The organism is Arthrobacter sp. Soc17.1.1.1 (genome assembly GCF_036867195.1).
In the GTDB taxonomy this organism is placed as follows: Bacteria; Actinomycetota; Actinomycetes; order Actinomycetales; family Micrococcaceae; genus Arthrobacter_D.
On record NZ_JBAJII010000001.1, the window covers coordinates 3464816 to 3682378 of the forward strand.

The 217563-nt window shown below is 68.7% G+C and carries 233 protein-coding genes, 3 pseudogenes and 2 riboswitches (2 of these 238 only partly in view); of the genes and pseudogenes, 115 read left to right on the forward strand and 121 right to left on the reverse strand.

What is annotated here, in order from left to right:
• On the forward strand, window positions 1-450 hold the 3' end of the coding sequence (locus tag V6S67_RS16075; RefSeq protein WP_334211182.1) for an alpha/beta hydrolase. The gene continues 882 nt to the left of window position 1, outside the view; the window shows 450 of its 1332 coding nt (coding positions 883-1332); the start codon falls outside the window, past its left edge; it ends in the stop codon at window positions 448-450.
• Between the two features lie 43 nt (window positions 451-493).
• On the opposite strand, the gene V6S67_RS16080 is transcribed toward V6S67_RS16075, so the two are convergent.
• A complete protein-coding gene (locus V6S67_RS16080; RefSeq protein ID WP_334211183.1) occupies window positions 494-1447 on the reverse strand; it encodes a helix-turn-helix transcriptional regulator in 954 nt (317 codons plus the stop codon).
• 108 nt (window positions 1448-1555) lie between these two features.
• Between V6S67_RS16080 and V6S67_RS16085 the strand changes: the two genes are divergently transcribed.
• Window positions 1556-2032 carry a VOC family protein gene (locus tag V6S67_RS16085; protein ID WP_334211184.1) on the forward strand — a complete coding sequence of 159 codons (477 nt, stop codon included), beginning with the start codon at window positions 1556-1558 and terminating at the stop codon, window positions 2030-2032.
• Here the strand turns inward: V6S67_RS16085 and V6S67_RS16090 are convergent.
• Entirely contained in the window at window positions 2016-2699 is a 684-nt protein-coding gene (locus tag V6S67_RS16090) for an LmeA family phospholipid-binding protein (RefSeq protein WP_334211185.1), read from the reverse strand. The two genes, V6S67_RS16085 and V6S67_RS16090, sit on opposite strands and share 17 nt — an antisense overlap.
• Window positions 2700-2870: 171 nt before the next feature.
• Here V6S67_RS16090 and V6S67_RS16095 point away from each other — a divergent pair, with 171 nt between their 5' ends.
• Window positions 2871-4061 (forward strand): glycosyltransferase, encoded by a 1191-nt coding sequence (locus V6S67_RS16095; protein WP_334211186.1) that lies wholly within the window; start codon window positions 2871-2873, stop codon window positions 4059-4061.
• Between the two features lie 19 nt (window positions 4062-4080).
• Here V6S67_RS16095 and paaK read toward each other — a convergent pair whose 3' ends face one another.
• From paaK to V6S67_RS16110, 3 genes are read right to left on the reverse strand one after another with little or no spacing between them, the layout of a single operon-like run.
• Window positions 4081-5412, reverse strand: a complete 1332-nt coding sequence (gene paaK, locus V6S67_RS16100; RefSeq protein WP_334211187.1) for a phenylacetate--CoA ligase PaaK — start codon at window positions 5410-5412, stop codon at window positions 4081-4083.
• Between the two features lie 52 nt (window positions 5413-5464).
• The gene (locus V6S67_RS16105; protein WP_334211188.1) at window positions 5465-6181 is read right to left on the reverse strand and encodes an IclR family transcriptional regulator; all 717 of its coding nucleotides are present in this window, start codon (window positions 6179-6181) and stop codon (window positions 5465-5467) included.
• 1 nt (window position 6182) lies between these two features.
• Window positions 6183-8096 carry an FAD-binding monooxygenase gene (locus V6S67_RS16110; protein ID WP_334211189.1) on the reverse strand — a complete coding sequence of 638 codons (1914 nt, stop codon included), beginning with the start codon at window positions 8094-8096 and terminating at the stop codon, window positions 6183-6185.
• Window positions 8097-8263: 167 nt separating this feature from the next.
• Between V6S67_RS16110 and V6S67_RS16115 the strand changes: the two genes are divergently transcribed.
• The 3 genes from V6S67_RS16115 to V6S67_RS16125 are packed head-to-tail and all read left to right on the forward strand — an operon-like array spanning window position 8264 to window position 9793.
• Complete coding sequence (locus V6S67_RS16115; RefSeq protein ID WP_334211190.1) at window positions 8264-8737, forward strand: nuclear transport factor 2 family protein; 474 nt, start codon at window positions 8264-8266, stop codon at window positions 8735-8737.
• A gap of 41 nt (window positions 8738-8778) precedes the next feature.
• Entirely contained in the window at window positions 8779-9114 is a 336-nt protein-coding gene (locus V6S67_RS16120; RefSeq protein ID WP_334211191.1) for a nuclear transport factor 2 family protein, read from the forward strand.
• A gap of 40 nt (window positions 9115-9154) precedes the next feature.
• Window positions 9155-9793: a hypothetical protein gene (locus V6S67_RS16125; protein WP_334211192.1), complete on the forward strand. Its 639-nt coding sequence runs from the start codon at window positions 9155-9157 to the stop codon at window positions 9791-9793.
• A 72-nt stretch (window positions 9794-9865) separates the two neighbouring features.
• On the opposite strand, the pseudogene V6S67_RS16130 reads toward V6S67_RS16125, so the two are convergent.
• Window positions 9866-11343 (reverse strand): annotated as a pseudogene (locus V6S67_RS16130) (HNH endonuclease).
• Between the two features lie 525 nt (window positions 11344-11868).
• On the opposite strand from V6S67_RS16130, the gene V6S67_RS16135 reads away from it, so the two are divergent.
• A complete protein-coding gene (locus tag V6S67_RS16135; RefSeq protein ID WP_334211193.1) occupies window positions 11869-13530 on the forward strand; it encodes a catalase in 1662 nt (553 codons plus the stop codon).
• A 41-nt stretch (window positions 13531-13571) separates the two neighbouring features.
• On the opposite strand, the gene V6S67_RS16140 is transcribed toward V6S67_RS16135, so the two are convergent.
• Window positions 13572-13988: a RidA family protein gene (locus V6S67_RS16140; protein WP_334211194.1), complete on the reverse strand. Its 417-nt coding sequence runs from the start codon at window positions 13986-13988 to the stop codon at window positions 13572-13574.
• A gap of 324 nt (window positions 13989-14312) precedes the next feature.
• On the opposite strand from V6S67_RS16140, the gene V6S67_RS16145 reads away from it, so the two are divergent.
• The 7 genes from V6S67_RS16145 to V6S67_RS16175 all read left to right on the forward strand — a co-directional run bounded on the left by V6S67_RS16145 (window position 14313) and on the right by V6S67_RS16175 (window position 21204).
• The gene (locus V6S67_RS16145; RefSeq protein ID WP_334211195.1) at window positions 14313-14570 is read left to right on the forward strand and encodes a hypothetical protein; all 258 of its coding nucleotides are present in this window, start codon (window positions 14313-14315) and stop codon (window positions 14568-14570) included.
• 195 nt (window positions 14571-14765) lie between these two features.
• Window positions 14766-16232, forward strand: coding sequence for a fumarylacetoacetate hydrolase family protein (locus V6S67_RS16150; RefSeq protein ID WP_334211196.1), 1467 nt, complete (start codon window positions 14766-14768; stop codon window positions 16230-16232).
• Entirely contained in the window at window positions 16225-16914 is a 690-nt protein-coding gene (locus V6S67_RS16155; protein ID WP_334211197.1) for a GntR family transcriptional regulator, read from the forward strand. The genes V6S67_RS16150 and V6S67_RS16155 overlap by 8 nt, the downstream gene beginning before the upstream one ends.
• Window positions 16915-16960: 46 nt before the next feature.
• Window positions 16961-18499, forward strand: a complete 1539-nt coding sequence (gene hpaE / locus V6S67_RS16160) for a 5-carboxymethyl-2-hydroxymuconate semialdehyde dehydrogenase (RefSeq protein ID WP_334211198.1) — start codon at window positions 16961-16963, stop codon at window positions 18497-18499.
• Between the two features lie 32 nt (window positions 18500-18531).
• Window positions 18532-19611: a 3,4-dihydroxyphenylacetate 2,3-dioxygenase gene (gene hpaD / locus V6S67_RS16165; protein ID WP_334211199.1), complete on the forward strand. Its 1080-nt coding sequence runs from the start codon at window positions 18532-18534 to the stop codon at window positions 19609-19611.
• 19 nt (window positions 19612-19630) lie between these two features.
• Complete coding sequence (hpaH, locus tag V6S67_RS16170) at window positions 19631-20416, forward strand: 2-oxo-hept-4-ene-1,7-dioate hydratase (protein WP_334211200.1); 786 nt, start codon at window positions 19631-19633, stop codon at window positions 20414-20416.
• The gene (locus V6S67_RS16175; RefSeq protein WP_334211201.1) at window positions 20401-21204 is read left to right on the forward strand and encodes an HpcH/HpaI aldolase family protein; all 804 of its coding nucleotides are present in this window, start codon (window positions 20401-20403) and stop codon (window positions 21202-21204) included. The genes hpaH and V6S67_RS16175 overlap by 16 nt, the downstream gene beginning before the upstream one ends.
• Here V6S67_RS16175 and V6S67_RS16180 read toward each other — a convergent pair.
• On the reverse strand, window positions 21198-22721 hold the full coding sequence (locus V6S67_RS16180; RefSeq protein WP_334211202.1) for an aromatic amino acid ammonia-lyase: 1524 nt from the start codon (window positions 22719-22721) through the stop codon (window positions 21198-21200). The genes V6S67_RS16175 and V6S67_RS16180 overlap by 7 nt on opposite strands.
• A 133-nt stretch (window positions 22722-22854) precedes the next feature.
• On the opposite strand from V6S67_RS16180, the gene V6S67_RS16185 reads away from it, so the two are divergent.
• Window positions 22855-23469, forward strand: a complete 615-nt coding sequence (locus V6S67_RS16185; protein ID WP_334211203.1) for a ClpP family protease — start codon at window positions 22855-22857, stop codon at window positions 23467-23469.
• Window positions 23466-24077 (forward strand): ClpP family protease, encoded by a 612-nt coding sequence (locus V6S67_RS16190; protein ID WP_334211204.1) that lies wholly within the window; start codon window positions 23466-23468, stop codon window positions 24075-24077. Before V6S67_RS16185 ends, V6S67_RS16190 begins: the two co-directional genes overlap by 4 nt.
• 27 nt (window positions 24078-24104) lie before the next feature.
• Here V6S67_RS16190 and V6S67_RS16195 read toward each other — a convergent pair whose 3' ends face one another.
• From V6S67_RS16195 to V6S67_RS16215, 5 genes are all read right to left on the reverse strand, one after another.
• Window positions 24105-24476: a helix-turn-helix domain-containing protein gene (locus V6S67_RS16195; protein ID WP_334211205.1), complete on the reverse strand. Its 372-nt coding sequence runs from the start codon at window positions 24474-24476 to the stop codon at window positions 24105-24107.
• Window positions 24477-24544: 68 nt separating this feature from the next.
• Entirely contained in the window at window positions 24545-25306 is a 762-nt protein-coding gene (locus V6S67_RS16200; RefSeq protein ID WP_334211206.1) for an ABC transporter permease, read from the reverse strand.
• Complete coding sequence (locus tag V6S67_RS16205) at window positions 25303-26100, reverse strand: ABC transporter ATP-binding protein (protein ID WP_334211207.1); 798 nt, start codon at window positions 26098-26100, stop codon at window positions 25303-25305. Before V6S67_RS16205 ends, V6S67_RS16200 begins: the two co-directional genes overlap by 4 nt.
• The gene (locus V6S67_RS16210) at window positions 26097-26456 is read right to left on the reverse strand and encodes a DUF1048 domain-containing protein (RefSeq protein WP_334211627.1); all 360 of its coding nucleotides are present in this window, start codon (window positions 26454-26456) and stop codon (window positions 26097-26099) included. The genes V6S67_RS16205 and V6S67_RS16210 overlap by 4 nt, the downstream gene beginning before the upstream one ends.
• Window positions 26457-26458: 2 nt before the next feature.
• Window positions 26459-26788, reverse strand: a complete 330-nt coding sequence (locus tag V6S67_RS16215; RefSeq protein ID WP_334211208.1) for a PadR family transcriptional regulator — start codon at window positions 26786-26788, stop codon at window positions 26459-26461.
• Window positions 26789-26994: 206 nt separating this feature from the next.
• On the opposite strand from V6S67_RS16215, the gene V6S67_RS16220 reads away from it, so the two are divergent.
• Window positions 26995-27516, forward strand: coding sequence for a hypothetical protein (locus V6S67_RS16220; protein ID WP_334211209.1), 522 nt, complete (start codon window positions 26995-26997; stop codon window positions 27514-27516).
• Here V6S67_RS16220 and V6S67_RS16225 read toward each other — a convergent pair whose 3' ends face one another.
• Window positions 27517-28290 (reverse strand): ANTAR domain-containing protein, encoded by a 774-nt coding sequence (locus V6S67_RS16225; protein ID WP_334211210.1) that lies wholly within the window; start codon window positions 28288-28290, stop codon window positions 27517-27519.
• A 136-nt stretch (window positions 28291-28426) separates the two neighbouring features.
• Complete coding sequence (locus V6S67_RS16230; protein ID WP_334211211.1) at window positions 28427-28975, reverse strand: TetR/AcrR family transcriptional regulator; 549 nt, start codon at window positions 28973-28975, stop codon at window positions 28427-28429.
• 152 nt (window positions 28976-29127) lie between these two features.
• Here V6S67_RS16230 and V6S67_RS16235 point away from each other — a divergent pair, with 152 nt between their 5' ends.
• Entirely contained in the window at window positions 29128-30141 is a 1014-nt protein-coding gene (locus V6S67_RS16235) for an SDR family NAD(P)-dependent oxidoreductase (RefSeq protein WP_334211212.1), read from the forward strand.
• A 58-nt stretch (window positions 30142-30199) separates the two neighbouring features.
• Complete coding sequence (locus V6S67_RS16240) at window positions 30200-31144, forward strand: alpha/beta hydrolase (protein ID WP_334211213.1); 945 nt, start codon at window positions 30200-30202, stop codon at window positions 31142-31144.
• A gap of 9 nt (window positions 31145-31153) precedes the next feature.
• On the opposite strand, the gene V6S67_RS16245 is transcribed toward V6S67_RS16240, so the two are convergent.
• Both V6S67_RS16245 and V6S67_RS16250 read right to left on the reverse strand, forming a co-directional pair.
• Complete coding sequence (locus tag V6S67_RS16245) at window positions 31154-31543, reverse strand: DUF2256 domain-containing protein (protein ID WP_334211214.1); 390 nt, start codon at window positions 31541-31543, stop codon at window positions 31154-31156.
• Window positions 31540-32382 carry a DUF1206 domain-containing protein gene (locus V6S67_RS16250; protein WP_334211215.1) on the reverse strand — a complete coding sequence of 281 codons (843 nt, stop codon included), beginning with the start codon at window positions 32380-32382 and terminating at the stop codon, window positions 31540-31542. The genes V6S67_RS16245 and V6S67_RS16250 overlap by 4 nt, the downstream gene beginning before the upstream one ends.
• 283 nt (window positions 32383-32665) lie before the next feature.
• Here V6S67_RS16250 and V6S67_RS16255 point away from each other — a divergent pair, with 283 nt between their 5' ends.
• Window positions 32666-34228: a GGDEF domain-containing protein gene (locus V6S67_RS16255; protein ID WP_334211216.1), complete on the forward strand. Its 1563-nt coding sequence runs from the start codon at window positions 32666-32668 to the stop codon at window positions 34226-34228.
• Between the two features lie 8 nt (window positions 34229-34236).
• Here V6S67_RS16255 and V6S67_RS16260 read toward each other — a convergent pair whose 3' ends face one another.
• Both V6S67_RS16260 and V6S67_RS16265 read right to left on the reverse strand, forming a co-directional pair.
• Window positions 34237-35001 carry a MerR family transcriptional regulator gene (locus tag V6S67_RS16260; protein WP_334211217.1) on the reverse strand — a complete coding sequence of 255 codons (765 nt, stop codon included), beginning with the start codon at window positions 34999-35001 and terminating at the stop codon, window positions 34237-34239.
• Between the two features lie 139 nt (window positions 35002-35140).
• Window positions 35141-35404, reverse strand: a complete 264-nt coding sequence (locus V6S67_RS16265; protein WP_334211218.1) for a hypothetical protein — start codon at window positions 35402-35404, stop codon at window positions 35141-35143.
• 158 nt (window positions 35405-35562) lie between these two features.
• On the opposite strand from V6S67_RS16265, the gene V6S67_RS16270 reads away from it, so the two are divergent.
• Window positions 35563-35976 carry a helix-turn-helix domain-containing protein gene (locus V6S67_RS16270; protein WP_334211219.1) on the forward strand — a complete coding sequence of 138 codons (414 nt, stop codon included), beginning with the start codon at window positions 35563-35565 and terminating at the stop codon, window positions 35974-35976.
• Between the two features lie 6 nt (window positions 35977-35982).
• Here V6S67_RS16270 and V6S67_RS16275 read toward each other — a convergent pair whose 3' ends face one another.
• Window positions 35983-37206 (reverse strand): PucR family transcriptional regulator, encoded by a 1224-nt coding sequence (locus tag V6S67_RS16275; protein ID WP_334211220.1) that lies wholly within the window; start codon window positions 37204-37206, stop codon window positions 35983-35985.
• Window positions 37207-37473: 267 nt separating this feature from the next.
• Between V6S67_RS16275 and ald the strand changes: the two genes are divergently transcribed.
• Window positions 37474-38586: an alanine dehydrogenase gene (gene ald / locus V6S67_RS16280; protein WP_334211221.1), complete on the forward strand. Its 1113-nt coding sequence runs from the start codon at window positions 37474-37476 to the stop codon at window positions 38584-38586.
• Window positions 38587-38626: 40 nt separating this feature from the next.
• Here ald and V6S67_RS16285 read toward each other — a convergent pair whose 3' ends face one another.
• The 3 genes from V6S67_RS16285 to V6S67_RS16295 all read right to left on the reverse strand — a co-directional run bounded on the left by V6S67_RS16285 (window position 38627) and on the right by V6S67_RS16295 (window position 41227).
• On the reverse strand, window positions 38627-39703 hold the full coding sequence (locus tag V6S67_RS16285; protein ID WP_334211222.1) for a Gfo/Idh/MocA family protein: 1077 nt from the start codon (window positions 39701-39703) through the stop codon (window positions 38627-38629).
• 13 nt (window positions 39704-39716) lie between these two features.
• Window positions 39717-40541: a GAF and ANTAR domain-containing protein gene (locus V6S67_RS16290; protein ID WP_334211223.1), complete on the reverse strand. Its 825-nt coding sequence runs from the start codon at window positions 40539-40541 to the stop codon at window positions 39717-39719.
• 77 nt (window positions 40542-40618) lie between these two features.
• Window positions 40619-41227, reverse strand: coding sequence for a TetR/AcrR family transcriptional regulator (locus tag V6S67_RS16295; protein WP_334211224.1), 609 nt, complete (start codon window positions 41225-41227; stop codon window positions 40619-40621).
• Between the two features lie 113 nt (window positions 41228-41340).
• Between V6S67_RS16295 and V6S67_RS16300 the strand changes: the two genes are divergently transcribed.
• Entirely contained in the window at window positions 41341-41901 is a 561-nt protein-coding gene (locus V6S67_RS16300) for an NAD(P)H-dependent oxidoreductase (RefSeq protein WP_334211225.1), read from the forward strand.
• A gap of 170 nt (window positions 41902-42071) precedes the next feature.
• Here V6S67_RS16300 and V6S67_RS16305 read toward each other — a convergent pair whose 3' ends face one another.
• The 3 genes from V6S67_RS16305 to V6S67_RS16315 all read right to left on the reverse strand — a co-directional run bounded on the left by V6S67_RS16305 (window position 42072) and on the right by V6S67_RS16315 (window position 43496).
• Window positions 42072-42260, reverse strand: coding sequence for a hypothetical protein (locus tag V6S67_RS16305; protein WP_334211226.1), 189 nt, complete (start codon window positions 42258-42260; stop codon window positions 42072-42074).
• Between the two features lie 58 nt (window positions 42261-42318).
• Entirely contained in the window at window positions 42319-43269 is a 951-nt protein-coding gene (locus tag V6S67_RS16310) for a lantibiotic dehydratase C-terminal domain-containing protein (RefSeq protein WP_334211227.1), read from the reverse strand.
• Between the two features lie 86 nt (window positions 43270-43355).
• Window positions 43356-43496, reverse strand: a complete 141-nt coding sequence (locus V6S67_RS16315; protein WP_334211228.1) for a hypothetical protein — start codon at window positions 43494-43496, stop codon at window positions 43356-43358.
• Between the two features lie 376 nt (window positions 43497-43872).
• On the opposite strand from V6S67_RS16315, the gene V6S67_RS16320 reads away from it, so the two are divergent.
• Together V6S67_RS16320 and V6S67_RS16325 are read left to right on the forward strand one after the other, a co-directional pair.
• A complete protein-coding gene (locus V6S67_RS16320) occupies window positions 43873-44841 on the forward strand; it encodes a LuxR C-terminal-related transcriptional regulator (protein WP_334211229.1) in 969 nt (322 codons plus the stop codon).
• A gap of 67 nt (window positions 44842-44908) precedes the next feature.
• Window positions 44909-46213 (forward strand): aminotransferase-like domain-containing protein, encoded by a 1305-nt coding sequence (locus V6S67_RS16325; protein ID WP_334211230.1) that lies wholly within the window; start codon window positions 44909-44911, stop codon window positions 46211-46213.
• A gap of 3 nt (window positions 46214-46216) precedes the next feature.
• Here the strand turns inward: V6S67_RS16325 and V6S67_RS16330 are convergent, their stop codons facing one another.
• From V6S67_RS16330 to V6S67_RS16360, 7 genes are all read right to left on the reverse strand, one after another.
• Window positions 46217-46438, reverse strand: a complete 222-nt coding sequence (locus V6S67_RS16330) for a hypothetical protein (RefSeq protein ID WP_334211231.1) — start codon at window positions 46436-46438, stop codon at window positions 46217-46219.
• Window positions 46439-46447: 9 nt separating this feature from the next.
• Window positions 46448-48091: a dihydrolipoamide acetyltransferase family protein gene (locus V6S67_RS16335; protein WP_334211232.1), complete on the reverse strand. Its 1644-nt coding sequence runs from the start codon at window positions 48089-48091 to the stop codon at window positions 46448-46450.
• A 10-nt stretch (window positions 48092-48101) separates the two neighbouring features.
• Window positions 48102-49076 (reverse strand): alpha-ketoacid dehydrogenase subunit beta, encoded by a 975-nt coding sequence (locus V6S67_RS16340; RefSeq protein ID WP_334211233.1) that lies wholly within the window; start codon window positions 49074-49076, stop codon window positions 48102-48104.
• Window positions 49076-50290, reverse strand: coding sequence for a pyruvate dehydrogenase (acetyl-transferring) E1 component subunit alpha (gene pdhA, locus V6S67_RS16345; protein ID WP_334211234.1), 1215 nt, complete (start codon window positions 50288-50290; stop codon window positions 49076-49078). Before pdhA ends, V6S67_RS16340 begins: the two co-directional genes overlap by 1 nt.
• A 145-nt stretch (window positions 50291-50435) precedes the next feature.
• The gene (locus V6S67_RS16350) at window positions 50436-51590 is read right to left on the reverse strand and encodes a histidinol-phosphate transaminase (protein WP_334211235.1); all 1155 of its coding nucleotides are present in this window, start codon (window positions 51588-51590) and stop codon (window positions 50436-50438) included.
• Complete coding sequence (locus V6S67_RS16355; protein WP_334211236.1) at window positions 51587-52873, reverse strand: hypothetical protein; 1287 nt, start codon at window positions 52871-52873, stop codon at window positions 51587-51589. The genes V6S67_RS16350 and V6S67_RS16355 overlap by 4 nt, the downstream gene beginning before the upstream one ends.
• Complete coding sequence (locus V6S67_RS16360; protein WP_334211237.1) at window positions 52870-53175, reverse strand: hypothetical protein; 306 nt, start codon at window positions 53173-53175, stop codon at window positions 52870-52872. The genes V6S67_RS16355 and V6S67_RS16360 overlap by 4 nt, the downstream gene beginning before the upstream one ends.
• Window positions 53176-53304: 129 nt before the next feature.
• Here V6S67_RS16360 and purB point away from each other — a divergent pair, with 129 nt between their 5' ends.
• Both purB and V6S67_RS16370 read left to right on the forward strand, forming a co-directional pair.
• Window positions 53305-54735, forward strand: a complete 1431-nt coding sequence (gene purB, locus V6S67_RS16365) for an adenylosuccinate lyase (protein ID WP_334211238.1) — start codon at window positions 53305-53307, stop codon at window positions 54733-54735.
• Between the two features lie 85 nt (window positions 54736-54820).
• On the forward strand, window positions 54821-56263 hold the full coding sequence (locus V6S67_RS16370) for a lipase maturation factor family protein (protein ID WP_334211239.1): 1443 nt from the start codon (window positions 54821-54823) through the stop codon (window positions 56261-56263).
• A 30-nt stretch (window positions 56264-56293) separates the two neighbouring features.
• On the opposite strand, the gene V6S67_RS16375 is transcribed toward V6S67_RS16370, so the two are convergent.
• Window positions 56294-56896, reverse strand: a complete 603-nt coding sequence (locus tag V6S67_RS16375; protein ID WP_334211240.1) for a hypothetical protein — start codon at window positions 56894-56896, stop codon at window positions 56294-56296.
• 310 nt (window positions 56897-57206) lie between these two features.
• Between V6S67_RS16375 and V6S67_RS16380 the strand changes: the two genes are divergently transcribed.
• From V6S67_RS16380 to V6S67_RS16420, 9 genes are all read left to right on the forward strand, one after another.
• Window positions 57207-57836 (forward strand): SipW-dependent-type signal peptide-containing protein, encoded by a 630-nt coding sequence (locus V6S67_RS16380; RefSeq protein ID WP_334211241.1) that lies wholly within the window; start codon window positions 57207-57209, stop codon window positions 57834-57836.
• 2 nt (window positions 57837-57838) lie between these two features.
• Window positions 57839-58507 (forward strand): SipW-dependent-type signal peptide-containing protein, encoded by a 669-nt coding sequence (locus V6S67_RS16385; protein ID WP_334211242.1) that lies wholly within the window; start codon window positions 57839-57841, stop codon window positions 58505-58507.
• The gene (locus tag V6S67_RS16390; RefSeq protein WP_334211243.1) at window positions 58504-59073 is read left to right on the forward strand and encodes a signal peptidase I; all 570 of its coding nucleotides are present in this window, start codon (window positions 58504-58506) and stop codon (window positions 59071-59073) included. The genes V6S67_RS16385 and V6S67_RS16390 overlap by 4 nt, the downstream gene beginning before the upstream one ends.
• A gap of 62 nt (window positions 59074-59135) precedes the next feature.
• Complete coding sequence (locus V6S67_RS16395) at window positions 59136-59738, forward strand: helix-turn-helix domain-containing protein (RefSeq protein ID WP_334211244.1); 603 nt, start codon at window positions 59136-59138, stop codon at window positions 59736-59738.
• On the forward strand, window positions 59731-60492 hold the full coding sequence (locus V6S67_RS16400; protein ID WP_334211245.1) for a B3/B4 domain-containing protein: 762 nt from the start codon (window positions 59731-59733) through the stop codon (window positions 60490-60492). Before V6S67_RS16395 ends, V6S67_RS16400 begins: the two co-directional genes overlap by 8 nt.
• Window positions 60489-61388, forward strand: a complete 900-nt coding sequence (locus tag V6S67_RS16405; protein ID WP_334211246.1) for an EamA family transporter — start codon at window positions 60489-60491, stop codon at window positions 61386-61388. Before V6S67_RS16400 ends, V6S67_RS16405 begins: the two co-directional genes overlap by 4 nt.
• 48 nt (window positions 61389-61436) lie before the next feature.
• Window positions 61437-62333 carry a dihydrodipicolinate synthase family protein gene (locus V6S67_RS16410; RefSeq protein WP_334211247.1) on the forward strand — a complete coding sequence of 299 codons (897 nt, stop codon included), beginning with the start codon at window positions 61437-61439 and terminating at the stop codon, window positions 62331-62333.
• Between the two features lie 10 nt (window positions 62334-62343).
• Complete coding sequence (locus V6S67_RS16415; protein ID WP_334211248.1) at window positions 62344-63549, forward strand: MFS transporter; 1206 nt, start codon at window positions 62344-62346, stop codon at window positions 63547-63549.
• A 362-nt stretch (window positions 63550-63911) separates the two neighbouring features.
• Window positions 63912-64655 carry an alpha/beta fold hydrolase gene (locus V6S67_RS16420; protein ID WP_334211249.1) on the forward strand — a complete coding sequence of 248 codons (744 nt, stop codon included), beginning with the start codon at window positions 63912-63914 and terminating at the stop codon, window positions 64653-64655.
• A gap of 77 nt (window positions 64656-64732) precedes the next feature.
• Here the strand turns inward: V6S67_RS16420 and V6S67_RS16425 are convergent, their stop codons facing one another.
• Window positions 64733-66031 carry a DUF3500 domain-containing protein gene (locus tag V6S67_RS16425; RefSeq protein WP_334211250.1) on the reverse strand — a complete coding sequence of 433 codons (1299 nt, stop codon included), beginning with the start codon at window positions 66029-66031 and terminating at the stop codon, window positions 64733-64735.
• 171 nt (window positions 66032-66202) lie between these two features.
• Between V6S67_RS16425 and V6S67_RS16430 the strand changes: the two genes are divergently transcribed.
• Window positions 66203-67435, forward strand: a complete 1233-nt coding sequence (locus tag V6S67_RS16430; RefSeq protein WP_334211251.1) for a saccharopine dehydrogenase family protein — start codon at window positions 66203-66205, stop codon at window positions 67433-67435.
• Between the two features lie 111 nt (window positions 67436-67546).
• On the opposite strand, the gene V6S67_RS16435 is transcribed toward V6S67_RS16430, so the two are convergent.
• On the reverse strand, window positions 67547-67999 hold the full coding sequence (locus tag V6S67_RS16435; protein ID WP_334211252.1) for a DUF7793 family protein: 453 nt from the start codon (window positions 67997-67999) through the stop codon (window positions 67547-67549).
• Window positions 68000-68173: 174 nt separating this feature from the next.
• On the opposite strand from V6S67_RS16435, the gene V6S67_RS16440 reads away from it, so the two are divergent.
• Window positions 68174-68437: a GntR family transcriptional regulator gene (locus V6S67_RS16440; RefSeq protein WP_334211253.1), complete on the forward strand. Its 264-nt coding sequence runs from the start codon at window positions 68174-68176 to the stop codon at window positions 68435-68437.
• 81 nt (window positions 68438-68518) lie between these two features.
• On the opposite strand, the gene V6S67_RS16445 is transcribed toward V6S67_RS16440, so the two are convergent.
• On the reverse strand, window positions 68519-69097 hold the full coding sequence (locus tag V6S67_RS16445) for a TetR/AcrR family transcriptional regulator (RefSeq protein ID WP_334211628.1): 579 nt from the start codon (window positions 69095-69097) through the stop codon (window positions 68519-68521).
• A gap of 55 nt (window positions 69098-69152) precedes the next feature.
• Here V6S67_RS16445 and V6S67_RS16450 point away from each other — a divergent pair, with 55 nt between their 5' ends.
• The gene (locus V6S67_RS16450) at window positions 69153-70307 is read left to right on the forward strand and encodes an MFS transporter (protein ID WP_334211254.1); all 1155 of its coding nucleotides are present in this window, start codon (window positions 69153-69155) and stop codon (window positions 70305-70307) included.
• Window positions 70308-70321: 14 nt separating this feature from the next.
• On the opposite strand, the gene V6S67_RS16455 is transcribed toward V6S67_RS16450, so the two are convergent.
• Together V6S67_RS16455 and V6S67_RS16460 are read right to left on the reverse strand one after the other, a co-directional pair.
• Window positions 70322-70954, reverse strand: a complete 633-nt coding sequence (locus V6S67_RS16455; RefSeq protein WP_334211255.1) for a GNAT family N-acetyltransferase — start codon at window positions 70952-70954, stop codon at window positions 70322-70324.
• 130 nt (window positions 70955-71084) lie between these two features.
• Window positions 71085-72044 (reverse strand): GAF domain-containing protein, encoded by a 960-nt coding sequence (locus tag V6S67_RS16460; RefSeq protein ID WP_334211256.1) that lies wholly within the window; start codon window positions 72042-72044, stop codon window positions 71085-71087.
• 199 nt (window positions 72045-72243) lie between these two features.
• Here V6S67_RS16460 and V6S67_RS16465 point away from each other — a divergent pair, with 199 nt between their 5' ends.
• Entirely contained in the window at window positions 72244-72525 is a 282-nt protein-coding gene (locus V6S67_RS16465) for an ArsR/SmtB family transcription factor (protein ID WP_334211257.1), read from the forward strand.
• A complete protein-coding gene (locus tag V6S67_RS16470) occupies window positions 72522-72911 on the forward strand; it encodes a VOC family protein (protein WP_334211258.1) in 390 nt (129 codons plus the stop codon). The genes V6S67_RS16465 and V6S67_RS16470 overlap by 4 nt, the downstream gene beginning before the upstream one ends.
• Window positions 72912-72960: 49 nt before the next feature.
• Here V6S67_RS16470 and V6S67_RS16475 read toward each other — a convergent pair whose 3' ends face one another.
• From V6S67_RS16475 to V6S67_RS16495, 5 genes are all read right to left on the reverse strand, one after another.
• Window positions 72961-73485 (reverse strand): 2'-5' RNA ligase family protein, encoded by a 525-nt coding sequence (locus V6S67_RS16475; RefSeq protein ID WP_334211259.1) that lies wholly within the window; start codon window positions 73483-73485, stop codon window positions 72961-72963.
• A gap of 51 nt (window positions 73486-73536) precedes the next feature.
• Entirely contained in the window at window positions 73537-74454 is a 918-nt protein-coding gene (locus V6S67_RS16480) for an FHA domain-containing protein (RefSeq protein WP_334211260.1), read from the reverse strand.
• 15 nt (window positions 74455-74469) lie between these two features.
• Entirely contained in the window at window positions 74470-74715 is a 246-nt protein-coding gene (locus V6S67_RS16485; RefSeq protein ID WP_334211261.1) for a hypothetical protein, read from the reverse strand.
• A 146-nt stretch (window positions 74716-74861) separates the two neighbouring features.
• Window positions 74862-75845, reverse strand: coding sequence for an aldo/keto reductase (locus V6S67_RS16490; RefSeq protein WP_334211262.1), 984 nt, complete (start codon window positions 75843-75845; stop codon window positions 74862-74864).
• An 8-nt stretch (window positions 75846-75853) separates the two neighbouring features.
• Window positions 75854-77467, reverse strand: a complete 1614-nt coding sequence (locus V6S67_RS16495) for a cryptochrome/photolyase family protein (RefSeq protein WP_334211263.1) — start codon at window positions 77465-77467, stop codon at window positions 75854-75856.
• A 133-nt stretch (window positions 77468-77600) separates the two neighbouring features.
• Between V6S67_RS16495 and V6S67_RS16500 the strand changes: the two genes are divergently transcribed.
• The 3 genes from V6S67_RS16500 to V6S67_RS16510 all read left to right on the forward strand — a co-directional run bounded on the left by V6S67_RS16500 (window position 77601) and on the right by V6S67_RS16510 (window position 80864).
• Complete coding sequence (locus tag V6S67_RS16500; protein ID WP_334211264.1) at window positions 77601-79124, forward strand: FAD-dependent oxidoreductase; 1524 nt, start codon at window positions 77601-77603, stop codon at window positions 79122-79124.
• 117 nt (window positions 79125-79241) lie between these two features.
• Window positions 79242-79994, forward strand: a complete 753-nt coding sequence (locus V6S67_RS16505; RefSeq protein ID WP_334211265.1) for a hypothetical protein — start codon at window positions 79242-79244, stop codon at window positions 79992-79994.
• 72 nt (window positions 79995-80066) lie between these two features.
• Window positions 80067-80864, forward strand: a complete 798-nt coding sequence (locus tag V6S67_RS16510) for an IclR family transcriptional regulator (protein WP_334211266.1) — start codon at window positions 80067-80069, stop codon at window positions 80862-80864.
• A 45-nt stretch (window positions 80865-80909) separates the two neighbouring features.
• Here V6S67_RS16510 and V6S67_RS16515 read toward each other — a convergent pair whose 3' ends face one another.
• From V6S67_RS16515 to V6S67_RS16550, 8 genes are all read right to left on the reverse strand, one after another.
• Entirely contained in the window at window positions 80910-81920 is a 1011-nt protein-coding gene (locus V6S67_RS16515; RefSeq protein WP_334211267.1) for a glycerate kinase, read from the reverse strand.
• Window positions 81917-82951, reverse strand: coding sequence for a 2-hydroxyacid dehydrogenase (locus V6S67_RS16520; RefSeq protein ID WP_334211268.1), 1035 nt, complete (start codon window positions 82949-82951; stop codon window positions 81917-81919). The genes V6S67_RS16515 and V6S67_RS16520 overlap by 4 nt, the downstream gene beginning before the upstream one ends.
• A 5-nt stretch (window positions 82952-82956) precedes the next feature.
• Window positions 82957-83919, reverse strand: a complete 963-nt coding sequence (locus V6S67_RS16525) for a hydroxymethylglutaryl-CoA lyase (protein WP_334211269.1) — start codon at window positions 83917-83919, stop codon at window positions 82957-82959.
• Window positions 83916-85166, reverse strand: coding sequence for a CaiB/BaiF CoA transferase family protein (locus V6S67_RS16530; RefSeq protein ID WP_334211270.1), 1251 nt, complete (start codon window positions 85164-85166; stop codon window positions 83916-83918). Before V6S67_RS16530 ends, V6S67_RS16525 begins: the two co-directional genes overlap by 4 nt.
• A gap of 48 nt (window positions 85167-85214) precedes the next feature.
• A complete protein-coding gene (locus V6S67_RS16535; protein ID WP_334211271.1) occupies window positions 85215-86675 on the reverse strand; it encodes a GntP family permease in 1461 nt (486 codons plus the stop codon).
• A gap of 200 nt (window positions 86676-86875) precedes the next feature.
• Complete coding sequence (locus V6S67_RS16540) at window positions 86876-87544, reverse strand: Pr6Pr family membrane protein (RefSeq protein ID WP_334211272.1); 669 nt, start codon at window positions 87542-87544, stop codon at window positions 86876-86878.
• Window positions 87541-87960: a large conductance mechanosensitive channel protein MscL gene (gene mscL / locus V6S67_RS16545; protein WP_334211273.1), complete on the reverse strand. Its 420-nt coding sequence runs from the start codon at window positions 87958-87960 to the stop codon at window positions 87541-87543. Before mscL ends, V6S67_RS16540 begins: the two co-directional genes overlap by 4 nt.
• 66 nt (window positions 87961-88026) lie before the next feature.
• Complete coding sequence (locus V6S67_RS16550) at window positions 88027-88584, reverse strand: TetR/AcrR family transcriptional regulator (protein ID WP_334211274.1); 558 nt, start codon at window positions 88582-88584, stop codon at window positions 88027-88029.
• Window positions 88585-88645: 61 nt separating this feature from the next.
• Here V6S67_RS16550 and V6S67_RS16555 point away from each other — a divergent pair, with 61 nt between their 5' ends.
• From V6S67_RS16555 to V6S67_RS16565, 3 genes are all read left to right on the forward strand, one after another.
• Entirely contained in the window at window positions 88646-90217 is a 1572-nt protein-coding gene (locus V6S67_RS16555) for an MFS transporter (protein ID WP_334211275.1), read from the forward strand.
• 156 nt (window positions 90218-90373) lie between these two features.
• On the forward strand, window positions 90374-90937 hold the full coding sequence (locus V6S67_RS16560) for a GNAT family N-acetyltransferase (RefSeq protein ID WP_334211276.1): 564 nt from the start codon (window positions 90374-90376) through the stop codon (window positions 90935-90937).
• Between the two features lie 78 nt (window positions 90938-91015).
• Window positions 91016-92629: a peptide chain release factor 3 gene (locus V6S67_RS16565; RefSeq protein WP_334211277.1), complete on the forward strand. Its 1614-nt coding sequence runs from the start codon at window positions 91016-91018 to the stop codon at window positions 92627-92629.
• Window positions 92630-92650: 21 nt separating this feature from the next.
• Here V6S67_RS16565 and V6S67_RS16570 read toward each other — a convergent pair whose 3' ends face one another.
• The 4 genes from V6S67_RS16570 to V6S67_RS16585 form a co-directional block, all read right to left on the reverse strand.
• Window positions 92651-93520 (reverse strand): TPM domain-containing protein, encoded by an 870-nt coding sequence (locus tag V6S67_RS16570; protein WP_334211278.1) that lies wholly within the window; start codon window positions 93518-93520, stop codon window positions 92651-92653.
• 99 nt (window positions 93521-93619) lie between these two features.
• Window positions 93620-94360, reverse strand: a complete 741-nt coding sequence (locus V6S67_RS16575; protein ID WP_334211279.1) for a GAF and ANTAR domain-containing protein — start codon at window positions 94358-94360, stop codon at window positions 93620-93622.
• A gap of 228 nt (window positions 94361-94588) precedes the next feature.
• Window positions 94589-95242, reverse strand: coding sequence for a DUF3105 domain-containing protein (locus tag V6S67_RS16580; RefSeq protein WP_334211280.1), 654 nt, complete (start codon window positions 95240-95242; stop codon window positions 94589-94591).
• Window positions 95243-95369: 127 nt separating this feature from the next.
• On the reverse strand, window positions 95370-96023 hold the full coding sequence (locus V6S67_RS16585; RefSeq protein WP_334211281.1) for a DUF305 domain-containing protein: 654 nt from the start codon (window positions 96021-96023) through the stop codon (window positions 95370-95372).
• A 151-nt stretch (window positions 96024-96174) separates the two neighbouring features.
• On the opposite strand from V6S67_RS16585, the gene V6S67_RS16590 reads away from it, so the two are divergent.
• Genes V6S67_RS16590 through V6S67_RS16600 form a run of 3 tightly spaced genes read left to right on the forward strand, consistent with a single transcriptional unit; the run spans window position 96175 to window position 99013 of the window.
• A complete protein-coding gene (locus tag V6S67_RS16590; protein WP_334211282.1) occupies window positions 96175-96498 on the forward strand; it encodes a metal-sensitive transcriptional regulator in 324 nt (107 codons plus the stop codon).
• 57 nt (window positions 96499-96555) lie between these two features.
• Window positions 96556-96774: a heavy-metal-associated domain-containing protein gene (locus V6S67_RS16595; protein ID WP_334211283.1), complete on the forward strand. Its 219-nt coding sequence runs from the start codon at window positions 96556-96558 to the stop codon at window positions 96772-96774.
• 1 nt (window position 96775) lies between these two features.
• On the forward strand, window positions 96776-99013 hold the full coding sequence (locus V6S67_RS16600) for a heavy metal translocating P-type ATPase (protein ID WP_334211284.1): 2238 nt from the start codon (window positions 96776-96778) through the stop codon (window positions 99011-99013).
• Window positions 99014-99098: 85 nt separating this feature from the next.
• Here V6S67_RS16600 and V6S67_RS16605 read toward each other — a convergent pair whose 3' ends face one another.
• The 7 genes from V6S67_RS16605 to V6S67_RS16635 are packed head-to-tail and all read right to left on the reverse strand — an operon-like array spanning window position 99099 to window position 106304.
• Window positions 99099-100229: a Gfo/Idh/MocA family protein gene (locus tag V6S67_RS16605; protein ID WP_334211285.1), complete on the reverse strand. Its 1131-nt coding sequence runs from the start codon at window positions 100227-100229 to the stop codon at window positions 99099-99101.
• Window positions 100214-100909, reverse strand: coding sequence for a ThuA domain-containing protein (locus V6S67_RS16610; RefSeq protein WP_334211286.1), 696 nt, complete (start codon window positions 100907-100909; stop codon window positions 100214-100216). The genes V6S67_RS16605 and V6S67_RS16610 overlap by 16 nt, the downstream gene beginning before the upstream one ends.
• Window positions 100906-101979: a sugar phosphate isomerase/epimerase family protein gene (locus V6S67_RS16615; protein WP_334211287.1), complete on the reverse strand. Its 1074-nt coding sequence runs from the start codon at window positions 101977-101979 to the stop codon at window positions 100906-100908. Before V6S67_RS16615 ends, V6S67_RS16610 begins: the two co-directional genes overlap by 4 nt.
• The gene (locus V6S67_RS16620) at window positions 101972-103153 is read right to left on the reverse strand and encodes a Gfo/Idh/MocA family protein (protein ID WP_334211288.1); all 1182 of its coding nucleotides are present in this window, start codon (window positions 103151-103153) and stop codon (window positions 101972-101974) included. Before V6S67_RS16620 ends, V6S67_RS16615 begins: the two co-directional genes overlap by 8 nt.
• A gap of 22 nt (window positions 103154-103175) precedes the next feature.
• Window positions 103176-104066, reverse strand: coding sequence for a carbohydrate ABC transporter permease (locus V6S67_RS16625; protein ID WP_334211289.1), 891 nt, complete (start codon window positions 104064-104066; stop codon window positions 103176-103178).
• Between the two features lie 4 nt (window positions 104067-104070).
• On the reverse strand, window positions 104071-104958 hold the full coding sequence (locus V6S67_RS16630; RefSeq protein WP_334211629.1) for a carbohydrate ABC transporter permease: 888 nt from the start codon (window positions 104956-104958) through the stop codon (window positions 104071-104073).
• A gap of 26 nt (window positions 104959-104984) precedes the next feature.
• On the reverse strand, window positions 104985-106304 hold the full coding sequence (locus V6S67_RS16635; RefSeq protein ID WP_334211290.1) for an extracellular solute-binding protein: 1320 nt from the start codon (window positions 106302-106304) through the stop codon (window positions 104985-104987).
• 278 nt (window positions 106305-106582) lie between these two features.
• On the opposite strand from V6S67_RS16635, the gene V6S67_RS16640 reads away from it, so the two are divergent.
• From V6S67_RS16640 to V6S67_RS16690, 11 genes are all read left to right on the forward strand, one after another.
• Entirely contained in the window at window positions 106583-107614 is a 1032-nt protein-coding gene (locus V6S67_RS16640; RefSeq protein ID WP_334211291.1) for a LacI family DNA-binding transcriptional regulator, read from the forward strand.
• A 101-nt stretch (window positions 107615-107715) separates the two neighbouring features.
• Window positions 107716-109458: a dihydroxyacetone kinase family protein gene (locus tag V6S67_RS16645; RefSeq protein WP_334211292.1), complete on the forward strand. Its 1743-nt coding sequence runs from the start codon at window positions 107716-107718 to the stop codon at window positions 109456-109458.
• Between the two features lie 10 nt (window positions 109459-109468).
• Window positions 109469-109924: a ribose-5-phosphate isomerase gene (locus V6S67_RS16650; protein ID WP_334211293.1), complete on the forward strand. Its 456-nt coding sequence runs from the start codon at window positions 109469-109471 to the stop codon at window positions 109922-109924.
• Between the two features lie 7 nt (window positions 109925-109931).
• Window positions 109932-110720 (forward strand): triose-phosphate isomerase family protein, encoded by a 789-nt coding sequence (locus V6S67_RS16655; RefSeq protein ID WP_334211294.1) that lies wholly within the window; start codon window positions 109932-109934, stop codon window positions 110718-110720.
• A complete protein-coding gene (locus tag V6S67_RS16660) occupies window positions 110701-111417 on the forward strand; it encodes a GntR family transcriptional regulator (protein ID WP_334211295.1) in 717 nt (238 codons plus the stop codon). The genes V6S67_RS16655 and V6S67_RS16660 overlap by 20 nt, the downstream gene beginning before the upstream one ends.
• Window positions 111418-111519: 102 nt before the next feature.
• On the forward strand, window positions 111520-112464 hold the full coding sequence (locus tag V6S67_RS16665) for a sugar phosphate isomerase/epimerase family protein (protein WP_334211296.1): 945 nt from the start codon (window positions 111520-111522) through the stop codon (window positions 112462-112464).
• Window positions 112461-113414, forward strand: a complete 954-nt coding sequence (locus V6S67_RS16670; RefSeq protein ID WP_334211297.1) for a 3-hydroxyacyl-CoA dehydrogenase family protein — start codon at window positions 112461-112463, stop codon at window positions 113412-113414. The genes V6S67_RS16665 and V6S67_RS16670 overlap by 4 nt, the downstream gene beginning before the upstream one ends.
• An 18-nt stretch (window positions 113415-113432) precedes the next feature.
• Window positions 113433-114203, forward strand: coding sequence for an SDR family NAD(P)-dependent oxidoreductase (locus tag V6S67_RS16675; RefSeq protein WP_334211298.1), 771 nt, complete (start codon window positions 113433-113435; stop codon window positions 114201-114203).
• Between the two features lie 142 nt (window positions 114204-114345).
• Window positions 114346-115725, forward strand: coding sequence for an MFS transporter (locus tag V6S67_RS16680; protein WP_334211299.1), 1380 nt, complete (start codon window positions 114346-114348; stop codon window positions 115723-115725).
• Between the two features lie 96 nt (window positions 115726-115821).
• Complete coding sequence (locus V6S67_RS16685; RefSeq protein ID WP_334211300.1) at window positions 115822-117306, forward strand: four-carbon acid sugar kinase family protein; 1485 nt, start codon at window positions 115822-115824, stop codon at window positions 117304-117306.
• A 42-nt stretch (window positions 117307-117348) separates the two neighbouring features.
• The gene (locus tag V6S67_RS16690) at window positions 117349-118245 is read left to right on the forward strand and encodes an NAD(P)-dependent oxidoreductase (protein ID WP_334211301.1); all 897 of its coding nucleotides are present in this window, start codon (window positions 117349-117351) and stop codon (window positions 118243-118245) included.
• Window positions 118246-118285: 40 nt separating this feature from the next.
• Here V6S67_RS16690 and V6S67_RS16695 read toward each other — a convergent pair whose 3' ends face one another.
• Together V6S67_RS16695 and V6S67_RS16700 are read right to left on the reverse strand one after the other, a co-directional pair.
• Window positions 118286-119203, reverse strand: coding sequence for an NmrA family NAD(P)-binding protein (locus V6S67_RS16695; RefSeq protein ID WP_334211302.1), 918 nt, complete (start codon window positions 119201-119203; stop codon window positions 118286-118288).
• The gene (locus V6S67_RS16700; protein ID WP_334211303.1) at window positions 119200-119799 is read right to left on the reverse strand and encodes a MarR family winged helix-turn-helix transcriptional regulator; all 600 of its coding nucleotides are present in this window, start codon (window positions 119797-119799) and stop codon (window positions 119200-119202) included. The genes V6S67_RS16695 and V6S67_RS16700 overlap by 4 nt, the downstream gene beginning before the upstream one ends.
• 144 nt (window positions 119800-119943) lie before the next feature.
• Between V6S67_RS16700 and V6S67_RS16705 the strand changes: the two genes are divergently transcribed.
• Window positions 119944-121134 (forward strand): epoxide hydrolase family protein, encoded by a 1191-nt coding sequence (locus V6S67_RS16705; protein WP_334211304.1) that lies wholly within the window; start codon window positions 119944-119946, stop codon window positions 121132-121134.
• A gap of 237 nt (window positions 121135-121371) precedes the next feature.
• Here V6S67_RS16705 and V6S67_RS16710 read toward each other — a convergent pair whose 3' ends face one another.
• The 6 genes from V6S67_RS16710 to V6S67_RS16735 all read right to left on the reverse strand — a co-directional run bounded on the left by V6S67_RS16710 (window position 121372) and on the right by V6S67_RS16735 (window position 126312).
• Window positions 121372-122310 (reverse strand): oxygenase MpaB family protein, encoded by a 939-nt coding sequence (locus V6S67_RS16710; RefSeq protein WP_334211305.1) that lies wholly within the window; start codon window positions 122308-122310, stop codon window positions 121372-121374.
• Between the two features lie 242 nt (window positions 122311-122552).
• Entirely contained in the window at window positions 122553-123827 is a 1275-nt protein-coding gene (locus tag V6S67_RS16715; protein ID WP_334211306.1) for a Y-family DNA polymerase, read from the reverse strand.
• Window positions 123828-123897: 70 nt separating this feature from the next.
• The gene (locus V6S67_RS16720) at window positions 123898-124296 is read right to left on the reverse strand and encodes a LexA family protein (RefSeq protein ID WP_334211307.1); all 399 of its coding nucleotides are present in this window, start codon (window positions 124294-124296) and stop codon (window positions 123898-123900) included.
• A 551-nt stretch (window positions 124297-124847) separates the two neighbouring features.
• Window positions 124848-125438 (reverse strand): GNAT family N-acetyltransferase, encoded by a 591-nt coding sequence (locus V6S67_RS16725; RefSeq protein ID WP_334211308.1) that lies wholly within the window; start codon window positions 125436-125438, stop codon window positions 124848-124850.
• Between the two features lie 134 nt (window positions 125439-125572).
• Entirely contained in the window at window positions 125573-125746 is a 174-nt protein-coding gene (locus tag V6S67_RS16730) for a hypothetical protein (protein WP_334211309.1), read from the reverse strand.
• Between the two features lie 50 nt (window positions 125747-125796).
• On the reverse strand, window positions 125797-126312 hold the full coding sequence (locus V6S67_RS16735) for a hypothetical protein (protein ID WP_334211310.1): 516 nt from the start codon (window positions 126310-126312) through the stop codon (window positions 125797-125799).
• Between the two features lie 731 nt (window positions 126313-127043).
• Between V6S67_RS16735 and V6S67_RS16740 the strand changes: the two genes are divergently transcribed.
• The gene (locus V6S67_RS16740) at window positions 127044-127274 is read left to right on the forward strand and encodes a hypothetical protein (RefSeq protein WP_334211311.1); all 231 of its coding nucleotides are present in this window, start codon (window positions 127044-127046) and stop codon (window positions 127272-127274) included.
• Window positions 127275-127401: 127 nt separating this feature from the next.
• Here the strand turns inward: V6S67_RS16740 and V6S67_RS16745 are convergent, their stop codons facing one another.
• Complete coding sequence (locus V6S67_RS16745) at window positions 127402-127635, reverse strand: hypothetical protein (protein WP_334211312.1); 234 nt, start codon at window positions 127633-127635, stop codon at window positions 127402-127404.
• A gap of 279 nt (window positions 127636-127914) precedes the next feature.
• Here V6S67_RS16745 and V6S67_RS16750 point away from each other — a divergent pair, with 279 nt between their 5' ends.
• Complete coding sequence (locus V6S67_RS16750) at window positions 127915-128070, forward strand: hypothetical protein (RefSeq protein ID WP_334211313.1); 156 nt, start codon at window positions 127915-127917, stop codon at window positions 128068-128070.
• A gap of 64 nt (window positions 128071-128134) precedes the next feature.
• Here V6S67_RS16750 and V6S67_RS16755 read toward each other — a convergent pair whose 3' ends face one another.
• Window positions 128135-128500, reverse strand: coding sequence for a hypothetical protein (locus tag V6S67_RS16755; RefSeq protein WP_334211314.1), 366 nt, complete (start codon window positions 128498-128500; stop codon window positions 128135-128137).
• A gap of 177 nt (window positions 128501-128677) precedes the next feature.
• Between V6S67_RS16755 and V6S67_RS16760 the strand changes: the two genes are divergently transcribed.
• Window positions 128678-129067, forward strand: a complete 390-nt coding sequence (locus tag V6S67_RS16760) for a gamma-glutamylcyclotransferase family protein (protein ID WP_334211315.1) — start codon at window positions 128678-128680, stop codon at window positions 129065-129067.
• Between the two features lie 59 nt (window positions 129068-129126).
• Here V6S67_RS16760 and V6S67_RS16765 read toward each other — a convergent pair whose 3' ends face one another.
• From V6S67_RS16765 to V6S67_RS16785, 5 genes are all read right to left on the reverse strand, one after another.
• The gene (locus V6S67_RS16765; protein WP_334211316.1) at window positions 129127-131892 is read right to left on the reverse strand and encodes a helix-turn-helix transcriptional regulator; all 2766 of its coding nucleotides are present in this window, start codon (window positions 131890-131892) and stop codon (window positions 129127-129129) included.
• A gap of 191 nt (window positions 131893-132083) precedes the next feature.
• Window positions 132084-132524: a protoglobin domain-containing protein gene (locus V6S67_RS16770; protein WP_334211630.1), complete on the reverse strand. Its 441-nt coding sequence runs from the start codon at window positions 132522-132524 to the stop codon at window positions 132084-132086.
• Window positions 132525-132617: 93 nt separating this feature from the next.
• Window positions 132618-133445 (reverse strand): alpha/beta hydrolase, encoded by an 828-nt coding sequence (locus tag V6S67_RS16775; RefSeq protein ID WP_334211317.1) that lies wholly within the window; start codon window positions 133443-133445, stop codon window positions 132618-132620.
• Window positions 133446-133511: 66 nt separating this feature from the next.
• Entirely contained in the window at window positions 133512-134345 is an 834-nt protein-coding gene (locus V6S67_RS16780) for an alpha/beta hydrolase (RefSeq protein WP_334211318.1), read from the reverse strand.
• Window positions 134346-134445: 100 nt separating this feature from the next.
• Window positions 134446-135273, reverse strand: coding sequence for an alpha/beta fold hydrolase (locus V6S67_RS16785; RefSeq protein WP_334211319.1), 828 nt, complete (start codon window positions 135271-135273; stop codon window positions 134446-134448).
• 232 nt (window positions 135274-135505) lie between these two features.
• On the opposite strand from V6S67_RS16785, the gene V6S67_RS16790 reads away from it, so the two are divergent.
• Window positions 135506-136132 (forward strand): TetR/AcrR family transcriptional regulator, encoded by a 627-nt coding sequence (locus tag V6S67_RS16790; protein ID WP_334211320.1) that lies wholly within the window; start codon window positions 135506-135508, stop codon window positions 136130-136132.
• Here the strand turns inward: V6S67_RS16790 and V6S67_RS16795 are convergent.
• Entirely contained in the window at window positions 136119-136589 is a 471-nt protein-coding gene (locus V6S67_RS16795; protein WP_334211321.1) for a hypothetical protein, read from the reverse strand. The genes V6S67_RS16790 and V6S67_RS16795 overlap by 14 nt on opposite strands.
• Before the next feature lie 410 nt (window positions 136590-136999).
• Window positions 137000-137632 carry a TetR/AcrR family transcriptional regulator gene (locus V6S67_RS16800; RefSeq protein WP_334211322.1) on the reverse strand — a complete coding sequence of 211 codons (633 nt, stop codon included), beginning with the start codon at window positions 137630-137632 and terminating at the stop codon, window positions 137000-137002.
• A gap of 99 nt (window positions 137633-137731) precedes the next feature.
• Between V6S67_RS16800 and V6S67_RS16805 the strand changes: the two genes are divergently transcribed.
• The 9 genes and pseudogenes from V6S67_RS16805 to V6S67_RS16845 all read left to right on the forward strand — a co-directional run bounded on the left by V6S67_RS16805 (window position 137732) and on the right by V6S67_RS16845 (window position 144819).
• The gene (locus V6S67_RS16805; RefSeq protein ID WP_334211323.1) at window positions 137732-138451 is read left to right on the forward strand and encodes an SDR family NAD(P)-dependent oxidoreductase; all 720 of its coding nucleotides are present in this window, start codon (window positions 137732-137734) and stop codon (window positions 138449-138451) included.
• A gap of 504 nt (window positions 138452-138955) precedes the next feature.
• Complete coding sequence (locus tag V6S67_RS16810; protein ID WP_334211324.1) at window positions 138956-139519, forward strand: hypothetical protein; 564 nt, start codon at window positions 138956-138958, stop codon at window positions 139517-139519.
• Between the two features lie 242 nt (window positions 139520-139761).
• Window positions 139762-140328: a hypothetical protein gene (locus tag V6S67_RS16815; protein ID WP_334211325.1), complete on the forward strand. Its 567-nt coding sequence runs from the start codon at window positions 139762-139764 to the stop codon at window positions 140326-140328.
• A gap of 149 nt (window positions 140329-140477) precedes the next feature.
• Window positions 140478-141203, forward strand: coding sequence for a hypothetical protein (locus V6S67_RS16820; protein ID WP_334211326.1), 726 nt, complete (start codon window positions 140478-140480; stop codon window positions 141201-141203).
• A 258-nt stretch (window positions 141204-141461) separates the two neighbouring features.
• Window positions 141462-141716: a hypothetical protein gene (locus tag V6S67_RS16825; protein ID WP_334211327.1), complete on the forward strand. Its 255-nt coding sequence runs from the start codon at window positions 141462-141464 to the stop codon at window positions 141714-141716.
• A gap of 200 nt (window positions 141717-141916) precedes the next feature.
• Window positions 141917-143053, forward strand: a complete 1137-nt coding sequence (locus V6S67_RS16830; RefSeq protein ID WP_334211328.1) for an epoxide hydrolase family protein — start codon at window positions 141917-141919, stop codon at window positions 143051-143053.
• Between the two features lie 114 nt (window positions 143054-143167).
• Window positions 143168-143770 (forward strand): sugar O-acetyltransferase, encoded by a 603-nt coding sequence (locus V6S67_RS16835; protein ID WP_334211329.1) that lies wholly within the window; start codon window positions 143168-143170, stop codon window positions 143768-143770.
• A gap of 173 nt (window positions 143771-143943) precedes the next feature.
• Entirely contained in the window at window positions 143944-144093 is a 150-nt protein-coding gene (locus V6S67_RS16840) for a hypothetical protein (protein ID WP_334211330.1), read from the forward strand.
• Window positions 144090-144819 (forward strand): annotated as a pseudogene (locus V6S67_RS16845) (recombinase family protein). The gene V6S67_RS16840 and the pseudogene V6S67_RS16845 overlap by 4 nt, the downstream one beginning before the upstream one ends.
• A gap of 318 nt (window positions 144820-145137) precedes the next feature.
• Here V6S67_RS16845 and thiD read toward each other — a convergent pair.
• The 3 genes from thiD to thiM all read right to left on the reverse strand — a co-directional run bounded on the left by thiD (window position 145138) and on the right by thiM (window position 147541).
• Window positions 145138-146052, reverse strand: a complete 915-nt coding sequence (thiD, locus tag V6S67_RS16850; protein ID WP_334211331.1) for a bifunctional hydroxymethylpyrimidine kinase/phosphomethylpyrimidine kinase — start codon at window positions 146050-146052, stop codon at window positions 145138-145140.
• Window positions 146040-146711 carry a thiamine phosphate synthase gene (gene thiE / locus V6S67_RS16855; RefSeq protein ID WP_334211332.1) on the reverse strand — a complete coding sequence of 224 codons (672 nt, stop codon included), beginning with the start codon at window positions 146709-146711 and terminating at the stop codon, window positions 146040-146042. Before thiE ends, thiD begins: the two co-directional genes overlap by 13 nt.
• The gene (thiM, locus tag V6S67_RS16860; RefSeq protein WP_442884827.1) at window positions 146708-147541 is read right to left on the reverse strand and encodes a hydroxyethylthiazole kinase; all 834 of its coding nucleotides are present in this window, start codon (window positions 147539-147541) and stop codon (window positions 146708-146710) included. The genes thiE and thiM overlap by 4 nt, the downstream gene beginning before the upstream one ends.
• Window positions 147533-147635, reverse strand: a riboswitch (TPP riboswitch). (Overlaps the previous gene by 9 nt.)
• Before the next feature lie 445 nt (window positions 147636-148080).
• Window positions 148081-148176, forward strand: a riboswitch (TPP riboswitch).
• Window positions 148177-148225: 49 nt separating this feature from the next.
• On the opposite strand from thiM, the gene V6S67_RS16865 reads away from it, so the two are divergent.
• The 5 genes from V6S67_RS16865 (at window position 148226) to V6S67_RS16880 (ending at window position 151492) form a co-directional block, all read left to right on the forward strand.
• Window positions 148226-148990: a 3-oxoacyl-ACP reductase gene (locus V6S67_RS16865; protein ID WP_334211334.1), complete on the forward strand. Its 765-nt coding sequence runs from the start codon at window positions 148226-148228 to the stop codon at window positions 148988-148990.
• A gap of 362 nt (window positions 148991-149352) precedes the next feature.
• Window positions 149353-149823 (forward strand): hypothetical protein, encoded by a 471-nt coding sequence (locus V6S67_RS16870; protein ID WP_334211335.1) that lies wholly within the window; start codon window positions 149353-149355, stop codon window positions 149821-149823.
• 271 nt (window positions 149824-150094) lie between these two features.
• Entirely contained in the window at window positions 150095-150949 is an 855-nt protein-coding gene (locus tag V6S67_RS16875) for a glycosyltransferase family 4 protein (protein ID WP_334211336.1), read from the forward strand.
• A 76-nt stretch (window positions 150950-151025) separates the two neighbouring features.
• Window positions 151026-151130: an Lsr2 family DNA-binding protein gene (locus tag V6S67_RS20005; RefSeq protein WP_442884890.1), complete on the forward strand. Its 105-nt coding sequence runs from the start codon at window positions 151026-151028 to the stop codon at window positions 151128-151130.
• Window positions 151131-151357: 227 nt separating this feature from the next.
• A complete protein-coding gene (locus V6S67_RS16880; protein ID WP_334211640.1) occupies window positions 151358-151492 on the forward strand; it encodes a helix-turn-helix domain-containing protein in 135 nt (44 codons plus the stop codon).
• Here V6S67_RS16880 and V6S67_RS16885 read toward each other — a convergent pair.
• The 6 genes and pseudogenes from V6S67_RS16885 to V6S67_RS16910 form a co-directional block, all read right to left on the reverse strand.
• Window positions 151472-152519 (reverse strand): annotated as a pseudogene (locus V6S67_RS16885) (IS3 family transposase); the annotation flags it as partial. The gene V6S67_RS16880 and the pseudogene V6S67_RS16885 sit on opposite strands and share 21 nt — an antisense overlap.
• Before the next feature lie 334 nt (window positions 152520-152853).
• Complete coding sequence (locus tag V6S67_RS16890; RefSeq protein ID WP_334211337.1) at window positions 152854-154245, reverse strand: DUF2254 family protein; 1392 nt, start codon at window positions 154243-154245, stop codon at window positions 152854-152856.
• A gap of 430 nt (window positions 154246-154675) precedes the next feature.
• Window positions 154676-155365, reverse strand: coding sequence for a Type 1 glutamine amidotransferase-like domain-containing protein (locus tag V6S67_RS16895; protein WP_334211338.1), 690 nt, complete (start codon window positions 155363-155365; stop codon window positions 154676-154678).
• Between the two features lie 120 nt (window positions 155366-155485).
• The gene (locus V6S67_RS16900) at window positions 155486-156058 is read right to left on the reverse strand and encodes a DNA/RNA non-specific endonuclease (RefSeq protein ID WP_334211339.1); all 573 of its coding nucleotides are present in this window, start codon (window positions 156056-156058) and stop codon (window positions 155486-155488) included.
• 550 nt (window positions 156059-156608) lie between these two features.
• Window positions 156609-158084: a hypothetical protein gene (locus tag V6S67_RS16905; RefSeq protein WP_334211340.1), complete on the reverse strand. Its 1476-nt coding sequence runs from the start codon at window positions 158082-158084 to the stop codon at window positions 156609-156611.
• On the reverse strand, window positions 158081-158488 hold the full coding sequence (locus tag V6S67_RS16910; protein ID WP_334211341.1) for a tetratricopeptide repeat protein: 408 nt from the start codon (window positions 158486-158488) through the stop codon (window positions 158081-158083). The genes V6S67_RS16905 and V6S67_RS16910 overlap by 4 nt, the downstream gene beginning before the upstream one ends.
• A gap of 412 nt (window positions 158489-158900) precedes the next feature.
• On the opposite strand from V6S67_RS16910, the gene V6S67_RS16915 reads away from it, so the two are divergent.
• Window positions 158901-159032 (forward strand): hypothetical protein, encoded by a 132-nt coding sequence (locus V6S67_RS16915; RefSeq protein ID WP_334211342.1) that lies wholly within the window; start codon window positions 158901-158903, stop codon window positions 159030-159032.
• 261 nt (window positions 159033-159293) lie between these two features.
• Here V6S67_RS16915 and V6S67_RS16920 read toward each other — a convergent pair whose 3' ends face one another.
• Together V6S67_RS16920 and V6S67_RS16925 are read right to left on the reverse strand one after the other, a co-directional pair.
• On the reverse strand, window positions 159294-159545 hold the full coding sequence (locus tag V6S67_RS16920) for a hypothetical protein (protein WP_334211343.1): 252 nt from the start codon (window positions 159543-159545) through the stop codon (window positions 159294-159296).
• Window positions 159546-159668: 123 nt separating this feature from the next.
• Window positions 159669-160133: a Fur family transcriptional regulator gene (locus V6S67_RS16925; RefSeq protein ID WP_334211344.1), complete on the reverse strand. Its 465-nt coding sequence runs from the start codon at window positions 160131-160133 to the stop codon at window positions 159669-159671.
• A gap of 339 nt (window positions 160134-160472) precedes the next feature.
• Between V6S67_RS16925 and V6S67_RS16930 the strand changes: the two genes are divergently transcribed.
• On the forward strand, window positions 160473-160802 hold the full coding sequence (locus tag V6S67_RS16930) for a hypothetical protein (RefSeq protein ID WP_334211345.1): 330 nt from the start codon (window positions 160473-160475) through the stop codon (window positions 160800-160802).
• 207 nt (window positions 160803-161009) lie between these two features.
• On the opposite strand, the gene V6S67_RS16935 is transcribed toward V6S67_RS16930, so the two are convergent.
• On the reverse strand, window positions 161010-161339 hold the full coding sequence (locus tag V6S67_RS16935) for a hypothetical protein (protein WP_334211346.1): 330 nt from the start codon (window positions 161337-161339) through the stop codon (window positions 161010-161012).
• Window positions 161339-161761, reverse strand: coding sequence for an ANTAR domain-containing protein (locus V6S67_RS16940; protein WP_334211347.1), 423 nt, complete (start codon window positions 161759-161761; stop codon window positions 161339-161341). Before V6S67_RS16940 ends, V6S67_RS16935 begins: the two co-directional genes overlap by 1 nt.
• A gap of 287 nt (window positions 161762-162048) precedes the next feature.
• On the opposite strand from V6S67_RS16940, the gene V6S67_RS16945 reads away from it, so the two are divergent.
• From V6S67_RS16945 to V6S67_RS16955, 3 genes are all read left to right on the forward strand, one after another.
• Window positions 162049-162519, forward strand: a complete 471-nt coding sequence (locus V6S67_RS16945) for a hypothetical protein (protein WP_334211348.1) — start codon at window positions 162049-162051, stop codon at window positions 162517-162519.
• A gap of 290 nt (window positions 162520-162809) precedes the next feature.
• A complete protein-coding gene (locus V6S67_RS16950; RefSeq protein ID WP_334211349.1) occupies window positions 162810-163001 on the forward strand; it encodes a helix-turn-helix transcriptional regulator in 192 nt (63 codons plus the stop codon).
• Window positions 162991-163416, forward strand: a complete 426-nt coding sequence (locus V6S67_RS16955) for a hypothetical protein (RefSeq protein ID WP_334211350.1) — start codon at window positions 162991-162993, stop codon at window positions 163414-163416. The genes V6S67_RS16950 and V6S67_RS16955 overlap by 11 nt, the downstream gene beginning before the upstream one ends.
• Window positions 163417-163545: 129 nt before the next feature.
• Here the strand turns inward: V6S67_RS16955 and V6S67_RS16960 are convergent, their stop codons facing one another.
• Complete coding sequence (locus V6S67_RS16960) at window positions 163546-164565, reverse strand: alpha/beta fold hydrolase (RefSeq protein ID WP_334211351.1); 1020 nt, start codon at window positions 164563-164565, stop codon at window positions 163546-163548.
• Between the two features lie 165 nt (window positions 164566-164730).
• On the opposite strand from V6S67_RS16960, the gene V6S67_RS16965 reads away from it, so the two are divergent.
• Window positions 164731-165201: a GNAT family N-acetyltransferase gene (locus V6S67_RS16965; protein ID WP_334211352.1), complete on the forward strand. Its 471-nt coding sequence runs from the start codon at window positions 164731-164733 to the stop codon at window positions 165199-165201.
• Between the two features lie 106 nt (window positions 165202-165307).
• Complete coding sequence (locus V6S67_RS16970; protein WP_334211353.1) at window positions 165308-166516, forward strand: cysteine desulfurase-like protein; 1209 nt, start codon at window positions 165308-165310, stop codon at window positions 166514-166516.
• Between the two features lie 61 nt (window positions 166517-166577).
• Here the strand turns inward: V6S67_RS16970 and V6S67_RS16975 are convergent, their stop codons facing one another.
• Both V6S67_RS16975 and V6S67_RS16980 read right to left on the reverse strand, forming a co-directional pair.
• Window positions 166578-166994: a YkvA family protein gene (locus V6S67_RS16975; RefSeq protein ID WP_334211354.1), complete on the reverse strand. Its 417-nt coding sequence runs from the start codon at window positions 166992-166994 to the stop codon at window positions 166578-166580.
• Window positions 166995-167061: 67 nt separating this feature from the next.
• Window positions 167062-168036 (reverse strand): EamA family transporter, encoded by a 975-nt coding sequence (locus V6S67_RS16980; RefSeq protein WP_334211355.1) that lies wholly within the window; start codon window positions 168034-168036, stop codon window positions 167062-167064.
• A gap of 88 nt (window positions 168037-168124) precedes the next feature.
• Between V6S67_RS16980 and V6S67_RS16985 the strand changes: the two genes are divergently transcribed.
• The 4 genes from V6S67_RS16985 (at window position 168125) to mmsB (ending at window position 172838) form a co-directional block, all read left to right on the forward strand.
• On the forward strand, window positions 168125-168670 hold the full coding sequence (locus V6S67_RS16985; RefSeq protein ID WP_334211356.1) for a CGNR zinc finger domain-containing protein: 546 nt from the start codon (window positions 168125-168127) through the stop codon (window positions 168668-168670).
• A gap of 225 nt (window positions 168671-168895) precedes the next feature.
• Complete coding sequence (chvE, locus tag V6S67_RS16990; RefSeq protein ID WP_334211357.1) at window positions 168896-170017, forward strand: multiple monosaccharide ABC transporter substrate-binding protein; 1122 nt, start codon at window positions 168896-168898, stop codon at window positions 170015-170017.
• 68 nt (window positions 170018-170085) lie between these two features.
• Window positions 170086-171633 carry a multiple monosaccharide ABC transporter ATP-binding protein gene (mmsA, locus tag V6S67_RS16995; RefSeq protein ID WP_334211358.1) on the forward strand — a complete coding sequence of 516 codons (1548 nt, stop codon included), beginning with the start codon at window positions 170086-170088 and terminating at the stop codon, window positions 171631-171633.
• On the forward strand, window positions 171630-172838 hold the full coding sequence (gene mmsB, locus V6S67_RS17000) for a multiple monosaccharide ABC transporter permease (RefSeq protein WP_334211359.1): 1209 nt from the start codon (window positions 171630-171632) through the stop codon (window positions 172836-172838). Before mmsA ends, mmsB begins: the two co-directional genes overlap by 4 nt.
• 54 nt (window positions 172839-172892) lie before the next feature.
• Here the strand turns inward: mmsB and V6S67_RS17005 are convergent, their stop codons facing one another.
• The 6 genes from V6S67_RS17005 to V6S67_RS17030 form a co-directional block, all read right to left on the reverse strand.
• Window positions 172893-174491, reverse strand: a complete 1599-nt coding sequence (locus tag V6S67_RS17005; RefSeq protein ID WP_334211360.1) for an ATP-binding protein — start codon at window positions 174489-174491, stop codon at window positions 172893-172895.
• Window positions 174492-174521: 30 nt separating this feature from the next.
• Window positions 174522-174893 carry a hypothetical protein gene (locus V6S67_RS17010; RefSeq protein ID WP_334211361.1) on the reverse strand — a complete coding sequence of 124 codons (372 nt, stop codon included), beginning with the start codon at window positions 174891-174893 and terminating at the stop codon, window positions 174522-174524.
• Window positions 174894-174938: 45 nt separating this feature from the next.
• Window positions 174939-175547, reverse strand: a complete 609-nt coding sequence (locus V6S67_RS17015) for a DUF308 domain-containing protein (RefSeq protein WP_334211362.1) — start codon at window positions 175545-175547, stop codon at window positions 174939-174941.
• Window positions 175548-175657: 110 nt separating this feature from the next.
• The gene (locus tag V6S67_RS17020) at window positions 175658-176896 is read right to left on the reverse strand and encodes an MFS transporter (protein WP_334211363.1); all 1239 of its coding nucleotides are present in this window, start codon (window positions 176894-176896) and stop codon (window positions 175658-175660) included.
• A gap of 57 nt (window positions 176897-176953) precedes the next feature.
• On the reverse strand, window positions 176954-177637 hold the full coding sequence (locus tag V6S67_RS17025) for a DNA alkylation repair protein (protein WP_334211364.1): 684 nt from the start codon (window positions 177635-177637) through the stop codon (window positions 176954-176956).
• A 70-nt stretch (window positions 177638-177707) separates the two neighbouring features.
• Entirely contained in the window at window positions 177708-179069 is a 1362-nt protein-coding gene (locus V6S67_RS17030) for an MATE family efflux transporter (RefSeq protein ID WP_334211365.1), read from the reverse strand.
• Between the two features lie 78 nt (window positions 179070-179147).
• Between V6S67_RS17030 and V6S67_RS17035 the strand changes: the two genes are divergently transcribed.
• From V6S67_RS17035 to V6S67_RS17055, 5 genes are all read left to right on the forward strand, one after another.
• Window positions 179148-179504 carry a hypothetical protein gene (locus V6S67_RS17035; protein ID WP_334211366.1) on the forward strand — a complete coding sequence of 119 codons (357 nt, stop codon included), beginning with the start codon at window positions 179148-179150 and terminating at the stop codon, window positions 179502-179504.
• Between the two features lie 173 nt (window positions 179505-179677).
• Window positions 179678-180619 carry an SMP-30/gluconolactonase/LRE family protein gene (locus V6S67_RS17040; protein WP_334211367.1) on the forward strand — a complete coding sequence of 314 codons (942 nt, stop codon included), beginning with the start codon at window positions 179678-179680 and terminating at the stop codon, window positions 180617-180619.
• A gap of 443 nt (window positions 180620-181062) precedes the next feature.
• A complete protein-coding gene (locus tag V6S67_RS17045; protein WP_334211368.1) occupies window positions 181063-182328 on the forward strand; it encodes a sugar ABC transporter substrate-binding protein in 1266 nt (421 codons plus the stop codon).
• A 239-nt stretch (window positions 182329-182567) separates the two neighbouring features.
• Window positions 182568-183401: a carbohydrate ABC transporter permease gene (locus V6S67_RS17050; RefSeq protein ID WP_334211369.1), complete on the forward strand. Its 834-nt coding sequence runs from the start codon at window positions 182568-182570 to the stop codon at window positions 183399-183401.
• Between the two features lie 2 nt (window positions 183402-183403).
• The gene (locus V6S67_RS17055; protein ID WP_334211370.1) at window positions 183404-184249 is read left to right on the forward strand and encodes a carbohydrate ABC transporter permease; all 846 of its coding nucleotides are present in this window, start codon (window positions 183404-183406) and stop codon (window positions 184247-184249) included.
• Between the two features lie 424 nt (window positions 184250-184673).
• Here V6S67_RS17055 and V6S67_RS17060 read toward each other — a convergent pair whose 3' ends face one another.
• Window positions 184674-185909, reverse strand: coding sequence for an ROK family transcriptional regulator (locus tag V6S67_RS17060; RefSeq protein WP_334211371.1), 1236 nt, complete (start codon window positions 185907-185909; stop codon window positions 184674-184676).
• A gap of 117 nt (window positions 185910-186026) precedes the next feature.
• On the opposite strand from V6S67_RS17060, the gene V6S67_RS17065 reads away from it, so the two are divergent.
• Together V6S67_RS17065 and V6S67_RS17070 are read left to right on the forward strand one after the other, a co-directional pair.
• Window positions 186027-187061: an SIS domain-containing protein gene (locus tag V6S67_RS17065; protein WP_334211372.1), complete on the forward strand. Its 1035-nt coding sequence runs from the start codon at window positions 186027-186029 to the stop codon at window positions 187059-187061.
• Window positions 187058-188002 carry an N-acetylglucosamine kinase gene (locus V6S67_RS17070; RefSeq protein ID WP_334211373.1) on the forward strand — a complete coding sequence of 315 codons (945 nt, stop codon included), beginning with the start codon at window positions 187058-187060 and terminating at the stop codon, window positions 188000-188002. The genes V6S67_RS17065 and V6S67_RS17070 overlap by 4 nt, the downstream gene beginning before the upstream one ends.
• A 190-nt stretch (window positions 188003-188192) precedes the next feature.
• Here the strand turns inward: V6S67_RS17070 and V6S67_RS17075 are convergent, their stop codons facing one another.
• From V6S67_RS17075 to V6S67_RS17090, 4 genes are read right to left on the reverse strand one after another with little or no spacing between them, the layout of a single operon-like run.
• Entirely contained in the window at window positions 188193-188999 is an 807-nt protein-coding gene (locus tag V6S67_RS17075; protein WP_334211374.1) for an ABC transporter ATP-binding protein, read from the reverse strand.
• A complete protein-coding gene (locus tag V6S67_RS17080; protein ID WP_334211375.1) occupies window positions 188996-190054 on the reverse strand; it encodes a FecCD family ABC transporter permease in 1059 nt (352 codons plus the stop codon). The genes V6S67_RS17075 and V6S67_RS17080 overlap by 4 nt, the downstream gene beginning before the upstream one ends.
• A complete protein-coding gene (locus V6S67_RS17085; protein WP_442884833.1) occupies window positions 190051-191052 on the reverse strand; it encodes a FecCD family ABC transporter permease in 1002 nt (333 codons plus the stop codon). The genes V6S67_RS17080 and V6S67_RS17085 overlap by 4 nt, the downstream gene beginning before the upstream one ends.
• Before the next feature lie 41 nt (window positions 191053-191093).
• On the reverse strand, window positions 191094-192122 hold the full coding sequence (locus tag V6S67_RS17090; protein WP_334211376.1) for an iron-siderophore ABC transporter substrate-binding protein: 1029 nt from the start codon (window positions 192120-192122) through the stop codon (window positions 191094-191096).
• Between the two features lie 440 nt (window positions 192123-192562).
• Here V6S67_RS17090 and V6S67_RS17095 point away from each other — a divergent pair, with 440 nt between their 5' ends.
• From V6S67_RS17095 to V6S67_RS17105, 3 genes are all read left to right on the forward strand, one after another.
• Entirely contained in the window at window positions 192563-193885 is a 1323-nt protein-coding gene (locus tag V6S67_RS17095; protein WP_334211377.1) for an MFS transporter, read from the forward strand.
• Window positions 193886-194069: 184 nt separating this feature from the next.
• The gene (locus tag V6S67_RS17100) at window positions 194070-194999 is read left to right on the forward strand and encodes an NADP-dependent oxidoreductase (protein WP_334211378.1); all 930 of its coding nucleotides are present in this window, start codon (window positions 194070-194072) and stop codon (window positions 194997-194999) included.
• A gap of 283 nt (window positions 195000-195282) precedes the next feature.
• Window positions 195283-196383 carry a S1C family serine protease gene (locus V6S67_RS17105; RefSeq protein ID WP_334211379.1) on the forward strand — a complete coding sequence of 367 codons (1101 nt, stop codon included), beginning with the start codon at window positions 195283-195285 and terminating at the stop codon, window positions 196381-196383.
• Window positions 196384-196397: 14 nt separating this feature from the next.
• Here the strand turns inward: V6S67_RS17105 and V6S67_RS17110 are convergent, their stop codons facing one another.
• Window positions 196398-197123 carry a GAF and ANTAR domain-containing protein gene (locus tag V6S67_RS17110; protein WP_334211380.1) on the reverse strand — a complete coding sequence of 242 codons (726 nt, stop codon included), beginning with the start codon at window positions 197121-197123 and terminating at the stop codon, window positions 196398-196400.
• A gap of 321 nt (window positions 197124-197444) precedes the next feature.
• On the reverse strand, window positions 197445-198215 hold the full coding sequence (locus tag V6S67_RS17115; protein WP_334211381.1) for a metallophosphoesterase family protein: 771 nt from the start codon (window positions 198213-198215) through the stop codon (window positions 197445-197447).
• A gap of 116 nt (window positions 198216-198331) precedes the next feature.
• Between V6S67_RS17115 and V6S67_RS17120 the strand changes: the two genes are divergently transcribed.
• The gene (locus V6S67_RS17120) at window positions 198332-199135 is read left to right on the forward strand and encodes a putative protein N(5)-glutamine methyltransferase (RefSeq protein ID WP_334211382.1); all 804 of its coding nucleotides are present in this window, start codon (window positions 198332-198334) and stop codon (window positions 199133-199135) included.
• A 9-nt stretch (window positions 199136-199144) separates the two neighbouring features.
• On the opposite strand, the gene V6S67_RS17125 is transcribed toward V6S67_RS17120, so the two are convergent.
• The 7 genes from V6S67_RS17125 to V6S67_RS17155 form a co-directional block, all read right to left on the reverse strand.
• Window positions 199145-199777: a maleylpyruvate isomerase family mycothiol-dependent enzyme gene (locus V6S67_RS17125; protein ID WP_334211383.1), complete on the reverse strand. Its 633-nt coding sequence runs from the start codon at window positions 199775-199777 to the stop codon at window positions 199145-199147.
• Window positions 199778-200010: 233 nt separating this feature from the next.
• On the reverse strand, window positions 200011-200787 hold the full coding sequence (nagB, locus tag V6S67_RS17130) for a glucosamine-6-phosphate deaminase (protein ID WP_334211384.1): 777 nt from the start codon (window positions 200785-200787) through the stop codon (window positions 200011-200013).
• Window positions 200788-200835: 48 nt separating this feature from the next.
• Entirely contained in the window at window positions 200836-201486 is a 651-nt protein-coding gene (locus V6S67_RS17135) for a hypothetical protein (protein WP_334211385.1), read from the reverse strand.
• Window positions 201487-201582: 96 nt separating this feature from the next.
• Window positions 201583-201930, reverse strand: coding sequence for an iron chaperone (locus tag V6S67_RS17140; protein ID WP_334211386.1), 348 nt, complete (start codon window positions 201928-201930; stop codon window positions 201583-201585).
• Entirely contained in the window at window positions 201914-202318 is a 405-nt protein-coding gene (locus V6S67_RS17145; RefSeq protein ID WP_334211387.1) for a DUF2834 domain-containing protein, read from the reverse strand. The genes V6S67_RS17140 and V6S67_RS17145 overlap by 17 nt, the downstream gene beginning before the upstream one ends.
• On the reverse strand, window positions 202315-203310 hold the full coding sequence (locus tag V6S67_RS17150) for a hypothetical protein (RefSeq protein ID WP_334211388.1): 996 nt from the start codon (window positions 203308-203310) through the stop codon (window positions 202315-202317). The genes V6S67_RS17145 and V6S67_RS17150 overlap by 4 nt, the downstream gene beginning before the upstream one ends.
• Window positions 203311-203327: 17 nt before the next feature.
• Window positions 203328-203960 (reverse strand): MerR family transcriptional regulator, encoded by a 633-nt coding sequence (locus V6S67_RS17155; RefSeq protein ID WP_334211389.1) that lies wholly within the window; start codon window positions 203958-203960, stop codon window positions 203328-203330.
• 136 nt (window positions 203961-204096) lie between these two features.
• Here V6S67_RS17155 and V6S67_RS17160 point away from each other — a divergent pair, with 136 nt between their 5' ends.
• From V6S67_RS17160 to V6S67_RS17180, 5 genes are all read left to right on the forward strand, one after another.
• On the forward strand, window positions 204097-204843 hold the full coding sequence (locus V6S67_RS17160) for an ABC transporter ATP-binding protein (RefSeq protein WP_334211390.1): 747 nt from the start codon (window positions 204097-204099) through the stop codon (window positions 204841-204843).
• Window positions 204830-205642, forward strand: coding sequence for a hypothetical protein (locus V6S67_RS17165; RefSeq protein WP_334211391.1), 813 nt, complete (start codon window positions 204830-204832; stop codon window positions 205640-205642). The genes V6S67_RS17160 and V6S67_RS17165 overlap by 14 nt, the downstream gene beginning before the upstream one ends.
• Window positions 205643-205697: 55 nt before the next feature.
• Window positions 205698-207008, forward strand: a complete 1311-nt coding sequence (locus V6S67_RS17170; protein ID WP_334211392.1) for a serine hydrolase domain-containing protein — start codon at window positions 205698-205700, stop codon at window positions 207006-207008.
• Window positions 207009-207076: 68 nt separating this feature from the next.
• Entirely contained in the window at window positions 207077-208315 is a 1239-nt protein-coding gene (locus tag V6S67_RS17175) for a histidine kinase (RefSeq protein WP_334211393.1), read from the forward strand.
• Window positions 208312-209031 carry a response regulator transcription factor gene (locus tag V6S67_RS17180; RefSeq protein WP_334211394.1) on the forward strand — a complete coding sequence of 240 codons (720 nt, stop codon included), beginning with the start codon at window positions 208312-208314 and terminating at the stop codon, window positions 209029-209031. Before V6S67_RS17175 ends, V6S67_RS17180 begins: the two co-directional genes overlap by 4 nt.
• Before the next feature lie 46 nt (window positions 209032-209077).
• Here V6S67_RS17180 and V6S67_RS17185 read toward each other — a convergent pair whose 3' ends face one another.
• Genes V6S67_RS17185 through V6S67_RS17195 form a run of 3 tightly spaced genes read right to left on the reverse strand, consistent with a single transcriptional unit; the run spans window position 209078 to window position 210853 of the window.
• Window positions 209078-209959, reverse strand: a complete 882-nt coding sequence (locus V6S67_RS17185) for a DUF4031 domain-containing protein (protein WP_334211395.1) — start codon at window positions 209957-209959, stop codon at window positions 209078-209080.
• A 34-nt stretch (window positions 209960-209993) separates the two neighbouring features.
• Window positions 209994-210287 carry a DUF4287 domain-containing protein gene (locus tag V6S67_RS17190; RefSeq protein WP_334211396.1) on the reverse strand — a complete coding sequence of 98 codons (294 nt, stop codon included), beginning with the start codon at window positions 210285-210287 and terminating at the stop codon, window positions 209994-209996.
• A 2-nt stretch (window positions 210288-210289) separates the two neighbouring features.
• Complete coding sequence (locus V6S67_RS17195) at window positions 210290-210853, reverse strand: dihydrofolate reductase family protein (protein WP_334211397.1); 564 nt, start codon at window positions 210851-210853, stop codon at window positions 210290-210292.
• 124 nt (window positions 210854-210977) lie between these two features.
• On the opposite strand from V6S67_RS17195, the gene V6S67_RS17200 reads away from it, so the two are divergent.
• The 3 genes from V6S67_RS17200 (at window position 210978) to V6S67_RS17210 (ending at window position 212878) form a co-directional block, all read left to right on the forward strand.
• Window positions 210978-211994 (forward strand): sigma-70 family RNA polymerase sigma factor, encoded by a 1017-nt coding sequence (locus V6S67_RS17200; RefSeq protein ID WP_334211398.1) that lies wholly within the window; start codon window positions 210978-210980, stop codon window positions 211992-211994.
• Window positions 211995-212226: 232 nt separating this feature from the next.
• Window positions 212227-212559 (forward strand): histone-like nucleoid-structuring protein Lsr2, encoded by a 333-nt coding sequence (locus V6S67_RS17205; protein ID WP_334211399.1) that lies wholly within the window; start codon window positions 212227-212229, stop codon window positions 212557-212559.
• A 13-nt stretch (window positions 212560-212572) separates the two neighbouring features.
• Window positions 212573-212878, forward strand: a complete 306-nt coding sequence (locus V6S67_RS17210) for an NIPSNAP family protein (protein WP_334211400.1) — start codon at window positions 212573-212575, stop codon at window positions 212876-212878.
• Between the two features lie 7 nt (window positions 212879-212885).
• Here the strand turns inward: V6S67_RS17210 and V6S67_RS17215 are convergent, their stop codons facing one another.
• A complete protein-coding gene (locus V6S67_RS17215; RefSeq protein ID WP_334211401.1) occupies window positions 212886-213308 on the reverse strand; it encodes a hypothetical protein in 423 nt (140 codons plus the stop codon).
• Between the two features lie 198 nt (window positions 213309-213506).
• On the opposite strand from V6S67_RS17215, the gene V6S67_RS17220 reads away from it, so the two are divergent.
• The 3 genes from V6S67_RS17220 (at window position 213507) to V6S67_RS17230 (ending at window position 216370) form a co-directional block, all read left to right on the forward strand.
• Entirely contained in the window at window positions 213507-214601 is a 1095-nt protein-coding gene (locus V6S67_RS17220) for a WD40/YVTN/BNR-like repeat-containing protein (protein ID WP_334211402.1), read from the forward strand.
• A gap of 23 nt (window positions 214602-214624) precedes the next feature.
• Entirely contained in the window at window positions 214625-214909 is a 285-nt protein-coding gene (locus tag V6S67_RS17225) for a MoaD/ThiS family protein (protein WP_334211632.1), read from the forward strand.
• 174 nt (window positions 214910-215083) lie between these two features.
• On the forward strand, window positions 215084-216370 hold the full coding sequence (locus tag V6S67_RS17230) for an ammonium transporter (RefSeq protein ID WP_334211403.1): 1287 nt from the start codon (window positions 215084-215086) through the stop codon (window positions 216368-216370).
• 105 nt (window positions 216371-216475) lie between these two features.
• On the opposite strand, the gene V6S67_RS17235 is transcribed toward V6S67_RS17230, so the two are convergent.
• Window positions 216476-216847 (reverse strand): GNAT family N-acetyltransferase, encoded by a 372-nt coding sequence (locus V6S67_RS17235; RefSeq protein WP_334211404.1) that lies wholly within the window; start codon window positions 216845-216847, stop codon window positions 216476-216478.
• Between the two features lie 161 nt (window positions 216848-217008).
• On the opposite strand from V6S67_RS17235, the gene V6S67_RS17240 reads away from it, so the two are divergent.
• Together V6S67_RS17240 and V6S67_RS17245 are read left to right on the forward strand one after the other, a co-directional pair.
• Window positions 217009-217506 (forward strand): winged helix-turn-helix transcriptional regulator, encoded by a 498-nt coding sequence (locus V6S67_RS17240; protein ID WP_334211405.1) that lies wholly within the window; start codon window positions 217009-217011, stop codon window positions 217504-217506.
• Window positions 217503-217563, forward strand: the 5' end (the start) of a protein-coding gene (locus tag V6S67_RS17245) for an MFS transporter (RefSeq protein WP_334211406.1). It continues 1283 nt past the right edge of the window; 61 of the gene's 1344 nt are visible here — the first part of the coding sequence; it begins with the start codon at window positions 217503-217505; its stop codon lies beyond the right edge, outside the window. Before V6S67_RS17240 ends, V6S67_RS17245 begins: the two co-directional genes overlap by 4 nt.

Genomic DNA, 217563 nt, shown 5'->3' on the forward strand with positions numbered 1-217563 from the left:
GCAGCCGGCCCCACGTCCGATCCGGAGCCCGGCGTCGCGGCACCCGGGCGCCCCGACGACACAGCCTCCCGCCTCTCCGCGCTGGTCGGCGCGGCAGGACGGCTCGGCGTCGGCGCGCTGCTCGGCATGGAGTCAGGTGACCACCTGCGGAGCAGCGTGGACGAGTACCTCGTCGCGGCGTCGTCGGTGGAGCAGGCCGGCAGGCTGGAGACCTTCGGGGACCGGCCCCTGGTGGTCCTGACGGCCGGCAGCGGTACAAGACCCGGCTGGACCGACGCCCAGGACGCCCTCGCCACCCTGTCGTCGAACACGCTCCACCGCACCGTCGTCGGGGCGACCCACGGATCCCTGCTGGACGACGAGCGGCACGCCGCCGAGACCGCCGGAGGGATCCTCGACGCCGTCTCCGCGGCGCGGACCGGGAACCCGTTCCCGCCGGGGCGCCGGTGAACCCCCGGCGCCGGCCGGGCGTCCGCCGGGTCGAGCCGGCGGCTCAGCCTCCGCTCCGGTCCCGGTCCGCCGCTGCGAGGCGGGCACCGACATCCCGCACGGCCGTGTGGAGCGGCTCGGGACCCATCACGGTGAACGGCGCGCCGAAGCGGACCACCGACGCGAGGACCCCGTCCCACGACCAGGAGCCGATGCTCACCCGGCAGGAGCCGTCGGCGAGCTCCTCGACCATGCCGTCGCCCGCGAACGGTGCAACCTCCCGCAACGGCAGCTCGATGACGACCTCACCCACGCACGGCCACCGGTCGACGGTGTCCGAGCCCTTGAGCCGGGCGGACAGATACGTGCGGGCGTCGGCGGCCGGGAGTTCCCGTGGCGTGAACACGGCCCCGGTCGGTGTGCGCGGGGACATCCGGTCGAGGCGGTAGATGCGCCAGTCGTCGCGGTCGAGGTCCCAGCCGATGACGTACCAGCGGCCGTGCCGGGCCACGATCGCGTGCGGCTGGCACCGCCGCGGTTCGCCCTCGCGGTCGTCGAACCGCAGTGTCCGGTGCTCCCGCACGGCGGCGGTGACCGCTTCGAGGACCGCCGGATCCACCCGGAGCCCCGCCGTGTCCACGCCGCTGAACCGGATGCCGTCGATGCGGTGCCGCAGCCGCGAGGGCATGACCTGCCGGATCGCGGCCAGCGCCCGCTCGGCGGCCACGTCGAGGTCCACGCCGGAGGCGGGCGCGTTCTGCAGGGCGACGGCGACCGCGACGGCCTGGTCGTCGTCGAACAGCAGGGGTGGCAGGTCCGATCCGGCCGCCATCCGGTAGCCGCCGTCGGGCCCCTTGACCGCGCGGATGCTGTAGCCGAGCTCCCGCAGCCGGTCGACGTCACGGCGGACCGTCCGCGGCGTCACGCCCAGGCGCTCGGCGAGCACGCTCCCGGGCCAGACACGCTGTGCCTGCAGGACGGAGAGCAGCGCCAGCAGTCGTGCGGAACTTCCGGTCATGTCCCTCAGTATGCGTGCAGTAGAGGACCGTTCCTGACCTCTACTGCACGCAGAGTGGTTCCTGGCCGGCATCCCCGCCGATCGACCACCAGGGAAAGAGCGCACCACATGAGCATCAAGACCACCACGCACCTGAACTTCCGCGGCACCGCACGCCAGGCCCTCCACTTCTACCAGGGCGTGTTCGGCGGCCGCCTCGATCTGGCCACCTACGGGGACTTCGGGATGCCGCAGGATGCACCCGGCTCCGACAGGGTGGTCTTCGGGCAGCTCGAGAACGAGGACGGGTTCCGCGTCATGGCGTACGACGTGCCGGGACAGGACGCCGATCCGGCGGCGACCGCCGGCACCACCCGCCGCGAGCACGGGACCACCGTCACCGACCGCACCTTCTTCCAGTCCGTGCGGGCCGGCAGCCTCGAGGAGGTCACCGCCTACTGGGACGCCCTCGCCGACGGCGCCACCGTGGTCGAACCGCTCGCCGCCTCGGCATGGACACCGGGGTTCGGGATGCTCACCGACCGCTTCGGCGTGACGTGGGTCCTCGACGTCGACCCCGCGGGCGGAGTCACGGACCGAGTCTGACGTCGTCGCCCTGGAGGGCGGCCCGGAAACCGTCGCCCTGCACGGTGACGTCCCGGAGCACCAGGCCCTCGGGCAGGCCCTCGATCTCGTGCTCGATGGTCACGAGGCTCCGCACGACGGCGGCGGTGGGCCCGGACAGGAAGTCCGGCCCGCCGACGTCGATCGACTGCGGCTCCATCACGAGCCGTCCCGCCTCGACCTCGACCGTGCCCGTGGCGGTGACGCGCACATCGCGCCCCAGCGTCTCGACGGTGCGGACCACGGTCGCCTGGCCGCCGTCCGCGGCGCGGACCTCCGCGCCGCCGCCGAGTTCGCCGGCCACGACGTCGAACGGCACGGTCGCGTCCACGGAGAGCCGGGCGGCCACCAGCCCGTCGGGCCCCGTGACCACGTCCTGTCCGACGGCGCGGACGTCGCGGAGCGTGGAGCCCTCGGACACCACCGTCCCGGCGTCCAGCGTCAGATCCCCCAGCCACACCTCGTCCGCGCGCAGCTCCGCGGGGGCCTCCGTGTCCGGCGCGGCGCCGGGCGTCGACGGCGCCGGCCCGGCGCCGCCGTCGCCGGCCGGGTCACTCACCGCCCACCAGAGGATCACCACGGCGACCGCCAGGAGGAGGAGCATCCCCAGGGCCCCGATCAGCCAGTCCTTCGCGCGCGTCCACCTCATCAGGACAGTCTGACGGCTCACCGCCCCGGGCGGTCGCTCCGACACCGGCGCCGTCGGCCGGAGGTGCGCCGTCCTGGCGGTCCGGCCCCTCTGGTCACCGGTCGTCCAGGCGGCTATCGTCGTTCGTCCGAGGCCGCAGGGCACTGGCGGGGCCGGCCGGGAGGGAACATCATGAGGATGCTGCTCGTGACCGCGGGATCCCGCGGAGATGTCGAGCCGTTCGCGGTCCTCGCGCGGCAGGCGCAGGCCGCGGGCCATGCAGTGCGCCTGATGCTTCCGGACAACTCGGGGGTCGATGTGGCCGGGCTCGCTACGGTGAGCCTCGGGGTCGACTACTCGGGGCTGATCCAGCAGCAGGGCGTCTCCCTCGCGGCGGTCCTCCGCTCGTACCGTTCGGTGGTGCGGCCGGCGATGCGCCAGGTGCTCATCGGGTCGGCGCGGGCCGCGCTCGACGTCGTCCCGGACGTGCTGGTCGCCCACCCGAAGATCCTGTCGGCTCCGCTGATCGCGGGCGGCCTCGGCATCCCGTTCGTCTGGGTCGAGCTGGTCCCCGTGATGACGCCGACGGCGGCGTTCCCGGCGGCGGGGACCATCACGCGGAACCTCGGCCCGTTCAACCGGCTCACCTATCAGGTAGCGGCGGGCGGCGCGGCCATGTTCCGGCAGGACCTGTCCGATGTGGCGAGGATGGTCGGTGGGCAGGGCTCGGCCCGTCCCCCGGCCTCGGCGACGCTCATGCCCATCAGCCCCGCGATCCTGCCGCGGCCTGCGGACTGGCCGCCTAGTGTCCACCTGACCGGTCCGTGGCGGGCGGCGGCAGCGGGCGTGATGCCCGACGAGGTGTCCGGCTTCATCTCCGAGGGCGGTTTCGTGTACGCGGGGTTCGGCTCCATGGCGGCCGGCGACCCGGTCGCCCGGGCACGGGAGGTGATTGGCGGTATCCGCGCCGCCGGGTCCCGCGCGCTGCTCGCCACGGGCCTCGGCGGGCTGGCACTACCGCCCGACGTCGCCGGCGCCGATGTGCTGGTCACGACGTCGGTACCCCACGACGCCGTCCTGCCGCGGGCCGAAGCGGCCGTCCACCACGGGGGCATCGGGACGGTCCAGGCGGCGACGGCGGCCGGCACCGTCTCGGTGGTGGTGCCGTTCATCGCGGACCAGCCCTTCTGGGGCGCGAGGCTGCACGCCGACGGCCTCGGTCCCGCGCCGATCCGACGGCGCGCACTGACGTCACCCCGTCTTGCGGACGCCCTCGGGCAGGTCGGTCAGTACCGACCTGCCGTGCGCGAGGCGGCCCGTGCCATGGCGGCCGAGGACGGGCCGGCCGCCGCCCTGGCTGTCCTGGAAGGCCTGCACCGCTGACGACGTGCTGCGCCGCCCCTCAGCCGCGGGGCCGCAGGTCGTAGATCCGCCGGAGCTTCCCGCTGGAGCGCACCAGCGAGCCCTGCTCCACCACGGCGACGGCGCACGTGGAGCCGATGTGCGTCTTGATCAGGTGCCGGAGCTCCTCGGCGGCCGCGGCGGCGTCGGCCGCGCTGACGCCCTCCCGCGGCTCCACCCGGACGGTCAGCTGGTCCATCCGCTGCCCGTCCGGCCGGGTCAGTTCGAGCTGGAAGTGCGGGCTCAGGGCCGGGATGCCGAGTGCCAGCTCCTCCACCTGCGTGGGGAAGAGGTTCACGCCGCGCACGATCACCATGTCGTCGCTGCGCCCGGTGATGCGCTCCATACGGCGCATGCCGGGGCGGGCGGTGCCGGGCAGCAGGCGCGTGAGGTCGTGGGTGCGGTACCGGATGATGGGCAGAGCCTCCTTCGTCAGGGACGTGAAGACGAGCTCGCCCGCCGTGCCGTCGTCCAGCACCTTCTCGGTGAACGGGTCGATGATCTCGGGGCGGAAGTGGTCCTCCCAGACATGCGATCCGTCCTTGGACTCCACGCACTCGCCCGCGACGCCCGGGCCCATGACCTCGGACAGGCCGTAGATGTCGCACGCGTCGAAGCCCATGCGCCCCTCGAGTTCCTGCCGCATGCCCTCCGTCCACGGTTCGGCGCCGAGGACGCCTGTCTTCAGCGTTGTGGAGGACGGGTCGATGCCGGCCGCGGCCATGGTGTCGAGGATGGTCAGCAGGTACGTCGGCGTGGCGAGGATTGCGTCGGGCTCGAAGTCCCGGATGAGCTGGACCTGCCGCTCGGTCTGGCCGCCGGAGATCGGGATGACGGTGCAGCCGAGGCGTTCCGCGCCGGCATGCGCGCCGAGGCCGCCCGTGAACAGGCCGTACCCGTAGGCGTTGTGGACCTTCCACCCGGCCTTCACCCCGGAGGCGCGCAGCGATCGGGCCACCAGCGAGGCCCACCGGTCGAGGTCGCCGGCGGTGTACCCGACGACGGTCGGCTGGCCCGTGGTGCCGGACGACGCGTGGACGCGCGCCACCTGTGACTGCGGCACCGCGAACATGCCGAACGGGTAGGTGCTGCGCAGGTCCTCCTTGGTGGTGAAGGGGAACTTCGCCAGGTCCGTCAGCTCGCGGAGGTCGTCCGGGTGCACCCCGGCGGCGTCGAACTTCCGCCGGTACAGGGGCACGTTCGCGTAGGCGTGCGCGAGCGTGGCCCGCAGCCGCTCGAGCTGCACCGATTCGAGGTGGTCGCGCGACCACGTCTCCTCCGCGTCGAGCGTGGCGGGGTCCGCGGCCGAGGCCCGGAGGGGAAGGGTGGTCATGACTGCTCCTTCGCAGGGTGGATCAGGGGACGGGGGATGCCGCGGGCCGGCATCAGAGGACGGAGCCGACGGCGCGGGCCGCCTCGGCCACGCGGGCGCCGATCTCCTCGACGGGCCGGTCGCTGCGGAGATAGACGACGGCGAGGGCTGCGGGGAGCTGTCCGCGCACGGCGATGGGGGCCGCCACGGAACCCACGCCCGGGATGACCTCGTCGCGGCTCACCGCGTACCCGGCGGCGGCAGCGGCCCTCGACGCCTCCCGGTACGGCTCCCCCGGAGCGAGGCGTTCCCAGCGCGCCTCGGTCAGGGCGGACTGGATGGCGATGCCCGGCGCCCCGGCGTCGAACCGGTGACGGGTGCCCGGCCGCTGCACGAGCGTCCCCTCGCCGTGCGGCGGCTCCACGGCGACGAGGGTGACGCAGTGGCTCCGGTCCCACACGGCGATGAAGGCGGTCATCTGCAGCTCGGCCGCTACCGCCGTGAGGACCGGCAGGGCCGCCGTCTGCAGCCTCGGCGCCACGCCCCGGGCCAGGCTCGCGAGGCCGGGGCCGGGCTGGAACCGCCCGCCCGCGTCACGGACCACCAGGGAGTGCTCCTCGAGCGTCCGCAGGATCCGGTAGGCGATCGATCGGTGGACGCCCAGCGCCTCGGCGATCTCCGCCGTCGTCCGCCCCTCCGGCCCCTCGGCGAGGATCTCCAGCGTGCGGAGCCCGCGCGAGAGCGTCTGCGAGGCGGGAGCCGCCGTCGTCGTCCCCTCCGCCGCACCCATCTCAGGCGAACGCCCGCCCGGCAGCCCGGCCGGAGCCCGCCAGCAGCGGGGCGAAGAAGGCGGCAAGGCCCGCGGTGTCCGCCAGGGGCAGCACGTGCGCCACGTACTGGTCCGGGCGGACGACGACGACGGCCCCGGCCCGGTCGATACCGCGCAGGTCGAAGATGTCGGCGGAGGGATCCGCCGCGTACACCTTCTCGTAGTCGGTGAGCCCGAAGGGGCCGGTGGCGGGCTTGAACTCCGGCGGCACGCGCCCGATGTCCACCCGGGTGTGGTCCTGCTGGTAGATCACCTTCACGTCGAACCACGCATCACGGTCGGCGCCCTCCGGCGTCGCGGCGAGCGGCGAGTCCGGGGAGCTCCCGATCCACGCGGCGAAGTCCGTGACGCCCGACGCCGCTCCCGGCTCGGCCGAGTCGGCGAAGACGTAGATGCGCCAGCGCCCGTCGGCCGTCGCATGGTGGCCGAGGTGCAGGGGGACGCCGTCGCACACCCGGACCACCGGCGCGGATTTGAAACGCTTGCCGATCGGGAACCCGCCGGCCAGGTCCTGGTGCGCGGGCTCGGCGACGAGCAGGGACGGCGCGTACTGGGTCCGGAAGCCGGCGGGGAACTCGGCGGTGCTGACGTAGAAGTCCTCGAGCTCGGACGGGTCGGCAAAGTCCTCGGGCTTCCGGGCCATGAGCGCCGACCACTCCTTGTCGAACTCGATGAGGTCCTTCGCCACCACCTGGCGCTCCGCGGAGTACGTGGCCAGCAGGGACTCGGGGCTACGCCCCTCGAGCACGTGGCCGAGCTTCCAGCCGAGGTTGAAGCCGTCCTGCATGGACACGTTCATGCCCTGGCCGGCCTTGGCGCTGTGCGTGTGGCAGGCGTCGCCGGTGATGAAGACGCGCGGTGTGCGGCGGCCGAGCTGTTCCGGCAGGACGTCGTCGAACCGGTCGGTGAGGCGGTGGCCCACCTCGTACACGCTGTGCCAGGCGACGTTCCGCACGTCGAGGGTGTAGGGGCTGAGGATGGTGTTGGCCTTCGCGATGATCTCGGCGATGGTGGTGCTGCGGATGGCCCCCTTGGTCGCGGGATCCACGTCGCCGAGGTCCACGTACATGCGGAACAGGTGCCCGCCCTCCCGCGGGATCAGGAGGATGCTGCCGCCGGACCCCGACTGGATGGCGCACTTGCGGCGGATGTCGGGGAAATCGGTGACGGCGACCGCGTCCATGACGCCCCACGCGTGGTTGGCCTGGTCACCCGTGAGGCTGCAGCCGATGGCCTGGCGGACCTTGCTGCGGGCGCCGTCGGCCCCGACCACGTACCGGGCGCGGACGGTGCGCTGCTCGCCCTCGCGGTCTCCGGCCGTGCGCACGAGGGTGACGGCGACGGGGTACTCCTGCGCGTCGTCGACCTCGAGTCCGGCGAACTCGAAGCCGTAGTCGGGCTCCATGCGGGTGGGCGAGTTCTTCATGAACTCGCCGAAGTAGTCGAGCACACGCGCCTGGTTGACGATCAGGTGGGGGAACTCGCTGATGCCGGTCTCGTCGTCCTCGGGGCGCGCGGTGCGGATGATGCGGGAGGAATCTGCCGGGTCCGGCTTCCAGAAGGCCATCTCGACGATCCGGTACGCCTCCTCGGTGATGCGCTGGGCGAAGCCGAACGCCTGGAACGTCTCGACGCTGCGGGCCTGGATGCCGTCGGCCTGGCCGATGGGCAGCCGGCCCGGCCGGCGCTCCACGATCCGCGTGGTGATGCCCGGGAACTGCGAGAGCTGCGCGGCGGTGATCATGCCGGCAGGTCCGGTGCCGATGATCAGGACGTCGACCTCGTCGGGGAGCTCCTCCGGACGGTCGAGACCGACACCTGCTGCGGGCTGGACCCGGGGGTCGCCCGAGACGTAGCCGTGGTGGTGGAATTGCACGGGCTGTCCTCACTTCGTCGTGGTGGTGCCGCTGCCGATTGCTGCGTTCGATAATCGAACGCAGTGTTCTACTATCGTGACGCGATGCTAGCCCGGGCAGGGGCAGGACTCAAGGGTGCGAACCGACGACGCCGATCGTCTGCCCGCGCCGTGGCTACGATCGCAGGATGACGAGTCTCCTGGATCAGCCCGAGTGGCACCACGCAGCATCCGCATCGACGGCGATGACGAGGGATGCCGCGCAGGAGTGGCTCGACGCGTACGTGACCGCATGGAAGCTCTACGACGAACGAGCGATCGCCGACCTCTGGTCCGAGGACGCCGTGTGGCACTACCCGTTCCAGATCCGCGCCGTCGGACGCGAGGAGATCGTCGCCCAGTGGATGAGTGAGCGTGATGCCTTCATCGGGGAGTCCTTCGACGCCGGCTACCACCCGGTCGCCGTCGAGGGAGACCGGGTGGTCGCGCATGGACGGACCGTGTTCTACCACCCGGGGAGTGACCGCGTGGTCACGGCCTACGACAACATCTGGTTCCTGCGGTTCGACCACCTGGGGCGCTGCTCCGAGTTCCACGAGTGGTACGCCGGCCGTCCTGAGGACGAACCGGATCGCGCGGTCCCCCAGCGCAGCGCTGATTGACGGGGTGGACGGCGGGTGCCGCCACGCGTCAGGATCGGCGTATGCCTCTGTCGCCGCAGGAGACCGTCCTCGAATTCTCGCGTGCCTTCCGGGAGCAGGACGAGGCACTCGCCCTCTCACTGATGGCCCCGGAGTTCGTCTTCACGAGCCCCCAGGACGACCATCTGGACCGGGACGCCTGGCTGCAGCGCTGCTTCCCCTCTGCCGGCCATTTCGACGCACCGGCCATCACCCTGCAGATCGTCGAGATCGGCGGCGTCGTGCTGCACCGCTACGAGTACGCCGTCGCGGGCCGCACCTACCGCAATGTCGAAGCGACCCGGGTGCAGGACGGGCGTGTGCACGACGTCGAGGTGTACTTCGGCGGGGCCGTCTAGGTCGGGCATGGTGCAGTCCTGCACCGGATATCTTGACTGCATGCGCTTCCGTACCCTCTCCGCACTGGTTGTTCTCGCGACGGTTGCGACCGGGTGCGCGAGCACGCCGGATCCCGCGTCCGTGACCGGCATACCGGAGCCCTGGTTGCAGGACACCGCCGACGGGTGGGCGGAATCGGACGCCTTCGGCGGCAACACACCGGTGCTGAGCAATGACCCCTGCGAACTCGGAGACGCCGTACCCGGCATCCTCGACGAGGATCCGACGATCACCGATTCCGGTTGGGGCTCCTACGGTGACGACCCGACGGCCACCGACTCCTACCGATACCTCTGCGACTTCTGGTCGAAGGGACGCTACGCCGGTTCGCTCCAGCTGATCCAGGCCCCCGACAGTGCGACCGCCGATCAGACCCTGCAGCTGTTCGTCTCCCGGACGGACACCGCGGACCAGGAGAACACCGTCACCACCGTCCAGGCCGGGCAGCTCGAGGTGCACGTCCTCGCCCGCTGGTACCCCACCAATCCGCAGGGGGAATACCAGGCCATGTATCTGGATACCGCGCACCACGCGCTGGTCGTGCTCGAGGTGAACTCACTGAGCTCCACGGATTTCGCTGGCTACTCGGACGACGGCGTGGCGGCCGACCTCCTGGCCGCACTCGCCTCCGGGAGCTGACCGGGACCAGCAGCCCGACCACGCGGGGTCGAGGTCCACTCCTACTGGCGCTCCAGCCCGCTGCGAGGTGCATCAGGCGAAAACGAGGTCGACCCGTCGGGAGTAGCGGACTGGGTGAGGAGTGGGTGAGGCTCGGTGATCCGGCGCGTGGCGCGTCGAGCCCCGCGAGTGACGATTCTCGTGACCGCTACCGGGCAGGGGTGGGGCGGTGGATCGGTAGGTGTGGCCGGTGGGGGTGCGGACCTCGATGGTGTGTCGGGCACCGGGTGCGGCACGCGCGGTCGGGGTGGTCCTCCAGCCGGGACGTTCCTTGGTGTGGTTGCACGCCTCGCACAGCCCGGCCCCGTTCGACAGGATCGTCGGCCCGTCGTCGTGCCAGGGCACCACGTGGTCATAGTGCCGGATGGGCGCATCACAGTACGGAGTCCGGCACGCATCGTCCCGGGCCTGGAGGAAGCGGCGCTGCCCCGGCGTGAACAGCCGGGCCTTCGAATCGACCGCCACCAACTCCCCGGCGCCCGGAGCGGTGTAGAGCCTCCGGAGCCACGCCTCGAACCCCTGTCGGGAGTCCTTCCGGCGACGGGAGCGTGGCTCCGGTCCTGATGCCGATCCGGGCCCGGCTCCGGCAGGGATCCCGTCCGGGAGACCGGCTCCGTGCTCGCCGGGCCCGGACGGCTGCTGGGTGAGGAGCGTGCGGGCCCATGCGGCGGGCACGATCCCGTACCCGGGCACCCGGGCACCCGGGCCGGCTCACTGTCGCCCTGGAACAGCGCCCGGTCGGTCATGATCAGCTGCACCTCCACCCGCGACACCCCGCCGGGCACGCCTGTGACCCGCTCGACCAGCGCATCGGCCATCACCTGGCCCCGGCCCCGCTCATCACCCTGGGCCCGGCACGTGTCGGCGTACCGGGTCAGCTCGGCATGCACCGCCACTCCCTCGGTCACCGGCAGCAGGGCCGTCAGATAGGTCATGGTGTCCGGTGCCGGGCGCAGACTCACGCACCGGTCCCCCGCCGCACGGGCCGCCCGGCCGACGACCGAGCGGGGATCCCTGCGATACGCCGCCGCCCGCGCGGCAGCGACGATCCGCCGGGTCCCGGCCCCCTCGAACACTCCCGTCTCGGCGCTGAGGTCCTCATCGACCGCGCACCGATCCGCCGCCGACAGGCACGCGGTCTCCCGCACCAGCAGCGCTGCCCGCCACTCGCTGACCTGCCCCGATTCCAGGGCCGTGAGCGTGTGCGGCATCTCTGCCACCAGTGCCCGTGCCAATCCCAGCAGCATCCCGCCCCGGGCCGGGGACTCCCGCCGGGCCAACGCCACCTGCGCCGCCACCCCCTTGCCCCGCTCCGCGGCCGGAACACCTGCCGCCGCCTGGGCCGTGCGCTCGGCCACGTCGAAGGCGACCGTGGTCCGGGCCTGCCGGGCAGAGAGCAGGGACTTCAGATCCTCACACGCCCTGATCTCCTCGATCGACTCCGCACCAGCGGCTCCGGGCGCGAGAGACACCAACGCGCCGATCAGATCCCGTACCGACGCGATCCTCATGAGACCCGAAGGGCCGGCGGCGGCACCGCCCCCACGGGTGGACGGCACAGCGACACCGCGCGGCGCGTCACCGGACCCGGCTGCCTGGTCGAGAAGGCCCCGCAACCGATCGATCAGCTCGGCACTCCCGGGGCCCGCGGGAAGGGAAGCCACCCGGTCCAGCACCTCGCGAACACCGGCGGTCCGGACCGCCGCGCACCGCGAAGCGCCACCTGTCCCGGTGATGTCCTCGAGCGGCGCCTCCCGGCTGCTGTCCATACCCCATGATCCCGCCCGCCACCGACACTATGAGGCCACACGTGCCGTCGTCGGGACGCGGATCCCCGACAGGTCAGAACCCGTTCCGCATCCGGATCATCCCGCCCCGACGGCCGCGAACCGCCTCGACCCAGGGCCCCGGATCATCCGCTCTAGCACGTCTCGACCGGGCAGGAAACTGATGCCACCGGCGGCCGGGCGGACGTAGCGTTGGTGTGAACTGCTCGAGAGAAGCCGTCGTCGAGAGCCCGCCGTGAGGAGCACCCCATGACCGATGTCGCCAGCCAGCCGCCCGCCGAAGGGGACGACCGCCCTGTCCTGACCAATCGCCAGGGCCACCAGGTCTACGACAACCAGAACTCCCGGACCGTCGGCGCCCGCGGCCCGGCCACCCTCGAGAACTACCAGTTCCTCGAGAAGATCACCCACTTCGACCGCGAGCGCATCCCGGAACGCGTGGTCCACGCGCGCGGATTCGTCGCCTACGGCGACTTCGAGGCGACGGGTATGGTCGGCGACGAACCGATCACCACCTACACCCGGGCCAAGCTCTTCTCCGAGCCGGGCAAGAAGACCGACGTCGCCATCCGCTTCTCGTCCGTCATCGGCGGCCGGGACTCCTCCGAAGCTGCCCGCGATCCCCGCGGCTTCGCCGTGAAGTTCTACACCGAGGACGGCAACTGGGACCTGGTGGGCAACAACCTCGCCGTGTTCTTCATCCGCGACGCCATCAAGTTCCCCGACGTCATCCACTCGCTCAAGCCGGACCCCGTCACGTTCAGGCAGGAACCGGCGCGCATCTTCGACTTCATGTCGCAGACCCCCGAGGCGATGCACATGCTCGTGAACCTCTTCAGCCCGCGCGGCATCCCGGCGGACTACCGCCACATGCAGGGCTTCGGCGTCAACACCTACAAGTGGGTCAATGCCGACGGCGACACCAAGCTCGTGAAGTACACATGGCAGCCGCAGCAGGGCGTGAAGAGCCTGACCGAGGAGGACGCCGCCAACATCCAGGCCACGGATCTCGGTCACGCGTCGAAGGACCTGTTCGAGGCGATCGAGCGCGGCGACTACCCGAAGTGGGATCTGTACGTGCAGCTGATGGACGACGGCGACCACCCGGAGCTCGATTTCGACCCGCTCGACGACACGAAGACCTGGCCGGAGCAGGACTTCGTGCCGAAGCTGATCGGCACCATGACGCTGAACAGGAACGTCTCGGACCACCACAACGAGAACGAGCAGATCTCCTTCGGCACGGGCGTCCTCGTGGACGGCCTCGATTTCTCGGACGACAAGATGCTCGTGGGCCGCACGTTCAGCTACAGCGACGCCCAGCGCTACCGGGTGGGCCCGAACTACCTCCAGCTGCCCGTCAACGCGGCGAAGCACGCACCCGTGCACACGAACCAGAGCGGCGGGCAGATGTCCTACGCGAGGGACCTCGCGCCCGGGCAGAACCCCCGCGTCAATTACGAGCCCTCGATCACCGGCGGTCTCCGCGAGGGCGAGTACCCCACACATGACGAGCAGGGGCCCGAGATCCATGGGCGCCTGACGCGCAAGCGCATCCCGCTCACCAACGACTACCTGCAGGCGGGCCAGCGCTACCAGCTGCTGGAGCAGTGGGAGAAGGACGATCTGGTGGGCAACTTCGTCACGCTCATCGGGCAGGCGGCACGCGCGGTGCAGGAGCGCATGGTCTGGCACTTCTACCTCGTCGACGACGAACTCGGAGCCCGCGTCGGTGCAGGCCTCGGCATCGGCCTCGACGAGATCAAGGACCTGCCGCCCCTCGCCAGCCAGACCCTGTCCGACGACGAGCTGGATCGCCTGAAGAATCTGGGCAACAACGGACCGCGCGATGTCGAGGGACTCACCATGACGCACTGCGTGCCCAACGAGCACGTGGTCGTCACCCGCTGAATCCGCCGCAGTCCGTCCGGCCTCGGGCTGAGGGGAGGATCTCAGGTGTTCTGATCGAGCACCGCTGCGACGGCCTCGATCTCGACGAGCTGGTCGTCGTACCCGAGAACCGTCACGCCCAGCAGTGTGCTCGGCACGTCATGGTCGCCGAAGGCGGCCCGCACCACGTTCCAGGCGGTGACGAGGTCCGCCTGCCTCGAGGACGCCACCAGCACCCGCGTACTGATCACGTCGGAGAGCGAAGCACCGGCCGCCTCGAGGGCCTGAAGCATGGTGTGGACGCACCGTCCGGCCTGCGCTGCGTAGTCGCCCTGGCCGACCGTGGCGCCGTCCTCGTCCAGTGGGCACGAGCCGGCCAGGAAGATCATCCGCGCCCCCGCCGGGGCTGTGGCCGCGTACGCATACTGGGCGACATCCGAGAGGGCATGTGAGCGGATCAAGGTCACGACCGGATCCATGAGGGCGTTCTCCTTTCGACGACGAACGCCAGTCTGCCATCGGCCCACCCGTCACCGTTGCATACGTCCCCGGACAGGCTGCAGGCCTGCGCCGGAACCGATGACATCGTCGGCGTCACGACCCGGCTGCCCGTTCCGCGAGCTCCTCCCGGGAAAGTGCGCGCGGCCCCTCCCTCCCGGAGAGATCGAACGGTACAGTCACGGCGGGGGATCATTCTTCGGGACCGGGCGCTCAGCCTGCCTTCCGCCCTTTCGTGCACGTACCATTCCACGCTTCCCGCGCGCCTTCGCACGCGCGGAAGCCATCACGCAGAAGGAATCACCATGACTCAGCAGCCCTACAACACCATGCAGAGCGCCAATGGCGTGTCGCCCGAGGCCGGCAAGGCCAAGACCACCTCCCTGGTCCTCGGCATCATCGGCCTGTTCATCCTCGGGATCATCCTCGGCCCCCTCGCCATCATGCAGGCGAACAAGGCCGAGCGACTCGGTGCCCGCGCAACAGCAGGGAAGGTCCTCGGCATCATCTGCACGGTCTTCGGCATCATCGGCCTCATCTTCACCGTGCTCAACTTCGTCTAGCCTGCAGTCGAAGAGTCCTCGACGCCGACCGGCGTCGAGGACACCCGGGACGGGACGTCACGAGCAGTGGCGTCCCATTCCGGGTGCAAGGCACGCACCGTACCTCCCGGACCTCAGCCGTGCCCCACCCTTGACGGGCCCTCCCACCCCTGCCTAGGCTTCGTATACGATTTCGTACTCGATGAGGAGCCACGGGTGGAACAGGTCGACGAGGGCATTCTGGCCGCCGCCCGCAAGGTCATCGCGGTGCACATCAACTACCCCAGCCGGGCCGCCCAGAGGGGCCGTACCCCCGAGCAGCCCTCCTACTTCCTGAAGCCGTCGTCCTCCCTCGCACTGTCCGGCTCCGCCGTCGAGCGCCCCGCCGGCTGCGAACTGCTCGGGTTCGAGGGTGAGATCGCGCTCATCATCGGCACCCCTGCCCGCAGGGTCTCCCCCGGCGAGGCCTGGAGCCACGTCGGCTGGGTCACCGCCGGCAACGACCTCGGCGTCTACGACCTCCGCTATGCCGACAAGGGCTCGAACCTGCGCTCCAAGGGTGGTGACGGCTTCACCCCCGTGGGTCCCGGCCTCCTGCCTGCGAACTCCCTCGATCCCGCCGCCCTCACCCTCCGCACCTGGCACAACGGCACCCTCGTCCAGGACGACACGACGGCCGATCTCCTCTTCCCGTTCTCCCGGCTCATCGCCGACCTGTCGCAGCTGCTGACCCTCGAACCCGGCGACATCATCCTCACGGGCACGCCGGCCGGAGCGTCGGTCGCCGTCCCCGGAGACGTGCTCGAGGTCGAGGTCGGCGCCGGCGCCCTGTCCACCGGACGCCTCACCACCCGCGTGAGCGAGGGCACGACGCCGCTGGCCGGGTTCGGCGCCCGGCCCAGGGCCGACGACGCCCAGCGCGAGGAGGCCTACGGCTCACGCGAGGCGGCCGGACTGCCGGCACCCGAGCCGACGACCGTGCTCACACCGGACCTTAAGGCGAAGCTCGAGAGCGTCGCCACGGCCACCCTCTCCTCCCAGCTGCGCAAACGCGGCCTCGACAACGTCAGCATCGACGGACTCACCTCCACGCAGCCGGGACGGCGCGTCGTCGGGCTCGCCCGCACGCTGCGCTACGTGCCGAACCGCGAGGACCTGTTCAAGGCCCACGGCGGAGGCTACAACGCGCAGAAACGGGCCATCGACACCGTGAACGAGGGCGAGATCCTCGTGATGGAGGCCCGCGGCGAGAAGGGCACCGGCACCATCGGGGACATCCTCGCCCTCCGGGCCGAGGTGCGCGGCGCCGCGGCGATCATCACGGACGGCGGTGTGCGGGACTTCGCGACGGTGGCCGCGATGGACATGCCCACCTACTACGCCAACCCGCACCCGGCGGTGCTGGGGCGGCGCCATATCCCGTGGGACACCGACGTCACCATCGCCTGCGGCGGCACCACCGTCCAGCCGGGCGACATCATCGTGGCCGACGCCGACGGCATCCTCGTGATCCCGCCCGCTCTCGCCGCCGAACTGGCCGAGGACGCGATCGCGCAGGAGCGCGAGGAGACGTTCATCGCCCGGATGGTCGCCGAGGGGCACGGCGTCGACGGACTGTACCCGCTGAACGCCACCTGGCGGGCGCGGTACGAGGAATGGGAGGCGGGGCAGCCCCATGACTGAGGTGACCGGGACCGCGAACGACGCGGTGGCGGAGGGCAGCAAGTCGCAGCAGGCCTATGCCGCCGTCACGGCGCGGATCGTCGACGGCACCTACCCGCCGGGGCACCGCCTCGTCCTCGCCGCGATCGCGCAGGACCTCGGGGTGAGCGTGGTGCCCGTGCGGGAGGCGATCCGCCGCCTCGAAGCCGAGGGCCTGGTGACCTTCCAGCGCAATGTCGGTGCGACGGTCGCCGGGATCGACCCCACAGAGTACCTCTACACGATGCAGACGCTGAGCCTCGTCGAAGGCGCCGCGACGGCCCTGTCCGCCCCCTTCATCGGCGCGGGGGACGTGGCCCGCGCGCGGTCGGTTAACGAGGAGATGCGCGCCTGCCTGGAGCACTTCGACCCGGTGCGCTTCACACGGCTCAACCAGGACTTCCACGCCATCCTCTTCGAGCACTGCCCGAATCCGCACATCCTCGACCTCGTGCACCGCGGCTGGAACCGCCTGGCATCGCTGCGGTCCTCGACCTTCCGCTTCGTCCCGGGCCGCGCCCGCGACTCCGTGGCGGAACACGAGGCGTTGCTCCGCCTGATCGAGGAGGGGGCCGACGCCGACACGGTCGAGCGCGCGGCCCGCTCCCACCGCAGCGCCACCCTCGACGCCTACCTGGCGCACGCCCAGGACAGCCGCGCATGACGTCCCAGCCCCTGATCCCGCCCAGAACCACCGTGAGGACCCACTGATGACCACGACCGGCGCCGCGACCGAGCAGTACATCCCCGAGGGCCTGCCCTCCACCATCCAGCACTACATCGGCGGGCGCTTCGTCGACTCGATCGGCGGGAAGACCTTCGAGGTCCTCGACCCGGTGTCCAACACCCCGTACGCCACCGCCGCGGCGGGGCAGCAGGAGGACATCGACGCCGCGGTCGCCGCCGCCCGCGAGGCGTTCACCGACGGCCCGTGGCCCCGCCTGAAGCCCCGTGAGCGCGCCCGCGTGCTGAACCGGATCGCCGACGCCGTCGAGGCCCAGGAGTCCCGGCTCGCCGAACTCGAGACGTTCGACACCGGCCTGCCCATCACCCAGGCGAAGGGGCAGGCGCTGCGTGCGGCCGAGAACTTCCGCTTCTTCGCGGACCTCATCGTGGCGCAGTTCGACGACGCCATGAAGGTGCCCGGCTCGCAGATCAACTACGTGAACCGCAAGCCCATCGGCGTCGCCGGGCTCATCACCCCGTGGAACACGCCCTTCATGCTCGAGTCCTGGAAGCTCGCGCCCGCGCTGGCGACGGGCAACGCCGTGGTGCTGAAGCCGGCCGAGTTCACGCCCCTCTCCGCTTCCCTGTGGGCGCAGATCTTCAAGGACGCGGGCCTGCCCGACGGCGTGTTCAACCTCGTCAACGGACTCGGCGAGGAGGCCGGGGACGCCCTCGTGAAGCACCCGGACGTCCCGCTGATCTCCTTCACGGGCGAGACCACCACGGGCCAGACGATCTTCCGGAACGCCGCAGCCAACCTCAAGGGACTCTCCATGGAGCTCGGCGGGAAGTCACCCTGCGTCGTCTTCGCCGATGCGGACATCGACGCCGCCATCGACTCGGCCCTCTTCGGCGTGTTCTCCCTCAACGGCGAGCGCTGCACCGCCGGCTCCCGCATCCTCGTCGAACGCCCCGTGTACGAGGAGTTCTGCGAGAAGTACGCCGCGCGGGCGAAGGCCATCGTCGTCGGCGACCCGCACGACCCGAAGACAGAGGTGGGCGCGCTCGTGCACCCCGAGCACTTCGAGAAGGTGGCCTCCTACCTGGAGATCGGGAAGACCGAGGGCCGCCTGCTCGCCGGCGGCGGACGCCCGGAGCACCTCCCGGAGGGCAACTACATCGCCCCCACGGTCTTCGCCGACGTCTCCCCGGACGCCCGGATCTTCCAGGAGGAGATCTTCGGCCCCGTCGTCGCCCTCACCCCCTTCGACACCGACGCCGAGGCCCTGGAACTCGCGAACAACACGAAGTACGGGCTCGCGGCCTACGTGTGGACGAAGGACCTGACCCGGGCCCACACCTTCGCGCAGAGCGTCGAGGCGGGCATGGTGTGGCTCAACAGCCACAACGTCCGCGACCTCCGCACGCCCTTCGGCGGGGTCAAGTCCTCGGGCCTCGGCCACGAGGGCGGCTACCGCTCCATCGACTTCTACACCGACCAGCAGGCCGTGCACATCACGCTCGGCACCGTCCACACACCGAAGTTCGGCAGCATCGCAGACTCCGCAGCCAACGAAGGCTGACACCCCTCCCGCTCGACGAAGAGAGAACCACCATGGCCCAGCCCATCCCCACGCCCTCGGTCCCAGCCCCGGACATCGTCCGCTGCGCGTACATGGAGATCGTGGTCACCGACCTCGCCCGCTCCCGCCAGTTCTACGTGGACGTCCTCGGCCTGCACGTCACGGAGGAGGACGACGAGGCGATCTACCTGCGCTCGCTCGAGGAGTTCATCCACCACAACCTCGTGCTGCGGAAGGGACCGGTCGCCGCCGTCGCCGCCTTCGCGTACCGCGTGAGGTCCCCTGCCGAGGTGGACGCCGCCGAGGCCTACTACAGGGAACTGGGCTGCCGCACCGAACGCCGCGCAGGAGGCTTCACCAGGGGCGTCGGGGACTCCGTCCGCGTCGAGGATCCGCTGGGCTTCCCCTACGAGTTCTTCTACGACGTCGAGCACGTGGAGCGCCTCACCCAGCGCTACGACCTCTACTCGGCGGGCGAACTGGTGCGCCTGGACCACTTCAACCAGGTGACCCCGGACGTCCCGCGCGGGCGTGCGTACCTCGAGGACCTCGGCTTCCGGGTCTCCGAGGACATCCAGGACTCCGACGGCGTCACCTACGCCGTGTGGATGCACCGCAAGCAGACCGTGCATGACACCGCCCTGACCGGCGGCAACGGTCCCCGCATGCACCACGTGGCCTTCGCGACCCACGAGAAGCACAACATCATCCAGATCTGCGACAAGATGGGCGCCCTGCGCATCAGCGACCGCATCGAGCGCGGGCCCGGACGGCACGGCGTCTCGAACGCCTTCTACCTCTACATCCTCGACCCGGACGGTCACCGCATCGAGATCTACTGCCAGGACTACTACACGGGCGATCCGGACAACCCGACCATCACGTGGGACGTGCACGACAACCAGCGCCGCGACTGGTGGGGCAACGCCGTCGTGCCGTCCTGGTACTCGGAGGCCTCCCTGGTCCTGGACCTCGACGGCACCCCCCAGCCCGTCGTGGCCCGCGAGGACAGGAGCGAGATGGCCGTGACCGTCGGCGCCGACGGCTTCTCCTACACGCGCAGGCACGACGGCGGCACGGCCGAGGGCTTCAAGCTCGGCACCCAGCTCTGAGACCCGCAGGAGGACACCGATGCTCGATCCCCGGACCATCAGCCGGATCGCCGACGAACTGCTCGACGCCGCCCGCACCCGGACCCCGGTGCCGCTGCTGACCGCCCGCTACCCGGACATGACGGTCGAGGATTCCTACGCCGTGCAGCGGCTCTGGCGGCAGCGCAACGAGGACGCCGGCCGCACACTCGTGGGCCGGAAGATCGGGCTCACCTCGAGGGCCATGCAGGCGGCCACCGGCATCACCGAGCCCGACTACGGGGCGATCTTCGACGACATGGTCCTCGAGACCGGCTGCTCCGTGGAGTGGGAGCGCTACACGAAGCCGCGGGTCGAGGTGGAGCTGGCCTTCGTGCTGAAGGACGACCTCGCCGGACCGAGCTGCACGATCTTCGACGTCCTGAATGCGACCGACTACGTGGTGCCGGCCCTGGAGATCCTGGATTCGCGGATCGAGATGGAGGGCCGGACCATCGTGGACACCATCTCCGACAACGCGGCGATGGGCGCCATGGTGGTGGGCGGCAGGCCTGTGAAGCCCGACGCCGTCGACCTGCGCTGGGTCGCCGCGATCCTCTACAAGAACCAGGTGGTGGAGGAGACCGGGGTGGCCGCCGGGGTCCTGGACCATCCCGCCGCAGGCGTGCACTGGCTCGCGAACAAGATCGCCGCCCACGGGGACGGCCTGAAGGCCGGGGACATCATCCTCGCCGGATCCTTCACCCGACCCATGTGGGTGGACCGGGGCGACACCGTCCACGCCGACTACGGAGCACTGGGAGCCGTCACATGCCGCTTCACCTAGCCCCCACGTTCGCCGACGCCCTCGCCGCGGCCGACCGGCCGCTCGCCGGCATGTGGGTCTGCTCCGGCAGCCCGCTGGTCGCCGAGATCTGCGCCGGCGCCGGGCTGGACTGGCTGCTCATCGACGCCGAACACAGCCCCAACGGCCTCGAGTCCATCCTCGCCCAGCTCCAGGCTGTCCACGGGTACCCGGTGCAGACGCTCGTCCGGCCGCCCGTCAACGACACCGTGCTCATCAAGCAGTACCTCGACCTCGGCGTGCAGAACCTGCTGATCCCCATGGTGCACTCGGCGGCCGACGCGCGGGCCGCCGTCGCCGCCACCCGCTATCCGCCCGACGGCGTCCGCGGCGTCGGCTCGGCGCTGGCCCGGGCCGCCCGCTGGAACAGGGTCCCCGACTATCTGGCCTCCGCGGGGTCGACGGTCAGCGTGACGGTGCAGATCGAGTCCACAGCCGCCGTCGGGGCCGTGGAGGACATCCTCGCGGTCGACGGCGTCGACGCCATCTTCATGGGGCCCTCCGACCTCGCCGCCTCCATGGGGCTCCTCGGTCAGCAGGAACACCCGGACGTACGTGCCGCCGTCGGGCAGTGCCTCGCGGCCGCCCGGCGGGCGGGAAAACCGGCCGGGGTCAACGCCTTCACCCCGGACACCGCCCGCAGGTACCTCGACGGCGGGGCGCGCTTCGTCCTCGTCGGGGCCGACGTCGCCCTCCTCGCCCGTGGTTCCGAGGCCCTGGCCGCCACCTTCGTCCCCGCGACCGACGGCGGAGCCCCGGGGAGCTACTGAACCGACGGGAACCCCTCCCTCAGCCTGCGGTGGACCTCCGCCGCTGATGCCGCTCCCGCGGCCGCCCCATGGGCCAGTTCCGCGGCCCGGGTGGCCCCGCCGCCCAGGCGGACGGGAGACGACAGGTCGAGCAGGTCGACCGCCAGCAGCACCTCGATCGCGAGGATGTCCGCGAGGAGCCCGACGGCCTCCTCGGTCCTCCTGACCGTCAGGACCGCGCCCGTGGCATGATCCTCGATGCCCCCGTCCAGGACGGTCGAGTCCAGGGTCGCGGGCTCGGCCAGCAGGCGCAGGGCGGTGAAGGATGCCGACGCGGCGTACCGGAGCTGGACCCCGGGCAGGGACGCCGGGCCCGTCGCCTGCGGCGGTGGGCCCTGCTGGAGAGCACCCATGACGGCATTCCACAGGTGGCTCATGCGCCGCTCGCTGAGCTGCCCCGCATGGACGAGGGCCACGCGCAGGGCGTCGAAGGACACGGCCATCACCATCGGGTGGAAGTTGCCGTTGCTGATCACGGTGCCGGAGCCGACGTCGGCGAGGGGGTTGTCGCTCGCCGAGTTCAGTTCGACCTCCACGGCCCGGCGCGTGACGGTCAGGAACTCGCGGAGGGCTCCGTGGACCTGCGGGACCACCCGGAACGAGAGCGCGTCCTGGACGGACCGCGGTCCCGCGGCCTCCAGGAGACGGCTGCCCTGCAGCAGGTCCAGGACGTGTGCGGCAGCGGCGATCTGTCCCGGATAGGGCTTCGCACGGCCGACCGCGGGCAGGACGACGGACGGGTTGCCGCCCGTCGCCTCGAGGGACAGCGCGGCGGCTTCATCGGCGGCGTCAGCAACCCGGGCGGCGTGGCCGACGACGATGGCGCCGTGTCCCACGGAGACCCCGTTGGCGGAGATGAGTGCGAGACCGTCCTTCCCCTTGAGGCGGAGCGGCGGGATCCCCGCGCGGCGCAGTGCCTCCCCGCCGGGAAGGGTCTCACCGTCGTACCGGGCGGCACCTGCGCCGACGGCCACCTGGGCGATCCCCGCCATGTGGCCGATGTCCGCGGCGCCGATGGAACCCGTCGCGGGCAACACCGGGTGGACCCCGGCGTTGAGCATGGACACCAGGGTCGTGGCTGCCGCGAGGCTCGCCCCGGAGCCACCCTGTGCCATGCCGTTGACCCGCACGGCCATCGCCGCCCGGACGACGTCCTGCGGGAGCGGCGGCCCGAACGCTCCGCCGTGGGTTGCCACGAGCATCTGCTGCTGCCGTTCGAGTTCCTCGCGACGGATGCGCTGGTCCTTGCCGTGCCCCACGTTCGTGGTGAGCCCGTAGACCGGGACCCCGGATACCAGCGCCTCGTCGATCAGCGCGCGGCCCGCTGCGATCCGCGCCCGCGCGGTGTCGCCGAGCCTCAGCTCCGCACCCCCGACGGCGGCCAGCAGATCCTCGATGGTCAGGGGCTGCGCATCCACGCCGACGTGGTCCATGATCGCCTCCAGGATCCGGGAACGCCCCTGCGGACGTGGCGACACTGTACTCCTGTCCGGGCATCGGGGGGAGGCCCCACGGCGGTGCCCCGGACCACCCGCCCTGCGCAGCTCCCAGCAGATCTGCCTCCGGCAGCACGCCCTTGTCCGGCCACGGCGCCGGGACGAGGGTGGGGTCATGACCGACGAACGCAGACCCACATCCCTCGACGACACCCTGACCCAGCAGCTCATGAGCCACCGGATCCTGCTGCTCGGCACCGAACTGGACCAGGAGGGCGGCAACCGGCTGTGCACGCAGCTGATGCTGCTCTCCGCCGAGGACCCGCAGCGGGACATCAGCCTGTGGATCAACTCCCCCGGCGGGTCCGTGCCCGCGATGCTCGCGATCCGAGACGTCATGCGCCTCATCCCGAACGACGTCTCCACCGTGGTCCTGGGCCTGGCCCTCAGCGCCGGACAGTTCCTCCTCAGCGCCGGGACGCACGGCAAGCGCTTCGCCCTGCCGCACGCCCGCGTGCTGCTGCACCAGGGCTCCGGCGGTATCGGCGGCACCGCGATGGACATCGCCATCCAGGCCGAGGACCTGCGGCACACACGGGACACCGTGCTCGGGCTCATCGCCGCGGACACCGGTCAGCCGATCGGGCGCGTCACCGCCGACTCCCTGCGTGACCGCTGGTTCACGGCGGCCGAGGCGCGGGAGTACGGGTTCGTGGACCGGATCATCGACCACCTGGACGACATCCGGCCGGGCCGGCGCGCGGCCGTCAGCCTGGGCGGTGTGCGATGAGCAGCTACACCATCCCCTACGTCACGGTGCGCCACGGCAACGGGTCGCAGCAGACCCTCGACATCTACAGCAGCCTGCTGACCGAGCGCATCATCTATCTCGGCACGCCCCTGGACGACGGCGTGGCCAACGCGCTGATCGCGCAGCTGCTCCACCTGGAGTCCGCGAGCGCGTCGCTGCCGATCGACCTGTACATCAACTCGCCCGGTGGATCCATCAGCGCCATGCTCGCCGTGTACGACGCGATGCAGTACGTCACGCCCCCGGTCCGCACCACGTGCATCGGCCAGGCGACCTTCACCGCGGCGGTGCTCCTCGCCGGGGGTGAGCGCGGCGCGCGCTCCATCCTGCCGCGCGGACGCGTGGTGCTGCACCAGCCGACGATCGACACGGGCCGGGGCACCATCCCCGACCTCATCCTCGAGGCCGACGAGGTGGAGCGGATCACGGCGCTCCTCGACGAGCTCCTCGCCCGGCACACCGGGAGGACGGTGGAGGACATCCGGCGGGACACGGACCGGAACCTCGTCCTCGACGCCCGCCAGGCCGTGCACTACGGCGTGGTCGACACCGTGGTGGAGTACCGCAAGACGGACCCGCCCGCGTAGGGACGGGCAGTCCCGACCCGGCCCGGCTCAGGCGGCGAGGCGGACCTGCGGTCCTCCGCCCCGGGCCATCCGGGTGGTGGCATGGGAACTCAGGGTCCGCACCGTCACACCCAGCGAGCGCGCGATGGCCGCGAGGATCTCCGAGGAGGCGTCCTTGCGGCCGCGTTCGATCTCGGAGAGGTACTGCGGCGAGATGGCCGCACGGCCGGCGACGTCCGTGAGCCGCTCGCCGCGGTCGAGCCGGAGGTCGCGCAGCACGTCGCCGTAGGCCTCGCGCAGGAGCGGCTCGCGCCCCGGGCGGGTGTCCTCAGGGACCTCGTCCGGGCGGGCCGTGCGCGGCCGGGCCTGCCGGCGTCGTCCGGTGGTTGCAGCTGACGGGAAATACAGGATCTCGCCCATGCACCCTGACTGTAGCCGCGCGCGGGGCGGCGTGGGGACCGCTCTGCTCAGGGCAGAGCGGCCGGGTCCTAGCTCGTCCTCCGCCGGTACGTCGCGATGGCGACGGCGTAGGCGGCGGCGAGGAGCGCGGTGCACCACGCGAGCGCCGTCCAGAGGTCGCCGCCGACCGGCTGGCCCGCGAACAGGTCCCTGATCGAGTCCACGATCGACGTGACCGGCTGGTTCTCGGCGAACCAGCGGACGGGGCCGGGCATGGTCTCCGTCGGTGCGAAGGCCGAACTGACGAACGGGAGGAAGATCAGCGGGTAGGAGAACGCGCTCGCACCGTCCACGGTCTTCGCGGACAGGCCCGCGATCACCGCCATCCAGGTCAGGGCGAGGGTGAAGAGCACCAGCATGCCGAGCACACCCAGCCAGGCGACGGGACCCGCCGACGTCCGGAAGCCCATGAGGAGGGCGACGCCGACGACGATCGCGAGGGAGACGAGGTTCGCGACGAGCGAGGTGAGCACGTGCGCCCACAGCATGCTGGACCGGGCGATGGGCATGGACTGGAAGCGCTCGAAGATGCCGCTCTGCAGGTCCAGGAACAGCCGGTACGCCGTGTACGCCACACCGGACGCGATGGTGATGAGCAGGACGCCCGGCAGCATGTAGTCGACGTAGGAGGACGTGCCCGTGTCGATCGCCCCGCCGAACACGACGACGAACAGGACCATGATGGCGACGGGCATGACCGCCGTCGTGACGACGGTGTCGACGCTGCGGGTGATGTGGCGCAGCGACCGGCCGGTCAGCGCCGCGGTGTCGCGGACCAGGTGGGTGCTCATCGGGATCCCCCTCCGGCCTGCTCATCCCTGCCCGCCGGGGCGGTGCCGATGATCGCGAGGAACACGTCCTCGAGGGTGGGCTGCTTCTCGACGTACTCCACCCGGGCGGGCGGGAGGACCTGCCGGAGCTCCGCGAGCGTGCCGTCCGCGATGATCCGGCCCTCGTGGAGGATGGCGATGCGATCGGCGAGCTGCTCGGCCTCGTCCAGGTACTGCGTGGTCAGCAGCACGGTGGTCCCCTGCCCTGCCAGTTCCCGGACGGCACGCCACACCTCCAGCCGGGCCTCCGGATCGAGGCCCGTGGTCGGTTCGTCGAGGAAGATCACCGGCGGGCTGCCGATGAGGCTCATGGCGATGTCCAGGCGGCGGCGCATCCCGCCGGAGTAGGTGGCCGCCTTCCGGTCCCCCGCATCGGTGAGGGCGAAGCGCCGCAGCAGGTCGTCGGCGACCTGCTGCGGATCCTTCAGGTGCCGGAGCCTCGCGACGAGCACGAGGTTCTCGCGGCCGCTGAGGACCTCGTCGACGGCGGCGAACTGCCCCGTGAGGCTGATGGACTCCCGCACGTCCGGCGCCTGGGTGGCGACGTCGAAGCCGTTGACGGTGGCCGTCCCGTCATCGGGGGCGAGCAGCGTGGACAGGATCCTCACCACGGTCGTCTTGCCGGCGCCGTTCGATCCGAGGAGCGCGAAGATGCTGCCGCGGGCCACCTCGAAGTCGACGCCGCGGAGGACGTGCAGGTCCCTGTAGGACTTCGCGAGTGCCGTCACGCGGATCGCAGGAGCCCGGGCGGTCATCTTCGTTCCTCCGCCTCTGCGTGGTCGATGGCCTTCGCGAGCCTGTCCCGTTCCGTCCGGATCCAGCTCCCGCCGCCGTAGTTCTGCATGAACTCCTCGGCGAACTCCACGGGGTCGGTCCCGACGACGTCGCGCAGCGGCGTGCCTGCGGCGACGCTCTGCTCGAAGAGGTCCGCGAGGTCGGTGACCATCGCGATGAGGCTGTTGCCGTCGTTGCTCGGTCCGAGGTGGAGCAGGTAGCGCTCCAGTGCGAGGGCCGCCTCGCGGTAGCCGTCGGGCAACCGCCGCACGCGCTCCCTGTACTCCCGGTACCGCTTCTTGTCGCCGAGATCCCCGACGATCTTCTCGATCCACATGGTCACCGTCCTCCTTCGCGGAGCTGTTCGAGCCGTTCCGAGAGGAAGCTCCAGGTCCTCCAGAACTCATCGAGGTATTCCTGCCCCCGCGCATTGAGGGAGTAGACCTTGCGCGGGGGCCCCTTCTCGGAGGGGACCTTCTCGACATCGACGAGTCCTCGCTGTTCCGCGCGGATCAGGAGTGCATAGATGGTGCCCTCCGCGATGTCCGTGAAGCCCTGATCCCTCAGCCACGCAGTGATCTCGTAGCCGTAGGCCGCCCTGCCGGACAGGAGGGCCAGGACGATCCCTTCGAGGGTGCCCTTCAGCATCTCCGTCGCCTGCTTGCCCATGGATCCCTCCTGCTACCTAGTGATGCTTGATACCGGTACAAAGTATCACTGGGTACCGGTAGCTAGCAAGAGGGAGTAGCACAGTCGCGGAGCGACCATCGCCTTCTTCACCGACCTCGGGCCCACCGGGAACTGACCTGCGGTCGGGTTCCCGAGCCCCGCCCCGCATCGCGTTCCGGCTGGTCGGGACGGACTAGGATCCGAGCATGAGCAGACTCCCCCTCCATCCGTCCGCACGGCAGCGGCCCGCGACCCTGGCGGCCGCCCTCCTCGCCGTCGTCGCAGCGTTCCAGGCCGCCCTCGCCCTCGGCGCGTCGTGGGGGGAAGCGGCATACGGAGGCGTCCACCGGGGTGCACTGCCGGTGAAGTACCGCGCCTCGAGCGCCGTGGCCTCCGTGGCCTACGGCGCGCTCATCCTCATCACGCTGGGCAGGGGTCCGGGCACGACGGCGAGGCGCCGCATCCTCTCGGGGGCCTCGGCCCTCATGATGCTCGGCACCGGCATGAACCTCGCCTCACGATCCCGCCTCGAACGGGCGCTGTGGACGCCCGTGGCGGGGACGCTCGCCGTCACCCTGCTGCGCGCGGCACGCGGCACCCCGACGGCGGACGCCCGCCCTGCAGCTGGTCCTCGAGGTGGGAGCCGGGCTGTCGGCGGAGACGCTGCGGGAGCTGCGGCAGCTGCGGCAGCTGCGGCAGCTGCGGCAGCTGCGGCAGGTGCACGGTGATCATTCCCCGCGGCGGGGTGCCGTCGCCTGGTAGATGATGGCTGTTGCGACGTCCTTCAGCCTGACGTTCGTGTCGTTGGACAGCTTCTGGAGCCGGAGGAAAGCCTCGTCGCTGGTGCAGTGATGCTGGGCCATGAGGATACCCTTGGCCTGCTCGATGCCCGCCCGCGACCTCATCGCCTCCTGCAGTTGCTCCACCTCCTGCCGTGCGGAGCGGTAGAGGCCGGAGGTCACCATGGTCGCCGCCGAGTACTCCGCGAAGCGTTGACTCCGGTCCGCGTCGGATGCGTCCGGATCCGCACTGAGGTAGTCCAGGAGGCGGACGAGGTCCTCGCGGTGCTCGGTGACGTCGTGCACCTCCTGCAGGAGAGCGACCACCCGACCCTCGTCATCCAGGACGGGGCTGTTGACCGGGCTCCAGTACCGCTCGAGGAACGCGCCGGGGCGGGCAGGGTCCGGGATGTCGAAACGGTGCAGGAGCAGACTGTCCCTCTGCCCGGTCCTCTTCACGTGGTCGAGGGATTCGCGCATCACCCTCGCCGGGTCCTGCCCGGACTGTGACGGGCTCTCCGCGAACACCTCGAACGCCTGGCGCCCGACCAGATCGGCCGCGGGAATCCCCACCAGGTCGGCGAACGCCGGATTCACATCGATGATCACGTACTCGGGATCCATCAGCGAGTACGCCGACGACGTCGCCTCGAAGATGCCCCGGGCATGGGCGATGATCCGATCGACCGCCCCTTCCGCGCCTGCACTCCCGCGCTGCTCCACCTCGCGTCCTTCTCCCTTCCAGCATCGGGACATTCCTGGAATGAGACCGATGTCTAAGCCTCCAACCATATCCACCCACGGGGCACCACGTGCGGACACCTCGACGCGACCCACGTCCTATCCGGCCGTGCAGGGCCTATGCATGCGGGGTGATCAGCTGCTGCAGGAGTGCCCCGTACCGACGGATGATGACGTCCTGCCCCTCCGCGAGCAGCCGCTCGTCCCCCACGACCCACAGCGCATACATCAGCCCGCCGACCAGTGCTGCGGCCAGCCGGGCGCGGAGGTCCGCGTCCGGACCGACCAGGCGGGTCTCGAGCGGAGCGACGAAGGTCGTCTCGTGGAGGTGCCGCAGCTGCTCGCCCACGGCTCCGGCGTCGCTGGCGCGCAGGAGCGTGAGATAGAGGGGCCGCAGGTGCCCGTCCTCCTCCAGCACGTACCGGACGAAGCGCTCGCCCAGGTTGTCCGGGTCGCCTTCGAGCAGGGGCTGGTAGTCGGGCATCGACGGCATGGCCTCGAGGAACAGGGCCTCCTTCGTCCCGAAGTAGTGGATGGGGAGGGCGGCATCCACTCCTGCGGCGGACGCCACCGATCTCACCGAGGCGCCGGCGTAGCCCTTCTCGAGGAACAGCGTGCGCGCGGCATGGAGGATCGCCCTGCGCGTCTCGGCCCTGCCCTCGATCATGCTCCAACCCTAGCGTCCGGCACCGGGTCGGCCGGACCCTCCCGGCCGGCCTCCCGGGACGTCCCCGCATCGGCAGGCTGGCCATTCAACACTGTTGAATGTAGCCTGCTGGAACGAGTCACCCTCCTCGCGGACCGTCGGAAGGACCAGCAATGACGCAGACCCCTGCCACCCTGACCGCCCACAGCACCATCGAGCAATGGCTCGTCCATCCCGAGGGCGGACCGGCCCTGCGGGGCTTCCTGGCGCAGGCGGGCACCGATGAGGCCGCCCTCGGCCCGGCCCGCTCCATGCCCCTGCAGCAGCTGGTCGCCCTGAGCCAGGGCGCCCTGCCGCAGAGCGCCGTCGACGGACTGGTGCAGCAGGTCAACGGGGGTGTGATCCCGGAGCCGGATGCCTCCGTCTGGCAGGAGCGCATCATCCCGGGGCGTTTCGAGGGACGCACCGTGATCGTCACGGGCGCCGGATCGGGCATCGGCCGCGCCACCGCGTCACGGGTGGCCCGTGAGGGCGGGCGTGTGCTCGCCGTCGACATCGCCGCGGACCGGCTCGAGGATCTCGCGGCGGCGCTCGAGGGCCACCAGGTCGTCCCGATCGCAGCCGACCTCACGGACACGGCCGCAGTAGCGCGGATCGTCGCGGGCGCTGACGGCCGCATCGACGCACTGGCCAACGTGGCGGGGATCAACGACGACTTCAGCCCGCTCCACGAGGTGTCGGACGCGATGTGGACGCGGGTCTTCGCCGTCAACGTCGAGGGACTCATGCGCCTCACGCGGGCGGTCCTGCCGGTCATGCTCGACGCCGGTCACGGCTCGATCGTCAATGTCGCCTCGGAGGCGGGCCTGCGCGGCTCCGCATCGGGCGTCGCCTACACGGCGTCGAAGCACGCCGTCGTGGGGATCACCCGCAGCGCCGCCTTCATGTACGCGAAGGAAGGCCTGCGTATCAACGCCGTCGCCCCGGGGGGCGTCGCCACCGGCATCCCCATGCCGGGCGCGCCCTCGGCGTACGGTTCATCCCGCCTGGAGGGCGCCCGCGTCAACATCCCCAGCATCGCCGACCCGGCACACCTCGCGGCCACGATCTCGTTCCTGCTCAGCGACGACGGCGTGAACATCAACGGCGCCATCCTGCCCTCCGACGGCGGCTGGTCGGCCGTCTGACCAGGCAGACGAGGTACGGGCGGACATCCTGCGCATCGACGATCGGGAAGGTGGAGGAATGACGAGGATCGACCTGCGGACACGGCTGTTGGGGCGGCTCATCGGTCTGGCGTCCGTGACCAGGCGCTCCGAGGAGCAGATCCTGGCGGACCAGCGCCGAGTGATCGGGCACAACCCGCTGACCGACCTCCTGCTCGGCGGGCTCGCCCGGGGCGTGGAGGTACGGGACACCACGGCTGCCGGCGCCGACGGCGCCATCCGGGTCCGGACCTACCACCCGCCCACGGCGGGTGACGCTCCCCCGCTGGTCGTGTTCATCCACGGTGGGGGCTGGACCTCGGGGAGCCTCGACACGTACGACTGGTTCGCGAGCAGCATCGCCCGCGACGCGCACGCCGTCGTCGCCTCCCTGGACTACCGGCTGGCGCCCGGCCACCGGTGGCCGGCCGCGGCGGAGGATGCGTACGCCGCGACCGTCGACCTGATCGGTCGCGGGGCGGAGCTCGGCGCCGACACGTCCCGTGTCGCCGTCGTGGGCGACAGCGCGGGCGGGAACCTGGCCGCCGTCGTCGCGCTCATGGCGCGGGACCGGTCGGGCCCTGCCATCGCGTTCCAGGGCCTGGTGTACCCCGCGACCGACATGACCATGGCGAGCCCCTCCATCGAGGAGAACGCGTACGCCCCGATCCTCACGAAGGCGGACATGCTGGCGTTCCGCGGTCACTACCTCGAGGACCAGGACCCGCGGCACCCCTATGCGTCGCCCCTGCTCGCCGACGACCTGAGCGGGCTTCCGCCTGCCCTGGTGCAGGTGGCCGAACACGACCCGCTGCGCGACGACGGCCTCCGCTACGCCGCGGCCCTCCGGGCGGCGGGGTCCGCCGTGCGGGCGACGACGTATGTCGGGATGCCCCACGGCTTCATGGCGTTCCCCCGCATCAGCAGGGCCGTTCCGCAGGCACTCGGCGAGCTGTGCCAGGAGCTGCGCAGCGCACTGGTGTAGCGGGAGGCGTCAGCGGGATGCCCGCAGGCCCACCGGGCCCTGCGCCGTCGACGGGTCGACGACGGCGCCGCGCTGCACCATCTCCGCGAGCCCGCGGTTCACGAGGCGGCGGGCCGCGCGGCGGGCGGGCTCCGCGAGGCCTGTGCCGCCACCGGCGACGGCCGACGCGGCGAGGGCCGTCGCGGCGTCGGCCGGGTCGACCGTCGTCCCGCGGGGTGTCCCGTCGAGGCGTGCCAGGAGCCACTCCTCGAGCGCGGCGTCGATGGGCCGGATCTTCCGTGCACGGCAGGAGTCACTGCAGTAGGCGATCGACTCCCAGTTCCGCTCCCACTTCTTCCGCCACTCGATGCGGCGGCCGCAGGAGCGGCAGGTCCTCGGCTCGCGCCCCGCACCGCTCACATGCGGCCGAACACGGCACGGATGACGGCGAAGACGCCGTAGCAGACGAGCCCCACTGCGATGACGGTCAGGACGTACACGCCCAGGGGGTGGTACTGGAGCACCTTGAGGCTGCCGTCGAGCCCGGTGGATTCCTGCGGGTTGCGGTGCAGGCCGGCGAGGACGAACAGCCCGCCCACGAGGAGCAGCGCCAGCCCCTTGGCAACATGCCCGACGACGCCGACCACCTCGATCATGCGTCCGCGGCGGGTGTCCTCGAACTTCCGGAGCTCCGGCCGGAACCCGCGGCGGAGCCCCTTGACCACGAAGTGCACGCCGATGCCGAGGATCACCGCCGCCGTGACGAACACGAGGAAGAGCCCCATGCCCGAGCCCAGGAGGGTCCGCGTGAAGTCCACCGTCGACTCGGAGGAGTCCGGCCCGTCCCCGAGGGCGAATCGCGCGAACGTCCCCGCCATCGATCCGTAGATGACGGCGAGCGCGCCGGACGAGACGTGCTTGCCGAGGCGCTTGCCGGTAGGCAGGTGCCGTGCCCGCAGGGTGGCCTCACTGAGCTGCCACAGGGCCAGGCCCGCACAGCCCACGGCGCAGATCCACAGGGCCGGGGTACCGAGGTGACCCTCGGCCACTTCCTCCAGCGCCCCGGTCGGCTCTGCCTCACCGTTGCCCCCGAAGGCGAGGCGCAACGCGATGAGGCCGATCAGGATGTGCACCACCGCGAGCGCCGCGAAGCCGAGCCGCGCGACGACGTCGAGGGCGCGCGTGTCCGTCGCCTGCTCGACGGCGTCGGCTGCGCGGCCGACCAGCCCCTGCTGGTCCGCACTGCTGTCGGTGGTCACCCGTCCTCCCGGCGTCGTCCGGAGCTCCTCCCCTCTCCGGGCGGAACTTCCGTGATTGCTTCAGCACAGGAGCATAGGCGATGCCGGCGCCCGGTGCCGGACGTCCTCCCCGGAGCGGGGTGGTTGCACCTCGTGACGAAGACAGCGGCCGTGACCCTTGAGTGAAGGCGCGCGCCACGGCAGACTGGTCTCGCCGGCATCACCGGCACGTCAGCGCGCGCCAAGGTCTCAGCACTCCTCCAAGGTCGGTTCTTCAGCGCTGCCCCGACGACCAGGAGCATGCATGACGAACGACGACGCCGTGATCGAGGGCGGCTCCCTGCGCCTTGCCCAGGAGCGGGACCTCACCGCCCTGCTGGAAGCGATGGAGATCAGCGCGGACCTCCCCCGCGTGGTGAGCGAAGCCACCGAGATCCGCAGTGCCGCCGAAGACCTCGGCCGGCTCGACGTGGCCTTCTGGGCGGAGGTGACCGGTCTCGACGCGCTGGCCCGGACGGAGGGCGCGCCCGGGGCGCGGACGCGCGGGCAGGAGATCCTCGAATGGGCACGTGAACAGGGCGACGCGCGGCTGGCCAGCCGCTGCCATGCCCTGATCGCGATGATGGACCTCATCGCCGGGCACTCCGGGTCGGGGGCCGAACAGGCGACGATCTCCGTCTCCCTGCTCGACGGCTCCGAGCTGCCCCGCCTCCGGGCGAAGCTGCTGACGCGCCAGGCCCTCGGCCTCCTGGGCGCAGGCCTCCTGCAGCACGGCTTCGATGTGTCCCGCACGGCACTCACCCTCGCGGAGCAGCTGGACGATCATGAGCTCGTCGGGCAGCTGGCGTCCAACGCGTTCCACGCCGCGCTCGACGACGCGATGCCCGAGGAGGCGCACTTCTGGATGCGGCGGGTCGAATCCGCGTTCGCCGCATCCCCCGATCTCGAGTCCGAGCTGGCCGATGTCCTCGCCCGCGGGCATCTCGCCGGCAACCGCCCCCGGGAGGCCCTCGAGGTGCTCGAGAGATCCGCGGACGACGACCCGGCGAACCTGCAGCCCGAGACGCGCGCCATCCGGATGCTGCTGCTGGCGCAGGCTCAGCACGGGGTCGGTGATCTCCCCGCCGCGCGCTCCGCCCTCGACCGGGCGGAGCGCATCGCTGCGCGGCATGCACTCGAGGAGGTCGCATCGATGATCCTCGAGGAACGCGCTGCCATCGCGGCATCCGGCGCCGACTTCCGTCTCGCCTACGAGCTGCACCGCCAGTTCCACCAGGCGGCGCGGGGTCGGTGGATCGAGGCCAGGCGCTCCCAGGTGGACCACCTCTTCGCCGAACAGCACGTCACCGAGGCCCTCGCGCGGGCGGAGCAGGCGGAAGCCGCCGTCGCGGTCGATCCCCTCACCAAGGTGCGCAACCGCCGCTGGGTGGAGGACTCGCTGCCCGACGTCATCCGCACCTGGCAGACGAGCGGACCGTCGACCGGTGCACTGGCGCTCCTCGACCTCGACCACTTCAAGCAGGTCAACGACCGCTTCGGGCACCCGGCGGGCGACGACGTCCTGGTCTCCGTCGCCTCCTGCCTCGAGGCCTGCCCCGGGGTGCGGCATGTGGCCCGGATCGGCGGCGAGGAATTCCTCCTGGTCCTCCACGAGCACGCCGACCAGGAGCAGGTGGCGCAGCAGGTGCTGGCCGCCGTGCGCGGGCTCCGGTGGCCGCACATCCATCACGGGCTGCGCTGCACGGCAAGCCTCGGTTTTGCCGCGTGTGCGGCCGGTTCGACGTCGGACGGGCTGCTGCGCGAAGCCGACCTGAACCTCTACAGGGCGAAACGCGCAGGGCGGGACCGCGCGGTGGGCTTCGGGTAGGACGCGAGTCAGCTCTGGCGGCCCAGCCATTCCGCGAGGGCGGCCCGCACGAGTTCGGCGCCCTGGTGGCCGCCGTAGTTCGCGGCGAACCGTGGATCAGCGACGTACATCTCCCCGAGACCGCGGACGTAGTCCGCGTGCGGGGAGCCGTCCTCGTTCCGCGGCGTCCCGGGGATGCCGGTGAGCCAGGCCACGTGACGCCCTGCGAGGGCAATCGCCTCATCGCTCGCCGGGGCGATGCCCCGCGATGCGGCGTCCGTCCAGGCGGCGTTGAGGTCCGCGACCTCCCTCCCGAACGCGTCCTTCTCCTCCTGGGACTTGCCGCGCCACCAGGCGTCGCCCTCCGCGTAGGCCTCGCGCCCCCACCGCTCCTCGACCTCGTCCCGGTAGCGGGTGTGGTCGAATCCGTCGAACATGTCTTCTGGCATGGGTTCTTCTCCTCGTTCGAGGGCCTCCACCGTGGTGAGGACCGCCGTGATCTGCCGGCCGAGCCGTTCCTGCTCGCCGCGGAGGAAGTCGAGGTGTGCCCGCAGCACCGAGGCCGGTGCTTCCGCCCGGGTGTCGTCGATGACCTCGGCGATGGCCGGCAAGGACAACCCCAGGTTCCTCAGCAGCAGGATGCGCTGGAGCCTCACGAGGGCCGCCGAGTCGTAGTACCGGTAGCCGTTGGTGCCCACCCGGGATGGTGCGAGCAGGCCGATATCGCCGTAGTGGCGCAGCGCCCGGCTCGTGGTGCCGGTCAGCCGTGCGACGGTGCTGATCGGGTAGTCCACCTCGTCCTCCTCGTCCCGGCAATCGGCGTCGGGACGAGGTCCAGCCTATGGATTGACGCAGCGTCAAGGTCAAGGGGCGGGAAGGAGGACGTGCAGCCGCATTACCGCGCGGCTCGAGGAGGGGAGGAGGCGCGGGCGGTCAGCTGTACCAGAACCACTGCGGCGGACGCCACGACGGCGGAACCGCGTGGGCGTTGAAGGTGCCGCATTCGGAGCAGGTGTAGCTGGTGCTGGCGGGGAGCAGATCGGTGGAGTGTTCGGCCTGGCGTGCGGGCACGAACTCCTCGAAGATCAGATAGTCGTCGGTATGGCACGTGGGGCAGAAGGGGACCTCACCCTTCTCGCCGAGCGTGGTGGGATAGCCGCCCAGGCGGAGGCTACGCCCGTGATCAAGAGTTGTCATGGGAGTCACCGTTTCGGTCTTGCAGCCGACGCTGGTTGCAAGTAGTGGGGTATTTGTACCCACACAGTAGACCCGCAGTACTCACAGCGGAAGGGTGGTTCCCGCACCATCCGTGCCTTGACTACTGGAGCGGTACTCCCTGCTGGCACAATGGCCCCATGACGGCCAGAGCTCCACGATCCGCGGCGGCACTTCCGCCCGAGCAGGCAGGGCCGCTGCGCCGCGCACTCACCGGCAGCGCGGACGTGACCGTCTTCGTGGACGGGACGGCGCACCGTCTGCCGAGCGAGGCGCAGGCCGCCGTCGTCGACCTGCTCGCGCGCCTGTCCGACGGCGACGCCGTCCAGGTGACCTCGGTGGCCGAACTGCTGACCACGTCGCAGGCGGCGGAGCTCGCCGGCATCTCGCACAGCTATCTCCGCAAGCTCACGGACGCCGGGACGCTCCCGGTCGAGTACCGCGGCTCGCACCGGCGCCTGAGGAGGTCCGACGTCGAGGAGTGGCTCCGCGGCCAGCTGCGCAGGGGAGAAGCCCCGCCGGGCGCCGACGCGCAGCACGGCGCAGACACCTGACCGCCTCTAGCCGAGCTCGAACCGGGGCCGTGACCTCCACCGGCGTGCCTTGAGGGCGAGATGCAGTTCCAGCCGCACCATCCCGGCGAGCGGATCGACCCCGATCACCGACCGGATCCTCGACAGTCGGTTGTAGACGCTGCTGCGGTGCAGGTGGAGCTGGGCCGCGACGTCCTGCACGGACCCGTTCTTGTCGTACAGCAGCTCCAGGACGGGCAGCAGTTCGTCCACGCGGTCGGCCTCGCTCAGCTCCGCGAAGCGGATGCTGCCGTGTGTCGGCGCCTGCCACCCGACGGTCCCCAGGAACTGGTACACGCCGATGTCCGTGTACGAGCACACGTCACCGAGCTGCGGATCCACCGCGGCGGCCTGGACGGTGTGGCGGGCCTGATGGAACGCCTCGGCAAGATCGCGGGGGTCGGCTGCCGGTTCGCTCAGCCCGAGCACGATCCGGCCGACCGGGCGGCCCGCGCGCTTCGCGGTTTCGTCCCGATACCGCTCGAGCACCTGCTGCAGCGCGGCCGGGCCGACGCCGGGCGCGCACAGGAGCACGGAGAAGCCGCCGGCTCCGGCGCTGAAGAGTACGGGGGCCACGCCGACCGTCGCCTGGAGGGCGAGGGTGCGCTGCAGGAGAGCGGCCTCGTGCGGGTCTCCTTCGTTCGAGGGCGTGGGCCGGGGTTCATGCACCACGGCCAGGCGCCACGGGCCGTCACCTCCGAGTTCGCGCCAGCCGCGCAGCTCGTCGGCCGCCGCGGCGACACCGCGGCACGCGGCCAGGAAGGTGGCTTCCCGCTGTGTCCGGCGCTCGGAGGATGCCGTGTCCGTCTCGAGGAGGAGCTCGGCCAGGCGGTCGATCAGGGGACGGACCGTGGGCAGTGCGGCAAGGATGCCGGCAGCGGGATCCTCGCTGGACTGCTGCTGTACCCAGAGGTAGCCCACGCGGAAGCCCCGGACGAGCAGCGGGACGCAGACGCGCGCCAGCATGCCGAGGTCCTCGTTGGCGGGGACGGCGACGGCGCGCACCGCCTGCGCGATGCCGTGGCGGAGCTGCCACTCGCTGACATCGGCGGGGACCTTCTTGCTCAGCAGGAAGTTGACCCGGACGCGGTCGGCGGTGGCCTGATGGCTGCTGTAGGCGAGGAGGACGCCGTCGGGATCCTCGAGGGACAGCCCGCGTCCCAGCGACTGCGCGATCGACTCGACGACCTCGTCGATGGCCTGGTTCTGCACCCTCCTACCATAGGCGGGCGGAGCGCATGGGACGACACTTGCCGCTCGGGGACTCGACACCTGTCGATGGTGGCGACAGCAGGGATCTGCTAGTGCCCTGGATCACACCGCACCGGAGACCCCGTCGCGGCGCGGACCGGGAGGCTGCAGCGACGAAGCGCACACCGGCGGCTCCCGGGCGGTGGGCGGAACGGAGCGGTGACGCCGCCGGCGGGGTACCTATTCTGGAACCACCCCCGTCCGCCCGATCGCAGCCTGGAGAACCCCATGATCATCGGCGTCCCCAAAGAAGTGAAGAACAACGAGTTCCGTGTGGCCATCACCGCCTCCGGCGTCCACGAGTTCCGGGCCCACGGGCACACCGTCCTCGTGGAACGCGGCGCCGGCGTGGGCTCGAGCATCACGGACGCCGAGTACGAGGCCGCGGGCGCCGAGCTCGTGGACGCAGCGGACGACGTGTGGGCGCGCGCGGACATGGTCATGAAGGTCAAGGAGCCGGTCGCCTCCGAGTACCACCGGTTCCGCAGCGGGCTCATCCTCTTCACCTACCTCCACCTCGCCGCCGAGCCCGAGCTGACCCGTGCACTGCTCGACGCCGGCGTGACCGCCATCGCGTACGAGACCGTGCAGGACGGGCGCGCGCTGCCCCTGCTCGCGCCGATGTCCGAGGTCGCCGGCCGCCTCTCCGTCCAGGTGGGCGCCCAGGTCATGACCGCACCGGCCGGAGGCCCCGGCCTGCTGCTCGGCGGTGTCGCCGGCGTGCGCCCCGCCAAGGTCGTCGTCCTCGGAGCGGGCGTCGCGGGCACCAACGCCACGGCGATGGCCGTGGGCACCGGCGCCGAGGTGACCATCCTCGATATCAACATCGCACGCCTGCGCGAGATCGATGCGCTCTACGCCGGCCGCGTGAAGACCGTCGCCTCGAACTCCCTGGAGATCGAGACGTCGGTCCTGGAGGCGGATCTGGTGATCGGCTCTGTCCTCATCCCCGGCGCCCGTGCGCCCAAGCTCGTGACCAACGCCCTCGTGGCGCGCATGAAGCCCGGCAGCGTCCTCGTGGACATCGCGGTGGACCAGGGCGGATGCTTCGAGGACTCCCGCGTCACCACGCACGAGGACCCCACGTTCACCGTGCACGGCTCACTCTTCTACTGCGTGGGCAACATGCCGGGCGCGGTCCCCAACACCTCCACCTACGCCCTGACCAACGTGACACTCCGCTACGCCGTCGCGCTGGCGGACAGGGGCGTCCGGGGCGCCTTCGAAGCGGACCCCGCCCTCGCCCGCGGCCTCAATGTCGCCGCCGGCCAGGTGGCACACCACTCGGTGTCGCAGGCGCACGGCCTCGAGCTCGCGGCGGACTGGGCGGCACTCGTCTAGTCGACGCCCGTCCGGTCGGCCCCCGTCCGGCTCCCGCGGCTCAGGGCAGGGTGCCCTGCCGGCCTGCCCTGCCGACGGGGAAGGACGCATGGACCTGCTCGATGATGCGCGCCACCGCGAGGGCATCCTCCGCCCGCACCGGCGGAGGAGCCTCGCCCCTGATCGCGGCGGAGACGCCGGAGTAGAAGGACGGGTACGCGCCCGGCTCGATCGCCAGCGGCTCGGTCCGCCCGGCGCGCCCCAGCCTCCCCCGGTCGTGGGCACCCGGCCGGCCGGCTGCGGCGCGAGGAAGATCCCCCGGGAGCACACCTGCCGCCAGCAGTCCCTCCTGCGGGTCGCTGCCGGTGATCGTGAGGCCTGAAGCCGCACCCGTGACGTGGAACCGCGGCCGCGCCAGCGGCACGCGCGTCCCCGCGTGGAGGTGGCTCGTGCTGCCGCCCTCGTGCTCGAGCACGAGGAACAGCGAGTCCTCCGCTGCGCCGCCGCCGTCCGCCCTCAGTTCCGCGAAGACCGGGACGGCCGGACCGAGGAGCACCATCGCCTGATCGACGAGGTGCGGACCGAGGTCGTACAGCACGCCCCCGCCGGCCGCCGCTCCTGCGTCCCGCTTCCACGGCTTCGTGCTGGGCCCTTTCCAGGACTCCATCGCCGATTCGAACCTGAGGACGCCGCCCAGCGCGCCCGCGGCGACCAGCGACCGCACGGTCAGGAAGTCGCCGTCCCACCGCCGGTTGTGGAACGGGACGAGCAGCCGGTCCGCCGTCCGCGCAGTCCGGATCAGGTGCTCGCCGTCCGCCGCACGCACCACGAAGGGCTTGTCCACGACCGCGTGCAGTCCCCGGCCGAGCGCCTCCGCGGCCAGGAGCGCATGGGTGGCCGGGGGCGTGGAGATCACTGCCAGGCCGAGGTCCGGTACGGCGCGCAGCGCCTCCTCCAGCGTGGCTGCGACGACGGCGTCCGGGTAGGCCGCGCGGGCCTCCGCACGGCGGTCCGGGCTGCGGGCGACGACGGCGGCGAGGTGGAGACCGGGATCGTGGGCGATGAGCGGGGCATGGAAGACGCGCCCGCCGTGGCCGAACCCGACCAGCACGACCCCCACCACACCCGGCGTCGGCATCGGCCGCATACCGTCAGAACGGGTCGAAGTGGGCACGCGGGAGCGAGCCGTTGAACCCGGCGACCATCCCGGCGGCGAGCACACGGACCTTGACGTTGCGGGCGTTGGACGCCCGGCGCAGCTTGTCGAAGGCGTCCTTCTGCGAGCAGCGGTCCTGGCCCATGATGATCCCCACGGCGAGGTCGATCTCGGTGCGCGACTGCAGGACGGCGCGGAGGTCCTCCTCCGTCGCGGCGTGCCGGGCCATGCGCACGGCCAGCTTCAGGGCCTGCGACGCCTGCACCGCGAACGCGCGTGCCACCCGCCGGTAGTCGTCGGTGAACACGGATGCGTCCTCCGCGTACAGGTTGACGGCCGCGCGCGCCGATCCTTCGAGATCCAGCGGCAGGCAGAACATGGCACCGACGCCGCGTTCGGCGACATGCGCCATGAACCCGGGCCAGCGGTCCTCCGACCGGGTATCGCGGATGAACACCTCGCTGTGCACGCGCAGCGCGTGCAGGCACGGACCGTCGTCGTGCTCGTACTGGACCTCGTCCATGGAGCGTGCCTTCGCGTCGCTGCTGCCGACGGTCAGCTGCTCGTGCAGCGAGCGCTGCAGCGTGACGCCGCAGTACGTGTCACCGTCCTGGCCGAGGGTGTCGGCGGTGAACTCGGCGAGCTCCTGCAGGAACGCCCGGACGTCGGGGTGGTCGACCAGCAGATCCTGGAGTCGCGCGGCGGCTTCCGCGGCCGGCAGGGCTTCGAGGTCCCGCGGGACCATGTGCAGGTGGGGCCCGGGAACGCCGCTTCCGGCGGCCTCCAGGACGCCGGACAGTTCTTCGGGGATCTCCTCCATGCGCGTTCCAGCCTCACCTCGGCACCGCGCGGAAATGCCGGTGTTTTTTGCCAGTGTACAAGAGGGCAGGGACGGTGCTATCCGGGATCCTGCGCCGCTGCGAGGCCCGTGACGAGCACGCGCCAGGACGCCGCGAGGCGGGCATCGGACATGCCCCGGTGCTCCTGGAGGTGGAGCAGGAGCCCGGCATTGAGGAACGCGGCCAGCTGGTAGGCCGCGAGCTCCGGGTCCTGCACGCCCAGGTCACGCAGCAGCATGCCCAGATGCAGGCGGACGAGCTGCTGCGTGGGGTGCTCGGGGTCCGGTCCGCCCCGCTGCTCGGCGGCGCGGAGGATCTGCCCGTCGAGGAGCATCCGCCCGATGCTCGCCTCCCCGAAGGCGATGAGTCGCTCCAGCGGTTCGGCCCCCGGGCCGAGCGGGGGCGGGCCCGCCATGAAGGACTGCTGGAAGGAGCGCCCGGCCTCGTCCGCGAGGGCGTGCAGCAGGCCGGCGCGGCTGCCGAAGCGGCGGAAGACCGTCCCCTTGCCGACCCCGGCGCGCCGGGCGACGGCGTCCGTGGTCAGCTTCTCCGGCCCGCACGTGGCGACGATCTGCGCCGCGGCGTCGAGCAGCAGGCGCCGGTTGCGCGCCGCGTCGGTGCGCTCTCCGTCGTCGCCCGTGACTCGGAGCAATCCCTCGCCCTGCATGCCGCCACTATAGCCGCGGAATAAAACGGACCGTGGTCCGCTTAAGCTCTTCGGATGCGATCATCGCGCCCCTGTCAGCACCGACCTACGGTCACCCAACCTCGGGAGTATTCATGTCCACCACGATCCTCACCCTCGTCGGCAGCCTGCGGGAGGGCTCCATCAACCGCCAGCTGGCCGAGGCCGCCGCCGAGCATGCGCCCGCCGCCGTCGAGGTGGTCGGCTTCGACGCCCTCAGCGACATCCCGTTCTACAACGAGGACATCGACAACGACACCGACCGCCCGAAGGCCGCGGACGATCTCCGCGCCGCCGCGGCCGACGCCGACGCCATCCTCCTCGTCTCCCCCGAGTACAACGGCACCATGCCGGCCGTGCTCAAGAACGCCATCGACTGGCTGTCCCGCCCCTACGGCACAGGCGCCCTCTCGGGCAAGCCCGCAGCCGTGATCGGTTCCGCCTTCGGCCAGTACGGCGGAGTCTGGGCGCACGACGAGGCCCGCCGCGCCCTCGGTGTCGCCGGCGCCACCGTCGTCGACGACGCCAAGCTGTCCATCGGTGGCTCGATCACGCGCTTCGCCGAGCTCCACCCGAAGGACGACGCCGAGGTGGCCGGCGCCGTCACCGACGTGCTGAACGCCCTCGCAGGAGCGACCACACCCGTCGCGGCCTAGTCCGGCCCGGCTCCGGCCGGGTCCGCGCGGACTGAGCGATCCGCACGAATGAAGTGAACGGCACGACGCCGGCGCACCGGGCGCCGGCGTCGTGCCGTTCCTGTCTGCTGTCCGGTCCTGTCCCCTCCTGTCCGGTCCTGCCGGTGTCCGTCGGAGTCGGGGAAGGGCGGTCAGTGCCAGAGGCTGTCGGCCCAGACGGCGTCACGCAGGTAGTCCTGCGCCGGTCCGATCTCCCAGAGCTGGCCCTGCGGCTCCAGCACGCCGTCGTTCTGCATGGACTCGATGTCCTCCGACGAGCAGCCGAGCACCGCCGAGAGGTCGGCATCGGCGGCCAGCACGATGGTGTTCCTTGCGTTCATGATGCAGTCCTTCGCTCGTGGTTCTGGGAGGCCGGCCGACAGGGGCACGGGCCATCGTTCAGGAGGTGGGCCTGGGATTCCACGTCCGCGCATACAGTCCCAGTGCCGCCTCCTCGCGGGCGACGAACCCGAGGCGGTTGAGGGCCATGTGCGCCTGATACACCGTGAGGTGCTGCGCGCTGCGGCTCACACGGACCTTGTCCGCGCGGTACAGGTAGGTGTCGAGGGCCCGGAACCAGCGGCGTCGCCAGTTCTGCACCGCCGACTCCGAGGCGGTGGCCGCCATGAGGGCATGGAACCCGGTGGCCTTGGAGGCGACCTGCGCCGTCATCGCCTCGCGTACCCCGGAGGCACGCGGGCCGACGTCGGCGGTGCAGGTGCGCAGGTGGCCGTCCCAGTAGAAATCCCAGGTGAGGCGACGGCGGTCCGGCCACCCCGCGGAGCGGGGACCGCGCATCATGCTCTGCGCGGCATCGAAGAGCACCAGGGCGCCCAGCGCCGAGCGGCTCTGCATGCGGGGGAAGCGCTGGTTGGCCCAGATGGCCAGCTCCGAGCTGAGCTCGAAGACCTCCTCGGCGAGGTGGAGGCCCTCCACGCCGCCGTACTTCACGAGATTGGCCTCGAGCTGGGGGTCGGCCGGCTCGTGGCCGCCGGAGTAGTAGGTGTTGCTGGCCGGTGCGGTGATGTGCTGGCGCACCACGAGCAGCGGCAGCGTGCGGGCGCTGCGGGCCTGGAGCGCCCTCTGGAACGCGCGGAGGCGGTCGAGGACCCGGGGGTGCGCGTGGATGCTCAGCCGGATCTGGCTGACGACCCCCGTCGAGGGGTCCTCGTACCGGCTGAAATACCAGCGCTTGGCGCCGAGCGCCTGTGCCTGCGCCACCAGCGGGGTGACCAGCTCTTCGATGATGCCGTCCGCTACATCGAAGCCACCCGTCGAGAGGGAGAGATGCCACCACTGAGTGCTGACGACCGTTCGTGAGGCGGTTCGAACGGCGGTCACCTGGCTCATGGCTCTCTCCTTCAGGGTCTGTGATCACCCCCGCTGGGGCGGGCTCTCGGGGGGAGGATCCGGGCTCTAGTCCGGAGTCTCCCCGTCTACTTCGGCCAGTCCCAGCTGCCTGCCGTGATCTGGCCCTTGGGCCAGTCCCAGCTGCCTGCGTGGACCGACTGCTGTGCCGGCGCCACAGCTGCCCCCACGATCAGCAGGCCCGCAAGTACGCCGAGTACCTTCTTCATCGCGATCCTTCCTGGCCCGTTCCCGGGAGGTCGAGCTGTGGTGCGCTGCTGGTCAGCAGCGCCCGGAGTCCCTGCGGGTCTCCCCTGGCGGGGCTTCCCTGCGGGCCGGCTCACCCAGAATGTCGGCCGCCGGGAGGCGGTGTCCAGCGGTACGGGTGGCCGTTTGTGGACATGGCGCGAACAGGACGCGGACGCGTCCGCGGCGCTGCTGGTACGCTGCTTCGCAGTCGGGAAATCCGCGGAACGGCGGGTCTGGACGGCGTCTTCGGTCTCGCGAAATTGCCAGCCTCCCTGATCTGTCATTAACTGGACATGTCATGTTTTTCGCTTCGTGAGGATGCCGCTACCGCACCGGTGGCCCGGACAAGGACTGCTCATGCTGGACGCCACGTCGCTCGAGGTATACCGCTACGCCGTCGGGCATCCCGGCTGGACGCGTGCCGAGGCGTCGGACGCCCTGGGCCTGACCCTGCGCCGCATCGAGGCTGCCATCGCCGAACTCTCCGACCGACGGCTGCTCAGCCCCGAGGCGGGACGGCCGGACGGCCTCGTGGCGGTATCGCCCGATGTCGCCCTCGCGGACCTCGTGGACGCCGACGAACGCTCCCTCCAGGACCTCAAGGCACGCATCAGCAGCCAGCGACGCGAGCTCTCCAGCCTCCTGCCCACCTTCCTCGAAGCACGCAAGAGCGTTCTCGCCAGCACCTCCGTGGAGACGCTCGAGGACCCCCACCTCATCCACCGGGTGCTCATCGACTACGGGCGGGACGTCACCGAGAAGGTCTACATCGCGCAGCCCGGCCAGGGCTCGACGGCGGACGTCCACGAGGAGAGCATCCGCAAGGATCTCGAGCTGCTGGAGAACGGTGTGCGACGCCGGACCCTGTACGACACGAGCCTGCGTGACCACGTACCCACCCGCAGGGCGGTCGAGGCGATCGCGGCCGGCGGGGGCGAGTTCGGCGTCCTCCCGTTCATCCCCCTGCGGATGCTCATCTTCGACGAGAAGCTGGCGCTCGTGGGGCGTCAGCTCACGCGGGAGGACAAGGCCGCGCTGGTCATCAGGGACTCCAGCCTGATCAACATCTTCACCCTCCTGTTCGACGTCGCCTGGGAGATCAGCGAGTCGTTCCTCGCACCCGAGCGCGTCGAGTCGCCCCTGAGCAGCCTGCAGCGCTCGATCATCCAGGGGCTGGCCAACGGCCTGTCCGACGAGTCGATCGCCCGGCGCCTGGACATCAACGTGAGGACGTGCCGACGGCACATCGCCTGGATGCTGGACACCCTGCGCGCCGACAGCCGCTTCCAGGCCGCGCTGAAGGCACGTGACGCGGGCTGGGTCTAGGACCGCCGCAACGCACTCCTGTGCAACACCTGTTGCCTGACGGTGAACCCCCGCCTAGACTCTGGGCGTGACGTCCTCCAGCGAAGCCCCCGCCGACCTCCTGCCCGCCGAGACCGAAGCAGCCCTCGAACGGGCCGTCGACTCCGCCAACCGGCACGATGCGCTGTTCTCCGTGCGGGCAGCGAACATCAAGCAGTCCGCGGTGCGCGACGTCTTCGACATCTCCATCCGCCCGGGGCTCGTGTCCCTGGCCGGCGGGAGCCCGTACCTGAAGTCCCTCCCGCTCGAGGACCTCGGACGGACCGCCCAGAAGATCATCGCCGAGCACGGCCTCGAGGCCCTGCAGTACGGCGGCGGCCAGGGCATGGAGGAGCTGCGCCGGCTGGTGTGCGAGGTCATGGCGGCCGAGGGCATCGAGGGCGCCAGCCCGGAGGACGTCGTGATCACCACCGGCTCGCAGTCGGCCCAGGACGTCGCGGCCAAGGTGTTCTGCAACCCGGGCGACGTGATCCTCTGCGAGGACCCCACCTACGTGGGCGCCCTCAACACCTTCGAGGCCTACGAGGTGGACGTCGTCACCATCCCCATGGACGACGCCGGACTGATCCCGGACGAGCTGGAACGCACCATCGCCGACCTCGAGGCCCAGGGCCGCGCCATCAAGCTGCTCTACACGATCCCCAGCTTCAACAACCCGAGCGGCATCACGATGGCAGCCGACCGCCGCCAGCGCGTGGTCGACATCTGCCGTGCGCACAACATCCTCGTCCTCGAGGACAACCCCTACGGCATGCTGCGCTTCGACGGCGAACCGCTGGAGCCCATGCGCGCGGGCAACCCCGACGACGTCATCTACCTGGGCTCCTTCTCGAAGATCTTCGCGCCCGGCGTGCGGCTCGGCTGGGCTCTGGTGCCCAGGCACCTCTACCGCCGGTTCTACCTCGCCTGCGAGGCCGTGGTGCTCTGCCCGTCGCCGCTCACCCAGATGCTCGTGACCGCCTACCTCACGGACTACGACTGGCGGGGCCACCTCCACTCGATGCGTGACCTCTACCGCGAGCGGTGCGACGCGATGCTCGGGGCGCTCGCGGAGGAACTGCCCGACGGCGTGCACTGGACCACCCCCGACGGAGGGTTCTTCGTCTGGGTCACCCTCCCCGAGGGCATTGACACCTACCCGCTGCTCTACACGGCCATCGACGCCGGTGTCGTGTTCATCCCCGGCGCCGCGTTCACGCCGTCCGACGAGCCGTCCAACAAGCTCCGCCTGGCCTTCAGCGCCGTCTCCCCCGAGGACATCGTCGAGGGCGTGCGGCGCCTCGCGCCGATCCTGCGGACGGCGATCGAGGAGAACCGGAGCGCGTCCGTCTGACCGCTACCGCGGCGGGCGTCGCCGCTGGCGCAGCGTCACCGCGAGGGAGATGAGCGCGGCGACGATCAGCAGGATCGACAGCCTGGCCACCGTGCCCAGCCCGGGGAAGGCCGCCTGCAGGACGATCGACGCGACGAACCCGAGCAGCACCACGAGCAGGAGCCTGTTCAGCGGGTAGCGCGGGCGCGGCCGCCGGGGACCGTCGCCGGGAAGGGGCTGGTTCATGAGCCCACCCTAGTCGAGCAGCAGGGCCGGCTCCTCGAGGATCGAGGCGACGTCGGCCATGAAGCGGGCGCTGAGGTCGCCGTCGACCACGCGGTGGTCGAAGGAACCGCCCAGCGTGGTGATCCAGCGCGGGATGACCTCGCCGTCGAGCACCCAGGGCTTCTGCTTGATGGTGCCGAACGCCACGATCGCGACCTCCCCCGGGTTGATGATCGGCGTCCCGGTGTCGATGCCGAGTGCGCCGATGTTGGTGATGGTCAGCGTTCCGCCCTGCATCTGGGCAGGCTGCGTCCTGCCGGCCCGCGCCGTCGTCGCAAGCTCGTTCAGCGCCAGCGCCAGTTCCTTGAGGGAGAGGTCCTGGGCGTCCTTGATGTTGGGCACCATGAGTCCGCGCGGCGTCGCGGCGGCGATCCCGAGGTTCATGAAGTGCTTGACGAGGATCTCGTCCTCCGCCCAGGTGGCGTTGACGGAGGGATTGCGCGCAGCGGCCCAGATGACGGCCTTCGCGAGGATCAGCAGGGGTGAGACCTTGATGCCCTCGAAGTCCCGGGACGCCTTGAGGCGCTTGACGAACTCCATGGTGCGGGAGGCGTCCACGTCCACGAAGATGCTGACGTGCGGGGCCGTGAAGGCGCTCTGCACCATCGCCCGGGCCGTCGCCTTGCGCACACCCTTCACCGGGATGCGCTCGATCCGGCCGCCGCCGAGCAGCGTCCGCTCGGCCCAGAACGAATCGGCTCCGTCCTGTTCGGCGTCGCGCTGGGACTGGTAACTCATGAGGTCCTGCTTGGTGACCTCGCCGGCGGAGCCCGTGGCCGGGACATCGGCGAGGTCGATCCCGAGATCCCGCGCGGCCTTGCGGACCGGCGGCTTGGCCAGCACGCGGTTGATGAGCTGGTTCAGCGGGTTCACCCGGGCGGGGTGCTCCGCCCCGGTCGGCTGCGGTGCCGACGCCGGCTGTCCGGCGGGGCGCGATGCCGACGCCGGCTGTCCGGTCTGCTGCGGCGCTGACGCCGACTGTCCGGCGGGGCGCGGAGCCGGGACGCCCTCGGCCGCCCTGCCGGCAGGGCCCGCCACGGCCGGCTGCGGTGCCGACTGTCCCGGGACATCGGCCGCGGTCGCCGGTGCCGCTTGCGGCCTGCGGGGGCGGCGCTTGACGGCGTCGGCCTTCGGCCCTGTGCCGACGAGCGGTCCCGGAGCGGCGTCCGGGGTGGCTTCGGGAGCTGCGGCACCGGGCGCCGCAGCCGCCGGCGCGCCCGTCCCGGCGCGGGGGCTCGCGTACTCGCCCGGCATCTCGGGGACGGGGATCGGGGCCTCATCGGCATCACCGGTATCACCGGCAGCACCGGCGGTGTCGGCGACGGCACCGGCCGGAACAGGCCCGGCGTCGCCCGCCGCGCCGGGCGCCGCGGCGGCGTCCTCGACGGAGATGATCGGGGTGCCGACCTCGATGGTCTCGCCCTCGGCGACGAGCAGTTCGGCGACGGTCCCCGCGTAGGGCGAGGAGAGTTCGACGAGTGACTTCGCAGTCTCGATCTCGCAGATGATGTCATTGACGGACACCGCGGCGCCGGGTGCCACCTTCCACTGCACGATCTCCGCCTCGGTGAGGCCCTCGCCGACGTCGGGCAGGTTGAACGTGTTGAGCGTCATGGGGGGTCCTTCAGTATGCGAAGGCACGGTCGAGTGCCTCGAGGATGCGGTCGATGTCCGGCAGGTACTGCTCCTCCACACGGGCCACCGGGTAGGGCATGTGGAAGCCGCCCACGCGGATGACGGGTGCTTCCAGTGAGAGGAAGGCGCGTTCGGAGATCCGTGCGGCGATCTCGCCGCCGATCCCGCCGAAGGTCGGTGCCTCGTGGGCCACGATCAGCCGGCCGGTACGGGTCACGGACTCCGTGACGGTGTCGAAGTCGATCGGCGAGATGGAGCGGAGGTCGATCACCTCGACGCTGCGCCCGTCCTCCTCCGCGGCCGCCGCGGCAGCCAGCGCCACGGGGACCAGCGGACCGTACGCCACGATGGTGGCGTCCGTCCCGGACCGCAGGACGTGGGCGGAGAACGGATCCCCGACGGGGGCCGACGTGTCCACCTCGCCCTTCAGCCAGTAGCGGCGCTTGGGCTCGAAGACGATCACCGGGTCCTCGCAGGTGACGGCCTGCTGGATCATCCAGTACGCGTCCTGGGCGTTCGACGGCGTGATGATCCGCAGTCCGGCGGTGTGGGCGAACAGCGCCTCGGGAGATTCAGAGTGGTGCTCCACGCTGCCGATCCCGCCCCCGTAGGGGATGCGGATGACCACGGGGGCGCTCAGCATGCCGTCGCTGCGCGTGCGCAGCTTCGCGAGCTGGGTGGTGATCTGGTTGAAGCCGGGGAACACGAAGCCGTCGAACTGGATTTCGCAGATGGGCCGGTAGCCCCGCAGGGCCAGCCCGATGGCCGTGCCGATGATGCCGGATTCCGCGAGCGGCGAGTCGACCACCCGCAGGGCGCCGAAGTCCTTCTTCAGGCCGTCGGTCACGCGGTACACGCCGCCGAGCTCGCCGATGTCCTCGCCCATGAGCAGCGTCTTCGGGTCGTTCTCGAGCGACGCCCTCAGGCCTTCGTTGATCGCCTTCGCGATGGTCATCGTCGCCATCAGGCGTGCTTCCCTTCGTCGGCGAAGCCGGCTTCGTACTGCTGGAAGAACCGCAGCTCCTCCTGGACGAGCGGATGCGGTTCGGCGTAGACCGCGGCGAACCGGCTCTCGAGGTCCGGTGCGGTCATGGCCAGCACGACCTGGCGGAGATCCGCGGCCATGGTGGCGGCCTCGGCGCCGAGGTCCTCGAAGAAGGCGTCGTCGGCGAGGCCCGCGGCGCGGAGATACGTCTCGAGGCGGATCAGCGGGTCCCGGGGCTGCCATTCCTGCTCGTCCTGGGTCAGCCGGTACTTCGTGGGGTCGTCGGCCGTGGTGTGGGCGCTCATCCGGTACGTGTAGGCCTCGATCAGCACCGGGCCCCTGCCGGACCTCGCGCGCTCGAGCGCCCAGCGCGTGACCGCCTCGACGGCGACGACGTCGTTGCCGTCCACCCGCACACCGGGGAAGCCGTAGCCCTCCGCCCGCTGGGCGAGGGGCACCTTCGCCTGCACACTCGACGGGACGGAGATGGCCCACTGGTTGTTCTGGCAGAAGAACACCACGGGGGCGTCGAAGGAGGCGGCGAACACCATGGACTCGTGGATGTCGCCCTCCGAGCTCGCGCCGTCACCGAAGTACGCGATGGAGGCGGCCCGGGGCAGCGACGGGTCGGCGAGCTGGTCCCGCTGGATCCCCATGGCGTAACCCACGGCGTGCAGGGACTGCGCCGCCAGCACCAGCGTGTACAGGTGGAAGTTCCGCTCGCGGGGGTCCCAGCCGCCGTTCGTCACGCCCCGGAAGAGGCGGAGGATGTCCGACAGCTCGACGCCCCGGGTGAGCGCGACGCCGTGCTCCCGGTACGTGGGGAACGCATAGTCCTGCGGCGCGAGGGCGCGGCCGGAGCCGATCTGGGCCGCCTCCTGCCCGGTGAGCGGGACCCAGAGTGCCAGCTGCCCCTGGCGCTGCAGGGCGGTGGACTCCTGGTCGAAGCGGCGGATCAGGAACATATCGCGGTACAGCGAGCGCAGGTGCCCGGCGTCGTCCGCTGCGAGGTAGGGCGAGAAGTCGACGTGCTCACCGGCGATCGTGGCGGTGAGGCCGCGGGCCAGAGTCCCGTCGGCAGCGAGGACCTGCAGCGCCACGGCACCGGGTCCGCCGTCGGGCTCCGCGGGCAGCGTGGCGCGCACGACCTCCTCGGCCTCGAATTCCGCTGCTGGCAATCGGCTGCTGTTCATTCCTGCTCCTCACCCGACGCTGTACATTCCGCAAGAGGAATGTGTGCCGTAAGTCATACACCGCCGAACATATGTTCCGGCGGCATCTCGACCAAGACTAATCAGCGCGCGCCCGTAGGCCTATTTAAGACAGGCTCACATCGCCTCACCCTGCGGCCGGGCGGTGGCTGTACTCTCCGCACAGCTCGAGGAATCGGCTGTTGGCCGCTTCCTCCCCGATCGAGACGCGCACGCCCTCCGAGCCGAAGGCGCGGACCGAGAGCGCCCGCTCGGCGGCCCGCGCGGCGAAGTCCTGCGTGTGCTCGCCGAGCGCCAGCCAGACGAAGTTCCCCTCCGCCTCGGGGACGTCCCAGCCGAGGTCCCGGAGTCCGCCGACCACGCGGGTCCGCTCGTCCACGATGGACTGCACCCTGGCTTCCACCGCGTCGATGTGCCGGAGGGAGGCCACGGCGGCGTGCTCGGCGACCTGCGACACGGCGAACGGCACCGCCGAGACCCTGAGGTGCTCGGTGAGCCCCTGCTGCGCGACGGAGTACCCGACCCGCAGTCCCGCGAGGCCGTGGGCCTTCGAGAAGGTACGCAGGACGATGACGTTCGGGTACTCCCGGTACAGCTCGATCCCGTCGACGGCGTCGTCGCGCCGCACGAACTCCTGGTACGCCTCGTCGATCACGACGACGACGTGCGCGGGCACCTGCGCGAGGAAGCCCACCACCTCGTCCCGCGTGAGGATCGGCCCGGTGGGGTTGTTCGGCGTGCAGAGCAGCACCACGCGCGTGCGGTCGGTGACGGCCCGGGCCATCGCCTCGAGGTCGTGCGTCCCGTCCGCCCGGACCGGGACCTGCACACCCGTGGCACCGGCGAGGCCCACGCTGATGGGGTAGGCCTCGAAGGACCGCCAGGCGTAGACCACCTCGTCGGGCGCGTCGAAGTCGTTCTGCCCGGCGAAGGTGGCGAGGATCTGGTTCAGGGCGCCGAGACTGCCCGCCCCGGTCACGATGTCGGTGGGAGGGACGCCCAGATACCCGGCCAGTTCGGTCCGCAGGGCTGTCGTCAGGGGGTCCGGGTAGCGGTTGACGGAGGTCTCGGCCGCGATGGCCTCGAGCACGGCCGGGAGGGGCGGCAGCGGGTTCTCGTTCGAGGAGAGCTTGAAGCTGTCCAGTCCCTCCACGACGACGGGCGGCTTGCCCGCCGCGTAGCGCGGCAGCTTCCCGAGCACGCCGCGCGGCCGGATGCCTGCGTCGCTGCGGGGATCCGCCTGGTCGGAGGGGGTTGCCGGAAGGTCATCGATCGACGTCATGGGTTCAGCCTAGACCCGCCGTCCCGGGGGCCGCGCGGGGTCGGCGGGCCGGCGTCCCGCGCCGGCGGAGGCTTCCGGGTGGCCGTGAAGGAGTAGCGGTGGGCCGTCCCGGCGGCGGCCGCCGTGGCCAGCAGGGCCGACGCCGGCGCCAGCGACGGGGCGTCGCTGGCATCCACCAGCCGCGCCCCGACCGCGTAGTTCTCCAGCGAGTGGGCCGCTCCGGGGCCGCGCGGCTCCTCGGAACCGTCCTCCCTGCGGGCGGGGGCCGGCACAGGGGTGTCGAGCTCCACGGTGGTGCGGTGCCGGCCGTCGGCGTTGGGCAGGGCCTCGAGCCGCGGCACGGCGTCGTCGTGGTGCTCGAGGTGCAGGTACTCGCCCGGGCCTCCCGCGTGCAGCCCCGTCGGTGAGCCGACGGTCAGGACCACCTGCACCTCGAACCGCTCCCCGACACCGCCCGACCCGGCGAGGTTCACGGCATGGAGTCCGCCCTGGCTGTAGCCGGCGACGATGAGCGCATCGCCGTCGCGAGCGCCCGCCCGCCCGAGCGCCTCGAGCACCGCCGCGTCGGTGAACCGGCTGTCCTCCCCGAACGCCTCCGCGACCCCTCCGGCGTCGAACGGGTTGCTGCCCGGCCCGCGGATGCGCCCCTCCTGCGTACCCGGGAGGACGACGACGTAGACGGGGTCCGCGGCGGTCCCGGCCCGGAGCACCTCGAAGGTCCCCGGGTCCTCGGCCTCGACGGCGGCCAGGCGATCGACGAGTCCCGCAACCGTGCCGTCGAAGGCGACCGGCGTCCCGGCGTCCCGCCCGCGGAGCCCGATGGGCCCGACCTCCAGCGCGCCGCCACGGACGGCTCCGCGGGCGAGGGCGCGGGCCGCCGCCTCGTGCCGGGCGCGGGCCGACCCGGTGATCGCGGCGGCCGCCGCGTCGGCCAGGCGGTAGGCCGCCAGGCTCGCGGCCAGCCGGTCCCTCGCGGCCGCCAGCGCGCGGCCGTTGTCCAGGGCCGAGGTCCAGGCTGCGTCGAGGTGTGCGAGCGCCGCCTGGTACGACGGCCCCGCGACCCCGCCGGGCGGATGGAGGTGGAGGAGCCGCCAGGGCAGTTCAGCGAGGTCCCGGTCGAGGAAGGTGAGGGCGACCGCGACGCCCCCGGTGTCCGTCGCGAGGAGCGAGAGCACCCGCACCGCCTCGTCGAGCTCCTGCCACTGGAAACGGATGCCGCCCACGCCCCCGCGGACGGTGAGTGGTCCGTCGTCGCCCTGGACGGGGCGGAGTCCGTCCGTCACGGCCCTGCCTGCCCCTGCAGGGCCTCCGCCTCGAGGAGCAGAGCCCCGTAGACGTGCAGGTCTGCTGCCGCCGAGTCCAGGAGGTCGATGGTCCGCGACAGCTCGGTGCACCGCTCGGAGAGATAGACCCTGAAGGCGGCGCCGGCGGGCGACTCCCAGGAGAGCAGGGAGACCGACAGCGCGTGCCGCCTGATGCCCTGGAGCTGCTCCGCATGGCGCCGGAGAGCGGCTTCGAGGCCCACGACCTGCCGACTCGCTGCCACTCCCGGTTCCCACCCTGCAGCGTCCGGCGTGCTGTCCATGGCCGTTCCCCTTCCTGGCGTCCCTCCACGCTAGGAAGGGGGACGGCGCCGGACGGCGGCACCGACGGCTATGTGGACACCGACGGCGATGGACAGCGGCGGCTCCGCGGGCCATGAAAGGATGGGACCATGGCTGACTCCGCTCTCCCCCGCGTCGAATTCGCTGCACTGTCCCGAGGCGAGGGGACGTCGCTGACCCTCGGACCCCTCGACGGCCGGTACCGGGAAGCGGTCGCCCCGCTCATCGATCATCTCTCCGAGGCTGCCCTCAACCGCGACCGCGTGCACGTCGAGGTCGAGTGGCTCATCCACCTCACGCGCGGGTCCGTCCTGCCCGGGACCGGGCCGCTCTCCGAGGAGCAGGAGGCCGGCCTCCGCGCCGTCGTCACGTCCTTCGACGCCGCGTCCGTGGCCGAGCTCGGCGAGATCGAGGCCGTCACCGTGCATGACGTGAAGGCCGTGGAGTACTACCTCGGGCGGCGCCTGGAGGGACTCGGTATCGCCCACCTGAAGCCCCTCGTCCACTTCGGCTGCACCTCGGAGGACATCAACAACCTCTCCTACGCCCTGGGGATCAAGGGTGCCGTCCTCGGCACCTGGCTCCCTGCCGCGCGCAGCCTCGTCCAGGCGATCGGGGACCTCGCGCGGTCCACGCGGGACACCCCGATGCTGTCCCGCACCCACGGCCAGCCGGCCACGCCCACCACGCTGGGCAAGGAGATGGCCGTCGTCGCGCACCGCCTGACACGGCAGCTCGAGCGCATCGCCGCCACGGAGTTCCTCGGCAAGATCAACGGGGCCACCGGCACGTACGCCGCCCACTACGCCTCGGCCCCGCAGGCCGACTGGCAGGAGGTGTCCCGCTCCTTCGTGGAGGGCCTGGGGCTCTCCTGGAACCCGCTGACCACCCAGATCGAATCGCACGACTGGCAGGCGGAGCTGTACTCGGACGTGGCCCGGTTCAACCGGATCCTGCACAACTTCTGCACGGACGTGTGGAGCTACATCTCCATCGGGTACTTCGCCCAGGTCCCGGTGGCCGGCGCCACGGGCTCCTCCACGATGCCCCACAAGGTCAACCCCATCCGCTTCGAGAACGCGGAGGCGAACCTCGAGATCTCCTCGGCGCTGCTCGACGTCCTGGCCTCCACCCTCGTGACCTCGCGCTGGCAGCGCGACCTGACGGACTCGTCGAGCCAGCGCAACATCGGCGTGGCCCTCGGGCACTCACTGCTCGCCATCTCGAACGTCGCCAAGGGCCTGGCACGGCTCGACGTCGCGGAGGACGTGCTCGCGGCGGATCTCGACGGGAACTGGGAGGTGCTCGGGGAGGCGGTGCAGATGGTCATGCGGGCCGAGGCGATCGCGGGTGTACCGGGTCTCGACGACCCGTACGAGCGGCTCAAGGAACTCACGCGGGGACGCCGCGTGGACGCGGACCGCATGCGTGAGTTCGTCGGCGGTCTCGGCCTGAGCGAGGCGGCACGGGAGCGCCTGCTCGCCCTGTCCCCCGCGAGCTACACGGGCATCGCGGACCGCCTCGTGGACCACCTCGGCTGAGCCCGGACCGCTAGCAGAACGCGCCCGCCCTCGGCGGCCGCATGCCTTCTTGACGCCGTCTCCGTGCGGGGAGAACGCTGGTGGGATGGAGTGGGTGACCGGCGTCCTGACGGCGGAGGACTACGAGGTGGGCCGCCAGATCGTGCAGCGCGGCGTGGCCGCCGTGTACCTCATCGCCTTCCTGTCCGCCGTCGCCCAGTTCCCCGCCCTCCTCGGTGAGAAAGGGCTGATGCCCGTCCCGGTGTTCCTCGACCGGGCCGGCAGCCGGGCCGGCCCGTCGCTGTTCCGCCGGCACTACTCGGACCGCCTGCTGCTCACGGTGGCGTGGACCGGCGCGGCCGTCTCCGCCCTGCTGGTGCTCGGCCTCCCCCAGGCCGGGCCGCCCTGGGTGCCGCTCGTGGCGTTCCTGCTCATCTGGTGGCTCTACACCTCGATTGTGAACGTGGGCCAGACGTTCTACGGGTTCGGCTGGGAGAGCCTGCTCCTCGAGGCCGGCTTCATCGTCGCGTTCCTCGGCTCGAACGAGGTGGCGCCGCCCTTCCTGGTCCTGCTGATGATCCGCTGGCTCGTGTTCCGGCTCGAATTCGGCGCGGGCATGATCAAGATGCGCGGTGACCGGTCCTGGCGTGACCTGACGGCCCTGTACTACCACCACGAGACCCAGCCGATGCCGAACCCGGCCAGCCGGTTCTTCCACCTCCTGCCCAAGCCGCTGCACCGCATCGAGGTGGCGGGCAACCACGTCACGCAGCTCGCGGTACCGTTCCTGCTGTTCGCACCCCAGCCGGTCGCGGGTTTCGCGGCGCTGGTGATGATCGTGACGCAGGGCTGGCTGGTGCTGTCGGGCAACTTCGCGTGGCTGAACACGCTGACGATCATCCTGGCGTTCGGCGCCGTGCCCGACTCCTTCTACGAGGCGGTGTTCCCGGCCCTCGACGTGTCCGGTGGGTACGCGCCGACGCCGCTGTGGTTCACGCTCGTCGTGGTCCTCGCGATGCTGCTCCTGGCCTACCTGAGCTGGCCGTCGCTGGTGAACCTGTTCGCGCGCCGGCAGCTCATGAATGCGAGCTTCAACCGCTGGCACCTCGGCAACGCGTATGGCGCCTTCGGCAGCGTCACGCAGGTCCGCCACGAGGTGATCGTGGAGGGGACGCTCGACGACGCCGGGCCCGGCGCGCAGTGGCGCGAATACGAGTTCAAGGGCAAGCCCGGTGACCCCACCCGGCTGCCCCGCCAGTTCGCGCCCTACCACCTGCGGCTGGACTGGATGATGTGGTTCCTCGCGCTCGGGTCCGACGGCGGCTGGTTCACGCCGTTCCTCGTCAAGCTCCTGCAGGCGGACCCGCTGATCCTGAAGCTGCTGCGGAAGGACCCGTTCGACGGCGCGCGGCCCCGCTACGTGCGGGCGCGCGTCTTCCTCTACCGCTTCGCGACGCGGGAGGAGAAGCGGGAGACGGGGCTGGTGTGGATCCGTGAACCGCAGGGCGTGCTCGTCAACGCGGCGTCGCTGCGTGCCGAGGCGTCCTGATACACCAGGGCCGGCCGGCTTCGGACCCCGTCAGGTGAGGTTCGCGCAGGAGGCTCCCAGACCGGCGGCGAGCCCCAGGTTGGTCACGGTCGAGGCGGGTCGGGACTCCCAGCCGAACGCGGTGACGACCATCGACACATGGAGCTCCGCCCCGAGTCCCAGGAGGTCCCCGAGCAGGTTCGTCGGCACGCTCGTGACGTAGTGGCCCGCCCTGCTGTCGAAGCTGGTCGTCTGGATGAGATCGAATCCTGTCAGGGGCGCGAGAACCGATCCCAGACCCCTCGTCGCCCCCCGGACGTCCACCTGATCCGCAGAGTAGCCCGGCGGTGGATTCCAGTAGATCTCGGTCCGCCCCAGAACGTAGCGGCAGGGTGCGGTGAGACGAGGCGCGGGGATCGTGACGGCCGCGAATCCGCCGCCGGCCGCGGAGGTGCGCTGCCATGACGCCTCCGACGGTTGGATCAGCGGGGCGCCCGGCGCGACGAGCAGGACGCCCAGGACCAGGGCTGCGGCCGACAGGCGACGGACGTGACGCGCAGTGCGCCGGGTGCGCCGGGGGCGCGTGGCGGTGTCCGGGTGCCGACGCGCCCTCTGCCGAGGGCGTCGACCTCCGTCGATCGAGTGCTGTGCCATGGTCCCTACCTGGGTCTGCGTGCTGCGCCGAGGGCCCTTCGTGGGCGTGTCCCGCTCGCGAGATGCTCCTCGGAGCGTGGCTCGGAACGGCCAGCATAGGCTGCTCCCCGTCCACCGGCCCTCCGTGCGCGGGCAACCTCCGGATTACTAGCGGACCGATCAGACATCGTCACCACCTGTCGAGCTCGGTCGTCCGTTCGGGTAGCCCGCGGTGACCTCTCGGCCCCGGTTCCGTAGCTGCTCGACCGGCTACAGTTCACGACGCCGGCGGGTCTCAGCCGGCCCACCTGCGAGCGCGAGGACGACTGCCATGACCACGACCATCACCGAGGATGCACTGCTGAAACGGCGCCGGGTCCGGGCGGTACTGGCCGGGGGGCTGGTACTCGGCGTGGGAGCGGCCGTCACCCTTGCGGCGTGGAACGACTCCGAGTTCGCCACCGGGGCCTTCGCCTCAGGCCACTTCGACCTGAGGGGGAGCACGGACGGCACCACCTTCGCCGACCATTCCGCCGCTGCCACCGCTGCCACGCTGGGCTTCACCGTGAATCCGACGAACCTGTCGCCCACCGACGTCGTCTACGCCCCCTTCGCGGTCGCTCTCGACGAGGGCACGACCTACGACGCGGACGTCACGCTGTCCCTTTCCTCGGTCACGGGGGATCTCAACGCCGTGACCTATGAGGTGCTGCGGTCGGAGGACTTCGGCTGTGACGGCTCCACCTCCGGGGAGTCGCTGGTGCCGGCCGGCACACCACTCGACGCGGAGCTCGGTGACGTCGGCTTCACCCTCGCGAGACCATCTGGAACCGGAACCGGGACCGGCCCGGACACCCACCTCTCACCCGTCAACCTCTGCTTCAAGGTCACGGCCGGGCAGATCTCCCAGGGCGCCACCGGTACCGCAGGCTGGGAGTTCGCAGCAGGATCCCTGCCCTGATCATGGGCACCCATCGGGCGACCCGGGAGAGATCCGCCGTCCCCCGGGTACGGGCCGTTCTTGCGGGAGCCCTGGTGCTCGGCGTCGGCGCCTCGGTGACGACGGCGTCCTGGACGGATACGGAGTACGCCACGGGTTCGTTCGGCGCGAGTGTGTTCTCCATCGAGTCCACGGTCTCGGCACCGTACTCGGCCGCAGGCCCGTGGCGGACCAACGAGACAGCGCCGGGCGCCACGCTGACCTTCGATGCGGCCGGGATGCATCCGGGCAAGTCCGTCTACGCACCGATCGCCCTGCGGACCCAGCCTTCCTCGGTTGCCGGGACAGTGACGCTCGGCGGTGCCGCCGTGACGAACTCGACGACGACCCCGCCCCTGCTCGGCGCCGCGCTGGTCTACCGGGTCGTCCGGTCCGAGACCTGCGGTGCGGGCGCTTTCGGTTCAGGAGCGGCCTTCGTCGTCGGGTCCGCGACGTCCGCCCAGCCGCTCACGACCGGGCAGACCGCAGGAGCGGCTACCCTCCCCGCCGCAACGGCCACAACCCCTGGAAGCAGCGTGCACTTCTGCTTCGAGGTGACCCTGCCGCCCACCAACCCGACCAGTGCCAGCAACGGCCTGCAGGGCAAATCGGCGAGCGCGGTCTGGCTGTTCTCCGCTGTGTCCGCGCCATGACCCGGGGCATCGACCAGGCGCCGCCGGGACCGTCACGGAGCCCGCTGCTGGTGCTCCGCGAGATCCTGCTGAACCTGGCTGCGGTCGGAGGCGCGGTGTGTATCGTGCTGGTCCTGCTCGCCCTGGTCCTCGACATCACCCTGATCATGTTCAAGACGGGATCCATGGCGCCGACGATCCCTGCCGGCTCGGTCGCCGTCGTCCGGGAGATCCCGGCGTCCGACATCGCCGTCGGAGATGTCGTGACCATCGACCGGCCTGACGCCCTTCCCATCACCCACCGCGTGATGACGGTGGGCGATGGCGGCGGAGAACAACGGGTCGTCACCATGAAGGGTGACGCCAACGCGTCCGACGACCCGGCGCCCTACACCGTGGCCTCCGCCCGGCTGGTGCTCGGGTCCGTGCCGAACCTCGCACCCTTGATCGTCCGCCTGTCGGAACCACCGGTCATGGCAGCCATCACCCTGGTCGTCGCCGGCCTCGTCGCGTGGGGAAGTTGGCCCACTGCGAGGAAGCATCCATCGTCCCCGCGGAGGCATCGGATTCGGCCCGACCACCCCTGATCGACAGGGAGTGGGACGAAACCCCTGCTGCAACTGCCCTAAACGTGCAGTATGATGCACTCATGACTGTCGATGCTGCAACGCTTGCGAGGGCGATCGGTGAGCGCGTGAAGGATGAGCGCCTGAACCGTCGCCTCACCCTGGACCAACTGGCCGAAACGACGGGCGTGAGCCGTCGGATGATCATCAACATCGAACAGGGTGCCACGAACCCGAGTGTGGGCACACTGCTGAAGATCAGCGATGCCCTCGGCGTCGGCCTGCCCAAGCTGGTCGAACCGCCGCGCACCGCGCCCAGATCCGTGACACGCAGAGGTGAAGGTGCTGCCCTGTGGACGGGTGACCGGGGCGGTACGGGGGTCCTGATGGCGGGCACCCGCTCACCGGATGTCCTCGAGCTCTGGGACTGGACGCTCGAAGCGCAGGAACAGCACACCAGCGAGGCCCACGCGGCAGGGACGATGGAAGTGCTGCAGGTGCAGCAGGGCGCGCTCACGGTCACCGTGGCCGGCGAACCCGTCGCCCTGGGCGAGGGGGATGCGCTGACCTTCGCCGGCGATGTGGACCACAGCTACGTGAACCACGGCGACACCACGACACGCTTCACGCTGGCCGTCTTCGAGCCCGGTGTCGGGTCCACCCAGAAGGACGGCACCCATGACTGAGCCACGGCGGCATCAGGACTTCCTCGACGCGGCCCGCGTCGACAGGGCGGTGTTCGCGCTGCGCCCCGATTACCGGGCGCTGCTGATCGCCGTCGACGGGCTGGTTCCCGGCCCCAGCGACGCCGGGAGCGAGGCGCTGCTGCAGGGAGCAGAAGCGGCCGCAGGCGCCTGGCTGGCGGAGCGACAGGTCACGGAGCTCCCTCATGTCGTGGCGTGGCGGGAGGCGTACCAGGGCTTCGGTGCGAAACCGAACCGCACACGCAACAGCCTCGAAGCGCTCCTGCGGCGCACGCCTGCGGGCCTGCCGCGCGTGAACCGCCTGACGGACATCTACAACGCGGTCTCGGTGCTGCACAGGATCCCCCTCGGCGGCGAGGATCTCACCCGGTACCAGGGATCCCCCGCCCTCATCCGCGCCACGGGGGACGAGATCTTCGACACCGCAAGCAACGGCGAGACCGTCATCGAGCATCCCGAGCCGGGAGAGGTCGTGTGGAGTGATGACGCAGGTGTGACGTGCCGCCGCTGGAACTGGAGGCAGGGCCGGCGGACCCAGCTCACGGACGACACGACGTCGGCCCTGTTCATCCTCGATGCGCTCGCACCTCTGACCGACCATGCCCTGATCGCTGCCGCGGATGACCTGTGCGGCCACCTGAAGCGGTTGGGACCCGATGTCACGATCGTCCGCCGCCTGCTCACCGCCGGCACTACCGGTGCGTCCGGTCCGACCGCCGGTGACGGACGATCATGATCCGTCCCGGGGCGCGTGTCCCCGTCCCTCCGTGGGGGCTGGCGGTGACCGCGATGCTGTCCGTGCAGCTCGGTTCCGCGCTGTCCGTGGATCTCATCGGGCAGGTCGGTGCGGCAGGTACGGCCTGGCTCCGACTGAGCATGGGCGCGGTGATCTTCCTGGTCATCGCCCGACCACCCCTGTCCAGGGTGCGCCGCTCCGACGTCCCCCTGCTCCTCGGACTCGGGGTGACGACCGGGCTGGTCACCATCGGGTTCCTGTCCGCACTCGAACACATCCCGCTGGGCACCGCGGTCGCGATCGAATTCCTCGGCCCGCTCACCGTCGCCGCCCTCCGGACCCACTCGACCCGCGCCCTGGTCTGGCCGGGACTCGCCCTGTGCGGCGTCGTCCTCCTCACCGAGCCCTGGCACGGCGAGGTGAACCTGATCGGCGTCATGTACGCGGCACTGGCCGCGATCGGATGGGGGATCTACATCACCCTCACCCAGCGGATCGGTGACCGGTTCACGGGCATCTCCGCCCTGTCCCTGACCATCCCCGTCGCCGCCCTGACAGCTGCAGTCATCGGGGTCCCACAGGCAGCCGGCCACCTGGACCTCGGCGTCCTCGCGGCAGCTGCGGGCCTGGCCGTCCTGCTGCCCGTGCTGCCCTTCGCGCTCGAGATGCTGGCCCTACGACGCATGACGGCCACCGCATTCGGGACGCTCATGTCGCTGGAACCCGCGATGGGACTCCTGCTCGGACTGATCGTCCTTCACCAGCAGCCCTCCCCCCTCCAGCTCGCCGGGATCCTCCTGGTCGTCCTGGCCGGTGCCGCAGCCCAACGCGGCGGCCGCCGGACCCCGTCCCCCGAACCAGCACACAGCACACCCGAGCTCGGCCCCACGCCCTAGGCACGGCCTCCACGTCGTCCCGGTTCCTCACCCCCCAGGAGTCCTCTCATGTTCACCGGGCTCAGCGCCTTTCCCCTCACACCCCTCCAGCACGACGCCGTCCACGAGGAGTCCTTCATCCGCCTGGTCGACCGGCTCGCAGCGGCCGGCGTCGACTCGATCACGGCACTGGGATCGACCGGCTCGTACGCGTACCTCACCACCGAGGAACGACACCGCGTCGCCCACCTCGCTGTCGCGCACGCGGCCGGAACCCCGGTCCTCGTCGGCATCGGAGCGCTACGGACCTCCCATGTCCTGGCCAACGCGGAGAACGCGGAAGAGGCCGGCGCGTCCGGCCTGCTGTTGGCGCCGATGACGTACCAGCCGCTCACGCCCGATGATGTGTACGGGCTCTTCCGGACCGTCACGACGCACTCGTCGCTGCCCGTCATCGTGTACGACAACCCCGGGACCACGCATTTCACGTTCTCGCTCGAGCTCTACGGGCGGATCGCCGAGCTGCCCGGCATCGCATCGATCAAGATCCCCGCCGTACCCGCGGACCCCGAGCAGGCGCAGGCCCGGGTCAGGAGCATCAGGGCCGTCATCCCCGACCATGTGGGCATCGGGGTGTCCGGGGACGCCAGCGCAGCTGCCGGCCTCGCCGCCGGATGCGATACCTGGTACTCGGTGATCGGCGGGACCCTGCCGGTGCTCGCCTCGAGGATCACCCGTGCGGCCGGGGAGGGCCGGATGGTGGACGCCGCAACGGAATCCCGGCGGCTCGCTCCCCTGTGGGACCTGTTCACCGAGTTCGGGGGGAGCATCCAGGTGGTCGCCGCCATCGCGGAACACCTGGGGCTGGTGCCCTCGGCGAGCCTGCCCCTTCCCCTCCAGGGCCTGGGCGAGAAGCAGCGTTCCCGGGTCGCCGAGGTCATCGATGAACTCGGCCTCGACGAGTAGACACCCGGCGGTGCCACGCCGGGTACGGCGCCGGACAGGCCGACGACGCGGTGCGCTGGTGCGGTATGTCGTCGCCGCGACACTGGTGCGCAGCGCCGACGGCGGCGCCGTCGTCGCCATCGTGCTCCTCGCCCATGCTGTCGGGATGCCCGGCTGGGTCGCGGGTCTCCTCGGGGCATCGATCACAGCGCCCCACCTCCTCGGCCCCTTCATCGCCCGCCACCTGGACACAGCCCGCGACGGGCGTGCAGTGATCGCGGTGTCCGCGGTCCTTCACGGCGTACTGCTGGGCGCCGCTGCGCTGCTCATGCCGGTCACCTGGGCACTCTGGCCCGCGGTGCTGCTCCTCATCTCCGGGATGTTCGGCCCGATGCTCACCGGAGGTATCAGCAGCCGCCTGCCCTCCATCGCGGGCCCGGACCAGCACGCCCAGCGCAGGGCGCAGAGCTGGGATGTGGCGACGTACGGCTTCAGCGGCACACTCGGACCGGCAGCGGTTGCAGGGATCGCGGCGGCGTCCCACCCCCTGACGGCAACCCTGGTCCTCGCCGTGGCATCCGTCGTGGGCGCTGCCGCCGTGCTGGCGCTCCCCCGGCAGGCCCCACCCGACCCGGCGGTCGACGTCCCCACACCCCTGCGGACCCTGGAGGGTATCTGGCGGTACGGTCCGCTCCGACGCACCCTGGGCCTGACCGTCACCGTCGCTTTCTCGGTCGCAGCTCTTCCGATCCACGCCGTCGCCGTCGCCCCGCCGTCGGGTGGCGCGTCGGCGGCCGGTCTGCTGGTCGCGGGGTACGGCGTCGGGAACCTGCTCGGATCGGCGGGCCTGATGCTCCGACCGCTGCGCGGGGACGCCGACCGGCTGATGACCCTGCTGTCCGTCCTCGTCGCCGTCACACTGAGCCTGGTCGTCGTCGGCCCGAACCTCCCGGTGTCGCTCCTCGCTTTCGGCCTGGCCGGTATCGCCAACGCGTTGTTCTTCGCCGCCACGCTGGCAGCCCGCAGCGAATACGCGCCCCGCGCGGCACGTGGCCAGGTGTTCGTCTGGGTCGGGGCCCTCAAGATCGCGGCAGGGTCTGCCGGGACTGCCACCGCCGGTGCGATCACAGGCTCCGCCGGCTGGGCACCCCTTGTCCTTGCGGCAGTGCTCACCCTCCTGGCCGCCGGGATCAGCGCCCTGGGACGGGCGCGATCACTTCCTCATCGATCCGGGTAGTCCGTGCCGGCGCCCCTGCGGCCGTCGGGCCCGTTACCTGTTGGGGGCCTCGCTCGTGTTCGGCATGGGCGTGACGATCTTCGCCGAGCGGTTGCCGGCATGGTGGGGCCCGTGTCGATCCTCGCCATGGTCCTCGCCGCGTCTGCGTTCCTGATCTGCTCCGTCCTCGGCTGCCGACGTGAGCGTACGGTGTCAGCACTGTCGCGAAATAGCCGGCCGAACGGCTCGTCACATGAGCGCCGGGGGTAGGAAATCGCTTGGCATGGAGAACGAACGGCGGGCTGCTACGGGTGCGGGCAGGCCGGTCTGCGACGTAGGTGAGTGGTGGAGAAGTATGCGGTTCGACCTGCAAGGATGAGTCGATGCGATTGACGACGAAGACGTCCGGTGATGGTCCGTATCGGATAGGGCTCGTGCACGGGCTCGGCGGCGAGGGTGCAACCTGGCAGCCACTCGTCGACCGCCTCGTCGCAACCGGCGCCTACACAGTCACCACCGTCGACCTACGCGGGCACGGTGCCAGCGATCGGGCACAGTCCTACGGCCTCGACGAGTTCGCCGACGACGTCGTTCAGGCACTGCCCGCCGGCCTGGACAGCGTCGTCGGGCATTCCTTGGGTGGAGCGGTCCTCGTGCGGGCTGTCGGCCGACTGCAACCACGCCAGGCCGTCTATCTCGATCCGGGCTTCCAGCTCGCCCTCCCCACGACCGGGCTGACCGGCCGGCTGTTCTGGTCCGTCCCGGTACTCAGCATGGGTGCGGCAGCACTGATCCAGGCCCGCCGCGGGGCAAAGGTCCGGGCCGGCTACGACTCCACCACGCGCACCCTCCTCCGAGAGGCTCGAGGGCGTTTCGACGGCCGCATGGCACCAGGAGTCTTCAAGGAGGTCGCCTTCCACCCCATCACAGCCACCACACCCGTCGTGCCCTCCACTGTCGTCCTCACGGATGACTCCGCTGCCGTCCTCCCCGATGCCCTCGCAGACTCCCTCGAACGGGAAGGGTGGACGATCCGCCGGGTTGCCGGCGTACACCACGACTTGCATCTCGAGGACCCGGACCGGACCGTCGCCCTGCTCGTGGACCTCTTCGCGCACACCCCTTGAACCCGCCCGAGAAGCTACCCGCCGGGGCGGGAGGCTTCCGTCACGAAGCGGGAACGCCAACGGACTGCCTGCTGTGCTTACCCGTTCGGCGGCGTCCCACCGGGCGCTCCCATCCCGCCGCCGATCCCGGTGGCTTCCGCCTGAACGGCGCTGCCGGCGTAGTCGTTGGCGGGGTCGCGGTAGATGGTGTGGATGTGTCCCCAGCCGCCGGTGACGACCCCGGTGACGTCGGCGCCGGCTGAGCCTTGCTGGTTGGCGAACTCGATGAAGATGTCGGGTCCGGAGATCTGGAAGTAGATGCCGTCGCCCTGCGTCATGTCGTAGGTGGTGGCGCCGGACCAGGTGATGTAGGTCTCGTCGAGGGTTGCCTCGATCTCTGTGAGGGCATCGGCGGTGGTCTGTTCGTCCGCGAGTCCGACCCAGTTCGCGATGACGTCAAGCAGTAGGTGCTGCTGCTCGTCGGTGAGTTCGGATCCGGCGATCCCGGTTCCGGTCGGGTAGTCGCAGGTGCCACCGGGTGCGCAGGTGAGGTCGGAGACCTCCGTCCCCTGGTAGAGGGCGGCCTGCTGTTCGGCATCGAGGCTGTCGTAGAACGCGAACGCGGTCTCGTACATCCCGGCCAGGGGCTGGACCTCGGTTCCGTCGGCAGTGGTGTGGACGGCGGGCTGGGAGCCGAGGTGGGTGGGGGCGAAGGTGACGGCGTCCGCGCTGCCGTCGAGGCTGGCGTTGATGCCGAGGTGATGACCGCCGAACTGGACCTCCCAGGCGCCGGCGTCCGATGGATCCCCGAAGAACGCGATGTAGTACTGGCCGAGGGAGGCCTCCGTGCTCGTGCTGTTCTCGAGGAGGTACCGGTCACCGTCCATGATGGCGGTGACTTCTGCGTACGCTTCGTCGCTGAGCAGGGACTCGAGGACGGCCAGCGCTGCTGCCTGCTGCTCCTGGGTCAGATCGGTCAGGTTCAGGCCTGCCCGCTCGACGAAGGTCACCGGGAAGTTCGACCAGGACGTGGTCTTCGTCGCGTCGTCGAAGGCGTACAGGACCTGTTCCTGCTGCTCGGCCGTCAGGGTCGCGAGGAACGCATCCGCCGCGGCCGCTGTGTCCGCGATCGTGCCAGCCGTCGTACCCGCATTGTCGGTCGATACGTCCGTCGATACGTCTGCCGATGCTGCGTCCGTTGCGGATGTCGTGGTGCTCGAGGGAGCGGTTGCTCCGGCTGTGGCGGTCGCGACCTGCGAAGAAGTACCGGCGGCGAGGGCGGATGGATCGGTGGGCACGCTGCAGGCAGTCAGGGATCCCGCCAGCGTGAGGGCCGCGATCGAGGACGCGAAGCGGACCCGGAACCGTCGGCCGGAGGACAGAGATGAAGTAGTCATGGGAACAGTCCAGAACCATGGCCTGTTCCGGCCTTGGCTCACACCTGTCAGCGGCCTGTGAGCATGCAGCGCTCCGTCCGGACGGCGGAAACGACGTCGAACCCCAGGTGGTGGAAGCGCGCAGGGTGTCCGGCGGCGCCGGTTCGGTTGCTGTCGTGGGAGACTGCCGGGATGGAGACTCGAGCGCGCGACCACGACCTCGTTCTGCTCGGTGCCACCGGCTTCGTCGGTGAACTGATCGCCGGCTACCTCGCGGAGCACGCACCGCCGGAGCTGCGCGTGGGACTCGCAGGCAGGTCGAGGAAGAAGCTCGAAGCCGTGCGTTCCAGGTTGCCCGTCGCTGCACGCGACTGGTCCCTCCTCGAGGCAGACACGGAGCATCCCGACTCGCTCGCCGCGCTGGCCGCGGGTACCCGCGTACTCTTCACCACGGTGGGCCCCTACGCGAAGTACGGACTGCCGGTCGTGGAGGCATGCGCGCGGGCCGGCACACACTACGGGGACCTGACGGGCGAGGTGTCCTTCGTCCGCGACGCCATCGACGGCTACGACGCCCTGGCGAGGACCACCGGTGCGCGGATCGTCCATGCGTGCGGCTACGACTCCATCCCCTCGGACCTCTCGGTGCTGCTGCTGCACCGGGCAGCGCAGGCCGACGGTGCCGGCGCGCTGACCGAGGTCGAGCTGGTGGCGACCGCGAAGGGCGGATTCAGCGGCGGCACGATCGACTCCATGCGGGGACAGCTCGACGGCATGCGATCGGACCGGGTGCTGCGAAGGCTCGCCGCCGATCCCTACTCCCTCAGCCCGGACCGGGCGGGGGAACCTCCGGCCCGGCAGCCGGCGGATCTGGGCTGGGTCGGCCGGTCGGAGGACGGTCTATGGACCGCGCCCTTCGTCATGGCGTCGGCGAACACGCGGATCGTCCGTCGCAGCAACGCGCTGCAGGGGTGGGCGTACGGCAGATCCCTGCAGTACGGCGAGGTGATGGGGATGGGACGTGGGCCCACAGGCGCGATCGTCGCCGGCGCGACGGCGATCGGCCTGCGCGTCTTCGGAGCCGCCCTGATGTTCCCCCTGACGCGGAAGCTGCTGGACCGGGCCCTTCCTGCCCCGGGTACCGGCCCGAGCGAGGCTGCGCAGCGCGCAGGCTGGTTCCGTTCCCAGGCGACGGCGTCGACGGAGAGCGGTCGACGGTACCGGGCCGTCGCAGCCGGACCGGGCGATCCCGGGTACGCTGCCACCGCGGTGATGGCCGGGGAGACAGCGCTCTGCCTGGCCCTCGACGGCGATCGGCTGCCGTCCACCACCGGATCCCTCACCCCTGCGACCGCCCTCGGCGACGTCCTGGTGGAGCGGCTGCGCGCGGCAGGCCACACCTACGAGGTCACACCCCTCCCCTGATGCAGTGGTTCCCGAGAAGGCTGTTCAGCTCATCGGCATCATCGGCATGGCGGGGGCCGTACTGGTGTGGTGGTCGTCCCACCGCCGCTGGTCGGCAGAGGTGCGGCCGATTCAGGCTACTCGCGGCTTCCTCGGGCGGAACGGGTCGAGGTCGACGGTGAGACTCAGTGCGTGTGGCACAGGATCCGCGCACACGAGATCGTGCATCATGCTCAACCACTGCAGTGCCGGGGCTTCGTCCGTGAAGTACTCACCGGGATACACGGCGTGGAGATAGGGGGCTGCGAGCACCTCGTCCATCGCCCCCGAACCGAGCATCGCCGCGGCGAGGATGTTGCGTGACGAGGACAGCACGTGGCGGGCGTCAGCGCTGATGTTCATGATGTGGTCGACCACGAGGAGGACGACGTACTGCCGATTGTCCGTCAGCTCGAAACTGCGCCTCAGGATCATGAGCGCATCCGCTTTCGAGATGGACACACCCGCCTTGGCGCGCACAGAGACGGCGCACCGCTCGAAACGGATGACGTCGAAGCGGTCATCGAAGGTGTAGGCGTTGATCACAGGGTTCTTCCTCGGTCGACAGGGGCGCGCAGCGCTACCGGGGCAGCGTCGGTACACCAACTCAACGCATCAGCGTCGTGAGACCAGTCGGAAAGAACCAGTGCCTGATTCTACTGACCGTCGCTGGTCCCCGCCAGCTTCGCCCGCCCGGGAACCCGCGCCATTCCGGCAGCCTTGGATGCCGCCCGTCTCAACGGGGAACGCCTGCCCGCGGCGAAAGCGCTCGGCGAATCACTGGGCGTCAGTCTGCACACGGTTCTGCACGCCTATCAGGACCTGCGCCACCAGGGCCTGATCGAGCTACGCCGGGGACGCGGCGCCGGCGTGATCGCTCCCGAGACGGCCACCCGGGAGCACGCCGCACGGATCCTCGATGAAGACGACGCCCCGACCGGCGACCGCGCCGGACCCGCGGCACGCCACTACACCGCGCACTAGAGCCGCACACCTTCGGTCCCGCCGAGGGATCCCTCGGCGGGCGCGGGGCAGCACGGTGCCGGTCCCTGGGACCCGGCCCGGTCAGCCCGTGAATGTACTGGCTGTGAGGTCGGCGATTCTCCGGCCGTGAGAAATCGGATCGCTGGGACTGCCGCGCAGGAAGCTCGTCAGGGTCCCGTTGTAGATGAGCAGGATCGCCGCTGCCAGCTCTTCGGCGCGGGCCCCGGCCAGTGGTTCCGACAGATTCTGGAGGCGCCGGGTGAGCAGTGCAGTGTCGGCGGTGATCAGGTCACCAGCCGGATGCCCGGAACCGGAGATCTCCACGGCGGTCGACAGGAACGCGCACCAGCGGGCGTTGTGCTGGCGTTCCCGGTACAGCTCCAGGGCGTCGAAGACCGCCAGCAGGCGGCCCTGATCGGAAGCGGCCGCCCCGATCGCTTCGTCCCAATACGCTTCCCAGATCTCGAGCCGTCGCTGGAGGCTGGCCTGGAGCAGTCCGTCCTTGCTGCCGAACTGCGCATACAGGGTGGCGACGGAGACCCCCGCCCGTTGCAATACCTCATCGACCCCGGTCCTGGCGATGCCGTTCAGGAAAAAGAGCTCGTCCGCGGCATCCAGGAGCCGCTGCCTGGCCGACGAATGTCCGGCTTGTACTTTCATGCCGCCCACTATAACGTCGGTTCTACTATAACGGTCGTTCTACCTAGGAGGCTGAGTGCGCACCAACCTGCGGTTCGTCGTCAGCGCCACTGCACTCATCGCGGCCACCTACGGGCTCAGCCGTTTCGGCTACGGATTGTTCGCCCCTGCCTTCGGCCGGTCCTTCGACCTGACTCCGGCGGTCACCGGCATCATCTCCAGCGGCAGCTTCGTTGCCTACTGCATTGCGGCAGCCGCGGCGTACCGCATGGCCGCCGCACCGCGCCGGACAGTGCTCCTCGCTGGTGCGGTCGCGTCCGCGGGCAGCATCGGAGTGGCACTCTCCGGGTCCGTGGCGGTTCTGGCGGTCAGCATACTCATCGCCGGCGCCGGCGCAGGGTTCGCCTCGCCCGGCCTGGTCACGCTGGTCGAGGAGAAGATCCGCACGGCAGACGCCACCCGGACACAGGCGGTGGTCAATTCAGGCACAGGATTCGGTGTCGTCCTGGCGGGCACCCTCGCCCTCGTCCTCACCGATCACTGGCGGACAGCCTGGTGGATCATCACCATCGTCGATATCAGCGCCACCATCGCCGTCCTGGCCACGGGCCGACGATCCGCAGCAGTTCCACGCGCCCCGGCACGCCCCACCTTCGCCAGAGCAGACCTCAGGCCCCTGCGACCGGCCGCGGTTGCCGCTCTCCTCGCGGGTATCTCCAGCGCCGCCGTCTGGACCTTCGGCCGGTCCCTCGTGGTCACGCAGGGACAGCTGACCGAACCCGAAGCGACCGTCTTCTGGGTGTGTCTGGGAGGGGCCGGCATCGCCGGTGCCTTCTCCGGGGATCTCGTCACCCGATGGGGCCTGCGCACGGGATGGATCACCACCACGACACTGATGGGTTCGGCCACCCTGCTCATCGGCGCCTGGCCCGGTAACGCCACAGCCATGTACGTCGCCGGTGGGGTGTTCGGCGCCAGTTATGTCGCGCTCAGCGGAGTCCTGATCGCCTGGGCCTCCCACGTGCTTCCCGGCCGCAGCGCAGCCGGCACCGCAGCCCTCTTCATCACGCTGGCCCTCGGCCAGGCCCTCGGGGCACTCCTCACCGGCGCCCTGCTGGGGACGATCGGCCCGACACCTGCTTTCGCTCTCTCGGCCGCGATCGCCGGCGCGAGCATCGCCCCGGCAGTGCGTGGCACGACCCCTACCCGGCCGCGTTCCCGCGCCCGGTGAGGGATCGTCCCCGCCTAGCGCCGGCCGGCGAGGATCCTGTACTGGGGATTGTCGGCGAAGAAAGCCAGAGCCATGGGGCATCGGGGGCTCAGACTCAGACGGCGTCTGTGGGCGTCGAGCACGACGTGACGCATGAGCGTCGCGCCGATGCCCTGGTCCCGGAATCCGGGCCGTTCCACGCCGTCGAGGAGCACGATCCGGGCTCCGTCCATCGTGTACTTCAGCCATGCGGCGAGGGCGCCGTCGATGATCAGCTCGAACCGGCAGTACAGGGCGTTGTCGCGGAACGTCTCCCTGAGCCCCAGCGCGACATCGGGACCGCGGGTGGCGGCCTGCCGTGCGCGGCACTCGAGCTCATCGACGATCGCTTCGTACTGATCCCTGGCACCGGCGGGCGGAGAGTCGGTGTCCAGGAGCCTGAAGGCCTGGTTGGCCAGGACGCGCAGTTGTCGGGTCGATCGGGCTGCGAGGTCTTCATGGAACCGGTCGTCATCGAGCAGCGCGGCGTCGTGCTCGCGACGGGCTGTCTGCGACTCGGGTGCCCCGTGCCCGCGCGGGAGGTCGGCCGGCGGGAGCGTGGCGCCCGACGCGGCAGATTCCGTCGTCGGAGCGGGACTGGTGTGGACTGGGTGCAGAAGTTCTGTCATAGCCGTTCCTGGATAGGTCAGAACCAGGCCTTCGTCTAGACCCCGGTGTCTCCACGAGACTAGCGAGAAGACATCCGAATGCAAACCTGCTGACGATCCTCGTGGGCGGTCGGGACCGGCCCGCTCCGGCCTAGACCCAGAGTTCGCGCTGGACCTGCCCGGCCAGACGCCTGAGGACCTGCACATCCTCCTCCGTGAAGGTCCGTGGCCGGTCGTCGATGAGGCAGAGCGTGCCGATACGCCAGCCATCGGCCGTGCTGACGGGGTGGCCGGCATAGAAGCGGATCCGGGGCCCGCCGCTGACGAGGGGGTGGTCCCGCCACTGCGGGTCGGTGGTGGCATCGGGAATGACGAGAGTGCGCTCCCTTTCGATGGTCTTCGCACACAACGCCACAGCGCGTGGGAGGTCCTGGCCGATCGGCCCGACGACGGACTTGATGACCTGCGCGTCCTCCGTGATCAGGGCGATGGAGGCCGAGCTGACGCCGAAGTGATCGCGGGCCTGCCGGGTGATCCTGTCGAAGCGCTCCTCCGGTCCGGTCTCGAGCAGCCCCGACTCGTACAGCGCGTTGACGCGCCGGAACTCGGCCTCGTCCGGGTCGCGATCATCTCCACCGTCGACCGCGGTATGCGTGGGGTCGGCGGGATCAGCGGAACCTGCGGCAGGAAGGCCGCCGCCGGCGCCATGGTCCCCGACCGGCGGGGCGGTGAAGTCGTAGCCGTCGGGCGAAAGTGCCAGTTCGCGGAGGTATTCGCTGTAGCCGGAGAGCGAGGCGACGTCCTGATCGCTGTAGTGCGCGCCATCCACCGTGGAGCCGGTACTGTCGAGCAGTTCGTTGACGGCCTGGGCGAGCAGGTCCCGCTCGGGCGCGGAGAGCATCACCAGGCCGGACAGGTATCCCTGGATCTCCAGCTCGTCGGCTTCGCCTGCGAGCTCGGCGTAGGTCGTCAGGACGTCGTCGAGGTGCAGGGCTGCGGCGCGGACGGCCTGGATGGCGCTCCACTGCTGCACATACTCATCCAGCATGCCCGGCTCCTCCACCAGCTCCTCCGAGTTCCCCTGCAGCGCGACCCGAGGGATATGCGCCATGCATCAAGATTAGCTCTCCCCGCATCGGGGACGACGGAAATGTGGGGGTGGCCCCAAACCGATCCCGTCGCATCGGCGGTCACGATACGCGTCGTCGATGTCGCCTTGCAGGGCCACAGCCATCGGTGGACCGCTGCGTACCGGCGGTCCCGCCGGCCCGTCCTTTACAGGTAACTCTTCACTTACCTATCATGAGGGGGTGGCGGACATCTACCGGGCGCTGGCCGACGAGACGCGGCGGGCACTCCTGGACGAACTCATGGGCCGGGATCGGCAGACCCTGTTCGAGCTGTGCTCGAAGCTCGCCATGAACCACGACCTCACCCCGTCACGCCAGGCGGTGGCGCAGCACCTCGACGTCCTCGAGGCAGCCGGACTCGTGCACTCCGAGCGCAGCGGTCGCTACCGGTTCCACACCATCGACACCTCACCCCTGGCCGCGATCCTCGATCGCTGGCCTCCCCGGAAGGCAGGATCATGAAACTCGAAGCAGTGAGCATCTTCGTCGACGACCAGCAGCGGGCCCTCGAGTTCTACACGCAGCGACTCGGGTTCGTCGTGTCCGCGGATGTCCCGATGGGCGAGCACCGCTGGCTCACCGTGATCGATCCCGATCGCGCGGATGCCACCCAGATCTCCCTCGAGCCCAAGGGCCACCCGGCGACCGCGCCCTTCACCGATGCGATCGCTGCCGACGGCATCCCGTTCTGCGTCCTCGGGGTCGCCGACGTGCAGGCCGAGTACGACAGGCTCTCCGCGCTCGGCGTCACGTTCACCCAGCCGCCGACCGACATGGGTCCCGTCATCGTGGCCGTCCTGGACGACACGGTCGGGAATCTCCTGCAGCTCGCGCAGGCCGCCGGCTGAGACGACGCCCCGTCCCCGGCCCGAACGGTCGGGGCACTCAACCCGTCGGTCACGTGCCGCCGAGCAGCACGAGGCGTTTCCCCTTCGCGTCCCAGCGCCGGACGATCCCCGCCTCGAGCCGTACCGGCGGGCGGTCCCGCAGGATCCCGAGGGCGGACGCCAGCTGATCCGCGGTGAGGCCGTGCCCGAGGGTGATGTGCGGTGTCCACGCGCCGGGCACGGTGGTGGGGACGGCGTCCGCGACACCGTCCAGGGCCCGCCAGATGCGGAGATGCAGGTCCGTCAGGGCGGCGTCGGCCACCACCTGGCGGGCGAGCACGAACTTGCGCCGCGTCGGGAAGACGAGGAAGCCCGCCGTCACCAGCTCCAGCCCCTCCCCTGCCGCGGCGGACGCGAGATCGACGTCGTAGCGGTCGTCGATGCGTGCGGCAGCGGCCAGGGTGATGTGCGGGGCGTTGCTGAAGGACTGGTGCCGGGACTGGTTGGGCAGGCCGGCGGCCTCCAGCGCAGCCCAGTCCTCCAGCAGGAACGCCTCCGACGCCGGTGCCAGCAGGAGTTCGACGTCATCGGCCATGCCGTGCGTGCCCTCCTGCCGGTCCCGGCCGCAGCCCCGGCCGCAGCCGGGTCAGCGTGGCTGTCGCCGGAAGTCGCCGACGCCCTCCGAGCCGTCCACCTCGGTGGCACCGGTGCGGGGGTTGCGCTGCGGACGCTGGTAGGACAGCTCCCCGCCGTTGCGGCCGCCGAACGGCCTGCCGTGGTCCGCGTACTCCTCCCGGAAGAAGGCCAGCGCCCAGGCGCCGAGCTGGACCCGCGCGCCGGTCCGCAGGATGGAGGGCTCCCGGCCGTTGACACTGCCCGTGATGGCGCCGCGCGGCACCAGCACGTACTCGTCGTCCTCGGTGTGGAGGACCTCGGCGTGGACGTCCTCCAGGCCGTCGAGCCTCAGCATCGCGTCGTCGGAACTGCCGATCGTGGTGCGGTCCGCCACGAGTTCGAACTCCCGCGGCACCTGGCCGTTCCAGACCTGCGAGTTCTGCACGAAGATGAGCCGCGGACGGCCGCCTCCCCGCACGTAATGCGTCGTCGTGATGGTCCGCCTGATCCGGCGGTTGACCGTCGGCACCAGGGGGAACGGTGTGGACGGCGGGAGGAGCGAGGGTGCGGAGCCCTTCTCGAGCGCGCGCCGCCCGATGCCGAGCAGCGGCGCGAGCGTCCCCGGCGACCCGAGCCGGATGTGCGGGGACCGGGTGAGCAGGCGCTGCGCCATGGAGGTCTCCACCGCGCCGAGGCTGACCAGCGGACCCTTGGGGCCGGCGACGGAGACCGCGAGTCCGCGGCGCGCCAGGGCTCCGGCGAACGCCCGTACCTGCCCGATGCCGGGCAGGTTGTTCCCGCGGAAGGCTGCCGGGTCGTCGACGAAGATCTCGACAGTGGTGCCGGCCGCCTTCACGGTGCCCGTCAGCCTCGCCTCCGGCTTGCCGTCGGTGGCCGGCTCCGCCAGCGAGAAGTCGATGTCGATGTCGAACCTGAGTGACGATGCCATGTCGGTCGGGGCGGTTCAGCCCTGGGGGGTGCCGGCGGCGTTGTCACTCGTGGTGATGCGGAGCGTCCCGTCGAACTTCCAGGTGGCACGCGGGGCGTCCGGGCCGATGTCCCTCGGGACCTCGATGGTCATGTCCTGGAGCGTGTAGTTGATGGCGGCGCCCCGGCCGGTGAGGTAGGACCACATCTCCTCGGCGAGGTCGGTCCAGTCGCGGATGGTGTGGGTATCGCCGGCGCTCGCGCTCGAGGTGTTCTCAGTCATGTCGATTCCTTCATCGGTTCTTCAACAATGACAGACGTCCTCTGACTCCGTCTGACGTGGGTACTCCACACCCTAGTCGAGCCGCCGGGCCACCGGAACCCGCCGCGGTACGTGCGCACCGCCGGCGGGTCCCGGGGTCCTGCAGGTCACCACTTCGGGTGGACCGTGCCCCTGAAGTGGCGGTCGTAGATGCCGGCGACGTCCGCGCTGATCCTGGCACCCAGGTCCGTGTGACCGGCTGCGGCGGCATTGGCGCGTGCCTGCTCGGGGTTGCGTGCTCCGGGGATGACCGTGCTGACGCCGTCCTGCGCGATGATCCAGGCGAGCGCCGCCTGCGCGGTGGTGACGCCGTCCGGCACCAGGTCGGCAAACTCCCGTGCAGCCTGCAGCCCGGTCTCGTAGTCGACGCCGGAGAAGGTCTCACCGACGTCGAAGGCTGCGCCGTTGCGGTTGTAGTTGCGGTGGTCGTTCTCCGCGAACGCGGTGTCCTTGGTGTATTTGCCGGAGAGCAGGCCGGAGGCGAGGGGTACGCGCGCGATGATGCCGACGCCGGCCGCCTTCGCGGCGGGGAGCACCTCGTCGAGCGGCTTGAGGCGGAACGCGTTCAGGATGATCTGCACACTCGCGGTGCTGCCCCGGGAGATGGCCGCGAGCGCCTCGTCGGTGCGTTCCACGCTGACCCCGTAGTTCCTGATCACACCCTCGGCCACGAGGGTGTCGAGGGCGTCGTACACCTCGTCGGAGCTGTAGACGGAGGTCGGCGGGCAGTGCAGCTGCACGAGGTCGAGGGCGTCGACGCCGAGATTGGTCCGCGACCGGTCGATCCACTGGCGGAAATTGGCGAGCGTGTAGTTCTCGGGGGTCTGGTCCACGCGGCGGCCCATCTTGGTGCCCACGAGGACGTCCTGGTCCGGGTTGTCCGCGAGGAACCGCCCGATCGTCGTCTCGCTCCTCCCGTCGCCGTAGACGTCCGCGGTGTCGAAGAAGGTCACGCCCGCCTCGACGGCGGCGTCGAGGACGGCCACGGCGTCCTTGTCCTCCACTTCGCCCCAGTCCGCGCCGAGCTGCCAGGTGCCGAGGCCGACGACGGAGACGGGACGGCCGGTTCTTCCGAGAATTCGTTGTTCCATGATTCCGACTATAGGCCGGGCAGCGTGGCCTGGGCCGCCGGAACCCCCGGCGTCGGGCGTTCCTCGGGTGTCCGGCGTCCCTCCAGCGGCGCGCGCGCCTGCGTCCGCGTGCGCTCCTCCGTGCGGGCGGGGCGGTACTGATCCACCGTCGTCGAGCCCTTGCCGGGGATCCAGCGGGCGGCCTCGTGCCGCAGGTCCCTCTGCCGCTCCGGGTCCATGCGGTCGAGGAGTGCCACGACCATGTTCGAGCGCGGGTTGCGGGCGAACAGGTCCCGGTAGTCCCTGATGAACTCCCAGTACAGCGCGTCCCAGCTGAACCGCCAGGGGCCGTCCCCGAAGTCGCTCATCTTCCTGATGTAGTTGCTGCCGCTGACGTAGGGCTTGGTGGTGATCGTGCTGCCGGCGGCGTACTGGCTCATGGCGTAGACGTTGGGCACCATGACCCAGTCGTACGCGTCGATGAACATCTCCATGAACCACGCGTAGACGGCGTCGGGCTTCGCCCGCATCAGCAGGGCGGCGTTCCCGAGGATCATGAGTCGCTCGATGTGGTGCGCGTACGCGGTGTCGAGGATCCGGGTGATCACGGAGTCGACCGGTTCGAGCCCGGTCTCGCCGGTCCACCACCGCTCGTCGAGGTCCGCGGTGAGCTCCAGCGTGTTGCCGGTCCGCATCTCGCGCCCGCGCAGCACGTAGGACGCGCGGATGTACTCGCGCCAGCCGATCACCTGGCGGATGAAGCCCTCCACGCTGGCGATCGGTGTGTCGTGGCGTTCCGCGAAGTCGAGGGCGAGCTCCACCACCTCGGCGGGGCTGAGGAGCCCGGTGTTCATACTGGAGCTCAGGGCCGAGTGGAACAGGTAGGTCTGGCCCACCGCGATGGAGTCCTCGTACGGGCCGAACAGCTCGAAGCGCTCGGTGAGGAACGCCTCCAGGGCGTCGGACGCCTGGCGGTGCGTGACGGGCCAGTTGAAGGAGTCGGCGTTGCCGGGGTTGTCGGGGAAGGCGGTCGCCACCCAGGCGATGGCCTCCTCGACCTCCACGGGTCGCTCGAACGCGGGCAGGTCCGGCAGGGCGAGCGTCCTCGGGAGCTTCTTCCGGTTCTCCGTGTCGAAGCTCCACTTCCCTCCCGTCGGGGAGCCGTCGGCGCCGACCAGGACGCCGAGCCGCTTGCGCTGCCACTCGTAGAAGGTCTGCATGCCCCAGTTGTGCGAGGAGAAGTAGGTGCCCAGGACGTCCCGTGCCGTGAGGAACTGCGGTGTCTCGAGGACGTGCGCCTCGACGCCGGCGTCGGCAAGCGTGCGGGTGAGCCTGCGCTCGAGCCAGTCGTCCACGACGTCGTAGTAGGTCACCAGGGTGGCCTCGCGGTCGGCGAGCACTGCGGCCAGGCGCTCCTGGCTGGCGTGCTCGGCCGACGTCTCCACGTAGTCCACGCCATAGCCCGCGTCCTTCAGGCGTCCCGCGAAGAGGGTCATCGCAGCACGGTGCAGCACGAGCTTCTGCTGGTGGAACCGCAGGCTGCGGAACAGGAGGTCGTCCTCGAGGAACACGAAACGGGTGTCACGGGAGGCCTCGAGGTGCTCCTCGAACAGCTGGTGCGGCAGGACGAGTCGAACGTGCACCGGGGCGCCTTCCTGGAGGAAACAGTCGTCGGCGGTCACCCTAGCGCCCGCCTCGGACATGGCGCCGGATGCTTGACTGTAAGCAGGCTTAGTGGTTCCGTGGGAGCACTGTTCGGCTCCTGAGAGGACCACCGTGAGATCGCTCTGGCTCGACACCGCCCCGCCCATCCCGTCCGACGCCCTGCAGGACGGCGCCGTGTACGACTCCGTGGTGGTGGGGGCAGGGCTCACGGGCCTGACGACGGCGTTGCTCCTCGCCCGGGCCGGCCACCGCGTGGCGATCCTCGAGGCCCGGACCGCAGGCGCGGTGACCACGGGCAACACCACGGCGAAGGTCTCGCTCCTCCAGGGCACCAGCATCTCCACCATCCTCAAGCACCACGACGCCGAACTGGCGCGGGCCTACGTGACCGGCAACCGGGAGGGCCAGAGCTGGCTGCTGCGGTTCTGCGACGATCACGGTATCGGCTACGAGCGGCGCGACGCCGTGGACTACGCGACCACCGACACCGGGGCCCGGAAGCTCACTGACGAGCACGAGGCCTGCACGGAGGCCGGCCTCGTCACCGAACTCGGCAACGCCGCGGAGCTCCCCTTCCCCGTCCGGAAGACCCTGCGCCTGAAGGACCAGGCGCAGTTCCACCCGCTCGAGGTCCTCGCCGGTCTGGCCTCCGAGCTCCGGCGGCACGGCGGATCGCTCGTCGAGGGTGTCCGCGTCGAGGGCGTCACGAAGGCCGGCGCGGGGGCCCACGGCGTCGAACTGAAGACCAGTGCGGGCGCGGTGAGGGCGTCGAACGTGGTGCTCGCGACGGGCATCCCGATCCTCGACCGTGGCGGGTACTTCGCCGTGCTGCAGCCCATGCGCTCCTACTGCGTGGCGCTCACGGTCGACGACGACGTGCCGGAGGACATGTACCTCAGCGCGGACTCCCCCACCCGGTCGCTGCGGACCGCCACGGTGAACGGCACGAAGTACCTGATCGTCGGCGGCAACGGCCACAAGGTGGGCCACAGCTCCAACACGCAGGCCAAGGTGGACGACCTGACGCGCTGGGCGCAGGAGTACTTCCCCAGCGCGCGGCCCGCCTACGCGTGGTCCGCCCAGGACTACACCCCGGCCGCAGCCGTGCCGTACGTCGGCAAGGTCCCGGCCGGCGGCGGGCACATCTACGCCGCGACCGGGTACAACAAATGGGGCATGACCAACGCCGTCGCCGCGTCCCTCGCCCTCGCCGCCGAGATCCTGGGCGGCAACATGCCGTGGGCCGAGACGCTCTACCGCACGAAGGTCAGCCCCGCCGATGCCCTGCAGACCGCCCAGGCCAACGCCGTCGTCGGCATGGACATGGTCACGGGCTGGCTCTCGGGCCTCGCGCGGTCGACGTCGTCCGCACCCGCCGAGGGCGAGGGGCGCGTGATCCGCGAGGGCGCACGGCCCATCGGCGTCTGCACGGTGGACGGCGTGCAGCACCGCGTCTCGGCGGTGTGTCCGCACCTGAAGGGCGTCCTCACCTGGAACGACGCCGAGCGGTCGTGGGACTGCCCGCTGCACGGCTCGCGGTTCACGGCGGACGGCAAGCTGCTGGAAGGGCCGTCGACGTCGGACCTGGCGGACACCCGCAGGCAGCCCGGCACGGCGACGTCGCAGGACCGCTGAGCGCACGGTTCCGGGCCGAGGTCCCACCCGGGGGAACTTCCGGCCCCGGCGGCCGGTTCAACCCTTCAGCTGCTCCTACGGGGCCGCACGTCATCGCCGCACAAGGGGTCCGTCATCGTGAGCCGAACCGTCGTCACCCGAGCCCGGCTGCTCCTGGGCGTCCTCCTGCTCGGGGCGCTCGCCACGGCGGCGGTCCTCCTCGGGCCCGCTGTGCTCGGCGCCCTGCGCACGGAAGGACTCCCCCTGCCCGGCGGCCCGGACTGCACGGTCGAGACCTCCGACGGGGTGGTGGGACTCGACCGGGCCCAGGCGCAGCGCGCCACCACGGCTGTGGCACGCGCCGCCCGCGGCATGGCGGCACCCGACACCTCCGACCTGGACGACGCGGTGCTGCAGCGACTGGCCGAAGGGCCGGACGGTGATGCAGGGCCCGTCCTCAGCTGCCGTGGATCAGCGGCGACGGATCTGCCGCGGGAGGAGCTCACCGCCACCGGCCTGACCCCCCGTGCCGAGCGGGTGCGGACGGAGATGACCGAGGTGTTCGGCGAGCAGAGCCTGGGCGGTTTCGCGCCCGGTGGTGTCGGCCAGGGGCACGGCGGGGATTCGACGCACTACGACGGCCGGGCCGTCGACGTCTTCTTCCGCCCGGTGACCGAGGAGAACCGGCGCGAGGGGTGGATACTGGCCCACTGGCTGGTCGCCCACGCGGACGAGCTCGACATCCAGTACGTGATCTTCGACGACCGGTTCTGGAGTGCACACCTCGCCCGCGGACAGTGGCACCCCTACGACGCACCCGAACCCGCCAACGAGATCCTGCGCCACCTCGACCACGTCCACGTGGACGTCCTCGGCGGCGGTCCCGCCTGAGGTACTGCAGCGGCGCAGCGGCAGCGCCGCGCTGAATTGATCCCGGCTGCCCGGACGCATAGCGTCAGGTGCATGGTGTCGAGCGATGCAGGACGGTCCAATCCGAACAACCCCCTCCTGGTGCTCGGCAAGATCACGGCGATCCTGGACGCGTTCAGCCTGTCCCGGCCGACGCTGACCCTGGGGGAGATCAGGGAGGCGACGTCGATGCCCACCTCGACGGTCCAGCGGCTGGTCACCAACCTCGTCGCGCAGGGCCTGCTCGACCGGGAGGAGGATGCGTTCCGTATCGGGATGAAGCTGGCGTACTGGGCCGCCCCGGCGACCCGCGGTGTGCCGATGGTCGACCTGTTCATGCCGCTGCTCAAGGAGCTGCGGGACCGCACGGGCGAGACGGTCTGCTTCTTCCGGGCCGAGCAGACGTACCGGGTATGCGTGGCCATGGCCGAGACACACCACGCGCTCCGCCGGGAGATGCACGTGGGCAAGATCCTCCCCCTGCACGCGGGCTCCCCCGGACAGGTCCTCCTGGCCTGGAACGCCGAACTGCGGGAGAGGACGCTCGCGGGCCCGCTGACGATGCTGACCGAGAACACCATCACGGATCCTGCCGAACTCCTCGCCGCCGTGGAACAGACCCGGCGGAACGGCTTCTCCATCACCGTGGGGCAGCGCGACGACGCGGCATCGGGGCTGTCCGCTCCGGTGTTCGATTCGGTGGGCGCCCTGGTGGGCGCGGTGCTGATCAGCGGCCCGACCCTGAGGATGCCCTACGAGGTCTGCGAAGGGTGGGTCGAGGAGCTCCTCTCGACGGCGGAGAGGATGACCAGGCTCTACGGCGGTCGCTTCCCCGACGAGATCTCGGCCTGAGGGCCGCCGGCGCCCCGCTGTCCCCCGTCCCGGGAAGCGGCAGTGTCACGCACCGGGCACCTGCGGCCGGGGACGGGATGACGAGTAGTGCGCGATGGACCGCCCGGCGTCGTACATGGCTGCGGCGTCGGACGCCACGATCACCTCGCTGAAGTTCCGCACGTAGGAGCCGGCATCGCGCGCCACCGAGCCGACGATCGCCACGACGGGGATGGCCCGGCCCGTCGCCCGGACCCGGGCGAGGATCGCCGAGATGATCTTCCCTTCCCCGGTCTGGGAGTCGAGGCGCCCCTCGCCGACGACGACGGCGTCGGCGGTCCGGAGCAGGTCGTCGAACCCGGCGGCGTCGAGGACGGCATCCGCACCGGACACGAGGTCGGCCCCGAAGGCGGCCCACAGCCCGCCGGAGAGGCCCCCCGCGGCGCCGGTGCGCGGAACGTCCACGGGGTTCCGCGGGTACGCGGCCGCCAGGCGCGACAGCCTCGCCTCCATCCCCCTGATGGTCGCAGCGTCGGCGCCCTTCTGCGGCCCGAAGACGCGGGGCGCGTCGAGGAAGGTCGTCGTGACGTCGGACAGGACGGTGATCCGGGCGCCGTGGAGCCCGCCCCGCTCCTGCAGCGCCCGGACCGCCCCTTCTCCTCCGTCGGTCGTCGCCGATCCGCCGGCAGCGACCATGATGTGGGAGGCCCCCCTGCCGATGGCGGCAGCGATGGCCATCCCCGTGCCGTAGGTGCTGGCAGCAGCGGCGTCCCGGGGGGTGATCCTCGCCGCGGTTAGGCCACTGGCCTGCGCCACCTCCACGACCGCCGTGCCGCCGTCCATCGCCAGCCCGATCGTCGCGGCGAACGGTTCCCCCCAGGCGTCCTGCACGTCCACCGTCACCGCGGTGGCACGGAGGCTGCGGCACAGTGCGTCGAACGTCCCCTCCCCGCCGTCCGCCACGGGCAGCGGCACCGCCACCCCGCTCGCGTCGCGGATGCCGGCGCTGATCACGTCGGCGACCTGCACCGCCGGGTAGGTGCCCTTGAAACTGTCGGGCGCTACGAGGATGCTCATGCCGGCACTTCCTTCCCTGACCGGTCGACGGGGTGGACGACGGAACGGTTGAGGGGGTGGTTGACGGGGTGCGGAGGGGTGCGGCCCTCGGCCATCGCCACCGCGTTGAGCGCGCTCAGCCGTGCCATCTCCGCGCGGACCGGGACGGTCGCGCTGCCCAGATGCGGCAGGAGGACGGTGTTCGTGAGCTCCGCCAACCCCGCGGACAGGCGTGGCTCATCCTCGAAGACATCCAGGCCCGCTCCGGCGATAACCCCGTTCCGCAGTGCGTCCACGAGTGCCGGCTCGTCCACGATCGGCCCCCGCGCCGTGTTGATCAGGATCGCCCCGGGCTTCATCCGCGCCAGGACGGCGGCGTCGACGAGGTGCACGGTGTCCTCCACCAGCGGCACGTGCAGGGACAGGAAGTCGCTGCGCTGCACGAGGTCGTCCCAGGACACCTGCCGCACCCGGCCGGCGAACTCACCGAGTTCCTCCTCGCCGACCACCCGGTCGCCCGGTGGGCGTGGGGAGAACACCACCTGCATCCCGAAGCCGAGCGCGCGCCGCGCCGTGGCGCGGGCGATCCGGCCGAAGCCCGCCAGCCCGAGGACGCTTCCGGAGACGTCGCGCCCCAGCAGCAGTTCCGGCTCCCAGCCGTGGAACCGGCCGTCCCGCACCAGGCGGTCGGCCTCCACGACGCGCCGTGCGGTCCCGAGTATCAGGAGGAGGGCGATGTCCGCCGTCGCGTCCGTCAGGACGCCGGGCGTGTTGGCGACGGCGATGCCGAGACGCGTGGCGGTGTCGACGTCGATGTTGTCGAAGCCGACGGCGAAGTTGGAGACCCCCCGGATCCGGGCCGCAGCAAGGAGCGGGGCGTCGATCGTGTCGCTCAGCTGCGTCAGGACGACGTCGTAGCTGCCCGACGCGCACAGGGACGAGAGCGTCGCGTGGTCGGGTCGATCGGGCAGGACGGTGACGTGTCCGGCTGCACCCAGGAGCCGGAGTCCCGGTTCCGGGATGGCGGTGGTGACGAGGAAACGGTTGTCCATGGCGGTCAGACCGCGAGTCCGGCGACGTCGGGGGCCCGCGAGGGAAGGACCCACTCGAAGGCCCGGGCCGTGGAGCGGGCGCCCTGGGCCGCCCGGGAACGGCTCGGCTCCCCGAGGTCGGCCAGCAGTCCCTCACCGAGGTCGACCAGGTCACCGAAGACGGCCGGCGTCAGCCAGGCGGGCTGTGTCGCGAAGAGAAGATCCTCGCTCGAGGTGTTGCCACTGGCGCCCGGAGCGAAGGGGCATCCTCCCAGCCCGCCCAGGGCGCCGTCGACCATGGTGGCCCCGGCCCGGATGGCGGCGAGTGAATTGGCGACGCCGAGGCCCCAGGTGTCGTGGCCGTGGAACGCTATGCGGCGGGCCGGCGACCCGGTCCGGACCAGTGAGACGAGATCCTCGACCTGCTGCGGCACCGCCTGACCGAGCGTGTCGCAGATGACGATGTCCTGTGTCCCGTCGGCGCGGGGGTCGTTCGCGATCTCGAGGACGCGCGCGGGGTCGACCGGCCCGTCGAAGGGACAGGTGAACGAGGTCGCCAGGCAGAGCTGGATCCTGCCGTCGACGGTGCGGACGCGCTCGACCGCCTCCGGCAGCGCCTCGAGGCTGGCATCGGCGGTCCGTCCGATGTTCGCCTCGTTGTGTGCGTCGCTGACGGACAGGCAGTACTGGAGGTTGCGGGCCCCCGCGTCGGTGGCCCGGGCGACGTGGCCGGGTGTCGCCACCCAGATCCAGCAGCGTTCCAGCTCCTCCGCGGTCAGGGCGCGGACGACGTCCAGGGTGTTCGCCATGGGTGGCACCTTGTCGGGCCGGGCCATGGAACCGAGCTCGATGGAGGGCACCCCTGCCCTGATGAGGGCGCGGACCACCTCCACTTTGCGTTCGGTGGGCAGGATCTTGCCGGTGAGCTGCAGACCGTCGCGCAGGGTCACATCGCGCAGTTCCGCCTGGGGGGTGAAGGTGTGGTTCATGCGGGTAGGTGCTCCTTGGCTGCGGTGGCTTCGGCTATCTGATCCTCGCTCATCCCCAGCAGCCCGGCGAGGATCTCGCCGGTGTTCTCGCCGAGGTCGGGGCCGAGATGACGGATCGGCAGGGAGTGCTCGCCGATGACGGGGACGATGCCCGGGAAACCGACCCGGGCCGGCTCCGACTCCCCCGTGGACACCTCGAAGGTCTGGATCATGTCCCGGGCGAGGTACTGCTCGTCGGCGCCGATGTCGGCTGCCGTGTAGATGGGACCCGCGGGGACGCCCGCCTTCCCCAGTGCTTCGAGCGCCTCGGCGGAGGAGCGCTGCCCGCTCCACCGGCCGATGGCCTCGTCCAGTTCCTCGCGGCGCGCCCACCGTTGGGCGTTCGTCTGGAGCGACGGGTCCACCGCCAGGTCCGGCCGGCCGATCGTCTCCATGTACCGCTGGTAGATCGAGTCCCCGTTGCCTGCGACGACGATGCTCGCCCCGTCGGCGCAGACGTACGCGTTGGACGGCGCGATGCCCTCCATGCGTCCGCCGACCCGTTCCCGCTGGACGCCGTACGCCTGGTAGTCGGGGATCAGGGATTCCATCATCGAGAACATCGCCTCGTGCAGGGCGACGTCGATGACGCGTTCCCGGAGCGCGACCGGTTCCTTCCCGGCGCCCGCCCGCACCCCACGCTGGTAGAGGCTCATGACGACGCCGAAGGCGGCGTACAGCCCGGCGATGGAATCGCCGATGGAGACGCCGACGCGGACGGGGGCGCGATCCGGGTCCCCGACGAGGTTGCGGAATCCGCTGAACGCCTCGGCGACGGCTGCGAACCCGGGCCGCCGGGACAGCGGGCCCGTCTGGCCGAACGCGGAGATGCGGCTGATGATGAGGCGGGGGTTGATCGCGTTGAGGACATCCGGTCCGATGCCCCACTTCTCCAGCGTGCCGGGCCGGAAGTTCTCCAGCACCACGTCGCACTCGCGCACGAGCGCCTTCACCGCCTCGCGGCCTGCCTCCGAGCGGAGGTCCAGGACCACGGACTTCTTGTTCCGGTTGATCGTCCGGTACAGCATGGACGTCGAGCCCTTGATCAGGCGCCAGTTGCGCAGCTCGTCGCCCGTGCCGGGGCGCTCGACCTTGATGACCTCGGCCCCGAAGTCGGCGAGGAGGCGTCCCGCGGTGGGTGCTGCGATGTAGTTGCCCAGTTCCAGCACGCGGATGCCGTCCAGGGGTTTGATCGATGGTTTGGTCATGAGCTTTCCTTCTCCTGATCGGACGACGGGTGGTTCAGGGCTGCCGGGTCAGATGAAGATCCCGAGCACCAGGGTGCATCCCAGGGCCACCACCGAGGCCAGGGAGACGCCCAGGGTGCAGGACTTCAGTGTCCCCTTGGTGGTCTGCCCCAGCATGGACTGCAGGAGCCAGAAGGTGTTCGAGGTGACGTGGACGACGAAGAGCGATCCGGCGCCGGCAGCGAGCGCGATCAGCACGGGATTGAGGCCGATCTGCGATGCGACCGGGGCGAGGATGCCTGCGGCGGTGATGGCCGAGATGGACACCGAGCCGACCGCGATGTGGAGCACTGCGGCGATGATCCAGACGGTGATCAGGGGCGCGAAGGAGTTGGCCGTGAAGTACTTGCCCAGGATGTCCCCCATGCCGCTGGTGGCCACGACGGCCGCGAGGGATCCTCCGGCGCCCGTCAGGATGAGGATCTGGCCCGACTCCCTGAACCCGTTCACGACTGCCGCCTCGACGCGCTTCCGGCCGATCGTGAAGCGGCCCACGTAGCTCGTGCCCAGCAGTCCGATGAGCAGTGCGATGACCGGGGAGGAGACGAAGTCGACGACGGGGCTCGAGAAGTCCATCATCTTGAGGATCGATCCGACGGCGATGAGGGCCAGCGCGAGGAGCATCGGGGCGAAGAGCAGGACGAGGCTCGGTTCGTTGGCGGCCCGGCCACCGGAGGTGCGCACATCGTGGGGCAGCAGCCCCACCCGCGTGCCGCGTCCATCCACCAGCGAGCCGGCCTTCCCGCTGCCGGCCGGCTGCGAGGTTCCCGAGGCCGTACCGTCCACCGGGGAGGATTCCGCTGCAGCGGCCGCGAACTCCTCGTCCGTCTGCTCGTCCTGGTCGACCTTCCACAGGCCGCGGGTGATGAAGAAGGTCATGACGAAGATGGAGATGAGGATGGTCGGCACGATCACGATGAGGCCGAAGATGAGCATCTCACCCAGCGGCACGCTCAGCAGGCCCGCCAGCGCCACTGCCGCGACGCCGGGCACCATGAGGACGATGCCGCATTCCAGGCTGATCGCCATCGCGGTCGCCATCCGGGCGGTACCGTACGTGCCGAGGGCGGGGGCCATCCGCCGTGCCAGCGGTGCGCTCATCACCAGGAGCACGTCGAGGAAGATCGACTGGAGCAGAGTGCCGATGGTCAGGCCGAAGGCGTAGGGGACGCCCCGTGGCCCGAAGACACGGAGCAGGCTGTCGACGAGCCTGCGGATGGCACCCATCTCGTTGAGGATGGAGCCCATCAGGACGCCCCAGGCGATGAGCAGTCCGACTTCGAGCATGATGTCGCCGAAGCCCTGCATGATCGTGTCCGTCGTGCCACCGGCGCCCATGCCCGTCGCCAGGCCGAGCCCCGCTGCTCCCACGACGAGCGAGACCGCGGGGTTGATCCGCAGCCTCACGATCATGACGACGATCGCGAGGATTGCCACCGCGGTGATGGTCAAAATCATCCAGTCTGCCATCGGACCTCCTTGTCCCGGACGCCGCGACACCTTCTGATGTGCTGTACGTCACTGCCATGTACTCACAATGTAAGCACGCGCTCACCTCGTGGGTCAACGAGCGGAGGACGCGTCAGCACGACGCCCAGCTGGTGCAGCGCTCCGTACTGCACCGGCGGTATTGGTGGGAGGGGATGGAGGGGGGGGGCCGCCGGGAGGCGTCAGCCCCGGGTGCGGCGGATCCTGGCGGCGAGCCCGCTCACGGACCCGGAGGACCTGCTGATGAGGATGACGAGCGCGCCGAAGCCCGCGATGGAGACGGCGATGCCGACCACGTAGAGGGCCACGGAGGGATAGCCGGTCGCCGGATCGAGGAACGGGTACGGGACCCAGCCGTCGGTGGCGCCCCGCACGAGCACCACGAGGATCCACACCAGCGGATGCACGAGGATCAGCCGGATGACGCGATAGGGCAGCGGCCGGCGGTCCCGCGTCACCGCCCAGTCGACGATCGCATAGACCGGGAACGCCACGTGCAGCACCCAGTTGGCCCAGGGCAGCTCGGCGCCGCCGGGAAGCCCTGCGAGCAACAGGTTGTACACGACGCCCACGACCACCATGTCGGTGGTCACGGCGGCCCGGACCGGCGCCAGCCACCGCGGCTCGTCGGCACCCTGCAGCTGCAGGACCGCGGCGAGGAGCAGCACGACGGCAGCCGCGATGTTGCTCTGCATGGTGAAGAACCCGAAGAAGTTGAACGGGTTCACCGCCTCACGCGAGGCGGTGTCGAAGAAGGTGGCCGCGACGGCGATGAGCACGACGACGGCCATCGCGCCGCGCACCGCCGCGCGCAGCGGGACGCGCCGGGTCCCCACGGCGAGGACGGTCATCGCCGGGCTTCCCGCGCAGCCATCTCCTTCAGCAGGTCCCGCATCTCCGTGAGGAGAGCGGTGTCGACGGGCATGGGCTCCTTCACGGGGCCCTGCGCCTCGGCATGGGCCCGGAGCCGGGCATTCGCGCGGTTCATCGGCACCACGAAGAGGAAGTACACGACGGCGGCGGTGATGAGGAACGTGACCAGCGCGGTGATGACGGCCCCGACGTCGACGAACGTCGCGTCATTGCCGGGCCGGAGACGGAACCCGAGGCCGGAGGCGTCGATGCCGCCCGCGGACGCCACGATCGGGTTGATGATGTTCGCGGTGAACGCCCCGACGAGCGCCGTGAAGGCGCTGCCGATGACGACGGCGATCGACAGTTCGATGACGTTGCCGCGCAGGATGAAGTCGCGGAAGCCCTTGATCATGGGATCCTCTCGGGGTCGGGGGACGGACGGTCGGCACGAATCCGACGGAGGCGGGGACGCACGCCGTCAGGAGGTCGCAGGCGCACTGCCCCGCCGGGAGACGATGAGGTCCACCACGTCGAGCAGGTCGTCGATCTCCCCGCGGCTGGTGCGGCCGGCCCCGTCCGTGGCGAAGAAGGCGGCGTCGTAATAGAGGCCGTCACCGAGCAGCTTCACGGCGCGCGCGGCGGTGCGGTCACCGAGCTGCGCCTGGAGCGCGTCGAGCCAGCCCTCCTGGATCTCGGCCAGCGACGACTTCGCCGTCGGGTGGCCCTGCTGGGCGAGCCGCGCCATGGACACGAGCGCCCGGTCGAGGGCGCTGTCCTCGAACACCGAGGTGCGCACGTAGTAGCGCGCGGCTCCGTCCTCGGCCGCCGCCATCGCCTCGCGGTCCCGATCGGCCAGCCCGCGGAGACGGTCCGCGAGGCCGTCCACGAGGGCCTCCTTCGAGGGGAAGTGGTAGAGCAGTCCGCCCTTGGAGACCTCGGCTGCAGCGGCGACCGCCTCCATGGTGGCGGCCCTCTCGCCGTCGCGGATCAACGCGTTTTCGAAGCTGTCGAGGATGCGCTCGCGGGAACTGGACACCCGCCCATGATACCGGTCACGTTTCTTGTACTGTACCGGCTGGACGGTATAGCATTGAGGCATGACAACCACACCCTCCGCTTCCGCACGTGTGTCCGAGGTGAACCCGCGTGCCGTTCAGCTCCCCTCCCTTGCCGGCCGCCGCGAGTGGCTCGCCCTCGCCGTGCTGATGCTGCCGGTGCTGCTCGTCTCCGTGGACAACACCGTGCTGAGCTTCGCCCTGCCGGAGATCTCCCGCCACTTCGCCATGAGCGGCACCATGCTGCTCTGGGTCGTGGACAGCTACCCGCTCGTCCTGGCGGGACTCCTGGTCGCGATGGGCAGCTTCGGCGACCGCTTCGGCCGGCGCCGCCTGCTCATCATCGGCGCGGCGGGCTTCGCACTGTTCTCCGTCGCGGCCGCCTTCGCGCCGACCGCCGGCTTCCTCGTGGCCTCCCGCGTGGGTCTGGGCGTCTTCGGCGCCATGCTCATGCCCTCCACGCTCTCGCTCATCCGCAACATCTTCACGGACCGCAACCAGCGCCGGATCGCCATCGCCGTCTGGGCCGCGGGCTTCTCGGCCGGCGCCGCCCTCGGCCCCCTGCTCGGCGGCCTGCTGCTGGAGCACTTCTGGTGGGGTTCCGTGTTCCTGCTCGCGGTCCCCGTGCTGGTGCTGATGCTCGCGCTGACCCCCGTCGTCGTCCCCGAGTCGAAGGACGCCAACCCGGGGCGCGTGGACTACGCGAGCATCGTCCTGTCCATCGGCACCATGCTGCCGGTCGTCTACGCCATCAAGAACCTCGCCAAGGGCGGCCCGCTGCTCGTCTCCGTGACCGCCGCGTTCATCGGCCTCGCCGCCGGCACCGTGTTCGTCATGCGCCAGCTGCAGCGGCGCGACCCCATGCTCGACGTGCGCCTGTTCACGGTGCGGGCCTTCACGGGCGCCGTCCTGGTGAACCTGCTCGCGATCTTCTCGCTCGTGGGCTTCCTGTTCTTCGTCTCCCAGCACCTGCAGCTGGTGCTCGGCTACACCCCGCTCGACGCCGGGCTCGTGCTGCTGCCGGGGCTGGTCATGACGATCATCGCGGGCCTCGCCGTCGTGCCGCTCGCCCGGCGCCTGCCGCCGCACGTCGTCGTGTCGGTCTCGCTGCTCTTCTCCGCCGTCGCGTACTCCATGATCGCGCTGCTCGGCGAGGGCGGGTCCGCCGGGTTCCTCATGATCGCGTTCGTGGTCCTCGGGATCGGTGTGGGCGCGTCGGAGACGGTGTCCAACGACCTCATCCTGTCCACCGTCCCGGCCGACAAGGCCGGAGCCGCGTCCGCCGTCTCGGAGACCGCCTACGAGGTGGGGTCGGTGCTCGGCACCGCGGTGCTGGGCAGCATCCTGCTGGCGTCCTACCAGCGCAACCTGCTACTGCCCGCCGGGCTCAGCAGTGCCCAGGCCGAGTCCTCCACCGAGACCCTCGGAGGCGCGGTCGAGGTGGCCACGCAGCTCGGCCCCACCAGTGCCTCCCTCCTCCGGGATTCGGCCTTCCACGCCTTCGACAGCGGGGTCACGGTCACGGCCGGCATCGCCGCCCTGCTCATGGTCGGCGCCTCGGTGCTCGCGGCGTGGAGCCTGCGGAGCACCACCGCGGAGCGCGTCGAGCACTAGCCGACCGGCACTGGTCAACCGGCACTGGTCAACCGGCACTGCGCGAAGGGCCCGTTCCCCCGGAACGGGCCCTTCGCGCGTTCCGGCAGGGAGACCCGCCGTCCCGCGGGCAACCGGTCCGTTGTCCGCCGACGGCACGGGTGGAACAGTGGACCCATGGTGATCGAGGTGCGCCCCGCGACCGTGTTCGCCGACGTCGCTGCGATGGTGGGGCCCAGGCGACCGGACGCGAATGTCTGCTGGTGCCTCAGCTACCGCATCCCGTCCCGGCAGAACACCGCCCTGGTGGGCCCGGAGCGCGGCGACCTCGTACGGCGCCTGTGCGCGCAGGACCCGCCGCCCGGAGTCCTCGCCTACGACGGCGGCGAGGTGGTCGGCTGGGCCGCCGTCCACCCGCGCGCCGACACGAGCTTCGCCCGGAACCGCAGGATCCCGCACGTCGACGACGCCGACGTGTGGTCGGTCTGGTGCATCCGGGTCCGGCCCGGCCATCGCGGGAAGGGCATCTCCCACCGGCTGCTCGCCGGCGCCGTCGACTTCGCGCGCTCCTACGGCGCCCCGGCCATCGAGGGGTACCCCGTGGACAACGGGGACCGGAGAGTGGATCCCACCATGGCGTACGTCGGCACCCGGAGGCTCTTCGAGCAGGCCGGCTTCACACAGGCGGCCGAGACCACGTCGGTGGTGAACGGGTTCCCGCGCATCCTGATGCGGCTGTGACCACCCCGACAGCGATGCGCACAGCGAACACGTGCCCCCGCCGCCGGGTGCCCCGCCGGTATCGGGGACAATGGGAGGGTGGCCCTGCTTACCGAATCCCCAGTCCTCGACGCCGACGCCGTCCGCCGTGAGGCTGGACGCCGTCGTACCTTCGCCGTCATCTCCCACCCTGACGCCGGGAAGTCGACGCTGACGGAAGCCCTCGCACTCCTCGCGAGCGCCATCCAGGACGCCGGCGTCACGCACGGCAAGTCGAGCCGCCACGCCACCGTGTCCGACTGGATGGGCATCGAGCAGGAGCGTGGCATCTCGATCAGCTCCGCAGCCCTGCAGCTGACCTACCGCGACACCATCCTCAACGTCGTGGACACCCCCGGCCACGCCGACTTCTCGGAGGACACCTACCGCGTCCTCGCCGCCGTCGACTCCGCCGTCATGCTCATCGACGCCGCCAAGGGCTTCGAACCGCAGACCGTGAAGCTGCTGGCCGTGTGCAAGGCGCGCAACATCCCCATCATCACCGTCATCAACAAGTGGGACCGCCCGGGCCTGGACGCGCTCGGCCTGATCGACGACGTCGGCGAGCGCACCGGCATGACCCCGGTGCCGCTGACCTGGCCCGCCGGTATCGCCGGCGACTTCCAGGGCCTGATCGACCTGCGCGCGGACCGGGCGATCGCGCTCGAGGCCGTCGAGGCCGGCGCCCAGGCCGCCGCGGAGACCGAGGTGGACATCGACGCCCTGGACCCGCGGGACGCCGGCGCCTGGCTCGACGCGCGCGAGGAGTCGGGGCTGGTCGAGTCCTCGAACGGCTCCTTCGACCGCGAGGAGTTCGAGGCGGCGCGCCAGACGCCCGTCCTGTTCGCGGCCGCGGCGAAGAACTTCGGCGTCTCGCAGCTCCTCGACATCCTCGTGGACGTGGCCCCCTCCCCCTCGCCGCGGCCGTCGAAGGAGGAGGAGCCGCGCGCCATCGACGCACCCATGTCCGGTTTCGTCTTCAAGGTGCAGGCCGGCCAGGACAGCGCCCACCGCGACCACATCGCGTACCTCCGCATCTGCTCGGGGACGTTCGAACGCGGCATGGTCATCACCAACCAGCGCACGGGCAAGCCCTTCGCCACGAAGTACGCGCACCGCGTCCTCGGGCGGAGCCGCGAAGTGGTGGACACGGCGTGGCCGGGCGACGTCGTCGGGCTCGTGAACGCGACGAGCCTCCGCGTGGGCGACAGCCTCTTCGCGGAGGAGCCCGTGCAGTTCCCCGACATCCCGCGCTTCTCCCCCGAGCTGTTCGCCGTCGCCCGGGCGAAGGATCCGGGGCGCTACAAGCAGTTCCGCCGGGGCATCGAGCAGCTCGAGCACGAGGGTGTGGTGCAGGTGCTGCGCTCGGACCTCCGCGGCGACCAGGCACCTGTGCTCGCCGCCGTCGGGGCCCTGCAGTTCGAGGTCGCGGCGGAGCGGCTCGGCACCGAGTTCAACGCGCCGACCTCCCTCGACAACCTCTCCTACACCCTCGCCATGCGGGTGGCCCCGGAGAGCCAGGGAGTCCCGCAGACCTTCCGCGGCGGCGAGATCCTGTTCCGGTCCGACGGCGAGATCGTCGCGGTGTTCGGCGACAAGTGGAAGGTGGGGCACTTCCGGAAGGACTTCCCCGACGTCGTGCTCGAGCCCATCGGTGCCGCCGTCGACCAGTAGGACCCCACCCGGGTCCGCCGGTCAGTAGCTGCCCGACGCCCCGCCGCCGCTGAAGCCCCCGCCGCCGTTGAACGAGGACCCGGACGCGCTGCCCCCGGTACCGCCGGAGTAGAGCGCGGGGTTGGCGACGTAGAGGGGGAGCCAGACGGCCGGGTTGCTCACGGCGTCGTCCCCCCGGCGGCTGTACCGGTACTTCCTGTACGCCGCACGCTGTTCCTCCGTCAGGCGCAGGTCCGGGTCCGCGGCCTCGGCCGCCCGGAGTTCCTCGTCGGAGATCCGGCGACGGCGGCGCGAGTCCGCCGCGAGCAGCCACACGATCCCGCCGAGGAGCACGGCGACACCGCCCGCGACCCATCCGAAGAGCACCCAGTCGAAGGGCTCCTTCACCGGATCCCGGCCCTGCGCGTACCCGTAGATCCGGTCGACGGCCTCCGTCAGCCCCCGCGCATACTCCTCGTCGCCGAACGCCGGTTCGAGGACGTCCTCGACGACCTCCTCGGCGTCGTCGTCGGAGAACGCCTCGCGCACCCCGTCGGCGGTCTCGATCCGCAGCTCCCGCCCGCCGGTGTCCGCGACCACGAGCACGCCGTTGTCCGCGCCGGCGTCGCCCACTTCCCAGTCGCTCGCGACGGACCGGGCGTAGTCCTCGATGGATCCGCCCGCGTCCTCCACCGTCAGGACGGCCACGCGCGCGGCGTCGGTCCGGCTGTTCTGCCCGTCGATGAGCGCGTTGAGCTCCTGCTCCTGCTCCGGGGTGAGGACGTCCGCCGCGTCGAGGACGTTGCCCTGCGACGGCGGCTCCGGGACCGACGCCGGTCCGCCGTCGCTGCACCCCGTGAGGAGGAGCAGCAGGAAGGCGCCCGCTGTGACCGCGGCGCGATTGTTCGTCATGATCGTCCCCCTGCATCGACGGCGGTGCGGGACCGGCGTCCCGTCCACGGACAGTCTAGAGGCCCTCGCCGGCGCTCCGCCGGGACCTGTCGTCCGCGGTCAGGAGTCGAAGTGCGTCTCGGGGAGAGGCTGCCCGATCGACGCGACGACGGCCGCCGCGATGGCGGCGAGCTTGATGTTGCGCCCGCTGGAAGCTGCCTTGAGGATGGTGATCGCGGTCTCGTGGCTGCACCTGTTCTGGGCCATGATGATGCCCGCGGCGACGTCGATGGTGGTGCGCGAGTCCATCGCGGACCTCAGCTGCTGGCTCGTATCCGCCGCATGTGCCACCCGGACGGCCATCCGCAGCGACTTCGACGCCTCGTGCGCCAGCTCGGCCGCAGCCGCGATCGCCTCCTCGTCGAAGACCTGTGGCTTCGCCGAATAGAGGTCGAGGCCGGCCGCGGCGAGCCCGTCGAGCGGGATGGGCACACCGAGGGCCGAGCGGATCCCGTGATCGATGATGGCGGCCGTGTACTCGCCGAACCGCGATTCCGTCGTGAAGTCGGCGACGACGTACATCTGGCCCTCGCGCGCCGCGCGCAGGCAGGGGCCGTCGTCGAACTCGTACTGGATCTCGTCCATGCGCCGGGCATGCTCGCTGCTGCTCGCCACCGTGGCCCGGGCGCGCGGCCGCAGGAGCGTGATGCCACAGGACACCTCGATGTCCGGGGAGGAGAGCGTGTCGGCCGCGAGGATGGCCAGCCCGTCGAGGAACTCGTTGATGTCGGAACTCTCCAGCACCATGTCCTGGAGCATTCCCGGCAGGCTGATATCCCCGAAGGTCTGGTTGTCGGTCACCGCTCGCTCCCGTCCCGTGACTCCGGTCGGCCGTCCGGCCGCCCGCTGGTGCAACGCTACCGGCCCGGCACCCGGCGGGGAACAGCACTCCCGCTCTGGACGCGGGCGCGCGGCCCGTGCGGGGGCGGGACGGCAACGGCGACGGCGACGGCGACGGCGCGGCACGCCGTCACCGGCACGCCGCGCCGTCAGCGCAGGACGAGGAGTGCCATCAGGCACGGGGAGGGATCAGCCGACGCTTCCTGCGGGAGTGATCCCGCCGGAGCACGCCGCACCGGGCTCGCGGGTCTGCTCGCCCTGGATGTACTTGTCGAGGAAGGTGCCGAGCCGCGCGTCGTCGGCGGAATCGACCTTCAGCTGCAGGCCCCAGGCGCTGGCCGCGACCGGGCTGTCGAGATCGGGGTAGGGGCTGAGCAGCACGTAGGAGCGCGTGCCCACCAGTTCCGTGAGCTTGTCGATCTCCGCCTGGCCGATGTCCGGGTTGTACGTGATCCACACGGCACCGTGCTCCAGGGAGTGCACCGAGTTCTCGTTGGGCAGGGGCTCGGTGTAGACACCGCAGTTGGTCCACACCGGGTTGTGGTTCCCGCCGACGGGCGGTGACTGCTCGTACTCGACCGGACCGTCGACGTGGTCGAAGGTCACGTCGGAGTATGTCTGGACGCCGTCGATATCCTGCCCGGCCGCCGCCTCCCGGTCCCGGTTCACCTGGACCTGGTTTACGATCACCAGGGTGACCGCGATGATGATGGCGAGGATCACGGCGCCGATGCCGCCGAAGATCAGGGCGTTGCGCTTGCGTTCACCGGCCCGCTGCTCGGCCTGGATGGCGGCGAGGCGCGCCTGACGGTCCAGGTTCTCCTGGGATCGCTTCTTGTTCAACGGGTGTCCTTCGTGCTGGGGCGGCTGCGGCGTCCGCCGCGGATCGGATATCGCCGGGAACCAATCTACCGGCGGGGCGCGTCAGTCCTCGGACGCCCCGGCGGGCGCGTCCCGGACCACCCCGGCCTCACAGGGCGTCCAGCATGTTCTGCATGAGCGTGATCTCGGCCTGCTGGCCGGACTGGATCTTCGTGGCGAGGGTACGGACCTGCCCGGTCTCGGCGAGTTCGGCGCCGGCCCGGGCCATGTCCACTCCCGCCTCGTGGTGGTTGATCATGAGGTTCAGGTACAGCCGCTCGGCGTCCTCGCCGCGGGCGGCGCGCAGCTCGTCGAGCTGGGCGCCCGTGGCCATGCCGGGCATCAGCCCTTCGGGGGTGAGCATGGACGCGGGATCCGCCCCCATCTCCATGCCGCCGTGACCGCTCCCCGCGGCCATCCACTCCATGCGGGGCTGCGCGCTGCTCTGGTCGAGGCCCCACTCCTCGAGCCACGCATACATCTGCCCGGCCTGCTGCTGCTGGGTGAGCGCGATGTCGTAGGCGATCGAGCGGAGCGTCTCATCGGTGATGTTGTCGCGGACGATCATGGACATCTCCACGGCCTGGTTGTGGTGCACCTGCATGTCGCGGGCGAACCCGGCATCGGAGCTGGTGGTGCCCGGGAAGGAAGGGCCAGAGGAGACGCGCCCGGCGGTGAAGGCCAGTGCGAAGAGCGCGAGGACCGCGATTCCGGTGAGGGCCAGGAGGACTCGCTTCTGCCAGCCCGACAGGGAGGGGGTCATGAACGTCCTTGGATCGGGGGTATGCCATCAGCCAACGTACGGCATCGCGCTGGGCGTTCCCTCAATGCGGGGCGCCCGGGGCGGGAATAGGAGCGCAGCGTGGCGCGTTATACCCCCCAAGGGTATAGTTGAGCGAAAAAGGAGCCAGACCATGAGCATCCCGGACACCGACCACGCGGCACCGTACGGCTACACCGCCGACAAGGACGCCTACCTCAAGCGGCTGCGACGCATCGAGGGCCAGGTCCGCGGGATCGCGCGGATGGTGGAGGAGGACCAGTACTGCATCGACATCCTCACCCAGGTCGCGGCCGTCAACAAGGCACTCCACGCGGTCTCCCTGGGCCTGCTCGAGGACCACATCTCGCACTGCGTCGTGGGAGCCGCCCAGGAGTCCCGGGCCGCCGGCAACGACGACGCCGTCCAGGCGAAGGTCCAGGAGGCGACCGCCGCGATCGGCCGTCTCCTGCGCTAGTCCCACCCGATCCACCCACCCATTCATGCATTCATGCATCCACGAAGGAGAAGAACCATGACCACCACCACGATCGGCATCACCGGAATGACCTGCGGCCACTGCGTCAGTGCCGTGCGGAGCGAACTGTCAGGACTGCCCGGCGTCGAGACCGTCGACGTCGACCTCGTCAACGGCGGCACCTCCACCGCCACCATCACGTCCTCCGCACCGCTGGACGCCGCGTCGATCGACGGAGCGGTCTCGGAAGCCGGCTACACCGTGGCGGCGTCCTGACATGACCACCCAGCAGATCCCGGGGACCGGGCAGGAGACGCGCGTCGTCGAACTCGCCATCCAGGGGATGACGTGCGCCTCCTGCGTGGGCCGGGTCGAGCGGAAGCTCGGCAAGCTCGACGGCGTCGAGGCGAGCGTGAACCTGCCCCTGGAGAGCGCCGTGGTCCGGGTGCCCGCGTCCGTCAGCGACCAGGACCTGATCGACACCGTCGTGGCGACCGGGTACGGCGCCCACGTGGTGCACCCCGACCATGGGCACGGGGACGGCCACGACCACACACCGTCGCTCCTCGGAGCGCGCCTGGTGCTCGCCGCCGTCCTGTCCGTCCCGGTGCTGCTGATCTCCATGGTGCCCGCTTTCCAGTTCCCGGACTGGGGGTGGGTGGTCCTCGCCCTGACCCTTCCCGTGGTGACGTGGTCCGCCTGGCCGTTCCACCGCGCGGCCGCGATCAATGCGCGCCACCTGTCCTCCACCATGGACACCCTCGTCTCCATCGGCGTCACCGCGGCGTTCCTCTTCTCGGCCTGGCAGCTGTTCGCCGATCCCGCCCTGACGCAGCACCCCGGCATGGCCGGCATGGACGCGCACGCCCTCTACTTCGAGGTCGCGGCCGTCGTCGTGACGTTCCTGCTGCTCGGCCGGTTCCTCGAAGCCTCCGCGAAGCGGCGGGCCGGGGATGCACTCACGTCGCTCCTGAACCTCGGAGCCAAGGAGGCCCGTGTCCTGCGCACCGTCGACGGCGAGCGCACCGAGGTCACACTGCCCGCCGACCGGCTGATCCCCGGCGACGAGTTCGTGGTGCGCCCCGGGGAGAAGATCGCGACGGACGGCGTCGTCACCGAGGGCTCCAGCGCCGTCGACACGGCCCTCCTGACGGGCGAGAGCATCCCCGTCGAGGTCACCCCGGGCGATGCCGTCACGGGAGCCACGATCAACACGTCCGGCAGGCTCGTGGTCCGGGCCACGCGGGTCGGCTCCGACACCGTGCTCTCCTCCATGGGCCGCCTGGTCAGCCAGGCGCAGAGCGGCAAGGCGCGGATCGCCCGGCTGGCCGACCGCATCAGCGCGGTCTTCGTCCCCGTGGTCCTCGGGATCGCAATCCTCACCTTCGTGCTGTGGCTCGTCCTGACGGGGGACCTCGACGCCGCCTTCACGGCGTCCGTGACGGTGCTCGTGATCGCGTGCCCCTGCGCGCTGGGGCTCGCGACGCCGACGGCGCTGCTGACCGGCACGGGGCGTGGCGCCCAGCTGGGCATCCTGATCCGGGGGCCGCAGGTCCTCGAGGACACGCGCACCGTGGACACCATCGTGCTGGACAAGACCGGTACGGTCACCACCGGCGTCATGGCCGTCGGTGACGTCGTTCCCCTGTCGGAGGCCTCCGCTGCCGAACTGCTGCGGCTCGCGGGCGCCGTCGAGGCCGCGAGCGAGCACCCGATCGCACGGGCCGTCGCGCACCATGCCGCCGGACAGGGCCCCCTGCCGGAGGTCCACGGCTTCTCGAGTGCACCCGGCGGCGGCGTGCGCGGGGAGGTCGACGGGGTCACCGTCACGGCCGGCCGTGCGGGCTGGCTCGAACACCACGGCATCCGCCCGACCCCCGGACAGGCCCGCGCGTTCGGTGCGGCCGAGGAGGCGGGCGCGACGGCGGTGTGGGTGGCGCTCGACGCCTCCGTCGCGGGCTTCATCACGCTGTCCGACACCGTCAAGGACGGCTCGGCGGCCGCCGTCGGGCGCCTGCGCCGGCTCGGCCTGAGGCCCGTGCTGCTCACGGGTGACAACCGCGCCGTGGCCCTGCGCGTCGCCGCCGCGGTGGGGATCGACGCGGCGGACGTGCGGGCGGGCGTGACACCTGCGGGGAAGGTGGACGCCGTCCGGGAGCTGCAGGCCACGGGGGCCACGGTCGCCATGGCCGGTGACGGGGTCAACGACGCCGCGGCCCTGGCCCAGGCGGATCTCGGCATCGCGATGGGCTCGGGCACCGACGTGGCCATCGAGGCGGCCGACCTCACGGTGATGGGCAACAGCCTGGAGCAGGTGGCCCAGGCGATCGAACTCTCGCGCCGGACGCTCGGCACCATCAAGGGAAATCTCTTTTGGGCGTTCTTCTACAACGCGGTCGGGATCCCCGTGGCGGCACTGGGCCTGCTCAACCCGATGCTCGCCGGTGCCGCGATGGCGGCGAGTTCCGTGCTCGTGGTCGCCAACTCGCTGCGGCTGCGCAGCTTCGGCCGGTAGCGGGCCGCTCCCGCGAGCCGGTGCCGGCACCCGATCCCCTCCAGGCGACCGGGTGCCGGCATCGCTGCCGTCGTCCTCCGGCCCGTCAGCGGGATGCGGACGATGCCAGATCGGACAGCGACGTCAGGGGCACCTCGGCCGGTCGCTCCGCCGTGCTCCGTACCGGCACCGAGGCACCGTCCGCCGCCGACTGCAGGAGGGACTCCATGACGTCGAGGACGTGGTAGGCGAGCTCCCCGTTCGCCCGGTGCTGCTCGCCGGCGGGGGTCAGGGCCATGTCCGCGAGGCCGTAGCCGCGGCCGGCCCCGAGATAGCCTGCGCTGGCGGGGAGGACCTCCCATCCGATCTCCCGGTCGTTGCTCCTGTTCTCCAGGGCGCAGACGGACACCTCCCCGTCGAAGTAGTTCGGATCGGGGACCGTCATGCTGGCCCGTTCGCCGTGGATCTCGATGTTGGAGGACCGCGTCTGCACGGCGTCGAAACTCATGACCAGGGTGGAGAGGGCACCCGACGCGTGCACGAGCACACCGGTGACATGCGTGTCGATGGACACCGGCACCGTCTGGCCCTCCCGTGGTCCGCCGCCGATGGTCCGCTCCTTCCGCGTGTGGCTGGCCGCTCCGATGACGGACGTCACCGGCCCGAGCAGGGTGACGAGCGCCGTGACGTAGTACGGCCCCATGTCCAGCAGGGGCCCGCCTCCGGGCACGTAGTAGAAGTCCGGGTTCGGGTGCCAGCGTTCGTGGCCGGGCGTGACCATGGTCGCGGTGGCCGAGATGGGCCGGCCGATCAGGCCCTCGTCGATGGCATGGCGCGCCGTCTGGATGCCCGTCCCGAGCACCGTGTCGGGGGCGCACCCCACCCGGACCCCGGCGGCCTCCGCGAGGGCGAGCACCTCGCGGGCCTCGGTCGTGTTCGCCGCCAGCGGTTTCTCCCCGTAGACGTGCTTCCCTGCGGCGATCGCCCGGGCCGCGATCTCCGCATGGGCGGCAGGGATCGTGAGGTTCAGGACGGTGTCGATCCCGGGGTCGGCCAGGAGCTCGTCCACGGTCAGCGCCCGCACTCCCTCCTGCGAGTCCGCGACGGCCTGCGCCCGGCTCGGGTCCAGGTCGGCCACCGCCCTCAGGTTCACCGATTCCAGCGACGGCAGGGTCGTCAGGTACTGGGCCACGATCGCTCCGCAGCCGATGATTCCGACGTTCAACGGCTCGCCCACAGCAAACCCCTCTCGATGATGGTCCGGACGTTCGGGTCGTCGAGGATCTCGACGCGGTGCCCGGGGGTGGCGACGAAGATGCGGCCCTCGCCCCACTGGCGGGTCCAGATGGCGGGGGACGTCACCGGGCGGTTCCAGGGATCCCAGTCGCGGACGGCCTGCGTCGTCGTCGCGAGCACGTCGATGTAGTCGTCCGCGAGCACCCAGTACTGCTCGGTCACGAGGTCGAAGTCCCCGATGCCGCGGGTGATCGGATGATCCGCCGCGGCCGGGAGCATCGTCACCCGGTACGGCACGTAGTTGTCGGACTGCTCGCCGACCCTCTCGTCCGGGTGCTTGCCCGGATGGCAGGCGAACTGCCCGCCGATCAGGTGGAGGTAGTCGGATTCGTTGCGGTACGAGTCGGCGATCCCGCCGTGCCAGCCCGCGAGTCCGGTCCCGGCCTCGACGGCCGTCCGGAGCCCGGCGAACTCGTCCTTCTCGATGGTGTTCATCGTGTTGCACTGCAGGATCAGGCTGACGGTCGACATGTAGTCGGCATCGGCGTAGATCTTCGGTGACTCCTCGATCCGGACGTCGAACCCGTTGTCCCTGAGGAACGGGATGAACCGGTCCGTCGCTTCGACGGGTTGATGACCGTCCCAGCCGCCGCGGACGACGAGTGCTTCCTTACTGGTCATGGTGCCTCTTTCGTGGTCGTGAATTGGCTGTTCTGCGCGCTGGCGGAGAAGGCTGCGTCGAAGGAAGCCCCGGAGGGGGCGATGGTGGCCAGCTCCCGCACGAGGGCCAGGGCCTCCGGCGCCCCGACGAGGCGGTCCATCCCGGCGTCCTCCCATTCGATGCTGGTGGGACCCTGGTAGCCGATCGAATTGAGCATGCGGAAGATGGGCTTCCAGGGCACGTCCCCGTGCCCGGCGGTGACGAAGTCCCAGCCCCGCCGCGGGTCGCCCCACGGCAGGTGCGAGCCGAGGCGTCCGTTGCGTCCGTTCAGCTGCCGCACGGATTCCTTCACGTGGACGTGGAAGATGTGCGGCGCGAAGTCCTGCAGGAACATCACGGGGTCGAGGTCCTGCCAGACGAAGTGCGACGGGTCGAAGTTGAGCCCGAACCCGGGCCGGTCTCCCATGATCTCCAGCGTGCGCTGCGCGGTCCAGTAGTCGTAGGCGATCTCGGACGGATGCACCTCGAGCGCGAAGCGGACCCCCTCGGCGTCGAACACGTCCATGATGGGATTCCATCGGGCGGCGAAGTCCTCGTAGCCCCGATCGATCATCCGCTCGGACGCGGGAGGGAACATCGCGACGTACTTCCAGATGGACGAACCGGTGAATCCGGTGACCACCGACGCCCCGAGCCGGGCTGCTGCCCGGGCGCTGTCCTTGACGACCTCGGCGGCCCGCCGGCGGACCCCTTCCGGATCGCCGTCCCCCCAGACCTCGGGGGTGAGGATGTCCTGGTGGCGCTCGTCGATCGGGTCGTCGCCCACGGCCTGCCCGGTGAGGTGGATGGCGATCGCGTGGACGGCGAGGTTGTTCTCCCTGAGGATCCGGAGCCGGTCCTGGACGTAGTCGTCGTCCTGCGCGGCCCGCACCGGGTCCAGGTGGTCTCCCCAGCAGGCGATCTCGAGGCCGTCGAAGCCCCAGTCGCCGGCCATCCTCGCCACGTCCTCGAACGGCAGGTCGGCCCACTGCCCGGTGAACAGCGTCACCGGGCGTGGCGTGGTGGCGGGCGTGGTGGTGGGTTCAGACATGCTGCCACCCCGAATCGGCCGCGGCGCTCCGCTCGATGGCGTGGAGGACCTTCTGGACCCGCAGCGCCTCGTCGAAGGACGGCGACGGCGTGGTGCCGTCCGCGATGGCCTGCACCAGGTCCACGACCTGGTGTGTGAAGCCGTGCTCGTAGCCGAGGCCGTGCCCGGCCGGCCACCAGTTGCCCGTGTACGGGTGCACGGGTTCGGTGACGTTGATGGTGCTGAAGCCCGCGGTCTCCGCGGGCTGCGTGCCGTCGTAGAACTCCAGCGAGTTCATGTTCTCGAAGTCGAACGCGAGTGAGCCGAGACTGCCGTTGACCTCCAGGCGCATGGAGTTCTTCCTGCCGGTCGCGAAGCGGGTGGCCTCGAAGACGCCGATCGCCCCTGACTCGAAGCGGGCACTGAAGATCGCGGCGTCGTCGACCGTGACCGTCCCTGTCCCTCCGTCGCTGGAGCCCTGGCCGCCGAGGCCCACCAGGGTCCCGCCGAGGGGACGTTCGTGCACGAAGGTGGTCAGGAGACCGGAGACGCCCGTGATCGGCAACCCGGTCACGTACTGCGCCGCATCGATGCTGTGCGCTCCGATGTCCCCGAGGGAGCCCGACCCTGACTTGCTCCTGTCCAGGCGCCAGGTCATCGGGGCGTTCTCGTCCGTCAGCCAGTCCTGGAGGTACTGAGCCCGGACGTGCCGGATGGTCCCGAGCCTGCCCTGCTCGACGAGCCGCCGGGCCAGGGTCAGGGCGGGCGTGCGGCGGTAGGAGAACCCGCACATCGCGAAGACCCCGTTCGCCTCGGCCGCCCGGGCGGCCGCCGCCATGCGTTCCGCCTCCTCCACCGAGTTCGCGAGCGGCTTCTCGCAGAGCACGTGCTTGCCTGCCTCAAGTGCTGCGATCGCGATCTCGGCGTGGGTGTCCCCGGGGGTGCAGATGTCGATGAGGTCGACGTCGTCGCGCTCCACCAGGGCCCGCCAGTCGGTCTCGGTGTCCCGCCAGCCGAACCTGTCGGCAGCCGCCTTCACCGCGGCCGGATCACGGCCGGCGAGGACGGCGAGTTCGGGCTGGAGCGGGAGGTCGAAGAAGCGCGGCGCGGTGCGCCAGGCGTGGGAGTGCATCGCCCCCATGAAGGCGTAGCCGACCATCCCGACCCTCAGGGCCGCTTGCTGTGGAGAAGTCATCAGGCTGGAGATTCCTTTCGGTCTACTTGTTGAAGCCGGCGGTGAGTCCGCTGACGAGCTGGCGGCGGGCCAGGACGTAGAGGACCACCAGCGGGAGGGTGGAGAGCACGACGGCGGCGAGGACCGCCGGGATGTTCACGCTGAACTCGTCCTGGAACGCCCAGAGCGAGAGCGGCAGGACCCGCTTGTCGGGGTCCTGCGTGAGGATCAGCGGGAAGAGGAACCCGTTCCAGACGTGCAGTGCGTTGTAGATGGCGATCGTGACCACCGCGGGACGCACCAGCGGCAGGGCGAGGCGCCACATCATGGTGAACTCCGAGCAGCCGTCGAGCCTCATGGATTCGAAGAGCTCCCGCGGGACGTCCCGGAGGAAGTTCGACAGGATCAGCACCGAGATGGGGATGGCGAAGGCGATCGACGGCAGGATCAGCGCGAGCAGGGTGTCGTAGAGCTGCGCTTTCGTGATCATGAAGTAGATGGGGATGATGGTCGCCTGCAGGGGGATGGCGAGTCCCATCAGGAACAGCGTGTGGGCCGTCCCGATGATGCGACCGCTCCCCCTCACCACCGCGTAGGCCGCCATGAACGAGACGATCACGGCCGGGATGACGCTGCCCACCGTCACGATGACGCTGTTCACGAAGTACCGGGCGAAGTCCGCTTCCAGGACCGTCCGGTAGTTCGCCAGGGTCGGCTCCGTGGGTGGGGCCAGCGGATTCGACCCGAAGAAGCCCGCCTGGTTCTTCAGGCTGGTGATGATCACGTAGTAGACGGGCAGGATGATCAGCGCGAGCCACACCCATCCCCCGAGCCCTCCGAGGAGGTTCGGCGAGGTCCTGCCCACCGGCTTCCCCTGCGAACGGGCCCGGGGCTGCGGTACGGTGTCCTGCGCGGGTTCGGCGACGAGTGCCATGGACCTACGCTCCTTCCAACTGGCTCGAGCTGCGGTTCTTGCCGCCGAGGCGCTGCAGGACGAGGGCGAGGCCCAGGCCGATCACCACGAGGATGACGCCGAGGGCGCTCGCTGCGCCCATGTCGTTGGCCCGGAAGCCGGTCAGGTACATGTGCAGTGGCAGGAGCCGGGTGGAGTACCCCGGACCGCCGGCGGTGAGGACGAAGATCAGGTCGAAGTATGCCAGCGAGCCCAGGACCATGAGGGTGGACGAGGTGATGATGGTGTACTTCAGCTGGGGCAGCGTGATGTGGAAGAACTGCTGCAGCCGGCCCGCGCCGTCGATCTGCGCCGCCTCGTAGAAGGACGCCGGGATCTGGCGCACACCGCCCTGGTAGATGAGCGTGTGGAAGGGGACGAACTGCCAGGCGATGACGAAGATGACCACGAACAGCACCAGGTCGGCACTGCCGAGCCAGTTCTGCGCGAGGAACGGCAGGCCCAGACCCGGCCCCATGCCGAAGTTGGGATCGAGCAGCGCCTTGAACGCGATCGCCACGGCGGCCGAGGAGAGCAGCAGCGGGACGAAGTACAGCACGGCCAGCACCGCCCGGTAGCGCTGGTTGCCCGCCGTGAAGACCCCCAGGAGGAGACTGATCGGCACCTGCACCAGGAGCGAGTAGACCATGATCTTCAGCGTGACGACCAGCGCGTTCATCGTCACCGAGTCCGTGAGGGCCGTCTGCCAGCTGTCCAGCCCGGCCCAGGTGATCGCACCCAGTCCGTTCCAGTGGGTGAAGCTGAGGAACACCACGCCGAGCAGGGGCAGCACGGCGAAGACCAGGAAGAAGGCCAGCGCCGGCACGACCATCCACGCCGAGGGCCCTTCCGCCCGGGCGCCCCGCACCTTCATCGCGGGCTTGGGCTTCAGCAGCGTACTCATTCGCCCAGGGTTGCGTTCATGTTCTCGGCGAACTGCTCCGGGGTGATCTCGCCGATGAAGATCTGGTCGAGGTTCGCGAGCATGGCATCACCCTGGGCGGGGCTCAGCGCCTGGTCCCAGGAGAGCTGGAAGCTCGGGGCGTCCTGCGCCAGGCCGTAGACGAACTCCACGAAGTCCTTGTCGTCGGACGCGGCGAGCTGGTCCTCGATGCCGTTGACGGCGGGGACCGCGCCGGAGTCGATCATGGCCTGCGTGTACTCCTCGCTGAACAGTCCGTCCTTGAGGTAGTTCAGCGCGGATTCCTTCTGCTGGTCGGACGCCGCGGAGGAGACGGACCACATGTTCGCGGGGTTGCCCACCACGTTGGCGGGGTCGCCTGCACCGCCCTCGACCTCGGGGAACGGCACGAAACCGACCTCTCCCGACTCGACGAACTCCGGGGCGTCGTTCTTCAGGTTCTGGTACACCCAGCCGCCGTGAAGCATCATCGCCGCCTTGTCGGTGTACAGGAGGGCGCTGTCCGCGCCGGCGTCTGCCGCGATCGAGGAGAAGCCGTTGATGAAACCGTCGGCGTCGACCAGTTCCTGGATCTTCGTGAGGGCCTCGATCACGGCGGGATCGGACCAGGCGTCCTCCTCCCCGTCCAGGATCGCCTGGAAGACCTCCGGCCCGCCGATGCGGTCCACGAGGTAGGACAGCCACATCAGGTTCGGCCACTTGGACTGGCCGGCCAGGGCGAAGGGCGCGATTCCCGCCTCGTTGAATTTCGGTACCAGGGCCATCAGGTCGTCCCAGGTCTCGGGGGGCTCGACGCCCATGTCCTCGAAGACCTGCTTGTTGTAGTAGAGGACGACCGGCTGCATGTTGTTGTTGGGCAGCGCGTAGGTCTTGCCGTCGATCACGCCGTTCTCGAGGACGGAGGGGATGTAGCGGTCCTTCACCTCGGGGTTGTCGGTGAGGAACTGGTCCAGGTCGCTCACGTGCCCGGCGTCGACGTAGGACTTCAGCACACCGCCGCCCCATCCGTAGATGAACGTGGGCCCCTCGCCTGCTCCGACCGCAGTGCGTACCTTGGTCTTGTAGGCGTCGTTGGCAAAGAACTCCTGGTTGATCTTGTCGTCAGCGTTCGCCGCGTTCCAGTCCTCGACCGACGAGCGGAAGATGTTCTCGCTGCTCCCGGTCAGGGCCCACATGGAGGGGGAATCGGAATCCGCGGCGGGATCGGCCGGACCGCTGGATCCGCAGGCGGACAGGCCGAGGGCGAGGGTGAGGGCGGAGGCCGCCGCAAGCATGGAGGTGGTTGTTCGCATTTTCATCAGTTCTTCCGTAAGTCGACTCAGGACGGGGCACGAGGGCCGGCTGAGGTGGGCAGGTCAACTCCGCGGGTATGCGGTCGCTGACCGCCACGCTGCGGAAGAGATTTCGAAATGTTTTCGATAAGAACAAACTAACAAGCGTAAAGTTACCTGCATCACATGTATCGGTCAATGGCCCGCCATTAAAGGCTTCGAACCAGGCTCACCGCCCTCAACAGGACGCGATCCGGCTCAGGCAGCAGGCAGATGACGACAGCCCTGGAGAGGATTTCGAAACATTGTCGGAAAGTGAAGTCCGGACGCGAGCCACCCTCGCGTCCGTCGCAGCCCTTGCCGGAGTGTCCACTCCGACGGTCTCCAAGGTCATCAACGGGCGTGAGGACGTGGCCCCCGCCACCCGCAAGCGCGTGCTGGAAGCGCTCAGGACGTCCGAGTACCAGCCCCCCGGACAACGCCTCGCGCTGGCGCCCCCGGCATCCGTGCTGATCGACGTCGCCGTGGACAGCGTGACGACGGCGTACTACTCGGAGGTGATGGACGGGATCCTCGAGGGCGCGGAGATGCAGGGAGCGGAGATCGTCCTGTCGAAGACGGGGCTCACGCATCTCTCCGCCGGCGAGCGGGCCGAGAAGATGCAGGCATCGGGCCGCCGCGGCCTCCTCCTCGTCACGTCGCGGTGGTCCCCGCGGGAGATCAAGGACGTGAAGAAGCGCGGCATCGCGGTGGTGGTCATCGATCCCATCAACCCTCCCGGGCCGGGCGTCGTCAGCGTGGGCGCCACGAACTGGGCCGGAGGGAAGGCCGCCACGGAGCACCTGCTCGGCCTGGGTCATAGGCGGATCGCGTTCATCGGCGGTCACGCCAGCGCGGAGTGCAGCCAGGACCGGGAGCACGGCTACGTGGCCGCCCTCCTCGAGCGGGGCATCCCGATCTCGGAGGAGTACGTCCTGGCCGGCGCGTTCGATCCGGAGACCGGGCGGCGGAGCCTGGCCCGGTTCCTCGACCTGCCGAACCCGCCCTCCGCCATCTTCGCGGCCTCCGACAGCATCGCCCTGGGTGTGCTCGCCGAGGCGCACGCCCGGGGGATCGGGGTCCCGCATGAACTGAGCCTGGTCGGCTTCGACGGGACCTACCTCAGCGAACAGTCGTCGCCGCAGCTCACCACCGTCGTGCAGCCGCTGCGGGACATGGGCCGGACGGCCGTCCGGGCGCTCCTCCGGGAGATGGGCGGGGAGCCGCCGGATTCCACCCGGGTGGAGCTGGCCACCCACCTGACCGTGCGCTCCTCGACGGCTCCGGCGGGGTCCTGACGGTCCCCGGGGCGCACGCACACCGATTGCGGGAGGCCTCTGGATCAGACGGCCCTTCGGTGGCTATCCTATAGAATCTACGAAAATCGGAAGGGATCGCAATGACGCGACTGTTCAATGAACCGGAGAACTTCGTCGACGAGATGATGGTCGGCTTCGCGGCCGCCGCCTCCCGCTGGGTACAGCAGATCCCCGGAGGCGTGGTCCGCGTGGGACGACCGGCGGAGCCGACGGTCTCCCTCGTGATCGGCGGCGGCAGCGGGCACTACCCCGCGTTCGGTGGCCTCGTGGGACCGGGACTGGCGCACGGGGCGGTGATGGGCAACCTGTTCGCCTCGCCGTCGGCCCACCAGGTGCGGACCGTCGCGCGGACGGCCGACCAGGGGCGGGGCGTCCTCCTGTCCTACGGGAACTACGCGGGCGACGTCCTGCACTTCGACGAGGCACAGGCCGAGCTGCGCGAGGCGGGGATGGATGTCCGCACGGTGACCGTGACCGATGACATCATCAGTGCGCCCCGGGGTGAGGAGCACAAGCGCCGCGGCATCGCCGGCGACCTCACGGTGTTCAAGGTCGCGGGTGCAGCGTGCGAGCAGGGCTACGACCTCGACGGCGTCGAGCGCGTCGCGCGCCGCACCAACGACAGGACGCGCTCCCTCGGCGTCGCCTTCGGCGGCTGCACCCTTCCCGGCGCCGATGCGCCCCTCTTCGAGGTGCCTGCAGGGCGCATGGCCGTCGGCCTGGGTATCCACGGGGAGCCCGGCATCGACGAGGTGGACATCCCCACGGCAGCGGGCCTCGCCGAGCTGTTCGTCAGCAGCCTCCTCGAGGAGGTCCCGGACGGGGTCGACCTGGCGGGCGCGCGGGTCGTACCCCTGCTGAACGGCCTCGGCAGCGTCAAGTACGAGGAACTCTTCGTCGTCTACCGCACCGTGCACGCACTGCTCGGCGAGCGCGGCATCACCGTCGTCGATCCCGAGGTCGGCGAGCTGTGCACCAGCTTCGACATGGCCGGCTGCTCCCTCACCCTGCTGTGGCTCGACGAGGAGCTCGAGCGCCTCTGGACGGCGCCGGCGGACACCCCCGGCTTCCGCCGCGGGCAGGTGGCCGAGCAGCAGCGCTTCGACGCCGTGGTGAAGGACGACGCCGAGGAGGTCGTCGGGACCTCCTCGGCCGAGTCCCGCGCCTGCGCCGCGACCATCGTCGCGGCCCTCGAGGCGCTCGCGCTCACGGTGGACGAACACGCCGACGAACTCGGCCGCCTCGACCAGGTGGCGGGCGACGGCGACCACGGGATCGGCATGCAGCGGGGCGCCCATGCCGGTCGGGACGCGGCCCGCGCCGCCGTCGGGCAGGGCGCCGGGGCCGAGACGGCCCTGCGGCATGCAGCCAACGCCTGGAGCGACCGCGCCGGTGGCACCTCGGGAGCCATCTGGTCCACGATGCTCAAGGCGCTCGGGTCCGTGGTCGGCGATGACGCCCGGCCCACCCCGAAGGACCTCGCACGCGGGATCTCCGCGGCCAGGGACGCCGTGATGGCCTTCGGGAAGGCGAAGGTCGGCGACAAGACCATGGTCGACGCCGTCGTGCCCTTCTCCGACGAACTCTCGGCACGCGTGGGCGACGGGTCCGGGCTCGCCGACGCGTGGTCGGGGGCAGCCGCCGCGGCCACGGAGGCGGCCGCGGCCACGGCGTCGATGCGGGCGACCCTCGGGCGCGCGCGGTCCCACGGCGAGAAGTCCGTCGGCACGCCCGACCCCGGCGCGGTGTCCTTCGCGCTGATCTGCACCACCATCTCGGACGTCATCCGTAACGCCCCGGGCACCCGCCCGGACGATCACTAGGAGAGAGAACATGGCCCTCAGGCTCATCGTCGGCTGCGACGACGCTGGATACCAGTACAAGGAGATCCTCAAGCGGGATCTCGAACAGCACGACCTCGTCGAGTCGGTCGTCGACGTCGGCGTGGGCGAGGACGGACACACGTCCTATCCGAAGATCGCGATCGAGGCCGCCGAACGCGTCGCACGGGGGGAGGCGGACCGTGCGCTGCTCATCTGCGGGACCGGCCTCGGCGTCGCCATCGCCGCCAACAAGGTGCAGGGCATCCGCGCCGCCACCGCCCACGATCCCCTGTCCGTGGAGCGGTCCGTCCTGTCCAACGACTGCCAGGTGCTCTGCATGGGGCAGAGGGTCATCGGCGTCGAACTCGCCCGCAGGCTCGTCCGGGAGTGGCTGACCTACACGTTCGACACCTCGAGCGCCTCGCAGGCCAAGGTGGACGACATCTGCGCGTACGAGGGCGTGTAGCGCACCCATGCCGAGGTTCACCATCGGCTCGAGCCTCAAGATGTACTTCGGCCACCGGCAGCAGCTCGAGTGGACGCGCCGGGTGGCCGAGATCGCCTCGACCCACCCGGCGGTGCAGCAGGACGTAGTGGAGCCCTTCGTCATCCCGACGTTCCCCTCCATCGGCGCGGTGCGGGATCTCGCCGCTCCCGGCGGGCTGCTCGTGGGAGCGCAGGACGTGCACTGGGAGGACGCAGGCGCCTACACCGGCGAGGTGTCGGCGGCTGAACTGGCGGAGGTCGGCGTCCGGCTCGTGGAGATCGGCCACGCGGAGCGGCGGTCAATGTTCGGCGAGACGGACTCCACCGCCGCGCTGAAGGTCCGCGCGACCCTCCGCCACGGCCTCGTGCCGGTCCTGTGCATCGGCGAGGAGGAACGCGGCGAGCACGGTCCGGCGGTTCACGCGTGCCTGCGGCAGCTCGAGGCGTGCCTCGCGGCCGCCCGCCGCGACGGGACCGGGGGGAGGGTGATCGTGGCCTACGAACCCGTCTGGGCGATCGGCCGGTCGGATCCTGCGCCCGACACCCACATCCGCGCCGTCACCAGTGCGCTGCGCGCGCACCTGGCGGATGATCCGCTGGTGCAGGAGCCCCGGGTGATCTACGGGGGCAGTGCAGGCCCCGGCCTGCTGACCCGCATAGCCCCCGATGTCGACGGCATGTTCCTCGGGCGGTTCGCCCACGACCCGGCCGCGTTCCGGGACATCCTGGACGAGGCGTGGGAGATTGGATCCGGTGATGACAGCAGCGCATTCTGAACGACCGGTTCCCGAGATCGACCGGCGCGGCCTGCGGGACCGCGTGTACGACCGGATCCTGGACATCCTCCTGTCGAGCGAGATGGAACCGGGGGCGAGACTGTCGATCGACACGGTCGCCCGGCAGCTCAAGGTCTCCCCGACACCTGTCCGTGAGGCCATGGTCCAGCTCGAGCGCACCGGGCTCGTGACCCGGGAGGCGCTCAAGGGCTACCGGGTCGCACCTCCCCTCGGCCCCGAGCAGCTCGACGAGCTGTTCGAGGCCCGCATCATGCTGGAGGTCGAAGCGGCCCGGCTCGCAGCGCCTCGCGCGGCCTCCCTCCTCCCCGCCCTCCGGCAGGCACACGAGCACCACCACGAGATGGGCGAACGGGTCACCGCCGCGATGCGGGGCGGCGAGGTCCCGATCCGCACCATCCACGACTATTTCGACGCCGACAACGCCTTCCACCTGGTCATCCTCGATGCCGCGGGCAACCGCTACGTCCAGGACATGTACGCCAATCTGGGGGCGCTGACGCACAGGATGCGCCAGGCGGTCATCAGAGGGACGAGCGATGTGTCCGAGGCCGCCGCCGAGCACGCCGCCATCCTGGAGGCCTTCGCCGGCGGCGACACCGACCTGCCCGTCCGGGCGTTGCGCGCCCACATCGAGGGCGTCCGCGCCCGCTCGCTGAAGGACTCCCCCGACACCTGAGAGCCGGCTCGCGGAAAAGCCTTGCAGACGTCGAAGCGGCCGTTTATATTTCCTATAGGATCTTTCCTCTTCTGAATCCCCCGATTGCAATGGAGCAATGAGATGTCTCTGCAACCCGCGTTCTCGGCGCAGGACTGGCCGATCGCCACCTGCCTGCACGGCATCCCGACGGTGAGCAAGGACGGCGTCGCGCTGCACGACGCCGATCCCGAGGCGTGGGACGACATGTTCAGCCAGGTGGAACATGTCGGTTTCTCGCTGGCCGAGCTCGCCGACAGCCATGTGCGGCCCGCCGATCTCGAACCGTCCCGCCGGGACGAATTCCTGTCCATCGCCGCCTCGCACGGCGTCCGGATCCCGTCGGTCCACCTGCAGCGGCAGAGCGTGATCATGCCGGGCCACGAGGAGCGCAACCTCGCCTACGCGCACCGCACGATCGACGCTGCGGCCGAGTGGGGCATGGAGGTCTTCTCCACCGGACTCCACCAGCCCTTCAGCGAGGCGCAGCGGCGGGCGCTGTGGTTCTGGACGGCGCCGGGACCGAAGGACCCGGACGATCCGGAGGTCTGGCAGGCCGCGGTCACCCGCCTGCGTGAACTCGGCCGGCACGCCGCGGACGTCGGCCTGAAGATGTCGCTCGAACTGTACGAGGACACGTACCTCGGCACGGGCGACAGCGCCGTGCGGCTCGTCGAGGAGATAGGCCTCGACAACGTGGGGATCAATCCGGACATCGCCAACCTCATCCGCCTGCACCGCCCCGTGGAGGACTGGCGTGAACTCCACGCGAAGCTCCTCCCCTACGCCAACTACTGGCACGTGAAGAACTACACGCGGGACGAGGCAGCGGACGGCTCATGGGCCACGAGCGTCCCCAGCTCCATGGAGGCCGGGTTGATCAACTACCGCCAGGTCATCCGCGACGCCCTCGAGCTCGGTTTCGACGGCATCTTCCTCTGCGAGCACTACGGCGGGGACAGCCTCGGCAACTGCGCCACCAATCAGACCTACATCCGCTCACTCCTGCCTGGGAAGAAGGACGCATGACACCGAAGAGAATCGCCGTCGTCGGATCGGGCTACATGGGCGGCGGCATCGCCCAGGTCCTCGCCCTGGCCGGGCACACCGTCCGCATCGCGGACGTGAGCGCCGAGATCGCGGCGTCGAACCTCGAGCGCCTGTTGACCGAGGCGGAGCAGTTCACCGCCGACGGCCTCTTCCCGGCGGATGCCCGCGAGAGCATCGCGGCGAACGTCTCGGCTGCCGAGTCGATCGAGGACGCGGTGTCCGACGCCGAGTTCATCGAGGAGGCCGTGCCGGAGCGCATCGAGATCAAGCACGAGACACTCCGGCGGATCTCCGCGGCGGCTCGGCCCGACGCCATCATCGGCTCGAACACCTCCACCATCCTGATCGCGGCTCTCGCCGAGGCGGTGGAGCATCCGGAGCGGTTCCTGGGCGTCCACTTCTCGAACCCCGCACCCTTCATCCCCGGCGTCGAACTCATCCCGCACCCGGACACGGACGACGGCGTCATCCCCGTGGTCGAGGAGATCGTCGCCTCCACCGGCAAGGAGACGGCGCGGGTGAAGGATGCCACCGGCTTCGTGCTGAACAGGCTCCAGTACGCGCTGTTCCACGAGGCCACGCAGATCGTGGAGGAGGGCATCGCGACCGCGGACGACATCGACACGATCGTCCGCACGACCTTCGGCTTCCGGCTCCCCGTCTTCGGTCCCTTCGCCATCGCGGACATGGCCGGACTCGACGTGTACTCGTTCTGCTACGCGTCGCTGCAGACGCGCTGGCCCGAGCGCTTCGCGACACCGGAGTCCCTGAAGGAGCTCGTGGACGCCGGCAAGTTCGGCACCAAGACCGGCGCCGGCTACCTGGACGTCCCGGCGGAGCGCACCGCGGAACTGATCGCCTACCGCAACAAGGCGTACGTGGCCATCAAGAATCTCATGGACGAACTCGGTCCTGCACCCATCCACTGATCGCAAGGAGATCCTCCCGTGGCATCAGCATTCCCCGACTCCAGGTCGGTCATCCTCACCGGGGCCGCCTCGCCGCGCGGCATCGGTCGCGCGTCCGCGCACTACCTCGCCGGGCTCGGCTGGAACATCGGCATCATCGACCTCGACGAGGGGGCCGCGACGGCCGTGGCCCGTGAGATCGCCGACGAGCACGGCGTCACCGCAGCCGGGGCCGGAGCGAACGTGGCGGACGAACCGGAGGTGCGGGCAGCCTTCGACAGCCTCGAGGCCGCCCTCCCGCAGGTCGTCGCCCTGGTGAACCTCGCCGGTGTCTCCAGTCCCGTGCCGTATCTCGAGGTCACCGCCGAGGAGTGGGACCGCGTCATGGGCATCAACATGAACGGCGTCCACTACGCCACCCGGCGGGCCGTCGAGTCCATGGTCGGGCACGGCGTCGGGCGGGTGGTCAACCTGTCCTCGGTGTCCGCGCAGCGCGGCGGCGGGACGTTCTCCAAGACCGTCTACTCCGCCGCGAAGGCGGGCGTCATCGGCTTCACGCGCTCCGTGGCCCGCGAGCTGGGCGGGGCGGGCATCACCGTCAACGCCATCTCGCCCGGTCCCATCGACACGGACATCATGGGTGGCACGCTCACGGAGGAACGGAAGGCCGCCATGGCGGCCGACGGCGTCCTCCCGCGCATCGGCACCCCCCGGGACATCGCAGCAGCCATCGCCTACCTCATCAGCGAGGACGCCGGATTCGTGACGGGCCAGACCCTGAACGTCGACGGCGGACTCTACATGCACTGACATGGGCGACTGGTCGAAATCCCGCATCCTGTTCCTCGCCGTCGGCATCATCCTCGTCGGTATCGGGGCCTGGCTCATCTTCCCCTCACTCGTGGGCTGAGCCGCACACCACCACCACACCCACCGCACTAAGGAGAGTCCCATGTCCGCTACGGACGCGGTCAAAGACGACCTGGACAGCCCAGCGCTTGCCTCCGCCGTCAAGAAAGCCGCACGGCACCTGATGCCGATGCTCATCATCCTGTACTTCGTCGCGTTCCTGGACCGCACGAATGTGGGATACGCCGAAGCGGCCCTCGAGATGGACCGCGGCATCAGCGCCGGTGCGTTCGCCCTCGGTGCCGGCATCTTCTTCATCGGCTACGCGATCTTCGAGATCCCGTCCAACCTGCTGCTCAAGAAGTTCGGTGCCAGGTGGTGGCTCGCCCGCATCGCCATCACCTGGGGGATCGTCGCCTCGGCCTTCGCCTTCACCACCGGCGACACCATGTTCATCGTCCTGCGGTTCCTGCTCGGCGTGACCGAGGCCGGGCTCTTCCCCGGCGTCATCATGTTCCTCTCCGAGTGGTTCCCGAACAAGGTCCGCGTCCAGATGTTCGCCCTGTTCTACCTCGCGCAGCCCTTCTCGCAGATGCTCGGCAATCCGATCTCCGGCGCGCTGATCTCATTCGGCGACACCTACACCCCCTGGCGCGGCTGGCAGGTGATGTTCTTCACCGAGGGCATGATGGCGGTCGTCGCCGGCATCGCCGCCATCTTCTTCCTCATCGACAGTCCGCAGAAGGCGAAGTGGCTGGACAAGGACGAGAAACGCGCGCTGCTCAGGGTCATGGAGGCGGAGGACGAGGTCCGCAGCACGGACGGGCCGTCCGGCATCCTGCGAGCCATGGGCAACTGGAAGGTCTGGTACTTCACCGTCATCTACTTCTGCCTCCAAGTGGCCGTCTACGGCACCACGTTCTACCTGCCGCAGCAGGTCCGGCGCATCATCAGCCCGGACGCGGAGTTCTGGCAGATCGGCCTCATCTCGGCCATCCCGTGGTTCGTCGGCCTGTTCGTCTGCTACTTCGTGGGCAAGAATGCGAACACCATCCGGCGCCGGCGCACGTGGGGCACCATGTTCTACGTCTCCACCGGCCTGGCCACCATCGGTGCCGCGTTCGCGGGCGAGAACGGGCTGCCCGTCCTGGCGATCGCCTTCCTGGTGGTCTCGGTCTCCAGCTTCCTGGCCTGCGGTCCCATCACGTGGTCCTACCCGACGGCGTTCCTCACCGGCACGGCAGCGGCAGCGGGTATCGGGCTGATCAACTCGCTGGGCAACCTCGGCGGGTTCGTGGCCCCGATCATGCGCACCGCGATCGATGAACGCTTCACCACGGAGACAGGGCTCTACGGCACCATCTCGGTGGGCGTCTTCGCCTTCCTGGCCGCGGTGATGTTCATCCTCACCAGGAACATGCGGTCCCGTTCGGACGACCTGCTGGCGGCCGAGGAGAAGGCGGCGGCAGCACCCGGTCACTGACGGGAACGACCACCGGCGGCGGTACGCAGTCATCCGTACCGCCGCCGGTGGGCACCCTGCCCCCAAGCGTCCACCCACGGCACGACGGAGCGCTGCATGCCCACTGAAACGGACCTGTTGTCCGACTACCCGTCAGAAGTACCCATCTCCGCGGGAGAGGTGGCAGCGGCACTCCGGTCCTCCGGGCGTCCGCCGCGGATCTTCGTCGTCCTCGACGACGACCCGACCGGGACGCAGTCCGTCGCGGACCTCCCCGTCCTGACCCGGTGGGAGGTCGAGGACTTCTCCTGGGCGTTCCGCCAGGGGAAACCGGCCGTCTACGTGCTCACGAACACCCGCAGCCTCGACGCACCGGAGGCGGCGGCCCGGAACGAGGAGATCGTCCGGAACGCCCTCGCCGCAGCGGCGGCGGCGGCGGAACCCGAGGCCCTGCGACTCGGCTTCGTGAGCCGCGGCGACTCCACCCTCCGCGGGCACTTCCCCCTCGAACCCGACACGATCGCCGCGACCGTCCTCGACGCCACGGGGGAACCCACCGACGGCGTCGTGATCGTCCCCGCCTTCCCCGACGCCGGACGTGTGACGATCGGCGGCGTGCACTACGTGCGGGCACCGGACCTCGGCGAGGACCGGCTCGTCCCCGTGTCGGACACGGAGTTCGCCCGGGACGCCACCTTCGGCTACCGGAACGCCTCCCTCGCGCAGTACGTGGAGGAGAAGACCGGCGGACGCGTCCCGGCGGCGTCCGTGATCGTCCTGGACCTCGGCATCATCCGTGCAGGAAGCACCGGTGGCGGCGCCACCGCATCGGCCCGTGCCATCGCGGATGCCGTCGCCGGTGCGACGGGGGCCGTACCGATCGTCGCCGACGTCGTGACCGAGAACGACCTGCGCGCCCTGGCCCTCGGCCTGGAGGAAGCGGAACGCCGCGGCAAGAGGCTCCTGTACCGCGTCGGACCGCCCTTCATGCGGGCCCGGATCGGCCAGGACATCCGGGCGGAGCTCAGCGGCTCCGAGGCCTACGCGGGCACCGAGCCGTCGGCGGCGGGCGGGCTGATCGTGGTCGGTTCCCATGTGGGGGTCACGACCCGGCAGCTCGGCATCCTCACCGAGCAGCACCAGCGGGCGCACATCATCGGGATCGACGTCGAGCAGCTCCTGGGCGAGCGTTCGGCCGCGCATCTCGACGCGGTCGTCGAGGAGGTCGTCGACCGGCTCGCGCAGGGCGACGTCATCCTGCAGACGAGCCGGCTGCTGGTCCGGACCAGCGATGCCGCCGCCAGCCTCGGGATCGCCCGGACCGTCTCGGCCGCCGTCGTCGCCGTGGTGAACCGCACGCTGGCACTGTCCCCACCCCGGTTCGTGATCGCCAAGGGAGGCATCACCTCCTCGGACGTCGCCGCCCACGGGCTGCAGATCAGGCACGCCATGGTCCGCGGACCGATGCTCCCGGGCATCGTCAGCCTGTGGGAGCCGGTGGACGGACCCGCCAAAGGCATCCCGTTCGTCGTCTTCGCCGGCAACGTCGGCGACGATTCATCCCTCGCCGAGGTCACGAGGAAACTCAGCTCCACCTTCTGACCCCTCCCGACAGCTCCTACCCCAGCATTGGATGCGATCCCCATGACCGACAGCTACTCCGTCACAGTCCTCGGCCTCGGCGCCATGGGCCTGCCGATGGCCACCCGCCTCGCCACGGGCCTCACGGTCCACGGCTTCGACATCGCAGAACCGCGGCTCGCACTGGCGCGCGACGCCGGCATCCGCACCTTCGCCTCAGCGCAGGAGGCTGCGGCGGGCACGGACGCCCTGCTGCTCGCGGTCCGCAACGGCGAACAGCTCGACGACGTCCTGTTCGGTGACCAGGGGGTGGCCCCCGTGCTCAGGGAGGGCGCCGTCGTCATCCTCACCAGCACCGTCGGGACCGATGCGATCCCGGCGACCGTCGCCCGCCTCGCGGACCACGGCGTCGCCCTGGTCGACGCCCCGCTCTCCGGAGGGCCGAAGCGCGCCGGCGAGGGTGATCTCCTGATCGTGGTGGGGGCCGCCCCCGCTGCGCTTGAAGGGGCCCGCCCCGTCCTGGACCTCCTGGCGTCCACCCTGACCGTGGTCGGGGACAACCCCGGGGACGGCCAGGCGCTCAAGACCGTCAACCAGCTGCTGTGCGGCGTGCACATCGCCGCCGCGGCCGAGGCGATGGCCCTCGCCGACGCGCTCGGGCTGGATCCCGCCAAGACCCTCGCCGCCCTCGAGGCCGGGGCGGCCGGATCCTTCATGCTCTCCAACCGCGGACCGCGGATGCTCGAGGCCTACTCGGAGGAGGGGGCGGAGGTACTCAGCCGCCTCGACATCTTCGTGAAGGACATGGGCATCGTCGGCAAGGCGACCCGTGCCGCGGGCCTCGCCTCCCCGGTGGCCTCGGCTGCCGAACAGCTCTACCTGCTGGGCCAGGCGCAGGGACTCGCCGCAGCGGACGACTCGGCGGTGATCCGGGTGGTCGCCCCCGCCAGGCGTCCCTGAGGAAGCGCCCGCACCCCAGCCCCGCGTGCCGGCGCCGCCGTCAGCCCTGGGTCGCGGCGTCCTTGATGTGCGCCTCGAGGACGTCGCGGACGCCCGTCCAGGTCTGCGGTCCGTAGCGCTCGTTGTCCACGTGCCGCAGTTCGGCCTCACCGCTGAACATGCTGACGAAGTACTGCATGCCCTGCCACGCCGGGAAGGTCGCCTCCTCGTCCCTCGACACGCGACGCCCGATCCTGGCCATGCCGGACAGGATCCCCGTGGTGCCGGCCCACTGCGTGGTGAACGGGGTGCCGGTGAGTCCTGTCATGATCCGAGCGACGTCCCGTGCCGTGACGCGGTCCCCCGCCACCTCGACGACGCGGGGCGCGGCGTCGTCCAGCGCCACGTGCGCGACGGTACGGGCGACGTCGTCCTTGCTGGTGAAGTCCAGCACCTGGTCCGGCGAGGACCAGTAGAGCACCCGGCGCCGCGCGAAGAGGATCATCGGGGCCTGCCCGGTCAGCATGTCCGCGAAGGCGCCGTTCAGGACGGACGTGGCGCGGATCGGAGCGGCATCGAGATCGGCGGCGAAGTCCCGGCGCAGCTCGAAGTTGCGGTTGCTGCCCGGGCTGACGCGGCGGTAGTCCGCCGAGTAGTCGGAGGGGATGAACCGTGCCACGTCCGCCTCGACGGCCGCGGCGAGCAGCGCCCGCTGGGCGTCGAGGACGACCGACCGCGCGCCGCTGACAGCGGACACGACGACGTCGGTGCCGGAGAGCGCGGCGACGAGGCCCGCGTGATCCGTGTACGCGGCCTCCCGGACCTCCACGCGGTCCTGCTCCCCGAACAGCGCCTGGGCGGTCCCGCTACCCGGACGGGTGAGGACGCGCACAAGGGCTTCGGGATGGGCGGCGAGCAGCTCGCGGACGATCCGGCGACCGAGGTCACCGGTGGCGCCGGCGACGAGGAGGGTGGTCATGACGGGGTGCTCTTCTCTGTGGGAGTGGTGTCATCGGCGTCGGTCCGACGCCGACGGGAGGAGGGAACCGCGGGCACCGGTTGCCCGGCTCCCGCGGGGGTCCCGATGCACGATTCGGCGTCGCCTGCGTCGAGCGCGACGCGGGCCATGAGCCGGCGGAGCTGCGACTGCTCCTCCGCGTTGAGGCCGCGCAGGAGCACGCCCTCCACGTCGCGGAGGGCTGCCCGGGCCGAGGCGAGGAGCGCACGGCCGTGGGCGGTCGGCAGGACCTGGCGGATCCGGCGGTCCTGCGGATCCGGTCGGCGCTCGACGAGGGACGCGCGTTCGAGGGCGTCGACCACGTAGGTCATCGCGGTCTTGTCGATACCGAGCCGCTGTGCCAGGACGAGCTGCGAGGTCGGGGCCTCGGTGGTGATCGCCACGAGGACCTGATAGCCGCGGGGCCCGCCGGGTACATCGGCGACTGCACCCGTCGCGATGCGCGAGAAACCCTGCGACATCGCCTGGAGGGACCAGCCGAGTTCCGTCCGGATGCCTCCGGCCTCCCAGTCGATGCCTGAGGGATCGGGAGGGTCGGGGACAGGTGAAGCGGGCATGACGCAATGGTAGCAAGGAAAGATGATCTTAAACAAAGACGATCTGTGCGTAAGATGATCAAACATCCACCGGCCGGCTCGTCCGACCCCTGCCCGAAGGCCACCATGCCCCACGCACACCCCTCCGCACCAGAAACCCCCTCCATGGAACATTCCATCGATCAGACGGCCATCCGCCCGTTCACCCTGAACGTTCCGGACGCCGATCTCGACGACCTCCGCCGGCGCATCCTGTCCACCCGATGGCCGGACCGCGAGACGGTGGCGGATACGTCCCAGGGGCCGCGGCTCGAGAAGCTCCAGGCGCTGGCCCACCACTGGGCCTCCGTGTACGACTGGCGACGCACCGAGGCGCTGCTCAACGCGTGGGGGCAGTTCACCACCAGGATCGACGGGCTCGACATCCACTTCGTGCACGTCCGGTCCTCGGTGCCCGGGGCGCGGGCGTTGCTGCTCACGCACGGCTGGCCCGGATCCGTCCTGGAGTTCCGGCACGCCGTCGGGCCGCTGACCGACCCGGAAGCCCACGGCGGGAACGCGTCGGACGCGTTCGACGTCGTCATCCCGAGCCTGCCGGGCTTCGGGTTCTCCGGGAAACCCACCGAAACCGGCTGGGACACGCAGCGGACGGCCGGGGCCTGGGCCGTGCTCATGCAGCGTCTCGGCTATGAGCGCTGGTTCGCCCAGGGTGGTGACCTCGGTGCGTCCGTCACGGCCGAGCTCGCGGCACTGCAGCAGTCGCGGGACATCGGGCTCGCCGGCGTCCACCTCAACATGGCGCTGTTCATGCCGTCCGACGAGGAGATGCACTCCGCCTCCGACGAGGAGCAGGTGATGCTGCAGGAGGGCGGATACTACTGGCAGACCCTCTCCGCCTACTCTCAGCAGATGTCCACCCGGCCCCAGACGATCGGCTACCCGCTCTCGGACTCCCCGATCGGTCTCGCGGCGTGGATCTACGCGATGTTCCAGGACGTCGGGGGGTCGCACGACCGGCACGGGGATGCCGAGGCGGTCTTCACGCTCGACGAGATGATCGACGACATCATGCTGTACTGGCTGCCCAACACAGCGGCGTCGGCGGCCCGCATGTACTGGGAGGCGGGCAGGAACGGCTGGGCCAATCCGGGAACGCTCGAGGAGCCGCTCACGCTTCCCGTGGGACTCAGCATCATGCCCGGCGAGTACGTCCGCCGCTCACGCCGCTGGGCCGAGCGACGCTACACGAACCTGGTGCACTTCAGCGAGGTGGCGGACGGCGGGCACTTCGCGCTGCTCGAGCAGCCGGAGCTCCTCGTCGACGACATCCGTGCGACGTTCCGCCCGCTGAGGTAGGACGGCCCGGACTCATCGACTCCGTGGAGGAGGGTCACGACGGGTCCTGCGGATCGGCAGATTACCAGGTCACCGAGACCGGCATGATGGAGCACGCTCCCGACATCGGGACGGGACGGTGGATTGCCTACGCGTACGGGGGCCCGGTCGACGGACCAGCCTGGCGTTCTGCCGGCATCCAGTCCGGCAGTGCGGCGGTCAGCCGTTGCCGGCGGTCAGCTCTGAGCCGCCCCTGGCTCAGTCGAGCCAGTCCGGGCGGCCGGCGAGGCCGAGCCGGTAGCGCGCCGCGTCCACCGAGGGGCTGTGCGGCCCGAGGGCCAGCTGGAAGGTACGCAACTGCAAGCGGGTGCGCTGCAACCGGAGGCGATTCGCGAGCGAGCGGTCAGCGCGGCCGGGCACCCCGGCGAGGGGAGCCACGGACGGGGAGATGACCAGCGCGCCGGCGCTTGCGATACCGCTGTAGAAGATCCGCTCGGCCCGGTTCAGCCCGTCCGGGGCGGAGAGGAAGGTCAGCAGCTCGGCGGGGACGGGGTCGAGGTCGGGTTCCAGCGCGCGCAGTGCCTCATCGAGTTCCCGGCGGTTGACCGGGAGGTCCTCGGCTCCGAGGGTCCGGGCGCTGCGGGACCAGTCGGCGACGTAGGTGTCGGCCCAGGTGCGGCCGAACCGCGGTGCCAGGTCGTGCCCGACGGCCTCGTGGGCCCCGAGGAAGGCATCGGTGAAGGCGAGGTGCACCCACCGGAGCAGGGCTGGGTCGGAGGCGGAGTAGGCGCGGCCGTCGTCGGTGGTACCGCTGACCCGCCCGTGCATGCGGCGGACCCGTGCCGAGTCCCGCTCGGCAAGTTCCGCGGAGCCGAAGGTGGTGATGGTGAGCCAGCGCGCGGTCCCGGCGAGGCGGGCCCAGGGGTCGCTGCGGTAGGAGGAGTGCCGGGCGACTCCGGCCATCGCCAGCGGGTGTGCGCCCTGGCCGAGGAGGGCCGCGACGCCGCCGACCAACGTGGAAAGGCCACCGTGGACCTGCCAGACGACGCCGTCGGGTTCGAACAGGCCCGGGCCCTCCCCGACCAGGGCGATGTCGCGCACCCAGTCAGGTGCCCCGGTGGGGTCACCGGAGACCCGGGCACGGAACGCGCTGCGGACGCGGTGAGCCAGGTCGGCGGGGCGCGGGATCGAGCTCACAGGCATGATGCTCCAACGACGGCAGGTCGGGGACGACGGACACCCCGGTCAGGACTCCACTACGAAGCGTAGAACACGGCACTGACACGGCGACGGCCGAGTGGACCTTTCCACGGTCAGCAGGGTGTTGGTGCTTCGAGGTCGACGCCGGTGAGCAGGGCAGCTTCGACCGTGAAAGGCCAGAGGGGCCGGCACCATCTGCCGGCAGTAACGGGATTCCCCCGAGTTGGCTCTGAGCGGTTCTACCGTGCTTTGACGACAGGCAGGTCGGCCCACTTGGTGGTGTAGTGGGGTGAGAGCATGTCGCGTTTCATGGTCCAGTCCGACCCTGCTTTGAGACCGGCGTGGCCGAGGCCGATCGCTGAGCGCCCGAATTTCTGGCCGATCTGGTGCAGGAGTGGGCCCGTGTCCTTGCCCGGGCCCTGAACGGCGTTCGCCCCGGGATCCAGGTCAAGGGTCAGGAGGGTGTCCTGTGTCCCGACGGGCTGGAGATCGGTGATGATGACTCCGGCCCGGATGTAGGACACGCCTTCTTCGATGAGCGGCAGGAGCCGGTGTGCAGCACGGGTCAGTTCCAGGGGGTTGGCGGTGTGCGCCGGGAGTGGGATGCAGATGCTGGGCGAGCTCTTGGTCCCGGTGCTGAAGGGGGAGGTGCCGGCGAATGCGGTGAGCACCCTCCCCTGCAGGTTCTTGCGGGCCAGGCGTGAGGCAGCGCCCTGAGCGTAGACACTCAACGCCTGCTGCATCGCGTCCAGAGTGCTCACGGGGCTGGCGAAGGAACGGGAGTAGAGGACCTGTTCGCTGCTGCCGGCGGACTCACTGGAGACGATGCAGGATGTGCCCTGCAGTTCCAGGACGGTGCGCATGAGGACCACGGAGAAGCGTTTCCGGATGACGACCGGATCCGCGGCAGCCAGGTCCCAGGCACTGTCGATGCCGATGGCGTTCAGGCGTGCCGCGTTCCTGCTGCCGACGCCCCAGACGTCGGTGACTTTCAGCCTCCGCAGCAGGGCTTGTCGCTGGTCCTGTGGGACGAGGTCCCAGTGGCAGACCCCGTCGAAGTGGGGATTGCCCTTCGCCCATCGGTTGGCGAGTTTTGCCAGGGTCTTCGTCGGTGCGATGCCCACGCACACGGGGAGCCCGGTGTTACGCCGGACGGTGGTCCTGATGGTCCTGCCCGTGGCGTGCTGGTCCTGGTGGGTGCCGCCGAGGGTGAGGAACGCTTCGTCGATGCTGTAGATCTCGAGGTCGGTGGTGTGGCGTCCGAGAATTTCCATGACGCGGGCGCTCATATCCCCGTACAGCTCGTAGTTGCTCGAACGGACCTGCAACCCCCAGTTCTTGGCCTGCTCAGCGATCTGGAACCAGGGGGCGCCCATCGGGATCCCGAGGGTCTTCGCCTCGGCGCTACGGGTGATCACGCACCCGTCATTGTTCGACAGGACCACCAGGGGCCGTCCCTCCAACGACGGGTCGAAGGCCCGCTCGGAGGAGACATAGAAATTGTTGACATCCACCAGAGCGAAAACCTGACCACGTCGGGTGCTCGGGCCGTTCGAACCAGGAGAGCGCGCGAGAATGCCGGGGTCAGACATGGTGGAGGCATCGGGTGACTACACCCCAGATGACCAGGTCATCAGGGTCGGGCACGGGGATGGGCGGGTAGGCGGGACTGGCTGCAACCAGCTCGACACTGGCACCTGCGCCACCGTCTCGCCCGATGATTGTGCTGGTGTTGGACTGGATGACGCGGAGTCGTCGGATGGTGAGTTCCCCGTCGAGGACGGCGACGACGACGGATCCGTCCCTGGGCTGCAGGGCGCGGTCGACGATCAGTTCGTCCCCGTCGGAGATGCCTGCGCCGTCCATCGCATGCCCGGACACACGCACGATGTAGGTGCTGGTGATGTCCTTGATGAGGTGCCGGTTCAGGTCGATCCGGTCCTCGAACCAGTCCTGGGCAGGGGACGCGAAACCTGACGGCATCAGCTCCGTTCGGGCTGCCGCTGGAGCAGGCCGGCCAAGAGCCGTACCTGATGCGCCGAATTCATCCATGACCTGCCGCACCCTTTCGTCCAGGGCGCAACAGCCCAAACCACTGATCGTAGACTGCATCACCGACACGGGCGTGAACCAGTCCCCCGGCCCGAGGTGATCCAACAGCTTCGTGAGCTCCGGCCTTTGATGAAAGGATCCGGAAATAGTGTCGGCAAACACCCGACAGCAGCAGTCAGCGCGTCGACCTGCAGCGCGGCGTCCTGGGCGAGCTTCTACGTGCTGCCTCTCGGTATCGCAGACGTGTGTAGTGAATACCTTCGTATTTGGCACTCTGGATGAGGGCGTCGACGACATCCCGGACGAGTAGAGTCTGTCGCGGTTAGTGCACCATCACCGGGCACTTGCTAGGGCGGATCATCTGGGAATCAGCCACGTCCGTATCTATCGGAACTGTTCTTCCTCGCTCATGCCGGTGAGAGGTGTTCCGGTGGAGGACCGACAATACGACGTCCGCCTCGATCACCTAGGGCTTAGCGGATCTAGTTGGACCCACATCCAGCTGCCCATTCCCGGTTCAGTATCGCGAAAGCAAACTCGCTTCCCCATGCTCCATTGAAGAAGATGTTCTCGTGGAAATACGCCTCCCTCCGCATTCCCACCCGGTCGAGAAGCAGGGCGGCGGGATGATTGAGGGCGTCGGTGACCGCGGTGAGGCGGCGGAGGTGCAGTGTCCCGAAGGCGTATCCGAGCAATCCCCGAACTGCCTCAAGGCCATAGCCGTTCCCCTGATGTTCGGGCGCGAGGGTGAACCCCACTTCGGCCATACTCGGTTCGGCGTCATCTACCTTCAATGCGAGGTCGCCAATGAGTACGCCGCCCTCTTGCTCCTCGAGGGCGAACTGGTACCACTGCCCCGGCACGCCCGGCAGAGCACCCTGCATCGAGTCGATAAGGGCTCGGCCCTGTCCGATGGTGTAATTACTCCAGCTTTGGTACCGCTCGACGTCGGGATGGGCTCGATATGCGGTGAAGGTCCCAGCGTCCCCTGCAACAAACGGACGGACGCGAAGACGGGGTGTTTCGAAATGGACAGGGATGGACCCTGATCGAGAGCTCTGATTGATGGTCATCCCATTTCTCTTCCTGCATGACGGTTGGCTTTGCTGGTTGTTACTGCAGTGGCTGAAGGTGCCCCGGGATGAATGATGCACCGGCTTCATTCACACAGTACGGGTGCAAACCTTTCCAACCTGGTGGCGGCCAGTTAGTCGCTCCCTTGGGTTGAAGCCGCGTTGATGTCCGGCCGCGTGAGGCCGTGTTGCTCCGCCAGTTCGTTCGCGGGACCGGTGGGACACCTGTCGGTAGAGAGGAAGCCCAGCGTTTCGGGGTCTGCTCCGGTGATCATGCGCGGCAGCCGTTTGACGATCCGCTTGCGCATCGGGCAGGGACAACTATTCCTCGTCATTGCGGGACCCCTGGAGGGGCCGCTCAGGCAGGACCGGGCGCTACGACCTCGGTGAGCATATCCAGTGCGTCAGGGCTTGCAGCGAGCTCAATCTTGCCACCATCAGTTAGCAAGGTCACGGCTAGGTATAAATACGCCGGCAGGTATTTGCGTTCTTTGCCAATGATCTTTCGGCGGTCCGGAAGAACTCTCTGCACCTTCAAGTCAGTCGCTCGTCCTGACGGCTCCAAGCTGTCGTAGACAGCGGGCTGGAACCGGATCGATCCGGCGTCGGGAGTTGCAACGCCCTGGTTCCAAATCCCGCTGAGCGAACCTGCACGAGATTCCGGGTAGCGAATGAAGGCCTTGAATTGTCCGTGTTCGTCGAGCCTCCGTTTGGTCCTGCGCACATTCCGTAACTGGAACATCGCGAAGAGCCAGTAGATCAAGGTGTACATGAAGCCACTGATCAGGGCATCGACCAAGCTACGTTGGCTGACGACTAGCCAAACGGCAGTTGCAAACACGAAGAAGATGACATAGCCGAACGCCAGTGCCATGTAGGGGTGCCGTCGGACCCAGTTTTTCATTTCGACATCCCGTCGTGGGACAGATCAGTGGTGCGACTCATCGGACCCGCGCCTTGATCTCAGGTGCATCATTTTCTGCTGGAAGTTCCGTCTTCAAGGCGCTCCTCCTGTTTGGCAAAGAGCAGAACGCCAAGCGCGATCATGCTTCCGGCGAAGACACTACCCAACTTTTATAGGTGCATAGGATCCCGCTGAGGGCGTGCTGGTCGAGGGTCAGTCGATTGGCCATGAGCCGGGCATTTTCCGCTCACTCGCTCTAGTGACATAGATCAGCAGAAAGATTGCTAGACCGATCGTTGGCGGCCAAAACCCGACGAAGCGTATTGCTGTCGCACAAGCGACGACGAACAAGACACCCATAACGACCTCAACGATGCGATCCCGACGTGGCTTGATTCTGACCAAGTAAAGTCCGACAGCTACACCTGCGAGAGCACATAGAACGAAGCTCAGGATCATCTGTCCCTCCAGAGGAATGGGCGATGGCGACAACCTGGCATTGAGGTTATGCCAGTAACCCTGAAAGCCAGCAGGGCTTCCCCTTCAGACCGCTGGCGGATCCGCTTAGAGTGCGCCGGCGAGAGAATGGCCATTCCTGCATGCCGACGCAGCAGGGCGACGTCTGGCGCTGATACATCAAGCGCCGTTGAGTCGCCACCATCAACACTGACAACCAGAACCCGCGGTACTAGGCTCCGGATATGTCAAAGCGATCGGCCTTCCGAAATGACTTCCCCCGCGTCACCTACGTGGTGCTCGGGGCCCTCATAGGAACGAACGCGTTGTTCAACCAAGTTTCACAACCGGTATGGGTGGCACTCAACGCGCTGGTCATCGTCGTCAGCTTCGGCCTCGCCATCGCCAACTTCGTGGGATTAGTCCTACGGCGACACCGCCGGGAGCACACGGTCGCTGAAACTCCTAACCAGTGAATATGCCCACATCTGATGTGCAGGGTTGCCAGTAGCACCATGAGGAACTTAGGAGGATAGACATGTCGGAAGAAGGTTCCGGCTGAGCGATGGCGCACCATACCTAGCTAGTAAACCCTCGTCGGGATTACTCACGATTGATTGACGTCCGCCAATAGACCGGGTCGGACCGGGTTTGAATGATGACCCCAGTCATGAGTAGTGCTACGGCGATCAGGCTGATCGGTAGGACTGTATTCTGGCCGAAAAGTCCGATGATCACGGGGGACAGTACTGTCAATACGGACAGAATGAAGAAGCAGTTGGCAATACGCTTCATTTTGCGTTGCCGTGCGAATGCGGCCGGGGAGAAGCCTTCCACTGATCCGCTTCCTTCGTTCTAGGGCATTCCAGCGCTGGTCATGGTCAAGCCTTGACTGTACCGCCGACCCACCCCTCCCGAAGGTCTACTGACGTTTCCCTGAGCGACGTCAACCGGTCATTGTTGGTGCATCCTGTTGAGATGCGATCCGGGACGCGAAGGTGGAATGACACGGTTACGTCAGTTGTGGTGTTACTTAACGACCTGGATCCCTACGGTCTGGAGCCGGGCACGGCAGAGGGTGCACCTCAGGACGAATACGCACCCGAAGCTAGCCCCATGGCACGTTTGCTCCTGAATCACGGATCAATCAGCAGTGACGAAGTGGACGCGATCTGGTTGGAAGGGTTCCAAGAACCTCTCAGCGAGTTCATCGGCGCTGAGGCAATGAACCGCTTCTGCGCCGAGCTCAACTCATTGCCAGTCTCGACCTGATGCTTGGGCTCTGCCCGCAGGCCGATCGATAAACGGGACGGCCCGGTGTTGACCGCGTTTTGGCTTACACCTGTGACGTCCTCGGCTTTTTGACCTCTTGCTCGATGAAGTTGAGGATCCGGTGCAGGTCTTTTTTGCCCTGGCCATAGTCGAACAGTGTCGTACCTAGCCGCGGTTCAGACAGGGCGTCGATAGTGGTGCGCCCTGAATCGTCTTGAGTGAGTAGCAGGGTGATGCGCAGACCCCATGTCTTCCAGTTCATTCGAGCACTGAAGACTGCTCGATTGGAAGACAGCTCGACGAGTTGGTAGCGGTTCATCTGGTCGGTCACTCGACTTGCTGCTTCGACTACCCTTTCGCGGGCCGCGTCGAGGAGCAGGGAACCTCTTGTACGCGCCTGATAGGAAGTAAGCCCATAGGGATCAGTCATGGACTGAAGCTAGCAGTCGGGCCGTCCAGTGAAGGATCGGCCTACGGGCAGTTTCGTTGCGCAGGCTGCACTTCGCTGCAACACTCACATTTCCGGATACACCCGGGGCAGCACGCGGAGCCAGCTCGCGCAGCAGCAACTCGACGCGTTAATCGCCGCCTATGAGGAGACCCACTGATGCCTTTGCTCTTCTCTTACGGGACGCTTCAGTTTCCGTCGGTCCAGAGGGCTCACTTCGGCCGGCTGCTGGAGGGCGCCCCGGATCAGCTGCCCGGTTTCAGGCTCGAAATGCTGGCTATTCGTGATCCCGCGGTCATCGCGACCAGTGGCACTGATACACATCCGATCCTGCGCCCGTCAGGTTCCTCTTCAGACGCCGTGCCGGGCACCGTTTTCGAACTGTCGGCTGAGGAGCTGAGGGCTGCGGACTCGTATGAGGTCAGTGACTACAGAAGGATCGAAGTTCGACTCCAGTCAGGTGTGGATGCCTGGGTGTATATCGATGCAGCACACCCTGTCGTTACCGGTTCGCCGGTTTCGGATGACCCTGATCCTTCAGGGCCTTAGGACAAGGTGCCGCCGCTGCTCGGGCAGATTGCGGTGCCGCTGCTCGCAGAGACCGGTGTCTACTGATTCTGGAAGTTGATGGTTTGCAACTGCCGGCGTGAGGTCACGCTCAGCTTCCGGAACACTTTGCGTAGGTGGTAGTCCACCGTATTGGAGCTGACGAAGAGTTGGACTGCGATGTCGCCGTTTGTATGGCCCGCGGCCGCGAGTCGCGCAACCGACAGTTCCTGAGCGGTCAGCGTCGTCGCGGGCACTGCGGGATTCTTGTCGCGGACCTCTCCAAGGGATGCGAGTTCCCGTCGTGCTCGTTCGGACCAGAGTGGTGCTCCTAGCCGTTGGAAGGTCATCAGCGCTTCGGACAGGTGTCTGGCGGCAGCACCTCGTCGGCGTCGACGTCGGAGCCATTCACCGTAGAGCAAGTGGGTGCGGGCTGCGTCCATCTCGACTGCTGGGCCTGTCAGTAGCTCGAGGGCCCGTTCGAAATGCTCGGCCGGATCCTGTTCATCGATGTGAGCGAGGCTGCGCTCAACAAGCCCTTCAGCCCATCTGCTGTTGTGGTTGTTTGTCTGAAGATCTTGAAGGAGGATTGCTGCTGCCGAATGGTCACCAGTTCGTGCTGCACATTCGATGAGGTCCGCGAGGTAGAGCCTGCCTGTGAAAAAGGGGTCCTCGTACCGCACCCGTCGTCCCGCGTCCCACGCCTCGCTGTATCGGCCCTGGGCGGCCCGTAGCAGCATGATGGCAATGAAGCGTGATGCGACGCTCATGCCGTACCCGTAGACCCGTGTTTCATGGTCGAGATCATCCTCTTCGAGAACGGATTCGTCCCCTCGCCATCCTCGAAGGACAGGGAGGGAGGTCACCATGTCGGACCATACCTTCGGAAGGTCCATGAGCGCGATGATGTCCGCGGCACGTTGAAGTCGTTCCTGGCCGACGAGGACCCTGCCCTGTTGCATATCGAAGTACGCACCGAGCAGGAGCACGCGGCACAGGACGAGGACAGCGCCGTGTTTCCGCGCAATGGCTTCGGATCGGCGGATGACGGCGTCGCGGGACGCCGGATCGCCCATGAGGCACGCGGCATAGGCAATGCTCGCGCAGGCTTGCAACACCTGATCCTCATGCGTCTCGGGTGCCTGCATCCGGTCAATGACGGCGTCGACGAGAGGTGCAGCGACCGCTCGGCCGTCGATGAGAAGGGTGCTCAGGGCTGTCAGGGCTTCCGTCAGGAGGTCCGGGGTTGGATTCGATGCGCAGATGAGGCGCGTCTCTTCTGCGATTTCTCGCGAGCTGGTTCCCTGAACCATGTCATCTGCCTGGACGAGGGCCCAGTAGGAGGTGGCGATGGCATGTTTCGCCCGCGTGGGATCCAGGGTCCGGAAAAGCCGTGCCGCAGTGAGCAACCGCAGTGGACGGTGGACGTAGATCGGCCCTCGGACGGGGTCGAGAGTGTCGAGGTCGCATCGGGCCATGAACAATCGCCCTTTGCCCAGGTCGTCGAGCTGGTCAGTATCCAGCACCGCGATGAGCGCTCCTGCCTGGGCGGTGGCGCCGGCCGCGATCGCTGATTCAGCAGCTGCCAGCAGGCGATGATGCTTGGAGTGGGCGGTGGAGGTCAGGGCAGCTGATCGCATGAGCAGGTTCATCCGGGAGGCATATCCTCCGCGTGCCGTCGCGAGGTCAGCTGCTCTCTCCAACGCCTGGGCGACGTCGTCATCGACTCCGATGGTTGCAGCCGCACGGTGGGTAACGGCTCGGTAGGTGTCCCCTCGTAGTTCGGCGACCTTGGCGAAGTGTTCATGCACCACGCGTACGTCATGATTGGGTGCGCCGTTGTAGAGGGCTGAGCGGACCAGTGGGTGACGGAACCGCACCGTGCTCTCCACACGCACAAGTCCTGCTACTTCTGCTGCGCGTGAGGCGTTCTCGGGAAGCCCCAAAGATCGCGCGGAGGCGGTGATGGCATCAAGATTGCCGTCTGGCTCCGCGGCAGCGGCCAGCAGCCATGTCTGGGCGTCCTGCGGCAACTGGCTGCTTTGCTGCAGGTAATGCGCTTCCAGGTGTTGACCGAGCGGCATCGGTTCTGGCAGCAGTGCCTCGCCGCGCAATTGCTTCGCGGTCAGGTCCGAGGCCAGATCCACCAGGGCCAGCGGGTTTCCACCCGTTGCGTCGATGATGGTCTCCGCGACCTTGGGGCTGAGCTTCTGCCGGGATGTCGCGGTGAGCAGCTTGTGAGCATCCTCGCGCTTCAAACCGGGCAGTGTGTACGAAGGGAAATCGGTGAGGACCGTGGAACTGAAGGTGCCTGTGCGGATGGCGAAGATCAGGGTGATGCGGTCAGCCAGAAGTCGGCGTCCGACGAAAGCCAGCGCCTGGAGGGATTCCGGGTCGATCCATTGGGCGTCATCGATGAAATAGATCAGGGCATCTTGCCGGGCCAGTCGTCCGAGGAAGTTCAGGAGCCCGAGCCCGATCAGGGATTTGGTCGGCGGTGGAGCGTCGCGCAGCCCACAAGCAACCAGGAGGGCTGACTGCTGGGCTTCCACCAGGTCCTCGAGGACAGACCGGTGGGCGAGTACCAGGCGCTGCAAAGCGCCGTATGGCAGATCAGCTTCAGATTCGATGCCGACCGTGTGCAGTGTTCTCAGGTGCGGGTTCTCGGCCAGAACAGTCGAGACGAAGAAGGTCTTGCCCACTCCTGCGTCTCCCTGGAGTACCGCGGCTGATCCCCGCCCTTCCTCGGCTGAGTGAATCAGGGCCATGAGCCAGCCCCGGTCTTCGGATCGTCCTATGAGGTCACGCAGCGGCTCATTCGTCGTCATGATTTCCGATTCCTGAGACCTGACAGGGGCGGTCGGAAAAATGATAACAAGCGTTATGGAAGGTGTGAAGGGAGCACTTCCATCGAGGTGCCCGCATCCACGATCCGGGGCTCAGCGGATGCGGGCACGAACCGCCGTGGTTCAGAGCTGACCGGGGCGTGGGCGGCCGTGCATGGATGGCCGGAGTCCGGTCACCACAGCTCGTCGTTGTAGGGCCGGCTCCACAGGACGACGGAGAGGGTGACTGCTTTGAACCACGCGTGGTACATCGCATCGACCTCTTCAGCACTTGCCTCACTGTTGGTGAGGAACCCGCGGATGGTCATGGTGATCGGGACGATGAGCGCGGTCAGGTGCCTCAGGGGGATGTAGGTGGCAGTGGAGGTGACGCCGTCGGTGGTGTTCTTGCCGGTGGGGTGGTGACGGCGTCCGATCTCTTCCTGGTAGGCGAGCCATGTCTGGTCGTAGGTACGGTTGCAGACATCATCGATCCACTGACCGAATCGTTGCCGGACGGCGGCCAGATAGTGCGGGTCCGGAGCGCCGTCGGCGCCTGCGAACGTGGCGACGAGATGCGGGTTCGCGCCGACGAACCCGTACCAGACGTCGAGGATCCCCTCGGTCTGCGGGATGAGGGGTCCTGCGCGGCACGGACGGGATCAGGGCTGACTTTCCATGCCGCGCAGAACAGTGGGTGACGGCGTCAAGGCCGGTGAGGCGTCCGGCTACTTCGAGGCCTGGGTGATCATGTCGATGACGGCGTCGGGCTTACTGAGCATGGGCACGTGTGAGGTGTCGACCTCGACAGTCGTGGCGTTGGCTCGGGCGGCCATGGCGCGCTCCGCCTCCGGGGGGATGATGCGGTCCTGCGAGGCGACCATGTACCAGCTGGGGATGGTCTTCCATGCGGGCTCACCGGAGGGGGTGACGAGGGACGCGAAGGCTGCCGGACGCTGGGAGGCGGCCATGAAGGCGGCCGTCTTCGTCGGCAGATCCTGGGCGAAGAGCTCGGGGAATGCTGCCGGGTCGATGTAGGCGTCGGCGTCACCAGCGCTGGCTCCGGGGAAGGGCCGGATGACGAGGTTGTCGACGACGTCGGTGTGTCCTCCTCCCAGCGCGTTCGCTGCCTGGACCGTTTCGCCTTCGTCCACTGCGTAGGCGGCGATATAGACGAGTGACTTCACGTTGGGATTGCCGGTTGCAGCGTTGGTGATCAGCGCACCGCCGTAGGAGTGTCCGACGAGGACGACGGGGCCTTCGATGGTGGTGAGGAAGTCGCGCAGGTACTGGCTGTCCGATCCCACGCCCCGCAGCGGGTTGGAGAACGCGATGACGGGGTATCCCTGCTTCTGCAGCTTGGTTGCGACTGGCTGCCATCCGCTCGAGTCGGCGAATGCACCGTGGACGAGGACGAGAGTTGGTCGGACGTGCTCTCCGTTGCCGGGCTTCTTCGCTTCCGCCGTTGACGCGGGTGCGACTCCGAGGACGAGAGCGAGGGCGAAAGCGGCTGCTGCTGCAAGGACCAGCATCCACGTACTTCTGGGACGGTTCATGGTCGTGTTCCCCTTCAATAGGTAGTTTCAACGCTGGCGTGCTGCCTGGGGGCAGTCAGTAACTGTCTATGCCGGACTTGGGGAGGTTCTGGTCTGCGCGTGGGTGAGCGTCCAATCCAGGGCATAGTCGGCTACTTCCTCCCACCCGGGTTCTGCGCAGATCCAGTGGGAGCGTCCCTCGAACTCGTAGTAGTCCGTCAGAGCCGGTGACTTCGCCCAGTGCTTGGCGTTGGATTTGTTCACGGCCGGCGGCATGATGTGGTCCTTGCTGCCGCCGATGAACAGCAGGGGTGCCCTGTCGACCGAGTAGTCCACCCATGTCTCCTGATGACCCGGCTGGAAGTTTGCCAGCAGCCCGTAGGCCCACACCCAGTTACCCGGGGCAGCAATCGCGTACCGGTCGTAGGCGGCATCGGATGCTTCCCTGCTGATGGTGTTGGTGAAGGCGTAGTGCCACTCGTCGCGGGTGAAGCCGACGGCTTTGCGGAAGTTGGCCGGATTCTTCAGGGCAGGGAAGAGGGACCGCGCCTGGGACAGTGGCGTGACCCGGACACCCTCGGTGGGCGCCGAGTCGATGACCGCACCTGCAGCTCCCAGGCCGCGGGCGAGAAGCAACTGCGTGAGCGCTCCACCGAAGGAGTGCCCCATGATGATGGGCGGTTCGGGGAGGGCTTCGATGACGCCTGCCAGATGGTTCAGCGTCTCAGGGACGGTGAGCTTGGCGATCACCTCGGGATTCTCTCGCAACCCTTCGACCTCGAGGTCGAAACCGGGGTAGGCGGGGGTGAGAACGGTGAAGCCCTTGGCTTCGTAGCGGGCTTTCCACTCCTCCCAACTGCGGGGAGTAACCCACAGCCCATGGATCAAGACGATGGTCGTGGGTGCTTTGGAAGTGTTCATAGCTGCTTCAAGGTCCTTTCCGGACGGTAACTCAGGACGGCGAATCGGGACGGGCACATCGGGACTAGGCAGTTGCTTGCACGGTCAGTGGTGAGACTGTTCAGGCGGAGATGAAGGCGAGGATGTCGTTGTTGAGCCGTTCACGGTCTGTATCGGGCAGTCCATGAGCACCACCTTCGTAGACGATGAGCTGGGCGTTGGGCACGATCTGTGCGGAGAGTTTCCCGCTGATCTCGAAAGGCACAATCTGGTCATCGTCGCCGTGGATGATCAGGGTCGGCACGTCGATCTTGGCGAGATCGGGGCGGAAGTCGGTGGCACTGAAAGCGGCAATGCATTCGTACGCGTTCCGGGTGCCTGAGGCCAGGCCCTGCAGCCAGAAGGCGTCCCGGGTTCCTTGCGGCACATCTGCGGTGCGGTTGTTGCCGAAGAACGGGCCGTCAGCGAGATCCCTGTACAGCTGGGATCGGTTGGCTGCCTCTCCCGCACGGATGGTGTCGAAGGTTTCCATCGGCAGGCCCCCGGGGTTGTCGTCCGTGTTGACCATCAGCGGTGGAACCGCCGACACGAGGATGATCTTCGCGACGCGGTTACTGCCGTGCCTGCCGACATAATGGGCGATCTCGCCGCCCCCCGTGGAGTGCCCGACGAGGGTCACTCCCGTGACGTCGAGGGCGTTGAGCAAAGCGGCGAGGTCGTCGGCGTAGGTATCCATTTCGTTGCCGTCCCACGTCTGGGTGGACTTGCCATGGCCGCGCCTATCGTGGGCGATGACCCGGTAGCCCTTGGTTGCGAGGAACAGTGCCGTAGCCTCCCAGGCATCGCTGTTCAGGGGCCATCCATGGCTGAGCAGGACCGGCTGCCCTCCAGCGGGACCCCAATCCTTGTAAAAGATGTGGGTGCCGTCTTCCGTCGTGATCGAGCTCATGGGTACCTCCTGTGAAACGTCGGGGCGTGTCACCAGAATCGCGGCCCCCATCACCGGCCCGCATCACGAGAACCGCGTAGTCCGTGATGTTGCCCGAACCGACACACCCCGCATTTGCGTAGTCACTCGCCCACTCGAGGACGATCGATGAACGCCTGGCAGGAGGGCGATCCGTCACATAACGGGACGGGCCCACCCCGCACTTCCCAACGTTGCGTCGTATGCTCCATCAATGAACACCGCACGGTCGGAGGCTCAGCAAAGAGCCATTTCGGAAGCGCTATGGCGAGTAATGAGCCGCGGCGGCATCGAAGATGTGACCCTGCGGGCCGTTGCCGCCGAGGCCGGCTGCACCACGGGCCTAGTCACCAGCAGATTCCCGAACAAACGCGCGCTCCTGCTGCATGCCAGACGAATGCTGCACGAGCGAACAGCAGCAGCCATGGATCAAGCCGTTACTAGCGAACCCGACCCATCCCGGGCCCTCTACAACGTGCTTGTCGCCTCCTCACTGACCGGCGAATGGGCACCGGCCATCTGGCTAGGGTTCATCACAGTCACCTTGTCCGATGAGGAGCTGCGCACGTTCCACATCGACGCGAACCGGCACTTCCTCGATGTCGTCCGGGCCCTGGTGTCGAGAATCCAGCCATCCTGGGATTCCAGCCACACCACTCAGGAAGCGATCCGGCTCGTCGGACTGGTCACAGGCCTCGCCGTCCTCGCCGCGGCAGACCCCGAGACCTACTCGGAACAAGCCCACAGGCAGGCGTTCACTCGCGCAATCGAGAACCTGCAAAGCACCGACTTAGACAGCGCTGCAGCGCGCGCCGCGCACCAGACGGCTAGATCGAGCTGATGCTGTTGCTGATGCATCCGCTGACTAGTGAACATAGAGGGATCCCTCCGCGGGCAGGGTAGTCGCCTTCGTAGTCGTTCCACATGCCGGCCAGTACCTGCATCGCGAATGACTGGTCGTTCACTGATGCGTCCTTACCCTCGAAATCCATGACGCAGTAGTTCACGCTGAAACCGTCTTCAACCGTCGACACGTACTCTGCTGCGGCGGCGTGTGTCCGGAAGCGGTAGTAGTCGGCTTCGGCCGTGCTGTAGGCCTCGACGCAGTCGATCTCGCTGCCACACGCTGTGTCAGTGATTTCGACGACGTCGGTGGTGATGTCTTTCCCTGTGTACTCGGCATCCATCACGTCCTCGAGCGTGAGGGTGAGTTGAGGGTGCAGGAGGAGATAGGCCATGCCCACAACGAGAATCAGTGGTACTCCCACCAGGACGGCGACGATTTCTTTTCTCCCCATACAGCCTCACTATGCAGGAGCGGGTGCCAGCCGACGGAACGTATGGCTTCACCGTTGGGAAGTTCGCGTCCGGAACGGGAGGAATCACCTCGGACGATGCGACCCGCATGACGCTGGAGGACCTTATGGCGGAGGTCCGAGGGTTCGTCGAGCACGTGTACGGACCAGGAGGGCTGCTCGAAACCTGGCCGGATCATGTCCCTGCTTGCGACCGCGTATAGCCAGTAAGGGATTCTTCAGCGAGACAGCTGTCGAGCGGATGGGTCGCCACTGAGCGCGTGTGCAAGGCGCACCTTGCATGGTCCATACATGCGGGTCGTACGTGCACGACCTTCTTCAACAGCGGTCGATAATTATGCGAGGCGCCGCGCGAATGACCAGGACACTCCGAGAAGGTTCCATCCGGCAGTTCAATGAAGCGCGGGGAGCAGGACAGCGTCTATCACCGACACGAAGAAGTCCCGTCGCACCGGCTCGGCACTGGCATTCAGGCGGTGGGTACTCATTGCCGGGATGACCTCAGCGAGAACAGGAACTCTCGCCGCAAGATCCGCCGGAATTTCTCCCCGGTGGATCGCGCGGCAAAGGAGACGCCGATACACCTCGACGTAGGGTTCCGTGACTTCGCTGCGAACGACCACGGCCAGCGCGTCCGAGGTTCGAGTAGCGGAGGCGAGACCTGCGAAAAGTGCCACTCGCTTGTCCGGGCCTCCGAGCCAGGAGGAATCGACGACCGCGAGCAGATCCGATCGGAGAGATCCGAGATCCGGAAGTCGATCGACTTCAGGGGGACGCCCGATGGAACGAACCGCGGCGAGGACGAGATCCTCTTTCGTCGCCCATCTCCGATACAGCGTGGACTTGGCCTTCCCCGTGCGAAGGGCGACCTCGTCCAGGGTGACCTTCTCATACCCTCGCTCAGCGAGAAGATTGAGCGTGATGGCCAGGATGAGTTCATCGCTCGAGTGATCGTAGGGACGGCCGATCCTCAACCCTTGAGATGCCGGGGGATCAGACGGGGAGAGAGCGCCTTGGTTGTTCACTCGTAACAGGATACGCACGGCACTCCTACTTACGATACTGAGGAGTATCGTAAGTAGGAGGAGGGCGTGCTTTGTGCGCTCACGATGAGGGGAGCAGCTGTGGATATCGAGAATTCAGTCATCGTCATCACGGGAGCGTCGTCGGGGATCGGCGCTGCTACAGCGCGAGCCGCAGCCCAGGCCGGGGCGCGTGTAGTGCTGGCCGCTCGGCGCGAGGAACGCATCAAAGAGTTGGCCGGCGAACTCAGCGGGTCAATCGCTGTCCGCTGTGACGTCACCAAGCAGGAACAGATCGACGCGCTCGTGCAGACCGCACTGCACGAATTCGGGCGCATCGACGTCCTCATCAACAACGCCGGCCAGGGCCTGCAGTCCACGACCGAACAGATCGATCTCGAAGACTTCCGCTCCGTGCTCGAACTGAACCTCGTAGCCCCACTGGCCATGATGCAGGCGGTAATTCCGGCCATGCGCCAACAACACCTGGGCGCCATCATCAACATCAGCTCGGGGACGACGTTCGCCGACGTACCCGGAACCGGTGGATACGTCGCAACCAAAATCGCTCTCGAGCGGCTCTCCGCAATCGCTCGCAACGAGCTCGACGGCACAGGTATCACCGTGTCGACCATGATTCCGTTCGCAACGAGCACGGAATTCCTCGTCTCCATCCGGGCAGGTCGCGCTGAGGCAGAGGCAATGACAGCCGGAGCCCAGTTCGACACGCCCGAACAAGTCGCCGACGCAATCCTGCAGCTGATCAAAAGCGGCGAACCCACCATGGACCTCGTACCAGCTGCTTACGGTGGATCGCGCTGACCCACCACACAATCGACTGCCCGACGACCTTCTGGTCAAACGACACCTTGACGAGATCCACTGCAGAAGCGGCCACCGCCGATCGGAGTCCGGATAGGGGGCGTTCACCGGCCAGAATCTCGGACAGGTCATACGGGAATCAGTGAGGTCGGTGTCAACGCTGACTCCTCCCCCGATTGCCAGTTCAAAACCTGCCCCGGTGAAGGACCAGCTAACGGGCAGCCTCGCGTGGGGGCAAGCGATATAGCGTGGGGATGAATTGCTTGCATAATCTCGACGATGACGGTTCGACGGAGAGGTGCAGCCTGTGCACATGGAACAGCGTGAACTTGAGGTAGCGATAGCGCGGCAAGTGAGAGAGGCAGTGACCCCGGGCTGGGATTCGGTCCGTTTCGAGGTGGGTCTGGCGGGTAACGTCACGTCGGGCATGCTGTACACGCGGTTCCCGCGGGCTGAAGCATCGGTGCCGTGGTGGTGGCGGGAGCGGAAAGCGCGGGGTGACGAGTGACCTCACTTGAGGAATCATTCGATCCGGAACTGCTGGCGGTCGTGGTCATGTGGTTCGGAGGCGTTGCTCCCCTGTGGCGAGACGACGAGTGGCTCTGCTACAACGCCGAGACCGACGGCATCGTAATCAGCGGCGAGCCGGGCGCGGTGGAAGTGTTCTTCACCATCCATCAGGGTGACCGCAGCGGTGGGCCTGACGTAGTGTGCACTGATCCGGCCGACGCGTTGCGGTACGTCCTGTTCCAATCGGGAATGAAGCTGCGTCAGCGATATCTGTACGGGCGGCTACTCGTTCCCTTCTCGCCATCGCTTGCGCGTCCGGGTTTCGTCATCACACGGGGCAAAGGGCTTCGTGCGTCGCTCACGGTGCAGGGCGCTGCGGATCTGCCGACGGATCGGCGACTGCAGTTCAGATTTGCCGGGGAGGCAACCGAAGCGACGTTTTACCTGAACGCGAGCTTCCTGGACCTCCAGTACTCGATCCGTGCGCCCAGTGGGAAGCCTTTGTTCGAGGATGTTCGGCAAGTCCAGTCGACCAGCCTTGAGCGCGCCCGGCCCTGATAAGGATTGCCCACGGCGATTGACAGCGGTCCAATCGGTCATGGCGAGGGATCTCCTATTGGAAACCGATGTTCAGGACGCAGTCCACCCTGGGACGTCCAACCGGGACGCGTTAGAAGTCGAGGTGCGAAGCGCGGGCGAATGACTGCGCTTGGCCAGACGGGTCCGAGAAGGTGGCATCCGCCGAGTCGGTCCATCCCACTGTTGACAGTGACCGCGGTTCTGCCGCGAGGATGGGACGCATGGGAGATCACCGCCAACAGTTCGTCGACCTCGACGCCACCGACGACACCGCCGAGCAGAGGGCGTGCGCGGTCAGGACGTTCCTACGCAGCCGTGGCCTTGCCGAGCCGGATGAACGTGCCGGGGACGACCGTTGGCCCGACGCGATCGTTGACCGACCAGGCCCAGCATGGCAATCGACCTGGCTCGATTACGGCCTCGGCCCAGGACCGCGCCGCAGGAACACGATCGCCGTCGTCTCGCCCACGGATGTATCCGACCGCATGTTCCTCGCCATGGACAGCACCGGCCCGCCATCGTGCCGCACGTGCGGAGAGATGTTCGACGAGGATGCGTTCTGGCCTTCGTTGAAAGGCTGGTACGAGGGCGGGAAGGAACCGGTACTCAGCTGCGCCTCCTGCGGTGGACGTGGCCTGATGGGGGATCAGGACACGACCGGTTCTGCGGTCGTAGGTCGGGTCGCGGTCGTGACCGACGGGGCAACCTGGGAGGTTGTCAGCGAGATGCTGCGAGCATTGCGCTCCGACCTCGGCGGGCGGTGGGCACACGTCCAGCTGATGGACTGACACGCAGACCTGCGGGTGCGCGGGTCGATCGGTGAGTATGACGGACACGACACGACTGTCTCGAATCCCCGCCGCCGGGTAGGCGCAGTGCGCTACCGGGTCCGGGGGTACACGATGACCCAACGATTCCTGAGGGGAAGGTGAACCGGATGAAGATACGGGCCAATGACGTGAGCGTGAATGAGCTGAACGGCGGACCGGCAGAGGTGCCGGTCATGTTCCAGATCGATGGGACCATGTACCTCAACGACGGCCTGACCAACACGCAAATCGAGGCGCACGCCAAGCGCTTCAAGAGAGTGCAGCCCCTCGCGCAGAACATCCTGCTGGGCGTCATGGCCCTCACGATCCTGAGCGTCGGCTTCGCCCTGTTCCTGGTCTTCTCCGAGCCTGCCGGAGCGAAGGTAATCAACCAGCCCCACATCCAGCTCATCGTGAACGTCATGCCGTGGGTCTGCGCCATCACCATCGTCCTGAACGTCCTCGCCCGGGCGAAGGATCGCAAATCATCGCTGGAGCCCGCCGAGCGCTCCAAGCACCAGGCAGCGTACTGGGCCAGAACCGGCCGCTACGTGCTGGCCATGAACGCCATCGAGGACATCCGTCTGGCCGACACGATCCGACAGCTAAGAGGAAAAATCGAGAAGTACGCCGCCGTACTGGGCGTCTCGCCGACGGTGCCCGAGCTGGAGAACGCCGTCGTATCCCTGCGGAAGTACCTGGAAGCTCAGAGACGCCCGACCACCAAGCCGACGGCCCACCTGGACGTCGAAGCGGCCCGGCATCACGCTGTGCAGCGTATCGAGCAACTGGACGCCAGGATGATCGATTTCTGGAACCGGCAGTTCCACAAACAGGAGGAGACCGGACGATGACCGATGGCTATGTGTTACTCGTTGGACCTGGTCCTCCGGAGGTTCGGCCGGAGATAAAGTGGGATGAACCCCTATGCTCGGGGTATGTTCGGCCGCTTACGTCGCATGTCTGAGGACTCCACTGAACCCGCCCTGCCTATCGACGTAGCTCCCTGGCAGGGCGGGAATCTTCGAGCCCAATGGTCTCCGCTGCCTGCCGGGCGCAAGGGCAACCTGAAGCCAAGAGTCCTCCTCACCGCTGGAGGCGTCTCCGCTCAGATGCACGCGAGCGAACTCGTCGACCTGGTCAATCACCGGATCGGTATCGCGGAGTCGACTAACTCGGGCCCCCTCGTCTTCCTGTGCTGGCCCAAGTCGGCGTCGCCTACGTCAATCGCGTGGGAGTCCACGAAGAATCTACCGGCCGAATCGCTGGCACTCCTTGCCGACCCCATGGACAGCGGCGCAACCGCCGTGCTCACCGGGCCCGAGCTCGCTGACTTCTCGGCATGGATTACGGCCCTTCCCCGCTAACCGCAGCCCGCTCAGCAAAGCGGGTCTTCATCATTGAGGGCGCAACGGGCTTGAACTGCGACGTCTCAGGACATCGTGGGCACTTGGCTTGGTGTTGGTACAACAGGTTCGGCTACTGACAACCGAACGTCCACTCCAGCGATAGTCTGCACTAACCCCCCTTGGTCCACACTCAACCCGCTGCGCGGTGAACGGAACCCATGAAGAACATGCCTCCGCCTCTGCCTCTGCCTTTGAGCGTCAATGAGGAGGACCTCGCCGACTTGCAGCGCAGGCTTCGGGACACGCGTTGGTCAACCCCCTGGCCCTCAACGAGCTGGGAAGCCGGAACAGATCACGATGAGTTGCGCCGCCTTGTCACCTACTGGTCGGAGGAGTTCGACTGGGAGACACAACGACGTCGGATGGCTGAACTGCCCTGGCAGGCCGCCGACATCGGCGGGGCCGCCATCACGTATCTCTCTTTCGACGCAGAAAGGCAGGGCGGCCTGCCCATCGTCCTGACCAACGGGTGGCCCAGCAGCGTGCTCGAGCTAGTGGATGTTGCTCAACGATTGGCGACACCATCGCAGTTCGGAGGCGATCCGGCCGACGCCGTCACGGTGGTCGTCCCGGCCCTCCCAGGGCTGCCGTTCTCACCACAGAGGCCGACGATGACCGAGCAGACGCACGAGCTGTGGCACTCGTTGATGACCGATTACCTGGGGTTCACCAGATACGCCGCACATGGAGGGGATCTGGGCGCCGGCATCACCTCGCGGCTCGCCCAGGCACACCCCGAGGCGGTGGCGGGCATCCATCTTCTGGCCGTCGCTGCCCCGCACGAGTATGACCCCTCGACTCTGAGTACAGAGGAACGCGAACACCTTGCCCGGGTCGAGGCGTGGGTGGCGACGGAGGGTGCGTACCAACACCAACAGCAGACACGACCACTGACGCTGGCACCGGCGCTCTCGGACTCTCCGGCAGGGCTCCTGTCCTGGATACTCGAAAAGCACAGGGCGTGGAGCGATTGCGACGGAGACGTCTCGCGACGCTTCAGCGACGACTACCTCATCACTCTCGCGTCCGTGTACTGGTTCACGAACTCCATCGGCACCTCGTTCCGCCCGTACTACGAGTTCGCGGCCGGCTTCACGACGCGCGTGGACCGGGTGGACGTGCCGACCGCCGTCGCACTCTTCCCCCGTGATCTTTCAAGCCCGCCTCGCCGCTGGGCCGAACGAACCTACAACATCAGGCGCTACACGACGATGGCCCGGGGCGGACACTTCGCACCACACGAAGAACCAGAACTCCTCGCCGACGACATCAGGGAGTTTCTTCGAACACTGTGAACAATGAGCGATCGGTGAACGGGACAGCTAGCGGCGCTGACCTCAGCCGAGCTTTCCGAAAAATCCTGCAGTCGGACACCTCATCCGCCAAAGCTTGAGAGCGAGCACCCCTCTATGGACAATCACGAACGAATGCTCACCGGCCGGGTGTACGACCCGAATGACGCCGATCTTCTAGCCGAGCAGGCCCAAGCGCTGGAGCTCATGTATGACTACAACGCCACCCGCCCGTCGCAGCAGGACGAACGAGCACGCTTGCTACCCCTCATGTTCGGGTCCCTCGGCCATGATTGCTACTTCGAGCCTCCGCTGCACGCGAACTGGGGTGGCCGTCACGTCCACGTCGGCGACAGCGTCTACGCGAACTTCAATCTCACCCTCGTCGATGACGGAGACATCCACATCGGCAGCAACACGATGTTCGGGCCCAATGTCGTTGTCGCAACGGCCGGCCATCCGATCCTGCCTGAGTTGCGCGCCCGAGGTCTGCAATTCAACCTACCCGTACACATCGGGTCCAACGTATGGATCGGAGGAGGCGCCCAGATCATGCCAGGCGTCACCATCGGCGACGACACAGTCATCGGTGCCGGAAGCGTCGTGACCCGTGACATCCCCTCAGGGGTCGTCGCCGTCGGTGTACCCTGCCGAGTCCTTCGGCCAATCAGCGACCACGACCGCGAGTTCTACTGGCAGGACCGCCGACTCGACGACTAACACCGGCCCCTCCCCTCTGTATCGAAAACCCAGAGCTTTACGGACAACCAAAGTGGTCCCATGTCGCGTAATCGCACCCTCGAACTTTGCGCTTTTTGTGTCTCGAAAAGTTGTCTCGCCTTGTTCCGTCTTACAATTCGTCGGGTCTGAATTCTCTAAATCAGAATTGCGAGGTGAGCTATGTCGGGTACACCACCGTCAGCACATCAAGCCAGCGCGAACGGTTGCAGCTCGACGCACTGATCACCACTGGCGTGCACGAGCGCGATGTCTTCGCTGATGTGGCATCGGGGACCAGGGCTGCGACGAGCGACCTGGCATGAAAAAACTTCTCAAGTACGCCGACAGAGGCGACACCGTAGTCGTCCGGCGCGTCGACCGGCTCGGCCGGTCCCTCATCGACGTGCTGAACACTGTGAACATGCTCCGCGACCGTGGCATCCTCGTCCGATCCCTATCGGACGGAATCGACGGGGCGACTCATGCTGAACATGCTCGCCACCCTGGCCGAGTACGAACGGGAGCTCATCGTGGAACGCATCAACGCCGGCATCGCCGCCTCCAAACAGAACGGCACGAAGTTCGGCCGGCCAACCATGAATTCGAAGGTCATCGCGGACAAACTGGCCATCGCCGCCGACGCCCGAGCCAAAGGACGCACAGCGGAGGAAGCCGCCCGACTCGTCGGGTGGAGCCGCGCAACGCTCTACCGTCACCAGCAAACTCAAGCGATCACCGCTCCCCTGGTAGTCACGCCCCGACCCTCCCCTGCCGACAACGGCCAGCCGGGAAACACGCCGGCGCCTCTTCCCAAGATCGGTGCTCCTGCCACGAGAGGCCTTGCCGAACGCGGCGTGCTCACCATGAGCGACCTGCAAGGCATCGACCTCAACGAGCTATCGACGCTGCATGGCGTCGGCCGAAAGCGATCACCGTGCTGCGGGCAGCCTTGGAGAAACAGCAGGCCTCCTAGGTCCCGGACTCGAACAGTTCGCCCGGCAGAGCTCCCCCACCCCCGCGCGAACCACAGTGGTGAAGGGCAAGGATGAGGGCGCGTGGAGGGTTTCATCAAAGGCCCCCTTCTCCCTTGTTGGAAAAAGCCGATGTGAGCCACGTTGCCGAGACAGCGTGCGAAGGCAGGAGTCACTCAGACGTTGGACTTCCCCGGTCGGCAGCCCAAGATCTCCTCACGTCCAAACAAGGGAGCCCTCTTCGAGACGTACCTAAGCGTCCACCGAAGGGACACTTGGCGCGATGTTCTTTGTGAAGCAGCCTCAGCTTCGCTTGTTCCCACCGGACCCGGGTACTCATCGGCGGGCTTTCCGGACGGGAGCCCGACAGGACAAGCCCCTCCCTGATCCGTATTCCTAATCCATCCTGCTGTCGTGTCTACTTGGTTGGGTTTCAGCTGCCGCCCATAGTTGGTGGAAGTGGTTGACGGGTCCGTTGCCCTGCCCGACCTGCAGCTCATCGGCATGGGTAAGGGCATCCTGCAGCCAGTTTTTGGTTTCGGAGAGTGCACGGGTCCAGTCGCCGGTCCGCGCCATCACGGTGGCGATGCCGGAGGACAGTGAACATCCGGTTCCGTGCGAATTCCTGGTGTCCACCCTGGGAGTGATGATTTCGAAGATCTCCCCGTCTTCGATGACTTCGCGGTCGTGGGCGCTTCCCAGTTGCTTGGAAGTGTCGACGAGTGCGTCAGGGCTGCCTTCGGTATCCAGGTGACCGCCCTTGACGAGCACCACAGTTCCGGCAGCCAGGGACAGTTTCCGGGCCTGGTCGAGAGCTGTAGGCCATTCTGCAGTGATTGGTTCGTCCACCAGTACGGCTAGTTCGGAAAGGTTGGGGGTCACCAAGTGAGCCTGGCTGACCAGGTCCCGCAAGGCGGTCTCGGCGTCAGCGGCCAGGAGCCGGTCCCCGCTGGTGGCAACCATGACAGGATCCAGCACCACCAGAGGCGGCCGTACCCGGGAGAGCCATTCCCGGACAACGGTAATGGTCGCGACGTCCCCCAGCATGCCGATCTTCACCGCATCGATCGTCACATCGTCACTGACCGCGTCGAGTTGTTCTTCGAGGAACTTCGTTGGTGGGGTGTGTACGGAGCGAACACCCCGCGTGTTCTGCGCCACCAGGGACGTAATCACCGCCATTCCATACCCGCCGAGAGCAGCGATGCTTTTCAGGTCGGCTTGAATGCCCGCACCCCCGGTCGGGTCGGTTCCGGCGATACTGAGGACCCGGGGAACATCGCGCAGGGTCAGATCACCTAGGAACACCATGCCTCCTTCAACGCTTTGGCCGCCGCCTCCGGATCATCGGCGGCACACACAGCAGATACGACGGCGACCCCAGCGGCACCGCTATCCCGCAAAGGGCGTAAATCCGCATTACTGATGCCACCAATTGCGACACACGGCAGGGAGCTTTCCGTAACGAGGGCACCGAAGCCACTGATCCCCAAAGGTTCGGGATGGTCTGGCTTGGTGGCGGTCGCGTGAATGGCGCCAACCCCTAAGTAGTCCACCGTCCCCTTGGGCAGCCCGTGTGCGGCTTGAATCTCGTTGCTGGTTGCCGCACTCAGGCCGACGATGGTCTCCGGTCCTACCAGGGCTCGAACGAGGTCCGCCGGCAGGTCGGACTGACCGACGTGCACCCCGGCGACCTGCGCTCCTGCCGCCCGGGCGGCCAGGAAGAGATCCACCCGGTCGTCGACCAGCACCGGAACCTTGCTTCCAACAGCATCTGCGACAGTGACGAGAATGTGCAGCAGATCCCGGGCCGAGGCTTCCTTGTCCCGCACCTGGACCATGGTGGCGCCTCCTGAAACCGCCTCGGCGGCAACAGCTGCAACGGTACGGGGGCGGCACTGCGCCGTGTCAGTTACCAGGTACAGCGGCAGATGCCGTGTCAGGTTCGCCGTGAAATCACGCCCGTTCACCGGGAATGGCCCGACATATCGACAGAACGAAGGCTCAACGTCGTGACGACGTCGTCGGGTGTGATGCTTGCAAGCCTGTCGAGGAATTCCATCGCGAAGCTTCCCGGGCCGTGTGCCTGCGTCGCGGCCTGCTCGGCGGCAACGGTGTAGACGCCGGTAGCCGCTGTGGCCGCCAACAGTGCATCGTCGGTCAGCGAAGCGAACGCGGCCATCACCGCACCGAGGGCGCACCCACCGCCTGTAACCCGCGTCAGCAGAGCGTCCCCGTTGGTCACACTTACCGTGTGTCCGTCCGGCCCGACGAGCAGATCCACCGCACCCGATACTGCCACCGCTGACCCGGAGGATACCGCCAGCTGCCTCGCGGACTCGATCGCGAACGAAGGGTCTTCGGTGGAGTCCACTCCGCGGCCTCCTGATCCTGCTCCAGCGAGAGCCAGGATTTCCGATGCGTTTCCACGGATGATGGTCGGGTGTTGCGCGGCAAGCTGATGCGCCAGCTGGGTGCGGACGGTCAGAGAGCCAACCGCCACCGGATCCAGAACCCATGGAGTTTTGGCGGCACGTGCGGCCTGAACCGCTTCGACCATCGCAGTCCGTTGCTCCTGCGTCGGAGTGCCCAGATTGATCAGCACCCCTGACGCTACGGAGGCGAACTGTCCGGCTTCCTCCGGTATGTCCACCATGGCCGGAGCTGCCCCTATGGCGAGCAGGACGTTGGCGGTGAAGTTGGCCACCACGGTGTTGGTGATGCTCTGCACCAAAGGACCCCGGGCCCTCAACTCCTCGAGCAGTGCAGCACACTCTGATGATGCGTAGCGAATAGCCATTCGCGACATCCCTTCGCTAGTTCGAACTAGATCAGGTTCAACGGGTATCGATTCTCAGCTGCACCGTCGGCGGGCAGCACCCCGTGTCACTACTGCCACCCTAACGTTTCCCAGCACATGGAACAGCAGCCACTTGTGGAAAGGCACTTGGCTCCCGTTAGAGCCAGCCGAAAGACACACAAGGGACCCCGGCTCTAAGCACATCCGGCTCGCGCCAGGACAGCGATCAAGGAATTTGCCTGGGTCTGCGCGCCGCCCGTGAACGCTACGGCCGTATTCAGAAGCCATGGCAGCACCAACTCCCGACGCAATCAGCACTTGCACTTGCACTTGCACTTGCACTTGCACTTGCAAAGCACCTCCCTGCGAGCCTGGTTCGCCTGGGATTTCGTGCCAGACCGAGAGGACCGTTCTCTGCTGGTCATCAACGTGCGTCCGGAACACCGCGCAAAACACCCCGCGTTGCCACGACCGTCTAAATCCACTCCGTCCCGGCGATTCGGCCAACCCTCCCACCGCCAGCCGGGGTTTAGTGTGGAAGTAGTGACACGGGGTGCCGGTTCTGGCTGGCTGAGATGACACCCGTTGAACCTGATCCAGTTCGTACTGGCGAAGGGATGTCCTCCCGACCCCTGCGGGTGTCGGTTCCGCATTCTGTCGCCCTGACTCCAGGGAAGTCCCTTTATGCAACTCAGAGAACAGATCGTGTTGATCACCGGTGGCGGCCGCGGACTTGGCTCCAGCATCGTGAGTGCCTTCGCCGCCGAAGGAGCGCGGGTGGTTATCAACTACCGCGCCAGCCACAAGGCCGCCCAGGAACTCGCAACTCGTGTTGGTCCGTCGCGGGCTGTAGCGCTGGAAGCTGATGTCACCGATCCCGAGCAGGTACGCGCCATGCTCGAACACGCACAGCAACACTTCGGAGCCCCGGTTACCACCGTGGTCAATAACGCGCTAGCGACTTTTTCCTTCAACGGTGACGCCCGCCCGCGCGCAGCTGAGGTTGGCTGGGACGCATTCGCAGACCAGTTCTACGGAAGTGTTCGCGGAGCCCTAAACACAACCCAGGCCGCTCTGCCCGGAATGCGGCACCAAGGGTTCGGGCGGGTCATCAACATCGGCACCAACTTGTTCCAAAACCCTGTAGTTCCCTACCACGACTACACCGCGGCAAAAGCGGCCCTGCTCTCCCTGACCCGCACCTTTGCCAAGGACCTGGGCCAGCACAACGTCACAGTAAACATGGTCTCTGGCGGCTTGCTGCGCACCACCGACGCCAGCGCAGCCACCCCCGAAGAGGTCTTCAACCTCATCGCATCCTCCACCCCACTGGGACGTGTCACCACGCCGCAGGAATTCGCGGACACAGTCCTCTTCTTCGCCTCGCCCTGGGCCCGGTCGATCACCGGTCAGAACTTGGTGGTCGACGGCGGCCTCGTCATGGACTGACCCGAGAAGCAACCCGGGCCGCACAAGTCTCGGGGCATCAGTCCGTCCGGTCAAGGGATCCTTTGGCGGGACTCACGCACCGGACCGATACACACGGTCTCGACCCTCGCACACAGGTGTAGCCGTGACTTGGCACGGGGCTTCATTGCAGCGCTTCTCGATCAGCCCGGCATCGTCGCCTTGGGGCGATTTTTGCGCAAGACCGGCGACGGCGAGTTGATGCACGCTATGGCAGGTGCGTGCATCCTCGTCGCGCTGAGGAGGTGTGCGCTGCTTCCCGCGCCTCCTGACTGGAGGTCATTGACAAGCGCCTCTCTAGGCGTAGGCGCCGTTGACCCGCCCCGTGTCGGGCGAGTCCACTGGTGGTACGCGAGGAGGTTGCTGTGAGAGGTGTGTTCGTCGGGCGCCTGATGAAGGCCGGTCGGCTCCTGATGGGAACCCGGACAGAGCGACGCACGGCGGTTGACGCCGAGGCTCGCGCAGTCACGACGCGGACGGGCGGATATGTGGTCAATATCGACGCCCAGAGGCTCGCCGACGTCGCGCGATCCGCCGGCCCCGAGGTGGAGATGTTTCTGCCCTGCCAGTTGGGCACCTACCTCGAACTCGGCGGGACCATTGCCGCGATCGTGGGCGTGGCAACAACGGACGACCGCTTCGACGCCGACACGCTCTCCGCGTTCACACTCGACGAGGCGCGGCGCGCGGAAGTGGAGAACCCACAAAAACAGTTCCCTATGTTCAGAAACACGGCGAACCCCATCTGTGTCCATGACGACGGGGACGCTTCAACCGTCTTGCGAATAAGAAATCGATACAGGGTCAGCGGGTGAAGGTGGGATGGGTGTTGTAAGGATTGAGTGGCGGGGTCGTTTTGAGGGTCACAGCGGGTATGCGGTGGAGGCACGCAGCTATACGAGCATGTTGCGGAACGCGGGATTTCGTGTCCGGGAGGTTCCTGTGGCTTCCCGGACGCATGGCACTTCCGGCCCCGGTCCCGTAGGTCGAAAGCAGAGTCTGGCCGCTGCGGACTTGACCATCGTGCATCTGCCTTGGCATGACAGCGGATGGGAAAACACCGACGGAACCGTAGTGTGGAGGGCCATGTTTGAGACTGCTTCGGTGCCTCCTGCATGGCTGCCGCGCTTGTCCGCGGTGGACGAGGTATGGGTTCCCTCTAATTTCAATGCAGCCACTTTTGCGTCCGCTGGAGTTGCCCGGGAAAAGCTGAAAGTCATTCCCGAAACTATCGATCGGGTCTGGGGTGAAATACTCGCTGCACCATATAAGGCGGAAGGGACCTTTCGGTTTTTGTCCGTGTTCAGGTGGCAGTACCGCAAGGGCTGGGATGTGCTACTGAACGCATACCTTTCAGAGTTCAACAGCTGCGATGACGACGTGGAGTTGGTGATCCGGGCTGATCCGCTTGGTGCCGGCGCTCCGGGCGTGGGACAGATCATCGAATCATTCTCCGATCAGGTCCGTCCGGGCAGAACACCGAGAATTACCTTGCTCAACAACGCGCTGTCTGAGGCTGAGCTTCGTTCACTCTACAGAAGCTCGCACGCTTTTGTTCTGCCTACCAGAGGTGAAGCCTGGGGACGTCCCTTCATGGAAGCGATGGCCTGCGGTCTGATAACCATCGGTACAGGCTGGGGTGGCCAGTGCGATTTCATGAACACATCAAATTCACTGCTGATCGACTACCGTCTGGCACCGGTACCCCCTGCGGCTGTTCACGAGTGGCCGTACTTCCATGGACAGATTTGGGCAGAGCCCTCAGTCGAGAGCCTGCGGGACTGCATGCGCCGGGCAGTCGAAGGAGGCCCAACGATTGTGGGGAAACAACAGAACGCAGCAGACAGCATTAGAGAACTGTACTCACCGGAGAAAATCAGTGAAGCCCTCATCCAGGCGGTCAATATCATCATCGACAAGCAACAAGCCCGTGACACATGAAAACGCAGCTTATTAGATGCTCGACCGTGGACAGGGCGATGAGCTCGGACACAAATGATGACACATCCAATAAAACCTGTCGAAACTCCGTCAGTGGGCGAAGGACAACGGCTATACCGTAAGTTCTCATGGCCGAATTTCACACACGATCATCAATGCCTATAACGATGCACATACGTAGGGGCAGCCGCGGAGCCCCTAGTGTCCGCTTAACCGGCCTTGTTGCGCCTGTGTGCAGTCACTCGCCGACCGTCCTGGCTTCGTCGTCCTGCGCATGGGGCCGTTGGGGCCGAACGGCGACTTCCTCCCACCCAGCTTGCAAGCGGTTGTGAGCACGACTGGGTCTGCTGCACGAATAAGTGATATCTGATGTGGCTTGCCGGAAGGCGGGCCTGGAAGGATGCTACTGTGCCCAAGCCCTACCCAGATGAGTTCCATGACCATGTGGTGCGCGTCGCGAGGAATCGTGAGTCCGGAGTGACGACCGAGCAGGTCGTGAAGGACCTCGGTATTCACCCGATGACGCTGGCGAAGTGGATTTGAACCGCCGTCCTTGATCCAGGTCACGATGGCCAGGTGCAGATCAGCCTGCGTTGCCCACCGCCGGCTGTCGAGCACATTCTTTTGCAGGAGCGAGAAAAAGGACTTCATGGCCGCGTTGTCGGCGCACGTGCCGACCCTGCCCGTGGATCCGATGAGCCCATTGTTCTTCAAGGTGCGCACGAAGGCGTTGGATCGGAATTGGGATCCGCGGTCGCTGTGCACGAGGGTTCCTGCCGGTTCCCGGAGCCCTATCGCGTTATGGAGGGCTGAGACGGCCAGGGGCGTTTTCATCCGTGCATCGATGGAGTAGCCCACGATCCGGTTGGAGCAGACGTCCTTGATCGCGCATACGTAGAGCTTGCCCTCGTCGGTACGGGGACACGGTGATATCCGTGAGCCACGTCTGGTCCGGGCCCGTCGCGGTGAAGTCCCGCTGGACGTGGTCATCGTGCACCGGCGGGCCGGCCTTGCGGGTCAGTCCGCGTTTCTTGGCGAGCACGGACCGGATCTACTGGGTGCTGCACAGCCGTGCGACTCGGTTCTCGCCGGCGCTGAAGCCCTGCTCCTGAAGCTCGTCGGCGATGAACCGGTACCCGAACGCGGGATCGTCCCGGTGGACATCTATCGCGGCATTGATCAGGTGCGCGTCGGACCCAGTCGCGGTCCGTGAGCGGCGCGGCCTTCCAAGCGTAGATGGACTGTTTGGAGAACCCCAGCACCCGGCAGTCCACCGCGACGTGGACACCGCCAGCGGCAAGGTCAAGGACCAGCGGATAGGTCATTGTGGGGGCAGTTCCCGGGGGAAGAAAGCCGCTGCCCGGCGCAGGATCTCGTTCTCCTGCTCGAGCAACCGGATCCGCTTCCGGACATCCCTGAGCTCTGCCGCTTCCGTCTCTGTCACGCAGGGACGAGCGCCGTCCTCGATGTCCGCTTCCTTCAGCCAGTCAGGCAGGGTCACCTCGGAGATCCCGAAGTCCTTGGCGATCTGCGAGATCGGAGGCTCATGCTTCCGGGCGACGGAGACCACGTCGCGGTGGAACTCGGCGGGGAAAGGCTTGGCATGGGAACATCCTTGCTACAAGGACTGAATCCTCACAAGTCAGGAGTCAAGCAAACCCGGGGCAGTCCGAACCTGGCGGGATAACGTTCTACCCGCTCGTGAGAGAGCTCGCCGGCTCGGGGATTCCCGTGAAGGTGACGTGCCGGGGCCTCAAGTTCTCGCGGCAGCCCTACTACCGGTGGTTGGCAGTACCCATCACGACCAGCGAGCTGGTGGAGGCGCGTCGCGTTCCAGGCGGGGTACCCCCGGCGTGCATCGTCAGCGGATGAGGTAACCGTGGATTGATCCGGGTGTCAGGTGGTTATGTCTCGGTGCGTGCTGTACTCGTGGTGGGGAGTGCTTCTGGCACGGAGGTGCCGCCTTGTAGCGTCGACGGGTCGGAGAGCAGGTTTTTCGTCGCGGTCCGGAGGGTGTCTTGAACCTGCTGCACGGGATGGATGGCCCTGCCTGCGGTCGTGAGGGCGTCGACGAGCTCGGCGAGTGCGGCCATGAGAGCAGGAGATTCGGTTTGCTGGGTGACCGACGGGAGCGCGGCGTGCAGCGAACGCAGGAGTTCATCCTGGTGATGCCCGGAGCTCAGACGCGGTAACGCGTGCGCGAACGAGGTAATCAGGAGCGCGGCAGTATCGGATTGTCGTGATTGGAACGAGGCCATGAGAAGGGTGCCGAAACTCCGGAGTACCCGCTCGATCGCCCCGTCCGTGTACACGACGGGAAGAGGCTCCTGGCCTTCAGATGAAGCGTCCCACATCTGTTCTTCGATGATCGCCCATCGGCCGATGAGGTCACGTAGTTGGTGGATCGCGGCGTTGGCGGTGAACGGGCTCTGCGTGCTGGTTCCGGTCATCCAGGCGATGTCCGCGAGTTGGTCGATGGAGTACCCGGAATCCACTTCCGCGCGCCGCGCCTCGTCGAGTGTGAACGCGGAGAGCGTGTCGGCGTCGAAGCGGTCGTCCGTTGTTGCCACGCCCACGATCGCGGCAATGGTCCCGCCGAGTTCGAGGTAGGTGCCCAACTGGCAGGGCAGAAACATCTCCACCTCGGGGCCGGCGGATCGCGCGACGTCGGCGAGCCTCTGGGCGTCGATATTGACCACATATCCGCCCGTCCGCGTCGTGACGGCGCGCGCCTCGGCGTCAACCGCCGTGCGTCGCTCTGTCCGGGTTCCCATCAGGAGCAGGCATTCGTCTTCGTGGGCCCGCAGCGCGAGTTCGTGGATCGAATTCACCACACACTCCGGACGCATCTGGTCGACGGCCGAGTGGATCAGCAGCAGCAGCATCACCAGGGATCCGACGGTCAGCACCAATGCTGCGAACGCCCCGATGACGGGCGGGGAATCTGACCCTGCGCAGGCGAACACAATGAAAGAAAATGCGGTCGCACCGATGAAGTACCCCACGTAGAACTGGTTCGCGCGGCGTCGAAGGTACTGGTCGAACACCACGGCCCCCAGGAAGTTCGATGTCTGTTGTACCGAGATGAGCAGCATCGAGAACGTGATTGACGTGACCGTCATCAGACTCGCCGCGACCACGCCGACGAACCCCGCGACACTCGAAGCGGGAATGATCGACCCTGCAACCTGGCGCAGCGCGGGAACGCTTCCCTGAGTGTCCCAAAGCGCCACCCCCACAGCCGCGACACAGAACACCCCCGTGATGATCAGCGGAAGCACCAGGAACTCATTCATTCCTCGTCGGAGACGTCCGGCCTTCATCAGGCGCCCGACGAACACACCTCTCACAGCAACCTCCTCGCGTACCACCAGTGGACTCGCCCGACACGGGGCGGGTCAACGGCGCCTACGCCTAGAGAGGCACTTGTCAAAGACCTCCAGTCAGGAGGCGCGGGAAGCAGCGCACACCTCCTCAGCACGACGAGGATGCACGCACCTGCCACAGCGTGCATCGCGGAGTTCATTCACACTCTTCCTGCAAGTGTGTCGCAACCGGTGAGTTGCAGGACACCAGGACGAGACACCCTAACTTCCCGCCGCTACTGCTCGATCTGTGTCTTGATACCCCGTCTCATAGACGGGGTATCGGATGTACGGCAGAAGCGTTGGTTGCAAGACACCTTGACCGGGTGATGATCAGGACGCCAGATGTGAGTCGTTGTCCTCAGCGGTCCTGCTCGGTTTCCTGAGGGAACTGGTGCCAGCTTCCTTCGGAGACCACTTTCACGGTGCCGTCCACGACGGAAATCGCCGTTTGGTCGTCAATCGCATACGCGGGCCCAGCAATGCCCGCAGCCCACCGGTGCGCGCTCTCGGAGGTGTTCGAGGACCAGCCCGGGTAATCCAGGTGAGGAAAAATCGAAAAACCCACCGCGCCCAGCGCCTCGTCACCCCCCTCAGGGTTCCAGTCCAGGAACTGCCGGCCGACCCGCGGGGTCATCACCATGCTGCCAGCACTCACGCCGACCCAGACGGTGTCGGTCAACGACGGCAGCTGATCTGCCAAACCCGACTGTTGCATCCAATGCGCGAGGTAGATCGCCTCCCCACCATCCACAAGTAGGGCGTCGGCCTTCCGCACCCAGGGAATCCAGCGGGTCGGAGCAATGCTCGGCAAGGCCGTCAACTCCAGAACACCGATCGACTTCCAGCCCAACTCGATCAAACCCCGCCCGTTCGGCTCCCCACCAGTCGTCGACCTCCACACCGACTGCGGTGAGCACATCGGCTGCCCCCACTGCGCGGTCGGGATGAAACGGGCATCGCAATCCTCAACGGGCTTCCCAAGCATGTCCACCAACACCGCGCGGATTGACGAGTTGGTGACACCCCCGGATGTCAGCAGCAGCCTCATAATCGACTCCTCACCGAGAGAATGGGCCCCTCCCGTGCCGGCTCACCTGACAGATGCAGCAACCGTACCGCCATCACCTCTGAGCCGGCCTACTCAATGAACTCCTCAGGCAGTGGTTCTTCATGCCCCTTCACCTCTGAGGTCGAAGTCGAGGTCCAGGCACTCCGGGCTGGAGAGCTCCCGCCAGGCGGAGATCACCCGCGCGCTGGGCAGGGCCGCGGCGATCGGCATCCGATCAACCCCGACCAGTTGGTCGAGGTCGAGTCCGGTGAGTGCGGCGATGTCGCGGATCGGCACCTGGAAGGTCCGAAACGGCCCCAACGGTGGCGCGTCATCGCCAACAGCGTCCCCAACAGCGCCGGGCTTCGGCACGTCATCGAAGTCAGCGAGCTGCGGGGTCTGGTCAACGACGTACCCGGTGGCTGCGAGCGAGCCTCCCTGCAGGAAGACGGCGACCTTGAAGTAGCGCAGCGGAATCTCCATGCCCCGGTAGACGGGGTCGACGTCGCTGAAGATCGGGGCCGTGAACACGATCAGGCGCCGGCCGTTGTCGGCGGCGTCCTCGGGGAGGTAGGACTCCAGACCCAGCCAGAGCTCGAGTCCTTGGTTGAACTTCGCGGCCTGCGGGGCGGCGTTGGTGTAGTGGAAGGTGTCCTCGTTGGCCTGCTGCGCCTCGGTCCGGGTGTCCCCCACACTGCTGATGCTCGGCGGACGAGGTCCATGAGCTTCGCCCCGTCGATCCCAAGAGCCGTGATCGCAGCCGGGCGTTTGTCCGGGCGCATCAGCACCGAGAAGTGCGTGTACGGGAGCAGGACCGTCTCGACGCCGGGCAGCGGTGGCACGGGCACTGGGACGCCGATGAACTGCTCGTCGAACCCAGCGCGACCGGCAAGACCCGCGGCCGTGGCAGTGTAAGCGGAGTGGGGTGTGGGCAGGGTGGCGTCCATCCGGTGAAGTTACCCGCGGCAGGTGACAGCGCGATGAACGGTGTCCCCTAGAGCGGGATAGGACCAGTTACGACAATGGCAAGGCCAGCAACAGGAACCGGCACCGCGGCCCAGACCGTAGCGACACTGGCCGCGATCTGGGGCTGCCGAGTTGTGTCTGTTGGCTCATGCCCGAGAGCTATGTACTGCAACCTTCGTGTGCGACACAGTGTCGCTCTTGAGATTGAGAAGCACGGATATCTGGGCGTTGTGAGAACCTGCGGGGTGCTGAGTCGCATCGATTCGATGGCGCTACCTCAGGTAAATACCGGGAATCCGCCGGTGAGAGCGACGATGCCAAGGGTGCACGTGGTGCAGCAAACGAGGAGCAGGAGCAGAACGAATCGTATGCCGAGAAGTCGCGCCTGCAGGTCACTTTCAGGGTGAGCTCCGTGGCCTTGGCGAAGGGTGAACCACTCCACCCAGGGGTTTTCACCGCCCGGGACTGCTTTCGACAGGTGGATGAGGTCGAGCGTCTTGACGGTCCAAAGGATGCCGACCGCGAGCAGGCCGGCGCCTCCGGTGGGATTGCCTCCCGTCGCGGTTGCGATGATCACTGTGACAAGTCCGGTGAAGGCGGCCAGCCAGTACTCGCGGTAGGTCGAGGCGTTGTCCTCGAACCGGAAGGAACGGTAGGTCTCGGGTTGGTGGTCGATGGGGTGGCTGGATGCTCCGAGCCGGCTGATGGTCCGCTCGGCTGACAGGAGACCTACGGCGAGGATGCAGGCGGCCAGTATGAGCAGAACGTCCCCCACCCAGTGGAAGGGTGCCGGGCGCAGCGGGTCCAACACCGTACCGGCGAGGATCAGGGAGCCGGCGGCAACGTATGCCGCCGCGCTATTCCTGGCCCGTCCTGAGGTTGTCAGTTGTTCGCGCAGGTACCCCTTGGGGAGGACACCGTCCAGCTGGCGGTAGCTCGCAATGATCAGTGCGATGTGGAACCAGCCGCCCAGCAAGGCAATCAACATCAGCCCAGGTTCCGGCAGTGGTACGACTGCGCAGAAGGTGAACGCCAGCAGGTGATACCCGAGGTACTGAAGATGAGCCCTCAACCAGCGTGCTGGACCCAAGGCGAGCTCGGCTTCTGCCCGAGCATCGGAGGGACTTGTGCGCAGGATCCCGCTCACGAGTTCATTCTGCTGGCCAACCGTTTCTTCCGTGCCCCTGATGCGCCCCCTGAGCAGAATGAGTTCCCGGCTGTGCGGGTATAGCGCCAGCCCAGCGGCAAGGAGTTCTCGCGCCTCCTGATCCTTCTCGATGAGGGCCGCGGTCTGCGCCGCTTGTGTGAAGGTCCATTCATCGGCCTGTAAGGACAGTGCTCGACGGGCGGCCTCGTAGGCGGCGACGTAGTCCTGCCGCTCCTTCGGGCGCAGGAGCAGCGCCCGGCTGAGCCAGTAGTGGCCGTCGGAGTCCTCGGGGAACTGCTCGATGAAGAACCGGGCAAGCTCGAGGGACTCTTCGGAGCGGCGCTGACCGATAAGTGCTTGCAGAAGGATGGATTGCGCCGCGCTGTTGTGCGGGATGAGTTCCACGGTGCGCCGCGTGGCGTGCTCGGCATCGGCATACTTCTCTTCGAGATTAAGCGCGTTTCCGAGCATCGCCCAGTAGAGGGGCCGGTCCTGATGGTGGGCGGCCTGCCCCTTCAGCAGGTTTACCGCCTCACGCGGTCGTTGCCGGGCGATGAGCACGTCGTAGCGGGCGGATAGGAGGTTGAGGTTGTTGGCCTCGCTCACCGTCGTTTCTTGCCGTTCATCAGCGCTGCAAGGTCGTCGTACCGCCCGGAAGCGTCTCCTATCGTGGTGACAGGTATCTGCTCGGCCTGGACGAACGGCGGCACGGCACTTCCGATCTCGTGCTCTGCCCGCTCCCAATCGAAGCTGGAGGACCCGGTAGTGCTCGGTAGTTCACTCGACCGCGCGGTGGACACCGAAGGCACTTCCGGTGGCGTTGTCAACGCCTTCGCTGCCGACATGAGGACATGCAGCGCCTGTTGATTGTTCGGGTCGGCCCCCAGCGCGGTGCTGGCCTCGGTGATTGCGCCCGCAGCGTCACCTGAGGCCAACAGCATCTGTGCGAGGTGAAGCCTCAGAATGACGTCAGCAGGGTTTCCCTCCAACGCACGACGAAGACTCGACACGATCGACTCACTCCTTGGATCCCCCACCAGATCTCGCCTCTCATAACCAACTCCTGAAAGCGACCACGACGCGGATCAGGAATGGCCGTGAGAACCTCCATCTGGCACTGACTCCCGGGCTTCAGAGCCACGTGCTCGCCTCGCGCCTCAATCCCCTGATACCCGCACGGGAGCCGTTTCCTAGAGCAGAACTTAAGCCCTCATGCGGTCAGTGTTGAAACAGAGCTGCCCATACTGGAAACAGCCCGCAATCGCTCCCGTGGCTCAACGCGCCTAACGGCCCCGGTCAAGGCCGCCTAAGCGGGACGATATGCCCCTCATCCCCAGCACGAAATGGACGTGAATGAACACCCGGCTCGCACCACACGACTCGTTCCCTGACCTCACGCGCCTTCCCACGGAGGAGGTCGAAGTGATCAACAGCAAAGTGCATCGTGAACTGGACTACGAGTACGCCACGACCGGTGACGCTCATCCCGAGACGCAGTTCCGCCTCGAGGAAGTCGACGAGGAACTCGACGCCCGCGACGTCCTCGCCGGCTAGCACAACGCTCCTCCTCGCCGGGAAGAGCTCCAAGCAGCCCCCCTGCACAGAAGCGGGCACGGACCCCGGCCCTGCGGGCGTGTTGCACGTGCTACCCCGGTGACGGAAGGCCAGGCGCCCAGTCCGGGCCCGATTGGGTCCTGCTCGGGAGGCCTGCCCTAATGGGCTATGTGACTCCTACTGTCTAGCAGTGGGCAGGAAGACGCGCAGGGGCGGCAGGGACACGCGAGCTTCCCAGACGATGTGTCGGCGCGTGCTGAACTAGGGGCGCCGACCGGTATAGGTGTATGAGCCGCCGGTGACCGGACTGGGCGCTTCGGTGGTGACGTAGCCTCCAGGAGCAGCAGACGCAGCCGGGCAGGACGTGTAGGTGCCTGCGGTGATGTGGTTTCGCGTGGTCGTGCGCGCCGTCGTCACGTAGCTTCCGCCCAGCGAGGCGGGGATGAAGTGGTTTCGGGAGGCCGGGCGGAGACCCGACGGGCTGGTCCGGATGGTGGAATCGATGAGAGTCATAGTGGCTTCCTTCGTCGTCGGATCCGGGCATGACGGCATGACGGTACAGAACGCCTGCCCGGAAGGAGAACGCTGAACCGGGGTTCGGTCAGCGGCTGATTACTGTGTGGTTTGTTGTGAGTATCAGTGGTCGTCGTCGGTCGACGTGGCAGTGCGGCATTGCTCGCACAAACCGTTGAACGTCACCTCGGCGGCGAAGACCGTGAATCCGGCATTATCAGATGGCTGCAGGCAGGGCGCTTCCCCAATGACGCAGTCGACGTCCCTGACAGCCGCACACCTGATGCAGACGAGATGGTGGTGGTTGTCCCCGACCCTGCACTCGAACAGAGCCGGCGATCCCGGGGGATCGAACCGGCGGACCAGCCCGGCTCCCGTAAAGGCAGCAAGAATCCCGTACACCGCCTGCGGGGAAGTACTGGAAACCTCGTCCTTCACGCCGTCGAAGACGCGCTCCGCACTCGAGTGCGGGAGCTGCTGCAGGGCACGCAGCACGGCGACCCGGGGCGCCGTCACCTTCAGCCCCGACGCCCGGATCATCTGCCGTAGCAGATCGGTGTCGGCGAGGGAAGCAGGTGCGGTAGGCATGGTCACCAGTGTACCGCTTGTTTTGAACTACTCAAAACAAGCGAAGAAATCTCTCTCGGTTCCCCTCAGCGATGCATGTTCCGGTGTCGCGGCCGCCGCACTTCCAATCGAGGCAGGCAAGGCCGAGGTTGTGACAGTGGACGGGACTACTGCGCGTTGCGCCGTCAGTAACCACGCTCACTGGGTATCGTCGTCTCGAGGCCACGACAGGTCCCTTTTCATTCGGTGAAGAGGAACCGGATATGTTTCCAAGTTCTCTCGACGGGTTCGGACCTGTAGGAAGTGACCCCACCTCATCGCCAAACAGTCGCTGATTGTCAGCGAGCAAGGACTGGTTCCATGACTGAAGGCAAGACGCATGGTGATGCCGCCTCAGCGCTGTGGGCGGCCAAGGACAGGAACGACACGCTATCGACCTGGGCTGCAGCTCCAATTGAGCCACCCAACGCCCGTGACCAGATCCGAAAGGTCGAGAGATTCATCGACGCCATAAATGACGTCGTAGTTGACCTTGCCAGCCGGCCGTCAGCGGATACTGACGGCTCCGCGAACAGTGAAGCGGTCGAGTGGGTTCGCCGGGCACTGGAAGACGTGTTGGCCACCTGCACAGGCCTTCATATCAGTTCACGGCAGGACGGATTGATGCGGAACCTCCACTCGGTTCCCTGAGCAACCTCAACAGCCAGTTCCACTGCCGGCAGAACTACACACTTCCCGTACCCCACCATCAAGGCGTCGATAACAAGGGTTTCCTCCACTTCGGCCGGACCACCTTGTCGGGGTTCGTGGTCGACTTCTCAGCCAGGTTCCGATCAGCCCGGCGGGCAGGGCACCGGTGACACCCACGAGGCACCTAGCCCCCTTGAACTACTCGTCTCACTGATTATCGGGGGCGTCGCGGACTTCATACTCCGCGACGGCGCCGGAGAAGGAGAAGTAACGCATCCACACGTCGGCGATGGTCAGTTCCGCCTCGTGGATCGCCCTGATCGTCAACAGACGTTGCTCGGTACTCCTGCGGGTGTTCCTGGTGCTATCACTGTGCGTCGTGTCAAAGCCGGCGTCGGCGTCGGCGTCGGTTCCGTCCCAGTGTTCCCGGGCGGCGGAGCCGTCTCCGGTTTCCCGCTCGAGGGCATCTCCTCGGTCGTTGCGAAGGTTGTTTCGACGGTGGGCGCCGGGCTCGCTGCGGTCCTGGTTGCCGTGCATCAGCGGCCCTCCTTGGAGCGGAAGGTGTCGGGCTCTTGTCGGGTGACGATGGTCCGTGACACCTCGGCCATCGTCATGCGGGTAGTGACGGCCAGCGTGAGCAGGTGCTCAAGCGCCTGATCGGGGTCGAGGTTGTGGCGTTCCATGGCGATGCCCCGGGCGGTGTCGGTGGTGCTATTGCCCTGGAGGGCGTTGTTCAACTCGGCGTTGATCCGCTGGGGTGTGTCGCTGGCCTGGATATGCCCCAGCAGGGCGGCCGCAGCAGTCGCAAGATTGGCCAGTACCTGGGTGTCCGCTGACGAGAACGCGTCCGGTTCACGTGAATACACTCTCAGTGCACCGATGGGTTCCTTGCCCCGGATCAGCGGTGACGTCAGGACCGCACCCCGGCCTCGGCTGCCGCGGCGTTCCAGTGCTTCCACCGTTCATCGGTGGTCGTGTCACGACGAACCGGACGCACCTCTCCTTCGTCGGACCCAGGCGGTGTGCGGTGCATGGTGTCGAGAGTAACCACCGTCCGCGTCGGTGTTGCGGGCAGCTCACCAACAGGTGGACGGCTTTGAGCTCATTCCTTCGGGCTCCACCCGCCCACACATGGATGACCCGCAACCCCCACCCTCGTCCCCTTGTCCGGCTTCCCAAATAATCGAACCTGTGTTCTATTTTAAAGCCTGCACAAGGACCATCAGGGGTAAGGGAGAAGCAGCCGATGACAGCGCAACCAGTGGACACCACACCACCCACAGAACCAGCCCGCAACACAGCCCAGCACACGACTCAGGACACTGCGCGCGAGGGCACACGGGCAGGTGCGTGGCACGTCCTGGACGAGCCGGCAGCCGTCCGGTTCCTGCCTTCCGGCACGCCCCTGGCGCTGCGCTGGCGGGGCAGTATCTGGCAGGTCATCGGCGAACCTCTCGCCTGGTCAAGCTGCGACACGTGGCGGGAACCCGACATCAACTTCCCGGGCACAGGCAACAGCCACGCTTGCCAGACCCGCCATGGCAGCGTCGGCAGCATGGACGGGCGAGGCGGCCGGAGCAGTGTTGGTACGACCCGGTTCTGGCGGTTCCGCGCCCAGACCGGGCCGGCATCCCCAGTCCTGGAGTTCGACATGAACGCCGATGCCCGGTGGGAGGACTGGCGGCTGCGCCGCGTCACCACCATCGAGGGCTACTAGTAGTTCTGACGAACACGGATCGTCACGAACAGTGTCCGACCAGGTCCGCTTCACACAGCGTGAGCAGTAGGTGGTGGGCAAGTTGATCGGGTACGCCCCGTTCCCCGGTTCCAGACAGCGTGGGCTTCTCCGATCGCTGATGTCACGTCCCATCCCCCTAGCTCGATCGTTCACTTCGTCAGCACGCGGAGGAACGCGTCGGGGCAGCGGCTCCTGCCGAAATCATTGACAATCACCCTTCGTGTAAAGCAACCTTGTCAGGACAAGCATGCTTTACACGAAGGGGCGGCGTGCAGAACAGTATCCGGGATCTTCGCGCCGAAGCGGGTATGTCGCAGCGGGAGCTGGCCGAGGCCCTTCAGGTCTCGCGGCAGACCGTCAATTCGATCGAGACGGGCCGCTACGATCCGTCCCTGCCCTTGGCTATCGCCATCGCCCGCTACTTCCATCGCCCGGTAGAGGAGATTTTTGATGCAGACTGACACACGCGTTTCACGCAACGTGGTGGCTCTCGGGATCCTAGGGGTGATCCTCGGTTTGGTGACCGTCACCGTGGTGCTGCTCCGTGAGCATGCCCCAGGGAACATGATTCCCGGGTTCCTCGTCGGACTGGGGATCGGGGTCGCCGGAGCCCTGGTCATGGCATGGCGCGTACTCCGCCGACCGGAGCGCGCCTCGACCTTCGAACGCGCGTGGACGCAGACCGGCGACGAACGCGAGGACACACTCCTGACCCGGGCGTTGGCCGTCGTCGGGCTGGTCTCCCTTCCCCTGGTCGGGATCGCCACGCTCGTCATCGGCTTCGGAGCCGAACCAGCAATGGTCATGACCCTGCTCATGGGCACGCTGTTCATCACCGGGGGCACGTCGTTCGCGGTCTTCAACCACCGCAGCTGACCGCACCGCAGGCTGGCAGCTTTCGGCCGCCTCACCGCTCCTGAACCACAGGCAGTCCCTGGTTGCTGACCGAGCCCGCACGAAAACCCCTTGCCTGCCCCCTTCCATGCAGCCTGGACAGCCGTTCGTCTAATCGCGACCCCTGGCTCGCGCTTCGGCCTGTTGCTCGCGTCCGAGCTCCACCAGGCGATCGTCATCGGTCTTGTTGCCCTTGAACTCGATCACGGCGCCCTCCACTTCGTCGACCACGGCCTTCACCGAGTCCGCAGGACTGAGCGAGACCTCCTGCTTCGGCGCTTGCGGAACGACGGCGATGCCCGCATCATCGCCGCCCTCCGCGCCCGCGCGGACCGCGCCGACGGCTGCGCGCGTCACGCGCGCACCGCTCGCATGCCGGACGCAGACACCGGCGACCTCGCGAGCATGAGCATGCATCACCGAATGGGCGGCGCCCTCGATCTCGACGACGTCGACAGCTCGCGGGAACGCACGGCTCAACCGCGTGACCCAGGGACGTGGACACACCGCGTCGTGCTCGCCGCGGATGACGAGCGTCGACGCGCGCACACGGGCCGCCGTCCGCTCGATCGGGTAGGACATCATGCGCGGCAGGATCTTGAAGAACCACCCGAAGCCACACGTCAGATACGCGACCACGGCGAGGAGCTTCACCCGGAAGGGTTCATGGAGGCTGGCCCGGAGGAAACGAAGGGTCTGGACGGGAACGGTGCGGGCCGAGGCGTCGATGACCGGACTGATCAGCACGAGGGTGGTGAGCTCGGGCCGTGCCGCGACGAGATCGGTACAGATCTGCGTGCCCATCGAATGTCCGACGATCACGGGATCCTCGAGCCCGAGGTCGTCGATCGCCGTGCCGACGAGCTCCGCGAACTGACTGATCGACAGGGCGTGGCGGGCGTGCGGCACACCGCCGAACCCGGGCAGGTCGAGGGCATGGACGGGCCCGAACTGCATCAGGTGCGGCGCGAGCTGCTCGAAATAGTGCGAGGACACCCCGATGCCCGAGACGAGGATGAACGGCCTGTCGCCCACCTCCCCCACCGAACTCACCCGTGCCCAGACACCATCGCCCTGAATCCTTCGCACGACGATGTCCGGGCGGGGATCCAACTTCTCACTTTTCGTCACGTCCCATTCTCCTATGAGACGTCAGGACACCTGATCCGGGAGTCCAGGGCTGCCGCGCCTCCTGCCCACCTGCCCGTGCGACGGCCCGACCGTGAAAGACATCTGCACAGGCCCGGGCCGACCCTGAAACGCTGGTGAAATGGGGGGCCACTACCCTTATGTCTCATGCCGTGCACCATCCGACCTGCCGATTTCGGGGATCCCGCCCTCGAGGCCTTCCTGCGTGCCCACCTGGCCGACATGGCACCGGAGTCCCCGAAGGAGAGCCAGCACGCGCTGGACCTCGCTGCCCTGCAGCAGCCGGGCGTCAGGCTGTGGGTCGCCTGGCACGAGGGGCGCATAGCGGGCACCTGCGCACTGGCGGTGCTGGAGCCAGGGCACGAGGAGCTCAAGAGCATGCGGACGGAGCCCGAGCTGCGGGGACGGGGAATTGCGTCGGAGCTCCTGGATCACGTGCTCGCGGACGCCCGAGCACGTCAGGTCGATCGCATCTCCCTGGAGACCGGAAGCATGGAGTTCTTCGCGCCCGCCCGGGCACTCTACGCCAGGCATGGCTTCGATCCGTGCCCACCCTTCGGCTCCTACAGGCACGATCCCCACAGCACCTACATGACGCGCGCACTGACGACCGCCTGACCTCTCCGGGAGGTAGGAGGCGGTAACCAGAGTGTCAGCTCGAAAGATCAGCTCTGATCGCGATGAGGTGTTTCCCGTCTGGACGCTCACCTGAGAAGGTGGCGACATGACCCTGGACATCGCTGCCTTCCGCGCGAACTTCCCCGCCCTGCTCACCGGCACCGCCTATTTCGACGGCCCTGGAGGAACGCAGGCCCCCACCGTCGTGGGAGCCGCGATCGCCGACGCCATCACCAGCCCGCTGTCCAACCGCGGTTCCGGCATGGGCTCGGAGAGGAACGCCGAAGCGGCGGTCAGCGGATTCCGGGAGGCGATGGCCGACCTGCTCGGGGCGCACCCTCGCGGTGTCGTCTACGGGCGAAGCGCCACGCAGCTCACCTACGACTTCTCCCGACACCTCGCCAAGACCTGGCAGCCGGGCGACGAGATCGTCGTCTCACGCCTGGATCACGACTCCAACATCCGCCCCTGGGTGCAGGCAGCCGACGCGGTCGGTGCCACCGTGCGCTGGATCGACTTCGACCCGGAGACCACGGAGATCGACGAAGCGTCCGTCGCTGCCGCAATCACCGAGCGCACGAAGCTGGTGGCGATCACCGCCGCGTCGAACCTGCTCGGCACGAAACCGCCAGTACGCCGCATCGCCGATGCCGCGCATGCTGTCGGCGCACTGGTCTACGTGGACGGGGTGCATTACACCGCTCATGCGGCGGTCGACGTGGCGGCGCTGGGAGCCGACTTCTTCGCCTGCTCGCCGTACAAATTCCTCGGGCCTCACTGCGGTGTTCTCGTGGCCGACCCGGAGCTGCTGGAGTCGCTGCAGCCGGACAAGCTGCTGCCTTCCACGAACGCGGTGCCCGAGCGGTTCGAGTTCGGCACCCTCCCCTACGAGATCATGGCCGGCGCCACGGCGGCCGTGGATTTCCTGGCAGCGATCGCGCCGGCTGCGGAGACCGGCCGCCGCGCACGCCTTCGTGCATCCGCTCACGTGGTCGATGAGCACGAACTCGCGTTGCGCCGCCGCATCGAGGCAGGACTGACCAAGCTGGGCGACGCCGTCACGCTGCACTCCAGGGCCCAGGACCGGACACCGACACTGCTGGTGACCTTCCCGGGCCGGTCCTCCGCGGACGCCTACCGATTCCTCGCGGACCAGGACATCCTCGCGCCGGCCGGTTCCTTCTACGCGTACGAAGCCTTCCAGCGCATGAATCTCGAGGACAGCGCCGCCCTGCGGATCGGACTGGCGCCGTACAACAGCGACGACGACGTCGACCGCCTCCTGACCGCGCTCGGTGACTTCGTTGCCCCGTGACGCGGAATCAGGAAATGCCTGACGTCACAGACCCTGCAATGACTCTTCGGTAGTGGGCCTCTCAGGGGGTGGACGTACCGGCCAGACGCTGGATCAGGGAAAGACCGGCAGGCGATCCCGGCCAGTGCTGTTCCAGTGGTTCGCTACCCGCTCTGCGGATGACCGAGCGCAGGACCAGGGCGACAATGATGGCGTCATCCGCGTAGCCGATCACCGGAAGGAAATCGGGCACCAGGTCGATGGGCGAGGCGAGGTACATCAGCAGCAGGACCAGACGAACCCGGATCCCGCGCGGGAGCGTCCGGTCGGCGGTCAGCCGGCGCAGCAGTGTCAGCAGGTCCGGCAGCAGGCGGAGCGCCTCCTTCAGGCTCACCGTCTCCGGGTGGCGGCGGGCGTAGGAGGCCAGGAACACGAGCAGCACGGCGTAGATCAGGACCACGCCGCCGATGACGGCGATCGCCACATCCCACCAGTTCATGCCGTCGCTCCTTCGGTGATGCGCTGAAGCGTATGACGGGCCTCGATGCGCATCACCCTCCGCGCCGTCACGGCCTCGGCAGCGGCTCCACCGGACTGGGCCGGTCGAGCACCGCCGCGGCGGCGTCGTCGGGTGCCGACCGCAGTTCGTCCAGCCGCACGCACACCACGCCGGCGACGATCAGGAGCCCGCCCAGCAGCTGAACGGCGCCGGGCAGTTCGCCGAGGATCAGCCACGCCGCGAGGACGGCGAACATCACCTCGGTCAGCGCTACGAAGCTCGCGACCTTGGACCCCAGGCGCTGCGCCGCCACGATGCCGGTCACATAGGCCGCGACGGTGGCGACGAGGACGAGGACGGCCACCGGCAGCACCCAGCTGTACGTCCGCCCGGCGAGCTGGACGTCCGTGAACACGAAGCGGAACGGCATGATGTTCGTGACGCCGAGCACCAGGATGGTGAGCGCGCCCACCACCATCCCGCCGCCCGCCATGACGAGCGGCGGCAGCGAGTCGTCGACGCGGGCGGACATCAGGAAGAACACCACGAGGCAGACGGCGGCGGCGAGGCCGAACAGCACACCCACGGGGTCGAGCCGTGCGTCACCCGCGAGATCGAGGACGAGCAGGAGCCCGAGGACGGCGGTCACGGAACCGATCAGCGTGAGCGCGTTCGGCGCCTTCCGCGAGCGCAGCCAGAGGAATCCCACGATCAGCACCGGCGCGAGGTACTCGAGCAGCAGCGAGACGCCGACGGACATGCGCTGCACGGCATTGAAGTAGAAGAGCTGGCACAGGGCGATCGCCGTCGTGCCGTAGATGGTGACGGTGAGCGCGTTGCCGCGCATGGTGGACCAGCGGCCGCGCAGCGCGATCAGCACGGGCACCAGGAGCACGACGGCGGCGCCTCCGATGCGGAGGCCGACGGCGGCTCCCGGGCTCCAGCCGATCTCCAGGAGCGACTTCGCGAAGGGGCCGGAGACGCCGAACGCCGCCGCGGAGATCAGGGCTATCCAGAGGCCGGTGGCGGGGCGCAGGGTCATGTCCGCTCGTTTCGTGTCGAAGATTGGTGTCACGAGTGTGAAGTAGTTATGGTCGTGACACTAGGCGTGGTCGATGTCAGGAGTCAACATGCTTTTCACGTATGACACGGAAGTGGCACTTTCCTCCGCGGCCGCGCTCATCAATACCGCCAAGGAAGACGCCGATCCCCTGGACACCCTCGAGGGACTCGACCGGTTCCTCGAGGAGCAGCGGTTCTCCGGCTCCCGGACCCACACGGATGCCGAACTGCAGTCCGTCCGCGCCCTGCGGTCCGAGCTGGAGGTGATCTGGTTCGCGGAGGAGGACGACGCCGTCGCACGCGTCAACGCGATCCTCCGGCGGGCGAACGCACTCCCCCAGCTGGTCAGGCACGACGAGTGGGACTGGCACCTCCACGCCACCGCGCCCGAGGCGCCGCTCGAGGAGCGCATGGCCACCGAGGCCGCGATGGCCCTCGCGGACGTCATCCGCGGGCACGAACTGGACCGCCTGCGCTCCTGCGCGGCCGAGGACTGCGACGGCGTGGTGCTGGACCTCTCGCGCAACCGCTCCCGCCGCTTCTGCGACACCGGCAACTGCGCGAACCGCACGCATGTGAAGGCCTACCGGGCGAGGAAGGCGCAGGGCGCCTAGGCGGTCGCAACGTCTCAGTCGCATAACGTTTGCTGACGCTCTTGATGTAACCCGCGTCACTGGATATGTTGTGTTCGCCTACATATTGCTGATGGTGACATCGGCCGGGCGCTACAGCGTTGTATCAGCTCGATCCTGCCAGACGGCACACCAGAGGCGCCCCCGACCGTCACTCCCGGCCTCGCCTCGGCCCGTCCGGCCGGATCCATTTCAAAGGCGTAACCCATGACCACCATCAAGAATGTCTCGGCCTTCCTCCTGGCCGTCGGCGTCGCAGCGGGGATGTCTGCGTGCGCGCCGGCGGGCTCCACCGCTCCGGAGGCCGAAGGCGAGGAGACCACGACCTGCAACGTCGGCATCTCCATGCCGACCCGGAGCCTGGAGCGCTGGATCAACGACGGCGAGGGACTCAAGGAGAAGCTCGAAGCCGCCGACTGCACCGTCGATCTCCAGTACGCGGACAACAAGACCGACCAGCAGATCAGCCAGATCCAGAACCAGGTGGCCGGCGGGGCGAAGATCCTCGTCGTCGCGGCCATCGACGGCCAGACCCTCGGCCCCGCCCTCGAGGAGGCCAAGTCCCAGGACGTCAGCGTCATCGCCTACGACCGCCTGATCAACGGCACCGAGGCCGTCGACTACTACGCCACCTTCGACAACTACAAGGTCGGGCAGCTCCAGGGCCAGTTCATCGAGGAGCAGCTGGGTCTCGCCGACGGGAAGGGCCCCTTCAACCTCGAGCCCTTCGCCGGCAGCCCCGACGACAACAATGCGGCGTTCTTCTTCGCCGGCGCCTGGGACGTCCTGCTCCCCTATGTCGAGTCCGGCCAGCTGGTCGTCCCGTCCGAGAAGTCTCCGGCGGACAACGACGGCTGGAAGGCCATCGGGATCCTGGGATGGGGCTCCGACGACGCGCAGGCGGAGATGGACAACCGCCTGCAGTCCTTCTACACCGGCGGTGACAAGGTCGACGTCGTGCTGTCGCCGAACGACAGCCTGGCGCTCGGCATCGAGGCCTCCCTCGACGCCGCGGGCTACAAGCCCGGCACGGACTGGCCCATCATCACCGGCCAGGACGCCGACGTCGCCAACGTCAAGGCGATCCTCGCCGACCAGCAGGCGATGACGGTCTGGAAGGACACCCGTGAGCTCGGCGGGCAGGTCGAATCCATGATCGCCGCGATCGTCGCCGGCGACGAGGTCGAGGTCAACGACACCGAGACCTACGACAACGGCACCAAGGTGGTGCCCTCGTACCTCCTGGACCCCGTGGTGGTCACGAAGGACGACGTGGAGCCGACGCTCGTCGACTCCGGCTTCGTCAGCGCAGCAGACATCGGTCTCTGACCACCGAGCGACAGGGCGGGATGCGGGACACCGCGCCCCGCCCTGCCTAGGACGGAAGCGGGAGCAGCATGAGTGACGTCATTCTCCGGATGGACGGCATCGTCAAGGAATTCAACGGCATCCGCGCGCTCGACGGCGTCTCGGTGGACGTCGAGCGCGGCGAGGTGCACGCCATCTGCGGCGAGAACGGGGCCGGGAAGTCCACCCTGATGAAGGTGCTGAGCGGCGTCTATCCGCACGGCAGCTTCGACGGGACGATCACGCTCGACGGCAAGCCGGTCGCCTACAGCTCGATCAACGACAGCGAGCGCGACGGCGTGGTGATCATCCACCAGGAACTGGCGCTCAGCCCGTACCTGTCCATCGCCGAAAACATCTTCCTCGGCAACGAGGTGCAGCGCGGCGGCGTGATCGACTGGAACCGGACGAACCTCATGGCCGCCGAACTCCTCGACCGCGTGGGCCTGCAGGAGAGCCCGGCGACGAAGGTCCTGGAGCTCGGGGTCGGCAAGCAGCAGCTCGTCGAGATCGCGAAGGCGCTCTCCAAGGAGGTGAGGATCCTCATCCTCGACGAGCCCACGGCCGCCCTGAACGACGACGATTCGGCGCACCTGCTGGGCCTGATCGAGCAGCTGAGGGACCAGGGCATCACCTCGATCATCATCTCCCACAAGCTGAAGGAGATCCGGGCGATCGCCGACACGGTGACGGTCATCCGCGACGGGCAGACCATCGAGTCCTTCCGCGTCGAGGACACCGACGACATCGAGACCCGCATCATCCGCGCCATGGTCGGACGCCCGCTCGACAGCCAGTTCCCTCCACGGGAACCCAGCATCGGTGCGGAGAAGCTCCGGGTCGAGGACTGGACCGTGCACCACCCGATCGACGTGGAGAGGGTGGTCGTCGACCGGGCCTCCTTCACCGTGCACGCCGGTGAGATCGTCGGATTCGCCGGGCTCATGGGAGCCGGGCGGACCGAGCTCGCCATGAGCATCTTCGGCCGCTCCTACGGCAGCGGCATCTCCGGGCGCGTCTATAAGGACGGCGTCGAGATCCAGACGCGGTCGGTCGGCGAGGCGATCCGCAACGGCATCGCCTACGTCACCGAGGACCGCAAGCGGTACGGGCTCAACCTGATCGGGAGCATCACGGTCAACGTCTCGGCGGCGGCCCTCGGCAAGCTCGCCCGGCTCGGCATCATCGACCGCAACAGGGAGTACGCCGTCGCGGACGAGTACCGGAAGCAGATGAACATCAAGACCCCCAGCGTCTCCTCCGTGGTGGGCAACCTCTCCGGCGGGAACCAGCAGAAGGTGGTCCTCAGCAAGTGGATCTACTCGGGCCCGGACGTCCTGATCCTCGACGAGCCCACGCGCGGCATCGACGTCGGCGCCAAGTACGAGATCTACGGGATCATCAACGAGATGGCGGCCCAGGGCAAGGCCGTGATCGTCATCTCGAGTGAGCTGCCCGAACTGATCGGGCTCTCGGACCGCATCTACACCATCGCGGAAGGCAAGCTCACCGGCGAGCTGGATCGCGCCCACGCCAGCCAGGAGGAACTCATGCGCCACATGACAGCCGCCAGGAGCCAAGGAGCAGGAACACCATGACCACCACCACGCCGGAGCAGGCCACGGCCCCCGTCCCGCCGAGTCCCGGAACGGTGAGGAAGAAGCGGCGGCGCGTCGACATGCGGCAGTACGGCATCCTCGCCGCCCTCGCCGTCATCATCCTCCTGTTCCAGGTCCTCACCGGAGGCCGGCTGCTGTACCCGGGCAACGTGAGCAACCTGATCCAGCAGAACGCCTATGTCCTCATCCTGGCGATCGGCATGGTCATCGTGATCATCGCGGGCCACATCGACCTCTCGGTGGGGTCCATCGTGGCGACGGTCGGAGCCGTCGCGGCGCTCTCGATGAATAGCTGGGGGCTGCCCTGGGGGGCCGCCGTCGCGCTGTCGCTCCTCGTGGGCGCCCTGATCGGGGCGTGGCAGGGTTTCTGGGTCGCCTTCGTGGGCATACCGGCCTTCATCGTGACGCTGGCCGGCATGCTCGTCTTCCGCGGCGTCGCGCTCGTCCTGCTCACCGGTGGGACCATCAGCGGGCTCCCCCGGTCCTTCAACTCCATCGGCTCCGGCACCCTCCCCGTGACCGGGACACCGGACCTCATCACCCTCGGCATCGGTGCGCTGGCCTCACTGGCCCTGGTGGTCCAGCAGCTCAAGGGCCGCGCCGACCTCCGGCGCCTGAACCTCCCCCGCGAACGCACGGTGTCCTTCGTCCTGAAGATCGCGATCGCCGTCGTCGCCATCATGTACCTGTGCTACCTGCTCGCCTACAACCGCGGGACCCCGATCATCCTGATCATCCTCGCGACGCTTGTACTGCTCTACTCGTTCCTCCTGTCCCGGACGGTGTTCGGACGCCATGTCTACGCCATGGGAGGCAACCTCTACGCCGCCATGATGTCCGGTGTGAAGACGAAGTGGGTCAACTTCTTCATCTTCGTCAACATGGGATTCCTCGCCGGACTAGCGGGCGTGGTCAGCACCGCCCGTGCCGGGAGCGCCGTGGCGTCCGCCGGAGGGAGCTTCGAGCTCGACGCGATCGCCGCCGTCTTCATCGGCGGTGCCGCCGTCCAGGGCGGGGTCGGGACCGTGGTGGGGGCCGTCATCGGCGGCCTCGTCATGGGTGTCCTCAACCAGGGCCTCTCCATCCTCTCGGTGGACGCCGCCTGGCAGCAGGTCATCAAGGGCCTCGTGCTCCTGCTCGCCGTGGCATTCGACGTCTACAGCAAGCGGCGCACCGGCCGCTGAGCAAGGATGGGCACCAAATGGGCCGACGGGCCGACGGGCCGACGGACGGTGGGCTCAGCGCCCGCCGTCGTCGGTGGGCGCATCGTCGGCCCGGCCGATACCCTGCACGCCGTCGTCGGGGAAGCCGTCCTCGTAAGAGCCGCCGTCGGCGAAGCCCTCGCCCTCGAAGGACAGGGAGACCGAGGACCCGTACGCGGGCGAGTAGCTCCCGGAGTAGTAGGTGGCCGGCCCGGGGGCGTACCCGAAGGAGCCGCCGTGCGCGGAAGGCATGCCGTCCTGCGGGCCGGGGCCGTTGCTCCCGAGCAGGCTCCGCGTCAGGGATGCGCCGTCGGCCATCAGTTCGTCCACGGAGGCCAGCAGGTGCGCGTCCGCCACGGGCGTGTCCTGCAGCGCGGCCCCGAGGACCGCGCGGCGCACGAGTTCACGCGTGAACGACGCCGTGGTTCCCTCGGTCCGCGCGGCGGCGGCCCCGATGGCATCCTCGCCGAAGGGGAGATCGCGCGCGTACAGACGCAGCAGGGCGGCCCGCTCGTGCTCCCCGGGAAGCGGCACCTCCACGGCGAGGTCCACCCGCCCGGGGCGCTGGGCGAGGGCCCGCTCGAGCATGTCCACGCGGTTGGTGGTCAGCACGAACGTGACGTCGGCGTCGTCGTCGAGCCCGTCCATGGCGTCCAGCACCTCGAACAGGAGGGGCTGCGGCCCGTGCCCGAAGCTGCGGTCCTCGGCGATCAGGTCGCAGTCCTCGAGGACCACGATGGACGGCTGGAGTGCGCGGGCGGTCCGGGCCGCCTCGCCCACGTGCCGCAGCGTCCCGCCCGTGAGGATGATCGCCGTCGTCCCCGCGCTCGCGCTCAGCAGGTACCGGACGGTGTGGGTCTTGCCGGTGCCGGGCGGACCGTAGAGGAGGATGCCGCGCTTGAGGTGCTGCCCTGCCGCGACCAGGGCCTGCCGGTGCGCGGCGATACCGAGCGCGTGTTCGCTGACGCGGTCCAGGAGTCCTTCGGGGAGGATCACGTCACCGGCGTCCAGGGTGGGCCGGTGATGGAAGGTGACGCCCGCGCTGCTCGGCCCGAAGTCCTCGACGGTGAAGGACAGCACCTGCCCCTTCATCACGCTCTCGCGCTGCATCCTGCGCCGGAACTCGGCGAGGAACCCGGCGACGGCGACGGCATCCGCGCACAACACCTCGAGCGACGCGGTCCCCCGGTTGTAGCGGGGCTCGGCCTTGCGCTGCAGGACCGCAAGGGGCACGCCATCACGCTCGAACAGCCGGAGGCCCAGTGCCACCGCCTGCCGCTGCTCGTCCGGACCGATCGGCAGATTGGCGTAGTCGGGCTGGGACAGCGGGAAGCTCGGATTCACCCCGGACTGCTGCACGATGTCGCTGAAGGACAGGTGGTGGCGGTGGTCCCCGCCGCCGATGCCCACGCACCGCCCGTCCGCCGTGAGTGACGCCAGCACGATGTCGGCGTCCACGAAGCGGTGGGCAGGTACCTCCTCGACGACGACCGGCACGCCGGCGGGGTCGGTGCCGAGGTGGGCCGAGAGCGTGTCGAAGAGTTCCCGGCCGCGCGCCGAGTGCGGCTGCGCCTCCAGTGCCAGGCGCGCGAGCACGCCGAAATCCCTCATGAATCCCGTGATGTCATCCCCCATGCTCGGAGGCTAACAGGGACGTCAAGGGGACTAGCTGTCCTGCGTCGGCAGGCGCTCCCCGAAACGCGGTTCGTCGTCGGTCTCGCCCGGGGGCCGCTTGACCGACGGTTTGGGGTCGGGCGTCGCGGACGAGCGGTTGACGCCGGAACCCTGGCTGAGGTGCTCGGCGTTGGGTGTCTCGGCCATCATGAGCATCGCGCAGATCACCAGGGACACGATGAAGGCGATCCCGGCGGCCGTGAGGCCCAGGTCGACGCGCAGCTCCTTGGAGCCACCACCGGTGGCGAAGATGGACGTCGCGACACCGGCCACGACGGCCAGGACGGCGGAGAAGACGAGGGGTGCCTTGATGCCGTGGCGGAATCGTCCCTGCGTGGGTTTCCCCGACTGGCGGTTGGCCACGGGCACTCCTTCCGGTTCCGAATATTTCTACGAGGCGTAGAGCCTCTAGTTTACGGGGTCCGGTTCGCCCTGGGCGCCGGATCCGGACGATGCGCTGAGCGCTGAATCGTGCCGGTAGCTGAGGCCGGCGATCCCGAGCACGACGGCGGTCAGCAGCGCCCCGCCGCCCGTCACCCCGAGCAGGGCGTGGGCTCCGAGCTGCTCGACGAACGGGAGGATGGCGCCCGTCACGATGCCCACCACGCCGACCACCACGAGGTCCCGCGACGCCGCATGGTTGCGGACGGCGAGCCCGCGGACCAGTTCGACGGTACCTGCGACCACCAGGGCCACGGCGCCGGCGAGCGCGAAGCTGCGGTCGTCGACGAAGACGAGGCCGGCGATCCCGGCTCCGAGGAGCAGCCCGCCGCCGATGTCGGTGACCAGCCGGAAGCGCGGGCCCCAGTGCGCCATGCGGTGGGTCCAGAGATAGGCCACGCCGCTCAGCAGGAGATACACCCCGCCCGCCACGGACAGCACGAGCGTGGACGGATCGCGCCAGAAGACCGTCACCAGGCCGAACAGTGCGCTCACCGCGGCGCGGACCAGGAACGGTTTCCACGTCAGCAGCTCGGCGGCGGGAGCGGCGCTCGGGGCGGAGGGTGCAGCAGCCATCAAGGGCCTCTCTGGGAGCGGGGCCGGGGCGGTCTCCGGCCTGTCCAGTTTAGTCCTCCACCTCCGCAGCGGCAGGCGGCGGCGGCACCGCGGAGGCTACGCCCCCGGTGTCAGGCGCGCGAGGTGCCGGCGCGGCGGGCCCCGGCGAGCCCGGCAGCGGCGAACACGACGGTGGCCGCCAGGACGACGGCGGTCGGCAGCGCCCAGGTGCCGGTGGCGTCATGGACGGCGCCGACCAGCGACGGAGCGGTGGCGCCGATGGCATACCCGGCGCCCTGCACCATCGCGGAGAGCTGCCGGGCATGGGTGCCGCTCAGCGCGAGCTGCACCACGAGCATGAAGACGATCGTGATGCCGCCCCCCTGGGCCACTCCGCCCAGGAGGCCCCAGGCCAGCCAGCCGGCGGGGGCGAGCAGGAGGCCCAGCGGGCAGCTGATCCACAGGACCGAGACCAGGGCGAACGTCCGCGGGATGCCCAGCCGCTGCGACAGCAGCGGCACCCCGAGCGCGCCCACGACGGCGGCGATCTGGAAGATGGACGAGCTGGTGCCGGCCTGGCCCGGGGAGTACCCGAGTTCCTGCTCGAGGATGGTCGGGAGCCACGCGGTGAGCCCGTAGTAGGAGAAGGCCTGGGCGCCGAACGTGAGCGAGAGGAGGACGGCGGAGAGGCTGAGCCAGGTGCGCGGCTTCGCGGCCGGAAGCGGGGTGCCGCCCGTGCCGGGCGCGGCGGTATCGGCGACCGATTCGACGGCGGGTTTCAGGGGCCCCCAGTGGAAGGCCCTGCCCGGCCCGATGGCCGTGAGCCACACCGCGGCAGCAAGGACCACGAAACCGATCCAGGTCAGCAGCGCGCCCCGCCAGCCGACGGCGGTGGCCAGGGGGACCGTTGCGAGGGTCGTGATCATCGAGCCCACGTTCAGCGCCGACGTGTACGCGCCTGTGACGATACCGACGCGCCGGGGCTCGATGTCCCGCCGGATGATGACGGGCAGCACCACGTTGCCCACGGTGATGAAGGCTCCCATGATGATGGTGCCGGCGACCGTGGCATCCAGCCCGCCGGCCGACCGCACGATGGAACCGACCCCGACGCCGAGGATGATCGTCGTCGTCGCGAAGTTCGCGCCCGCCTTCCCGACGAACAGGGAGGCGAAGGGCGTCATCACGGCGAAGCACAGCACCGGCAGCGTGGTCAGCAGGCCCGCCTGGGCGGCGCTCAGGGAGAGCTCGTCGCTGATCTGCCCGGTGATGGGAGCGACGGCCACGATCGGCCCCCGGAGGATGAACCCGATGAACACGATGCCCAGCAGGAGCAGAACCGGGAAACGGGATCGGGCGGCGATGTTCATCGCCTTCACCCTACGTCGGAAGTACGGGGTACTCCGACGCGGGTCGTACTCCGTAACCTAGGCCTCCTGCTGCCTCCGCACCATCTCCCGGATCCAGATCGGCGCGAACGGGGAGGTGCAGTTGGGCGGCGTCGGGTAGTCCTTGAGGACCTCGAGGCGCTCGCCGATGGCGACGGCGCGCTCCCTGTAGGCCGGGTGGTCGATCCCGATCTGCGCCAGCGTGTGGTTCATGGCCCACTGCAGCCGGTCGGGGGCGTCCTTCATCCGGGCCTCGATGGTGTCCAGCAGCGCGGGGAGGTCGAGCCCGTCGGGCGCCTTCACGACGCGCTCGCTGGTGAGCGCCCAGCCGGCGCTGGCCACCACCGGGTCGGGGTCCGTGAACCATGCGAGGCGCAGCTGCCCGGCGTGCGGGCTCTTCTTCACCACGTAGTTGACGAGCCAGTCGTGCACCTTCGGGACGCGTGCCTGCCGGAGCATCGTGTCCAGTTCCTCCGGCCCGAAGGCCTTCGGCCGGCAGATCAGCAGGGCCACGAGCCGCGCGGCGGTGTCCCCCGTGGCCCACAGGTCACGCGCCAGGTCCTGCTGGGTCTTCAGTCGCTTGGCCACGGCACGCAGGGCGGACAGGTTCACCCCGTGATCATCTCCGTGCGCCTCGTTCACCGCGCGTATCCGGGGGTCCTCGAGGGCGGCCAGCTCCGCCAGCACCTCGTCGACGGCAGGGACACCGACACCTGTGGTCATGCTTCACCTCGGATTCGTCGTAGGCCCCCATCCTGCCGTGATCGGCCCGCGGGCACCAGAGCGGCGGCGGTCACGCCCGGCGGGCCGCCGTCGTCCGCGTGGCTCCCGTGACCATCCACCGGTCGTCGCGCACACGCCACCCGAGGGTCGCGGCACGCGCCAGCATGTACCCGACGCCGAAGGCCAGCCAGAGCCACACGATCCCCTCGCCGCCGGTCAGGCCCGCGCGGCCCACGAGGACCAGCAGCGGAACGTACAGCACGAGGTTCACGACGCCGGCGAGCGCCAGATAGCGGGCGTCGCCGGCACCGATGAGGACGCCGTCGAGCACGAACACGAAACCGCAGACCGGCTGGGAGGCGGCCAGTACCCACAGCCCCGCGGCGAAGGTCGCCTGCACGGCGGGATCGGTGGTGAAGATCCACCCGACGAAGGGCGCGACGGCGGCGAGCACGCCTCCGGTGATGACGCCGAACCCCACGCCCCACACGATCATCCGGCGGGTGAGCGCCCGTGCCAGGGGACGGTTGCCGGAGCCGAGCTCCTTGCCGATGAGGGCCTGGGCGGCGATAGCCAGGGCGTCGAGCGCGAAGGCGAGGAACGTGAAGACGGTCATGACGAGCTGGTGGGAGGCGAGACTCAGGGGCCCCTGCGCCGTCGCCACGAACACCGTGGCGAGGATGGCCACGCGCAGCGACAGGGTGCGCAGCATGAGCCACGAGCCCACGCCCGCGGTGCGCCGGATGCCGTCCAGGGACGGCCTCAGCGGCACGTGTTCGCGCCGGGAGGACCGGACGATCAGCACCAGGTAGACGGCCGCCATGCCCCACTGGGCGAGGCTCGTCCCGAGGGCGGAGCCGGCCACCGACATCCCCGCGCCGTACACGAGCACGTAGTTGAGGACGATGTTGACGCCGAAGCCCGCCCCAGCGACCACCAGCGGCGTGCGGGTGTCCTGCAGCCCGCGCAGCACGCCCGTGGCGGCGAGCACCACGAGCATGGCGGTGAGTCCGGGCATGGACCAGCGGAGGTAGTCGACGGCGAACGCATGGACCTCGCCCCGGGCGCCGAGGAGCGACGCGAGCTGCGGCGCCGTGGCCCACCCCGCGATGGAGAGCGCGATCCCGAGCAGCACGGCGAGGCCCACGCCGTCGCGCCCGGCCGCGAGCGCCTCGGGGCGGCGGCCCGCACCGAGCAGGCGGGCGACGGCGGGGGTGGTGGAGTAGGCCAGGAAGACCATGAGCCCGACGGCGGTCTGCAGCACCGTGGACGCGAGGCCCACCCCGGCGAGCTCGTCGACCCCGAGATGGCCCACGATCGCCGAGTCGGCAAGCAGGAAGAGCGGTTCCGCGACGAGCGCACCCAGTGAGGGTACGGCGAGGCGGAGGATACTGCGGCTGAGCCGGCGATTGTCCGGCAGGGTCTGCTCCACCCGTCCAGCGTAGATGCCGGACGGGTGGGCCTAAGCTGGGACGAGCCCGATCCGCGTACGAGGACATCCAGGGGAGTCATGAGAACCGGCGTCAAGCAGTACCTCGCAGGCCTCGTCCTGCTGTTCCTCAGCACCCTCTTCATCCCGCAGGCCGTCTCCGAGTTCGCGCGCGCTGATTCCTCGGGCCGCCCGGTGCCCGCCGACGCGCCGGTGCTGCTCGCCGTCGGGCTCGTGATCGTCCTCGCCGCCGCGGCCTGCATCGGCTGGGGCTACTGGCTGACGCACCGCAGGGGCGCGCCGCGGACGCGGAACCCCGAGGACGACCCGGACGAGCCGCTCCTCCGCCCCGGCTACGATCCCGGGCCCTCCGCGCAGGACTCCTGGCGCGAGCACCCCCTCCGCAGGCCGGACCGGGGAGGGGACGGGCGCCCCTGACGCCGCCCTGCCGGGCTCGCCGCCCTCGGCACCTGCGACAGCACCAGGGACCGTACGGGGCGCGGGCAGCACTCCGACACCGGCAAGCAGGCGAGCAGGCGCATCCAGGGGTCGGGAGGAAGGGCGATTCACGTCTCTGGCTCCCGCCGACACCGACCTCTCAGGGAGTACACATGACGTCATCACCTCTTCTCGAGCACGGCTCCACGCTTCAGCGGGTCGCCACCGGCGCCGTCTGGGCGGAAGGACCGGTGTGGCTGCCGCAGCGCCGCTGCGTCCGCTTCAGCGACATCCATACGAACCGGATCATGGAATTCAGCGAGGAGACGGGGAACCTGACGGTCTTCGACGACGATGCGGAGTTCACCAACGGACGTACCCTCGACCTCGACGGGAACGTCGTCGAGTGCTCCCACGGCCGCCGCGCCCTCCAGCGCGACACCGCCGTACGGCCGGGCGAGGGCCCGGTGCCGCGCACGCTGGTCGATCGGTTCGGCGACGTACGGCTGAACTCACCGAACGACGTCGTGGTGAAGTCCGACGGCACCATCTGGTTCAGCGATCCGTCCTACGGGATCATGCGGCCCGAAGAGGGGCACGCCGGCGAGGAGGAGTACGGGGACCGGTACGTGTTCCGTTTCGATCCGGGCAACGGCTCGATCGTGCCCGCCGTGCTGGATGTCGAAGTCCCCAACGGGCTCGCGTTCTCCCCGGATGAGAGAACCCTCTACGTCACGGACTCTTCAGCCTCCCCACCGCGCGGCGAGGTGGACCCGGACCGGCCGGTGGGGCACGCGATCCATGCCTACGACGTCCATGGAGGCCGGCACGCGAAGAACGGCAGGGTCTTCACCGAGGTCTCTCCCGGGTTGCCGGACGGGATCCGCGTCGACGAGCACGGCAACGTGTGGAGCTCGAGCCTGGATGCCGTCCAGGTCTTCGCGCCCTCCGGTGAGCGGATCCTGCGGATCGCGGTGCCGGAGAAGATCGGCAACCTGTGCTTCGGCGGCGACGACGGCCGCACCCTCTACATCGCGGCCAGCTCCAGCCTCTACCGCATCCGCACCACGACCCGGGACGCCATCCACGTGGCGCGCGAGGCAGCCGGCGCCTAGGAAGTGGCGTTCCGGCTACCGCTCATCGTGGTGCTACCGGGAAGATCCTGAGGCGACATCTCGCTGGACGCGGGAGCACCCTTGTGGCCCGACACCCGCCAGGGCGCTCGTTCCGGCCTATCAACGGGGGTAGGTGTGTCATCGGGCCCGGCAACCGGATTGAGAAGCGACGTGCGTCGGATCCGCCTGCAGTTCAGCGGAACGATCGGCTGACCTCGATCTCGATCCTGAGGCTGCTCGGCGCCCGTGGCGTCTCGATCACCCCTTTTACCTACTGTTTACGCGAACGGGTTGACCCGGACCAATTAGTAAGGTTATCTGGTTAACTATCAACGGGGAGGCTCGTGATCGTCGTCACAGCATGTGCATTCGATCCGACCACCTCACGTTCAAGACCCGGAAGCCGTGAACTGAGACCGCAGCGGGGATAGTAAGGAGCTTTGATGAAAAAAGTACTCAGCACAGTGGCGGCCGTAGCCGTCGCAGCTGGACTTCTGACCGGATGCGGTTCTAGCCAGGCATCGGATCCTGACGCCAAGCAGGATCTCACCTTCTGGGTGTATTCGGACTTCACCCAGGGTGAAGCCGGTGAGCTCATGAACAAGTTCGTGGATGAGTTCAAGCAGGAGCATGACAACGTGGGTAGCGTCACGTTGGTTCCGAAGAACGACGCAGATCTTCTCTCAGGCTTGATGTCCGGCGTGGGCCTCCCCGACGCTTTCAGCGCCAGTGCCCGCGACGGCAAGAAGTATCGGGACGCTGTGGGACTCCTCGATCTGAAGCCCACCTTCGATGAGGAGTACTCGGAAGGCTTCTACCCGAAGGCTCTCGACGCCGTATCCGAGGACGACGGCATCTGGGCGGTACCCTTCATCAGCTACACCCCTGTCATCTACCGGAACCTCACCGTGCTCAAGAATGCCGGCGTCGATCCCGCAGAGGGTATTCCGACCCAACAGGTGTTCCTCGAACAACTCGCGAAGGTGCAGGCATCCGGGGTGTCGGCGACGCACTCCTGGACGAAGGACGACTACTTCGCCCCAGGAGCGATCATGGCTGCCGACGCTGACAACATCACCGTTGGTGTCGAGGACGGGAAGACGACGATCGATCCCGAAGAACTCGAGCGCACCTTCGAAAGCGTCGAAGCGATCAACAAGTACGGCAACCAATCGATGATCTATAAGGCGGACAGCACGATGGAAGCCTTCAAGTCGGACGAGCTTGGCTACATGATCGGCGGCCCCTGGAGCGAACCAGCCATCAAGGAAAGCGGCGCCGAGTACGACTTCGTGCTCACGCCCCCGTTCGAGGAGGGCGGCAGGACCGGCGGTCTCCAGGGCTGGGACTTCTTCTACGGCGTTCAAAGCGAGGACGACACCCGCAACGAGCTCGTTGCGGACTGGCTGAAGAAACTCGGTTCCTACGATGCCCAGAAAGCGTGGACCCTGGCGACCGGACGACCGACCCTGCGCCAGGACGTGATGGACGACCCGGCTGTTGTCGACTCCTCAGCGATGGCTGAAGTCTCCTCCGAGGGCCTCAAGGGTGGAATGCCGCAGATGGACTTCATGCACTCAAGCGTGTTCTGGCCCACCGCCATGACGGACGCGGTGGCAGAGCTCGGCGCCGGCGCGCTCACTCCCAAGCAGACCGCAGAGCAGTTCGTCGAGGGCATCAACGGCCTCTACGCCGAATCCGGCGAATAACCCCGACAGGGCCTGTGCCCGGGAGGCCTCCGGGCACAGGTTCCACGACTGCAACACAGAAAGGTGCTCTCGTGAGTACGGAGCTAAAGCCGACAGTGGAGCGGGCGGTGCAACAGAGCCGCAGCACGCCGGCACCTCATCGTCGTCTCCCCTTGAAGACCCGCCTTATCCGGAGCCTTCCGATCTACATCGGACTTGCTCCCTTCTTCGCCCTCCTCATCGTCTTCGTCGGGGCCCCCATGGTCTACGGCCTGGCCATGAGCTTCACGGACTGGTCCGTATCAAGTCGGAGCACCATCCACTTCGTCGGCCTCGAGAACTACCAGTACATCCTCAGCGGTGAAGGGTTGGGGTCCACACGGTTCCTCAAGTCTCTTCTCAACCTGGCCGTCTATGTGCCCATCACTGTTGCCATCGGCCTTGGTGTCTCGCTGGGCCTGGCACTGATCGTTCACAACCTGCCCAGACGGTTCCAGTCCTTTCTGCGTAGCGGATTCTTCGTTCCCACTGCGATTCCTTTGTTCCTGTGCGTGGGCATCTGGCTATGGCTGATGAACTCGGACAACGGACTGGTCGCAGCAAACCTCGCGAAGTTGGGCATCGGGGTCGACGTGAACTGGCTCAACACCGCCGGATGGGCGATCGCCATGATCATCTTCATCGACATCTGGCACTCCGTAGGATTCAACTTCGTCATTTTCAGCACTGGCATGCAGGAGATCTCGGAGGACCTCTATGAGGCCGCCGACCTCGACGGCGCCAACGTCTTCCAAAAGATGATGCGCATCACCATCCCCATGATGGAACCCATCATCTTCTTCGTCATCACCTACTCACTGATCAGTGCGCTGCAGGTCTATGACATCCCACAGATCCTCACCAGCGGATCGGACCCCAACTCGGTAGGCGGCCCTAATCAAGTGATGCTGTTCCCGGTGATGGAGATGGTGCGCAACGTACGTGCCGGCGGTGAATCCGCCCTGGGCCGAGCAGCTGCCGAGGGCGTCATCCTCATGGTGATCATCATCGCCGTGACCTTCATCATGTTCAAGCTGCGCCGGAAGAAGGTCTGATCATGCGATCACGTGTTGTTGGCAGCAGGAACCCACGCGCAGGCGTCACCTTCATGGCTGTCCTCGCGCTCATCTGGCTCCTGGCCAGTCTGTATCCGCTGTGGATGATCTTCAGCGCCACTTTCTCTGCGGACTCCACGAATATGAGCACCGCGCTCGTGCCGGACGATCTCGGAAATGGGTGGTCGAAGGTCGTCGAAGCGTTCACTGCGCTCGACCTGGGCTCTACCCTGCGCGACACCTTCGTCTTCACGCTCATCGCGATCGCGGGAATGGCCATCACCAGCTCCCTCGCTGCCTACGAGTTCACCTTCTTCGATTTCCCGGGTAAGAAGCTGCTCTTCGCCACCCTCATGGGCTCGATGATGCTCCCGCTTGTCCTGTACGTCGTGCCGCTGTACCGGCAGGTTTTCAACATGGGGCTGGCCGACTCCTACATGGGCGTAGCCCTACCGCTCATGGTGTCCCCGCTGTCAGTCTTCATCCTGATGCAGTTCATGGAAGACCTACCGCGGTCCTTCATCGAAGCCGCCCAGGTCGACGGCGCCGGTCACTTCCGCATCTTCTTCCTGATCGTCGTCCCGATGCTCAGGAACGGTCTTATCACCGCCACGGTCCTGCTCGCACTCAGTGTGTGGGGCGCGTTCCTATGGCCCTCGTTGGTCACAGGCCAGGAAGTGCAAGCGCTGAGCGTCGCAATCGCGAACATGTTCAACCCGAACTTCTACGTGGACCCACGCGTCCGTTTCGCGGCCATGCTGATCGCCATGATCCCCCCGCTGTTGGTCTACATAATCTTCCAGCGCCACGTGATCAAGGGAGTGGCGATGTCGGGAGTGAAGGGGTAGGCCCGGATCCGCGCTGCGCTCTCCCGCTGTCCTCCCACGAATCGGACGGACTGGTGAGAAGTAGAGACGATCGCTGACACAACGAAGAACCGCGGCGCCGCCCATGTCCGGGCGGCGCCGCGTGGGCTCTCCGTGACTGCGTCCGCCTCGATCGAAGGCTTTTCGCTCCCCTACCGACCACACCCTGTCGCTACCGGGCGGGATCGGCTGCAATGGCCGGGATTCCGTCATCGGCGTTCCTGGGCCCCAGCCTGCACGTCACGAAACCTCATGCACGTCGACCTCAGCGGCGACTGTTCGGGGTGCGCGATGAACTCGCCTGGCTACGTCGCTCTCAGGGCCATGCTGTCGGCCCTTTTCCACCACCGCCTCCTCCCGGCTCGCAAGCCCTGGTCCACGGTTCTCGGCTGCGCTCCTGCTGTGACTATTGAAGTGAAGCTTCGCGCTGGCCGAAGATCACGGTTGTCCGGTCATCGAGGCGTCGTTTGTAGTTGGATCCCAGCAGCCTGGAAAGAGCATGATCGAGGGTGAGCACGACCGCCCCCTGGACTGTCGCATCTGCCCCCAGAGACCCTGCACTGACCTGCACCTCGGGTTTGACCTCCTGCACCGCGGAGCGCACTCCCTGCAGGAGGTGAGGGTTCTGCCCCACCCCGCCTCCCAGAACGATGAGGGCCGGATCAAGGACGGCCGTCAGGGCAAGCGCCAGCTGGCCGATGTCGCGTGAATGCTGGTCCAGGGCAGCAACTGCAGAAGGAACACCTTCTGCTGCATAGCTGAACAGGTCGGCCACGGTAGCCGGCGCCGGACCGTACTGGCTGTCCCATGTTGAGACCCACCGGTCAAGAAACTGGTCCGCGCCGAGGTATTGCTCGAGTGCGAAACGGTCGGTGGTTCCCGGGTGTGCGGGCCACCCGGTGGGAAGAGCCGAAATCTCTCCCGCTCCCCCGCGTGCTCCGCGAACGACCCTGCGGTCTGCGACGATGCCCGAACCGATCCGCACCCCGACCTGAAGAAACGCGAAGTCATCGACATCCTGAGCGCTGCCCAGCTCCATTTCGGCAAGAGCGGCGCAATTGACGTTGTTCTCCAGTAGGACAGGGACGCCATCATCCAGGGCGAGGGCGGTGAGGATCTCAGCCAGTGCGGGCCTGCTCGCGGTCCCACTGCCTTGAACCTCTGTCAGGTACTGAGGAATGATCCGGGGTAGGGCGACTCCGACTGCACGCAGGGGCCCGGCGACTGCAGTCAACTCGCGGACCGTTGCGGCCACGAGCGTGTTCACCAGATCCAGGAGCTCGCTGTTGCGCGTCTCGGACGACCCATCAAGGTCGGCGCTCTGGCTCTTCAGTTCCCTGCCATCCAACCCTCGGGCAAGTAACTTCACGCGGGTAGAACCGATATCAAGGCCCAGTAGCCAGCCTGCCGTCGGGGCCACGGCATACACGGTTGCAGAACGGCCCAGCGAACCCTGTCGGGCGCGAACGGGAGCTATGAGGCCGGCCGCCTCCAACGAGCTGACGGCAATGCTCACGGTCGGCTTGGAGACGTCCAGGGATGCACTGATATCGGGCCGCGTGCACTCTCCCTTGGCATGAACGACCGAGAACACACTGCGCTCGGTGTCAGTGAGGTCTATGTCATTGGGTGAATCGGTCATCAGACCTCCTATGGTTTCTTTTCATCAACCTACCTTCCAATCTCTGGCGAAGCTTGACGGACGCACTTTAGTAAGGTTATCTGGTTAACTAATAGTTCCCAGACGAGAGGATCCCACGTGACAACCACGCGACCATGGCTCAACTTCGACGAGGGCATCGCGGCGCAGTCGGCAGGCCTGACAGAGTCGGTTCGGCAGGTGCGGGATTGGCTGGCTACGGGCGCAGCCGACTCGCTGAAGGAAAAGAGCCTGCTCTTCGTCGGCATCGGAGCAAGCTACGCGGCGGCAGCAACCCCGGTGTATTTCCTGCGCGAGGCCGGCATTCCCGCGTTTCGTTCGGCGTGTGCCGACGTTCCGGACCACGGTCCTTCCCTGTCCGACATCTATGTCGGGATATCGCAGGGTGGACGCAGTAGGGAAACCATCCAGGCCTTGCTGACCGTTCCGAAGGAACGCCGGATGGCCGTCGTGAACAACTCCGAGTCACCCCTTGCCAGTGAAGCCGGGACAGTGCTGAGCGTCGGCGATCTGCTCGACAGCCGCATGTCCTCGATCGGTTTCACGGCAACCGTTGCCGCCCTGGGCCTGCTGACGGAGTGGATCACGACCGGCACGACCGACGCCGGATGGGACGAGATCGGGCCGCTGACCGAGCGGGTCATGGCGGACAACGATGATGTCCTTCGGCGTTTTGCCGCGGAGATCGCCGCCCGCGGAACGGTGGATGTGGTTGCCGCAGCCCCGAACCTGACCTCGGCCGAGCAGGGAGCGCTTTTGTTCCGCGAGGGTCCGTTCGTTCCGTCGATGGCCATGGATACCAGGTCATACCTGCACGGGCCGATGGACTGCGCGGGGCCAGCGACTGCTCACGTCCTGATCGGCCGCGCGAGAGAAGGCCTGCTGGCAGACCAGCTCTCGGAGAAGCAGGTTCCGATCCTGCTCATCACCGACGACGATGTGGCGGCATCGGCGACAATCATCCGCATCCCGCACCTCGGTGCGGTGCAACGCTCCGTCCTGGAAGTAGCACTGATGCAACGCCTCGTTCAGCACACCGCTGACGCCTTTGGGCGCAACATCGAAGACCGGGCCTTCACGCGGTATGACACCAAGGTGGACAGCGTCCGGCAGGTCATCGACGGGACGTTGTGACACCCGTAATTGTAGGAATCGACGTCGGCGGCTCGAAGACAGCGGTGCGAGCCGCCGATGTCGGTTCCGGAACCCTTCTGACCGACCTGACGGTACCGACCACCTCGTGGAGAGGCAGCAGCTTCCCGGCGAAAGCTGTCGTCATCATGGACCTGGTCGACCGACACGTCGGCAGCGATACAGCTGCCCTCGCTGTCGGCGCCCACGGCTGCGATACCCAGGAGCAATGCGACGCTCTGCAGGAGGCTATTGCCGAACTGGTTCCGTTCCCGGTCCGCGTCGTCAACGACGCACACCTGCTTTCCTATGCGGCCGGTTACCCCACGGCCATCGGAGTCATCTCCGGGACGGGTTCCATCGCGGTCGGCACCACCTCCGAGGGGAACGGAATCTCCGCCGGCGGATGGGGGTGGCTGGTAGGTGACGACGGTGGCGCAACAGGCCTGGTACGAGAAGCAGTACGGGCGACCCTCATCGCCTTGGATCGTGGGGACCGGGACCACATTCTGGAGTCCGCACTGACGACCGCAGCGGGAGTGGGCCGCATCGGTGAAGTCAGCATGAAGCTCATGCTCGACCGGCCCGAACAATGGGCACTCCTCGCACCTGCCGTGTTCAGTGCCGCCGCGACAGGATCACCCGTTGCTCAACGAGTGATCAGTGCAGCCGCCCGTTCTCTTGGTGACCTCGTGAACTCCGTCGCTGATCGTGGCGCCGCCTCGGACCAGATTGTCCTCGGGGGTTCCGTCATCGCGTCGCAACCCACGTTCGCTGCCGAGGTTCGCGCGCTACTGGCGACCTCCCAGCCGCACGCCGTGACGGTAGTAATGGATCAACCCCCTGTCTCGGGGGCCGTGGTGCTCGCCGGCTTGCTGCACGCAAGCAGGGAGAGGGGAACGGCGTCCGAGGCGGTGGACCACGCAGCCGGCAGACCCATCTAGCCGGACCGCTCACAAGTTGGTCGGCGCCGTGGGTCCGCTTACGGCGCCGTGTTCTCCGGGGCGTCCCACGCTCCCGGATTCCTGACGTGGTGGAAGCCGACGCAACCAGCCCTCATGAGGACCAGGCACATCCATGCTTCTGTGTTCGGGCTGCTTCAGAAGCTGCTGATCCTTCGCCACCGGTGCGCAGTCATGCTGCGGTGGTGTGGTGCCGTCCGAGGGGCAGCATGAGGGGCTTGCCCGATGTGGGGTCGATGATCACCCTGCACTCGAGCCCGAACACGCTTCGGATGGTCTCCTCGGTCAGCACGTCCGCGGGTGATCCGAGGGCATGGATGCGGCCGTCCTGCAGGGCGATGAGATGGTCCGCGTACCGGGCTGCGAGGTTCAGGTCGTGCAGCACGATGACGATCGTGGTACCGCGGGACCGGTTGAGGTCCGTGAGGAGGTCGAGCACCTCGAGCTGGTGAGTGACGTCGAGGAAGGTGGTCGGTTCGTCGAGGAGCAGCACGTCGGTCTGCTGTGCCAGGGCCATGGCGATCCAGACCCGCTGGCGCTGACCGCCGGACAGTTCGTCGACCGGCCGGTCGGCGAGGTCCGCGGTGTCGGTAGCGGTCAGGGCGTCGGCAACCGCTTGGTCGTCAGCCGGGGTCCACCTGGAGAACATGCCCTGATGCGGGTGCCGGCCTCTGCCGACAAGATCGGCGACAGTGATCCCCTCGGGCGCCGTGGGAGACTGCGGCAGGAGGCCCAGGGTACGGGCGAGTTCTTTGGCCGGCATGTGGTGCACTGCGCGTCCGTCGAGCACGACCTGCCCGCTCTTCGGCGCAAGGAGTCTGGACATGGACCGTAGCAGCGTGGACTTGCCGCACGCGTTGGCGCCGACGATCACTGATATGCCGCCCATGGGGACGTGCAGGTCGAGGTGCTCCACGACGGTCCGATTGCCGTACCCGACCGTCAGGTCCTCGACGTGCAGTGTGTGAGCGGTGGTCACAGTGAGCCTCCCGAGCGGTTCGTCCGCACGATCAGATAGACGAGATAGGGCGCCCCGAGGACTCCCGTGATGACGCCCACCGGGTAGCGGACGTCGAATGCATATTGTCCGAGGAAGTCGGCGGTCACGACGAGCAGGCTCCCGACCAGCGCGGACGGGATCAGCAGGGATCCCCCCGGACCGACTATCCGGGCGGCGATCGGTCCCGAGAGGAAGGCGACGAAGGCGATGGGGCCGGCGGCCGCGGTGGCGAAGGCGATGAGGCCGACGGCGGCGATGATGACGATGACCCGTGTGCGTTCGACGCGCACCCCGAGAGCTGCGGCGGCGTCGTCGCCCAGCTGGGAGGTGGACAGGTTCCGGGCCTGCGTGAGGAGCACGGGTCCGAGGATTCCCAGGGCGATCGCCACGGGAATCACCTCTGACCACCGGGCGCCGTTCAGGCTGCCCGTGAGCCATCGCGACGCCTCCTGGAGATCCCATTGCGCCGCTCTGCTGAGTACGTAGGCGGTGACGCTGTCGAGCATCGCCGCGATCCCGATGCCGATCAGGATCAGCCTGGTGCCCACCACACCGCCCTTGAAGGAGAGCGCGTAGACCAGCAGCGCGATCGCGAGACCGGCCACGATGGCGAACACCGATACCTGCGTGGCGCCGAGCCCGAGTGTGATGATCGCGAAGGCCGCGGCAGCGCTGGCTCCTGCGCTGATCCCGATGATGTCCGGGCTCGCCAGCGGGTTCCGCAGCATCGTCTGGAAGGTCACGCCGCCTATGCCGAAGCAGAGTCCGGCGATCACCGCGAGAGTCGCCCTCGGGAGCCGGAGCCGTCCGACCGTGAAGCTCGCACCGTCGATGTCCTGCCCGAGGATGACCCCCAGGACGTCCCTGGGTGCGTAGTTGGTCTGCCCGAGCGACAGTGACACCGCGAAAGCGACGACGATCAGCACGGCGAGCACGCTGACGACGAGGCTCCTCCGTCGCGTGCGCCGGCGCCGCCCCGCTGCTATCTCGGCGCCCGAGATTCCCACGCGTAGGGGTGCCTGCAGTGTCGTCATAGTTCGCGCACCTTCTGGCGTCGGACGATGTAGATGAAGAAGGGCGCCCCGACCAGTGCCGTGATGATGCCGACGTCGATCTCTTCCGGGCGCGCCACGATCCGCCCGAGCACGTCGGTGGAGGTGAGGAGGATGGCGCCGAGAATCGTGGACAGGGGCAGCAGCCAGCGGTGGTCGACACCGATCAGCAGGCGACATGCATGCGGGACCACGAGCCCCACGAAACCGATGGGACCGGTCACGGCGGTCACGGCACCGCAGAGGAGGACTGCCCCGAGCGCAGCCGCACCGCGCGCGACGGCGACCCGCTCCCCCAGTCCGGCGGCCAGTTCGTCGCCCAGCGCAAGAGAGTTCAGCGATCGCGCCGAGAGGAGGCTGACCACCAACCCGACCGCCAGGAACGGCACAACCTGGCCGATACTCGAAAAGGTCCCGCCTCCCACTCCCCCGATCAGCCAGGACCGCACGCTGCCGGAGATATCCCCGCGGGGCAGGACGACAGCACTGATGAGCGATGTCAGCGCCGCGGAGGTGGCCGCGCCCGCCAGCGCGAGCTTCAACGGCGTCGCCCCGCCGCGGCCGAGCGACCCCACCACGTAGACGAACACCGCAGTCATCGTGGCGCCGGCGATTGCCACCCAGATATAGCCCGTCGCCGAGCTGAGTCCCACCGTGGCGATCGCCGTGACCACTGCGAGAGAGGCCCCGGTATTCACGCCGAGAATCCCCGGATCCGCAAGGGGGTTCCGGGTGACGCCCTGCATCACCGCACCGGAGAGGCCGAGCGCCGCTCCGGCAAGCACGGCCAGCAGTGTGCGTGGGATCCTCTTGGCGACCGCCGCCTCGTTGAAGCCGTCGACCGACCCGCCGAAAGCGGCCAGAATGTCCGACACCGCCACGTCCCTCGACCCGATGGACACCGACGCGGCCATGACGCCGACCAGGGCGGCGAGGAACAGGACGACCCAGAACAGCCGAAGCCGTTGCAGGCCCCGCACGGGTGCGGGGCCTGCAACGGCTTGGGGAGCGGAAGGAGCCACTACGACCTGTCTGCGGCTTCCGAGATCATCGTGAGGTAGTCCTCGAGGACGTAGGAGATCGACAGGGGCGTGGGGTTCGCGGCGGTACCGACGGGCGTGGTGCTCGGCAGATTGACGATCGCCTTGTTGGCGACCGCCGGGATCTGGGAGAGCAGCGGATCCGCTTCGAGGGTGGAGACGAGCTCGTCGTCGCCGTAGGTGACGATGATGTCGACGTCGTCGAGGACGTCCGCCTGCTCAGTGCTGATGGTGCCGGAGAACAGATCTGTCTCGGCTGACGCAGTGGCGACACTCTCGGGAGTTGCAAGGCCCAGGTCCTGGAAGAACATGGCCCGCGTGTCATGCGTGGTGTAGTAGCTGACCTCGCTGAGGTCGGTCGGGTCCACGTGCGTCATGAACATGGTCTTCTTGCCGGCGATGGTCGGGAACTTCGCGGCCGCGTCGCTGATCTCGGCGTCGAGGTCGGCGATGAGCTGCCGGCCCTCCTCGGCCATGCCCATTCCTTCGCTGTTGAGTTCGATCATCTCGCGCCAGGGGGTGCCCCAGGCGGTCTCCGGGAAGGCGACGACGGGGGCGATCTCACTGAGCGTGTCGTAGTCCTCCTGTGTCAGACCCGAGTAGGCCGCGAGGATTACGTCCGGGTCGGTATCGGCCACCGCCTCGAAGTCGATGCCGTCGGTCTCGTCGAACAGGACCGGCGTCTCGCCACCGAGCTCCTCGAGCTTCTCGGACACCCAGGGGAGGATCCCGTCGCCGTCGTCATCGCCGAAGTTGGCAGCCGCCATGCCGACAGGCACTACGCCCAGGGCCAGCGGCACCTCCTGGTTGGCCCACGCGACGGTGGCCACGCGCTCGGGCTTCTCCGGGAGGGTCGTGGTGCCGAACGCATGCTCGATCGTGATGGACTCCGCGCCGGCATCGCTCGATGTCCCCGTCCCCGGTTCATCGGCCGCAGTTGAACATGCTCCGAGCGCGGCGGTCATGGTCACCGCTGCGGCGAGGGCGAGAAGTCTGGGGGCGCGAAGCATGAGGTCCTTCCGAAGGAATCAACTGATCAGGTACCGGACAGCTACCGATCGAATCACGCCCGGAGCAGCAGGTAAGGCAAACCTTAGCAGCATTACGTCACGACCCCATGACGTTATTCGTGCAGCCGTCCCGGACTGCAGTACTGCCGCCCGTACCGCTGACGCGGCCGATCACTGATCGGGAAAGGCGGCAACGGGGGAGCCGGTATAGCGGACACCGGGCCTCCGCAAGGGCTCCGCGCTCCCACCGCATGATGCTGGCTCTTCAGCTCGGCAGGATCATAGGGTCGCTCTGGGCGGTTGCCGTATCCGGTCATCGCCATCCACTGCCGCGCGAGAACCCAGGAGTGATCAGCATCGCTACACCTCACCAGCCGCCCACCGTCGGTGATCGGCGCTCTGCCTCCTACCGGCAAGGGAAGGGCGACGACGCTGCACCCGTGGATTCCGACGCGGTGGATCAGCGGCGTGCGCGCAGGGCTGTCGTCAGCTCCTACGTCGGCACGTCGCTGGAGTGGTACGACTTCTTCCTCTTCGGCACGACAGCGTCGATCGTCTTCGCACCCCTGTTCTTCGGTGGGGACGACCCGGCCCTTCAGACACTTCAGTCGTTCCTCGCGTTCGGCGTCGGCTTCATCGGCCGTCCCCTCGGCGCCCTGGTCTTCGGTCACTTCGGCGACCGTCTGGGTCGCAAGGGCATCCTCGTCACCACCATCGTCCTGATGGGGGTGGCATCCACGCTGATCGGTGTGCTCCCGACCTTCCAGACCGCCGGCATCATCGCTCCCGTCCTGCTCACGATCCTGCGATTCGTCCAGGGGATCGCTGCCGGGGGCGAATGGGGCGGAGCGATGCTGATGGCGGTCGAGTCCGCTCCGGCGCACAAGCGGGGTTTCTACGGTGCCGTGGTCCAGCTCGGCTCTCCCACCGGGACACTGCTGTCCACCCTGATCGTGGCGGGGGTCGTCGGTCTGACCGGTACGCACTTCCTCGAGTGGGGGTGGCGTATCCCCTACCTCATCTCGATCGTGCTGGTGGCCGTCGGAGTATGGCTGCGCCTGCGCGTGGACGAGACCGTCGACTACCAGGCTGCCGAATCTGCCGCGGGCAGGAAGGAGAGAGTACCGTTCCTGCGACTGATCTCCGAAGCCCCGGTGCGACTGGTCGTCGGCATCAGCGCCTACCTGATGAACAACGCCGGTTTCTTCCTGCTCACCACGTTCATGATCAGCTACGTGACCGGCACCCTCGACCTCGACGCCACGGTGATCCTGACATCGATCTCATGGGGTGCCGTCGCCCAGATCGTCATCACGCTTGTCGTCGGAAGGCTTTCGGACCGCTTCACCCCCTCGAAGATGCTCATCATCGGGTATGCGGTGAGCGTGGTGACGGCCTTCCCGATCTTCTGGCTCGTCGACTCACGTCAGTCGGTCGCCATCAGTGCCGCGATGTTCCTCGCCCTGGGGCTCGGATCGATCTCCTACGCCGCCCTGGGCACCACACTGACCCAGCTGTTCCCGGTGCGCCTGCGCTATTCGGGAATCGCCCTCTCGGCCAACATCGCGGGCGTCATCGCAGGCTTCATGCCGGCGCTGGCCGCCTGGATCCTCACCCTGACCGACGGTTCGTCCACGGGCCCCGCCCTGTTGCTGCTCACCCTCGCACTGATCTCGTTCGTCGGATCGATCCTCGCCCGACGCATCATCCTCGCCGATCACCGCAACCATCCGCCCCGGGGCGAATCCCTCCCGGACAGCTGAGGAGGGTCCGCGCCCCTTCCAGGGGCCACCGGAATGCCGCGGCCCGCATCCCCGTTCTGGAATCGTCGAAGGTCTCCATCAGCCACCGTGCGCTGTGCACGTCATCGCACGACGACGGGCTGCCGCACACGAGGGCGTTCGAGGCCCAGCAGCACTGAACACGAGATTACGGAGTCAGTTCGTCATGAAAGCAATCGGAGTCACAGAGTTCGGCGGTCCCGAGGTCCTGACCGTTCAGGACCTCCCCGAACCACATCCCGGTCAGCAGGAAGTGCGGATCAGGGTCAGGGCTGCTGCCGTCAGCCCGACGGACACGAACGTCCGCACGGGCGCCTACGACATGAGCCAGTCCGAGCCGCCCTACATGCCGGGAATGGACGCGGCCGGTGTCATCGACGAGGTGGGCGAGGGCAGTACCTGGAACGTGGGTGACAAGGTCATGGCCATCGCACTACCCCTGGGGCAGCACGGCGGAGCCTACGCCGAATACCTCGTGGCACCCGATGATTCGATCGCGCGCATCCCGGCCGGCACCACGCTCGAGGAAGCCGCCACTCTTCCCATGAATGGTCTGACCGCCGTACAGATCCTCGAACTCGCCGCGCTGCACGCCGGACAGGTCATCGCTGTCACGGGTGCAGCCGGGACACTGGGCAACTACACCATCGAGCTCGCCAAGCAGCAGGGCCTGATCGTGGTGGCGGACGCGGCACCGAAGGACCGCGACCTGGTCCAGGGCCTCGGAGCCGACTACGTCCTCGACCGCGGCGACGGCCTCGCAGACCGCATCAGGGAGATCTTCCCGGACGGTGTCCACGCGGTCGCCGACACCGCACTGCTGCACGAGGACGTCGTGCCGGCCGTACGCGACGGAGGCGTCTTCGTCTCCGTACGGGGCTGGAAGGGAGAACCTGCCCGGGACATCCGTTTCGAAGCGGTATGGGTGTTCGACGAGTATCACTCCGCCGCGAAACTCGACGGACTGCGGCAAGCTGTGGAGGAAGGCATCCTCACGCCACGGATGGCCGACACGCTGCCCGCGGAGGAGGCACCCGAAGCGCACCGCCGCCTGGAAGCCGGAGGCGTCCGCGGCCGCTTGGTGCTGACCTTCTGACGAGGGAGGGCCGGCCCTCCCGGCCCTCCACCCCGTCTACCGACTTCTCCGGTGTGAAAGCACAGTCCGCCTCATCGTCGTGACCGCTGTGTTCAGTGATCGCAGGACCGCGTGCCGATCCGGATGCCGGTGGCCGCGCAGCGCCTGTCCAGTCCCCCGGAGCGCCCGACTGCTGCTTGTCACCCGGGCCGGCACCTTCCTAGAGTCGGTAATGGCCGGCGACCCCAGCGGCCGTCGGTCGCGTCGCCGTCCGGGCCCCAGCCCATCCCAGGAGGACCGAGTCATGTTCCGCACCCGCACCCCGTCGTCGCCCGCCGCCATCACCGGCGTCGCGCTCCTGCTCCTGGTCACCGGCTGCACGGCCGACGGCGCCACCGACACCGCGACGAGCGCGCCCGCGCAGGTGCAGGACGGGAACGGGGCGTCGGACGCTCCGTCCTCCGGGTCCTCCGGGTCCTCCGGGTCCGCCAGCGGGGAGGGCGACATGAGCATCCCCGACATCGTCGAGGCCGTCCAGCCGTCCGTGGTCACCATCTTCACCGAGGAGGGGCTCGGCAGCGGCGTCATCTACACCGAGGACGGCCTCATCCTCACCAACGAGCACGTGATCCGCGGCAACGAGGACGTCGAGGTCGCGTTCGCCGACGGGCAGCGCGTGTCAGGGACTGTGGAGGCGGCGGACTCCGTCTCCGACCTGGCGCTCGTGCGCGCCGACCGCACGAACCTGCCCGCCGCGACCTTCCAGTCCGGCCTGCCGCGCATCGGCGAGCTCGCCGTCGTCATCGGCTCACCGCTCGGGTTCGAGAACACGGCGACGTCGGGCATCATCTCCGGTCTGCACCGGGAGATCCCGGGGTCGGCGTCCTCCAGCCAGTCGCTCGTGGACCTCATCCAGACGGACGCGGCCATCAGCCCGGGCAACTCGGGCGGCGCCGTCGTGAACGGGCGCGGCGAGATCATCGGCATCAGCGAGGCCTACATCCCGCCCGCGCAGGGGGCCGTGGCCCTCGGGTTCGCGATCCCCGCCCCGACCGCCACGGAGGTGGCCGAGGAGCTGCGCGAGGACGGCACGGCCGAGCACGCGTTCATGGGCCTGGCGCCGGCGGCCATCACCCCGCAGATCGCCGAGCAGCTGAACCTGCAGGACACCACGGGCGTCGTGGTGCTGTCCGTGTCGCAGGGCGGACCGGCGGACGACGCCGGGATCCGGCCGGGTGACATCATCACGAGCATCGGCGACGACGAGCTGTCCGCACCCGAGGACCTCCTGGCGGCGCTGCGCCAGCGCGACCCGGGCGAGACCGTCGCCGTCGAGGTGCGGCGCGGTTCGGACACGCGGACGGTGGACGTGGAGCTCAGCGACCGGCCCGCCGCCCGGGGCTGACGTGGCCCCTCCCGCTAGTCGAAGTGCGTCTTCGCCGGCCCCTGGCCGAGCGACTCCAGCACCGAGGCCGCGACGTCGCGGAGCTTGATGTTCCTGGCGCTGGATGCCGCCTTGAGCATCGACATGGCGGTGTCCTGGGAGCAGCGGTTCTGCCCCATGATCACGCCGGCGGCGAGGTCGATGGTGGTCCGGCTCTCCATGGCGGCCCGCATGTCCGCCCGGGCCTGGGTCAGGCCGGCGATCCGCACGGCGAGCCGGAGCGAGGCCCCGACCTCCTCGGCGAACAGCTGCGCCGCCTCGATGGCCTGTTCCGTGAAGGCGCCGGCCAGCGGCGAGTAGAAGTTGAGCGCCGCCTTCGCCTCGCCCTCGAGGGGGATGGGGACCCCGAGCGCCGACTTCATGCCGTGGCTCGCGATGGCCCTGCTGTACTCGGGGAAGCGTTCCTCGGTGTCGAAGTCGCTGACGTAGTGGACGATCCCCAGGCGCGCGGCACGCAGGCACGGGCCGTCGTTGTACGCGTACTGGACCTCGTCCATCTTCTGGGCGTCGGGGCTGTTGCTGGCGACGGTGATCTTGCTCCGGTCGCGCAGGAGGGTGATGCCGCACAGCACCTCGTCGTCCTCCGCGGACAGGGTGTGCCCGGCCATGGTGACCAGCTTCGTCAGGAACTGCTCGACGTCCTCGCTGTCGAGGACCATGTCCTGCAGCAGGGCCGGGACGGGCTGACCGCCGTCGCTCACGTGATGTACCAACCGATGTACCTTTGCATCCACTCCCGGCGGGCACGCGCGATGCTGCGAGGAGAAGGTGAGAGCCGCCTGCTGCTAAACGACCTAGAGCATATTACCCAATAGTCCGGGCTTCTCCCGCCGCGGCGAGCGAAACTGTCAAGGTGCGCGATCCGCGCACACCGGCCGCTCCCGGTGACGGCTGCGGCGCACACTGGGTGTACGCAGCAAATGGCCCGGACCTGTCCGCGGACTGACGTTGACTACATCGATGTGCTTGCACGGACATGGGGCGTCGGTCGGGAGTCAAGCAGCCGGCTCCCGACCGCCCGCTCAGGCCTGGGCGGGATGGAGCAGTCCCAGCCGCGCGTGCTGCCCCCGGTAGACGGCCGTCCGCAGTTCGATCGAATAGGCCTCGAGGGCCGGCATCCCGAGTTCCGCCGCGACGGCGATCTCCGCCTCGACGTCGTACGCGACCCGCACGAACTGGATGCCGAAAGGATCCGATCGGCCGCCGTCGGGCTCGCCCTCCAGGATCACGTACGAGGCCTGCGGTTCATCGAGCGGGTTGCCCACGCTGCCCACGTTCACGAGCGTCCTGCTCCGGTAGGTGGAGACGAAGGCGTCGTGGATGTCGCCGTAGCAGACCACATCCGGTGCGGGCCCGTCCCCCGTGAGCTCCGTGGCCGCGAACATCTCGTCGAACTCGCCGTCGGTGTGCCGGGCATGCACGCGGTGGTAGACGCTCTTCGCCGAGGCGTGGAACATACGGATGCGCCGCCCGCTCAGCGCGATGTCGTGGGACAGCGGGAGCATCTGCAGCCAGCGGCGGTCCTCCGGGGTGAGCTCGTTGTGCCACCACCACCCGGCGCCGTCACGCCACTCGGGTGTCTCGCTGGGCAGGAAATCGTCCCAGTTGCCGCGCACCGTGACGGCACAGTGCAGGCGGCTCAGGCGGACGCACTCGGAGCCGCGCGGCCCCTTGCCCGCGACGTCGCCCAGGTTGTAGACGGTGGAGATGCCGCGGCGCCGGAGGTCCTCCAGCACCGCGGTGAAGGCGGTGACGTTCCCGTGCAGGTCCGAGATCACGGCGACGCGTTCCATCCCGTCAGGCTATCCCAGTCCCGGACACCCGGGCCGGGGAGCTGAGGAGCGCCGTGGACGGCGGGCATCGCGGGTATCCTCGTGCTGCCAGGCCGCCTTCGACGAAGGGCCGTTCCATGCCGCACCACACGCCCTCCACCGCCGCGCTCCTCCGCCCCGCCGAGGCGGAGCTGACGGCGCGGCTGCGTGCTGCCGGATGTGTTTTCGCGGAGGACGAGGCCCGGCTGCTGGCGGGGACCGGTGCGACCGCCGAGGCCCTCGCCGCGATGGTCGACCGGCGGGTGGCGGGCTTCCCCCTCGAGCACGTGCTGGGCTGGGTGGACTTCTGCGGGCTGCGCCTGGCGGTGGGGCCGGGGGTCTTCGTACCCCGCCAGCGGTCCGCCTTCCTTGTCGGCTGCGCCGCAGGCCTGACGCCGGCGGGTGCCACGGTCCTCGACCTCTGCTGCGGGTGCGGGGCCCTCGGTGCTGCGCTCGCCCACGAGGTGGGGCACGTGGAGCTCCACGCCTCGGACGTCTCGGGCGCCGCCGTCGAGCTCGCCCGCCGCAATCTCGCCGCCCTGGACGCGGAGCTCTACGTGGGGGACCTGTTCGAGCCGCTACCCGCCGCCCTGCGCGGCAGGGTGACGACGCTGCTCTGCAACACGCCCTACGTGCCGTCGTCGCGCCTGGGCACCCTGCCGCCCGAGGCGAGGGAGCACGAACCCCTGGCCAGCCTCGACGGCGGGGAGGACGGTCTGGAGCTGCAGCGGCGGGTCGCGGGGCAGGCCCACGGGTGGCTGGCACCGGGCGGGCACCTGCTGTTCGAGGTGGGCGAGGACCAGGCGGAGGACAGCGTCCGCCTGCTCGCCGGCGCCGGCTTCCGGGCCTGGTCGGCGAGCCGCACGGACATCGGTGCGACCGTGGTGATCGGGCAGGCGTGACGGCGGCGCTCAGCCGACCGGGACGCCCAGTCGCGCCGCGAGGAGCGGAACGCCCGGCCCGCTGAGCCCCTGCAGGCCCGCGGGTCGTCCGGAGCCCGCGACCAGCAGGCAGAGCGCGGGTCCTTCCACCCGCTCGCCCGACCCGACCCTGGCCCCGGTATCGGTGGCCACGAGTTCCAGGCCCGCCAGGCGCCTCCTGCCACCCGAGAGCGCATCCCGCGCCAGGTACTCCAGCGCACCCTGCACGCCGGGCGGCAGGGGTGGGCGCGGCAGGCCGAGGGGCTGCCGGATGTCCTCGCCGTGGACGACGATCTCGAGGAGGCGTGTGACGAAGGGGCCGGGCGGCGTCGCCGTGCTGGTGATCGTCGCCCGGAACCGCTCCAGCGTCCCGGCGGGCGTGCCCGCCCGATACGCCACCACCTCCCGCGCGTTCGCCCGATCGAAGTCGAAGCGGGACCGCAGGAGCGAGATCCAGAAACCCCTCCGGGTGGTCGCCGCGGAACCGGCCAGGTGCGCCACGACATCGTGCACGTCCCATCCCCCGCACAAGGACGGGGTGGCCCACTGCCGGTCCGTCAACCCCTCGAGGTCCTCGGCGAGCGCCCGCCGCTCCTGGTGCACCGCGTGCCAGTCATCCGTCATCGTCCGATCCTCACGCCGATCCTCACGTCTGTCATCCTGCTGCCACTCGTCTGACGACGCGGGAGTTCTGGAATCATCGGCAGCGGACGCGAGGGAGACCGCCGATGAAGCCCGACGTCAAGAAGCTGATCAGCACCTGCACCGCGCCGCGGGGGCGCTTCGAGCTCGTGACGGGCTCGGGCGCGACTACACCGTGATGCCGCTCGAGGCACTCCGGTGGTCGGGAAGGGCCCTCACTGCAGGTCGTCCTGCAGTGCCTGGGCCTCGCGGTAGTACTCCAGCAGGGTCAGCCGGCCTGCCGCCGCCGGGTCCAGCACGACGGCGGCCCGCGGATGCAGCTGCAGCACCGATCCCGGGCAGAAGGCGCTGACCGGCCCCTCGACCATGGCCTGCACGGCGGACGCCTTCGCCTCACCGAGCGCCACGAGCACCGCCTGCCGGGACTCGCAGATGGTGCCGAGGCCCTGCGTCAGGCAGAGTTTCGGCACCTCCTCGCCGTCACCCTCGAAGAAGCGGGAGTTCGCCGCGCGCGTGGCACCCGACAGGGTCTTGACGCGGGTGCGGGAACGGAGCGACGACGTCGGCTCGTTGAACCCGATATGCCCGTTGGCTCCCAGGCCGAGGAGCTGCACGTCGATACCGCCGGCCTGCTCGATGGACGCGTCGTACCGGACCGCCTCCGCCGCGAGGTCCTCCGCGTCCCCGTGGGGCGTGTGCAGCCGACGCGGCGGGAGGTCCACGTGGTCGGTGAACTCGCGGCGGATGGTCGAGTGGTACGACTGCGGGTGATGGGCGGGGAGGCCTGCGTACTCGTCGAGGGTGAAGGCTGTGACAGCGCCGAAGCCGAGGCCCTCCTCCCGGTGCCTCCGGATGAGCTCGGCGTAGGTGGCTGCCGGCGAGCCGCCGGTGGCGAGTCCGAGGACGGCCGGGCCCTGCCGCACGCGGGCCTCGATCAGGTCGGCGGCCCGCCGTCCCACCTGCTCCTCGGAGTCACAGAGGATGATCTGCACCGTGCGGTCCCTTCGTCGCGCGTCCCGCCCCGGGGCGGGTCCCTCCGATCAACCGTAGGCCCGCAGCGCGGACAGCACGACGACGACATCGGCGCCGTACTCCGCGTCCATCCGTGCCTGGAACGTGCCGTCGTCGTACACGACGGTGACGACGACGAAGCCGCGGTCCGTCCCGGCCGTGAGCACATGGCCCTTCCGGCCCGAGAAGACCTCCTGCTGGATGCGCTCGAGCTCGTGCGGGGCGGTGAGGCCCTGCCTCCCGGCGAGCGGGTCGTCGAAGGGCATGGCGTCGTAGAGCGAGAGCGGGATGGGCACCCCCGTCCTCGTGAAGGTGGCGCCGTCCCAGGTCCCGGTCACCGCGTAGGCGCCCCAGGTGACACCGGACGCGGAATCGAACCCGCCGGCCAGGTCCCAGTCCCAGTTCATGATCGGCGGACCGCTGCACTGGGGTGGGTAGGATTCCATGACGCCGCCGAGGCAGAAGGCAGGAGGCGCGTCGCCGCCCTGCAGCACGGTGCCCTGGCCGATGACCTCGCCGTCCGCCGCCGGGGCGAGGTGATCGGCCAGGGCCGCGGGGTCCGGCGCGCCGGGCCCGTCCCCGCCCGTCCCCGCGGGATTCCCCGGCGTCGCGCACGCGGCGAGCAGGAGCGCGGTGAACGTCGTGAGCGCTGCGGCGACGGGTCGGGCCAGCCATGTCATGCACCCATGATCGGCCCCTCCTCGCGCCGCCGCCACGCCCCGGCGCGAATGGGCGCCGAACCGTGATGGGCGGGGACCGCAGCCAGGTAGCGTCCGCTACCGCCCTGCGATCTCGAGGCTCCGGAGGCGGACGATCTCGCGGACCAGGTGATCGGGCAGGGGCCTGGCCGCCGTGAAGCGGACGGTGCCCCTGGACCGGGGGAAACCCTCGAGCGCCGCCGCGACGGCGTCGAGCACGGCGGGCGAGAACGGGTAGAGCGCGAGATGGTGGGCGGCGGCGGCGACGCCGATCAGCGGCTGCCCCTGCAGGAGGAGGGCCGGGAGGCCGTAGCTCACCCCGTCCACCGCATCCGGGCAGACGGCGCGTGCACCGGCGATGATCCGCTGGAGGCACGCCCGGTCCGGATCCTGCAGGGCGGCGAGTGCGTCATCGACGGATCCCATGGCCCGTCCTCCCGGTCGGCGCGGGCTGTCCGTCCGGTGCCTCGCGGGCGAGCTGCAGCTCCCGCAGCATGAGGAACAGCGGCAGCGCGAAGGCGAGGGCCACCGCGAAGGTGAGCGGGATGAACAGCAGCCATCGCCGGCGCCACCCGAGCCGGCGCCCCTCGACGCCGTAGAAGATGCAGGCCACGAGCGCGGCCACGACGACGTCCACGGCCGCCGAGGAGCTCGCCGGGTTGGCGAACCACGCCTCGAGGTAGGTGCCGTCGGTGCCCCGGTACGCGAGGTTGAAGTACCAGGTGCCGACCAGTCCGGCGACGGACAGCACCGCATAGGCCATGACCGCGGCGAGGGTGGTGGCCGGCAGCGGCTGCCGGGTGCGGGCGGTCATGCCGCACCGCCGGCCACCGGCACGACGGCGGGCTCGAGCGGACCGGGGCCCCGGTCCCGTCCCCGCGCCAGGATCACCGCGATCGACAGGGCCGCCAGGAGCAGCAGGCCGCAGGCACCCAGCACCACGTCCGGGCTCGGATCCACCACGGACTGCCCGGCGAGGGCCTGCAGGGTGAGGAGCGCGACGACGGCGGTGTAGAACGCGGCGAGCACCCGGACGACCCCCCGCCGCACCGAGGGATCCTTCAGGGCGGACACACGACGTGCCGCCAGCTCGAGCAGGACGGCGCTGATCGGCAGCAGCTGCAGGGCGTGCATGCCGACGAAGTGGGGCACACGGAGATCGCCCGCCACGGTGCTCCAGCCGAGGAGGAGCAGGCCGGCACCGCCATCGGCCGCCCCGACCGTGTGCGCCCCGGAGACGCCCTGCCAGTTCTCCAGCTGGGTCGCCGTCGGGGCGGTCATCAGGAACCCGAGGGCCATGCCGGCCAGGCCGATGACCACACCGGCCCGCACGGCGGTGGAGCGCGCCGGGTCGGCGCCCCTGACCCGGAACAGGAGGACGCCCACGATCAGCGAGGCCAGCCAGAGGACGACGATCGAGAATGCCATGACGCGCCACAGCGCCGCGCTCAGTGGGGTGGTGACGTTGAAGTGGCTCGTGGTGTCGGCCAGGACGGCGCCGACGATGACGACCATCTCGACGAGGACGGCCGCGGCCGCCAGGGTCCCCAGCCACCAGGCCAGGCGCACCTTCGAGCGCACCTGCCCGATCAGCCAGGACAGCGTCAGGGCGTAGAGGAAGAACGAGATCGAGAACTTCAGGGGCTTGGCCCATGCGGGCGCGCCCACGATCTCGCGGGGGTCGACGACGAGGCCTCCCAGGCTCACGAGACCGGTGAGGGCCATCAGGGCGGCCAGGAGCAGGAGCGGTCTGTGCCAGGCCACGGCGGCCAGGGGCGGGCGGGCGGGGTTCACGGTGTGCTGCATGAGTCCTCCTCGGGACTTCAGCGGTTGGGCGGGGAGCCCGCGCCGCCTCCGGCGTACCGGGTGTACGAGACGTGCTGCTGGGCCGCACGGCGGAGGCCGGCGAACAGGGCGTCTCCGAGCACGGTGCCGACGACGACCGTCTCGGCTTTCGCGCTCCGCCCCTCCTGGGCGTCCACCAGGTCGAGATCCGCCTCCGCGACGGCGAGCGCCGCGTCGGCGTACCGCCGGTACCAGTCCTCCGTGGCGTTCAGGCCGGAGTCCTTGAGGGCGGTGAGTGCGGCGGCGGCGTCGTAACGTCCACAGCCGTCCGGGTCGACATGCCAGTCCTCGAGGAGCGAGTCGACCCGCTCCAGCTCCGTATCCCGGATCGCGGCCGGGTCTGCCACCCGGGTGGCGGCACGCTGCGCGACACCGAAGGTCTCGATGAGCGGGCGGTCGGAGTCGATGGCGTCGAGGACGTCGCCTGCCGCGGCGAGGCTCAGTCGACCGAGCTTGACGAGCGCCTGGATCAGCTTCAGGCGCCGGAGGTGGTTCAGGCCGTACTGCGCCTGATTGGGACTGGTCCGCGTCCCCGGGGAGAGAAGCCCTTCCCGGAGGTAGAGCTTGATCGTCGCGACGGGGATGGAACTCGCTTCGCTGAGCTGGGCCATCCGCATATGGATACCTTACCTATCGGATATCCCAGATGTCCATAGCTGGGTGTCACGCAACGGACTGTCCGTCCGGACAGTCGGGACTGTCCCTGCGGCCGGGGCGCCGGAAGCTCTCCACGGACAGGCTTGAGGCATGGACAATCCCACTCCCCCACCCCTCGCCGTGCGGCACCTCCGGAAGTCGTTCCACGGGGTCCGGCGCGTCGAGGACGTCACCTTCACCGTCGGCGCCGGACGTGTCGTCGGCCTGCTCGGCCCGAACGGCGCCGGCAAGACGACGAGCATCCGCATGCTCCTGGGCCTCGTCGCCGCCGACTCGGGCGAGGCGCTCGTCCTCGGCAAGCCCTACCGTGCGCTGGCCGATCCCCTCCGGCAGATCGGTGCCGTGCTGGATGCCGGCGGCCTCCACCCGGGCCGGACAGCCCGCGAGCACCTGCGCATCGGCGCGGCCCAGGGCCGGTTCGCCGCCCGGCGCGTGGACGAGGTGCTCGAGACCGTGGGCCTGGCGGCCGACGCCGGACGCAGGATCCGCGACTACTCCCTCGGCATGCGCCAGCGGGTGGCGATCGCCACCGCACTCCTCGGCGAGCCGCGGATCCTGGTGCTCGACGAACCCGCCAACGGTCTCGACCCCGCCGGTATCCACTGGCTGAAGCAGTACCTGCGCACCTTCGCGGACGGCGGCGGCAGCGTCCTGTTGTCCTCGCACATGCTCTCCGACGTCGCCCGGATCGCCGACGACGTCGTGATCATCGCGGGCGGGCGGGTCCGCTCCGCCCTCTCCCTCGACGAGGCCCTCGCGAGCTCCGGAGGCGACCTCGAGCAGTACTACCTCTCCCTGACCGGCACGGACGAAAGGGCTCCCCATGCTGCGCGCTGAGATCCTGAAACTGACCACCACCACCTCGACCAGGGTTGCGATCCTCATCGCAGCGCTGGGGCTGATCCTGACGCAACTCGCCTTCACCCTCCTGCTCCCGGCCCTGCGCGAGGACGGAGCAGCCGGAGCGGACGTCACGGCGGAACTGCCGGTCATCGACATGGGGTTGGCGGAGAACCAGCTGGCCGCCCTGAATCCGTTCGGAGCATCGATGGGCACGGGGTCGATCGGCGCCGTGATCGTCGCCGTCGTCCTGCTCGGCGTCCTGGCCGGAACCGGTGACTTCCGGTACGGGGGTATCACGGGGGCGGCACTGGCCGAGCCGAGGAGGTCCCGCATCGTCCTCGCGAAGGCCGGCGCAGCGGCCGCCACCGGCGCGGTGACGGGGGTGCTCCTGGCCGCGGTGGCCCTCCTGACCCTCGGCGTCACCCTCCTCAGCCGGAGTACGCCGTTCACCGCCTCCTTGCCGCAGGTCCTCGGCCTCCTCGGCCGCGGAGTACTCGCCGTCACGCTCCTGACCCTCGTCGGGCTGGCCGTCGGGCTGATCCTGCGCAACCAGCTCGCCGCCGTGCTCGTGATGCTCGGCGCCCTGGTGCTCGAACCGGTGCTCATGTCGATCGTGCAGCTCGCCACGGGGACCGTGCCCGTCTGGGTGCAGCTCCTGCCGGTGTCCCTGTCCCAGGCAGCCGTCGGGTCCGGCGCGGCCGTGGCACCCGGCACGGCCCTCGGGGCGCTCGCCGCCCTGGCAGCGATCGCGGTGGCAGCCTCGGCACTCACCCTGCGCCGCCAGGACCTCTGACCCCCGGACGCCCTCCCTCCCAGACCGAACCCGAACCCGGAAAGACGTGATCCCCATGCCTGCATCGCCCTCCAGCACCCCCGCCATCCCTTCCACCCTCTCCACCACTGCGCGCACCACTGCGCGCTCACCCCGGGCCCGCTGGGCCGCCGCCGCCCTCGCCGCCGCCCTGACGGCCGGGAGCGGGGCCGCCCTGCTCCAGCCCGGCATGCCGGCGCAGGCCTCGGCGGCAGCCCCCGCCGGCGCCTCCACGGCAGCTCCGACCGGCGCCTCGGCGCCCGAGCGACAGACCGAGCCGGTCGCCGCCGTCGTGCAGGAGCAGCTGCAGAAGCTCGTCGACGCCGGTTACCCGTCCGCCTCCGCTGCGGTCACGGGCCCGGACGGGACCACCCTCACGCTCGCAGCCGGCACCGGGAACCTCGTCACGGGTGACGCCGCCCCCGCCGACGGGCAGATCCGGATCGCCAGCAACACGAAGATGTTCGTCAGTACCGTCGTCCTGCAGCTCGTCGAGGAAGGAGCGCTCGCGCTCGATGAGCCCGTCGGGACCTATCTCCCGGGACTCGTGGCGGGTGAGGGGATCGACGGCGGGAACATCACCGTCCGTCAGCTGCTGCAGCACACCAGCGGCCTGCCCGAGTACGCCGACCAGATCGCCGCGGATGCCTTCGGCGCGCAGCACACCTACATCTCACCCCGGGACATGCTCGATATCGCCCTCGGGAAGCCGGCGGTCTTCACCCCCGGCGCGCGGTGGGAGTACAGCAACACGAACTACCTGGTCCTCGGGCTGATCGTCGAACGCCTCACCGAACGCCCGCTGTACGAGGAGATCGAGCGCCGTGTCGTCGAACCGCTCCAGCTCGCGAACACCTACCTGCCCGTCCCGGGCGAGCAGGAGCTGCGCGGCACGCATCCCCTCGGCTACCACCTGGACACCGCCGGCGAGCTGAAGGACATCACCACCATGGACCCCGCGTTCGCCTGGGCCGCCGGCGCCATGGTCTCCACCCCGAGCGAGCTCAACACCTTCATGAGGGCACTCCTCGCCGGTGAGCTCGTGGACCGGGAGAGCCTCGCGGAGATGCAGGCCGCCGTACCGGCGGGGGACGAGCTGTGGCCCGACGCCGTCTACGGACTCGGCCTGCAGGGCTACCCGCTCAGCGGCGGCGGCACGGCCTGGGGACACGGTGGGGACATCCCGGGCACCCAGACCCGCAACGCGGTCGGCCCCGACGGGACCGCCGTCACCATCGCGGTGACCGCCCTGCCCTGGGCGATCGTCGACCCCACCGACGAGACCGCGCTCCTGGCCCGGTACAGGATCGTCGTCGACGCCCTCGACGTGATCCTGCAGGCCGGGTGAGGACCGGGAAGGACGACGGACGCACCGGGGCGCAGCCCGCGCCGGTGCGTCCGTGGTTGACTCGTTCCGTGCGGAAGATCAGGGACGGCGGGCAGGGCGCTCCACGGCGGAATCCGGCGTTCCCGCTGGCGGTCCTCCTCGCAGCGGTCCTCCATCTCGTCGCAGGGGTCGCCGGGATCCTGGAGCCGGCCCCCGGCCCGCTCCTCACCGTCCTGCAGGCGGCGCTCGTCGCCGGGCAGGCCCTCGCGCTGCTGGTCCGCTGGACGGCGCCGGTCCCGGCCTTCGTCGCCGTCGTCCTGCTGCACTCCGTGCTCCTCGCCTCCAGCGCCGCCGAACTCGGCATCGGCAGCCTGGCCGTGATGTTCGCCGCCTACCACCTGATCCGTCGGGCGGCCCGACCGCCGGCGTTCCGGGTGCTCGCGGCGATGGCCGCCGTCAGCAGCGGCGTCGCGTTGATCGCAGCGCTCCTCGCCGGACGCCTGCCCTTCCCGGCGGTGCTCGGCCTGATCGCCGCGCGGGTGGTCTTCGAGTACCTGGTGCCCGCCCTGATCGCGGAGTTCGGCCGCGGACGGGAGCAGCTCCGGTACGCGGCGCGCGAGCGCGAGCAGTTCACCGAACGCGAGCGCTCCTATCTGATCGAGCAGGACCGACGGGCGGAACGCACGGCACTCGCCCGCGAACTCCACGACATCGCCGGTCACCACCTGTCCGGCATCATCGTGAGCGCCCAGGCGGCCGGGGCGCTGATCGCCTCCGACCCCGAACGGAGCCGCACGATGCTCCGCGAGCTGGAGGACGAGGCCCGGGCGACCATGGCGGATCTCCGGGGCACCGTGGGGCTGCTGCGGCCGGACGCGGACCCGAAGGACGGCGGCGGACGGGCGACCATCGGCATCCCGGGGCTGGACGACCTGCCGTCCCTGCTCGACGCTGCGGCCGGACGCGGTCAGCGCGTCTCCTTCAGCGTCACCGGGGATCCGTACCGCGTCGGACCCGTGGCGGAGGCCTCCATCTACAGGACCGTGCAGGAGTCCCTGACGAACGCCGCACGCCATGCACCGGACGCCGACTGCACCGTGTCCGTCGAGTACCGGCCGGACGAGCTGGAGGTCGTCGTGGAGAACGGGCCGGCGTCCGGCCCCCCTGCGAATGCGGCGGAGGGGAGGCCGGGAGGACGGGGCTACGGGCTCATCGGGATGAACGAGCGTGCCGACCTGATCGGGGCCGACCTCGACACCGGGACCACCGCCGGGGGCGGCTGGCGCAACCGGCTCCGCATCCCGCATCCTGTCCGGGGACGCTCGTGATCCGGGTCGTCGTCGCGGACGATCAGGTCATCGTCCGCACCGGACTGTCCATCCTGCTCGGTGCGGCGAAGGACATCACGGTGGTCGGCGAAGCCGCGAACGGTGAGGAGGCCGTCCGCCTGACCAGGTCGCTCCGGCCCCACGTGGTCTGCATGGACATCCGGATGCCGGTCATGGACGGCATCACCGCCACGGGGGCCATCACCGCCGACGACTCCGTGCACACCGGCGTCCTGATCCTCACGACCTTCGACATCGACGACGACATCTTCTCGGCGCTCGAGGCAGGCGCGGCCGGATTCCTGCTCAAGGGGGCGGACGAGGGGACGCTGCTCGACGCCGTGCGTTCCGTCGCCCGCGGCGACGGGACGCTCGACCAGCGGCTGACGCGGCGGATCCTGAGGGAGTTCGGCAACCGACGGCAGGCCACGCCGCCGGCACCGCACGCATCCCGGATGTCGCAGGAATCCCGGACGGCCCCGGACGGGGGGCCCACCGATCCCCTTCCCGCACCCCTCACCGCACGCGAGCTCGACGTCCTCCACCTGCTGGCAGAAGGCCGCTCCACCGCCGAGATGGCCGCACACCTCTTCGTCGAGCAGACCACGGTGAAGTACCACCTCGCGGGGCTGCTGCAGAAGACGGCCTCCCGCGATCGCCTGCAGGCGGTGCTCTGGGGTTTCCGGAACGGCCTGGTCGAGCTGCCGGACCGCTGAGTTACCGCCGCGGGACAGGGCTCCCCCGCGGACCGGACGACGGGCGTCAGCCCAGGAGGTCGAGTTCGTGCCGGAGGTTCCGCAGGGCGCGGTCCGCCCAGCGCTGCCGGCCCGTCGCCGTCCGGAACAGCGGATCGAGGGCGATCAGCTGCGCCAGGACCGATCGCCGCCCGTCAATGAATGCCGCATCGGGAATATGGGCGTACTCGTCACGGACGGCCGCGGCGTACCGCTGGTACTCGGCCTCCGATCCACCCAGCACCGCCAGGTCCGCATCGCACAGGAGCTGCCCCGCGCGGTCGCCCTCCGTCGGGTCGTGACCGATCGTCAGCAGGACGAGTCGCTCGACCTCCCGCACCTCCGACGACGGGATCAGCCCTGCCAGGCGCTTCACGGCGAGGTCCGCCGAGGCCCGTTCGTCGTCGCCCGACGCCCCCTGGTACACGGCGTCGTGGAACCACGCGGCGAGCACGACCGGGCGCCGCAGGGCCTCGTCCGGAGGATCCAGCAGGACATCGAGTGCCTCGAGGACCGCGAGGAGGTGTGTGGGCGTGTGGTACCTCCGATGCTGCTCCCCCCACCGGTCGAGGAGCTCCTCCCCCAGGGCCGGGTGCTGCGGGAGCACCGTCCTCCAGCGCGATGCCAGTGCCGCGCGGAGCTTCGGGCCCCGCCGCCGCGCGGGTATCCGCAGTCCGCTCGCGATCAAGGCCCGCACCAGATCGGCGCCGCTGACCTCCTCCGCTCCACGGTCCACCAGCTCGCGGTACCGGCGCGCCGGCACGTCGTAGTGGTCCTCGTCGAACGCCCGCCGCGGGATACCGGCCGCCTCGGCGAAGGCATGCAGCTCCCGGAGCGACGACGTCGACACCAGGTGCGAGAAGACCGTCCCATGGGCGGGCCAGGACGGAGGATCGATGAGCACGGCCATGGGCAGCAGTCTAGGTGCGGGCCGTGGCTGCCCGTCAGGGAGCAGGCTTCGTCGCCACCCCGTCCAGCCACAGCTCCGTCGACGCGTCCGCATGGGTGCCGCCGCTCCCCACGTGCTTGCCGCTGATGGTCGGCCCGTTCCGGATGACGTGGACGAGCGCCATGGCGTGTCCGCGTCCGAGGTCGTGCTCCTCCTTGAGCCACGCGACGATCTCACCCGCCGACGCGTCGGGGCCCTCGAAGCCCCGCTCCTTCGCCTGCTGCACGAGCTGCCGCGGGGTCCGTCCCGTCCTCGCCTCGATGGTGTCGAGATATGCCTGGAAGGACATGGCTACTCCCCCGAAGTCTCGGGACGGAGGGCGTAGGACGCGAGGACGTTGCCTCTGCTCGTCGTCGTCAGCTCCTGCAACTCGAGTCTCGTGACGGGGTCAGAGGGCTCGAACAGGTGGCGGCCGGTGCCGGCCACCACCGGATGGACCATCAGCATCAGGGAGTCGAGGAGTCCGGCGAACAGGAGCTGGCGGACCAGCGAGATGCTGGCGCACACGGCGATGTCGCCGCCGTCGGTCTGCTTCAGCGCCCGCACGAAGTCCTCGAGCGGCCGGTTCATGAGGGAGGCCTTCGTCCAGCCGAGCTCACCCGACAGCGTGCGGGACGCCACGAACTTCTCGACCGGGTTGATGAACGCGCCGAAAGGATCGGAGGCCTCGGCCCGTGGCCAGTAGTCGGCCCACTCCTCGTAGCCGTGACGGCCGAGGAGCACGGTGTCCACCCTGCTGATCATCGCGCCCATGCCGGCTCCGAGCTCCGCGTCGAAGCTGTCGAACTGCCAGAGATGGGGGGATTCGACCACTCCGTCCACGGAGGAGAAAAGGCCGGCTGTGAGTCTGCGCATAGGGGCTCCCGTCGATGGTGGTGTCCCCAGTAGACGTCACAGCCGCCCCGGAATCATCGACGGCGCGAAACTTTTCCCGCAGCCCACCTCCCGCGCCGGTGCAGCCGTTGCTACGCTCGGAGGCATGCAGCCCGCCACCAGCACCCGGGGGACCCCGTCCGAGGCCGACGACGCCGTCCCGTTCGAGCAACTCCTGGAAGCGTCGCGGCGGGAGCTGACGGGCTACTGCTACCGGATGCTCGGTGCCGCGTCCGAGGCCGAGGACGCCGTGCAGGAGACCATGATCAAGGCGTGGTCGAAGCGGGACTCCTTCGCCGGCCAGTCGTCCCTGCGCACCTGGCTCTACCGGATCGCCCACAACGTCTGCGTGGACATGCTCCGAAGCCCTCAGCGCCGTGCTCGGCCCATGGATCTGGGGCCCTCCACGCGGACGGCGGACGCCGTGCTCGGCGCACCGCTCACCGAGGGCGTCTTCGTGCAGCCCATCCCCGATGCCCGCGTGATCGACCTGGCCGGTGATCCCGCCGTCGTCGCGGAAGCCCGCGACACGGTCCGCCTGGCCTTCGTGGCGGCCCTGCAGCACCTGCCCCCGCTCCAGCGCAGCGCGCTCATCCTCTGCGAGGTGCTGCGCTGGTCCGCCGCGGAGGTCGCCACGCTGCTCGAGGTGACCACGGCGTCGATCAACAGCGCACTGCAGCGCGCCCGCAAGACGATGGCCGGCTACGAGCCCGCGACACCCATGCGCCTCGAGGACCCGGCGCACAGGGCCCTCCTCGCGCGGTACCTGGAGGCCTTCGAGTCCTACGACATGGACGTGCTCGTGTCACTGCTGCGCGACGACGTCGTCCTCTCCATGCCGCCCTTCGACCTGTGGCTCAGCGGCCCCGAGGACGTCATCGGCTGGTTCGTCGGGAAGGGCAGCGTCTGCGAGAACGGCCGCCTCATCCCCCTCGACGTCAACGGTGCCGGAGGGTTCGCCAACTACCACTTCGTGGAGCCGGGCCTGTGGGAGCCGTGGGCCATCCAGGTCATCGAGACCGACGGCGAGCGCATCACGGGCCACCACAACTTCCTCTACCCGGAGATGTTCGCGGCGTTCGGGCTCCCCCCGGTCATCGACGAACGGGGTACCACGGCCTAGCCGTTGCGCCGGCAGCAGGGCCGGCAACTCCTCCCCGCGCACTGTGCGACCGCGGGCTGCTTCCGGACGCGGAATTCGCCGCCGCGACATCGTCCCTCCTGGAGCAAAACCGCGCATTGTGTGGAGGAACACATTTGCGTCGGTAACGCATTCATGTCGAGATGTCGGCAAATACGCGATAAGGTCGGAATCTGGGGCTCACGAATTCGTCCGGACAATGCAGGAGAATGAGATGTCACAGCGCGTACAGGTTCATCTGGTCGACGACCTCAATGGCGAAGAAGCACAGGAAACCGTCCGATTCGGCCTCGACGGCACGAACTACGAAATAGACCTCACCGAACAGAATGCGAAGTCGCTGCGCGACGCCCTCTCCGGGTACGTCGACAAGGGGCGCAAGGCGGGCTCGGGCAAGCAGCCGGCCGCCGGCCCGAAGGCGTCGTCCCGTTCGAAGCGCGAGGATACCCAGCAGATCCGCCGCTGGGCGCAGGACAACGGCTACAACCCGAGTTCACGCGGGCGCATCACGCAGTCGATCATCGACGCCTACAACGAGAGCCGCTGAGCCCGGGAACGCGATGATCACCGTCCACCTGCGCTACGAGATCGATCCCGACAAACGCGCCGACTTCGAGGAATACGGCCGGCGCTGGATCCATCTGGTCGGGAAACTGGGCGGCAATCACCACGGGTATTTCCTCCCGAGCGAGGGGGACAGCGATATCGCCTATGCGCTCTTCACGTTTCCCTCGCTCGCGGATTACGAGCGGTATCGCGAGGAGGCCGCGACGGACCCGGAGTGCGTCGACGCCTATCGCCTGGCACAGGACAGCAAATGCATCCGCCGGTACGAGCGCCGTTTCCTCGCGCCGCTGTTCGGGTAGGACGGCGCTAGGGGCTCCGCACCCACGCCAGGGCCTCGCCGGCCCTGTCGAAGTAGCGGGTCTCCGTCAGGGACTGCTCCAGGAATCCGGCGATCACGCGGTCCACCGGCCCGGTCCCGACGACGGCGATGCGGGAGGCCAGTGTGGCCTCGAGGAGCAGGGTGCGAGCCGGCGGGGCGATCCCCGCGAGCGCCTGCAGATGGACGACGAGCGGCATCCGGTAGCCGTCGGACAGTTCGCGGATCGCATCGTAGGAGCCGAGGACGTCGACTGTCGTCAGCAGTGAACCGGGCGCCCACCACAGCACGAGCAGCCCGTCCCGGCACTGCACGCAGTGCTTGTCCGCACAGTGCCGGCGGATGCCGGGCACATGCTGCGGACCGGGACAGAGCCGCGATGGCGCGGCCTTCCCCAGGATCGTGTCATTCACTCGATGCCTCCAGGACGAACGGATCTTCGCTCCCAGCGACCGAATAGCTCCACTCTGGCACGGCCGGATCACCCGCTCCGCGAATACGGACAGAAGCGGGTAGTCCTCCCTGTACAAATCGAGTGGTGGGTGGAATCATCCCGAGTGATCCACACCACACCTCCGGTCGGGGACCGGTTCGACGCCGAGGGGGCAGCCATGACAGCACCGGGAACCACACTCCTCGCCATCGGCACGAAGAAGGGCCTCTGGCTCGCCTCGAGCCGTGATCGGGTCACGTGGACGCTGTCCGAACCGACGTTCCTCATGGAGGAGATCCCGAGCGTGGGGATCGATACCCGCGGAGGGCGCACCCGCCTGTTCGCGGGCCGCATGTCGTGGCACTTCGGCCCGTGCATCGCCCACTCGGACGATCTCGGCGAGACCTGGGCCGAGCCGCAGGAGGGCAGCCTCCGTTTCGCGGCGGAGGAGGGGGTCGCGCTGGAGCGCATCTGGCAGATCCAGCCCGACGCCGACTCCCGCCCGGGCGTCGTCTGGGCGGGATGCCAGCCCATCTCGGTCTGGAAGTCCACGGACCACGGGGAGACCTTCGAGCTCAACCGGGGCCTCTGGGACCACCCCCACCGCAGCGAGTGGGGTGCCGGCTTCGGCGGGGCGGCCGCGCACACCGTGCTGCCCAGCCCAGCGGACGAGACGCTGCACGTCGCGATGAGCACGGGGGGCGTGTACCGGTCCGACGACGGCGGGGCGTCCTGGCAGCCGCGGAACAAGGGCATCAGCGCCTACTTCATGCCCGACCCCGACCCGGAGTTCGGGCAGTGCGTGCACAAGGTGGCCCGCGACGCCGTGGACCCCGACCGCCTGTTCGCCCAGAACCACCACGGCGTCTACACGAGCACCGACCGCGGGGACTCGTGGCAGTCCATCGCCGACGGCCTGCCCGCCGACTTCGGCTTCGTGATGCTCACCCACCCGCACCGCGGCGGCACGGCGTGGGTCATCCCGCTCAAGGCCGACGGCGAGCGCATCCCGCCCGAGGGCCGCCTGAGGGTGCACCGGACGGACGACGGCGGTGCCACCTGGGAGGCGAGCGACGCCGGGCTGCCGCAGGCGGAGTACAACGCGGTGCTGCGTGATGCCGCCTGCGTCGACACCGCCGAGACGCCCGGCGTGTACTTCGGGACGCGCGGCGGGACCGTCTACGCGAGCGCCGACGAGGGCCGCACCTTCCGGGAGGTCGCACGGAACCTCCCGGACGTGCTCTCGGTCCGCGCCGCCGTCGTCACGGCCTGATCGGCCCCCCGGTGCCCGCGACCATGCCCGTGACCGTCCTCATCCCGACGCTCCTGCGCCCCTACGTCGACGGGCGCAGCGAGGTCAGCATGGACCTGCACGGCCGGCACGACGTCTGCTCGCTGCTGGACCGCCTGGGCGAGGGTCGTCCGCTGCTCGAGCAGCGCATCCGTGAGGAGACCGGAGCCCTGAGGCGCTACGTGAACATCTACGTGGACGGCGAGGACGTGCGCCGCCTGGACGGGCTCGGCACGGCGGTCCCGGCGGGGGCGACCGTCATGATCGTCCAGTCCGTCGCCGGCGGCTAGGGGTGGGACACCGCTTTACCCAGTGTTAACGGCACCCTCCCGGTGCTGAAATGTGGCGCTGCCTACCATTGCTGAGCGCGGCGTGCCACCCCCGGTCCAGCACCCCAGCCAGGTGCTCCCCCGGGCTCAGTCCCGTCCGGCACGCGCAAGCGCCATCACGGAAAAGGACTTCCCATGGACTCTGGAAATGTCGCCTGGATTCTCGCCAGCGCCGCGCTCGTCTGTCTGATGATCCCGGCACTGGCCCTGTTCTACGGAGGGATGGTGGGCTCCCGCCGCATCCTCAACATGATGATGATGTGCTTCGGCGGAGCGAGCCTCGTCGCGGTGCTGTGGGCCCTGTTCGGCTATTCGATGGCCTTCGGCAACTCGGTCGGCGGGCTCGGCCTGATCGGGGACGTCGCCGAGTACGCCGGCATGGGCCAGCTGCTCGCCGAGGATCCGTCCGCCTCGATCCCCCCGATCCTCTTCGCGGGCTTCCAGCTCTTCTTCGCCTGCGTCACGACGGCACTCGTGGCCGGGGCCGCAGCGGGCCGCATGAAGTTCGGTGCCTGGATGATCTTCGCGGGTGTCTGGGCTACGCTGGTCTACTTCCCGATCGCCCACTGGGTCTTCGCCTTCAGCTCGGAGGACGGCTCGGTGGTGGGCGGCTGGATCGCCAATAACCTCGGCGCCATCGACTTCGCCGGCGGCCTGGCCGTCCACATGAACGCGGGCATCGCAGCCCTCGCCCTCTCGCTCGTGCTCGGCCGCAGCCACGGCTGGCCGAAGGTGGACCACGCCAAGCCGCACAGCCGTCCGCTCGTGCTCGTGGGCGCCGGCCTGCTGTGGGTGGGCTGGTTCGGCTTCAACGCAGGCTCCGCGCTCTCCGCAGGGCAGTCCGCGTCCGTGGTGTTCCTCAACACCGCGGTCGCGGCATCGGCCGGGCTGCTCGCGTGGGCCCTCGTGGAGCGTATCCGCAACGGCGCCGCCACGAGCATGGGGGCCGCCTCCGGCCTCGTCTCGGCCCTCGTCGCCATCACTCCGGCCTGTGGTGCGGTGAGCCCCATGGGCGCTCTGGCCATCGGCGCGATCGCGGGAGCGGTGTGCTCGCTCGCCATCGAACTCAAGTTCCGCCTCGGCTTCGACGACTCGCTCGACGTCGTCGGCGTGCACCTCATCGGCGGCATCCTCGGAACCCTGCTCATCGGCCTCTTCGCGACGCCGGACGCCCCCAACGGCGTCGCCGGGGCGTTCTACGGGGGAGGACTCGAGCTGCTCGGCATCCAGGCACTCGCGACCGTCGCGGTGCTCGCCTACTCCTTCGTGGTCACGTGGGTGATTGCCCAGGTCATCCAGCGCACCATCGGCCTCCGGATCGAGCAGGAGGACGAGCTGCGCGGCATCGACATCTCCGCCCACTCCGAGTTCGCCTACCTGACCGACGAGGATCCCGTGGACCTCGGAGCACCCCGCAAGTAGCCCGCCGACACCCTCCTACCCACGAGCAGACCGCCCGGCATCGGGCGGTCTGCTGTGGTGTCGAGGGTCCCGGCGCGGGTCAGAGGCGCGGGTCAGAGGCGCGGGTCAGAGGCGCAGGGCGTTCAGCCGCTCGAGGGCGTCGCCGGGACCCACCGCAGTGATGCCGTGGGTCCGCGCCCAGGCTGCCAGCTCCTCCGTGATGGCCTGCGAGACGCCGGACCACCGGGCGTACGGGAGCACGTAGATGGAGTCGACGTCGGCATGTGCCGCATCGAGGAGCCGCAGGCCGCCACAGCCGACGGGCTGCCCGGACGCCAGTTCGTAGGCGATGAGGAAGACGGCGATACCGCTCCCGTCGTCGGCAGCGGGGAGGCTCGCGGCGGACCGGCCGCGGTCGTTCTCCGCGCGCAGGGCCTCCCGCAGCCCCACGGCCACCGGGTTGGTCCAGGGGACGTACCTGACCCTCAGCGTCTGCATGGCAGCCTCCTGTGGAAGTGATGTGCTCCCCAACGCTATGGGGAAGGGGTTTCGGCAGTATTTCCACCCGCGTAATTCCGTGTGCACCCCTTTCCCGGGGACGCAGCGCGGGGACCACCTCGCCCTGGCTTTCCTGAAGGAAGCGTCCTACCCTGATCGTCATGCCCCTGCGCTCCGACTGGTCCGACAGCCAGTGCCCCCTCGCCCGCGGACTCGAGGTCCTCGGGGACCCCTGGGCCCTCCTCGTGCTGCGGGAGGTGTTCTTCGGTCGCAGCCGGTTCGACGACCTCCGCACCCATACCGGCATCGCCGAGAGCGTGCTCAGCCGACGGCTCTCCGCGCTCACCCGTCACGGGCTGCTGGCACGGACCCCCTGCCGGGACACCTCCGGCGGGACACGCCACGAGTACCGCCTGACGGAGACGGGAGAGGGCGCCCTGCCCGTCCTGAACGCCATGATCCTGTTCGCCGAGCAGTACCTGCAGGCACCCTCCGCCACGGCCCACATGCAGGTCGTCCATTCACCCTGCGGCCGCCCGACGGCGAGCGCCGACCGCTGCGACGCCTGCGGCGAGAGCCTCACCCCTGCCACGACGGCGTGGATGAGCCTCGCCCGCTCCGGCCACCCGGTCCCCCTTGCGACGGCGGTCGTCAGGTGAGCGCCGGCAGCGCACCCACGGTCCGGCGCCCCCGCATCCACCCGGCCTGGATCGTGG

What these genes read in the sequence shown, in the direction of transcription:
- V6S67_RS16780 (WP_334211318.1), bottom strand. Translation starts at nt 134,345, where the DNA reads ATGAACACTTCCAAAGCACCCACGACCATCGTCTTGATCCATGGGCTG.
- V6S67_RS16290 (WP_334211223.1), bottom strand. Translation starts at nt 40,541, where the DNA reads ATGGAGGAGATCCCCGAAGAACTGTCCGGCGTCCTGGAGGCCGCCGGA.
- V6S67_RS16455 (WP_334211255.1), bottom strand. Translation starts at nt 70,954, where the DNA reads ATGACAGAACTTCTGCACCCAGTCCACACCAGTCCCGCTCCGACGACG.
- V6S67_RS17125 (WP_334211383.1), bottom strand. Translation starts at nt 199,777, where the DNA reads ATGACGGATGACTGGCACGCGGTGCACCAGGAGCGGCGGGCGCTCGCC.
- V6S67_RS16285 (WP_334211222.1), bottom strand. Translation starts at nt 39,703, where the DNA reads ATGCCGACGCCGGGTGTGGTGGGGGTCGTGCTGGTCGGGTTCGGCCAC.
- V6S67_RS16655 (WP_334211294.1), top strand. Translation starts at nt 109,932, where the DNA reads ATGCCGAGGTTCACCATCGGCTCGAGCCTCAAGATGTACTTCGGCCAC.
- V6S67_RS16630 (WP_334211629.1), bottom strand. Translation starts at nt 104,958, where the DNA reads ATGAAGGTGCGGGGCGCCCGGGCGGAAGGGCCCTCGGCGTGGATGGTC.
- V6S67_RS16730 (WP_334211309.1), bottom strand. Translation starts at nt 125,746, where the DNA reads ATGCGCAAGCGGATCGTCAAACGGCTGCCGCGCATGATCACCGGAGCA.
- V6S67_RS16420 (WP_334211249.1), top strand. Translation starts at nt 63,912, where the DNA reads ATGCGATTGACGACGAAGACGTCCGGTGATGGTCCGTATCGGATAGGG.
- V6S67_RS16815 (WP_334211325.1), top strand. Translation starts at nt 139,762, where the DNA reads ATGGGAGATCACCGCCAACAGTTCGTCGACCTCGACGCCACCGACGAC.
- V6S67_RS17225 (WP_334211632.1), top strand. Translation starts at nt 214,625, where the DNA reads ATGCCCGTGACCGTCCTCATCCCGACGCTCCTGCGCCCCTACGTCGAC.
- V6S67_RS16635 (WP_334211290.1), bottom strand. Translation starts at nt 106,304, where the DNA reads ATGAAAATGCGAACAACCACCTCCATGCTTGCGGCGGCCTCCGCCCTC.
- V6S67_RS16920 (WP_334211343.1), bottom strand. Translation starts at nt 159,545, where the DNA reads ATGACTCTCATCGATTCCACCATCCGGACCAGCCCGTCGGGTCTCCGC.
- V6S67_RS17025 (WP_334211364.1), bottom strand. Translation starts at nt 177,637, where the DNA reads ATGACCACAGGTGTCGGTGTCCCTGCCGTCGACGAGGTGCTGGCGGAG.
- V6S67_RS16585 (WP_334211281.1), bottom strand. Translation starts at nt 96,023, where the DNA reads ATGACCCCCTCCCTGTCGGGCTGGCAGAAGCGAGTCCTCCTGGCCCTC.
- V6S67_RS16175 (WP_334211201.1), top strand. Translation starts at nt 20,401, where the DNA reads ATGCCGCTTCACCTAGCCCCCACGTTCGCCGACGCCCTCGCCGCGGCC.
- V6S67_RS17055 (WP_334211370.1), top strand. Translation starts at nt 183,404, where the DNA reads ATGCGATCACGTGTTGTTGGCAGCAGGAACCCACGCGCAGGCGTCACC.
- V6S67_RS16650 (WP_334211293.1), top strand. Translation starts at nt 109,469, where the DNA reads ATGGCCCTCAGGCTCATCGTCGGCTGCGACGACGCTGGATACCAGTAC.
- V6S67_RS16315 (WP_334211228.1), bottom strand. Translation starts at nt 43,496, where the DNA reads ATGAAGAAGGTACTCGGCGTACTTGCGGGCCTGCTGATCGTGGGGGCA.
- V6S67_RS16200 (WP_334211206.1), bottom strand. Translation starts at nt 25,306, where the DNA reads ATGAGCACCCACCTGGTCCGCGACACCGCGGCGCTGACCGGCCGGTCG.
- V6S67_RS16595 (WP_334211283.1), top strand. Translation starts at nt 96,556, where the DNA reads ATGACCACCACCACGATCGGCATCACCGGAATGACCTGCGGCCACTGC.
- V6S67_RS17080 (WP_334211375.1), bottom strand. Translation starts at nt 190,054, where the DNA reads ATGACGACACTGCAGGCACCCCTACGCGTGGGAATCTCGGGCGCCGAG.
- V6S67_RS16220 (WP_334211209.1), top strand. Translation starts at nt 26,995, where the DNA reads ATGAGCAGACTCCCCCTCCATCCGTCCGCACGGCAGCGGCCCGCGACC.
- V6S67_RS16615 (WP_334211287.1), bottom strand. Translation starts at nt 101,979, where the DNA reads ATGTCTGAACCCACCACCACGCCCGCCACCACGCCACGCCCGGTGACG.
- purB (WP_334211238.1), top strand. Translation starts at nt 53,305, where the DNA reads ATGGCTGACTCCGCTCTCCCCCGCGTCGAATTCGCTGCACTGTCCCGA.
- V6S67_RS16145 (WP_334211195.1), top strand. Translation starts at nt 14,313, where the DNA reads ATGACTCAGCAGCCCTACAACACCATGCAGAGCGCCAATGGCGTGTCG.
- V6S67_RS16895 (WP_334211338.1), bottom strand. Translation starts at nt 155,365, where the DNA reads ATGAGGCTGCTGCTGACATCCGGGGGTGTCACCAACTCGTCAATCCGC.
- V6S67_RS16645 (WP_334211292.1), top strand. Translation starts at nt 107,716, where the DNA reads ATGACGCGACTGTTCAATGAACCGGAGAACTTCGTCGACGAGATGATG.
- V6S67_RS16890 (WP_334211337.1), bottom strand. Translation starts at nt 154,245, where the DNA reads ATGAATGAGTTCCTGGTGCTTCCGCTGATCATCACGGGGGTGTTCTGT.
- V6S67_RS16795 (WP_334211321.1), bottom strand. Translation starts at nt 136,589, where the DNA reads ATGGGGAGAAAAGAAATCGTCGCCGTCCTGGTGGGAGTACCACTGATT.
- V6S67_RS16755 (WP_334211314.1), bottom strand. Translation starts at nt 128,500, where the DNA reads ATGACTGATCCCTATGGGCTTACTTCCTATCAGGCGCGTACAAGAGGT.
- V6S67_RS16090 (WP_334211185.1), bottom strand. Translation starts at nt 2,699, where the DNA reads ATGAGGTGGACGCGCGCGAAGGACTGGCTGATCGGGGCCCTGGGGATG.
- V6S67_RS16720 (WP_334211307.1), bottom strand. Translation starts at nt 124,296, where the DNA reads ATGCCGTCAGGTTTCGCGTCCCCTGCCCAGGACTGGTTCGAGGACCGG.
- V6S67_RS16335 (WP_334211232.1), bottom strand. Translation starts at nt 48,091, where the DNA reads ATGACGCTCAACACGTTCAACCTGCCCGACGTCGGCGAGGGCCTCACC.
- V6S67_RS16115 (WP_334211190.1), top strand. Translation starts at nt 8,264, where the DNA reads ATGACGAGTCTCCTGGATCAGCCCGAGTGGCACCACGCAGCATCCGCA.
- V6S67_RS17150 (WP_334211388.1), bottom strand. Translation starts at nt 203,310, where the DNA reads ATGCAGCACACCGTGAACCCCGCCCGCCCGCCCCTGGCCGCCGTGGCC.
- V6S67_RS16425 (WP_334211250.1), bottom strand. Translation starts at nt 66,031, where the DNA reads ATGACTACTTCATCTCTGTCCTCCGGCCGACGGTTCCGGGTCCGCTTC.
- V6S67_RS17190 (WP_334211396.1), bottom strand. Translation starts at nt 210,287, where the DNA reads ATGTCCTTCCAGGCATATCTCGACACCATCGAGGCGAGGACGGGACGG.
- V6S67_RS16620 (WP_334211288.1), bottom strand. Translation starts at nt 103,153, where the DNA reads ATGACTTCTCCACAGCAAGCGGCCCTGAGGGTCGGGATGGTCGGCTAC.
- V6S67_RS17100 (WP_334211378.1), top strand. Translation starts at nt 194,070, where the DNA reads ATGAAAGCAATCGGAGTCACAGAGTTCGGCGGTCCCGAGGTCCTGACC.
- V6S67_RS17120 (WP_334211382.1), top strand. Translation starts at nt 198,332, where the DNA reads ATGCCGCACCACACGCCCTCCACCGCCGCGCTCCTCCGCCCCGCCGAG.
- V6S67_RS16825 (WP_334211327.1), top strand. Translation starts at nt 141,462, where the DNA reads ATGCACGCGAGCGAACTCGTCGACCTGGTCAATCACCGGATCGGTATC.
- V6S67_RS16490 (WP_334211262.1), bottom strand. Translation starts at nt 75,845, where the DNA reads ATGGAACAACGAATTCTCGGAAGAACCGGCCGTCCCGTCTCCGTCGTC.
- V6S67_RS16190 (WP_334211204.1), top strand. Translation starts at nt 23,466, where the DNA reads ATGAGCAGCTACACCATCCCCTACGTCACGGTGCGCCACGGCAACGGG.
- V6S67_RS16820 (WP_334211326.1), top strand. Translation starts at nt 140,478, where the DNA reads ATGAAGATACGGGCCAATGACGTGAGCGTGAATGAGCTGAACGGCGGA.
- thiM (WP_442884827.1), bottom strand. Translation starts at nt 147,541, where the DNA reads ATGGCTATTCGCTACGCATCATCAGAGTGTGCTGCACTGCTCGAGGAG.
- V6S67_RS17115 (WP_334211381.1), bottom strand. Translation starts at nt 198,215, where the DNA reads ATGGAACGCGTCGCCGTGATCTCGGACCTGCACGGGAACGTCACCGCC.
- V6S67_RS17165 (WP_334211391.1), top strand. Translation starts at nt 204,830, where the DNA reads ATGCTGCGCGCTGAGATCCTGAAACTGACCACCACCACCTCGACCAGG.
- ald (WP_334211221.1), top strand. Translation starts at nt 37,474, where the DNA reads ATGATCATCGGCGTCCCCAAAGAAGTGAAGAACAACGAGTTCCGTGTG.
- V6S67_RS16370 (WP_334211239.1), top strand. Translation starts at nt 54,821, where the DNA reads ATGGAGTGGGTGACCGGCGTCCTGACGGCGGAGGACTACGAGGTGGGC.
- V6S67_RS16865 (WP_334211334.1), top strand. Translation starts at nt 148,226, where the DNA reads ATGCAACTCAGAGAACAGATCGTGTTGATCACCGGTGGCGGCCGCGGA.
- V6S67_RS16760 (WP_334211315.1), top strand. Translation starts at nt 128,678, where the DNA reads ATGCCTTTGCTCTTCTCTTACGGGACGCTTCAGTTTCCGTCGGTCCAG.
- V6S67_RS16685 (WP_334211300.1), top strand. Translation starts at nt 115,822, where the DNA reads ATGCCCACTGAAACGGACCTGTTGTCCGACTACCCGTCAGAAGTACCC.
- V6S67_RS16330 (WP_334211231.1), bottom strand. Translation starts at nt 46,438, where the DNA reads ATGAACCAGCCCCTTCCCGGCGACGGTCCCCGGCGGCCGCGCCCGCGC.
- V6S67_RS16515 (WP_334211267.1), bottom strand. Translation starts at nt 81,920, where the DNA reads ATGAGCATCCTCGTAGCGCCCGACAGTTTCAAGGGCACCTACCCGGCG.
- V6S67_RS16610 (WP_334211286.1), bottom strand. Translation starts at nt 100,909, where the DNA reads ATGACCAGTAAGGAAGCACTCGTCGTCCGCGGCGGCTGGGACGGTCAT.
- V6S67_RS17220 (WP_334211402.1), top strand. Translation starts at nt 213,507, where the DNA reads ATGACAGCACCGGGAACCACACTCCTCGCCATCGGCACGAAGAAGGGC.
- V6S67_RS16525 (WP_334211269.1), bottom strand. Translation starts at nt 83,919, where the DNA reads ATGAACCACACCTTCACCCCCCAGGCGGAACTGCGCGATGTGACCCTG.
- V6S67_RS16975 (WP_334211354.1), bottom strand. Translation starts at nt 166,994, where the DNA reads ATGAACTGGTGGGATGTGGCGATCGCCGTCATCGGCGGCGTGGTCCTG.
- V6S67_RS17230 (WP_334211403.1), top strand. Translation starts at nt 215,084, where the DNA reads ATGGACTCTGGAAATGTCGCCTGGATTCTCGCCAGCGCCGCGCTCGTC.
- V6S67_RS17160 (WP_334211390.1), top strand. Translation starts at nt 204,097, where the DNA reads ATGGACAATCCCACTCCCCCACCCCTCGCCGTGCGGCACCTCCGGAAG.
- V6S67_RS17235 (WP_334211404.1), bottom strand. Translation starts at nt 216,847, where the DNA reads ATGCAGACGCTGAGGGTCAGGTACGTCCCCTGGACCAACCCGGTGGCC.
- V6S67_RS16955 (WP_334211350.1), top strand. Translation starts at nt 162,991, where the DNA reads ATGCAGACTGACACACGCGTTTCACGCAACGTGGTGGCTCTCGGGATC.
- V6S67_RS17015 (WP_334211362.1), bottom strand. Translation starts at nt 175,547, where the DNA reads ATGGCTGCTGCACCCTCCGCCCCGAGCGCCGCTCCCGCCGCCGAGCTG.
- mmsA (WP_334211358.1), top strand. Translation starts at nt 170,086, where the DNA reads ATGAGTGACGTCATTCTCCGGATGGACGGCATCGTCAAGGAATTCAAC.
- V6S67_RS17145 (WP_334211387.1), bottom strand. Translation starts at nt 202,318, where the DNA reads ATGACCGCCCGCACCCGGCAGCCGCTGCCGGCCACCACCCTCGCCGCG.
- V6S67_RS16625 (WP_334211289.1), bottom strand. Translation starts at nt 104,066, where the DNA reads ATGGCACTCGTCGCCGAACCCGCGCAGGACACCGTACCGCAGCCCCGG.
- V6S67_RS17090 (WP_334211376.1), bottom strand. Translation starts at nt 192,122, where the DNA reads ATGCTTCGCGCCCCCAGACTTCTCGCCCTCGCCGCAGCGGTGACCATG.
- V6S67_RS16660 (WP_334211295.1), top strand. Translation starts at nt 110,701, where the DNA reads ATGACAGCAGCGCATTCTGAACGACCGGTTCCCGAGATCGACCGGCGC.
- V6S67_RS17035 (WP_334211366.1), top strand. Translation starts at nt 179,148, where the DNA reads ATGAGAACCGGCGTCAAGCAGTACCTCGCAGGCCTCGTCCTGCTGTTC.
- V6S67_RS16875 (WP_334211336.1), top strand. Translation starts at nt 150,095, where the DNA reads ATGTTTGAGACTGCTTCGGTGCCTCCTGCATGGCTGCCGCGCTTGTCC.
- V6S67_RS16235 (WP_334211212.1), top strand. Translation starts at nt 29,128, where the DNA reads ATGACGCAGACCCCTGCCACCCTGACCGCCCACAGCACCATCGAGCAA.
- V6S67_RS16945 (WP_334211348.1), top strand. Translation starts at nt 162,049, where the DNA reads ATGACAGCGCAACCAGTGGACACCACACCACCCACAGAACCAGCCCGC.
- V6S67_RS16560 (WP_334211276.1), top strand. Translation starts at nt 90,374, where the DNA reads ATGGTGATCGAGGTGCGCCCCGCGACCGTGTTCGCCGACGTCGCTGCG.
- V6S67_RS16520 (WP_334211268.1), bottom strand. Translation starts at nt 82,951, where the DNA reads ATGGACAACCGTTTCCTCGTCACCACCGCCATCCCGGAACCGGGACTC.
- V6S67_RS16925 (WP_334211344.1), bottom strand. Translation starts at nt 160,133, where the DNA reads ATGCCTACCGCACCTGCTTCCCTCGCCGACACCGATCTGCTACGGCAG.
- thiD (WP_334211331.1), bottom strand. Translation starts at nt 146,052, where the DNA reads ATGGTGTTCCTAGGTGATCTGACCCTGCGCGATGTTCCCCGGGTCCTC.
- V6S67_RS16305 (WP_334211226.1), bottom strand. Translation starts at nt 42,260, where the DNA reads ATGAACGCAAGGAACACCATCGTGCTGGCCGCCGATGCCGACCTCTCG.
- V6S67_RS16740 (WP_334211311.1), top strand. Translation starts at nt 127,044, where the DNA reads ATGTCAAAGCGATCGGCCTTCCGAAATGACTTCCCCCGCGTCACCTAC.
- V6S67_RS16205 (WP_334211207.1), bottom strand. Translation starts at nt 26,100, where the DNA reads ATGACCGCCCGGGCTCCTGCGATCCGCGTGACGGCACTCGCGAAGTCC.
- V6S67_RS17170 (WP_334211392.1), top strand. Translation starts at nt 205,698, where the DNA reads ATGCCTGCATCGCCCTCCAGCACCCCCGCCATCCCTTCCACCCTCTCC.
- V6S67_RS16725 (WP_334211308.1), bottom strand. Translation starts at nt 125,438, where the DNA reads ATGACCATCAATCAGAGCTCTCGATCAGGGTCCATCCCTGTCCATTTC.
- V6S67_RS17195 (WP_334211397.1), bottom strand. Translation starts at nt 210,853, where the DNA reads ATGCGCAGACTCACAGCCGGCCTTTTCTCCTCCGTGGACGGAGTGGTC.
- V6S67_RS16735 (WP_334211310.1), bottom strand. Translation starts at nt 126,312, where the DNA reads ATGGCACTGGCGTTCGGCTATGTCATCTTCTTCGTGTTTGCAACTGCC.
- V6S67_RS16540 (WP_334211272.1), bottom strand. Translation starts at nt 87,544, where the DNA reads ATGACCGTCCTCGCCGTGGGGACCCGGCGCGTCCCGCTGCGCGCGGCG.
- V6S67_RS16310 (WP_334211227.1), bottom strand. Translation starts at nt 43,269, where the DNA reads ATGAGCCAGGTGACCGCCGTTCGAACCGCCTCACGAACGGTCGTCAGC.
- paaK (WP_334211187.1), bottom strand. Translation starts at nt 5,412, where the DNA reads ATGACCACCCTTCCCCTCCGGGCCTCGGCCGCGGACCCCGCCACGCTC.
- V6S67_RS16155 (WP_334211197.1), top strand. Translation starts at nt 16,225, where the DNA reads ATGACTGAGGTGACCGGGACCGCGAACGACGCGGTGGCGGAGGGCAGC.
- V6S67_RS16835 (WP_334211329.1), top strand. Translation starts at nt 143,168, where the DNA reads ATGGACAATCACGAACGAATGCTCACCGGCCGGGTGTACGACCCGAAT.
- V6S67_RS16665 (WP_334211296.1), top strand. Translation starts at nt 111,520, where the DNA reads ATGTCTCTGCAACCCGCGTTCTCGGCGCAGGACTGGCCGATCGCCACC.
- V6S67_RS16590 (WP_334211282.1), top strand. Translation starts at nt 96,175, where the DNA reads ATGAGCATCCCGGACACCGACCACGCGGCACCGTACGGCTACACCGCC.
- V6S67_RS16265 (WP_334211218.1), bottom strand. Translation starts at nt 35,404, where the DNA reads ATGACAACTCTTGATCACGGGCGTAGCCTCCGCCTGGGCGGCTATCCC.
- V6S67_RS17045 (WP_334211368.1), top strand. Translation starts at nt 181,063, where the DNA reads ATGAAAAAAGTACTCAGCACAGTGGCGGCCGTAGCCGTCGCAGCTGGA.
- V6S67_RS17140 (WP_334211386.1), bottom strand. Translation starts at nt 201,930, where the DNA reads ATGGGATCCGTCGATGACGCACTCGCCGCCCTGCAGGATCCGGACCGG.
- V6S67_RS17135 (WP_334211385.1), bottom strand. Translation starts at nt 201,486, where the DNA reads ATGACATGGCTGGCCCGACCCGTCGCCGCAGCGCTCACGACGTTCACC.
- V6S67_RS16980 (WP_334211355.1), bottom strand. Translation starts at nt 168,036, where the DNA reads ATGACCCTGCGCCCCGCCACCGGCCTCTGGATAGCCCTGATCTCCGCG.
- V6S67_RS16670 (WP_334211297.1), top strand. Translation starts at nt 112,461, where the DNA reads ATGACACCGAAGAGAATCGCCGTCGTCGGATCGGGCTACATGGGCGGC.
- V6S67_RS16255 (WP_334211216.1), top strand. Translation starts at nt 32,666, where the DNA reads ATGACGAACGACGACGCCGTGATCGAGGGCGGCTCCCTGCGCCTTGCC.
- V6S67_RS16350 (WP_334211235.1), bottom strand. Translation starts at nt 51,590, where the DNA reads ATGACGTCGATCGATGACCTTCCGGCAACCCCCTCCGACCAGGCGGAT.
- V6S67_RS16750 (WP_334211313.1), top strand. Translation starts at nt 127,915, where the DNA reads ATGGCACGTTTGCTCCTGAATCACGGATCAATCAGCAGTGACGAAGTG.
- V6S67_RS16385 (WP_334211242.1), top strand. Translation starts at nt 57,839, where the DNA reads ATGGGCACCCATCGGGCGACCCGGGAGAGATCCGCCGTCCCCCGGGTA.
- V6S67_RS16775 (WP_334211317.1), bottom strand. Translation starts at nt 133,445, where the DNA reads ATGAACCGTCCCAGAAGTACGTGGATGCTGGTCCTTGCAGCAGCAGCC.
- V6S67_RS16105 (WP_334211188.1), bottom strand. Translation starts at nt 6,181, where the DNA reads ATGGGTGCGGCGGAGGGGACGACGACGGCGGCTCCCGCCTCGCAGACG.
- V6S67_RS17200 (WP_334211398.1), top strand. Translation starts at nt 210,978, where the DNA reads ATGCAGCCCGCCACCAGCACCCGGGGGACCCCGTCCGAGGCCGACGAC.
- V6S67_RS16460 (WP_334211256.1), bottom strand. Translation starts at nt 72,044, where the DNA reads ATGGCGCATATCCCTCGGGTCGCGCTGCAGGGGAACTCGGAGGAGCTG.
- V6S67_RS16445 (WP_334211628.1), bottom strand. Translation starts at nt 69,097, where the DNA reads ATGAAAGTACAAGCCGGACATTCGTCGGCCAGGCAGCGGCTCCTGGAT.
- V6S67_RS16700 (WP_334211303.1), bottom strand. Translation starts at nt 119,799, where the DNA reads ATGCCCGCTTCACCTGTCCCCGACCCTCCCGATCCCTCAGGCATCGAC.
- V6S67_RS16970 (WP_334211353.1), top strand. Translation starts at nt 165,308, where the DNA reads ATGACCCTGGACATCGCTGCCTTCCGCGCGAACTTCCCCGCCCTGCTC.
- V6S67_RS16215 (WP_334211208.1), bottom strand. Translation starts at nt 26,788, where the DNA reads ATGGGCAAGCAGGCGACGGAGATGCTGAAGGGCACCCTCGAAGGGATC.
- V6S67_RS16125 (WP_334211192.1), top strand. Translation starts at nt 9,155, where the DNA reads ATGCGCTTCCGTACCCTCTCCGCACTGGTTGTTCTCGCGACGGTTGCG.
- V6S67_RS16410 (WP_334211247.1), top strand. Translation starts at nt 61,437, where the DNA reads ATGTTCACCGGGCTCAGCGCCTTTCCCCTCACACCCCTCCAGCACGAC.
- V6S67_RS17210 (WP_334211400.1), top strand. Translation starts at nt 212,573, where the DNA reads ATGATCACCGTCCACCTGCGCTACGAGATCGATCCCGACAAACGCGCC.
- V6S67_RS16555 (WP_334211275.1), top strand. Translation starts at nt 88,646, where the DNA reads ATGACAACCACACCCTCCGCTTCCGCACGTGTGTCCGAGGTGAACCCG.
- V6S67_RS16395 (WP_334211244.1), top strand. Translation starts at nt 59,136, where the DNA reads ATGACTGTCGATGCTGCAACGCTTGCGAGGGCGATCGGTGAGCGCGTG.
- V6S67_RS16270 (WP_334211219.1), top strand. Translation starts at nt 35,563, where the DNA reads ATGACGGCCAGAGCTCCACGATCCGCGGCGGCACTTCCGCCCGAGCAG.
- V6S67_RS16085 (WP_334211184.1), top strand. Translation starts at nt 1,556, where the DNA reads ATGAGCATCAAGACCACCACGCACCTGAACTTCCGCGGCACCGCACGC.
- V6S67_RS16470 (WP_334211258.1), top strand. Translation starts at nt 72,522, where the DNA reads ATGAAACTCGAAGCAGTGAGCATCTTCGTCGACGACCAGCAGCGGGCC.
- V6S67_RS16405 (WP_334211246.1), top strand. Translation starts at nt 60,489, where the DNA reads ATGATCCGTCCCGGGGCGCGTGTCCCCGTCCCTCCGTGGGGGCTGGCG.
- V6S67_RS16380 (WP_334211241.1), top strand. Translation starts at nt 57,207, where the DNA reads ATGACCACGACCATCACCGAGGATGCACTGCTGAAACGGCGCCGGGTC.
- V6S67_RS16080 (WP_334211183.1), bottom strand. Translation starts at nt 1,447, where the DNA reads ATGACCGGAAGTTCCGCACGACTGCTGGCGCTGCTCTCCGTCCTGCAG.
- V6S67_RS16475 (WP_334211259.1), bottom strand. Translation starts at nt 73,485, where the DNA reads ATGGCCGATGACGTCGAACTCCTGCTGGCACCGGCGTCGGAGGCGTTC.
- V6S67_RS16185 (WP_334211203.1), top strand. Translation starts at nt 22,855, where the DNA reads ATGACCGACGAACGCAGACCCACATCCCTCGACGACACCCTGACCCAG.
- V6S67_RS16095 (WP_334211186.1), top strand. Translation starts at nt 2,871, where the DNA reads ATGAGGATGCTGCTCGTGACCGCGGGATCCCGCGGAGATGTCGAGCCG.
- V6S67_RS16570 (WP_334211278.1), bottom strand. Translation starts at nt 93,520, where the DNA reads ATGACGAACAATCGCGCCGCGGTCACAGCGGGCGCCTTCCTGCTGCTC.
- V6S67_RS16210 (WP_334211627.1), bottom strand. Translation starts at nt 26,456, where the DNA reads ATGTGGATCGAGAAGATCGTCGGGGATCTCGGCGACAAGAAGCGGTAC.
- V6S67_RS16600 (WP_334211284.1), top strand. Translation starts at nt 96,776, where the DNA reads ATGACCACCCAGCAGATCCCGGGGACCGGGCAGGAGACGCGCGTCGTC.
- V6S67_RS17020 (WP_334211363.1), bottom strand. Translation starts at nt 176,896, where the DNA reads ATGAACATCGCCGCCCGATCCCGTTTCCCGGTTCTGCTCCTGCTGGGC.
- V6S67_RS16765 (WP_334211316.1), bottom strand. Translation starts at nt 131,892, where the DNA reads ATGACGACGAATGAGCCGCTGCGTGACCTCATAGGACGATCCGAAGAC.
- V6S67_RS16195 (WP_334211205.1), bottom strand. Translation starts at nt 24,476, where the DNA reads ATGGGCGAGATCCTGTATTTCCCGTCAGCTGCAACCACCGGACGACGC.
- V6S67_RS17240 (WP_334211405.1), top strand. Translation starts at nt 217,009, where the DNA reads ATGCCCCTGCGCTCCGACTGGTCCGACAGCCAGTGCCCCCTCGCCCGC.
- V6S67_RS16480 (WP_334211260.1), bottom strand. Translation starts at nt 74,454, where the DNA reads ATGGCATCGTCACTCAGGTTCGACATCGACATCGACTTCTCGCTGGCG.
- V6S67_RS16930 (WP_334211345.1), top strand. Translation starts at nt 160,473, where the DNA reads ATGACTGAAGGCAAGACGCATGGTGATGCCGCCTCAGCGCTGTGGGCG.
- V6S67_RS16510 (WP_334211266.1), top strand. Translation starts at nt 80,067, where the DNA reads ATGGTGTCGAGCGATGCAGGACGGTCCAATCCGAACAACCCCCTCCTG.
- V6S67_RS17185 (WP_334211395.1), bottom strand. Translation starts at nt 209,959, where the DNA reads ATGGCCGTGCTCATCGATCCTCCGTCCTGGCCCGCCCATGGGACGGTC.
- V6S67_RS16240 (WP_334211213.1), top strand. Translation starts at nt 30,200, where the DNA reads ATGACGAGGATCGACCTGCGGACACGGCTGTTGGGGCGGCTCATCGGT.
- V6S67_RS16140 (WP_334211194.1), bottom strand. Translation starts at nt 13,988, where the DNA reads ATGGATCCGGTCGTGACCTTGATCCGCTCACATGCCCTCTCGGATGTC.
- V6S67_RS16120 (WP_334211191.1), top strand. Translation starts at nt 8,779, where the DNA reads ATGCCTCTGTCGCCGCAGGAGACCGTCCTCGAATTCTCGCGTGCCTTC.
- V6S67_RS16390 (WP_334211243.1), top strand. Translation starts at nt 58,504, where the DNA reads ATGACCCGGGGCATCGACCAGGCGCCGCCGGGACCGTCACGGAGCCCG.
- hpaD (WP_334211199.1), top strand. Translation starts at nt 18,532, where the DNA reads ATGGCCCAGCCCATCCCCACGCCCTCGGTCCCAGCCCCGGACATCGTC.
- V6S67_RS16530 (WP_334211270.1), bottom strand. Translation starts at nt 85,166, where the DNA reads ATGACCAAACCATCGATCAAACCCCTGGACGGCATCCGCGTGCTGGAA.
- V6S67_RS16430 (WP_334211251.1), top strand. Translation starts at nt 66,203, where the DNA reads ATGGAGACTCGAGCGCGCGACCACGACCTCGTTCTGCTCGGTGCCACC.
- V6S67_RS16340 (WP_334211233.1), bottom strand. Translation starts at nt 49,076, where the DNA reads ATGGCGACGATGACCATCGCGAAGGCGATCAACGAAGGCCTGAGGGCG.
- V6S67_RS16935 (WP_334211346.1), bottom strand. Translation starts at nt 161,339, where the DNA reads ATGCACGGCAACCAGGACCGCAGCGAGCCCGGCGCCCACCGTCGAAAC.
- V6S67_RS16785 (WP_334211319.1), bottom strand. Translation starts at nt 135,273, where the DNA reads ATGAGCTCGATCACGACGGAAGACGGCACCCACATCTTTTACAAGGAT.
- mscL (WP_334211273.1), bottom strand. Translation starts at nt 87,960, where the DNA reads ATGATCAAGGGCTTCCGCGACTTCATCCTGCGCGGCAACGTCATCGAA.
- V6S67_RS17050 (WP_334211369.1), top strand. Translation starts at nt 182,568, where the DNA reads ATGGTCTACGGCCTGGCCATGAGCTTCACGGACTGGTCCGTATCAAGT.
- V6S67_RS16485 (WP_334211261.1), bottom strand. Translation starts at nt 74,715, where the DNA reads ATGACTGAGAACACCTCGAGCGCGAGCGCCGGCGATACCCACACCATC.
- V6S67_RS16295 (WP_334211224.1), bottom strand. Translation starts at nt 41,227, where the DNA reads ATGCAGGGCGAGGGATTGCTCCGAGTCACGGGCGACGACGGAGAGCGC.
- V6S67_RS16320 (WP_334211229.1), top strand. Translation starts at nt 43,873, where the DNA reads ATGCTGGACGCCACGTCGCTCGAGGTATACCGCTACGCCGTCGGGCAT.
- V6S67_RS17005 (WP_334211360.1), bottom strand. Translation starts at nt 174,491, where the DNA reads ATGGGGGATGACATCACGGGATTCATGAGGGATTTCGGCGTGCTCGCG.
- V6S67_RS17060 (WP_334211371.1), bottom strand. Translation starts at nt 185,909, where the DNA reads ATGACCGATTCACCCAATGACATAGACCTCACTGACACCGAGCGCAGT.
- V6S67_RS17205 (WP_334211399.1), top strand. Translation starts at nt 212,227, where the DNA reads ATGTCACAGCGCGTACAGGTTCATCTGGTCGACGACCTCAATGGCGAA.
- V6S67_RS17105 (WP_334211379.1), top strand. Translation starts at nt 195,283, where the DNA reads ATGTTCCGCACCCGCACCCCGTCGTCGCCCGCCGCCATCACCGGCGTC.
- hpaH (WP_334211200.1), top strand. Translation starts at nt 19,631, where the DNA reads ATGCTCGATCCCCGGACCATCAGCCGGATCGCCGACGAACTGCTCGAC.
- V6S67_RS16790 (WP_334211320.1), top strand. Translation starts at nt 135,506, where the DNA reads ATGAACACCGCACGGTCGGAGGCTCAGCAAAGAGCCATTTCGGAAGCG.
- V6S67_RS16400 (WP_334211245.1), top strand. Translation starts at nt 59,731, where the DNA reads ATGACTGAGCCACGGCGGCATCAGGACTTCCTCGACGCGGCCCGCGTC.
- V6S67_RS16705 (WP_334211304.1), top strand. Translation starts at nt 119,944, where the DNA reads ATGGAACATTCCATCGATCAGACGGCCATCCGCCCGTTCACCCTGAAC.
- V6S67_RS16230 (WP_334211211.1), bottom strand. Translation starts at nt 28,975, where the DNA reads ATGATCGAGGGCAGGGCCGAGACGCGCAGGGCGATCCTCCATGCCGCG.
- V6S67_RS16135 (WP_334211193.1), top strand. Translation starts at nt 11,869, where the DNA reads ATGACCGATGTCGCCAGCCAGCCGCCCGCCGAAGGGGACGACCGCCCT.
- V6S67_RS16695 (WP_334211302.1), bottom strand. Translation starts at nt 119,203, where the DNA reads ATGACCACCCTCCTCGTCGCCGGCGCCACCGGTGACCTCGGTCGCCGG.
- V6S67_RS16965 (WP_334211352.1), top strand. Translation starts at nt 164,731, where the DNA reads ATGCCGTGCACCATCCGACCTGCCGATTTCGGGGATCCCGCCCTCGAG.
- V6S67_RS17040 (WP_334211367.1), top strand. Translation starts at nt 179,678, where the DNA reads ATGACGTCATCACCTCTTCTCGAGCACGGCTCCACGCTTCAGCGGGTC.
- V6S67_RS17155 (WP_334211389.1), bottom strand. Translation starts at nt 203,960, where the DNA reads ATGGCCCAGCTCAGCGAAGCGAGTTCCATCCCCGTCGCGACGATCAAG.
- V6S67_RS16360 (WP_334211237.1), bottom strand. Translation starts at nt 53,175, where the DNA reads ATGGACAGCACGCCGGACGCTGCAGGGTGGGAACCGGGAGTGGCAGCG.
- hpaE (WP_334211198.1), top strand. Translation starts at nt 16,961, where the DNA reads ATGACCACGACCGGCGCCGCGACCGAGCAGTACATCCCCGAGGGCCTG.
- V6S67_RS16690 (WP_334211301.1), top strand. Translation starts at nt 117,349, where the DNA reads ATGACCGACAGCTACTCCGTCACAGTCCTCGGCCTCGGCGCCATGGGC.
- pdhA (WP_334211234.1), bottom strand. Translation starts at nt 50,290, where the DNA reads ATGAACAGCAGCCGATTGCCAGCAGCGGAATTCGAGGCCGAGGAGGTC.
- V6S67_RS16535 (WP_334211271.1), bottom strand. Translation starts at nt 86,675, where the DNA reads ATGGCAGACTGGATGATTTTGACCATCACCGCGGTGGCAATCCTCGCG.
- chvE (WP_334211357.1), top strand. Translation starts at nt 168,896, where the DNA reads ATGACCACCATCAAGAATGTCTCGGCCTTCCTCCTGGCCGTCGGCGTC.
- V6S67_RS16985 (WP_334211356.1), top strand. Translation starts at nt 168,125, where the DNA reads ATGCTTTTCACGTATGACACGGAAGTGGCACTTTCCTCCGCGGCCGCG.
- V6S67_RS16300 (WP_334211225.1), top strand. Translation starts at nt 41,341, where the DNA reads ATGTCCACCACGATCCTCACCCTCGTCGGCAGCCTGCGGGAGGGCTCC.
- mmsB (WP_334211359.1), top strand. Translation starts at nt 171,630, where the DNA reads ATGACCACCACCACGCCGGAGCAGGCCACGGCCCCCGTCCCGCCGAGT.
- V6S67_RS16830 (WP_334211328.1), top strand. Translation starts at nt 141,917, where the DNA reads ATGAAGAACATGCCTCCGCCTCTGCCTCTGCCTTTGAGCGTCAATGAG.
- V6S67_RS16680 (WP_334211299.1), top strand. Translation starts at nt 114,346, where the DNA reads ATGTCCGCTACGGACGCGGTCAAAGACGACCTGGACAGCCCAGCGCTT.
- V6S67_RS16375 (WP_334211240.1), bottom strand. Translation starts at nt 56,896, where the DNA reads ATGGCACAGCACTCGATCGACGGAGGTCGACGCCCTCGGCAGAGGGCG.